The sequence below is a fragment of the Hallerella succinigenes genome, from assembly GCF_002797675.1.
In the GTDB taxonomy this organism is placed as follows: Bacteria; Fibrobacterota; Fibrobacteria; order Fibrobacterales; family Fibrobacteraceae; genus Hallerella; species Hallerella succinigenes.
Window position 1 is genome coordinate 346029 of the sequence record NZ_PGEX01000001.1, and the last position, 230686, is coordinate 576714.

The 230686-nt window shown below is 49.7% G+C and carries 188 protein-coding genes, 4 tRNA genes and 1 pseudogene (2 of these 193 only partly in view); 76 read left to right on the top strand and 117 right to left on the bottom strand.

From position 1 onward, the window contains the following. Positions 1-1054, bottom strand: the 5' portion of a protein-coding gene (locus tag BGX16_RS01510; protein WP_100424473.1) for an aminotransferase class I/II-fold pyridoxal phosphate-dependent enzyme. Its footprint begins 170 nt before the window's first position; the window shows 1054 of its 1224 coding nt (coding positions 1-1054); the start codon lies at positions 1052-1054; the stop codon falls past the left edge of the window. A gap of 139 nt (positions 1055-1193) precedes the next feature. On the opposite strand from BGX16_RS01510, the gene BGX16_RS01515 reads away from it, so the two are divergent. After that, a complete protein-coding gene (locus BGX16_RS01515; RefSeq protein ID WP_100424474.1) occupies positions 1194-3059 on the top strand; it encodes a cellulase family glycosylhydrolase in 1866 nt (621 codons plus the stop codon). On the opposite strand, the gene BGX16_RS01520 is transcribed toward BGX16_RS01515, so the two are convergent. From BGX16_RS01520 to pdxS, 4 genes are read right to left on the bottom strand one after another with little or no spacing between them, the layout of a single operon-like run. Next, a complete protein-coding gene (locus BGX16_RS01520; RefSeq protein WP_100424475.1) occupies positions 3060-3863 on the bottom strand; it encodes a 6-carboxyhexanoate--CoA ligase in 804 nt (267 codons plus the stop codon). A gap of 32 nt (positions 3864-3895) precedes the next feature. Further along, positions 3896-5212, bottom strand: coding sequence for an adenosylmethionine--8-amino-7-oxononanoate transaminase (gene bioA / locus BGX16_RS01525; RefSeq protein ID WP_100424476.1), 1317 nt, complete (start codon positions 5210-5212; stop codon positions 3896-3898). Positions 5213-5254: 42 nt separating this feature from the next. Next, positions 5255-5830, bottom strand: coding sequence for a pyridoxal 5'-phosphate synthase glutaminase subunit PdxT (gene pdxT, locus BGX16_RS01530; RefSeq protein ID WP_100426708.1), 576 nt, complete (start codon positions 5828-5830; stop codon positions 5255-5257). 14 nt (positions 5831-5844) lie between these two features. Then, positions 5845-6738 carry a pyridoxal 5'-phosphate synthase lyase subunit PdxS gene (pdxS, locus tag BGX16_RS01535; protein ID WP_353846827.1) on the bottom strand — a complete coding sequence of 298 codons (894 nt, stop codon included), beginning with the start codon at positions 6736-6738 and terminating at the stop codon, positions 5845-5847. Between the two features lie 158 nt (positions 6739-6896). Between pdxS and pdxR the strand changes: the two genes are divergently transcribed. After that, positions 6897-8315: a MocR-like pyridoxine biosynthesis transcription factor PdxR gene (gene pdxR / locus BGX16_RS01540; protein ID WP_100424477.1), complete on the top strand. Its 1419-nt coding sequence runs from the start codon at positions 6897-6899 to the stop codon at positions 8313-8315. A gap of 7 nt (positions 8316-8322) precedes the next feature. Here the strand turns inward: pdxR and BGX16_RS01545 are convergent, their stop codons facing one another. The 3 genes from BGX16_RS01545 to BGX16_RS01555 form a co-directional block, all read right to left on the bottom strand. Beyond that, the gene (locus tag BGX16_RS01545) at positions 8323-8994 is read right to left on the bottom strand and encodes a type 1 glutamine amidotransferase (protein ID WP_100424478.1); all 672 of its coding nucleotides are present in this window, start codon (positions 8992-8994) and stop codon (positions 8323-8325) included. 70 nt (positions 8995-9064) lie between these two features. Beyond that, positions 9065-11713 (bottom strand): OmpA family protein, encoded by a 2649-nt coding sequence (locus BGX16_RS01550; protein ID WP_100424479.1) that lies wholly within the window; start codon positions 11711-11713, stop codon positions 9065-9067. Positions 11714-11870: 157 nt separating this feature from the next. Further along, positions 11871-12536 (bottom strand): JAB domain-containing protein, encoded by a 666-nt coding sequence (locus tag BGX16_RS01555; RefSeq protein ID WP_100424480.1) that lies wholly within the window; start codon positions 12534-12536, stop codon positions 11871-11873. 395 nt (positions 12537-12931) lie between these two features. Between BGX16_RS01555 and ilvB the strand changes: the two genes are divergently transcribed. The 3 genes from ilvB (at position 12932) to rfbD (ending at position 16159) form a co-directional block, all read left to right on the top strand. Further along, positions 12932-14656 carry a biosynthetic-type acetolactate synthase large subunit gene (gene ilvB, locus BGX16_RS01565; RefSeq protein WP_100424482.1) on the top strand — a complete coding sequence of 575 codons (1725 nt, stop codon included), beginning with the start codon at positions 12932-12934 and terminating at the stop codon, positions 14654-14656. A 3-nt stretch (positions 14657-14659) separates the two neighbouring features. Then, positions 14660-15169: an acetolactate synthase small subunit gene (gene ilvN / locus BGX16_RS01570; RefSeq protein WP_100424483.1), complete on the top strand. Its 510-nt coding sequence runs from the start codon at positions 14660-14662 to the stop codon at positions 15167-15169. Between the two features lie 69 nt (positions 15170-15238). Beyond that, positions 15239-16159, top strand: a complete 921-nt coding sequence (gene rfbD / locus BGX16_RS01575; RefSeq protein ID WP_100424484.1) for a dTDP-4-dehydrorhamnose reductase — start codon at positions 15239-15241, stop codon at positions 16157-16159. A 65-nt stretch (positions 16160-16224) separates the two neighbouring features. Here the strand turns inward: rfbD and prfB are convergent. The 6 genes from prfB to asd all read right to left on the bottom strand — a co-directional run bounded on the left by prfB (position 16225) and on the right by asd (position 21310). After that, positions 16225-17341 (bottom strand): peptide chain release factor 2 gene (prfB, locus tag BGX16_RS01580; RefSeq protein WP_100424485.1). Its coding sequence is split into 2 segments (ribosomal slippage): positions 16225-17271 and positions 17273-17341, totalling 1116 coding nucleotides; the frame shifts between segments, so codons are not numbered across the junction. After that, positions 17341-18354, bottom strand: coding sequence for a peptidylprolyl isomerase (locus BGX16_RS01585; protein ID WP_100424486.1), 1014 nt, complete (start codon positions 18352-18354; stop codon positions 17341-17343). The genes prfB and BGX16_RS01585 overlap by 1 nt, the downstream gene beginning before the upstream one ends. A 50-nt stretch (positions 18355-18404) precedes the next feature. Next, positions 18405-18758 (bottom strand): GerW family sporulation protein, encoded by a 354-nt coding sequence (locus tag BGX16_RS01590; protein WP_100424487.1) that lies wholly within the window; start codon positions 18756-18758, stop codon positions 18405-18407. A 13-nt stretch (positions 18759-18771) separates the two neighbouring features. Beyond that, entirely contained in the window at positions 18772-19629 is an 858-nt protein-coding gene (locus tag BGX16_RS01595; protein WP_100424488.1) for a hypothetical protein, read from the bottom strand. Between the two features lie 15 nt (positions 19630-19644). Beyond that, positions 19645-20433: a hypothetical protein gene (locus tag BGX16_RS01600; RefSeq protein WP_100424489.1), complete on the bottom strand. Its 789-nt coding sequence runs from the start codon at positions 20431-20433 to the stop codon at positions 19645-19647. Between the two features lie 19 nt (positions 20434-20452). Further along, on the bottom strand, positions 20453-21310 hold the full coding sequence (asd, locus tag BGX16_RS01605; RefSeq protein WP_100424490.1) for an archaetidylserine decarboxylase: 858 nt from the start codon (positions 21308-21310) through the stop codon (positions 20453-20455). A gap of 50 nt (positions 21311-21360) precedes the next feature. Here asd and BGX16_RS01610 point away from each other — a divergent pair, with 50 nt between their 5' ends. The 4 genes from BGX16_RS01610 to BGX16_RS01625 all read left to right on the top strand — a co-directional run bounded on the left by BGX16_RS01610 (position 21361) and on the right by BGX16_RS01625 (position 24870). Beyond that, entirely contained in the window at positions 21361-22326 is a 966-nt protein-coding gene (locus tag BGX16_RS01610) for a calcium/sodium antiporter (RefSeq protein WP_157797809.1), read from the top strand. A gap of 88 nt (positions 22327-22414) precedes the next feature. Next, on the top strand, positions 22415-22576 hold the full coding sequence (locus BGX16_RS01615; protein ID WP_100424492.1) for a topoisomerase DNA-binding C4 zinc finger domain-containing protein: 162 nt from the start codon (positions 22415-22417) through the stop codon (positions 22574-22576). 232 nt (positions 22577-22808) lie between these two features. Next, positions 22809-24002 carry an MFS transporter gene (locus tag BGX16_RS01620; RefSeq protein WP_100424493.1) on the top strand — a complete coding sequence of 398 codons (1194 nt, stop codon included), beginning with the start codon at positions 22809-22811 and terminating at the stop codon, positions 24000-24002. 115 nt (positions 24003-24117) lie between these two features. After that, entirely contained in the window at positions 24118-24870 is a 753-nt protein-coding gene (locus BGX16_RS01625) for a fibrobacter succinogenes major paralogous domain-containing protein (protein ID WP_100424494.1), read from the top strand. Positions 24871-24937: 67 nt separating this feature from the next. Here BGX16_RS01625 and BGX16_RS01630 read toward each other — a convergent pair whose 3' ends face one another. The 5 genes from BGX16_RS01630 to BGX16_RS01650 all read right to left on the bottom strand — a co-directional run bounded on the left by BGX16_RS01630 (position 24938) and on the right by BGX16_RS01650 (position 31682). Then, on the bottom strand, positions 24938-26416 hold the full coding sequence (locus tag BGX16_RS01630; protein ID WP_100424495.1) for an amidophosphoribosyltransferase: 1479 nt from the start codon (positions 26414-26416) through the stop codon (positions 24938-24940). A 201-nt stretch (positions 26417-26617) separates the two neighbouring features. Continuing rightward, entirely contained in the window at positions 26618-27619 is a 1002-nt protein-coding gene (locus BGX16_RS01635; protein ID WP_198514834.1) for a fibrobacter succinogenes major paralogous domain-containing protein, read from the bottom strand. Positions 27620-27729: 110 nt separating this feature from the next. Further along, positions 27730-28599, bottom strand: coding sequence for a fibrobacter succinogenes major paralogous domain-containing protein (locus BGX16_RS01640; protein WP_241899399.1), 870 nt, complete (start codon positions 28597-28599; stop codon positions 27730-27732). An 18-nt stretch (positions 28600-28617) separates the two neighbouring features. Further along, the gene (locus BGX16_RS01645) at positions 28618-29511 is read right to left on the bottom strand and encodes a fibrobacter succinogenes major paralogous domain-containing protein (protein WP_241899400.1); all 894 of its coding nucleotides are present in this window, start codon (positions 29509-29511) and stop codon (positions 28618-28620) included. An 86-nt stretch (positions 29512-29597) separates the two neighbouring features. Next, positions 29598-31682, bottom strand: a complete 2085-nt coding sequence (locus BGX16_RS01650) for a transketolase family protein (protein WP_100424496.1) — start codon at positions 31680-31682, stop codon at positions 29598-29600. A 242-nt stretch (positions 31683-31924) separates the two neighbouring features. Here BGX16_RS01650 and BGX16_RS01655 point away from each other — a divergent pair, with 242 nt between their 5' ends. After that, positions 31925-33607, top strand: coding sequence for a hypothetical protein (locus BGX16_RS01655; RefSeq protein ID WP_100424497.1), 1683 nt, complete (start codon positions 31925-31927; stop codon positions 33605-33607). Positions 33608-34081: 474 nt separating this feature from the next. On the opposite strand, the gene BGX16_RS01660 is transcribed toward BGX16_RS01655, so the two are convergent. Beyond that, positions 34082-34384: a hypothetical protein gene (locus tag BGX16_RS01660; RefSeq protein WP_100424498.1), complete on the bottom strand. Its 303-nt coding sequence runs from the start codon at positions 34382-34384 to the stop codon at positions 34082-34084. Positions 34385-34693: 309 nt separating this feature from the next. Next, positions 34694-34837, bottom strand: a complete 144-nt coding sequence (locus BGX16_RS14435) for a hypothetical protein (protein WP_157797810.1) — start codon at positions 34835-34837, stop codon at positions 34694-34696. 378 nt (positions 34838-35215) lie between these two features. Here BGX16_RS14435 and BGX16_RS01665 point away from each other — a divergent pair, with 378 nt between their 5' ends. The 5 genes from BGX16_RS01665 (at position 35216) to BGX16_RS01685 (ending at position 42145) form a co-directional block, all read left to right on the top strand. Next, positions 35216-37753 (top strand): NPCBM/NEW2 domain-containing protein, encoded by a 2538-nt coding sequence (locus BGX16_RS01665; protein ID WP_241899401.1) that lies wholly within the window; start codon positions 35216-35218, stop codon positions 37751-37753. Then, on the top strand, positions 37753-38760 hold the full coding sequence (locus BGX16_RS01670; RefSeq protein WP_100424500.1) for a glycosyltransferase: 1008 nt from the start codon (positions 37753-37755) through the stop codon (positions 38758-38760). The genes BGX16_RS01665 and BGX16_RS01670 overlap by 1 nt, the downstream gene beginning before the upstream one ends. A 132-nt stretch (positions 38761-38892) precedes the next feature. Continuing rightward, the gene (gmk, locus tag BGX16_RS01675; RefSeq protein ID WP_100424501.1) at positions 38893-39450 is read left to right on the top strand and encodes a guanylate kinase; all 558 of its coding nucleotides are present in this window, start codon (positions 38893-38895) and stop codon (positions 39448-39450) included. Positions 39451-39542: 92 nt separating this feature from the next. Beyond that, on the top strand, positions 39543-40841 hold the full coding sequence (locus BGX16_RS01680) for an aminotransferase class I/II-fold pyridoxal phosphate-dependent enzyme (RefSeq protein ID WP_100424502.1): 1299 nt from the start codon (positions 39543-39545) through the stop codon (positions 40839-40841). Between the two features lie 11 nt (positions 40842-40852). Next, positions 40853-42145 (top strand): citrate synthase, encoded by a 1293-nt coding sequence (locus BGX16_RS01685; protein WP_100424503.1) that lies wholly within the window; start codon positions 40853-40855, stop codon positions 42143-42145. Positions 42146-42206: 61 nt separating this feature from the next. Here the strand turns inward: BGX16_RS01685 and rsgA are convergent, their stop codons facing one another. Then, entirely contained in the window at positions 42207-43322 is a 1116-nt protein-coding gene (gene rsgA / locus BGX16_RS01690; RefSeq protein ID WP_100424504.1) for a ribosome small subunit-dependent GTPase A, read from the bottom strand. Positions 43323-43367: 45 nt separating this feature from the next. On the opposite strand from rsgA, the gene BGX16_RS01695 reads away from it, so the two are divergent. The 6 genes from BGX16_RS01695 (at position 43368) to BGX16_RS01720 (ending at position 49357) form a co-directional block, all read left to right on the top strand. Continuing rightward, on the top strand, positions 43368-44195 hold the full coding sequence (locus BGX16_RS01695) for a geranylgeranylglycerol-phosphate geranylgeranyltransferase (protein ID WP_100424505.1): 828 nt from the start codon (positions 43368-43370) through the stop codon (positions 44193-44195). Between the two features lie 9 nt (positions 44196-44204). Further along, positions 44205-45206 (top strand): gluzincin family metallopeptidase, encoded by a 1002-nt coding sequence (locus tag BGX16_RS01700; RefSeq protein ID WP_100424506.1) that lies wholly within the window; start codon positions 44205-44207, stop codon positions 45204-45206. A gap of 73 nt (positions 45207-45279) precedes the next feature. Continuing rightward, a complete protein-coding gene (gene purF, locus BGX16_RS01705; protein ID WP_100424507.1) occupies positions 45280-46665 on the top strand; it encodes an amidophosphoribosyltransferase in 1386 nt (461 codons plus the stop codon). A gap of 21 nt (positions 46666-46686) precedes the next feature. Next, positions 46687-47388, top strand: coding sequence for an AzlC family ABC transporter permease (locus BGX16_RS01710; RefSeq protein ID WP_100424508.1), 702 nt, complete (start codon positions 46687-46689; stop codon positions 47386-47388). Then, positions 47385-47696 carry an AzlD domain-containing protein gene (locus tag BGX16_RS01715; RefSeq protein WP_100424509.1) on the top strand — a complete coding sequence of 104 codons (312 nt, stop codon included), beginning with the start codon at positions 47385-47387 and terminating at the stop codon, positions 47694-47696. Before BGX16_RS01710 ends, BGX16_RS01715 begins: the two co-directional genes overlap by 4 nt. A gap of 38 nt (positions 47697-47734) precedes the next feature. Next, on the top strand, positions 47735-49357 hold the full coding sequence (locus BGX16_RS01720; protein ID WP_100424510.1) for a sodium-dependent transporter: 1623 nt from the start codon (positions 47735-47737) through the stop codon (positions 49355-49357). Between the two features lie 229 nt (positions 49358-49586). On the opposite strand, the gene panC is transcribed toward BGX16_RS01720, so the two are convergent. Genes panC through folK form a run of 3 tightly spaced genes read right to left on the bottom strand, consistent with a single transcriptional unit; the run spans position 49587 to position 51644 of the window. Next, positions 49587-50435, bottom strand: coding sequence for a pantoate--beta-alanine ligase (gene panC, locus BGX16_RS01725; protein WP_100424511.1), 849 nt, complete (start codon positions 50433-50435; stop codon positions 49587-49589). 5 nt (positions 50436-50440) lie between these two features. Further along, positions 50441-51133 carry a deoxynucleoside kinase gene (locus tag BGX16_RS01730; protein WP_241899402.1) on the bottom strand — a complete coding sequence of 231 codons (693 nt, stop codon included), beginning with the start codon at positions 51131-51133 and terminating at the stop codon, positions 50441-50443. Further along, entirely contained in the window at positions 51126-51644 is a 519-nt protein-coding gene (folK, locus tag BGX16_RS01735) for a 2-amino-4-hydroxy-6-hydroxymethyldihydropteridine diphosphokinase (protein WP_241899574.1), read from the bottom strand. Before folK ends, BGX16_RS01730 begins: the two co-directional genes overlap by 8 nt. Before the next feature lie 113 nt (positions 51645-51757). Here folK and rho point away from each other — a divergent pair, with 113 nt between their 5' ends. Genes rho through BGX16_RS01750 form a run of 3 tightly spaced genes read left to right on the top strand, consistent with a single transcriptional unit; the run spans position 51758 to position 55808 of the window. Further along, positions 51758-53638 (top strand): transcription termination factor Rho, encoded by a 1881-nt coding sequence (rho, locus tag BGX16_RS01740; RefSeq protein ID WP_420866599.1) that lies wholly within the window; start codon positions 51758-51760, stop codon positions 53636-53638. A gap of 10 nt (positions 53639-53648) precedes the next feature. Next, on the top strand, positions 53649-54458 hold the full coding sequence (gene proC, locus BGX16_RS01745; RefSeq protein ID WP_100424513.1) for a pyrroline-5-carboxylate reductase: 810 nt from the start codon (positions 53649-53651) through the stop codon (positions 54456-54458). A 6-nt stretch (positions 54459-54464) separates the two neighbouring features. Then, a complete protein-coding gene (locus BGX16_RS01750) occupies positions 54465-55808 on the top strand; it encodes a sigma-54 interaction domain-containing protein (RefSeq protein ID WP_078777158.1) in 1344 nt (447 codons plus the stop codon). Positions 55809-56030: 222 nt separating this feature from the next. On the opposite strand, the gene BGX16_RS14925 is transcribed toward BGX16_RS01750, so the two are convergent. The 8 genes from BGX16_RS14925 to BGX16_RS01790 all read right to left on the bottom strand — a co-directional run bounded on the left by BGX16_RS14925 (position 56031) and on the right by BGX16_RS01790 (position 65961). Beyond that, entirely contained in the window at positions 56031-57635 is a 1605-nt protein-coding gene (locus BGX16_RS14925) for a fibrobacter succinogenes major paralogous domain-containing protein (RefSeq protein WP_241899403.1), read from the bottom strand. Positions 57636-58239: 604 nt separating this feature from the next. Then, positions 58240-58827, bottom strand: coding sequence for a TaqI-like C-terminal specificity domain-containing protein (locus BGX16_RS01760; RefSeq protein ID WP_157797812.1), 588 nt, complete (start codon positions 58825-58827; stop codon positions 58240-58242). 77 nt (positions 58828-58904) lie between these two features. Next, a complete protein-coding gene (locus tag BGX16_RS01765; RefSeq protein WP_073306514.1) occupies positions 58905-59951 on the bottom strand; it encodes an IS630 family transposase in 1047 nt (348 codons plus the stop codon). A gap of 39 nt (positions 59952-59990) precedes the next feature. Beyond that, the gene (locus BGX16_RS01770) at positions 59991-62528 is read right to left on the bottom strand and encodes an Eco57I restriction-modification methylase domain-containing protein (RefSeq protein WP_100424515.1); all 2538 of its coding nucleotides are present in this window, start codon (positions 62526-62528) and stop codon (positions 59991-59993) included. Positions 62529-62643: 115 nt separating this feature from the next. Continuing rightward, positions 62644-63597: a TraB/GumN family protein gene (locus BGX16_RS01775; RefSeq protein ID WP_100424516.1), complete on the bottom strand. Its 954-nt coding sequence runs from the start codon at positions 63595-63597 to the stop codon at positions 62644-62646. Next, positions 63560-64282, bottom strand: coding sequence for an ABC transporter ATP-binding protein (locus tag BGX16_RS01780; RefSeq protein WP_157797814.1), 723 nt, complete (start codon positions 64280-64282; stop codon positions 63560-63562). The genes BGX16_RS01775 and BGX16_RS01780 overlap by 38 nt, the downstream gene beginning before the upstream one ends. Then, positions 64275-65267 carry a FecCD family ABC transporter permease gene (locus BGX16_RS01785; RefSeq protein ID WP_100424518.1) on the bottom strand — a complete coding sequence of 331 codons (993 nt, stop codon included), beginning with the start codon at positions 65265-65267 and terminating at the stop codon, positions 64275-64277. The genes BGX16_RS01780 and BGX16_RS01785 overlap by 8 nt, the downstream gene beginning before the upstream one ends. Beyond that, positions 65257-65961 carry a hypothetical protein gene (locus BGX16_RS01790; protein ID WP_100424519.1) on the bottom strand — a complete coding sequence of 235 codons (705 nt, stop codon included), beginning with the start codon at positions 65959-65961 and terminating at the stop codon, positions 65257-65259. The genes BGX16_RS01785 and BGX16_RS01790 overlap by 11 nt, the downstream gene beginning before the upstream one ends. 123 nt (positions 65962-66084) lie before the next feature. On the opposite strand from BGX16_RS01790, the gene nspC reads away from it, so the two are divergent. Then, the gene (gene nspC / locus BGX16_RS01795; protein ID WP_100424520.1) at positions 66085-67212 is read left to right on the top strand and encodes a carboxynorspermidine decarboxylase; all 1128 of its coding nucleotides are present in this window, start codon (positions 66085-66087) and stop codon (positions 67210-67212) included. Next, a complete protein-coding gene (gene tsaE, locus BGX16_RS01800; protein WP_100424521.1) occupies positions 67209-67670 on the top strand; it encodes a tRNA (adenosine(37)-N6)-threonylcarbamoyltransferase complex ATPase subunit type 1 TsaE in 462 nt (153 codons plus the stop codon). Before nspC ends, tsaE begins: the two co-directional genes overlap by 4 nt. Here the strand turns inward: tsaE and BGX16_RS01805 are convergent. From BGX16_RS01805 to BGX16_RS01815, 3 genes are read right to left on the bottom strand one after another with little or no spacing between them, the layout of a single operon-like run. Continuing rightward, complete coding sequence (locus BGX16_RS01805) at positions 67645-68208, bottom strand: hypothetical protein (RefSeq protein ID WP_100424522.1); 564 nt, start codon at positions 68206-68208, stop codon at positions 67645-67647. The two genes, tsaE and BGX16_RS01805, sit on opposite strands and share 26 nt — an antisense overlap. An 8-nt stretch (positions 68209-68216) precedes the next feature. After that, positions 68217-68669 carry a SufE family protein gene (locus BGX16_RS01810; protein ID WP_100424523.1) on the bottom strand — a complete coding sequence of 151 codons (453 nt, stop codon included), beginning with the start codon at positions 68667-68669 and terminating at the stop codon, positions 68217-68219. A 14-nt stretch (positions 68670-68683) separates the two neighbouring features. Next, entirely contained in the window at positions 68684-69886 is a 1203-nt protein-coding gene (locus BGX16_RS01815; RefSeq protein WP_100424524.1) for an NAD(P)/FAD-dependent oxidoreductase, read from the bottom strand. 120 nt (positions 69887-70006) lie between these two features. On the opposite strand from BGX16_RS01815, the gene BGX16_RS01820 reads away from it, so the two are divergent. Both BGX16_RS01820 and radA read left to right on the top strand, forming a co-directional pair. Then, entirely contained in the window at positions 70007-71431 is a 1425-nt protein-coding gene (locus BGX16_RS01820) for a pentapeptide repeat-containing protein (RefSeq protein WP_241899404.1), read from the top strand. Between the two features lie 63 nt (positions 71432-71494). Continuing rightward, on the top strand, positions 71495-72877 hold the full coding sequence (radA, locus tag BGX16_RS01825; protein ID WP_100424525.1) for a DNA repair protein RadA: 1383 nt from the start codon (positions 71495-71497) through the stop codon (positions 72875-72877). Between the two features lie 71 nt (positions 72878-72948). On the opposite strand, the gene BGX16_RS01830 is transcribed toward radA, so the two are convergent. Together BGX16_RS01830 and BGX16_RS01835 are read right to left on the bottom strand one after the other, a co-directional pair. Next, positions 72949-73443 (bottom strand): dihydrofolate reductase, encoded by a 495-nt coding sequence (locus BGX16_RS01830; protein ID WP_241899405.1) that lies wholly within the window; start codon positions 73441-73443, stop codon positions 72949-72951. Continuing rightward, positions 73440-74252, bottom strand: a complete 813-nt coding sequence (locus BGX16_RS01835) for a thymidylate synthase (RefSeq protein WP_100424526.1) — start codon at positions 74250-74252, stop codon at positions 73440-73442. The genes BGX16_RS01830 and BGX16_RS01835 overlap by 4 nt, the downstream gene beginning before the upstream one ends. A gap of 65 nt (positions 74253-74317) precedes the next feature. Between BGX16_RS01835 and BGX16_RS01840 the strand changes: the two genes are divergently transcribed. Next, on the top strand, positions 74318-74857 hold the full coding sequence (locus BGX16_RS01840) for a DUF4416 family protein (RefSeq protein ID WP_100424527.1): 540 nt from the start codon (positions 74318-74320) through the stop codon (positions 74855-74857). Between the two features lie 96 nt (positions 74858-74953). Here the strand turns inward: BGX16_RS01840 and BGX16_RS01845 are convergent, their stop codons facing one another. Genes BGX16_RS01845 through BGX16_RS01865 form a run of 5 tightly spaced genes read right to left on the bottom strand, consistent with a single transcriptional unit; the run spans position 74954 to position 85008 of the window. Continuing rightward, positions 74954-75820: a hypothetical protein gene (locus tag BGX16_RS01845; RefSeq protein WP_100424528.1), complete on the bottom strand. Its 867-nt coding sequence runs from the start codon at positions 75818-75820 to the stop codon at positions 74954-74956. A 7-nt stretch (positions 75821-75827) separates the two neighbouring features. Then, positions 75828-79226: an MFS transporter gene (locus BGX16_RS01850; RefSeq protein WP_100424529.1), complete on the bottom strand. Its 3399-nt coding sequence runs from the start codon at positions 79224-79226 to the stop codon at positions 75828-75830. Between the two features lie 33 nt (positions 79227-79259). Continuing rightward, positions 79260-82709, bottom strand: coding sequence for an MFS transporter (locus BGX16_RS01855; RefSeq protein WP_100424530.1), 3450 nt, complete (start codon positions 82707-82709; stop codon positions 79260-79262). Between the two features lie 55 nt (positions 82710-82764). Then, a complete protein-coding gene (locus BGX16_RS01860; protein ID WP_100424531.1) occupies positions 82765-83586 on the bottom strand; it encodes a hypothetical protein in 822 nt (273 codons plus the stop codon). A gap of 48 nt (positions 83587-83634) precedes the next feature. Next, positions 83635-85008, bottom strand: a complete 1374-nt coding sequence (locus BGX16_RS01865; RefSeq protein ID WP_100424532.1) for an aminopeptidase P family protein — start codon at positions 85006-85008, stop codon at positions 83635-83637. Positions 85009-85102: 94 nt separating this feature from the next. On the opposite strand from BGX16_RS01865, the gene BGX16_RS01870 reads away from it, so the two are divergent. The 3 genes from BGX16_RS01870 to BGX16_RS01880 are packed head-to-tail and all read left to right on the top strand — an operon-like array spanning position 85103 to position 88683. After that, positions 85103-85420 carry a hypothetical protein gene (locus tag BGX16_RS01870; protein ID WP_100424533.1) on the top strand — a complete coding sequence of 106 codons (318 nt, stop codon included), beginning with the start codon at positions 85103-85105 and terminating at the stop codon, positions 85418-85420. Positions 85421-85423: 3 nt separating this feature from the next. Then, positions 85424-86395 carry a PhoH family protein gene (locus tag BGX16_RS01875; protein WP_100424534.1) on the top strand — a complete coding sequence of 324 codons (972 nt, stop codon included), beginning with the start codon at positions 85424-85426 and terminating at the stop codon, positions 86393-86395. Further along, complete coding sequence (locus BGX16_RS01880) at positions 86392-88683, top strand: HD family phosphohydrolase (RefSeq protein WP_100424535.1); 2292 nt, start codon at positions 86392-86394, stop codon at positions 88681-88683. The genes BGX16_RS01875 and BGX16_RS01880 overlap by 4 nt, the downstream gene beginning before the upstream one ends. A 12-nt stretch (positions 88684-88695) precedes the next feature. On the opposite strand, the gene BGX16_RS01885 is transcribed toward BGX16_RS01880, so the two are convergent. After that, positions 88696-90360 (bottom strand): endo-1,4-beta-xylanase, encoded by a 1665-nt coding sequence (locus BGX16_RS01885; protein ID WP_100424536.1) that lies wholly within the window; start codon positions 90358-90360, stop codon positions 88696-88698. A gap of 152 nt (positions 90361-90512) precedes the next feature. Between BGX16_RS01885 and BGX16_RS01890 the strand changes: the two genes are divergently transcribed. From BGX16_RS01890 to BGX16_RS01910, 5 genes are all read left to right on the top strand, one after another. Continuing rightward, positions 90513-91865 carry an IS5 family transposase gene (locus BGX16_RS01890; RefSeq protein WP_198514820.1) on the top strand — a complete coding sequence of 451 codons (1353 nt, stop codon included), beginning with the start codon at positions 90513-90515 and terminating at the stop codon, positions 91863-91865. 135 nt (positions 91866-92000) lie between these two features. After that, positions 92001-93353 (top strand): IS5 family transposase, encoded by a 1353-nt coding sequence (locus tag BGX16_RS01895; protein WP_198514820.1) that lies wholly within the window; start codon positions 92001-92003, stop codon positions 93351-93353. 227 nt (positions 93354-93580) lie between these two features. Then, positions 93581-93766, top strand: coding sequence for a hypothetical protein (locus BGX16_RS01900; RefSeq protein ID WP_157797815.1), 186 nt, complete (start codon positions 93581-93583; stop codon positions 93764-93766). Next, positions 93767-93841, top strand: a tRNA-Val gene (locus BGX16_RS01905). A gap of 11 nt (positions 93842-93852) precedes the next feature. Further along, positions 93853-93928: transfer RNA gene (locus tag BGX16_RS01910), tRNA-Asp, on the top strand. 349 nt (positions 93929-94277) lie between these two features. Here the strand turns inward: BGX16_RS01910 and BGX16_RS01915 are convergent. From BGX16_RS01915 to BGX16_RS01925, 3 genes are all read right to left on the bottom strand, one after another. Next, positions 94278-95447 (bottom strand): phosphoglycerate dehydrogenase, encoded by a 1170-nt coding sequence (locus BGX16_RS01915; protein ID WP_100424538.1) that lies wholly within the window; start codon positions 95445-95447, stop codon positions 94278-94280. Between the two features lie 40 nt (positions 95448-95487). Further along, complete coding sequence (gene ispG, locus BGX16_RS01920; RefSeq protein WP_100424539.1) at positions 95488-97227, bottom strand: (E)-4-hydroxy-3-methylbut-2-enyl-diphosphate synthase; 1740 nt, start codon at positions 97225-97227, stop codon at positions 95488-95490. 161 nt (positions 97228-97388) lie between these two features. Next, complete coding sequence (locus BGX16_RS01925) at positions 97389-98108, bottom strand: phosphatase PAP2 family protein (RefSeq protein ID WP_157797816.1); 720 nt, start codon at positions 98106-98108, stop codon at positions 97389-97391. Between the two features lie 90 nt (positions 98109-98198). On the opposite strand from BGX16_RS01925, the gene BGX16_RS01930 reads away from it, so the two are divergent. Together BGX16_RS01930 and BGX16_RS01935 are read left to right on the top strand one after the other, a co-directional pair. Next, complete coding sequence (locus tag BGX16_RS01930; protein WP_241899407.1) at positions 98199-99149, top strand: ArsR/SmtB family transcription factor; 951 nt, start codon at positions 98199-98201, stop codon at positions 99147-99149. 238 nt (positions 99150-99387) lie between these two features. After that, positions 99388-102006, top strand: a complete 2619-nt coding sequence (locus BGX16_RS01935; RefSeq protein ID WP_100424540.1) for a glycosyltransferase family protein — start codon at positions 99388-99390, stop codon at positions 102004-102006. A gap of 85 nt (positions 102007-102091) precedes the next feature. Here the strand turns inward: BGX16_RS01935 and BGX16_RS01940 are convergent, their stop codons facing one another. Beyond that, positions 102092-105898 (bottom strand): transglutaminase domain-containing protein, encoded by a 3807-nt coding sequence (locus tag BGX16_RS01940; protein WP_100424541.1) that lies wholly within the window; start codon positions 105896-105898, stop codon positions 102092-102094. Between the two features lie 227 nt (positions 105899-106125). Here BGX16_RS01940 and gap point away from each other — a divergent pair, with 227 nt between their 5' ends. Beyond that, positions 106126-107130, top strand: coding sequence for a type I glyceraldehyde-3-phosphate dehydrogenase (gap, locus tag BGX16_RS01945; protein WP_100424542.1), 1005 nt, complete (start codon positions 106126-106128; stop codon positions 107128-107130). 74 nt (positions 107131-107204) lie between these two features. Next, positions 107205-108077, top strand: coding sequence for a DMT family transporter (locus tag BGX16_RS01950; protein WP_100424543.1), 873 nt, complete (start codon positions 107205-107207; stop codon positions 108075-108077). Here BGX16_RS01950 and BGX16_RS14440 read toward each other — a convergent pair. Next, a complete protein-coding gene (locus BGX16_RS14440; protein WP_157797817.1) occupies positions 108030-108194 on the bottom strand; it encodes a hypothetical protein in 165 nt (54 codons plus the stop codon). The genes BGX16_RS01950 and BGX16_RS14440 overlap by 48 nt on opposite strands. A 374-nt stretch (positions 108195-108568) precedes the next feature. On the opposite strand from BGX16_RS14440, the gene BGX16_RS01955 reads away from it, so the two are divergent. Both BGX16_RS01955 and BGX16_RS01965 read left to right on the top strand, forming a co-directional pair. Further along, positions 108569-108934, top strand: a complete 366-nt coding sequence (locus BGX16_RS01955) for a hypothetical protein (protein WP_100424544.1) — start codon at positions 108569-108571, stop codon at positions 108932-108934. A 391-nt stretch (positions 108935-109325) separates the two neighbouring features. After that, a complete protein-coding gene (locus BGX16_RS01965) occupies positions 109326-109664 on the top strand; it encodes a hypothetical protein (protein WP_100424546.1) in 339 nt (112 codons plus the stop codon). 272 nt (positions 109665-109936) lie between these two features. Here the strand turns inward: BGX16_RS01965 and BGX16_RS01970 are convergent, their stop codons facing one another. Further along, positions 109937-111289 (bottom strand): IS5 family transposase, encoded by a 1353-nt coding sequence (locus BGX16_RS01970; protein WP_198514820.1) that lies wholly within the window; start codon positions 111287-111289, stop codon positions 109937-109939. 135 nt (positions 111290-111424) lie between these two features. Further along, positions 111425-112777: an IS5 family transposase gene (locus BGX16_RS01975; RefSeq protein WP_198514835.1), complete on the bottom strand. Its 1353-nt coding sequence runs from the start codon at positions 112775-112777 to the stop codon at positions 111425-111427. A gap of 82 nt (positions 112778-112859) precedes the next feature. Between BGX16_RS01975 and BGX16_RS01980 the strand changes: the two genes are divergently transcribed. Both BGX16_RS01980 and BGX16_RS01985 read left to right on the top strand, forming a co-directional pair. Beyond that, entirely contained in the window at positions 112860-113189 is a 330-nt protein-coding gene (locus BGX16_RS01980) for an EndoU domain-containing protein (protein WP_100424547.1), read from the top strand. Positions 113190-113198: 9 nt separating this feature from the next. Then, a complete protein-coding gene (locus BGX16_RS01985; protein ID WP_100424548.1) occupies positions 113199-113414 on the top strand; it encodes a hypothetical protein in 216 nt (71 codons plus the stop codon). On the opposite strand, the gene istB is transcribed toward BGX16_RS01985, so the two are convergent. Both istB and istA read right to left on the bottom strand, forming a co-directional pair. Further along, positions 113403-114179, bottom strand: coding sequence for an IS21-like element helper ATPase IstB (gene istB / locus BGX16_RS01990; protein WP_100424549.1), 777 nt, complete (start codon positions 114177-114179; stop codon positions 113403-113405). The genes BGX16_RS01985 and istB overlap by 12 nt on opposite strands. Further along, entirely contained in the window at positions 114172-115704 is a 1533-nt protein-coding gene (istA, locus tag BGX16_RS01995; RefSeq protein ID WP_095879300.1) for an IS21 family transposase, read from the bottom strand. The genes istB and istA overlap by 8 nt, the downstream gene beginning before the upstream one ends. Positions 115705-115789: 85 nt before the next feature. On the opposite strand from istA, the gene BGX16_RS02000 reads away from it, so the two are divergent. Continuing rightward, a complete protein-coding gene (locus tag BGX16_RS02000; RefSeq protein WP_198514836.1) occupies positions 115790-116047 on the top strand; it encodes a hypothetical protein in 258 nt (85 codons plus the stop codon). 184 nt (positions 116048-116231) lie between these two features. On the opposite strand, the gene BGX16_RS02005 is transcribed toward BGX16_RS02000, so the two are convergent. The 7 genes from BGX16_RS02005 to BGX16_RS02030 form a co-directional block, all read right to left on the bottom strand. After that, positions 116232-116555, bottom strand: a complete 324-nt coding sequence (locus BGX16_RS02005; protein WP_157797818.1) for a hypothetical protein — start codon at positions 116553-116555, stop codon at positions 116232-116234. 10 nt (positions 116556-116565) lie between these two features. Further along, the gene (locus BGX16_RS14445; protein ID WP_157797819.1) at positions 116566-116931 is read right to left on the bottom strand and encodes a hypothetical protein; all 366 of its coding nucleotides are present in this window, start codon (positions 116929-116931) and stop codon (positions 116566-116568) included. 310 nt (positions 116932-117241) lie between these two features. After that, positions 117242-118546: an RHS repeat-associated core domain-containing protein gene (locus BGX16_RS02010; protein WP_157797820.1), complete on the bottom strand. Its 1305-nt coding sequence runs from the start codon at positions 118544-118546 to the stop codon at positions 117242-117244. Next, on the bottom strand, positions 118537-119169 hold the full coding sequence (locus tag BGX16_RS02015) for a hypothetical protein (protein ID WP_157797821.1): 633 nt from the start codon (positions 119167-119169) through the stop codon (positions 118537-118539). Before BGX16_RS02015 ends, BGX16_RS02010 begins: the two co-directional genes overlap by 10 nt. A gap of 11 nt (positions 119170-119180) precedes the next feature. Then, positions 119181-119663, bottom strand: a complete 483-nt coding sequence (locus BGX16_RS02020; protein WP_157797822.1) for a hypothetical protein — start codon at positions 119661-119663, stop codon at positions 119181-119183. Positions 119664-119755: 92 nt separating this feature from the next. After that, positions 119756-124732 (bottom strand): RHS repeat domain-containing protein, encoded by a 4977-nt coding sequence (locus tag BGX16_RS02025; RefSeq protein ID WP_100424555.1) that lies wholly within the window; start codon positions 124730-124732, stop codon positions 119756-119758. Positions 124733-124740: 8 nt separating this feature from the next. After that, complete coding sequence (locus tag BGX16_RS02030; RefSeq protein WP_157797823.1) at positions 124741-132183, bottom strand: cadherin-like beta sandwich domain-containing protein; 7443 nt, start codon at positions 132181-132183, stop codon at positions 124741-124743. A gap of 194 nt (positions 132184-132377) precedes the next feature. On the opposite strand from BGX16_RS02030, the gene BGX16_RS02035 reads away from it, so the two are divergent. The 4 genes from BGX16_RS02035 to BGX16_RS02050 all read left to right on the top strand — a co-directional run bounded on the left by BGX16_RS02035 (position 132378) and on the right by BGX16_RS02050 (position 134129). Further along, entirely contained in the window at positions 132378-132650 is a 273-nt protein-coding gene (locus BGX16_RS02035; protein WP_100426720.1) for a type II toxin-antitoxin system RelB/DinJ family antitoxin, read from the top strand. Beyond that, a complete protein-coding gene (locus BGX16_RS02040; RefSeq protein WP_198514837.1) occupies positions 132647-132832 on the top strand; it encodes a type II toxin-antitoxin system YafQ family toxin in 186 nt (61 codons plus the stop codon). Before BGX16_RS02035 ends, BGX16_RS02040 begins: the two co-directional genes overlap by 4 nt. A 180-nt stretch (positions 132833-133012) precedes the next feature. Next, on the top strand, positions 133013-133213 hold the full coding sequence (locus BGX16_RS02045) for a hypothetical protein (protein ID WP_100424557.1): 201 nt from the start codon (positions 133013-133015) through the stop codon (positions 133211-133213). 142 nt (positions 133214-133355) lie between these two features. After that, on the top strand, positions 133356-134129 hold the full coding sequence (locus BGX16_RS02050) for a transporter (RefSeq protein WP_100424558.1): 774 nt from the start codon (positions 133356-133358) through the stop codon (positions 134127-134129). Between the two features lie 70 nt (positions 134130-134199). On the opposite strand, the gene priA is transcribed toward BGX16_RS02050, so the two are convergent. After that, entirely contained in the window at positions 134200-136242 is a 2043-nt protein-coding gene (priA, locus tag BGX16_RS02055; protein ID WP_100424559.1) for a replication restart helicase PriA, read from the bottom strand. Positions 136243-136375: 133 nt separating this feature from the next. Here priA and BGX16_RS02060 point away from each other — a divergent pair, with 133 nt between their 5' ends. After that, positions 136376-139243, top strand: coding sequence for a DUF349 domain-containing protein (locus tag BGX16_RS02060; protein ID WP_100424560.1), 2868 nt, complete (start codon positions 136376-136378; stop codon positions 139241-139243). Positions 139244-139245: 2 nt separating this feature from the next. Continuing rightward, positions 139246-140217, top strand: a complete 972-nt coding sequence (locus tag BGX16_RS02065) for an L-threonylcarbamoyladenylate synthase (RefSeq protein WP_100424561.1) — start codon at positions 139246-139248, stop codon at positions 140215-140217. On the opposite strand, the gene BGX16_RS02070 is transcribed toward BGX16_RS02065, so the two are convergent. Beyond that, complete coding sequence (locus tag BGX16_RS02070; RefSeq protein ID WP_241899408.1) at positions 140177-140908, bottom strand: M15 family metallopeptidase; 732 nt, start codon at positions 140906-140908, stop codon at positions 140177-140179. The genes BGX16_RS02065 and BGX16_RS02070 overlap by 41 nt on opposite strands. Continuing rightward, positions 140898-143252: a hypothetical protein gene (locus BGX16_RS02075; protein ID WP_100424562.1), complete on the bottom strand. Its 2355-nt coding sequence runs from the start codon at positions 143250-143252 to the stop codon at positions 140898-140900. Before BGX16_RS02075 ends, BGX16_RS02070 begins: the two co-directional genes overlap by 11 nt. A 39-nt stretch (positions 143253-143291) precedes the next feature. On the opposite strand from BGX16_RS02075, the gene BGX16_RS02080 reads away from it, so the two are divergent. The 12 genes from BGX16_RS02080 to BGX16_RS02135 all read left to right on the top strand — a co-directional run bounded on the left by BGX16_RS02080 (position 143292) and on the right by BGX16_RS02135 (position 155861). Continuing rightward, on the top strand, positions 143292-144062 hold the full coding sequence (locus BGX16_RS02080) for a nitrilase-related carbon-nitrogen hydrolase (RefSeq protein WP_100424563.1): 771 nt from the start codon (positions 143292-143294) through the stop codon (positions 144060-144062). A gap of 7 nt (positions 144063-144069) precedes the next feature. Continuing rightward, positions 144070-144426 carry a hypothetical protein gene (locus BGX16_RS02085; protein WP_100424564.1) on the top strand — a complete coding sequence of 119 codons (357 nt, stop codon included), beginning with the start codon at positions 144070-144072 and terminating at the stop codon, positions 144424-144426. Between the two features lie 46 nt (positions 144427-144472). Continuing rightward, on the top strand, positions 144473-145300 hold the full coding sequence (gene cysE, locus BGX16_RS02090; protein ID WP_100424565.1) for a serine O-acetyltransferase: 828 nt from the start codon (positions 144473-144475) through the stop codon (positions 145298-145300). Positions 145301-145308: 8 nt separating this feature from the next. Continuing rightward, complete coding sequence (nth, locus tag BGX16_RS02095) at positions 145309-145941, top strand: endonuclease III (protein ID WP_100424566.1); 633 nt, start codon at positions 145309-145311, stop codon at positions 145939-145941. Between the two features lie 17 nt (positions 145942-145958). Further along, on the top strand, positions 145959-146615 hold the full coding sequence (locus tag BGX16_RS02100; protein WP_157797824.1) for a hypothetical protein: 657 nt from the start codon (positions 145959-145961) through the stop codon (positions 146613-146615). Then, positions 146612-148162, top strand: a complete 1551-nt coding sequence (locus tag BGX16_RS02105) for a hypothetical protein (RefSeq protein ID WP_100424568.1) — start codon at positions 146612-146614, stop codon at positions 148160-148162. Before BGX16_RS02100 ends, BGX16_RS02105 begins: the two co-directional genes overlap by 4 nt. Continuing rightward, a complete protein-coding gene (locus tag BGX16_RS02110; RefSeq protein ID WP_100424569.1) occupies positions 148159-149520 on the top strand; it encodes a hypothetical protein in 1362 nt (453 codons plus the stop codon). The genes BGX16_RS02105 and BGX16_RS02110 overlap by 4 nt, the downstream gene beginning before the upstream one ends. Next, entirely contained in the window at positions 149517-150185 is a 669-nt protein-coding gene (locus tag BGX16_RS02115) for a hypothetical protein (protein ID WP_146139402.1), read from the top strand. The genes BGX16_RS02110 and BGX16_RS02115 overlap by 4 nt, the downstream gene beginning before the upstream one ends. 10 nt (positions 150186-150195) lie before the next feature. After that, a complete protein-coding gene (locus tag BGX16_RS02120) occupies positions 150196-151713 on the top strand; it encodes a peptidase associated/transthyretin-like domain-containing protein (protein ID WP_100424571.1) in 1518 nt (505 codons plus the stop codon). 69 nt (positions 151714-151782) lie between these two features. Beyond that, positions 151783-153327, top strand: a complete 1545-nt coding sequence (locus BGX16_RS02125) for a hypothetical protein (RefSeq protein WP_100424572.1) — start codon at positions 151783-151785, stop codon at positions 153325-153327. 56 nt (positions 153328-153383) lie between these two features. Next, on the top strand, positions 153384-154961 hold the full coding sequence (locus tag BGX16_RS02130) for a GNAT family N-acetyltransferase (RefSeq protein WP_100424573.1): 1578 nt from the start codon (positions 153384-153386) through the stop codon (positions 154959-154961). Between the two features lie 48 nt (positions 154962-155009). After that, positions 155010-155861, top strand: coding sequence for a TIGR02147 family protein (locus tag BGX16_RS02135; RefSeq protein ID WP_100424574.1), 852 nt, complete (start codon positions 155010-155012; stop codon positions 155859-155861). Positions 155862-155981: 120 nt separating this feature from the next. Here BGX16_RS02135 and BGX16_RS02140 read toward each other — a convergent pair whose 3' ends face one another. The 4 genes from BGX16_RS02140 to BGX16_RS02150 all read right to left on the bottom strand — a co-directional run bounded on the left by BGX16_RS02140 (position 155982) and on the right by BGX16_RS02150 (position 158325). After that, positions 155982-156992 (bottom strand): virulence RhuM family protein, encoded by a 1011-nt coding sequence (locus BGX16_RS02140; RefSeq protein ID WP_100424575.1) that lies wholly within the window; start codon positions 156990-156992, stop codon positions 155982-155984. Between the two features lie 170 nt (positions 156993-157162). Beyond that, complete coding sequence (locus tag BGX16_RS15170; protein ID WP_100424576.1) at positions 157163-157405, bottom strand: DUF1016 N-terminal domain-containing protein; 243 nt, start codon at positions 157403-157405, stop codon at positions 157163-157165. Then, a complete protein-coding gene (locus BGX16_RS14450) occupies positions 157406-157549 on the bottom strand; it encodes a hypothetical protein (RefSeq protein ID WP_157797826.1) in 144 nt (47 codons plus the stop codon). 143 nt (positions 157550-157692) lie between these two features. After that, entirely contained in the window at positions 157693-158325 is a 633-nt protein-coding gene (locus BGX16_RS02150) for a nitroreductase family protein (protein WP_100424577.1), read from the bottom strand. A gap of 141 nt (positions 158326-158466) precedes the next feature. On the opposite strand from BGX16_RS02150, the gene BGX16_RS02155 reads away from it, so the two are divergent. Genes BGX16_RS02155 through BGX16_RS02165 form a run of 3 tightly spaced genes read left to right on the top strand, consistent with a single transcriptional unit; the run spans position 158467 to position 160219 of the window. Continuing rightward, on the top strand, positions 158467-159522 hold the full coding sequence (locus BGX16_RS02155) for a helix-turn-helix domain-containing protein (protein WP_100424578.1): 1056 nt from the start codon (positions 158467-158469) through the stop codon (positions 159520-159522). Beyond that, complete coding sequence (locus BGX16_RS02160; RefSeq protein ID WP_100424579.1) at positions 159519-160037, top strand: PIN domain-containing protein; 519 nt, start codon at positions 159519-159521, stop codon at positions 160035-160037. Before BGX16_RS02155 ends, BGX16_RS02160 begins: the two co-directional genes overlap by 4 nt. Next, complete coding sequence (locus BGX16_RS02165; RefSeq protein WP_100424580.1) at positions 160034-160219, top strand: hypothetical protein; 186 nt, start codon at positions 160034-160036, stop codon at positions 160217-160219. The genes BGX16_RS02160 and BGX16_RS02165 overlap by 4 nt, the downstream gene beginning before the upstream one ends. 1 nt (position 160220) lies before the next feature. Here BGX16_RS02165 and BGX16_RS02170 read toward each other — a convergent pair whose 3' ends face one another. The 26 genes from BGX16_RS02170 to BGX16_RS02295 all read right to left on the bottom strand — a co-directional run bounded on the left by BGX16_RS02170 (position 160221) and on the right by BGX16_RS02295 (position 184545). Then, positions 160221-160847, bottom strand: a complete 627-nt coding sequence (locus BGX16_RS02170) for a hypothetical protein (protein WP_100424581.1) — start codon at positions 160845-160847, stop codon at positions 160221-160223. A 24-nt stretch (positions 160848-160871) separates the two neighbouring features. Next, entirely contained in the window at positions 160872-164138 is a 3267-nt protein-coding gene (locus BGX16_RS02175; protein WP_100424582.1) for a type I restriction endonuclease subunit R, read from the bottom strand. A gap of 111 nt (positions 164139-164249) precedes the next feature. After that, on the bottom strand, positions 164250-164681 hold the full coding sequence (locus BGX16_RS02180) for a hypothetical protein (RefSeq protein WP_157797827.1): 432 nt from the start codon (positions 164679-164681) through the stop codon (positions 164250-164252). Positions 164682-164694: 13 nt separating this feature from the next. Then, the gene (locus tag BGX16_RS02185) at positions 164695-165270 is read right to left on the bottom strand and encodes a helix-turn-helix domain-containing protein (RefSeq protein WP_198514838.1); all 576 of its coding nucleotides are present in this window, start codon (positions 165268-165270) and stop codon (positions 164695-164697) included. Further along, entirely contained in the window at positions 165267-165689 is a 423-nt protein-coding gene (locus BGX16_RS02190) for a hypothetical protein (RefSeq protein WP_100424585.1), read from the bottom strand. Before BGX16_RS02190 ends, BGX16_RS02185 begins: the two co-directional genes overlap by 4 nt. A 102-nt stretch (positions 165690-165791) precedes the next feature. Continuing rightward, complete coding sequence (locus BGX16_RS02195) at positions 165792-166358, bottom strand: hypothetical protein (RefSeq protein ID WP_100424586.1); 567 nt, start codon at positions 166356-166358, stop codon at positions 165792-165794. Positions 166359-166371: 13 nt separating this feature from the next. Then, complete coding sequence (locus BGX16_RS02200) at positions 166372-167349, bottom strand: caspase family protein (protein WP_100424587.1); 978 nt, start codon at positions 167347-167349, stop codon at positions 166372-166374. An 18-nt stretch (positions 167350-167367) separates the two neighbouring features. Next, positions 167368-168309, bottom strand: coding sequence for a caspase family protein (locus tag BGX16_RS02205; protein WP_100424588.1), 942 nt, complete (start codon positions 168307-168309; stop codon positions 167368-167370). A gap of 9 nt (positions 168310-168318) precedes the next feature. After that, positions 168319-168705, bottom strand: coding sequence for a hypothetical protein (locus BGX16_RS02210; RefSeq protein ID WP_198514839.1), 387 nt, complete (start codon positions 168703-168705; stop codon positions 168319-168321). Continuing rightward, positions 168705-169187, bottom strand: a complete 483-nt coding sequence (locus tag BGX16_RS02215) for a toll/interleukin-1 receptor domain-containing protein (RefSeq protein WP_157797829.1) — start codon at positions 169185-169187, stop codon at positions 168705-168707. The genes BGX16_RS02210 and BGX16_RS02215 overlap by 1 nt, the downstream gene beginning before the upstream one ends. An 8-nt stretch (positions 169188-169195) precedes the next feature. Further along, on the bottom strand, positions 169196-169609 hold the full coding sequence (locus BGX16_RS02220; protein WP_100426724.1) for a TIR domain-containing protein: 414 nt from the start codon (positions 169607-169609) through the stop codon (positions 169196-169198). Between the two features lie 290 nt (positions 169610-169899). Continuing rightward, positions 169900-170304: a hypothetical protein gene (locus tag BGX16_RS02225; RefSeq protein ID WP_157797830.1), complete on the bottom strand. Its 405-nt coding sequence runs from the start codon at positions 170302-170304 to the stop codon at positions 169900-169902. 156 nt (positions 170305-170460) lie between these two features. After that, on the bottom strand, positions 170461-171474 hold the full coding sequence (locus BGX16_RS02230) for a restriction endonuclease subunit S (RefSeq protein WP_241899576.1): 1014 nt from the start codon (positions 171472-171474) through the stop codon (positions 170461-170463). Positions 171475-171530: 56 nt separating this feature from the next. Continuing rightward, positions 171531-172952: an AAA family ATPase gene (locus tag BGX16_RS02235; RefSeq protein WP_073306412.1), complete on the bottom strand. Its 1422-nt coding sequence runs from the start codon at positions 172950-172952 to the stop codon at positions 171531-171533. 179 nt (positions 172953-173131) lie between these two features. Beyond that, complete coding sequence (locus tag BGX16_RS02240; RefSeq protein ID WP_100424592.1) at positions 173132-174505, bottom strand: RNA-binding domain-containing protein; 1374 nt, start codon at positions 174503-174505, stop codon at positions 173132-173134. 81 nt (positions 174506-174586) lie between these two features. Then, positions 174587-176152, bottom strand: coding sequence for a type I restriction-modification system subunit M (locus BGX16_RS02245; protein ID WP_100426725.1), 1566 nt, complete (start codon positions 176150-176152; stop codon positions 174587-174589). A gap of 60 nt (positions 176153-176212) precedes the next feature. Beyond that, entirely contained in the window at positions 176213-176542 is a 330-nt protein-coding gene (locus tag BGX16_RS02250) for a type II toxin-antitoxin system RelE/ParE family toxin (protein ID WP_100424593.1), read from the bottom strand. Continuing rightward, complete coding sequence (locus BGX16_RS02255) at positions 176532-176807, bottom strand: type II toxin-antitoxin system Phd/YefM family antitoxin (RefSeq protein ID WP_100424594.1); 276 nt, start codon at positions 176805-176807, stop codon at positions 176532-176534. Before BGX16_RS02255 ends, BGX16_RS02250 begins: the two co-directional genes overlap by 11 nt. A gap of 145 nt (positions 176808-176952) precedes the next feature. Then, entirely contained in the window at positions 176953-177732 is a 780-nt protein-coding gene (locus tag BGX16_RS02260) for a succinate dehydrogenase/fumarate reductase iron-sulfur subunit (RefSeq protein WP_100424595.1), read from the bottom strand. Next, positions 177732-179645 carry a fumarate reductase/succinate dehydrogenase flavoprotein subunit gene (locus BGX16_RS02265; protein ID WP_100424596.1) on the bottom strand — a complete coding sequence of 638 codons (1914 nt, stop codon included), beginning with the start codon at positions 179643-179645 and terminating at the stop codon, positions 177732-177734. Before BGX16_RS02265 ends, BGX16_RS02260 begins: the two co-directional genes overlap by 1 nt. 1 nt (position 179646) lies before the next feature. Further along, entirely contained in the window at positions 179647-180507 is an 861-nt protein-coding gene (locus BGX16_RS02270; protein ID WP_100424597.1) for a succinate dehydrogenase cytochrome b subunit, read from the bottom strand. Positions 180508-180534: 27 nt separating this feature from the next. Then, a complete protein-coding gene (gene ndk, locus BGX16_RS02275; RefSeq protein ID WP_100424598.1) occupies positions 180535-180990 on the bottom strand; it encodes a nucleoside-diphosphate kinase in 456 nt (151 codons plus the stop codon). A gap of 48 nt (positions 180991-181038) precedes the next feature. Then, positions 181039-183096 carry a hypothetical protein gene (locus BGX16_RS02280; RefSeq protein WP_157797832.1) on the bottom strand — a complete coding sequence of 686 codons (2058 nt, stop codon included), beginning with the start codon at positions 183094-183096 and terminating at the stop codon, positions 181039-181041. A gap of 29 nt (positions 183097-183125) precedes the next feature. Next, the gene (locus BGX16_RS02285) at positions 183126-183485 is read right to left on the bottom strand and encodes an STAS domain-containing protein (protein ID WP_100424600.1); all 360 of its coding nucleotides are present in this window, start codon (positions 183483-183485) and stop codon (positions 183126-183128) included. Beyond that, positions 183482-184267, bottom strand: coding sequence for an ATP-binding protein (locus tag BGX16_RS02290; RefSeq protein WP_100424601.1), 786 nt, complete (start codon positions 184265-184267; stop codon positions 183482-183484). Before BGX16_RS02290 ends, BGX16_RS02285 begins: the two co-directional genes overlap by 4 nt. Then, positions 184264-184545 (bottom strand): hypothetical protein, encoded by a 282-nt coding sequence (locus BGX16_RS02295; protein WP_100424602.1) that lies wholly within the window; start codon positions 184543-184545, stop codon positions 184264-184266. The genes BGX16_RS02290 and BGX16_RS02295 overlap by 4 nt, the downstream gene beginning before the upstream one ends. A 41-nt stretch (positions 184546-184586) precedes the next feature. Between BGX16_RS02295 and BGX16_RS02300 the strand changes: the two genes are divergently transcribed. Together BGX16_RS02300 and BGX16_RS02305 are read left to right on the top strand one after the other, a co-directional pair. After that, positions 184587-188462, top strand: coding sequence for a translocation/assembly module TamB domain-containing protein (locus BGX16_RS02300; RefSeq protein WP_157797833.1), 3876 nt, complete (start codon positions 184587-184589; stop codon positions 188460-188462). Then, positions 188462-190369 carry a BamA/TamA family outer membrane protein gene (locus BGX16_RS02305; protein WP_100424604.1) on the top strand — a complete coding sequence of 636 codons (1908 nt, stop codon included), beginning with the start codon at positions 188462-188464 and terminating at the stop codon, positions 190367-190369. Before BGX16_RS02300 ends, BGX16_RS02305 begins: the two co-directional genes overlap by 1 nt. Positions 190370-190389: 20 nt before the next feature. Here BGX16_RS02305 and BGX16_RS02310 read toward each other — a convergent pair whose 3' ends face one another. The 16 genes and pseudogenes from BGX16_RS02310 to pyrR all read right to left on the bottom strand — a co-directional run bounded on the left by BGX16_RS02310 (position 190390) and on the right by pyrR (position 213068). Continuing rightward, positions 190390-191880 carry a glycoside hydrolase family 13 protein gene (locus tag BGX16_RS02310; RefSeq protein WP_338072472.1) on the bottom strand — a complete coding sequence of 497 codons (1491 nt, stop codon included), beginning with the start codon at positions 191878-191880 and terminating at the stop codon, positions 190390-190392. Positions 191881-191927: 47 nt separating this feature from the next. After that, positions 191928-193142, bottom strand: a complete 1215-nt coding sequence (locus tag BGX16_RS02315; RefSeq protein WP_100424606.1) for an IS256 family transposase — start codon at positions 193140-193142, stop codon at positions 191928-191930. A 111-nt stretch (positions 193143-193253) separates the two neighbouring features. Beyond that, positions 193254-193391, bottom strand: a pseudogene (locus BGX16_RS02320) (alpha-amylase family glycosyl hydrolase); the annotation flags it as partial. A gap of 113 nt (positions 193392-193504) precedes the next feature. After that, positions 193505-195184: an energy-dependent translational throttle protein EttA gene (gene ettA, locus BGX16_RS02325; protein ID WP_100424608.1), complete on the bottom strand. Its 1680-nt coding sequence runs from the start codon at positions 195182-195184 to the stop codon at positions 193505-193507. A gap of 10 nt (positions 195185-195194) precedes the next feature. Further along, complete coding sequence (locus tag BGX16_RS02330; protein ID WP_198514840.1) at positions 195195-195683, bottom strand: hypothetical protein; 489 nt, start codon at positions 195681-195683, stop codon at positions 195195-195197. Positions 195684-195760: 77 nt separating this feature from the next. Next, a complete protein-coding gene (locus BGX16_RS02335) occupies positions 195761-197872 on the bottom strand; it encodes a formylglycine-generating enzyme family protein (RefSeq protein ID WP_100424610.1) in 2112 nt (703 codons plus the stop codon). Positions 197873-197933: 61 nt separating this feature from the next. After that, the gene (gene uvrA / locus BGX16_RS02340) at positions 197934-203231 is read right to left on the bottom strand and encodes an excinuclease ABC subunit UvrA (protein WP_100424611.1); all 5298 of its coding nucleotides are present in this window, start codon (positions 203229-203231) and stop codon (positions 197934-197936) included. A gap of 101 nt (positions 203232-203332) precedes the next feature. Then, complete coding sequence (locus BGX16_RS02345; RefSeq protein WP_100424612.1) at positions 203333-204838, bottom strand: secretin N-terminal domain-containing protein; 1506 nt, start codon at positions 204836-204838, stop codon at positions 203333-203335. Further along, complete coding sequence (locus BGX16_RS02350) at positions 204835-206904, bottom strand: hypothetical protein (protein ID WP_100424613.1); 2070 nt, start codon at positions 206902-206904, stop codon at positions 204835-204837. The genes BGX16_RS02345 and BGX16_RS02350 overlap by 4 nt, the downstream gene beginning before the upstream one ends. Then, positions 206901-207500, bottom strand: coding sequence for a type IV pilus inner membrane component PilO (locus tag BGX16_RS02355; RefSeq protein ID WP_100424614.1), 600 nt, complete (start codon positions 207498-207500; stop codon positions 206901-206903). The genes BGX16_RS02350 and BGX16_RS02355 overlap by 4 nt, the downstream gene beginning before the upstream one ends. Continuing rightward, the gene (locus tag BGX16_RS02360; protein WP_100424615.1) at positions 207500-208111 is read right to left on the bottom strand and encodes a PilN domain-containing protein; all 612 of its coding nucleotides are present in this window, start codon (positions 208109-208111) and stop codon (positions 207500-207502) included. Before BGX16_RS02360 ends, BGX16_RS02355 begins: the two co-directional genes overlap by 1 nt. Next, positions 208112-209203 carry a pilus assembly protein PilM gene (pilM, locus tag BGX16_RS02365; RefSeq protein ID WP_157797835.1) on the bottom strand — a complete coding sequence of 364 codons (1092 nt, stop codon included), beginning with the start codon at positions 209201-209203 and terminating at the stop codon, positions 208112-208114. A gap of 124 nt (positions 209204-209327) precedes the next feature. After that, entirely contained in the window at positions 209328-210332 is a 1005-nt protein-coding gene (locus tag BGX16_RS02370) for a PilZ domain-containing protein (protein ID WP_100424617.1), read from the bottom strand. 3 nt (positions 210333-210335) lie between these two features. Next, positions 210336-211577, bottom strand: coding sequence for a dihydroorotase (locus tag BGX16_RS02375; RefSeq protein WP_241899409.1), 1242 nt, complete (start codon positions 211575-211577; stop codon positions 210336-210338). Next, positions 211570-212508: an aspartate carbamoyltransferase catalytic subunit gene (locus BGX16_RS02380; protein WP_100424619.1), complete on the bottom strand. Its 939-nt coding sequence runs from the start codon at positions 212506-212508 to the stop codon at positions 211570-211572. The genes BGX16_RS02375 and BGX16_RS02380 overlap by 8 nt, the downstream gene beginning before the upstream one ends. Beyond that, the gene (pyrR, locus tag BGX16_RS02385; protein ID WP_100424620.1) at positions 212505-213068 is read right to left on the bottom strand and encodes a bifunctional pyr operon transcriptional regulator/uracil phosphoribosyltransferase PyrR; all 564 of its coding nucleotides are present in this window, start codon (positions 213066-213068) and stop codon (positions 212505-212507) included. The genes BGX16_RS02380 and pyrR overlap by 4 nt, the downstream gene beginning before the upstream one ends. Positions 213069-213149: 81 nt before the next feature. On the opposite strand from pyrR, the gene BGX16_RS02390 reads away from it, so the two are divergent. Beyond that, positions 213150-213698 (top strand): peptidylprolyl isomerase, encoded by a 549-nt coding sequence (locus BGX16_RS02390; protein WP_100424621.1) that lies wholly within the window; start codon positions 213150-213152, stop codon positions 213696-213698. Between the two features lie 104 nt (positions 213699-213802). Then, a tRNA-Ala gene (locus tag BGX16_RS02395) sits at positions 213803-213875 on the top strand. Positions 213876-214016: 141 nt separating this feature from the next. On the opposite strand, the gene BGX16_RS02400 is transcribed toward BGX16_RS02395, so the two are convergent. Together BGX16_RS02400 and BGX16_RS02405 are read right to left on the bottom strand one after the other, a co-directional pair. After that, positions 214017-214089 (bottom strand) — tRNA-Glu (locus BGX16_RS02400). Positions 214090-214115: 26 nt separating this feature from the next. Further along, on the bottom strand, positions 214116-216071 hold the full coding sequence (locus BGX16_RS02405) for a peptidylprolyl isomerase (RefSeq protein ID WP_100424622.1): 1956 nt from the start codon (positions 216069-216071) through the stop codon (positions 214116-214118). Positions 216072-216208: 137 nt separating this feature from the next. Between BGX16_RS02405 and nadB the strand changes: the two genes are divergently transcribed. Then, positions 216209-217798 carry an L-aspartate oxidase gene (gene nadB, locus BGX16_RS02410; RefSeq protein ID WP_100424623.1) on the top strand — a complete coding sequence of 530 codons (1590 nt, stop codon included), beginning with the start codon at positions 216209-216211 and terminating at the stop codon, positions 217796-217798. A gap of 67 nt (positions 217799-217865) precedes the next feature. On the opposite strand, the gene BGX16_RS02415 is transcribed toward nadB, so the two are convergent. From BGX16_RS02415 to BGX16_RS02430, 4 genes are read right to left on the bottom strand one after another with little or no spacing between them, the layout of a single operon-like run. Then, positions 217866-219443 carry a glycoside hydrolase family 57 protein gene (locus tag BGX16_RS02415; protein ID WP_100424624.1) on the bottom strand — a complete coding sequence of 526 codons (1578 nt, stop codon included), beginning with the start codon at positions 219441-219443 and terminating at the stop codon, positions 217866-217868. A 22-nt stretch (positions 219444-219465) separates the two neighbouring features. Further along, a complete protein-coding gene (locus tag BGX16_RS02420) occupies positions 219466-220728 on the bottom strand; it encodes a DUF4912 domain-containing protein (RefSeq protein WP_100424625.1) in 1263 nt (420 codons plus the stop codon). A gap of 22 nt (positions 220729-220750) precedes the next feature. Beyond that, positions 220751-221998 carry a hypothetical protein gene (locus BGX16_RS02425; RefSeq protein ID WP_100424626.1) on the bottom strand — a complete coding sequence of 416 codons (1248 nt, stop codon included), beginning with the start codon at positions 221996-221998 and terminating at the stop codon, positions 220751-220753. After that, complete coding sequence (locus BGX16_RS02430) at positions 221995-223440, bottom strand: hypothetical protein (protein WP_157797836.1); 1446 nt, start codon at positions 223438-223440, stop codon at positions 221995-221997. The genes BGX16_RS02425 and BGX16_RS02430 overlap by 4 nt, the downstream gene beginning before the upstream one ends. A gap of 111 nt (positions 223441-223551) precedes the next feature. On the opposite strand from BGX16_RS02430, the gene thrC reads away from it, so the two are divergent. Together thrC and BGX16_RS02440 are read left to right on the top strand one after the other, a co-directional pair. Next, on the top strand, positions 223552-224892 hold the full coding sequence (gene thrC / locus BGX16_RS02435; RefSeq protein ID WP_100424628.1) for a threonine synthase: 1341 nt from the start codon (positions 223552-223554) through the stop codon (positions 224890-224892). A gap of 3 nt (positions 224893-224895) precedes the next feature. Next, complete coding sequence (locus BGX16_RS02440) at positions 224896-226140, top strand: nucleoside recognition domain-containing protein (protein WP_100424629.1); 1245 nt, start codon at positions 224896-224898, stop codon at positions 226138-226140. A gap of 72 nt (positions 226141-226212) precedes the next feature. On the opposite strand, the gene pepT is transcribed toward BGX16_RS02440, so the two are convergent. Together pepT and BGX16_RS02450 are read right to left on the bottom strand one after the other, a co-directional pair. Beyond that, positions 226213-227451, bottom strand: a complete 1239-nt coding sequence (pepT, locus tag BGX16_RS02445; RefSeq protein ID WP_100424630.1) for a peptidase T — start codon at positions 227449-227451, stop codon at positions 226213-226215. 66 nt (positions 227452-227517) lie between these two features. Then, on the bottom strand, positions 227518-228666 hold the full coding sequence (locus BGX16_RS02450) for a redoxin family protein (protein WP_100424631.1): 1149 nt from the start codon (positions 228664-228666) through the stop codon (positions 227518-227520). 65 nt (positions 228667-228731) lie between these two features. Here BGX16_RS02450 and BGX16_RS02455 point away from each other — a divergent pair, with 65 nt between their 5' ends. Both BGX16_RS02455 and BGX16_RS02460 read left to right on the top strand, forming a co-directional pair. After that, a complete protein-coding gene (locus BGX16_RS02455; RefSeq protein ID WP_100424632.1) occupies positions 228732-230417 on the top strand; it encodes a proline--tRNA ligase in 1686 nt (561 codons plus the stop codon). A gap of 124 nt (positions 230418-230541) precedes the next feature. Next, positions 230542-230686, top strand: partial view of an MATE family efflux transporter gene (locus tag BGX16_RS02460; RefSeq protein WP_100424633.1) — the 5' portion only. 1187 nt of this gene lie beyond the right edge of the window; the window shows 145 of its 1332 coding nt (coding positions 1-145); its start codon is at positions 230542-230544; the stop codon falls past the right edge of the window.

The following is a 230686-nucleotide window of genomic DNA, read 5'->3' on the forward strand; positions in this document are numbered from 1 at the left end:
GCAAAGCCTTTTCCTCATCGCCCACGATGATCGGAACGATCGCCGACGGAACACTCGGCACCTGCAAACCGGCCTTCCGCAAAGCCTTGCAAAAAAACTCTACATTCGACTGGAGTTTTTGCACGCACTCCGGATGATTTTCCAGATACCGCAAATTATTGCAAGCCGCAAAAGCGACCGCCGGAGCCATCGCCGTCGTGAAGATAAAGCTCCGCGCCTTGTTCTTCAAAAATTCGATCAGCTGCTTTTTGCCCGCGACAAATCCTCCTTCGCAGGCGATCGCCTTGCTCAAGGTTCCCACCGTCACGTCGGCATGTTCACAGCCAAAATATTCCGCAAGTCCGCGGCCCGTTCTGCCAACAACGCCCGTCGCATGCGCTTCGTCAATCATCAGAAGCAAGGAATGATCCTTTGCGATTTTCAAAAGTTCGGGAAGATTCGCCAAGTCGCCGTCCATGCTGAACACGGCATCGGTCACAATCACTCCGCGAACTTTTTCCGCCGCATTTTCGCCGAGCTTTTGACCGTTTACATTCACCGCTTCCGCAATCTTGGATCTTAAATCTTCGAGATCGTTGTGCTTGTAAACGTAGCACTTTGCACGGGAAAGGCGAATGCCGTCGATAATGCTTGCATGGTTCAGTTCATCGCTAAAAATGATGTCTTTCCTAGCACAGAGAGCGGAAATCGTTCCCACGTTTGCCATGTATCCCGTGCCGAACGTAATCGCAGCCTCCTCGCCTTTGAACTTTGCAATTTCCTCTTCGAGCGCTAAATGTGGCGTCTTATTTCCGGTCGTAAGGCGTGCGCCGCCGCTGCCTGTTCCCCACTTGAGAACGGCATCTGCCATCGCTTTTTTAAGTTCTGGAATATTGGCGAGGTCAAGGTATGAATTCGACGCCAAAAGCATCAGTTCTTGCGATGGTTCCCCTGATGTTCCAGCGAGCTGAATGCGGCTCGTTTCGGGGGTAGTCATGTGCCGTAAAGATCGATAAGTGTGATCCTTTTGCATCGACTGAATCACTTCATTTGTAAAATCGTCCAAAACGCTCATTTTTCGCCTTTTTTTCGGTCAACAATATAAAAAATCCGTTCAAACTTTTATGGACTATTTATCCATAGAAAGTTCTTTCATACTTAAGGCATTCGACAACGGCGAAATATTTTAATAAAAATCAAAAAAAGGATTCGGCATGAAAAAGGCATTTCTCTCTTCCGTAGCGCTCCTTGCATCACTCACCGCTACCGCAACAGCAGCTCCGTTAGCAGAAGGCGGTGCGAAATTCGTCGGCAACATCACCACGAGCGGTCAAATCCGCAATGACATGGGAACGTACTGGAACCAGATTACCCCCGAAAACGGCTGTAAATGGGGTTCTGTCCATTCCCTCTCAAACGGCAACACTGGCACAAGTAAATTCGCCTGGGACAATTACGATAAATGCGAAAGTGCCTATAAATGGGCAAAAGAAGAACCGGGCAAACGTCACTTCAAATTTCACGCCCTGGTTTGGGGTTCCCAATACCCGAACTTTCTCTGCAAAAAGAAGAATCCAAGCATTACAATAGAAAAGACCAAGCAATACATTACGGAATGGTTCGACGCCGTCGCCGAAAAATTCCCCGACCTCGAATACATCGACGTCGTTAACGAAGCAATTTGGGATGGTAACAACTACCACTCCGGCTACGGCAAACCCGCCGCCGGTGCAGAAGGGAATAGCACCGACGACACGGAATGCGGAGGCTCCTATATTATCGAAGCTCTTGGCGGTGACGATGTCGTGAACGGCAAGCACCAATACAACTTTATCACGACAGCCTTCAAAATGGCACGCGAACGTTGGCCAAAGGCGGTCCTGATTTATAACGATTATAACACGCTAACCTGGCAAATAAACGAAGGCATTGAACTCATCCAGACCATTATCAAAAATGGTGCACCTGTCGACGCTTACGGTCAGCAGGCTCACGACTGTAAAGGCATGAGCAAAACGGATTTTGAAAGCAAGATGACCCGGATTCACAAAGAAACAGGCCTTCCCCTGCTCATCTCCGAATACGACATTAGCGAAGCGGACGATGCCAAGCAAAAAAATGACTACGCAAACCACATTCCTTTTATGTGGGAAACGGAATGGGTCGCAGGCATTACCATTTGGGGATACATCAACGGAGCTACTTGGGTGTCGAACACCGGCTTAATCGATAACGGCAGAGACCGTGCCTCCATGACATGGCTCAAGGAATACTTCGCTACAAATCTGGACAAGGGCAAAAATACAACAGGACTTGGCGGAGGCGTTCTCATCGATCCTGTTCCGCAGACCGCATACAAAACCCACACAATTCCGGGCAAAATAGAATCCGAAGACTTTGATGTTCCAGGCATCGGCACGGGCAATGCAGGCTATTACGACACCGATTCCGAAAATCATGGTGACAGCTACTACCGCAGCGGAGAAAGCGTAGACCTTTACGCTAAAGCAACCGGAGTTGTCGTCGGCTACAACGTAGAAGGCGAATGGCTCGATTACACTGTAAATGTTCAAGAAACTGGAGACTACACGCTTTTTGCCGCAGTCGCAGCGGCAAGCGAAGGTTCTTCCCTCCTATTCCAAGTGGACGGCGTTGATTTGACGGATACCATTTCGGTTCCGGCAGCCACCGAAGGCGAAGAAAACTACGAAGACTACAACAAGGTCAGCGCCAATGTCACCCTGACTGCAGGCACGCACATTATTAAGATGAAGGTGATCCGCTCCTGGTTCGACATCGACTACTTTACCTTGGTGAAGGGAAAAGACGCAACCGATCCGGAACCGATTACAAACGAATCAACCAGCGTCTTTTCAAACAATTTGAATTATGACGCCCAGAAACTTCAGGATTATTACGTGTTGAATTCACTCGGCATGCGTATCGGAACGATTTCCGCATACGGATTCTCCGCCGCTGCCGATATGCTCCAGTCGTCCAATCAGCTGAAGCAGTCCGGCGTCTATTATTTAAGGAACAGGACAACAGGCGTTTCCAAGAGCGTCCGCATCAGCCGTTAACTAAACTTCGACCAGAACCTTCGTTTTCTGAAGGAACTGAATGCATTCTTCGGCGGAAGCTTTCCTCGAGTCAAAGAGGAAAATGCGACCGCCGTTTTCGTCGTTCATCTCTTTCATTTTCATGATACGCACGTAGCCAAGCCTTTTGCTCGCCACGTAACCCGTCACATAATTTGGATCGTCGCTAATGCAGAATTCCGCGACCATGCCCGGTGCATTAGCGACCTTTGTCGCAAGGACAATCGCTTCGTTAAAATGGTTCTTTTTTCCGTCCACTTCGCTTGAATGCAAAGCGTCCATGTAAGTCGCCCGGACTCCGCGTTCCTTGTCCGGTTCCAAGCGCTTCCCCGTCGCAATATCGTAGAGCATGGCTCCGCGCATCGGGAAGGTTTCTTTTAATAGTTTAGATAGGCTCGTTTCAAAATCCTTCAAGAAACCGGCCAACTCGGAAGGCGTCGCAGCGTTCTCCATGGCATTTTCCAACCTGTCGTTGCAGGCGACATCGTCGCGAAGCAAGCCAAACGCCTTTTTCAATCCTTCTTCTGCCGTTTCCACGTCCACGCGGGTCACTGGCAAAGCCTTCAAAATTTGGATATCCTTTTCCAGGACCTTCTCGATTTTCACATTGATAAAATCCGGATCTCCCTTAGAATGCGACATCGCCCGATGCACCATGGCCCTGCAAACATCTTCCACCATTTCGCGTTTTACAATGCGTTCCGCACCGGAAATATGCTGTTCGTGTTGATTGACGCCTTCGCCCATATGCTGCGAAGCTCGCATTTTTAAGCTATAGTAATTCATAATGACCTCAATAAAGGGAATCTTACATTCCCTTATTCGTGGAATTCATCATCCCCATCGACAACCGGCAAAGGTTCGCATTCCCCAATCCGTTTCATCGCTTCGCAAATGCGGTCTATTTCCGCTTCGGTCGTCACCAACGGTGGCATCGTGTACACGTAATTGCAGAACGGACGAAGCCACACTCCTGTTTCCCGAATGACCTTCAAAATGTCGTCAGATGAAGGTTTCGCTTTCAGTTCTAGCACCCCGATCGCTCCACAGACACGGACATCCGCCGTATTTTCCAAACTGCGCAACGGTGCCAGATTCTGCTTTAAGCGAGCCTCAATCCGCTTCACGGCACTTGGATAATCCCGATTTTCAAAAAGCGACAGCGAAGCTATCCCCGCCGCACAAGCGAGAGGGTTCGCCATGTAAGTCGGGCCATGCATAAACGCAGAGATTTTACTATTCGTAATCGTCTCCGCGACCATCTCCGACGCCACACAGGCCGCCATGGTGATGCTTCCCCCGGTCAGCGCCTTCCCGATGCACATGATATCCGGCAAAATTCCCGCATGTTCCATTGCAAAACGCGGACCGGTCCGAAAAAAGCCCGAAGCGATTTCGTCTAAAATCAAAAGAATCCCGTAGCGGTCGCAAAGTTTCCGCAAACGTTTCAGATAGCCCGCATTATACAGCCACATCCCGTTTCCACCTTGGAAAACAGGTTCGCAAATGACCGCTGCAATTTCATGTAGATGTTCCGCAACGGTCTGTTCCATCGAAACGAAGTCCGTATCGTCCCAAGGTTCGTCGACTCTGCAGTTCGGACGTTCCGCAAAATAATGATGCGGCATGATTTCGCGAAAGAGCACATGCATGCCATCGGGATCCGAGAGCGCCATCGCCCCGGCGGTATCCCCATGATAGCCGCCTTTCAGCGCCACAAGCTTACTCTTTTCTGGATGCCCCATGGCATACTGATACTGCACCGCCATTTTCGCCGCGCATTCCACGGCAATACTGCCGGAATCCGCAAAAAAGATTCTATTCAATCCCTGCGGCAAAAAGTTCACCAGTTTTTCACCGAGTTCAATCGCCGGTTCATGCGTAAAGCCGCCGAACATCACATGGCACATTTTTTCACTCTGCTTCTGAATCGCTTCCACGATTTCCGGAGCATTATGGCCGTGCGCCATGCACCACCAACTGGAAACGGCGTCGATCAGATGCAGACCGTCCGCCGTTTCAATCGTCGTTCCATGAGCTTCCTTTGCCAAGAATCGCGCCGGAGTATTTTTCAACGCTGCATAAGGATGCCACAGATGTTCTTTATCAAATTGGAGATTCTCTTTTAAATTCATGATTTAGGCTCACTTTTCAAAGAGAATAATAGCTCTTTCCGCTCAAATCATTCCGAGAAAGTACTGGTGAACCTTGCGATCCAAATCCAGTTCCGGGTGAAAAGCAAGGGCGAGCTGTTTTTTGTACTGCACAGCGACAATCTTATCACCAATCGAAGGAGAATCCACATGCGCGAGAACTTCCACGCCATCGTTCACCTGATTGATGATCGGAGCGCGAATGAATGTCATCGGAATATTCCCCACGTGCTTCAAATCGTGCTGCACAAAAAAGCTTCCCAACTGCCGACCGTAAGCGTTTCGTTCCACCGTCACGGGAAGCGTCGCAAAATACGTCGACTTGTCATTCGAAAGCTTTTCCGCAAGCAGAATCAAGCCGGCGCAAGTCGCAAGCACCGGAAGGCCTTCGCGGATCTTCTTCTGAAGAGGTTCAAAAAGACCGAGATCGCGAAGCAACTTCCCCTGAACGGTACTTTCACCTCCCGGCAGCACAAGGCCATCCATCGGACGATCCAAATCGCGCAACTGGCGAATTTCAAAAGCCTCGGCGCCCAAGGATTCAAGGACGCGTTCATGTTCAATGAACGCTCCCTGAACCGCAAGAACTCCAATGTGCAGTTTTCTTTTTTCCACTACTTGCCTCTTTCCGCCATCAGCAAGGCGATTTCCTGTTCGTTGATTCCGACCATCGCTTCTCCGAGATCTTCCGAAAGCGAAGCGATCAGCTTGGCATCGGTATAGTTCGTCACCGCCTGCACAATCGCCGCGGCACGCTTTGCCGGATTACCAGACTTGAAAATTCCCGACCCCACAAAAACGCCTTCCGCGCCGAGCTGCATCATCAAAGCGGCATCCGCCGGAGTCGCAACGCCACCCGCCGCAAAATTCACCACCGGGAGTTTTCCGTGATCATGCACATAGCGAACCAAGTCATACGAAACCTGCAATTCCTTGGCACGGTTAAAGAGTTCGTCTTCACGCATGCTCGTAATTCTTGCGATTTCCTGATTCATCAAACGCATGTGACGCACTGCCTGTACAATATCTCCCGTACCCGGCTCCCCCTTGGTACGGATCATCGAAGCGCCTTCTTCAATCCGACGCAGCGCTTCGCCCAAATCCTTTGCTCCACACACAAACGGCACTTCAAAATCACGCTTGTTGATGTGGAAAACATCGTCCGCCGGAGAAAGCACTTCGCTTTCATCGATGTAGTCAATTTCAATCGCCTGCAAAATCTGTGCTTCTGCAAAGTGTCCAATGCGGCACTTCGCCATCACCGGAATCGAAACCGCATCCTGAATTCCCTTGATCATCTTCGGATCGCTCATCCGGGAAACGCCACCCGCCGCACGGATATCCGCCGGAATGCGTTCGAGCGCCATCACGGCAGCGGCACCTGCCGCTTCTGCAATCTTTGCCTGTTCCGGAGTCGTCACGTCCATAATCACACCGCCCTTCAGCATCTGGGCAAGGTTACGGTTCAATTCGCTGCGGCTTTCTGTTTTCGTTTCGTTCGTCATCATGACCTCACTTGTTTTGGTTCAAGGGGTAATTTAGAACGAACAAAATCACATTCCAACGTTCAAGTTTCTATTATTTTGACCATACCACAATAAGGTCAGTTGCATATCAGATTTTTATATTTCTAGAAGATCAGAAACTTTTTTTCAAGGGCAAAAGAATGTTCACCTACGACATGTCTAAAGCAGGAAATGAATCTCTTTATCATTATCTGTACCAGTGCATCCGAAAGGACATTCTTTCAAAAAGGCTCGAAGCCGATTCCCGCTTGCCTTCCAAACGAAGCCTTGCCCAAAATCTCGGCGTGAGCGTCGTAACCGTCGAAAACGCTTATGCGCAACTCCTTGCAGAAGGCTACATCTATTCCCTTCCCAAAAAAGGTTTTTACATCGCCCAAATTCAGGCGCCCGCACAAGCCACCCGCTTTAACACAAAGCCCAGCAAACCTTCCCACCAATACACAGCAAACGACGAGCCCGAAAACCTGGACCCCAAATACATCGCCGATTTCGCAAGCAACGCCGCAGACATCGAAAGTTTCCCCTTCAGCACCTGGGCAAAGATCACCCGCGAAATCCTCTGCGAACGTCAAGCCGACCTGCTCCGCGTATCGCCCAGCGAAGGCGTCTTTGAACTGCGCAGGGCCATTGCACACATGCTTCTCGAATTTCGAAACATTCGCGTAGCGCCTTCGCAAATCGTCATCGGCGCAGGAACAGACATTCTCTACGGGCTTCTTTTGCAGTTGCTCGGCTTTGACAAATGTTACGCAATTGAAGATCCAGGCTACAGCAAAATTTCAAAGCTCTACAGCCAGTACAACGTGAACTTTTGCTACATCCCCGTCCAAGCCCAAAGCTTTGTCGCAGAGCTCGAAAAATCCAACGCCGATGTGGTACACCTTTCGCCGTCGCATCATTTTCCTACGGGAAAGGTGATGCCGATTGCCGAACGTTACCGTTTGCTCAGCTGGGCGACCGCATCGCCCAAGCGCTATATTATCGAAGACGATTATGACAGCGAATTTCGCATGTCTGGAAGACCCATTCCCGCTCTGCAAAACATCGATGTTCTCGACAAGGTCATTTATCTGAACACCTTCTCCAAAACGCTGACTTCAACGATTCGCTTGAGCTACATGGTTTTACCCAAATCTCTCGCCCAAAAATTTCACGAGGAACTTTCCTTTTATTCCTGTACCGTCTCTAACCTCGACCAATATGCGATGGCTCGCTTTATGGAAGGAGGCTTTTACGAAACGCACATCAACCGCGCACGCAATCTGTACCGTGCAAAACGCGACGCCCTGCTCACCGCCATTCAAAAAAGCAAGCTTTGCAAATACACCACGATTTACGAAGAAGATGCGGGACTGCACTTTATCTTAGGCGTTGATACAGATCTTTCCGACGTGGAATTCTGCAAAAAAGCGGAAGCGAGAGGAGTTCACATCCGCGCCTTGTCCGAATATTACTTTGAAGCAGAGCCCTCCCTGCACAAGTTCATCGTGAACTATTCTTCGGTCGATAAAGCTTCCATGCCGCAGGCGGTACAAGTCCTTTCATCGATCGTCGGCTAAGCGCAATTTAGGCGAGCATCGCGTCCAAAAGTTCTGTCATCGCCGCGTTCAATTCCGGGAGAGCGGTCTTTGCCGTTTCCAAAATTTGCGACTTCGACTGCACATACTTCGCCTTTGCAGACAGCGCCGTTTCCAGTTCTTCCGCACAGTTTTCAAGCAAGCTGTTCAAGGATTCCGCAGTCGTTTCCAAATGGAATTGCAGGCCTAGAGAACGTCCCATCTTAAAGCCTTGATTACGGCACGCTTCACTGTAGGCTATCGATTCCGCATATTCCGGAATATCAAAGGTTTCACCATGCCAATGGAAGGCGTTGACCGTAAAGCCGTTTTCAAACGTCACCGGGTAAAAACCGATTTCCTTTTCTGGATTCTGACGAATCGGAGCAAAGAAAGCGTTCGCCATAATTTGAGCGCCTAGGCAAACGCCAAGCACAGGCTTGTCCGCCGCAAAGAGTTCACGGCAAAGCTGTTTTTCTTCTACCATAAAAGGATACTTGTCTTCTTCCAAAGCGCTCATCGGGCCACCCATCAGAACCGCAAAGTCCACGTCCAAAGAACTCGGCACCGGATCGCCTGCATAAAGCTTTACCAGGTGAACGTGATACCCTTTCGATTCCAAGTATGGAAGAATGGCGCCAGGACCTTCAAAAGCAACGTGCTGAAAGATATAAGTTTCCATGCCTGCAAAATAAAAAATTCCCGGCTTAGTGCACTAAGCCAGGAATTTTTTCAGTCTTGATAGACTCAGATTATTGAACGCGCTTCATCATGATGCGGCGGTTCAGTTCGCGACCTTCAGCCGTGCTGTTGTCGGCAACCGGATCCGCTTCGCCCATACCGACCGCTTCGAGACGGCTCTTATCTACGCCGTTCTTCACGAGTTCGGTAACGACTGCGTCGGCACGCTTCTGAGAAAGTTTCAGGTTGGACTTATCGTTACCGCGGTCATCGGTGTAACCGAGGATCTGGTAGCGTTCATCCTTGCGTTCCTTCGAGTTCAATTTCTTAGCGAGTTCACGGAGAGTTCTCTTCGAGTTAGCCGTGAGCTTGGCCTTGCCACTTGCGAAGTAGACTTCAAGCTTGATTTCTTCAACAGGGCAGCCATCTGCATCCGGAGAACCGGCTTCGAACGGACACTTGTCGAGGCCAGAGCACTGACCGGCGAACATGTCGAGCATACCCTTCTGAGTAACCCACGGATCGCAGACGCCGTCCGCATCCGAGTCCGGATTGTCGAGCGGGCAACCGTTGTTGGACACAGAACCCGAGTCAAACGGGCACTTGTCAAGGCCGGTGCAAACATCTGCGAACATTTCGAGCATACCCTTCTGGGTAACCCAAGCATCGCAAACGCCGTCCTTATCCGAGTCCGGATTGTCGAGCGGGCAACCGTCATTCTTCACAGAACCAGAATCATACGGGCACTTGTCGAGACCGGTGCAGACATCCTTGAAGACATCCTGCATTCCCTTCTGGGTAACCCAAGCATCGCAAACACCGTCATGGTCAACGTCCGGATCTTCCGTCGGGCAGCCATCCGTTGCAAGCGGACCCTTTTCGTTCGGGCATTTATCCACGCCCGTGCAGACGCTCTTGTAATCATCGAGCATGCCGCGTTCCGAGACCCAAGCATCGCAAACGCTATCCTGGTCGGAGTCCGGATTGCCAAGCGGGCAACCTTCGTTTTCAATCGGGCCATATTCAGCCGGGCACTTATCCACGCCCTTGCATTGCTTCATGTTCGGATCGGTCGGGTTTTCGAAGAAGTAGCCGAGCTGCTTTTCGGTAACCCAAGCATCGCAGAGACCATCACCATCGACGTCCGGATCCGGCCACGGGCAACCCTTGTTAGCCACAGGACCAGCTTCACCCGGGCACATATCGTAGCCCTTACAGACGTTAGCGAATTCAGCGAGGAGACCTTCGTCCGTCACCCACGGAGAGCAGAGGGAGTCGTTATCCGGGTCCGGGAGCTTGGTTGGGCAGCCGCTGAAGTTCGGCGAACCAGCCTGAGCCGGGCATTCATCGATGCCGGTGCAAACGTCAGCAAACTTAGCGAGCATATTCTTCTGAGAAACCCACGGGTCGCAAACGCCGTCCGCATCCGGATCCGGATTGTCGAGCGGGCAACCGTCAGAGCCTGCGCCCTGTTCGTTCGGGCACTGGTCAATGCCTTCGCAGATTTCAGCAAATTCGGAATGGAGACCCTTTTCGGCTACCCAAGCATCGCAAATACCATCTTCATCCAAGTCCGGGTTCGGCCACGGGCAACCATCGTTGCGCTTGTCGCCGCGTTCATCCGGGCACTTGTCTTCGCTATCAGGAACGCCGTCACCATCGCGATCCGGGTCGATCAGGAAGCCAGACCACGTGATGCCGCCGAAGCCGTAAGCCTGCGGAACCGTGCGGGCCTTGTAAGTCCAAACCGCTTCCGTATTGCCATTGGTCATGTGAGAACCGTCATGCGAGAATCCACCAGACACACGACCTTCCGTGTACTTCTTTGTCACAGCGAAGTGACCACCGACCTGAAGGTCGAGGTGAGAACCGATATGGAACACGAGACCCACAGAGGCTTCGTTCATCGTCATCGGTTTGAGACCTTCGTAGTCGCCATCAAAGATGTCCATATAGTATTCACCGAAGATGGAAACGACCGGAAGCGGATAGATTTCGATACCGGCAGCCACATTATAGAAGCCCGGGAAATTATCGTTACCCACCGTGAAACGGTAGCCGCCGTTCAAGTGGATGAGAATCGGAGCGGCTTCGATCTTACGCATATCCATCGTTGCTGCGAGAACAAAACGCATGATCGAGTTCTTGTTACCGTAAGCGTAACCAACGCCCGTATTTCTATTGATATAATCCGGTTCGCGGATCCAAAGACCGCGCTTGTTCGCGTCCGTCGTCGGGAAATCCATGCCGAGGAGCAACGCGATATCAAAAAGCTGATCTTCCGGAAGCGGTGCACGGAACTTCAAGCTAGCGCGGAGATTACCGAGATAGCCCTGATTAGCCGCATCACCTGCACGCGTTTCCTTGCCTTTTTCATCGGTATACTTATCAAAACCGACATGGTCATAATAAAGCGGAAGCATTACCGCTACGTCCACAATTTCGAACATGCCAAAGGACATGCCGAAGTAGCCGTTTGCACCATAATATTCAGACACGCCGTTACGGCCCGTGTTCGAATAGAACTCTTCGTCCGAGAAAACGCTCTTGTCATTCGAGATATCGCCCAAAACGCTGATACCCAACTGACCATGCTTCATGGACTGTGCTGAATATGTTTTGTCAAAACCGAGTTGTCCGCTCTTGTTAAAGGTTTCGTGCGCAAAAGCGAGCGAAGCCGATAAACCAAGAAGGGCCAAACACTTTATGCAGTTTTTCATTGGTTCTCCTTCTTATAAACCAATCCGAACCCGCCAACTGCGACGGGCATATTCCTAAGGAAAAAGATAGTTAGAAAAGCTTTTTTTGTCTTTATCATTTTGTTTCAACGCAACTTCGTTACCGCATTTTTACATTGCATCTTTCGTTTACAAATCGTTACGTTTCAAAGAGTTCCGGGAACTCCCGGCGCAGGCTCGTAAACCCTCGGAACGAAATAATCAAATGGTCGAGCACCGGGATTTCGAGAAGCTTGCCCGCCTGTACAAGACAACGCGTCACCTGTTTATCTTCTTCGCTTGCAATCAAAGAGCCCGACGGATGATTGTGCGCAACGATGACGCCACTCGCCCGGTCCCGAATCGCCTCGGCAAAAACCTCCCGGGCGTGCACCTGGGTTCGGTCGGCAAGGCCTTCCGTCACCACATGAACCCCCAAGAGCCCATTACAGTTACTTAAAGAGCTAACGACAAAACACTCCTGCTGTTTAAACTTGAGAAAGGCGATATGCGGCACAAGCGCACCGGGCGATGCGATGCTCTGCATCTGCGCACCCAGGAAAAAACGCCCCGAAAGTTCCAAGCACGCGAGAATTTGCGAAGCATTCGCCTTTCCAAGCCCTCCGATGCGGCAAAGTTCTTCAAGGCTCGGGCGACGAGCCATACCCGAAAGGAAGGTGGCAAGCTCTTCCGAAAGGGTAAAAACGTCCTTTTCGGAGGTTCCCCTGCCGAGAATCAGAGCGAGCAGGTCCGCGGTCGATAAGGACTCCGCGCCTTCCTTTTGCAAACGTTCCCGGGGAAGTTTTGTTCTGTCACAGACAATCATGCGATTTTTCCTCTCTTTTTAGATCTTTTTTTGTGATTTGGGACTCATCCTTATAGAAGGACGCTCGAAAAAGCGTTTTGTCCACCTCCAAGACGAAAAAAATCTTTTTCCTGTCCGTTCCCTCTATTGGGGTAACTTCCACTCCAAAACACAGATTTTCAAAATTTAAGATTCTCAAAAAATCAAAACTTTCACTCAAAAACAGATGATTTTAAAATTTTTAAAAAAATTTCATTCCAAAAATCAGCAAAATTAACCTTAAACAAGCAAAATCATGAACTTTTCAAAGCATCATTTTAAAAAATCGCATATTTTTTGCACAAAACCCTAGTAATAAGCCTTTTCATATTGTATATTTTACCTAGTAAAACGAATTCAATCTATCGAGAAATAACATGACAAATCACGCATTAAGCGGCGCACAGGTGATGCTCGATTGTTTAAAACGCGAAGGCGTTGACACAATCTTCGGTTATCCAGGCGGATCCGCAATTCCTCTTTTCGATGCACTCCTCGATTCTAATATTAAGATGGTGCTTTCCCGTCATGAACAGGGAGCAACCCACATGGCAGACGGCTATGCCCGTGCAACTGGCAAAGTCGGCGTTGTGCTCGTGACGAGCGGTCCGGGCGCCACCAATACATTTACCGGTATTTATACAGCTTTGATGGATTCCTCGCCGATTGTCGTGCTCGCCGCCCAGACGACCACTCCGAACCTCGGTAAGGACGCTTTCCAGGAATGCGATACGAGCGGCATGACTTTCGCAGCCGTGAAGCACTCCTTCCTCGTCAAGGACCCGAATGACCTTTCGCGCGTGGTGAAGGAAGCCTTCCACATCGCACGTTCGGGCCGTCCGGGTCCTGTGCTGATCGACCTTCCGAAGGACGTGACTGCAGGCAACTGCACCGCTTCTTTCAGCGATGAAATCGATCTCCCGGGTTACAAGATTCCGACTCACGCCGATCCGGAAGCCGTAGCGAAGGCAGCTGCACTTCTCAAAAAGTCCACAAAGCCTCTTCTCCTCGTCGGTCACGGCGCAATCATTTCTAACGCTTCCCGTCAGGTGAAGGAACTCGCCGAAAAGCTGAACGCTCCGGTAGTCGAAACCCTTCTCGGTCTCGGCGCTTTCCCAGAAACACATCCGCTTTCCCTCGGTATGCTCGGCATGCACGGTACCGCTTACGCGAACAAGGCCGTGCTCGAATGCGACTTGATCATGAGCATCGGTTCCCGCTGGGACGACCGCATCGTCGGTAAGATCGAAGAATTCTGCAAGGATGCAACGATTATCCATGTGGACATCGACCCGGCAGAAGAAGGCAAGATTCTGCAGCCGGATGCATTCCTCTGCGGCGATGCCAAGCTCGTTTTGGAACAGCTCCTCCCGCTCGTTTCCCGTCTCGATACAGAAGACTGGGTGAAGACCTGCCAGACTTACAAGAAGCGCTATCCGCTGACCTACCCGAAGCAGGGCGGTCTCCGTATGCAGCACATTATTTCGACCGTTTACGAGCTCACGAAGGGCAAGGCCATCGTCACGACAGACGTGGGTCAGCACCAGATGTGGGTCGCCCAGTTCTACAAGGCCGATTATCCGCGTCAGTTCATTTCGAGCGGCGGTGCAGGCACGATGGGCTTCGGTTTGCCATCCGCAATCGGTGCGGCCATCGGCGTCAGTTCCGAATTAAACTGGCCGATCTGCTGCTTCGCCGGTGACGGCGGATTCCAAATGACGGAATTCGAACTTTCGACAGCCGCCCTTCACAAGCTTCCGATCAAAATCTTCGTGATGGACAACAAGTACCTCGGCATGGTCCGCCAGTGGCAGGATATGTTCTACGGCAAGCGTTATTCTTCCGTGAGCATGGAAGGCAACCCGGACTTTGTAAAGCTCGCCGAAGCTTACGGAATCAGGGCATTCCGCATCAAGCGCTCCGCCGACGCCGAACGTATCATTCAGAAGGCTCTCGATTACAACGAAGGCCCAGTGCTCATCCACTGCGAATGTGAAGAAGAAGATAATGTGTTCCCGATGATTCCGGCGGGCGCCCCGCTCACCGCAATGATGACGGAACCGCCCAAAGGTCAGCTGGAAAAGCCGACAGGGAGCACCTAACCCATGGCTACATTTGATAAAAATGCATCGGCTCACTGCTTGAGCCTTCTCGTCGCAAACCGTCCCGGCGTTCTCGTGCGCATTGCGCTCGTGTTCTCCCGCCGTGGCTACAACCTCGACTCTCTCGTGGTGTCCCCGACGCTCAATCCGGACTTTAGCCGTATGAACATCGTGGCACACGGTAACCCAGAAATTCTCGTCCAGATCATCAAACAGCTCGAAAAGCTCGTCGACGTGATCCAGGCGAAGGACCACACCGGTTCGACCACCGTTGAAAAGGAACTTGCTTTGATCAAGGTCAAATGCAAGCCGGAACAGAGAACGGAAATTCTCCAGCTCTGCGACCACTTCAAGGCGGTTACCATCGATATGACCGAAACCTCGATGATTATCCAAATCACGGGTAACACGGACAAGATCGATGCGATGAAGCACCTCCTCGACAAATTCGAAGTGGTGGAATACATCCGTACCGGAAAAGTCATCATGCTTCGTGGCGAAGATATTACTTAATCGTAATTTTAACAGCAATCTTCCCAAAAAAAGTCCCGCGCAAGCGGGGCTTTTTTTATATTCAAGCACATGAAAATATTTGTAACAGGGGTGGCAGGACAACTCGGCCACGACGTCATTAATGAGCTCGCTAAAAGAGGTTACGAAGGGATCGCCAGCGACATCGCTCCGACATACAGCGGAATCCAAGATTCCTCTGAGGTCACGCAGGCAGCATACCGTTCCATGGACATTACAAACCCTAAAGCTGTAGAAGCGACCCTCACTGAAATCAACCCGGACGTTGTCATTCACTGCGCCGCCTGGACCGCAGTAGACCTCGCCGAAGACGAAGACAAGCAGGAAAAAGTTCGTGCGATCAACGCAGGCGGCACGAAGAACATCGCTCTCGTCTGCAAAAAGCTGAACTGCAAAATGGTCTACATCAGCACGGACTACGTCTTTGACGGTCAAGGCACAAAGCCCTGGGAGCCGGACTGCAAGGATTACAAGCCGCTGAACGTTTACGGTCAGACAAAGCTCGAAGGAGAACTCGCCGTAAGCGAAAATCTCGAAAAGTATTTCATCGTCCGCATCGCATGGGTCTTTGGCCTCAACGGCAAGAACTTCATCAAGACGATGCTGAACGTGGGAAAGACCCACGACAGCGTCCGCGTGGTAAACGACCAGGTCGGCACTCCAACTTACACCTACGACCTTGCCCGCCTGCTCGTCGACATGGTGGAAACGGAAAAATACGGCTACTACCATGCGACAAACGAAGGCGGATACATCAGCTGGTTCGACTTCACCCAAGAAATCTACAAGCAGGCGGGCCTCAAAACGAACGTTCTCCCGGTGACGACCGCGGAATATGGACTTTCGAAGGCTGCTCGTCCGTTCAACAGCCGACTCGACAAGTCAAAGCTTGTCGCAAACGGCTTTAAGCCTCTTCCGACGTGGCAGGATGCGCTTTCCCGCTACCTCAAGGAAATGCAGGACAACGCCTAAGCTTTTCGCTTTCTAGAAAAAAAGACTCGTCCATCGACGAGTCTTTTTTTGAAGTTCTAGAAGAATTACTTCTGTTCCGTTTCCGCCTGAGCCTGGCTCAAAAGATACGCGTTGATGAAAGGCTTGATCTTTCCATCAAGAACACCCGTCGTGTCGGACGTTTCTTCATTTGTACGCAAATCCTTCACCAGCTGATACGGTTGAAGAACATAGCTGCGGATCTGGGAGCCCCATTCCACCTTCTTCTTTTCGGCGAGGCGCGCATCGCGCTTCGCTTCTTCTTCCTGGCGATAATGTTCGGCGACCATCGTGGTGAGCATTTTCAAAGCCGTTGCACGGTTCTGAATCTGCGACCGTTCCGTCTGGCAGCTTGCGACGATACCCGTCGGGATATGCGTCATACGGACTGCGGAGTCGGTCTTGTTGATGTACTGCCCACCAGCACCCGAAGAACGGTAAACGTCCACGCGGATATCGGCCGGGTTGATTTCGAATTCGATTTCGTCGTGTTCCGGGTAAAGGTACACTGCACAGAAGCTCGTGTGACGGCGAGCGTTAGCGTCGAACGGGCTGATACGCACCAAGCGGTGAACACCGATTTCCGAACGGAGGAATCCGTAGGCGTATTCATCCTTGATTTCGATTGTCGCACTGCTGATGCCCGCTTCTTCGCCTTCCTGAACGTCGATGACCTTAAAGTCCATGCCTTCGCGTTCGAGGAAACGCTTGTACATCCGGAGCAGCATATTTGCCCAGTCGTGCGCTTCCGTTCCTCCTGCACCCGGGTGAAGGGTGAGGACTGCGGCACAAGCATCGTCCGGGCCCGAAAGCATCCGGCGAAACTCCATTTCGTCGACACGCTTCAAAAGGGCCTTGTAATCTTCTTCCACATTGTCGAAGAGTTCCTGCGAATCCGGTTCGGACTTAGCCATTTCGTAAAGTTCCGAAAGGTCATCGCAAGACGTGGAAAGCTCGTTCCAAGCGCCGATGGTCTTTTTGAGAGACGTAATCTTTTTGAGCAAGGCCTGGGCTTTGTCCTGATCATTCCAAAGATCCGGATTGCCGGATTCCTTTTCAAGTACCGAGAGCTCTACTTCCTTAGACTCAAGGTCAAAGATACCCCCGGAGCTTATCGATTCTCACGCGGAGTTCGGTAAGCCCTGTGTGCGAAGTCGTTGCCATTACTTGGCGCCTCCAATGGCACTTTCTGGAGTGTAATCCTTGTTCAGGTACTTGACCTTATACTTCTTGGCGAGTTCGTCCAAGTACTGCTTGATTTTGAGCTGACGTTCCTGTTCAGCCTGAACGCGGAGAATATATTCGATCTGGACCTTGTAATTTTCGAACTTGCCGTCGTTCTTTTCGGTGAGCATAAAGATCTGGAGACCTTCGCTCGTGGAGAAGACATCGGAGATTTCGCCAACGGTGAGCTTGCTGATGGCCTTTGCGAAGTCAGCGCCCTTGCTCTTGGCGAGGAACTTGTTCATCACGCCGCCTGTCTTACGAGCATCAGCGTCGTCGCTGTACTGAGCAGCGAGAGTAGCAAAGCTAGCCTTGCCAAGGCGAACCTGGGCTGCGAGACCCTTGAGGAGTTCCTTCTTGTCTTCGATAGCCTTCTTGGATTCACCCTTCTTGCTCTTGAGGAGAATGCGGGCGCCGCTGATGGTATCGTTCAAAGGTACCTTGGACTTGTTGAGTTCCCAGTAAGCGGAAATCTGCTTGTCGGTCGGATCTGTCGGATACGGCACCTTCTTTTCGAGAATGATGTCGCTCTGGAGCTGCTGTTCGATGCGCTGGTTGAACTGAGCTTCCGTGATGCCGCTCTTCTTGAGTTCCTTGTTAAAGGCGTCGATGCTCGGATACTGAGCCTTGAAAAGCTTGGCGACGCTGTCGATACGGTTTTTCGGAACCTTGATCGAAAGAGCCTTGGCTTCGAGCTTGATGAGTTCCTGACCGACGAGGTTATCGATCACAGCCCAACGAACCTGCTTCATCGCTTCTGGCGGAATCTGGCGGCCACGCGCCTGAGCCTTGGCGAGAGCTTCGGTAAGGCTGTCCACATGGCCCTGGGAAATACCAGTCTTACCGACTTGGATCACATCAAAATTTTTACCGTTCATGAGCTGAGCAGAACCGAAAGTTGCACAGACCATGACAGGGATAAGAGATTTCTTAACAAGATTGAAAAAGCGCATAAGCACCCTAGGTTAAATTTTGGACGCCGATAATATAGAAAAATCGGAACTCATGAATTCGAATCGGAAGCAGAACCCGAAGAGGTCTTACCCTTGACGGCGGAAACCACATCCGGGACGAGATCTGCAATCTTCGAAACGAGATTGTTGTCGCGAGCAATCGGCATGATGCGCACATCTTCGCCCGTAATTACGACAAAAGCGACCGGATTGATGGAAACGCCACCGCCAGAAGCCGCCACATTTTCCTTGTGACCGCCAAGGCCAAAGCCCATCGAAACGCGGCTCACCGGAATGACTGTTGTGGCTCCCGCCTGAATAGGCTTGCCAATCACCGTTTCCGCCTGGGAAACCAAGCGGAGCTTTTCGAGAATAGTATCTGCAAGTGTATCTATTTGTGCCATACGATAATAATAGTTATTCCGGAGAATCGTAAACGTCCTGGGCGACTTTTTCAAAGCGTTCCCGAAGCGATTTCACGCCCAAGTGCCCCCAGACACAGACAACTCTTCCGCCCGTTAAACGAAGCGCAACGCCGCGCTCCCCTGCCCCAGCGTCAAAACGGACCGTATCCGCCGAAAATTCGACACGACGGTCCGAACGCTGGATGTTTGCAATCCACTTCTGCCAGGCCTCCTGAGAAACGTAACCCCAGCTGCGGGCCGCATTCCAACGCAAATCGTTTCCCTGATACCCCTGCGCAAGCATCGGGAATTCCGACGGAATTCCCAAAAAGTTTCGCATTTGAATAGAGGTTTCTCCCGGAATACGGTCCTGAAGCGGCAAACTCAAGAATTCCTGAGGTAGACCCGTGCGATAATCCGGGAACGCCTGGACATAATGTTCAAGTTCCGCACGTTCATGGTTTCTCAAAAGCCCATAGCGGAATACAAAAAGGCGCTTGCCCGCACGCATAGCGATTTCACGGGAATCCCCTTCCACGACCGGGAGCGTTTCTTGCACAAGTCCGCTGTTCAAATAAAATGCGAGCGCCGCCATGTCCGAAGAAAATTCAAGGATTCGAATGTGAAGCGTATCGCCCGGAGTCGGCGCGTAATCGACTTCCGCCATGTTCGAAATCGCATAGCGATGCAAATGCCAAGCGTGCGGAACATGTTGCAGGACGGAATTCGAATCATAAAGCTGCACGTGGACAGGCGGCTTTTCACGGTACAAAAATTTGTACAGGTTCAAATTCAGAAGGGTCGAATTTCCTTCACAGGCGCCCCAAAACAACGCACAAAGTAACAGTCCTAAAATTTCAAAAGTTCGCATTCCCTAGTCCACCCCTTAACGATAATTTTCCTGTGTGAACAAGTCCCTCAAATGCCTGCTGAACGATTCGCCTCCGGGCATCGGCACATCAAAGAATTGAAAGGCGTGAGCCACCATCCGAGGATCCCTAGGCGAAAGCACCTTGCAAATCGAAAGGTTCAGCTTTCGCTTTCGAGGCTCGTCCATATCCGCGTATCCAATGTCCTTTCCCATTCCCACAAGGCCGATCCAGCTGCGCAGTTCAAACGCAAACGGAACCGGGACGATGTCGCCCGGAATATTTTGCCGAGCAAGTCCAAGGCCCCGCGGAGCAGGCGAAAACAGGCGCGATGTCGCCCAGATCGCCTTGGGGCGGTAAGAGCTCTTTCCCATAAAAAAGATTTCGCCTAAATCTCGAAGGATTCCCTTGTACTCGGTCGAAAAAGCCCAACCGGTAAGCGGAGTCCGTCGGCGGACAAAGTTTCCGACGCTCCAGAAGATTCCCGGCACGCTTTCTTCCACGGGCCATGCGAATGTTTTTTTGGCTGAGCGGACAGTTTCGATAACTTCTACTTCGGTCGGAAGCGGAAACGTCCACAGCCTTTCTGCAGGGAACTTTTGAAAAAGCGCCTGCAAAACCTTTTGCAATAGCGAAAGCGGAATTTCTTGCGAAAGGCAAGAGCCTAAAAGGACCCAGGCGATTTTCGCTTCTGGAGATTCCGCTTGTTCGGCAACGGCGACAATCGGGTCCGGTACACTTTCAAAAGACCGCACGAATTCGGCAGTCTCCTTCATGACATCCGGATGTTCCTTTACCCACTGCATTCCGACTGTTTCTGCTGAATTAAATCAGGCTCTGACCCATCTTGACCGCCTGTCCGAGAGTCGACTTGAACAGGTTCGGCTGGCGTTCGGCAAGGATCTTGTCCGCAACCAGAATCACGGTACTGCCCATTTCAAAGCGACCGAGTTCCGAGCCGCGTTCAAAACGGTATTCCGACTCTGGAACGTAATCCACACGCGGAGCCTTGCGCGGGAGCTTGCCCACGTTCGTTATCCAGTTCGGAGCGTAATTGACCACGATGCGGCCCACGTTCGTCGCACCGACCTTTACGAGCAAAAGTTCGCCTCCGCCATCCACGGCAATACGGGTTGTAATGCGTTCATTGATGCAGAAGAGACCTTCCACACGTTCCGCGCTCCAAGGGTTCACCGGCCAGAGCGTTCCCGGGCAATAGCTTGCCGAAACGAGCTTTCCCGCTACCGGGGAATGGATACGGTGGTAGTTGAACGGAGCGAGGTAGATTGTCGCAAAACGTCCACCGTCGAACCGTTCCGCAAGTTCCGGATCGCGAAGGAGTTCCGCGAGGGAATATTGCTTTCCCTTCGCCTGGATCATTTCCGCGTTCTTGCCTTCGAGGATTCCCGTCTGGGATTCACGACCGTCGACCGGGCTTACGACTTCGGCATCGGCAATCGGGCGAGCTCCATCCTTCAGAGTGCGGATAAAAAGTTCACCGATATTCGCATACGACGAAAGCGGTGCAGAAGCCTCTTCCATGTTCAAAGAATATGCTTTGGCAAACAGGTTGCGGGCAAGCTTCGAAAGGAAGGGAACCTTCAAATTGACAAGATTACCGAAAAGCCTCGATTCGAGATTCTTCGGCAGGAGTTTCATAAACACATAACGAGGAGAATTCATCGTTGCAAAATTATATAACTTTGAAGCAATTTGAAACCAAAGGTTATCATATGGACTATCTATTTTTAGTCATCGGACTCGCCTTACTTCTTCTTGGAGCAGAATTCCTCGTAGACTCTTCCGTCGCGATTGCCAAACGCGCTCAAATTTCGAGCTTTATCATCGGTCTTACGATCGTCGGCATGGGAACCTCGGCGCCGGAGCTTTTTGTTTCGCTCTCTTCCGCACTTTCGGGCCACGGAGACGTCGCTATGGGAAACATCGTCGGCTCCAACATCTGCAACATTTTTTTGATTTTAGGCGTTTCTGCCACGATTACACCTTTCGCCATTCAAAATGACATTGTGAAGCGCGACATTCCTTTTGGAATCTTTGCCGCGCTCTTGCTATTTGTGCTTGCGAACGACTCCCGGATTTTTAACTCTGCGGAAAGCGGACTTTCCCGAATCGAAGGCATCGTTTTTCTCGTTTTGTTCTTTGCCTACATGGCTTTTACAATTACAAAGAGCCTCAAGAACCGCAGTAAAGAGGAAGAGGAAGAAGCGGAGTCCAAGCTTTCCGGAAAGCCGCTTCCCCTGCTCATCCTGATTGCGATTGCCTCTCTTGCGGGGCTGATCGGAGGCGGGAACCTGTTCCTTTCTTCTGCTGAAAATTTGGCGCGCGCCTGGGGAGTCAGCGAAGCGGTGATTGCGATTACCATCGTCGCTATAGGAACTTCCCTGCCGGAACTCATCACTTCGATTATCGCCTCTCTCAAGAACAATTCCGAGCTCGCGCTCGGTAACGTCATCGGTTCGAATACCTTCAACATTTTACTGATTTTGGGAACCGCATCGACAGTCCATCCATTCAGCATTCAGGGAATTCGCATAGAAGACTTCGCGGTCATGATCTTTGCCACGCTTTGCACGCTGGGCGTTGCTTTCAGCTTCCGAAAATACTTCTTTACTCGCGGAGAAGGCATTTTCTTTCTCGTCTGCTACGTCGGCTATACCGCTTATTTGGTGGTCAGGTAAACTAGATGATCAATGCAACAAGCCGAACCCTTCGGATTACGCAAAAAAATATGAGAACTTGCTAAAGAGCTGTAGGACGGATGAAAATATGAATCAGGAAAAGAGAGAAACTACTCCAGAAAAAGTTTGTCCCAAATGCAGGAAACCCCTTGTTCTTCGCACGGCTAAAAAAGGTGAAAATGCAGGAAATAAGTTCTGGGGTTGCAGCGGTTTCCCGAAATGCTGGTACAGGGAAAATGAAAATCCTTAAATGACATTATTGCATTCAATCGCGATAGACCTTTTGCAAATTCAAAAGCCTCACTAACTTTTCCTTGTTTGTGAAGGATACGCATGGCTTTTCGTTTATGGATGCTTATCATTTTGAAGATCGCTTTTTCCCGTGATAGGGTGATTGGATTATGTCATGATGAAAAAATCGAATCTTCATTTTCCGGAAAAGGTTCAAGTATTTGTAAAATTTTTAGCAGGAATTTAAGATCATGCCTTCTGAACAAAACTCACTTGAAAAGCCTGCCCTTTGGACACGGAACTTCACGACCTGTGCAATAGTGAACTTTCTCCTGTTCTTTAGTTTTTACCAGTTGCTCCCGATCCTTCCGCTGTACATCATTGAAAAATTCCAGACGGACAATGCGACGGCGGGCGTTATCATTTCGCTGTACACGATCGGTGCGCTAGCCTGCAGACCGTTCGCCGGTTTTTTGGTCGATACGCTCAGCCGAAAGCCGCTTTACTTTTGGACCTTCTTCGCCTTTACGCTTTGCTTCTTAGGTTACAAAACTGTAGGCCTTTTGCCGATCCTTGCCGTGGTGCGTTTTGCGCATGGTCTTTTCTTTGGCATTTCGAGTACGGCGAGCAATACGGTCGCGATCGATTCCCTGCCGGCGAGCCGCCGCGGCGAAGGCATTGGATATTTTGGCATCAGCGTGAACTTAGCCTTCGCCACGGGTCCGATGACAGGCATGTTCCTGTACGAAGCCTTTGGCGATTCGATCGTCTTTGCGATGTCGGTTATCCTCTGCGTCGTCGGGCTTATTCTCGTGAAGACATTGAACGTTCCTCCCAAAGAAAAGAGGCCTCACGCGCCGCTTTCCTTGGACCGATTCTTTTTGACCCGCGCGATTCCGCAGTTCATCAACTTTATCTTTGTGGGCTTTGCCTACGGTCCCGTGACAAACTACATCGCCCTTTACGCAAAGGAACTTGACATTGGAGGATCAGGCTGGTTCTACGCCTTGATTGCGGCAGGCCTCATTATGAACCGTATCATGACGGGTCGTCTTATAGACCGAGGCTACCTGATTCACTTGGTGGGAGCAGGCATGACGCTCATTATTTTCGCCTTTACCCTGCTCGCCTTTGCGCAGAATCCGCTTATGTTCTTTACGTCCGCATTCCTCATCGGTACAAGCCTTGGACTTATTTTCCCGGGATACCAGACGATGTGTGTGAACCTCGCACGGCATGACCAGCGCGGCACCGCAAACAGCACCTATTTAAGCGGTTGGGACATCGGCATCGGCACGGGCATTTTAGTCGGCGGCTCCCTTGCCGAAGTTTTCGGCATGCACAGACAGATGTTCTTCGTTTGCGCGATCGCCCTCTTGATTGGCGACATCCTGTTCTTCACCTGGACTTCTAGGCATTACACAAAGAACAAGCTCGAAGGCTAAACGGGCGAATCCTTTCAAAAAAGTTTTTGTTTGCCGAGAAATCTTTTCGCATTCGGCATTTTTCCGTTATATTAAAGAATAGAAGAGATTTTCACTTAAAACGGAAGGAGCGCCTATGCCTATTTCATTCATTGTCTTTGTTCTCATTGGATTTATCATTGTCGCTGTCGGCGCTTATCGACTCGGGGCTCACTTTAGCCATGCCGCCAAGCGGGAACAACCCGAAGAAAAGAACTCCATTCCTTACGATAAATGCGTCGCTGGGAACACGTCCAAATTCCAGTATGGAAGCCTTACCGACGCACGCGACGGCGAAACTTACCGCACCATTCGAATCGGGAATCAAGTCTGGATGGCAGAAAACCTGCGCTTTCATGCAGAAGGAAGTTTTGCCCCGAACAACCATGAAGAAAATGTCAAAGTGCATGGCAGACTCTACACGTGGAATTCCGCACTGGGTCTTCCAGATGAACCGCCTGAAGATTCTACAGCAAGCCACCTCGACATGACGAAGCAAATCCGCGAAAAGAACTACCAGGGCATTGCACCGGAAGGTTGGCACATTCCAAGCAACAAGGAATGGGAAACCCTGATGGCTCAGCTAAAATCAAGCGATGAAGACCTGCGCAGTGGCTGCTTTTGGCGCAAGCCGGGCAGGGATTCCCTCGGATTTTTCGCCCTGCCTGCCGGTTACCGCTTTGGCAACGGAAGTTTCTTGCACTTTGGCGACCGCACCCGCTTCTGGAGCAAAGACGAATACTGTGGCAGATCCAACGCTTATCGCTTTGGCATCACCGAAGAATCGATGGACATCGAAGGCATTTACCGTTCCGATGCCATTTCTGTCCGCTGCATCCAGAATTCTTAATGCATCCTCCATACAAAAAGAGCCCGCCCAATGGCGAGCTCTTTTTTTTTGGGAATTGCAATGCCGATTACTTGTTTTCCGATTCCTTCGGAGATTCTTCGCTTTCGCACGGACAGTGATAGCAGTCGCCCGTTTCCGCATAGTCCTTACCGCTCCAGCAGTAAGTGCAAAGATCTTCTTCTGGAAGGCCGATCGCCTGGATCAAGTCATCAATACGCTGGAACGCGAGAGATGTCAAATGCAACTTTGCTCGGATGTATTCGACCATTCCCTTGTATTCTTCGCTATCCGGATTGGTGTACTTGTCAAGATCTGCGTTTTCACCTTCGACGTCGCGAATATAACGGCGCGTAATCAAATCGTAAACACTCTTTGAACGGGAAAAGTTGATGAACTTGCAAGGATACACAAGCGGCGGGCAGGCAATGCGCATGTGCGTTTCCTTACAGCCTAACGAATAAAGCTTCAATGCCTGCTTACCGAGCTGCGTACCGCGAACGATCGAATCATCGCAGAATACCAGGCGGCGGTCCTTGATAAGGCCAGGAATCGGGATGAGCTTCATGGAAGCCACATGTTCACGCTGCTTCTGGTCTTGCGGCATAAAGGAACGTGCCCAAGTCGGCGTGTACTTTACAAACGGACGTGCGAACTTGACGCCCGCTTCATGGGCGTAACCGAGAGCATGGGAAGTTCCGGAATCCGGGATACCGCAGGCTGCGTCCGCTTCCGTCGGTGTGCGCTTGGCAAGAGCACTACCACAGCGGTAACGGGTCATTTCCACGTTGCGGCCTTCATAGCTCGATGCCGGGTAGCCGTAATAGACCCAGAGAAACGAGCAGATAGCCATCTTGCGGCCCGGCTGCACCACGGTCGAAATCGAATCGGCGGTCATCTTCACCACTTCGCCCGGTCCGAGATCGCGCACATGTTCAAAGCCCAAGTTCTGCAATGCACAGCTTTCCTGGAGCGCGATCATGGCTCCGTCCTTTTTACCGATGACAATCGGGGTTCTGCCCCACTTGTCGCGGCTTGCGTAGAAAGTTCCATCGCTTTCGATCAAAAGAATAGAGATACTTCCCTTCACCTTTTCATGCACATACTGCAAACCTTCCACAATGGAGTCGCGCGTTGCGATCAGAGCCGAAATGATTTCCGTTTGGCCAACCATACCGCTGGTCGTAGAATACTGCAACTGCACACAGTTCGTGCTGAAAAGTTCCTTCTTTAATTCTTCGATGTTGGCAATCAGGCCCACGGTTACGACTGCAAAAGTTCCGAGCTTTGAGCTCATCACGAGCGGCTGCGGGTCCGTATCGGAAATCACGCCGATTCCCACTTTCCCCACGAAAGCAGACAAGTCATGTTCGAACTTGCTGCGGAACGGCGTGTTCTGGATGTTGTGGATGGAACGATGGAAAGTTCCATCCGGTTCCAAGACAGCCATACCGCCACGATGCGTTCCAAGATGCGAATGATAGTCGGTTCCGTAAAAAAGATCGAAGACGCAATCTTCTTTCGAAACAACTCCACAAAAGCCACCCATATAGACACTCCTAAGCAAAAGGATTTGTTCTAGCTGAGCGAAAATTTAGAATTTTTTGTTCCTGTTTTTTTAGACTTTTTTAAAGCTTTTTTAGGCTTGAGAGAGCCTATCCTTGCTTCGAGAAAAAGAACGCAAAAAAATATGTAAAACACCCCTTGCCTAATGATTTGTAGGCAAATAGGAATTTTTCAGGTTGACAACCTAGTCCTTTACACAACGAACGGAATGCCCGTAGTACTTACTGTTGTAGTACAGGTACGCGCGGTCGTAGTAGTAGTACAAGAGCATGCCGTACGCGTAGTAACTACTGCTCTCCGTAGAACTCCAGAAGTACGCGTAGCGGCCCTCGTCGATGAAATCCCCACTGAGGAACCTGTAGCCGGCAGGCAACGCCGAGAAACCGAAAGAGTCCTCATTGGTGATTCCGTCATATGCCGTCCAACCCGTCTGCGACTTGAGCTTGGCACCGGCTGTGGATTTACCGCCCACTGCCGTGAACAGCGTATTCCATTCATCGTAGCTTGGCAAGTGCCAACCCTCGGGGCAAACTATTTTTGCTGCCGCCCAGGTGTAAAGGCGACCGTATTTTTCGCAATTTGCAGCGACATTGCCGTAACACCAGCTATTTTCCTTGAGACTCGGGGTCTTCACGCTGTCTGCATAATTCAGGTTCTCTGCCATCCACACTTGTTCGCCGATTTTCACCGTCTTGTATGTGTTGCCGTCGCGGGAGTCGGTCATGGTGCCGTAGATAATACCCATCTCACTGCTAGAACTTTGCTCATTTTCGCTAGAGCTCGAATTCACATCAGCAGAACTGCTGGATTGCGTCGCTTCGCTCGAACTGGATTGCGGCGCCTCGCTCGAACTGGATTGTGGCGCCTCGCTTGAACTGGATTGCGTTGCCTCGCTCGAACTGGATTGCGGCGCCTCGCTCGAACTGGATTGTGGCGCCTCGCTTGAACTGGATTGCGGCGTTTCACTCGAAGAAGAACTTTCCATGACACTCGAAGAAGAACTCTCTATGGCACTAGAAGACAAGCCGTCATTACGAATCGTCGAAGAGGACGAAGGAATCTCCACGGCACTCGAGGAAGACAGTTCCTCAATTTCCGTATCCTTGGCAGAAGCACTGTCACTATCGCAGGCGACAAGCATCGCAGACAGGGCGAATGCACCAACAAACAGTTTCGTGAAATTCATGAAACCCTCCATTAAATCTATTTACCGCATAAATTTAATAAACAAAAAAACGGCAGGCGAAGCACTGGCCAGAAAAAGAGGAAATCTAAAAGGATACAACCCTGGAATTGCTAGTCCTTTACACAACGAACGGAAAGCCCGTAGTACTTACTGTAGTACTCCAGGTACGCGTAGTCGCTGCCGTAGTACAAGTACATGTAGTACGCGTAGTTACTACCGTACTCCGTAGAACTCCAGAAGTACGCGTAGTTGCCCTCGCCGTAGTAATTCCCAATGCTGTTCCTGTAGCCGGCAGGCAACGCCGAGAAACCGAAAGAGTCCTCATTGGTGATTCCGTCATATGCCGTCCAACCCGTCTGCGATTTGAGCTTGGCACCGGCTGTGGATATACCGCCCACTGCCGTGAACAGCGTATTCCATTCATCGTAGCTTGGCAAGTGCCAACCCTCGGGGCAAACTGTTTTTGCTGCCGCCCAGGTGTAAAGCCGGCCGTATTTTTCGCAGTATCCAGCGACACCGTCGTAACACCAGCTCTTTCCCTTGAGACTTGCGGTCGTTACACTGTCGGCATAGTTCAGGTTTTCGGCCATCCAGGTCTGGGTGCCGATGACCACCGTCTTGTAGGTCTGGCCGTCGCGTAAATCTGTCAGCGTTTTTGCGGTTGCGTCGTAAACACTGCCAGCGCTTATGTTTTCAGAAGAACTGCTGGATTTCGTCGTTTCACTCGAAGAGGAGGAATTGTCATTGCGAATCGTCGAAGACGATGAAGCAATCTCAATGGCACTCGAAGAGGAACTCTCTATGGCACTGGAAGACAAGCTGTCATTACAAATCGTCGAAGAGGACGAAGCAATCTCCACGGCACTCGAGGAAGACAGTTCCTCAATTTCCGTATCCTTGGCAGAGGCACTGTCACTATCGCAGGCGACAAGCATCGCAGACAGGGCGAATGCACCAACAAACAGTTTCGTGAGTTTCATGGAACCCTCTTATTTTCCCTAGTCCTTTACACAACGAACGGAATGCCCGTAGTTCTTACTGTAGTAGTCCAGGGGCGCGTCGTGGTAGTCGTAGTACAAGGTCATGTAGTACGCGCCGCTACTACTGCCCTCCGTAGAACTCCAGAAGAGCGCGTTGTAGCCCTCGAGGCTGTAATCCCCACTGTAGTACCTGTAGCCGGCAGGCAACGCCGAGAAACCGAAAGAGTCCTCATTGGTGATTCCGCCATATGCAGCCCAACCAGTCTGCGATTTGAGCTTGGCACCGGCTGTGGATTTACCGCCCACTGCCGTGAAGAGAGTGTTCCATTCATCGTAACTTGGCAAGTGCCAACCCTCGGGGCAAACACCCTGGACTTTGCCAGAAAGACCGCAAATCTTGCCGTAGCCGCAGTCTAGCGGATTGTCCGCATCGGTTGCAAGTTTCACCGAGTCCATCGCCGCCGCCCAGGTGTACAGGCGACCGTACTTGGAGCAGTTGGAGGGATCGTCATCATAACAGTAGCTGTTCTCCGTCTCGTAATTCAGGTTTTCGGCCATCCAAGTCTGCTCGCCGATGACCACCGTCTTGTAGGTCTGGCCGTCGCGCAAATCTTTCAGCGTTTTTGCGGTTGCATCGTAAACACTGCCAGCGCTTATGTTTTCAGAAGAACTGCTGGATTGCGTCGTTTCACTCGAAGAAGAACTTTCCATGACACTCGAAGAAGAACTCTCTATGGCACTGGAAGACAAGCTGTCATTACGAATCGTCGAAGACGATGAAGCAATCTCCACGGCACTCGAAGAAGACAGTTCCTCAATTTCCGTATCCTTGGCAGAGGCACTGTCACTATCGCAGGCGACAAGCATCGCCGTCAAGGCAAAAGCACCGAGAGAAAACTTGGCGAAATTCATTAAAACCTCCAAAATAAACCTTATTGGCATGAATGTAAAAAAAGTCCGCTCGCTGCGGACTTTTTTGAATTTATTTGTACGAACTCTTAGCCGTTTGCCTTCTTGAAATCGGCAACGGACTGAGCAAATTCAGCGAGGTAAGCCTTCGCCTGTTCCACGACAGCTGCCGGTTCATAACCGAACTTCTTTTCGAGGACAGATGCCGGAGCCGAAGCACCAAAGCGTTCGAGGCCTGCGACCTTACCAAAGCCACCGACGACATCCTTGAACAGGACCGGAAGACCGCTCGAAAGAGCAAACACCGGAGTCCAAGGAACGATGATGGAATCGCGATAAGCCTTGTCCTGGAGCGTGAAGAGCTTCGGGCTGATCATCGAAACGACGCGCACATTCTTGCCTTCCTTGCGGAGCACTTCTGCGGCTTCGTGTTCGAGATAAACGTCGGAACCGTTCGCAACGAAAGTCAGGTCCGGATTCTTGCCTGCCGGAGTATTGTCGCTCACGACATAAGCGCCCTTGCGGCACTTGGCGGCTTCCGCATAACGGGAGCTGCCCTGCGGGCACGGAAGAGAGCCGACCTTCTGACGGGTCAAAATGAGAGCTGTCGGGCTATCGGTATTTTCAAAAGCCATTTCCCATGCGACAGACGTTTCTGCCGGATCAGCCGGACGGAGAACGAGCATCTGGGAGCGACCATCTTCCTTCATCAAATCTTCGAGAAGGCGAATCTGCGTTTCGTGTTCGATCGGCTGGTGAGTCGGACCGTCTTCGCCGACGCGGAAGCTGTCATGCGTAAAGACGTACTTCACCGGAAGGCCCTGGAGGGCGGCCATACGGATGACCGGCTTCATGAAGTCGCTGAACACGAAGAACGTGGCGCAAATCGGGTACAGACCTCCATGGAGAGCGAGACCGCAAGCGATAGCGCCCATGGTGAGTTCCGCAACGCCGACCTGGACAAATGCACCGCCAAAGTCACCCGGCGTCATGATGCGGGTTTCATTCAAGAACTTCTGAGTTTGGTCGCTGTTCGAAAGGTCTGCGGAGCTGCAGATGATATTCTTGTAATTCTTGGCGAGGTAAGAAAGGACCGTGCCCGAACTGTTACGGGTGGCAACGCCTTCCTTCTGTTCCAAATCCTTCAGGTTGAGCTGAATGTTCTTGCCGGAGAGCCATGACTGGATCGTCGCAGCCTTTTCCGGATTCTTCGCATCCCAGTCCGCCTTCTTTGCCTTCCATTCGGCGGCAATCTTTTCGAGTTCCTTCAAGCGTTCGTCGAAAGCCTTCTTGACTTCCGGGAAGACTTCGAACGGATTTTCCGCATTACCGCCCAAACGACGGACGGTTTCTTCTGTCGAAGCGCCTGCGCCGGAAAGCGGCTGACCGTGGGTAGAAACCTTGCCTTCGAAAGATTCGCCGGCGGCACCGACTGCGCCCTTTGCCATCGTCGTGTGACCGATGATGATCGTCGGACGTTCGGTTTCTGCATAAGCAGCCTTGAAAGCGGTACGGAGTTCATCGACGTTTTCACCGTCGGCTTCGAGAACCCTAAAGCCCCAGGATTCATACTGCTTCTTGAAGTCCTGGTCCATGACGTCCTTGGTTTCGCAAGAAAGCTGTACACCGTTTGCGTCATAGAAGAAAATCAAATTGGAGAGCTTCAAGTGACCAGCCACGCGGCCGACACCGTAAGCGATTTCTTCCTGGATGCCGCCGTCCGAAACGAGCACAACCGTCTTGTGAGAGAGGATGTCACCGAAGTGGGCGACCTTGTAACGTTCCGCAATCGCAACGCCCACAGCCATACCCTGACCGAGACCGAGAGGGCCCGAAGAGTTTTCGACTCCGTGTTCCACGGAGAGTTCCGGGTGACCGGAAGTGATGCTGCCGAACTGGCGGAAGTTCTTCAAGTCTTCCAAGGAAAGACGACCGGTGAGGACAAGTTCTGCATAGAGCAGCGGGGACATGTGGCCCGGGTCCATGAGGAAGCGGTCACGCGCTTCCCACTGCGGATTCTTCGGATCGAAACGGAGGAATTCCGCAAAAAGAAGAGTAATGGCCGTTGCGGCGCCCATTGCTCCACCCGGGTGTCCGGACTTAGCCTTTTCGACCATGGAGGCGGAAAGGATTCGCACGTTGTCTGCTGCTTTGAGAATAATTGAATTGTCCACAAGAAGCCTCTGTAAAAAATTTGCGCCCCAAATTTAAATTACATTCCCCGATTTCTCAACTATAAAAAGAAAATCCCACAGGAAAAACGGCAAAGGAAACAGCTTTCCGGCAAAAACGAGGAGCCATTCGGGATGCCCTCGGCGATTCCGGTCAAAATTTTCGAAGAATTTTCAAAAGCATAAGAAAAAAACAGCTAATTGTTATATTTAACGCAATTCAAAATCACATCAAAGGAGAGCACATGAAAACCTTCACCTTGAAAGCAGCCACCGCGGGCGCCGCTCTTCTGGGCATTATCGCCTGCGGAGACGACAGCAGCTCCAGCAGCAAAACGGATATCTTCAGCACGAAGGACAACCTGCCCGAGTGCACCGAGAAAATCGCCGGAGACACGCTCTACGTGGAAAGCGATTCCGCGGACTACTTTTGCGAAGACGGCGAATGGGTAATCGTCGCCGATACGACGGGAACGGACACCTCCGCAACGGACTCGTCGGACGTTTCCTCTTCGTCGGGAAAGAACCCGAGCAGCTCCTCGGCGGACAGCAGCGCAGCAGACACCCTTTTGAGTTCCTCGGCGTCGGATTCCCTTTCGAGCAGCTCCAGCACCGAGGCGAGCAGCAGTTCGGAAGCGGCTTCCAGCAGTTCTGCGCTCCCCATTGAAATGCTAAAAACCTGCTCCGACAGCATCACGACAATCTCCCTTTACGCTATCGGGGACAGCCTTGTTTTAAACGTACCCTGGCAACTCAAATGGTCGGCTTATACAAATGCGGACAAGCGTCTGGCAAGCTATTCGGAATGCTTGGTATCGGCGTCCCGCGTAATGGATTCCGCATACGTTTGCAAAAATGAATGGATACAATGCACCGCCTATCAATACGGTTTCCATGTCGATGCCAAATGCGACTCGAGCCTTGCTCTTTCGCCTTGGGGAATTTATGAATACAAGGGATTGAAAACCGACTTGAGCGTCGCCTATATGTCCGGTCTAATGGATTCCCAGCTATGCACATATAGCAATTCCATTGTATACGGCTGCCTTGCCGATAATCTCACCCGGGCCGAACTCACTTTTGTCAACGGGAAAAAGTGGTATTTTGACATCAAGTCTACCAAGTGGTACAGCGATTCGGATTCTTTGACCGCCTTCAACAACGCCGTTTTGGCAATCTCAACGGCAATCGACAACGACGATTTTACCAAAGTGCAGTCGCTGACTGGGCTCAAGGCTTCCGATCCTTACATGGAATTTTTCAAGAAAGGCGGAAAGGTAACTTCTTCTAGCAACGGCGATGCGCGTTTTTCCATCGAAGGTTTCGAGAATCGTTCTTTCATTGAACCGCTCATCCAGTCCGATTGCGAAGACATCAACAAACACTGGCTGTCAAAAATTCCTCTCACCCTCACCCCGGCGGTCAGCAGCTCGAGCGCCAAATCTTCGAGCAGCAGCGCGCAGTCCTCGTCCTCCGTTTCCAGCTCCAGCGTCGCTTCGAGCAGCTCCGCAGTGTCCAGCTCTTCAACGGAATCCTCCAGCTCTTCCGCAGTGTCCAGCTCTTCGGCGGAATCCTCCAGCAGCGAGTCTTCAAGCTCTTCCGCGCCGACTGTTTTCAACGACGAGAACCTGGACTTTTTGGCGGGACTCGCCTCCTTCACGAAAGACGAGGGGGCATCCAGCGCGGACACCGCGGTATGGGCGGCGCAACAAAGTTTCTTGTCATCCCAAGGGACAAAGTTGACGACCTTCACCAATTCCTTGTCGTCGGGATTGAGCGATGCGGGCTATGCATCGGTATCCGAAAGCGCCGCCACCCAAACGTATGGATTGCAGAAAGGCGGCTCGACGTATCTTGTGATTATCGAGAAGTCGGTTGATACGAAACAAATAACCATCAACATTACCGCCAAGAAAATCGAAGGCTAGTCCGAAAGGGAATTCCTTCAAACATTTCAAGGCTGCCTGCGGGCAGCCTTTTTTGTTTTCACGACATCCCCTCTCCTCTCTTTTTTAATCTTGCCCCCCAAACAAATATTCGCCCCGCACAAGAACGAATATCTTCCGAATTCCATCGAAAGCGGAAGCTGGGAAAAGTGCAAAAAAAAGAATGAATATACAATCTTCCACAGAAAGCGCTAGTTGTCATCAGGGAAGATTTTCTTAGACGGGAATGTTTTCTTCGGAATGGGAAATTTTTCTCTCTAACAGGTAGAGTCGCCTTGTTGCGAAACGGTATTTCAAACTTTTCGCAAATTGCGAGATGCCCACCACGCTTTTTTCCTTGAAATCCTTCTAAAAAGTGCCGAGGTATTACGGGGGAGGAACTTCGTATAGAATCCCCCCCCAAAAAAAACTCCCCGCCCCCTAAAGAAGAGACTGCGGAGAGCGTAAGAAACGAAATCACGTTTTCCAGACGATGCAGGATTTGCGTTCGCCATCCTTCTCCATATCGGGGAAGGAAACCCTGAAAGTGGTTGCGCGTTTTTGGTTCTGAATATCCATCAGCCGGTCGTTTATTTCCGCCAGACGGTTCTGGATATTTTCCAACTGACGATTCAACCGGTCGACTTCCGCGGAACTTAGGGCAAAAAGCCTGTTTTCCAAGCGTTCTGTTACCCTGTCCATGCTGGCAATCAGCATACGGCGGCTGTTGGTGAGGCGGATTTCCTCCGCATTGATACGGAACTTAGCTGTATTGGACATAACGACTCCTTATTCAATATGTCAATTAACGCCGGTTCGAAAGAACCGAGATTTAACAAACAAGTATTAAATAGAGATGTCGTTTTTATTTCTACATATCGTATTGTCGTTTCCAAAAAAGATTGGTCAAAATCATCAAGACCTTACCGAGCAAAATATACATATTTTTCAAAAAAGGCATGTTTTTAAATTTATTTTTTGTCGGAATTCCTAACCAGCACAGCCCTATAATCTCCCGTCGAAAAACAATTCCTTATGCCGCTCCGAAGTTTTGCGGGAATAGCGCCATCGTTAGGATTTCGCGAGCGTTCAGTTCAGGTAAAGTCCTTTGCGCACCGTCGTACGATTTTCACCCACCTTCACGTTCACCTTAAAAAGCCACGGGTAAAAACTGTAACCATTTCTTCTTCCAACAACATGTGCGACTGTTGCACAGCAAGCGACTCCAGGCAAATCCGTTTCGCCTCGCAGGGCTGATCAGCGGAATCCCCCCCGGCTCCTCGTTATTGATAATAGTTGTCCATCACGGCTAAAAGTTCCTTGTCTTGCGAAAGAGCCGTCGTTTCACCTTGCAGGCAACGATCGCATCTTAATACAGTCTAATTCATTTGTATATATCATTCATCTAAAGTATAGACGGCACTGGCGTTGGCAAAAGAGAATTAGACCGAACAGCAGTATTCCCAAACCTGCAAATCGGAGAAAAAATCCTTGACCGTTCAAACGGTTCGCCAGATGAAGCTCATCGCCTTTTCCCTTTCCTCAAGAACGTATCAAAAAAAACTATATTCGCTTCTGATGAAAAACATACTAGCTCTCTTCAAAAATTTCATGCATCCAGCAGGAATCGCGGGAATTATTATCGCCGCCCTGATTCCTTTTTTGATATATCTCGCCCCGAATGTTGGCGAGAAAGAATTCATCCGCGTTCTGGATTTAAAGCTTCCACTGCCGCTATTCCTTGTGCAATTCTGCAGCATGGTAATTCTTTTCGGTTTTCTCTTTCGAGATTTCCGTTCCTACATCAAGGAACACCTGCCTCCCAAGCCTTTCATTATTTTGACCGTTCTCTTCGCCTTGGGGGCAACCCTCTTTGCCGGCTCGCAAATCGAAGCCCGCCACCGTGTGCAGAGCGATGAAAGCGTGTTCATGGCGATCGCCCAGAATATGTACTTCAACCAGACGACCGGCACTTGTGACGAAGGCGAATTCGAAAAAGGCAAATTGAACTGTTTCAAGGATTCCGACAGCTTTAAAACCAAGGGGCTTTCATTCCTGTACCTGCTCGGAATGCCGTTCTTTGGACCGGACCTGCACTGGATTTTCCACTGCGAACTCGCGATGCTCTTTTTTGCGGCACTGCTCCTATTTTTTGCCATCCGCGCGTGGACTTCCGACGACCTGATGTCAGCTCTTACGAGCATTCTTCTTTTTGCACAGCCGACGGTCCTTTTCCAATTCCGTTCGATGTCTGTCGAACCGCTCTATATTTTCCTCAGCGCTCTTTCGCTCTGGGTCCTCAAGTGGGCTTTTGACCGCAACACGCTTCGCCACTGGATCCTTTGCGCCCTCGTACTCGGATTCTTTGCGCAGACCCGCCAGGAAACGGTTTTCTGTTTTCTCGCCTTCCTCGTCGTCGCCCTGCCGAAGATTCTCGACAAAAAGGATTTGAAAGCCCCGGCGTTCTTTGTCACACTTTCGCTTTTTTCCGTTCCAATCCTGATTACAATCAGCTACTTCCAAGGTTACGGTTTCCAAGGCGGGCAGTACTCCGCCCACGGTCACTTCATTGAAAACCTGAAGAGCAACTGGGAAGTGATGACGAAGCCGCTCTCCGACAGCGGTCTGCTCGCAAATCCATTCCTTTCGAGCTTTAACTGGCTCTTCCTTTTGGGACTCGTAATCCTTGCCGCCTTGGTGGCCAAGGAGCTTCTTTCGAAAAATTACGGAACGAACACGAAAATCGCCGGATTCCTGCTATTGTACCATATTCAGACGTACATGATTCTCGAAAACGTTTCGGGCGACTTCAATATTGAAATCAACCAGCGTTACGCCCTCGTGATGATGCCGACCATGGCGTTCCTTGCGGCATTCGGCATTCGAAAGCTCCTTAACGTCGCCTATTTCCTCGCCGGAAAGACGAACCTGCAGAACGATTTCAAGGCAAATTTCGCCGTCACTTTGATCCTTTCCGTTATCGTCTGCGGCAACACGCTCGGTTACAAGGAAAGCTTCAACAAGAACATCATGTACAACCGCAACCATCTGACGACCGAAGAAGTCGAAATTTGGAAGTGGTTGAACCAGCAACCGAAAAAGCCTCGCCTGTTCGTGTACGGAAGGCCCTGGCATTTTGTCGCCTACGGACAGTCCGCAATCCATTACAACCGCGCCCGTCAGATTTCGAAAGATTCCCTGCAGAGCTTGATTCAAAAGTACGACGGCGAAGTATACTACATTCGCGGTCTCGACTGCTGGGATTCCAAAACGTACCATGCGAAGGCGGTGGAACATCGCATTCCGACGACCTGCGACATTTTTGAGCGCGAAGTGAAACTCGAAGACGTTTACCAGGTGCTGATTACCCGCAACTACTGGGTGACGATTAAAAAGATTTCGACCCGTCGCAATTACGATCCGGAAAAGCTCTTTGCCTTTGGATTCTGGCAGGGAGAACCTTCCACGCAGACATTCATCTTTAACTCGTCCGAATACTTTGGCACCAAGGCTCCGTGGAAGATCCGCTTTACGTTGAACGGAGATTCGATTTATGCGAAGCCTTACCAGGCGGGCGATTACAGCGACACGCTCACCGGTCCCGTTTTAAAGCCCGGATACAACAAGCTCGAAGCGGACATTTACGACTCGACGACATCCGAATCGGTCGCCCACATTGAAAATTACCGTTTCTTCCGCTTTGAAGGGGCACTCGAACTTTCCCAAATGCAGCCGACAGCGCACAAGCAGGCCTGGGGAAACCTGAGCAGGAACGCATCGGTCGAAGGGCACGCCTTTACGCTCAACGGCAAAAAGTTTACCGAAGGCTTTGGCGTTCACGCTTCGAGCGAAACGCACTTCGACTTGCAAGGCAAGTTCGAACGCTTGACCGCCATCGTCGGTCTTGACGAAGAAAGCCTTTGCAGCGACGGCATTGCGTACAAAGTTTTTGGCGACGGCAAGCTCCTTTACCAAAACCCGAACGTTACCATAGGAAAGCTGGATTCGTTAAACGTGATTGTGCACGGCGTCCGTGAACTTTTGATTTCGACCGATTCCCTTTCGAATAAAAACTGCGACCATGTGGACATTGTCCATCCGACTCTTTTTCCGAGCGGAAAGGTCGATTTAAAATCCGAGGTGAAATAGTGCTTTTATCCGTTATCGTACCCCTGTTTAACGAAGAAGAAATCGTCGCAAAGACCTTTTCGGTTCTCGAAGAGGAACTTCAAGATATCGAGCATGAACTGATCTTTGTGAACGACGGTTCTAAGGATCGTACCCGTGAAATTTTGGAAAAACTCTTAGAGCAGACTCCGCAGAATAAGCTTGTGAATTTTAGCCGCAATTTCGGTCACCAGGCAGCATTCAGCGCGGGATTAAAGCACGCCCAGGGCGACGCCGTCGTAATCATTGACGGCGACTTGCAGGATCCCCCTTCGCTGATCAAGGATATGCTTGTAAAATGGCGCGAAGGTTACCAGGTGGTCTATGCACAGCGCCACAAGCGCAAAGGCGAAACAATTTTTAAAAAGGCGACAGCGCACCTTTTTTACAAGGTCTTGCATTCGCTCACGAGCATTGAAATTCCGCAGGATACAGGCGACTTCCGTTTAATGGACCGTATCGTCGTGGACCAATTGAACGCCCTTCCCGAACGCAACCGTTTTTTGCGCGGGCTCGTCTGTTGGGTGGGATTCAAAAAAATCGGCATTCTTTACGATCGTGCAGAACGCACAGCGGGAACGTCCAAGTATCCGCTTCGCAAAATGTTGCGCCTTGCAATGGACGGTATCACAGGCTTTAGCACGACGCCATTGAAAATCAGCTTTTTGATGGGATTCCTTGCGACGATCATCGCCTTTGGCGTGTTCATCTGGAGCATTCTCGAAAAATTCTTAAGTCCTACGACAACGGTTCCGGGCTGGGCTTCCCTCATGACCGTAATCGTTTTCTTTGGCGGAATCCAGCTGATGTCGATCGGCATTGTCGGCGAATATATTGGGCGCATCTACGAAGAGGTCAAACAAAGACCGCTCTATATTGAGGATAAATCGAAATCCGGGTGCGGAATCCGGAATCCGAGCCGGGATGCCGTCCAAGATGGACCGTATGGACTGCCACAATCTGCCGTTAAGCGATTCCCCGGAAAATGAAGCCTTTGAAAAGGCGCTTTCGTCAAACAAAGCCATCCTAGAGCCTTAGGAACCACTAAGAAAGCGATTTCAGTTTTTTTCAACTTTTTCTTTTTGAAAGTTTATGGGAAAAAAATTCCTATATTTTTCGCAATGAAATCCAAACTGTTTGTAATGAGCGCTCCGTCCGGAGCAGGAAAAACGACCTTAAAGGACTTGGTGATCAAGGAATTCCCGGATATGGTTTATTCCATTTCCGCAACGACCCGCGCTCCGCGGGAAGGCGAAGTGGACGGCACTCACTACTTCTTTAAGAGCCGTGACGAATTCAAACGCATGATTGAAAACAACGAACTTGTGGAATGGAACGAAGTCCACGGCAACTTCTACGGTACCCCGAAGAGCTTCGTTGAAAAGATGCTTTCCGAAGGCAAGCGCGTTCTTTTTGACCTAGATGTTTTCGGAAAAGTCAATTTCGACAAGGTTTACCCGGAAGCGATCGGTATTTTGATCCTTCCGCCGTCGCTCGAAATTCTCGAACAGCGCCTCCGCAACCGCCACACAGACTCGGACGAAGTCATCAGCCTGCGTTTGCACAACGCCCGCAAGGAAATCGAATTTGCCAAGCAGAACGGCAAGTATGAATACAAAATTGTCAACGACAATCTCAATGACGCAGTAAACCAGCTTCGAAAGATTCTTTCCAAGTAGTTTTGCAACAAATTTTCAAGTAAAATCCCTTTGCTAGTGCAAATGGATTTTTTTATCTTTGCCCGCTGGAAAATTCTTCAAGGACACGCACTATGAATCTTAATCCTCTTGCTGAAGCGCTCAACAGCGATCTCTCCGCTAACGGATCCTCCATCCTCCAAATGCTTTCCGAAAAGGGAAAGGCCATTTTCTTCCCGAGCAAGGGTATTCTTGGCCAAGGTGGCGAAGCAAAGGGTAAAGAAATCAATGCGACAATCGGTACCGCTCTCGAAGATGACGGTAGCCCGCTCGTTCTTCCGAGCGTGCTGAAGTCTTTGAACATGCCGAAGCAGTCCTTCCTCTATGCACCGAGCTACGGCAACCCGGACATCCGTGACGCATGGAAGGCTCAAGTCATTCGCAAGAACCCGAGCCTCGAAGGCAAGTCCTTTTCCCGCCCGGTCGTTACCGCCGCTTTGACGCACGCCATTTCCATGGCCGGCTACCTGTTCCTCGATCCAAACGATAAGGTCATCATTCCTGACCTCTACTGGGACAATTACGAACTCGTGTTCGAAAACGCCTATGGTGCCAAGATTCAGACATACAACACCTTCAAGAACGGCGGTTTTGACGTCGAAGCTCTCGAAGAAGCTCTGAACAAGGACGGAATCGGCAAAAAGGTTCTCCTCTTGAACTTTCCGAACAACCCGACCGGCTACACCGCTACCGAAGAAGAAGCAAAGAAGATTACGGAAGTCCTCGTCCGCGCAGCCGAAAAGGGCAACAAGGTCGTCGCCCTCCTCGATGACGCCTACTTTGGACTTGTATACGAAGACGGCGTGACCCGCGAATCCCTCTTCACGAAGCTCCTCGACGCCCACAAGGACATCCTCGCTGTGAAGCTCGACGGTCCGACAAAGGAAGACTACGTCTGGGGATTCCGCGTGGGCTTTATGACCTTCGGTTTCAAGGGTGCAACTCCAGAACAGCTCAAGGCTCTCGAAAGCAAGGCTGCAGGAGCTGTCCGCGGCAACATTTCCAACGCTCCGAACATTTCCCAGCTCATTCTCCTTGCCGCTTACAACAGCCCGGAATACGTCAAAGAAAAGGAAGAAAAGTATGCCGTGTTGAAGAAGCGTTACGACATCATCCAGGAAACGCTCGCTTCCCATCCGGAATACTCCGAAGCATTTGAACCTATGCCGTTCAACAGCGGTTACTTTATGTGCGTCAAGCCGAAGGGTGTCGACGCAGAAGCCGTTCGCGTTGAACTTCTTCAGAACTACAGCACGGGTACCATCATGCTCAAGGGCTTGCTTCGCCTCGCCTTCTCGGCCGTGCCGACGGCGAAGCTCCCGCAGCTCTTTGACAACGTGTACCACGCGATTCTAGCTCTCAAATCCAAGTAATAGGAGGCATCATGCCCGATTTCGCTACCTTGAACTACGACGGTAAGGATTACAACCTTCCGCTCGTAACTGGAACGGAAAACGAAAAGGCGATTGACATTTCCAAGCTCCGCAAGGACTCGGGTCTTGTCTCGCTGGACTACGGCTACACGAACACGGGTAGTACGAAGAGCCAGATCACCTTTGTGGATGGTGAAAAAGGCATTCTTCGCTATCGCGGTTACAATATCGAAGACCTCGCCGCCTACACGACCTTCCCAGAAACGGCATGGCTTCTCATTTATGGAAATCTTCCGACACGTGAAGAACTCGGCACGTTCCGTCGTCTTTTGACGGAAAATGCCCTGATTCACGAAAACCTGTTGAACTTCTTCCGTGAAATGCCGCCTTCGGCGCACCCGATGGGCATTCTCGGTGCAGTCGTGAATGCGCTCGGCCTCTTTACCCCGCGCTTCTATGACGACGAAAGCAAGCAGGACGCATTCAACCTAACTGTCGCAAGCCTGATTTCCAAGGTGCGCACGATTGCAGCCTTCTCTTACAAGGCAAGCATCGGCGAACCGTTCGTCTATCCGGATGCGGAAAAGAGCTACTGTTCGAACTTCCTCAACATGATGTTTTCGAGCAAGGCAAAGCCTTACAACGTTGACCCGCTCTTTGTCCACGCACTGAACGTTCTTTTGATCGTCCACGCAGACCACGAACAGAACTGTTCGACTTCTACCGTCCGCATGGTCGGCAGTTCCCAGGCAAGCCTCTACGCAAGTATCTGCGCAGGCATCTGCGCCTTGTGGGGTCCGCTCCACGGTGGTGCAAACCAGGCAGCTCTCGAAACTTTGATGAACATTCACCAGAGCGGTCTCACGGTCAAGCAGGTCATCGAAAAGGCAAAGAACAAAAAGGATCCGTTCAAACTGTACGGCTTCGGTCACCGCGTCTACAAGAACTATGACCCGCGTGCCAAGGTTCTCAAAGGCCTCGTTCACACGATTTTCGATCGCGAACATATTGCCGATCCACTGCTCGACATCGCAAGCGAACTCGAAGAAGCAGCCCTCAATGACGACTACTTCATTGAACGTAAGCTCTACCCGAACGTGGACTTCTACTCGGGCATCCTTTACCACGCCATGGAAATCCCGACGAACATGCTCACGGTGATGTTCGCCATCGGACGTCTCCCGGGCTGGATCGCTCATTGGAAGGAAATGCACGACGATCCTCTGTCGAAGATCAACCGTCCGCGTCAAATCTACACGGGCTACGCAGAACGTCCGTGGCTCCCGATTGACAACCGCGGTTAATTCCCAAGATTCAAAAAGAGGCTCGCATCAAACGATGCGGGCCTTTTTTCAACTTAAAAAATTATTCGTCGGAATCCAAGATGCGCAAGTAGCTCGCATAGCGGGCCTTCGGAATTTCGCCCGATTCTACACGGGCAAGCACATCGCAGCCCGGTTCGTTGATATGCATGCAATCGTTGTACTTGCAAGTAAAGAATTCACCAGGGAAAAATCCCGGGAACGAACGAGCCAAATCATGACCGTCCATTTCCACGACTCCTAGTTCACGGATCCCCGGCGTATCGATTATGCGACCGCCGAAAGGAAGATCGAAGAGGCTCGAAGAAGTCGTCGTATGACGGCCCTTGCCGTCGAGTTCACGGACTTCTCCCACGTTCAGCTGAGCCTCGGGCACAAGAGCGTTCACTAGGCTCGACTTGCCGACTCCGCTCTTTCCCGAAAGCACGGAATTTTTGCCTTTCAAAACTTCACGCAGTTCATCGAGGCCTTTACCCGATTTGCAGCTCACGCAAATGAACTTGTCGACGATCGAAATAAAATCCTTCACGTTCTGCGGAATTTCTTCGATAAGGTCCGTCTTGTTCAAGACCATCACGAGCGGCAAATTGCAAAGGTTCGCCGCGAGCAAAAAGCGGTCCGCAAAGCCGTAGTTGAACGGAGGCTCGGCAACACTCGAAACGACCACGACCTGGTCGATGTTTGCCGCGAGAACGAGTTCCCTGCGGGACTTGTCCTTGGGACCGGGACGCACGAGTGCCGACTTTCTCGGCAGCACGCGGAGCAGCGAATAAGGTGCATCTTCTTCCGCGTTTTTAGCACGGGCAATAATCACCTGATCACCAACGACCGGAAATTCCTTTAATTCGTAAACGACCGCGGCGCGGTAAGTCGCATTCACGCTGTCGCCGTTCGGCAGTCTCACGACGCAAGTTCTGCGGTGGACTTCCACAACCAAGCCTTCCACGGAATCGTCCGCATCAAACTTTTCGGAAGGATCCTTGATTTTTTTGATTTTAGGCTTTTTGAATTCACGACTCCAACGTTCCTTGATCGGGCGGTCGTCGAGCGTTCCGCGCTTCCACATTTCCATCGTGTTCACACGTCGAGCGCGTGCGTCGCGGCGGAATGAGCGGCCAGAGTGTTCTTCTTCCTGATCGTTGTCGAGTTCGTGATTCATCTGCCTTAATTTAGAATATTTTCTTCTTTTTTTATCTTTTGACGTATGCCTTCGCTTTTTAAAATGTCCCGAGCCGAAAACATCGTGATTGCAATCGTCACGCTTTCCGTCGGATACTTTCTGTCGAAAGGGATCTATACCCCATCCAGTTTTATCGCTGACGCATGCGCTTTTGCATTCGCTATCGCCTTTGGAAATATTTACAACGACCTGTTGGACGTGGAAGCGGACAGGGTGAACAAGCCTGATCGTCCGATTCCTTCGGGAAAAGTTTCCCCGTTTGCGGCCAAGGTCGCATGCCTCATCTGCATCGTTTTAACACTTCTCCTCTCGGCGATCCCCGGAACGCAGCACCTGGTGCACCTCGGATTTTTTGCAGGCATTTTGTTTCTGCTCTTTTTATACGACAAAATTTTGAAAAAGATTCCTCTTGTGAAAAACGTCACGGTCGCCGTCCTCTGTGCAACGCCCATTCTGCGAGCCGCATTCCTGACAGACGCCGTATTTGAACCTCTTTACGCCACCGCAGGCTTCGCCTTTTTGTTCACGCTCGCCCGGGAAATCTTAAAGGACTTGGAAGATGCAAACGGAGACTTGAAAGCAGGCATCGCCACATTCCCTCTAATCGCCGGCCAAGAACAAGCTCAAATGCTTGCAAGCCTCATCATCGGATTTGGACTTTTTTCGATTCCGATGCCCGTCCTTTTGAACTGGTTCCACCCAGCCTTTTTGTTTGTGCTCATTCCGCTAATGCCCACATGTATCGCCTTGATTCACACGACCTATAAAAAGAAGTACCGCGCAGCCCAAAAGATGACAAAGCTTGCGATGATCACGGGTCTTGTCGCACTGATTCTGACCGGTTTTCTATAAGAAGTTCCTATGAAGAAAGTCCTCGGCTTTATCGTTCTCGGCGTCCTGTTCATCGCTTCGCTCCACATCACGCGATTTTTTTTGCAGCAGAAAAAAGACGCCGAAACCTTCAACAGCCACGTGGACGAATTCAACGCTTGCTCCGAATTAAGGCACTGGAAGTGCGCCGAGAAGAATCTCGACTTTCTCTTAAAAGAACTTCCAAACGACACCAATCTGCAAATGCATTATGCAGGCATTCTCTTTGAACAGGGCCGCTACGAGGAATGCATTTCCTACATCGAATCCCGCAACTTCCATTCGGCGGATTTTGACTTTCTGATTGAAAAGTCCAAATTTTTGATCCGCGAACGGGATGAACTCGGCATTCAAAATTTCGGGCATTTCCGTTTAGAGCTCGAAGATTACGCAGACCCGATCGAAGTGCAAGAAGCCCTGAGCGTTCTCGAAATCGCTTACGATTCCCTCGCGAACCTTTTCCAGTTCTACCCCGAAAACACCATTCTCGTGGTGATGTACCAGTCCAAGGATTTTCAAGGCGTGGGTGATCATCCCGACTGGGTCGGAGCCGTTTACGACGGAAAGATCCGAATCCCAGCGAACCTGATGCACTACCGCGCAATTTACCGTCCGATTCTTTTTCATGAGCTGACCCACGCCTTTGTGCATCAGATGACCCGCGCCAAGGTTCCGCAATGGTTGAACGAAGGCATTGCGCAGGTAATCGACGGATCGCGCTCCGGTCTTCCGCAGCCGACAGGTCCAGTGCCGAGCCTCCAAGCTTTAACGGAAAGCTTCACCAAGTATTCTGACCGAACGACCGTAGAACGCTTGTACTGGTACTCTCAAAAGATGGTGGAAACGCTCCTATCGAACGCACAAGACGACCGGTTCGTCAAACTTCGCAACGTATTTGTCGATTTGCAAAAATCCAGCGTAGACGATGCACTGACACGACATTTTTGTAAAAAACAGGGGGACCTGCTTTACAATTTTGTTGAAAGAAAATAAAAAACCGAAACGCCCTCGTATTGTGATACTGAAGCCCCCTTTTTAAATTAACGGCATCACTAGAGAGGTCCCCATGTTGGATGAACTTCACGAAGAATGCGGCGTCATCGGAATTTACAATGGTGAAAACGTCGCCCGCAATGTTTGTATGGGACTCTACGCTCTACAGCATCGCGGCCAAGAAAGCGCCGGCTTCGCCATCTCCAACGGAGAAAAAATCCGAGTCCGTAAATCCATGGGACTGGTTTCCACTCTCCTTCGCGAACACAACGTCGACGAATTGCAAGGCTTTGCCGGAGTCGGTCACGTCCGCTACAGCACAACAGGCTCAAGCACCCTTGCAAATGCCCAACCGATTCTCATCAGCTGCAAATGGGGACAGCTCGCAATTGCGCACAACGGCAACCTGACCAACGCAGCCGAACTCCGTGAAGAAATGGAAGAAGCGGGTCACATTTTCCAGACCACTTCCGACTCCGAAATCTTTTTGCACGAAATCGCCCGCACACAGGCTCCAAACTTAAAGGAAGCGATCAAGAAAGCGATTTCCAAGCTCACCGGTTGCTTCTGCATGCTGATCCTTTCGAAAGACACTCTCTACGTTGCCCGAGACGGTTTCGCCTTTAGACCGCTTTCCATCGCAAGACTTGGAAACAGCTGGTGCGTCGCCAGCGAAACCTGCGCATTTGACCTTTTAGGCGCAAACTACGTGCGAGACATTCAACCGGGAGAACTTTTGACGATTACGAAAGAAGGCCTCCAGTCCGAAACCTTCACCCAAAAAGGTCGCCTCGCCCACTGTATTTTCGAATACATCTACTTTGCCCGCCCGGACTCCAAGATCTTTGAGCAGAGCTGCGACAAGATCCGCCGCAAAATGGGCAAGCAGCTCGCCCGTGAATGCCCTGTCGATGCGGACATCGTAATTCCGGTCCCGGATTCTTCGACAACAGCGGCTTTGGGCTTTGCCCGCGAATCCGGCATCAAGTTTGAAATCGGACTCTTGCGGAACCACTACGTCGGCAGAACCTTTATCGACCCGACACAAAACGTACGTTCCCAAAAGGTGCGCCTCAAGTTCAACCCGATCGAAGGCGTTCTCAAAGGTCGCAAGGTCTGCGTTGTCGATGATTCCATTGTCCGCGGCACGACGCTGAAAATCCTGTCCAAAATGCTCCGCGATTCGGGCGCCTTAGAGGTTCACATCCGCATCGCATCGCCTCCCGTCGCGCACGCCTGCTACTTCGGCATGGATTTTCCAAACGCAGGCGAACTGGCCGCAAGCAGCATGAGCCCGCAGGAAATCGCTAAAATGCTCGGAGTCGAAAGCCTTGGCTACCTGAGCATTGCAGGCATGAAGGAATGTACTTCGGCTCCTAGCGACTACTGCGCAGCCTGTTTTGACGGCATTTACCCCGAATACATCGGAAAAGAAGCCGGTAAATTCAGCTGCGGCTAGTTTTTTGTTATAATTGGCGCCGTGAAATTCTCTAAAGGCGTCATCGACGGACTTCCCATCGGAATCGGCTATTTTGCCGTTTCTTTCTCTTTCGGTATCGCAGGTTCCAAGATTCTCTCTTGGCCGCTTGTAACGCTTATATCCATGACCAATCTGACTTCTGCAGGTCAATTTGCAGGACTTCAGATTATGCAGGCGGCAGGCACGCTGATCGAAATGATCATTGCGATGTTCTTTATCAACCTGCGCTATTCCCTCATGGCCATTTCCCTTTCGCAAAAGGTGACGCCGAGTTTTGGAACTTTGCAACGCCTTCTTTTGAGTATTGGCATTACCGATGAAATTTACGCCGTCGCAATCGGTTCCAAGGAAAAAGTGAATCCGCTGTATTTTTTTGGTCTCTCGGTTCTTCCGTATCTCGGCTGGTCCACGGGAACGCTTTGCGGTGCAATCGCCGGCGAAATTTTGCCTGCCATTTTGACGAACGCCTTGGGCGTTGCGCTTTACGGCATGTTCATTGCGATTGTCGTTCCGCCGATGAAGACGCATAAGCCTACAAGCATTGCCGTCGCGATTGCAGTCGCCCTCAGTTGCGCTTTTTATTACGTGCCTGTGCTGCAAAACGTTTCTGCGGGCTTTGCGATCATTATTTGCGCGGTCATCGCTTCGCTTCTTTGCGCGAGGTTCTTCCCGATCAAGAAAACAGAAGAGGCGAAAGCATGAAACTACACGATTTTGCCCTGTATCTGTTTGCGATGTCGGGCGTTACTTACTTGCTTCGGACGATTCCTTTCATTTTGCTGAAAAAGCAGTTGAAAAGCGAATTCTGGAATTCTTTCCTCGCTTATATTCCGTACACGGTGCTTGCCGCGATGACTGTCCCTGTGATTTTCCATGCGACGAATAACCGGATTTCGGGCATTGCAGCCTTTATCGCTGCGGTCACCGCATCGCTTTTGGGGCGCGGTCTTGTTATCGTCGCCTGCGCAGCGACAGCCGCCGTGCTTTTTGTCGACGGAATAATCCCTTAATTTGTTATCTTTTGCCACAAACTTAGATGAGGTAAGCCATGCATTCTTCACGCGAGAATTGGGGCTCGAAACTTGGCGTTATTTTGGCAGTCGCCGGTAGCGCCGTCGGACTCGGCAATTTTTTACGTTTTCCTGTGCAAGCGGCTACAAACGGCGGCGGCACATTCATCATCCCTTACATCATTGCGTTCATCGTACTAGGCATTCCCCTGTCGTGGATTGAATGGACTCTTGGACGTTATGCGGGCATTCTCCGCCACGGGACTTCTCCGGGCGCTTACGACAAGATTATCGGCAAGCCTTGGGGAAAGTACCTCGGTTCGATCGGTCTTCTTCCGCCGCTCTTTATTATTTTCTATTACGTCTTTATTGAATCCTGGATCCTCGCCTTTACCTGGTATTCCCTCAACGGTAAGTTGATGGAAGTCGTCCAGGCGGGTAAAATCACGGAATTCTTTGGGAACTTTATTGCGTTGAACGAAAAGATTGGCGCCTTCCCGGCTGCAATCGTCTTCTTTGCCATTACCTTTGTCTGCAACATGGCCTTGATTTCCTTCGGTGTGCGCAAGGGCATCGAACGTGTGAACAAGATTTCGATGCCGATCCTTGTGGTCATGGGCATCATCCTTGTGATTCGCGTTCTCACGCTTCCGGGCATTAGCAAGGGCCTCGCCTTTATGTGGAATCCGGACTTTTCGGCTCTGACAAACCCACAGGTTTGGCTTGCTGCCGCAGGCCAGGTATTCTTCACCATGAGCCTTGGCATGGGCATCGTGTTCTGCTATGCGAGCTACACCAAGCGTCACGAAGACCTGGTGGTATCCTCCCTTTCCGCTGACGCCGCAAACGGTTTTGCAGAAATCATCCTAGGCGGTACGATTGTGATTCCACTCGCGGTCATCGTCATCGGTGCAAACATAGACGAATGTGCAAAGCTCGGAACTTTCGGTCTCGCATTCCAGAGCATGCCGCTCGTCTTTAGCAAGCTTCCGTTCGGCAGTGCCTTTATGACGCTCTGGTTCTTAATGCTCTTTATCGCCGGCGTGACAAGCGCCATTTCGATTATCCAGCCGCTCATCAGCTTCTGCGAAGACGACCTCAAGTTCAGCCGCAAGAGCGCCGTGACGACGGTCGGTCTCATTTCCCTTGTCGGTGGCATTCTCGCGATTGCGGGCCTTGCCGCAGGCGCCGTCGACGAACTCGACTTCTGGGGCGGAAGCTTCCTACTTGTGCTTCTCGGAACGATTCAAGCGATTGTCTTCGCCTTTGTCCTCGTCCGTAAAAAGTCCGAAACGGTTCCTCTCGAATCCGAAGCCTTCGCCCTCTTGAACGAAGGCGCGACGATCAAGCTTCCGAAGGTGTTCCGTGTGATCATCCAGTACGTCTGTCCGACAGCTCTTGTCGTTTTGCTCATTTCTTGGATCCTTCACGACGGTTTGAACATTCTGTTGCTCCGTCATATTGCCGATGACGCCATGGTGCAGTTCTTTGGAATTTCCCTGTCGCAAAAGGCATTCACCCAAGGTTTCCGCCTGTTCTTGATTCTTTCGGCAGTCCTTGTGAACGTCGCCATTTGGTACGCCTGGAAGAGCGGTCGCGCAACGGGCCGTGATCCGAAGATCAAAAAGGTTAGCATTGGTCAATCCGAGGAGGACGCATAATGGAACTCACTACTGGTGGACTGATTTTTATGATTGCATCTTGGGTTGCGATTCTTGGCCTGAACATTTTCTGCTTCTCCAAGATCTTTGGAAAAAAGAAATAAGAGAACAGACAGTCTGATTTCAAAAAGTAACCCGCCGGCCATAGCCGGCGGTTTTGAATACATACAATGAAAATCGCACCCGAATGGGTGCGATTTTTTTTGAACTTCTGAAATTCAAAAAGAACTCAGTTCAATTCCATATTATCGATCAAGCGGGTCTTGCCAAAGAAAGCGGCAATGAGGATCACGGACGGTTCATCAACGGTGCCGCTTGTATTCGCAAAAAGAGTCTTCTGACTTGCGATTTCAATGTACTGCACCACGCCGCCGGCCTTCGCCACGTTTTCCTGGATTTTGGAACGGAGCCTGTTCACATCCTTTTCGCCTGCTTCATAAGAAGCCTTGGCATCGAGGAGAGCCTTGGAAATCGCAACCGCTGCGCCGCGTTCCACATCGTTCATGTATTCGTTGCGACTCGAACGGGCAAGTCCCGAAGCTTCGCGCACAATCGGAAGCGTGTGAATTTCAATCGGCATATTCAGATCCTTCACCATGCGCTTGATAAGGAAAGCCTGCTGGTAATCTTTTTTGCCGAAATAGGCACGGTCTGCGCCAGAGATGTTGAAGAGCTTTGTCACCACGGTCAATACGCCGCGGAAATGTCCCGGACGGGTCGCACCGCAGTAAAGGCATTCCATCGTTTCATCGCGCACGAGCGTCAGCGGATCTCCATCCGGATACATTTCTGCCGGAGTCGGAGCAAACACAAAATTGCCGCCGTGAGCGTCGACGAGTTCTGCATCTTTTTCCAAGCGACGCGGATACTTGTCGAGATCTTCATTCTTGCCAAACTGGATCGGATTCAGAAATACGCTCACGACCGTCACATCGTTTTCCTTGGCAGAAGCGTCCACCAAGCTCATATGACCTTCATGCAAAGCGCCCATCGTCGGAACGAGGCCGATGCTCTTGCCTGCTTTCTTCAACGGGAGAAGTTCTGCACGGAGTTCTGCAATCGTCTTGACAATTTTCATTTTATTTAGCCACCTTCAGGAGCAAAGTAAGTTGTCTGCGTCGGCGCTGCTGCTATCGCGTTCAGCACCATCTGCAGATGTTTTTCGTTGTTGACAAAATCGATTTTATTCGTATTGATGATCAGAACAGGCGCCTTGGTGTAATGCCAAAAATGATGATCGTAGCGCTGTAACAGATCGCGCAGATAATTGCCTTCGATGGATTTTTCCATCGCGCGTCCGCGCTTGCTGATGCGGCTCAAGAGGGTCGGAACATCGGCTTGCAAATAGATGATCAAATCCGGATGCGGAAGGCTCGTCGAAAGGCTGTTCGAAACCGTATCGTACATGGCCATTTCGCTGTCCGTCAAATTCTGGAGAGCAAAGATGCGGTCCTTTTCAAACGTGTAATCGCTCACGACGTTGTGACGGAACAGGTCGTTCTGCACAAAGGCGTCCTGGAACTGGCGCAGGCGCGACAACAAAAAGAAGAGCTGCGTCTGGAAAGCATAAGCAGCCGGATTTTCATAAAAGCGTTCCAGGAACGGGTTTTCTTCGAACTGTTCCAATACGAGATTCGCCCCGAGTTCCTTGGCAAGGATTCGAGCGAGCGAAGTTTTACCGGCACCGATCACACCGTCAATCGCGACAAAATGCACACGTTCCGGAAGCTTTATTGTCGCTTCCGATCTCGACTGTCCTACAAATGCTTCATTCATCGCCCACCTCCACTTTCTTGAAATCCACATCGGCGCCGGTGAATCTCAGTTCATCCAAGATTTTCTTCGCCTTCTTTCCGAGCAACGGATCGACCCAGTCCGGGTCCAGTTCCACAAGCGGGACCATCACAAAGCCACGGCTCGTGACAAGAGGATGCGGCACCGTCGGACCGTCCTGTTTCCCCTTGCGAATGCATTCGCCGTAGTAGAGCAGGTCCATGTCGATTTCACGTTGTTCCCAATGTCCACGCGGACGTCTTCCCAAAAAGAGTTCCGCGCCCTTGAGATAATTCAAAAGTTTTTCGGGACCTTTGCCATACCAGAATGTAACGACCTGATTCAAGAAAGGTCCTTGGTTTTGCGGACCGACAGGCGAGGTCTCGTAGATGGAACTTTCCTTCCAACCGCCCAAGGATATTTTTTTTAACATCAATCGAGCTTCCGCGAGACGTTTGCCTCGTGGAGTGATGTTACTGCCTAAAGCGATGAAGACGCGTTCCAAAGATTCCACAAGTGCCAATATAGATTTTTTTATGTATATTTAGCGGCGGACAAAGCATTCTCGCTTTTTCCTTTATTCATATTACATCTTTTTTATTTCTTTTATAGTTCGCAGGAGACCCTGTGCCAAGACCGAAGAAAAATAACGGTTCTTTTTCCGTTCAATTGATTTCTGATATGGTTCCCCCGGATGCCCCGACCCCAGATCTTTCCGCTCTGGGAGATCTCGCCGCTCCGATTACTTTCCCCGAAGACCAGCCGAAGCCTGAAGAAGCTCCGAAACGCCGCGGACGCCCCCGTAAAAACGCAGTCCCCAAAGAAATAAGCATAAAACAGGATTCCGCACCGGAAGTGCAAGAACAGCCTAACACCGTCGAAGCACCGGAAATGTCCGCTCCAACATCGGAACTTTTCGGTGAACCGGAAGCCGTCGTCACTCCGGGCACAAGCGAACTCACTGAAGAAAATCAGGGTTCTCTCCCGAACAACGACGGAACCTTCTCCGAAAATTCCATGGAAGCCGCACAGAATAATCCGGCGCTCGAAGCTCCGGCACCCGATGCCCCGGCATTCGGCGGAAACGGCAACAACAATCGCCGTTTCAACAACAACGGCAATAATCGACAACACGGCAAGTTCAATAAGTTTAGCAAGAACAAGTACGGTCGCAACAACCGTTTCTTGCCGCAAGACGATATCCCGGACGATCAGCTCCAGGCTCCTCCGGCCGACCCGGAAAAGGTCGCCATCGCCATGCATCGCTGGCGCGAACTCCGCAATACGCCGATGTTCGATTTGCAGGAAAAAGCAAACGCACTGAACATACCGGACGTGAAGAGACTTCGCAAGCAGGCTTTGATTTACCGCTTGCTCGCGGCCATTTCCGGCGAAGGCGCTCCGATTTATACGGAAGGCACTCTCGAAATTATGAAGGAAGGCTACGGATTCCTCCGCAACGCCGACCTGAACTACCTCGCCGGTCCTGACGATATCTATATCAGCCCGAACCAGATTCGCCGTTTCGAGCTCAAGTCCGGCGACTCGATCACGGGTCTTGTCCGTCAGCCGCGCGACAACGAACGCTACTTCGGTCTCGCCCGCGTCGATACGATCAACGGCGAAGATCCGGCAAAAGCAAAGCACCGTGTCGCCTTCGAATACTTGACCCCGATTCATCCGTATCAAAAGCTGAATCTCGAATGGCGTCAGGACGAATATTCGACCCGCATCATGGATCTTTTCTCCCCGATCGGTAAGGGTCAGCGCAGCATCTTGCTCGCTCCGCCGCGTACCGGTAAGACGGTTCTTTTGCAGAACATCGCAGGCGCGATTGCCAAGAACCATCCGGAAGTCAAGCTCTTTGTGCTTTTGATCGATGAACGTCCGGAAGAAGTGACCGACATGCGTCGCCATGTGAAGGGTGAAGTCATCGCTTCCACTTTCGATGAACCTCCTGAACATCACACGCAGGTTGCCGACATCCTTCTTGAAAAGGCAAAGCGCCTTGTCGAATACGGCAACGACGTCGTAATCCTTCTTGATTCCATTACGCGCTTTGCCCGTGCAAACAACGTGGTGATTCCGCATTCCGGCAAGATTCTTTCCGGTGGCGTAGATGCTCTTGCCATGCAACGCCCGAAGCGTTTCTTCGGTGCAGCCCGAAAAATCGAAAATGGCGGTTCCCTCACGATTATCGGTACCGCTTTGATCGAAACCGGCAGCCGTATGGATGAAGTCATCTTTGAAGAATTCAAAGGTACCGGCAACATGGAACTCGTGCTCGACCGTCGCATTTCCGAAAAGCGTATCTGGCCGGCTATCGACATTTTCAAATCCGGCACTCGCAAGGAAGAACTTCTTCTCGACGAAGATACCCTCCGCCGCGTCTGGATTTTGCGCAAGTTCCTCCAGGAACAGACCTCCGTGGAAATCATGGAATTCATGCGAGACAAGCTTCAAAAGACAAAGAACAACGAAGAATTTTTAGCCTCGATGAATGGCTAGGAGTCAAAACATGTCTCAGAGAATCGCATTTGCTGGTGCAGGTAACATGGGCGGAGCCATTCTCCGCGGATTGCTTCAGGCGGGGCACAATCCCCAGGACGTTCTCTTTTTTGAACCCTTTGAAAGCACGGCAAAATCCGTCGCCGATCTCGGGGCCGTTCGTTACAGCGACTTCGGAAAAATGGCAAACGAAGCCGACGTTCTTTTCCTTTGCGTCAAGCCTCAAATTTTCAAGGCGGTCGCGAGCGAATGGAATGCCAGCGCCCAAAGCAACACGTCCAAACCGGAAATCATTTCCATCATGGCCGGGGTTTCTCGCCAAAAAATTCTGGACGCGCTGAACTTTGCCCACGGCGACGTCGTCCGGGTCATGCCCAATTTGCCATTGACCGTCGGGAAAGGCGCCATCGCCATCGCTTCGGACGGCGTTTCCCAAGAATCCCTCGAAGTCGCTAAAGAACTCCTTTCGACTGTCGGCATCACCGTGACCGTCGGTGAAAACCTAATTGACGCGGTGACGGGCCTTTCGGGCAGCGCTCCGGCTTATGTCTTCGAATTCATCGAAGGTCTTGTGCGTGGCGGTGTGAAGATGGGCCTTTCCCGCCCTGTCGCAATGCAGCTGACTCTCGCCACCATCGAAGGCAGCGTCGAACTGCTGAAAAAATCCGGCAAGGACACAGGTGAACTCTCCGCCATGGTTTCTTCCCCGGCCGGCACGACGATTGCAGGCGTCCAGGTTCTGGAAGACGCCGGTCTTCGTGGAACCTTGATGCACACGGTCGAAGCGGCAACGCTCCGTTCCCAGGCTCTCGGCAAATAAAATTCCATGGGCAAAACTCGGATTTTCTTCCTTTCCGAAGAGAACGAAAGCATTTCTTTTTTAGAAGACGTGCTTTCCAACGTGGACGGGTATGAAACCTTTCTTTGCCCAGACTCTTTGAATGCCGTCGAAGATTTCCGCCGATTTCTCCCGGCAATAGCTGTAGTCGATTTGGACAAGACATACCCCGAATCGCTCTTTCAGACCTTGCAGGATATTTCTCCGGCAACGCGCTTTATGGGCGTCGGTTCGGACATTCTCCATTTAAATCCATTCCAGCAGCGATTGTACAGCGGCGTCTTAAGCAAAGAAGAACTCCGGCTGCGCTTTATGACTGTCGTCAATGAACTCAAGCAGCAGTCCGAAATCCTTGCCGCCATCAAAGAATCCCTGAAAAAAATTGTCGGAAAAAGCGACGCCATCAAACGCCTTTACGACTCCATTCTCAAGGCCATCCGAAGCAAAGGGGCGACCGTTTTAATCCAAGGAGAATCCGGAGTCGGCAAGGAACTGGTCGCCAAAGCGATCGCATCGGTTTCAAACCATCTGATTTCCGTGAATTGCAGCGCCATTACGGAAAGCCTTTTTGAAAGCGAGCTGTTCGGCCACGTTCGCGGAGCCTTTACAGGCGCCATTTCCGAACATCGGGGGCTTTTTGAAGCGGCAAACGGCGGCATTCTCTATTTAGACGAAGTCGGCGACATTCCGCTGCCCATGCAAGCCAAACTTTTGCGGGCATTGCAAGAGGGCGAAATCCGTCCCGTCGGTTCCAACGAAACCAAAAAAGTCAAAGTGCGGATTATCGCAGCGACCAATCGCGATTTGCAAAAAGAAACCCTTGCCGGACGTTTCCGAAGCGATTTGTTCTACCGCTTGAATGTCATTCCCATTTACGTCCCCGCCCTTCGAGAACGCAAAGAGGACATCCCGGAACTGGTCGCGCATTTTATCCGCGAATACTCCATTCGGCCAGGCCTCTCGCCCCGCATTTCCCCGCAAACCATGCAGGAACTCATCCGATACGATTGGCCGGGCAACATTCGGGAACTCGAAAACGCCATCCACCGCGGGCTCGTGCTGATGAACGGCGACGAACTCAAGAGCGAAAACATCTTTACCACGCCCATTTCCGCACAGGCGAACACCCCGATTCGACGCGATTGGAGAGGCATTTCCTATGCCGCGTTTCAAGAGCTGCAAAAGCAGGAATTGCGGGAATACATCGTGGCGAAAATCCGGGAAAACGACGGTTCCATCTCCAGAACCGCCGAAAGTTTTGGCATTTTACGCCCCGGGCTCTACGCCCTCGCCCGCCGATTGGGGCTAGATATTTCCAAGCGGAATAAATAGACGGGACTTCCAAGGCTCCCATCAGCTATTGCGGGGAATCCGGCGATTTCTCGTCAACGAACAACTAATAATTGATAACAACCAGCCGACCGCCCAAAAAACGGGGCGGCCTTGCCTACGGCTAGGCAGGCTCGGATATACAAACAAATGAACTTGTCGAAGCATGGTTGCTGTCCTTCGACAAGCTCAGGGACCGTTTGTCGAACTCGTCGAAGCACTGCCTCAGTCCGAGTCCCTGAGGCAACGTACGGAATACCCGAAGTCCTTGAAGTCGTCGTAGTAATTCAAGAGCACGGACTCGTTGCCGTAGTGGAAGTACCAGCGGTACGCATTGCCACTGCTGCGCTCCGTAGAACTCCAGATGTTGGCGCTCTCGCCGGCGTAGTAGTAATTGCCAGGGCCAAGGAGGCCCGCCGGCAACACGGAAAAGCCGGATTCGTCCGTGCCGTTCCCGGTCTTTCCTCCATGATCATCATAGTCCCAACCGCTGGTGGACTTGAGCTTTGTTCCTGCGACATCCTCTCCACCGACGGCCTCGAAAAGCACACTCCATTCCTCTTTACTTGGCAAGTGCCAACCTTCGGGGCAGACGCCGCGGACCGGTTCCGTCGCGTTGCACTCTACATCGTAACCGCAGCCCTTGCCGCCGTCGCTGAACACCCCGGCACTATCCATGGCAGCACTCCACAGGTAGAGCCGCCCGTACTTGGCGCAGGAATCCGGCTTGTCGTTGTAGCAGTAACTTTTAGCGGTTCCTTCATTGTAATCATAGTTCAAGTTCTCCGCCATCCAGGTCTGGGTTCCAACAGTCACGGTCTTGTAAACCTGGCCGTCGCGGGAATCCGTGAACATTCCATAGGAAATCGCAGGATTCAGATATTGCCAATTCGCCTTTTCTTCAATCCACTTCTGTTCCCAGCACTGGTAGGAAGTCCCGTTCACCGTAATTTTCTCGCCGTCCAGCGAATCCGAACACACCAAAACGATTTGGTTGTCTAGGCACATTTGCGTCGCGGGATCGTAAGATTCCGTTCCGCATAACTCGTAGATGGAATCGGCAGCGCAGAATTGCGTTGCTAGGTCGTAAGATTTGGAGTCGCACAAGTCGTAGGTAGCACCATCGATGCAGAACTTTTTCGCCGGATCGTAGGCTGCCGCTCCGCACATGGCCTTATACAGAGTCGTCGTCGAGGCGTTCTCCCCTTCGCCGCAGGTCACTTCCACAACGCCATCGCCCTGGTCGGCGATTTCGCAGCCCGAGCCATTTTCACCGGCTTCCCCCTTCTCCCCATTTTTCAATACGCCAATGGTATCGCCGCCGCATATAACATTAAATCCTGAATTGTCTTCTAACGCTACGGCGGTGCAACTTGCGCCATCCAAGCCCTTTTCGCCTTGCTCGCCTTTTTCACCCTGAATTCCCTGCTCGCCCTGTTCGCCTTTTTCGCCCTGTTCGCCGTTCAGCAATACGCCGATGGAGTCGCCACCGCAAAGTATCTTGTAACCGTTGTCGATGGCTTCCGCAATGCAGCCTTTTCCATCCGAACCCACTTCGCCGTCCGTTCCATCCTTGCCGGCTTCGCCCTGCTCGCCCTTGAGCGTCGTCCATTTTCCGTCGGCGCAGTAATAAACCTGCGCGGAATCCTCGGCAAATACGATTTCGCCCACGTTCTCCTCGCCACAGGCGGGCAGCGAATCCCCCGCTGCGACAACGTCAATGCCGGAAGTCTCCGTGACATTCGTTACATTTGTCGTATTTTCATCGCCGCAAGCAACGATCAAAGCCATGAATGCGACCGTCAAAACAACTGGAAGTGACTTTTTCATGCATTTTCCTCGAGTTCAAAATGTTTGGTTAGGCGTTTCCGGGAAAATATAGCCAAAGAATGCAAAGAATGCAAAGATTGCAATGCTAGGCGAGTTGTCAGTCGTCAGTGGCCGAGCTATGGCTCGTGCGCCTGTCGAAGCATGGTTGGTGCCCTTCGACAAGCTCAGGGAGCGCCGGTCATTGAGCTTGTCGAAATGACCACACCAAACCGCTCTCTTCGATGAGCACAGGGAGCGGTTATCAAAGCACGGTTGCTGAGCCTGTCGAAGCAAACCGGTTTTTGCGCGTTTTTACGTGAAAATTGTCCGTCAAGAAAAATTTTGGCCCGTGTGTACGTGAAAACGGCTACAGTTGTCATGGCGAACGTTTTTCCGTCATTGCGAACCCCGCAGGGGTTATACGACACTTGTCAATTTATTGACTTAGTGGAGTTATCCTCTATGTGGATATACGACACTTGGTAACTTTGTTACCTTAGTGGAGTTATACTCGAAGTGTAGAAGCAATCCTTTCCCGCAATCAAGATTGCCACGCCGCTATCGCGCCTCGCAATGACGGGAGGACCGCAGGGATGAGCGCAGGGATGCCGCGCCTGAAATCGGCTTATGCGCCTTCCACGACGGCGATTTCTTCGGAGGAAAGGCCGTAGAGGGCATAGACCTGCGCATTGATTTGCGCATTCAAAATGGCGATGCGCTGCTGGAGCGTTTTCTTGTCGGCGTCGGACTTGGCAGAAGCAAGCTGCGTGTGCGCGGCAAGCATTTGGTCTGCAAGGGCGGCGAGAGTTTGCTGCTGTTCGGGCGTGGCGGTGGGAAGAGGAAAATTCTCCAAATATTTGGTCTTAAAACGGAAATATCCTCCACGAAGAGAAGTTCCTGTTTCTTTCAAGTAAAACCAAATAATAGGCGAGTTCAAAATAGCCAAATATGTTTTGTACAAATTAGAATCTGGATTTTTCAAAACAAACGCATATGAAGTGTCGTTATGATAATGTTCTCCGGAATCGAGATACATTGTTGCACCATAGCATACATCAGGCGTTAAGATTCTTTCCACTGAAAGATTATCGATATTTCGGAAATTCCACAGCGAATACCAAGATGGGTATTTCATACTGGCGGTTCCTCGACTAGCCAATCTTTTTCTTAAAGACGAAAAATATCCGTAACAATATGGAAATTGATTTTTCAATTCTTGTTCTTCATAGAGAACGGTTTTTCCATTATCCTTTTTATAATATTGCTCCGGCGGATATATTTTTTACATAGTCATGCTGCATAAGAGACATGCTTGTCGCCAAAATACTTGATTACTCGTTCAGGGCTGTTGCTCACCATTTTCATGTGGGATTCCGCATGGGAGCGTAGCTTTTCGCGAGTCCGAGCCGGTGCGTTGGAAGATATTTCGTGTTTCAGGTCGGCATTAAGACGTTCGTCAGGATTCAGCTCGGGACTGTAGCTGGGCAGGTAGAATACGCTTATCTTGTCCGTGTTCGCTTCAAGCCATTCCTTTACCGGCTTGCTGTGGTGAACCCTCAGGTTGTCCATCACGAGAAACACTTTCTTCCCTTTCCCGTCTGCATACACATCCTTCACCAGAGCCGTCATGAAGTCGATGAGCTTCGTCGCGTCGAACGCCCCGTCAATCATCATCCAGTGGCACTTCCCGCGATTGTTCACCGCCGATATCATGGAAAAGCGCTCCCTGCATCCGGGAGCCTTCACGACCGGGGTCTGCCCGCAGGGGGCGTAGCTGCGGCCACGGACATCCGTGTTCACGATGGCGGTCTCGTCCGCCCAGTGGATTTCCGCATTCTCGCATACCGCATCGGCCTTTATTTTCGGGTATTCCTCTTCGAGCCACTTCTTCACCGCTTCGGGGTTTTGCTCGTACGCGCGGACAATCGGTTTTTGCGGGGTGAAGTTCCATCTTTTGAGGTAGTCGCCGACCGTTCTCTTGGCCAGCTTCACTCCAAATTTGCTGCGGACAAGCTCCGCAACCGCTTCGCGGGTCCAGAGGGCGAACTTGAACTTGAGCTGTTCGGGACGCTTGTCCCGGATTAGTTTCTGTATCTCGGATTCTTGATTGGCGGAAAGGAGCCTTTTTTCCCTTTCCTTGCGGCCCCTTGTCTTCGGCTTGAGCGCATTCATCCCGCCTTTCTCGTAAAGCGATAGAACTGCATCCACCATGGGGCGGCTCACGCCGCAGGTCTCTGCGATCTTGCTTTTCTTGAATCCCGCCTTCTTCATTTTTACGATTGTCTTCCGTTTTTCGAGAAGGCTCTGGACATTCTTTCTTGCATCATCTTTTTCCATGATGCAAATATAGTAAACTTTGCTTGTTTTGTAAAGTATTTATCTGCCTAATCTATAAGGATAAATCATGTATTCTTTTTTATCGTTAAAAGAATATCTCTGAATGGTTTTGCCTGTCAATACAGGTTTGCAAATTCCTTTTTCTATTTGGACGTCTTGATCTAGAGCCTCTGAATAACCTGTAATAAATTTTTTGGTTTCTGTACAGTTTTCTAAATAAAATGCTTTGTTATCGCCGGTGACAATGCCTTGATAAATCCCTTTAAATACCTCTTTCACTGTATTTTTTTGTTGATGTAATTTTTCAAGAACTGTTGCAGCCATTCCTGTTTGAAAACTCCATCGGCTTGTATCGCTTAATTTTTCTATGGGGAACGTTTCCGACACAACGCCGTTTTCAATTTCAGTGGGTATCACTTGCGCATAAGAAAAATTTTTGTTCTGATGGGAAAGTCCGATGACGCAGGTATAAACCGATGCCGAAGAAAAGACTTGCTCCGAGCCAAAATGCGTTAAAAAATTCAGCGCACGATTTTTGTATATGAAAGAGCGTAATCCCACGCCAAAGTCGCTGTTCAAGAATTTATGCGGACAAATAAAAGAGAGATAGCCGTCTTTGTTCAACAAGGTGAATCCTTTTTCCAGGAATAGAACATAAAAATCGAACCGTCCTGTTGCAGACTGGTAATTCTGTTCATAAAACTTCGCTTCTTCTTCATAATTTTCGCGCAGACCTTGCACACGCAAATACGGCGGGTTGCCGATGACGCAGTCAAATCCGCCAGTCCGCGTTTTTTTCGGGGCGTTGCGGGGTGTCCCCGCAGAGGGGGTAGCGAAAGACGCTTTGGCTTTCGCGAGGGGGAGGCTTCCCCCGTCCGTAAATACTTGGGGAAATTCCTTTTCCCAGTCGAAGGCGTTCACCTTTCTTTGCTCTTCCATGCAAAAGTCCAGAAAGTTTTTGTCGGCGTAGAAGTCGCTTCCGATGAGCGAGTTGCCACACTTGATGTTTTCCCGCATGTCGGGGAGGATTTTGTTTTGCGCAAGATCCGAAGAGCGGAACATTTCGCCCATGCCGCTTTGGGAGAGGGCCTTGCCTTCGTTTTCGAGCAGCTTGAGGAAGAGCGAGAGTTTGGTGACTTCCACCGCCTGCGCGTCGATGTCCACGCCGTAGATGTTGTTCAAAAGGATGCGTTTTTTTTCTTCGACGGAAAGTTTGTAAGAAAGGGTTGCGGAGTCTTTGTAAATGATTCCCGATTTTTCGGCCCTGGCGCGGTTTTTGTCGCTGTCGTAGTAGTCAAGGTGGTAGGCAAGAAGATACTGGTATGCGCCGATGAGAAAGCTCCCCGAGCCGCAAGCGGGGTCCACGAAACGCATTTTCGCAATCTGCTCGGGAGTGCGTCCGGCGATTTTTTTGCCGATGGTGTTTTCCACGATGTAATTCACGATGTAAGTGGGGGTGTAATACACGCCGCCGGCTTTTTGCACTTCGGGCTTTTCAACGACTTCCACGCTGTGTCCGTTTTTCGTCTTTCGGCTGAAGCGGATGATTTTGCCGAGGAAGCGTTCGTAAATCGAGCCCAGGATTTCCACGGGAAGGACGCTGAACTCGTATGGGCATTTGGGGTAGTAAAGTTCGCCGACGATGCTTTCGAGGGTTTTGTCCTGAATGGAAAGGCTGTCGGTAAAGTCGTCCTTGGCGAAAAGGCCGGAGTTGAATTTTTTGTCCGACGCGTCGAAGAGTTTTTGGAGGCGGGGGTAAATGCCGTTTTTGCTCCGGGCGATTTTTCCTAGAGCGTCGTATTCTTCGATTTCCTTGTCTTCGCAGATGCGCAAGAAGAGGATGCGGTCGATGATTTTCTGGACGCTGGAGGTGAGATTGTATTCGTCGATTTCGGCGTTGTGGAGCGCGATGTCTTCGGCTAGGAGAAGTCGCCAACGTTCTATCATGGAAAGGATGTCGTCGTCCACGCTGGCCGTCCCCTTTTTGTCTTTCGCGCTTTCAAAATAAGTGTCGAACTTGCCCAGATCCACAGCTTCGTAGCTGAAGCGGTTGTAAAGCTCTTCAAATTTTTCGGCGTATTCTTCGAAGGTGTAATATCCGATGCGCGCCGTGCCGGCGGTGTCCTTGGAGTTGGGCTTGATGCGCGTGTCGTAAACGGCGAATTCCGAGAAGTCCGTGAGGATGGCGATGGGCATTTTGGAGGTATAGGCGTAGCGGCGCACTTGCAAGGCGGGGGCTGGGTCCTTTTTCAGGTCCACGCTGGGCTGCTTGGCTTCCACGTAGATTTTTTTGATGCCCCCGAAACAGAGGGAATAGTCCGGGTGTTTGGTGCGGTTGTCGATGGTCACGCGGTCTTCGGGGATGACTTCCCGCTTGTCCGGGCGGGCACCCTTTTCGTTTTTCACGTCCCAGCCGAGGCACTCCAAAAGAACATCGATGAATTGTCCACGGCAGTTGGCTTCGTTAAATTCTTTAGAAAGATAATAGGTTTTGTTCTCGTTGAAGAGCCGGGCTAATTCTGCAACGCGCGCTTTGCGCTCTTCCAAGGTCATCGTTTTGCATTTTGGCTGCGACATGGTTTGCTCCGTTTGCGATTTTTCCGTAAAATATATATAAAGCAGCTCTGGAGCCGCAAGGAATATCGGAGCCTCCGAGGATTCCGTTTTTCTTTTGGCGGTTACGGGAAATCCCCTATCTCTGCCGAATCCGGTAGCCTTTCTTTTCCAAAAGCCTTAAAACATTATCCCCGGAACCGACCAAATGCGCCGCACCGACAACGATAAACGCCTTTTCCCCGGCTGTCGCCAACGAATCGATACTCTCTGCCATGCGCAAATTCCGCTTTGTATAAAGCGCTTCCTCGTAATCCGCGTCCGTCTTATCCATAGCAAAGATCCGCTGCATTTTTGGCACGTCACCGCATTTCCAAGCGTTCGCAATTTCGGTAATCAACGAATCCGCATGTGTAATCTCATCGAGCGTATTCTTCAGGTAGCGAACGCCTAAAGAATCTTCTGCATCCGAAAAAATGCTCACCTGTTCCCCGGGTGTTTCTATCGCAAAGACCTTCTTGTTCTGATCTTCGGCACGGAAAAGCAGTTCCTTGTCAATGCCATATTCGCCCGAAAGCCCCGTGCGTTCAATGGCCACGGCAGAAAGCGAAAGTGCGATCATCCACGGGCGAAATGGCTTCAAAATTTCAAGCGGAATGTTCCAAGCCTTTGTCACGGAATCGAGTTCCGCATACAATTCCTGGGGAAGAATACTGTCCAGTTTCACGCCAGCCGGAAGCCTTCCCTTTTCTGCCATCAAACGGCCCGTTTCCTGCATTGTACTTTCTTCAGTCAAATCGAGTTCCGCGGCAAGAAGGCTCGAAGCATCAAAAGCCGAATCGATCACAGGCGCAAACGGGTAAAAAGAGGAATCCGCCAAATGGATACTGCCGAGCAGCCACACGGCAGGCGCTCCTGATTTTTCCGCCTTCCAGAGCAAATGCTTTTCGCCGCACACAGGGCTTTTCAAAGGCTCCGCAGATTCTTCCGAACGATTCCCTGCACAGCCAACGCATTGCGCACAAAAGAATCCCAGAATGCCGAACTTCCAAAGTTTATTCCACACAGGACCACCCCAAGAATCCGGATTCATTCATTTCTTGCGGAGTCGCTTCGCGAACAAAGCCTTTTCCGTCAAAACCGATAATCCTATCCGAAAAACGCAGAGCGTAATCCACATGCTGCGTCGAAAGCAGAACGGTCAGATTCCGTTCCGAAGCCATCGTTTTCAAAATGCGGAAAAGATTCAAAATATTGGGAACGTCCAAAAAGGCGGTCGGTTCATCGAACAAAAGAACCTTGGGTTCAGCCGCTATCGCACGGGCGATCAACACGCGGGAACGTTCCCCGTCCGAAAGGTTGAGCACGCCGCGGTCGACAAATTTTTCAAGTTGAACGCTCGCAATCGCTTTGTCGATCGCCGCTTCATCTTCTTCCGTTCGGGCATCCAAAAATCCGGAATACGGAATGCGTCCGAGCGAAATGAATTCCCGTACCGACATTCCGTAAGGAACGCGTTCCTGCGTAAAAACAGAAGCGACCGTCTGAGCCCGCTTGCGCATCGTAAAGTTTTCCATCGACATTCCGCACAACGTAAGCTCGCCTGACCACGGGTCAAGAATCCCTGCAAAACTTTTGAGCAAAGTACTCTTGCCCACCCCGTTCGGTCCTACGAGGGAAACGAGTTCCCCTTCAAAAAGGTTCAAATCGACCGGGGCAAACAGTGCATAGGTATAGCCCGCCGAAAAATTCTTCGCTTCAAGAATCGCGTTAGGCACGTTCCCCTCCTCGTCTCGACCGCAAGAAAATCCACAAGACGATCGGAGCTCCAAAAAGGCTCGTCACGCTCGCAAGCGGAATTCCAGGAACAAGCCCCGAAAGCAAAGCCAGTTCCGTACCCACCAGTGCAGACGCCGGAAGCAGCACGCGGTGATTCGATGACTTAAAAATTCCATAGGCGATATGCGGAGAAGCAAGCCCGATAAAGCCGATCGGACCGCAGCAGACCGTCGCCCCTGCGGCAAGAAGGCTCGCCCCCAAAAGAACCGCCATGCGCGAAAGGCGCACGTTCACCCCCAGCGACTGCGCAAAGGAATCTCCGACCTGCGCTGCATTCAGGTAACGCACACAGAAACCGCACAAAATCACGCCCACAAGAGTCACCACAAAAAAAGTCGGGACTACATCCAAAGAAACTCTCGAAAACGAACCAAGTCCCCATGTCATAAATCCGCGAAGCGCTTCCGAAGAGCTCGTCGCCATCAAAAAAGAAACAATCGCATCGACAAAGTAGCCGAGCATCAAACCGACAATCAAAAGCGAAACGGAGTGCGCCACGAACTTCGACGCAAAGAGTACCAGCAGCACCACGCCAAAGGCTCCGCAAGCCGCGCAGGGAAACACGCCTATCGAACCGCCAAAGCCGGCGAGCAGCACCAGCGCCACGCCGAGATTTGCCCCGGAACTTACGCCTAGCACAAAAGGCCCCGCCAACGGATTCTTAAAAACGCTCTGCAGCACAAGGCCCGAGATCGCAAGTGAAATGCCCGTGAGGAGGGCCGCACAGGCTTTCGGCAAACGGATCTGCCAAACGATATCGCTCGCCACGACATCGCTCTTTCCTAAAAATGTTTGGATAACATCCGAAACGCCCACCGAAGAAGGGCCCGAAAGAATCGTCAGCAAAAAAAGGATGGCGGTAAAAATTCCGAGGAAGAGAAATCCCCCCCAAATTCTTGCCGCGGATTTTGCATTACTTGGCATTGACCTGCAAAACGGACTTCGGCGTATTGGAGTTCGAACCTTCCACCTTCAGGTAGGTTTCCGGATCGACCTTGTCAAAGCCCTGCAAGGCATTCAACCAGTTGTCGTTCAGATCGCGGAATTCGATTTTCTTCAGATGGTACAGGAATTTCTTGCCATCGATCTTGAACTGGATAAAGTCCCAGCGCACGACGCCACGGTCCTTAAAGACTTCTCGCGTCACGATCGTCGAATCGTCCTGGAAGCGGTAACGGGCGCGGTAGGTATATTCACCCGTCATCTGGTAACGTCCGGAATCCGAATAGGTGCGGGTCGTTCCGACAAGCGTATCGTTCATCTGGAACGTGAGAGCCGCGTCGCGGAAAGCGTGACCGTGCGAAAGAATCGGCGTGCGCCAATCTCCAGAAACCTTTTCCTTCATCGACTTCTGGTAAACCGTATCGATCTTCCAAGAGTCAAAGTTGCTCTTGTCATACTGGGCACGGCCCACATAGTTTCCGGCCTTGAGAGCGGAACGGACGCTGTCTGCCTTTGCCTTGGCGAGACTGTCGGAATTTTCCTTCGAGTCCGCTTCGAGTGCACGGCTGATGGAATCCATCTTCGCCTCGATAGCCTTGCCCAAATCCTCTGTTCCACGGATTAAGCTTGCAGATGACGAAGAGGCGCCTATTCCCGAAGACGACGTAAGCACCATAGGCGAAGGCGTTTGTGCAAAAACCAAGCAGGACGAGCCTAGAATAGCAAGAAGGGTACAGCAAATTCGATTCAAAAGAAAACCTCTCTTGGAGAGAAATCTAGTAAAAAGTAAATTTGAATCATGATTGATTATTCTCAAGTTCCTAGTCCTTGTTACGTTCTCGAAGAAAGCCGCTTAATCCGTAACCTTGAAATCCTCAAGCGTGTACAGGACGAAGCGGATGTCAAGATCATCTGTGCCTTGAAAGGCTACAGCATGTGGAGCACGTTTCCTCTTATTGGAAAATATCTTGCAGGGGCGACCGCGTCAAGTTTAAATGAAGCAATTCTTGCACGCGAAGAGATGAATAAGGAAGTGCACGTTTTTGCACCCACCTACAGCGACGACGAAATCAACGAAATCCTGACCATCGCAAACCACATTACATTCAACAGTTTTAGCCAGTGGCAGCGCTTCAAAAAGAAGTCCCTCGCCGCTAAAGTAAGCCCGGGCATCCGCATCAATCCGGAATTTTCAACCGTCGACACCGACATTTACAACCCCTGCGGCAAGTATTCCCGTTTGGGCGTCACCCGCAAGGAATTCCGCGAAGACCAGCTCGAAGGCATCGAAGGCTTGCACTTCCACGCCCTTTGCGAACAGAACGCGGACGCTCTCGAAGCGGTCCTCAAGAACTTTGAAGAACGCTTCGGCGAATTCATTCCGAAGATGAAGTGGGTAAACTTTGGCGGTGGCCATCATATTACCCGCGCCGATTACGAAGTCGACCGTCTGATTTCCATCTTGAAAGGCTTCCACAGCCGCTACCCGGGCGTTCAGATCATTCTTGAACCGGGCGAAGCCGTGGGCTGGCAAACGGGCGAACTCGTCGCCACCGTCGAAGACATTGTCCGCAACGAAAAGGACATCGCCATTCTGAACGTTTCCGTGAGCGCTCACATGCCGGACTGCCTTGAAATGCCTTACCGCCCGATGATCCTCGGCTCCGGCATGCCCGGCGAAAAGAAGTACGAATACCGCCTGGGTGGAAACACTTGCCTCGCCGGTGATATCGTCGGAGACTACAGTTTCGACGAACCGCTCCAAGTAGGCGACAAGATCGTCTTCTTCGATATGATCCACTACACCATGGTCAAGACGACGTTCTTCAACGGCGTCAAGCACCCAGACATCGGCATCTGGCATCTCGACAACCACTTTGAACTCGTCCGCAGTTTCTGCTACCAGCAGTACAAGGACAACCTATGACCGAATTCGTCAAAGCATTAGAAGTCCAGACCCACTCCGAAGCAGAAACCTTGAAGTGGGCAGAAGACTTTGCAAAGACCCTTCCCAAGGGTTCTGTCCTTGCGCTTTACGGAACGCTCGGTGCAGGTAAAACGGTCATTAGCCGTGGCATCTGCAAGGGCCTTGGATTCCAAGGTCAGGTCAATTCCCCGACTTACACGATCGTCCACGAATACCCGAATCCAAACGGAATGCCCCTTTTCCATTTGGACCTCTACCGCCTTTCGCCCCATGCGGACCTCGGCGAAATCGGCGTGGATTACTATATGACACGCGACGGCGTCACGCTCATCGAATGGCCGGAACGCCTAGACGACGAAACGGTGGGCATCACCCACCGCCTCACGCTTTCCATTCTCGAAGATGATTCGAGAAATATCTTCGTCGAAACGTCTACTTCGCAGCCGTCGAATCCTTAACCGTATTCACCACGGAATCCTGCATGGCAGAAGCAAAAGCCGTCTGCAAGGACTTCCATTCTTCGGCGTCGTCCTCATTCAAAAGGATCGGCCCCTGAAAGCTCTTCATCGCCTTGATTGCGGCAACGGTATCGTTTCCCTGCAAAGCGGTGCGCGTTGTTTCGAGCACATATTCCTGAGAAACCTTCATGTCTTCGATTGCACCGAGACGCACCACACGAATACTGTCGAGGTCGGCAGGAGCATAGCTCAGTTCCCATGTCGATTCATAGCAGTCCTTCGCCACGGCAAAATCCCCACCGTCAAAGAGCAGGGCGCAACGGGCAAACGTTTCTGCGCTTTTTTTCTTCGTGTATTGGTAATACTTATAACCACCGATGATACCGCCGATAATGAGGAGCAGAACAAGAGCGTCCGACCAGCTCATGAAGCCTTTGACTTCGACTTTCTTCTTGCCTTCGCCGCCTTCGGTGGATTCTTCATCTTCCGGATCGTCCAGCGGATTTTTTCCGCCCATGATATTGATAAAGCTCAGCATAATCCCTCCTATTCCTTTGCACGTGTCGCCAAAGCGCTATAGACCTTGGCATACAGGTAGATTTGTTTCAAGAGGCTCGCAAAACCGTTTGCGCGCGTCGGCGAAAGCCCCTGCTGCAGACCGATATTCTGAAAGAATGCCGGATCCGCGGAAAGGATTTCTTCCGGAGTGCGACCGTCATAGATTTTGAGAGCGAGAGCGCCCAGGCCACGGCTGATCAACGGGTTCGCTTCCCCGACTTCCGTGTCCATGTGCAAGTGTAAAATTCCATCCTTGAATTCCGGTACAAGGAACATGCGCGAAGCGCACCCCTTCACCAGGAACTTTTCGGCTTTCAAACGATCATCCATCCCCGGATGTTCACGGGCGATTTTCAAGAGATAAGCCCATTTATCGTCGGACGAAGTGAATGCGGCAAATGTCGCGCGAATTTCTTCTTCAACTTCTAGAATGCTTTTCACGGAACAATAACCTGTTAAATAAAGAACGATTTCAGCTTCCAGAGAATGCTCGGCGAAGAGGCGAGCACCGCCCAGAAGATGCGGAAGATCGAGCGCTTTTCCACAGGAATCGAAGCGAGGCGGTGAGCCGCCTTGTTGAACTGCGCATCCGAGATCCTTGCAAAACCGCTTTTTCCGCGGGAATAATTTAAATGCGTCTTTCCCTGGATCTTCATCCAGCGGTCGTAGGCAGACTTTTCTATTTCGCGGCGTTCTTCTTCCGAAGTCGCGGAAAGCCATTCCAAGGCGCATTCCGCAGCAATCTTTCCACTCTTCATCGCTTCGACAATGCCCGACCGGCTGATCGGGTTCACGGTACTCGCCGAGTCCCCCGCCTTAAAGACGCCGTTCGCCGCAATCGGATGTTCCGACTGGCCACAGGGAATCGCACCGCCGTGGAAAGCGAGAATTTTCGCATCCGGATAAGCTTCCTGGATAAATTTTTCGAGAGTCGCACGTGGCGGATGCGTTTTCAAGAAATCACGGCCGCCGACAAGGCCCACATTGACCGTTTCGCCGTCACGCGGGAACACCCAGCCGTAACCGCCTTCAAAGAAACGCTGACCAAAAAGAAGTTCAATATGCCGCGTGCTGTGCGGAACGCCTTTCGCAATCGCAAAAATGGCCGATTCCTGGTCAAAATCCCCCGTTTCGAGCGCATCAAGGCCCGGAACGCGACGAGAAATCTTTGCACCGGGACCCGTCGCATCGATCACGACCTTCGTTTTCAAGACGGATTCCGTCTCTCCCGAGCAGACCGTCACCGCCCAAAGGCCGTTTTCAGCCGGGGCAAGGGCAGAGACCCTATTTTCAAAATGGCATTCAACGCCGAGTTCCGCCGCCTTATCCGCCATTTCGTGATGAAAAGCGGCTCGGTTCAAAATCAAACCGCAATCTTTTTGGAAATATTCCACACGCGTCATATCGGGCGCCGTAAAATAGACGCCGTTCAAATGCTGACGGATCCATTCCTCTTTTGGAGTCCAATAGCGGGAGAAAATCTTACGGGAAACCGCTTCCGCACAGGCGACAGGTTCCTTCCACGGGGATTTTTTGTCGACGAGAAGCACCGAAAGCTTGCCAGCGGAGGCTTTTTGAAGGCAATTTGCAGCATAAAGCCCGGCTGGGCCTGCGCCACAGATGATTACGTCATAATTTTCCTTCAAATAGCATGTCATAACCTGCAAAATAGCTTTTTTATAGAAACATCTTATCTTTTTTTTATCCAAAGTGTGTTTTTTAATTTATTTTAGGTGCAACATAAATTTTGATTGGACTCTTACAAAGGGATATACAGAATGAATATGCACCTCAATTTGACATCCAAGTTCGGTGTCTTGTTGCTCGCATCCATGACCGCTGGCGCATTTGCCCAGCAGACCGACTGGAGCGGCAAGGATATCAACGTTTCTTTCCGCAGCAAAAACATCGATGGATTCAACTTTGAAAATGCGAAGGCAGTCAAGAACGTGACGGACTTTACCGGTTCCAACGCAACGCATGAACCTGTCAACTTCCGCGGTTCCGATCTCCGTGGCGTAAAGTTCCAGAACTCCGTGATGAACAATCCGGACTTCCGTGAAGCCAATCTGGAAGGCGCAATCATTTCCGGCGCGGACCTGCGTGGCTCCGATTTTAAGGAAGCCAACTTGAAGGGCGCAAACCTCTACCGTGCAACCCTTCTGGATTCCCGCTTCCCGAAGGCAAACCTCGAAAACGCCCGTCTGGACGCTATGAAGGTTTCCGACCAGGCAGACTTTAGCGATGCAAACCTCAAGAACGCATCCTTCATCGATGTCGACTTGACTATGGCCGACTTCAGCGATGCCAATTTGACGAACACGAACTTCTCCCGCTCCTTGATGGGTGCCGCCAAACTCGATGACGCAACGATCGTCAAGACGGACTTTACGGCTTGCAACCTGATCAACGCAGACTTCAGCGGCGTGGAACTCCGCGATGTGAACTTCACCAAGGCGGGTCTTTCCAAGGCTGACTTCTCCGGTACCAAGTTCATCAATGTGAACCTCCAGAGCGCAGACCTTTCCTTGACCGACTTCAACGACGTCGATCTTTCCAAGACTCAGCTCCAAAAGGCTTCCTTCGCCCAGTCTAACCTGAAGAACATGGAATTCAACGGCCAGGATCTTTCTGGCGTGGTTTTCGATAAGGGCGTCGTCACCAAGAGCTCTTTCGAAAAGGCTAAGATGAACAAGGCGTCCTTCTTCGATGGCGAAGCAAGCAAGAGCATTTTCCGCGGTGCCATCATGCAGAAGGCAATCTTCGACGGCACCTACATCTTCAAGAACATCTTCGATAACGCGGACCTCACCAAGGCCAACTTCTCGAACTCGACAATCAGCCGTACGAGCTATGACCTTGCCAACTTGACCGGTGCAAACTTCTCCGGTGCCAAGCTCGACAACGTCACCTTCCTCAACGCAAACATGCAGAACGTAAAGATCGACGCTGACACCAAGATGGAAAACGTCGACTTCTCCGGTGCAGACCTCACCCACGCTCACATCGAAAAGTTCACCGCCAAGAAGGTAATTTACGATGCAAAGACCAAGTTCCCGGACGGCTTCGAACCGCGTAAGTACGGCTTCACGAAGCTCGGCGAAAAGGCTGTGGAAGTCAAGTCCGAAACCGCAAGCGATCAGCCGAAGAAGAAAAAGAAGCGCCGTAAGAAGTCTGCCGAAGAAGCTGCAGGCATCGAATAAAGCACCAATCAAATTTGTCAAAAACTGTCACTTTATCAAGTGGCAGTTTTTTATTTTTAAAGCATGGCTAAGAACGATACCGAATTTTTTTGCAAGGAATGTGGCGAAGTCACTTCCAAATGGGCTGGCAAATGTCCGCATTGCGGCGCATGGTCTAGCCTTGTCGAACGTCCCGTCGAAAGCAAGGCGACCCGCCGAGGGCTCGGCCATAACAGTCTCGACACCGACGGACTTTCCGGCGTTCCGCGAAAGCTCGCCGACATCGAAACGACAGCCGCAAAAAGGTTAAGTTCCGCAAGTCCCGAATTTGACAGAACGCTCGGCGGAGGCTTTGCTCCAGGTTCCCTCGTCTTAATCGGTGGCGATCCGGGTATCGGAAAATCGACGCTCGTGCTGCAGACGCTTGCCACCATGGCAAGCGCAGGCGTCAAAGCCTTGTATGTCAGCGGCGAAGAGAGCGCTGTGCAAGTCAAGTTGCGCAGTGAAAGACTCAGCGTTTCGGGCAGCGACCTCCTTCTGCTTTGCGAAACGAACCTCGACAAGATCCTTGAAAAAGCGAAAGCGATCCAACCAGAAGTTCTTGTCATCGACTCCATTCAAACGGTCTACAACGCCGATTTGCCAGGGACTCCTGGAAGCGTTTCACAGCTTCGCGAAAGCACCCTTTCGCTGATGGTCTTTGCCAAGAATTCGGGCTGTATCACGATCTTGATTGGGCACGTGACAAAGGACGGTCAGATCGCCGGTCCGCGAATCCTCGAACACATGGTCGATACAGTCGCCTATTTTGAAGGCGATCGCAATGGGCAGTACCGTATTCTGCGTACAATCAAGAACCGTTTCGGAGCCACCGATGAAATCGGCGTCTTTGAAATGACATCCGGCGGACTTGTGAGCGTTTCAAATCCGAGTAAGATTTTTCTCGACGCGACGAACATGAATTCCCCGGGTAGCGTCGTCAGCTGCACGATCGAAGGTTCCCGTGCGATGCTCTTTGAAACGCAGGCCCTGGTGAACCAGACGAATTATGCGGTCGCCCAGCGTGTCGCTGCAGGCATCGACCAAAAGCGTTTAACGATTATCCTCGCGTTGCTCGACAAGTTCGGAGGCGTCCCCATCGGAAACTCCGACGTTTTCGCAAGCATCGCCGGGGGCTTAAAAATTGCCGATACGGGAACGGACCTCGCTATCGCCCTCGCGATCGTCTGCAACCATTTGGGAATTTCCCTGCCGCCGCATACGATTGTCATCGGCGAACTCGGGCTTTCGGGAGAAATCCGCTCCGTCAGCCAAACGGACCTACGCGTCAAAGAAGCGCAGCGTCTTGGCTTTGAGCATATCATCCTGCCTGCATCCGCCAAGATTTCGAAATCGGCAAAAATCGACATCCTCCGCTTTAAGCACCTTGCCGAAGCGGTGCAATTCGTACAAGATCAGAAAAATTGAACCCTTCGGGGATCTGAAAAAAGGCCCGTTGCAAAGCGAGCCTTTCTTGTACACCGTTGAATTTGGGAATTCTAGAGCGAACGTTCCAAAACTTGGAAGGTCGTTTCGTAATCGTCCTTTTCGGACTTTCCGATATGCTCCTCGCTCAAAAGCTTCCAGCCTTCTCCAAGAGTCGGCATTTTGACGTCGCCATCGATTTCGGCATGGACTTTTGTCAGGTAAAGCTTTGTCGACTTCGGCATGGCTCTTGCATAAACGCTGGCACCGCCGATGATAAAGAGTTCTTCTTCCCCGCTCTGTTCCGCAATCTTCAAAGCCTGTTCCATGTCGCGCACGACGATACAGCCCGGAGCTTCAAAGTTCTCATTCCGTGAAAGCACCAGATTGACGCGGTTCGGCAGAGGGCGTCCGATATCTTCATAGTTCTTGCGACCTAGCAAAACGTGATGTCCCGTCGTAATCGCCTTAAAACGCTTGAGGTCCTGGGAAAGATGCCACGGCAAATGGCCATCCTTACCAATCACGCCGTTGTCCGAAACTGCAACAATTACCGAAATTTTCATCATACTGCAATCGGAGCCTTGATGGTCGGCCACGGGTCATAGTTTTCCAAGGAGAAATCTTCGAACTTGAAGTCGAACAGGTTCTTGACATCCGGATTCAACTTCATCGTCGGCAGCGCTCGCGGTGTGCGGGAAAGCTGCTCCTTCGCCTGGTCAAAGTGATTGCAGTACAGGTGCAAATCGCCGAACGTGTGCACAAATTCCGCCGGTTCGTAATCAAGGACCTGGGCGAGCATCAACGTCAAAAGCGAGTAAGAAGCGATGTTGAAGGGCACGCCGAGGAACATGTCCGCGCTACGCTGATACAGCTGGCAGCTGAGCTTTCGCTTGCCGCTTGCGCCGACGCCACCCACGTAGAACTGGAACAGGCAATGGCATGGCGGCAAAGCCATTTTGTCGACTTCTGCCACATTCCATGCGCAAACAAGATGACGGCGGGAATCCGGATTATTCTTGAGACTGTCCAGAAGGTTCTGGATCTGGTCAATGTGACCGCCTTCCGGCGTGGGCCAGCTTCTCCATTGATGGCCGTATACCGGACCGAGATCGCCGTTTTCATCGGCCCATTCATCCCAGATCGTCACCTTGTTGTCGTGAAGATACTGGATGTTCGTATCGCCCTTCAAAAACCAGAGCAATTCATGAATAATGCTCCGCAGATGGAGTTTTTTTGTCGTCAAGCATGGGAAACCTTTTGAAAGATCATAACGAGCCTGCCGGCCAAAAACGGAACGCGTCCCTGTCCCAGTTCGGTCAGAACGGTCCACCCCATTTTCCATAATGTCGCGGAGTAAATCAAGATATTGCTGCATGCTTTCAAATTAGTATTTTTTAGTCCGTAAAAGATCGTTGGAGATTCTTTCTTTTAGAGGTTCTTATGGGTATTGCGAAAAAGCCTCTCCCGGCGAGACTCGTCATGGGATTTTTGGCAAAAGACGCGGCACTGATCGATGAAATCCGCCCGCGTCTCTGCAAGCTCTACGGCGAAGAACTCGAGGTTCTGACCGCATTCCCGTTCCGTTTCACGAACTACTACAAGGACGAAATCGGCAAATCCCCCGTGCGCGCCTTTGTCACCTATAAGACTCTGATCGACCGCGAATCGATTGTAGATATCAAGCTTGCCACGAACCATCTAGAACTCGAATTTGCCAAGGAACACGGAACCGAAGGACTGCGCCCGGTGAACCTCGACCCTGGTTACATCACGCTTGGACAGTTCTTTTTGGCGACGACCAAGGACCAACGTCAGCGCGTGTACATTCGAGACGGCATTTACGTGGAACCGACTCTCTACTTCCAAGATGGACACTTTCACGCATTCCCGTGGACGTACAGAGATTACCAGAGCAAGGAATACATTGAATTTTTGGAAGCCGTGAGAAACCAACTGAAATCATCCATGCACAATCCATGAACTTCGAACGTATCCGCTACAGCAGGACATTTATTCTGCCGTAGAATTTCTCTTCCAATTCTCTGATAATGGATGACTGGCAACAGTCCGTGCGCATTACTTCACAACGTTCTTTCTAAATTCAGGCGTCAGCGCTTCACAGGCTTCGATGTCCGGACGCGCGACGTAAGTTTTCAATTCCTTGGAAAAGAATCCGATGACTTCAAACGAAATTCTCCATGAGCTCGCTTCCGGGCATTCTTCCCATGCCTGAATATTCTTGGCGCGCCAAGAATACTTTCCTTTTTTCTCGAAGATAAAATTTTCCGATTTCAGGGCTTCGTAACCGATCTGCGCCCAAGTTCCAATCGCCTTGTTCTTTTGGAAATAAGCTTTTTGCAAAGAATAGAACCTCGCCGCTTCCCGCTCCAGTTCCTGGACCTTTGCCGGAGTATCTCGATTCGGATCGGTAAAATGCAAAACAAGTCCGATGGCAACGGCGATAACCGCAACAGCGCCGGCGGCCATCGAGAGGATTTTCAGTCTTCTGCGGAAAGATTCCGGCAGTTCGTGCAAATCGCCATGCGCCGGTTTCAAAACGTGAAGTTTCAAAAGGGCCTTCGCCACATAATTCGGAAACACTTCGCAAGCGCTCCCAAGAAGGGCCGTCAAAACGCTGATTGAGAAAGCGAAAGGTTTTGCCGTAGCGATCAGCGGCAAAAGTTCCTTCTTGACCGACTGGACTACGGACATCAACTGACGATCTTCCGAGAAGCTGCTGAGCGCAATCTGTCCCGTGAAGCTGCTGTAACGCGCGAGAGCCAGATCCACGATATGCGAAGCATAGTCATGCGCATAATCCAAAACAAAGCCAAGGACGATAAAGACCGCCGCGAGCAACAGGAAATTCAATCCGAGGAATCGAATCGTACGGGACTTCGAGAATCCCTCGTCAACAACACGTCCTTCCTCGTAAATCATCATTTCCCCGCTACTTTGCCTTTGCCGCTTTGCTCAATTCCAATGCGACCTTCTTCGCTGTAGAAAAGTCCGCCTTGCCCGAACCGAGCTTCGGAACAGCATCCACCTTGAAGGCTTCACCCGGAATCATCATTGGAGGGATTCCCGACTTGCGAATTTCACGGAGTACTTCATCCGCATCCTTTTTGCCTTCAAACAAGAGGACAATCTTTTCGCCCTTGACTTCATCCGGAATCGCGACAATGATAAAGTCCATGCCGGCAATCACGCCCGAATCATTGATCTTTGCTTCGACAGCGCCGAGTGAAATCATTTCCCCACCGAGCTTTGCAAAGCGGCTGTAACGGTCCACGATAATGACAAAGCCATCCTTGTCGAGATAACCCTTGTCGCCCGTCTTGTACCAGCGATGACCGTTGATTTCCAGGATGACGCTCTTGGTGCGTTCCGGATCCTTCAGGTATCCCTTCATGACCTGGCAGCCACCGATAAGAATCATCCCCTGTTCACCCTGCGGCAATTCTTTGTCCGTAATCGGATCGATAATCTTGACCCCGACGCCCGGAATCGCCATGCCCACGGAATTCAAATTCGTACGCGGATCCATGGTGAGATAGTCATCGAGAAGCACGTCTTCGGAATTGTACGTAGCGACCGGAGCCGTTTCCGTGCAACCGTAGCCTTCGTAAATTTCCTTTTTGAACTTGCGGGCAAACAGATCTCGGATTTCGGGACGGAGCTTTTCTGCACCCGAAAGGACAAATCTCAAATGCTTGAAGCACATCGGGTGCACCCAGCGGTTGATGCCCACGGCACGGAGGAAGGTCGGGGTGCCGACGAGGATCGTAACGCGGAATTCGGCGCAGACACGCGCCATCGTCTTCACATCGGTCGGCTCCGAGCAAGTCACCATCGGAATGCCTTCAAAGAGAGGCAAAAGCACCGTCACGGTCAAACCGAAGGAATGGAAAATCGGAAGTTCCGCAAGCATCACATCGTTCGGATGGATACAAAGGATCGCGTTCGTCTGCTGGGTATTCGAAACGAGGTTACGGTGCGAAAGCATCACACCCTTCGGCGTTCCTTCGGAGCCCGAGCTGAAGAGAATCACCGCGGTATCGTCCGGCTTTGCCGACTTCACATACAGAAGTTCAATGAGGCGCGTCGGCAAAACGATCGCCGAAGCAAGAGCGATAAAGCGGTAGAATGGATTTACCATTTTATCCAAATCTTCCACGCAAATGAGCTTGCAGACCGTGCCGAGCTTAAAGTAATCCTGGCCGCGGTTCTGCAGTTTATTCAACAGAGCCCAGCTGGTAAAGACCGTATGGATTTCAGAACGTTCAATGCACTTGAGGACCGATTCAACGCCCGACGTAAAGTTCAGATGCACACTGGTCTTGCCCGAAGTCCAAATACCAAGCATCATGGAGACGCCTTCCGGAGACGGCGGAAGCATAAATCCAACGCGTTCTTCCTTGCGAGTGATCTTCTTTAAGATATGCGCATAAACAAGAGCCTGTTGAATCGAGCCGTAACCCGTCAAATGGTTGCCGAGCGGACTGTAAACCGCCACACGGTGACGGACTCGACGTTTCATCGCCTGCAGCCAGAACGGAACAATCGTCGGATAGTAAGAAAGCGACTTGGACCAGGCGACCATCGAAAGTTCGCGCAGAATATTGCGGAGCTTCGCGGTTTCCGTTTCCGCCGGGATTTCCTCGCCAAAAGCGATAGAAACGATACTCGTCAGCTTTTCACCGAAGTTGACATTTTCATCAGCATAGCTTCTCTTGCCACCCCAAACGCCCTGGATGTAGAAAGGAATGAGCTTTGCACTCGTATCCTTGATGGCCGAGGAATAGTCCATCGAGAAGCGTCCGATATTGCAGGATTTTGCAATTTCACCTTCCGGGAAAATCACGACGGCTTCGCCCTGCAAAAGGGCTTTGCGAATCTGCGCCATCGCAGGTTCCGTATTGCGACGGTTAATGCGGATCGCGCCGAGAAGTTTCAAAATCCAGCGGGAATAACCGTGTTCCAGCTTATCTTCATTCACCGCCATACGGAGCGACCTCGGGCTCGCCATCTGCAAAAGCACCCAGTCGATATAGCTCGTATGATTGCCGAGCAAAAGCACCGGACCTTCGAGAGGAATGTTTTCGTTACCGATGATCTTCAAATCATAACGGAACACATAATAGGCGCGGAACAACGTACGGATGAGCGACTGCGGGAACCGGATAAAAGCCCACACAAATGCGGCAAGCAAAAAAAGCGAGAAGAAGAAAAGGAACGTTTCCTTGTCGATTGACGTGTACTTGAGCAGCAAGACTTCCGAGGCCACCACGAACACGAGAAAGAGCATCGTCACCATGTTCGAAACAGCCACAATTCGACCTGAAGACGCCGGTCTTGAATAGAGCAGCAAAAGCGAATTCAAAACCGTGCCAAGCGCACCGAAGAAAAGACCGAGGAACGCATACAAAATGCGAACGAGTACCGGATTATCCACAAACGGAACAAGGAAAGCGCACACGCCGCAACCGAGGACCGAAACCGGAATCAAGCCGACTTCGATAAACTGATGCGAAGAACGGGACGCCAGATAACCGCCAAACATCATGCCGACGGCCGAGAACACAAGACCATTGCGAATAACCGAAAGGAATCCTTCTCCCGAAAGGCTCGACGAGAGCAAAACGAACACCTGTGCAAGACCCCAAAACACCGCCAAGCCGATGATGATCACACGCGAAAGGCTAATGTACCACGTCGCATGGAAAATGCGCGCCGGAGAACGGAACTGCAAAGATTCACTATCCTTGGCCGTCTTCGGAATAAAGAAGGCCGCGACTTCCGAAAGCACCGCCACACCGACAAAGATCCAAAGCAGGTAATCCACGCCAAGGAGCGTCGCCGTTTCTTTATAAAGGCTAATCACACCGACCGCAGAAACAAAAGCACCCGCAATCATCATATTGAACATATGAGCGACACCCGTCGCAAGCCGCTGATTACCGAACATTTCCTTCACAAGACCGTATTTCGCCGGACTTCCCAAGGCAAAGGATGTCGAAACGAGCATCACAAACCAGATCGCGATCTGGGGAAGCCCCACCGTCCAAAGGACACCGATTACGATTGAACCTGCGACAAATCCCAAGGAAGACCAGGCAATCACTTTTCCCTTTCCGAATCGGTCCGCCAAAAAGCCCGCTAACGGGAAGAACAACAGATACGGCACATAGAACATCGCCTGCAAAACGGCACTGTAAACGACGCTTTCCGCAGAATCCTTCACGACCGAATATTTGATCCATTGTTCAAAAAACAGAAAAAGCCCCATCTGGATAAAGGATGAGGCAAGAACCGAAACTAAATAAGGGAAAAGGCCTTTAATCTTCATAGATTCCTTGAGAAGTGAATCAAATTTAAGAACTTATTGTTGAGCTAGTTCCAGTGCAATTTTCTTGGACGCCTTGAAATCCGCTTTGCCCGTACCGAGCTTCGGAATCGCGGGTACCTTGAACGCGAGCCCCGGAACCATCAAAGGTGGAATTCCCGACTTGCGAAGGGCTCGGAGCACATCCGACGGTTCCATTTCGACACCCGTATACAGAAGCACGAGGCATTCACCCTTTGCGCTGTCCGGAATGGATGTCACCATGTAGTCTCCCCCTTCGAGAATTTTCGTATCGTTGATGCGAATTTCCACAGCGCCGTGCGAAATCATTTCACCGCCGAGCTTTGCAAAGCGACTGTAACGGTCCACAATCGTAAGGAAGCCGTCTTCGTCCAAGTGGCCCTTATCGCCGGTACGGTACCAACGACGACCGTCGAGTTCAATGATCGCATCCTTCGTGTGCGAAGAATCCTTCAGGTATCCCTTCATCACCTGACATCCACCGATGAGAATCATGCCATCTTCACCGGTCGGAAGTTCCACGTTCGTTTCCGGATCGACAATCTTGTAGAGCGTTCCCGGAAGCGGCATGCCGACAGAACCGGGCTTATTGTTCACCTGCATCGTCAGGTAGTCATTCAAAAGGATGTTTTCAAAGTTCACCGAAGCGACCGGAGCCGTTTCCGTACAGCCGTAGCCTTCAAAGATTTCCTTGCCGAACTTGAGTCGGAAGGCCGTGCTGATTTCCGGGCGAAGCTTTTCTGCCCCCGCAATGATCAATCGCAGATACTTGAAGCACATCGGGTGCACCCAGCGGTTCACGGTAAAGGCGCGGAGGAACGTCGGCGTACCCACAAATGCCGTCACATGGAATTCCGCACAGACACGCGCCATCGTCTTCACGTCCGTCGGGTCTGCGACCACCACCATCGGAGTCCCCTCGATCAAGCAGAGGAGCACGTTCACCGTAAGTCCAAACGAGTGGAAAAGCGGAAGTTCCGCAAGCATCACGTCATTCTTCGTCGGGTTGAAAATGCAAGAAAGCTGGGCGCAGTTACCGATCATATTGTAATGAGTCAGTTCCACCCCCTTAGGAACGCCTTCTGTTCCCGAGCTAAAAAGCACCACGGCGGTATCGTTCAGCTTCACATTCTTCTTGAAGTAGAAGAACTTGATGAGCGGAATCGGAAGGATCACGCCCATGAGCATGTGGAAGATCATTTTCCATTTCGGAATGCTCTTCATCACGTCTTCGGCGTAAACCAGGTTGCACTTATCCGCAAGAACCGTATAGTCGGTTCCCTTCTGCTTCAAACGCTGCAAAAAGACACGGCTCGTAATCACCGTTTTCACATCGGCGCGTTCCATGCACTTCAAAACGATATCTGGCGCAGACGTGTAATTCAAGTTCACATTTACCTTACCAGTCACCCAGCCGGCAAGGTTCGCAATAATGCCACCGCCCGAAGGAGGAAGCATAATACCCACATGCTTCTGGCCATTGAGCATCTTCTTGAAGACTCGGCTAAAGGCAAGGGTCGCGCAAAGGAGCTTATAACCGGAAAGATGTGCACCGTCCGGGCTGTAAATCGACGGACCGGAGCCTGTCACCTTCTTACAGGCGACAAGCCAAGATTCCGCAATCGGCTTATAAGCGCGCAAGGAAGAGCACCAGGCGTCGATCGAGATTTCACGGACAATGTTTCGAATCTTATTCGGTTCGGTATCCTTCGGTACCGGAGCGCCAAACGAGACCGTAATAATGCGAGTAAGCTTTGCCGCAAGAGACTGCGCATCTGCCGAAGCCGCATAGGCAAAACGGCTACCCCACAGCCCCTGGATATAGAACGGCACTATCACCGCATCCGTATCCTTGATCGCTTCGGCATAGTCAAAGCGGAACGGACCGACAAACGGAGTCTTCGCCACTTCCCCTTCCGGGAAAAGCACAACGGCATCGCCATTTTTCAAAGCATCATGAATTTGCTTCAAGGCTTCCGCTTCATTGTTCTTATGAATACGGATAACGCCCATGCGCTTCAAGACCCAGCGCAAAGTCCACTTTTCATAATGGTCCTTGTTACTGGCAATTCGAAGCGGACGCGGGGTCGCCATCTGCAAAACAGCCCAGTCGATAAAGCTAAAGTGATTTCCCAAAAGCAGAACCGGACCGTCGGTCGGAATATTGTTAATGCCCAGAACCTTCAAACGGTACGAGCTAAAGAACGTGCGCAAGAGCGAACGGAGCAGGGCCTGCGGCAAATGCTTGAGCGAATAAGCAAAGCCGATAAGCGACATCACCGCGAGCGTAAAGAAAAGAATCGGGAAAATCGCATGGCGTTGATCCGGGAACCACTTCCCCGTATAGTGGATAATCAGAGCTTCACCGCCGAGGAAAAGACCGAGGATTACGATCTGGATCAAGTTCGAAACGGCAAGGATTCGACCGGAATTCGTCGGAACCGTATTGTACTGCAACAAGGCGTTCAACGTCACAAGGAACATCGAACTGAAAAAGCCGATCAAGAAGAAGATAACCGTAACCAGAAACTGGGAGTGCAGAAACGGAACGAGCAAAAAACAGATCGAAGAGCCCAGGGCGCCCATCGGCACTAGACCCGTTTCAATGAAGTCCTTGGAAGCGCGTGCCACGATCAAGGATCCAAGCAGCAAACCGAGAACCGCAAAGAAAAGTCCGTTCTTGAAAAGGACTATCGTATCGCTCCAGTTCGAATTCTGCTGAAAGAGCATCACAAAGATCTGCGTGCCCGCCCAGAAAATCGAGATTCCCACAATGCACGCACGCACAGTCGGAAGCTTCCACGTATGGACGACATTGTTCACCACCGAAGAACGGCGAACCGAAGCGTATTCTCGACCGACCTTCGGGATAAAGAACGCAAGCACACTCGAAACGAGGCTCACCGCCATAAAGACCCAAGGCCAAGCCACCGCCTTGCGCAAGAACAGCTTCACAGACGGCGCGGAATTGAACGTAGAATCCAAAGAATCAAGGCCCGGAACGAGAAGAGCCGCAAGCACAAGGGCTGCCACCGTAAAGATCTGGAGGAAAGCATTCGAATAGCCGAGGAGCTTTGTCCCGAACATTTCCTTCAGCACACCGTACTTTGCAGGGCTATGAACCGCAAAAGCGGATGCGGTCAAAAGAGTAAAGAAAATGGCGAGATTGTAGAACTTCAGCGTATAAAAGACGCCAGTCGCAATCAAGGATGCGGTCATCACGATCGATGTCCAAGCGATCACGCGACTCTTCGAAAAACGGTTCGAAAAGAAGCTCGCCGGCACCACCATAAAGACGAACGGCAACAGGAAGAACAATTGGAAAAGAACGCTCCAGAACAAAAGTTGCGAGCCTTCATAATGGGTCGCAATCACCTTCTGCGTAAAGACGAAATGCCCCATGACTGCAAAATTTGTCAAGAAGATTGAAAGGAATAAAGGCCAAGCTCCTTTGATTTTCCACATATTTAGTCAACCTTTGATGTTTTGTCGCGCTTTCGCTGAAATGGTTAGAATCGGATTAGAACTTCAGGTGCGCTGCGCAACCCAAAGTGTATCCGTAATACAAATTCGCCGCATCATTCGTATATTCCCAAATCGGAATATGGAAGTACGGTTCCACCTCGATCAGTCCCAAATTCACAGTCACCTTCGGCTCAATGCCCACCGACATCGTATAGCCGAATTCATCTTTACCCGAGTAACCCTGCGTACGGACATTGCCCGGAGTGTTCGAAATAAAACCTCCATCACTTCCATAAAGGAACTCAAACGGGAATCCAAGACCCACACGGATTGTTCCAAAGTTGAATTCCGGGCGGATCAACACGTATAATTCATCGGACGAACGATCGTTAAAGTCCCAGAAGTACCAGCTGTGCAGACGCACGCCGAAAGACTTCCAATCTCCGTAAAAGTTCGAACCGCCAAAGATCAACGCAGGGGAAGGTTTTTCACCGTTGCCTAGAAGCTTTTTCGAACCCGCCGGGAATACGAAATCGATAAAGCCCGCCGAAGAGGGTGAACCGTACTTAAAGCCGAGAATCGGACCCCAGACTCCCGTCACGCTCTTCATGCCGTCATCGCGAATCGGATAAGAAAAGCTGAATTCGATGCCTCGGGCAGGACTCACGCGAATCGTCGGCATCAGATTCAACTGGGATTCTTCTGCGTCATCCGAAAGATCGGCATCGTTATCATCGTGGAAAACGGAACGGTAAAAAACACCGTAAGCGTTCAAATCCACCTGGAATGTTTTCGATATCACGCCATATTCATTCATCATCGCATACGCGGACGAACTTAAAACAGCAAACAGGGCAATCGCAAAAAATTTTCTCATGTCCAAACCTTTTCAAAAAAATCCAAGTTTTCCCTAAAAAATAGCTTTTTAGCCCAAAAGTATTTCCAGATCCTCTATTTCACGCGGGATTTCAGCCGAAATATCCTCACAGCCGTCTTCCGTCACGAGCAAATCGTTTTCGATTCGAATGCCCACGTCTTCCGCGTAATGGATGCCGTCCAAATCGATTTCAAAATAGCCGTAAAGCCCCGGTTCGTTAGAAAGGAGCATTCCCGGCTTCAAGGGCTTCTGCATGTAGCAGCGGAACGGATCCCCTTCATGGATTTGCTCCCCGATCAGATGGCTTACCCCATGCGGACGTCTATCATAAAGCAGTTTGAACTTGCCGCCCTTCGAAACAAAGCGTTCCTGTAAAGCGTCCCAAATAAAATTCCAGACCATCGGATTCAAATCGGCGAGCTTGACGCCCGGTTTCACATTCTTCTGGTGAAATTTTTGGGCATCGAGAACGATTGAATAAAGAATTTTCTGCAACGAATTGAACTTACCGTTCACCGGGACCGTGCGCGAGATATCACTGTGCTGCGTTCCCGCGCGAACGCCAAAATCCATCAGTAAAAGATTTCCCGGTTGCAGCGGTTCGTCGTTCTTTACATAGTGCAGGCAGCAGGCATTCTTGCCGTTCGCCATGATCGTCGGGAACGCGAGATCCCCGTCGCTCTGGACCTGCATTTTGTAGTCGAGAAACAGCTGCGCTTCCCGTTCCGTTCTAAAATTCTTCAAATTTTTTAAAAAATCGCAGAAAGCGTTGTTCGTCCAGACTTGAGCCCGGCGAGAATCCGCGATGCGGGCGTAATCCAGAACAACGCGTAAATCAAAGTGTTTGTCGGCAAGGCTTTTGACTTCCAAGCGTCCCGCAAAGCGCTTTTTCACTTCCTCGGCAAATTTCGCATTGTGATCATCCGACACCGACTTAGTCGATAGTTCGCAGAGGAATTCCAGGTAAAAGACTTCTAGCGTTTTCAAATCCTGCTTTTGGACCTGGGAATTCAAGTATTTCCAGAAATCGTCTTCGGGAAGAATCGTCTTAAAGCCTGTCAATTCCTGGACTTCGGCAAGGGAATCCTCCGAATAGGTCACCTTCAGACCGGTCCAAAATTCCTCTTTTTCGTTTTTTTTCGGCAAAAAAAGCACTTCCCGATGATCCGCATCGCCATGAGGATCCAGTAACAGTTTGCACCCCGCCTGATTCAATCCCGTAAGGAACAGAAAACTAGGTTCCTGCACCATTTTATTCCAAATTTCAACGTAGACTTCTTCAGTGCCCGGATTCCGCTCAATTCCGCAAAAAAGGCCGATTGTGTCCAATTTTTGGAGAAGTGCCTCTCGGCGGGAATGATAGACTTCGGTCGACGGCACATCGCCGACAGGCTCGATAAAGACCTGTGAATAGCAATTCATGCCTTAAAATCTAATTTTTTTAACAACTTCAGTCCAAAATAATCCATTTTTCTATATATATTTCGGTTAACATCATTTATGCATGGAGTTTATCATGTCTTTATCTAAAATTTGGAAACTCGCCCTCGCTTCTCTTTGCGCTATTTCTCTCGCCGCTTGCGCTGGCTCTCACCAGGGTGGTAGCGAATCCTACGACGCAGGTGAATCTTCCGAAGAATCGGAAGGCGGTTCCACAAAGGCTCAGAAGGTCGACGAAGACGAACTCAAGAAGACCCAGGATGCTGCTGTGAAGGTTACGGAAGAAAACCACGAACTCCGTCGTCAGATTTTCGAAGCCAAGACTCAGCTTGGTATTTCCACACAGACTCAGACGGAAGAAACTGCCACGGAAGAAGCTGCCGACGCTCAGTAATTGATGGATTCTGAAGTACGTTATCCTCTTTCCGATGATTTGAAACGGATCATCGCGGGTGAAAATGAAACGGTCTTCCGCATGGTGGAAGACCGTTTTTCCGTTATTATTCACTCAAGGCTTCCCGGACTGCGCATCGAAGCCAAGGGCAAAAAAGCCGATATCCAGGGAGCTCTCTCCCTGCTCGACCAGGTGAAGCTCGCCGCAAAAAGCGGCACATTCCTTTCCAAGGGCTTCCTTTCCCGCTTGGCAGACGACACGTCCAAACATTCTTGTTCAAAGAAAAGCGTCTCCAAGCCATTCATTCCCGACACGCCGATTCTCAGGAACAAGCTCGGACTTCCGGTTGTTCCCAAGACCGCTTCGCAGGCGGAGCTCGTCAAAGCCTGTGACTCAAACGACATCATTTTTGCCGACGGTCCTGCCGGTACGGGTAAAACCTTCCTCGCTGTCGCGATTGCGGTCGCAAGCCTGGAGCGCCATGAAGCAGAACGGATATGCCTTGTGCGTCCGGCCGTCGAAGCAGGAGAATCCCTCGGTTACCTTCCGGGCGACTTAAAGGAAAAAATCGCCCCGTACCTGCGTCCAATCCAGGACAGCCTTGCGGAGCTTTTGCCGCAGGAAAAACTCCGCAAGTACCAAGAAGACGGTCTGATCGAAGTCGCGCCCCTCGCCTATATGCGCGGACGCACACTCAAACACGCCTTTATCATTTTGGACGAAGCGCAGAACACGACCATTCCGCAGATGCAGATGTTCCTCACGCGACTCGGCCAACATTCCAAAGCGATTATTACCGGAGACTCTTCGCAAATCGACCTCGGTCCGCGTCAGGTTTCCGGCTTTGCACATGCAATCCGCTTGCTGTCAAAGATCCAAGGCATCGCACACATCGCGTTCCCGCAGACCGACGTTCTCCGTCATCCGCTGGTTCGTGAAATCGTGAAAGCCTACGAACATGGAGGCAAAAAGTGAACAAGAAGTCTCTCAAACTTCACCTGATCATCGGATGGGCCATTATAGTTGCCCTGGGAATCGTTTTGTTCCCGGACAAGGACCTTGCCCAAAAATCCGAAGTTCCGCACTTGGGGCAGATCAGCGCCCGCACAATCGTCGCGCCGATTTCTTTTGAAGTTCCCAAGTCCGCGCAAGAAATTGCAAACGAAAAGGCGCGAGCTGCCGACAAGGTTTATGCGGTTTTCGAATTCAACCACGACGAAACGGTCCGCATTGCAAACGACTTGAAGTCCTACCTCACCAAAGTCGCCCGCTATGGCGCTTTGCAGGCAGAAATTTCCGAGGGCTCCGCTGACGCTGCGGACTCGTCCCTGCAACTGAAGGTGCAACAAGCTTCTCAAGCTTTCCACGTGCTCACCAAGCGCCTTTCGAACACCGCCGTGCAACAGCTCTCTTCGAGCAAACGCGCCCGAGATTCCCTCGAAAGCGTTTTCAACCGCATGCTCGACAACGGTGTTTCGAACACGCTCCTCGCCACGAACAACACGAGCGTCCAGCTCTTCCGCGACACGTATAACGTTCAGGATGTGAACTTCATTCCGTATTCCAAAACGGAAGTTTCTTTTGTGCGCGACAACGAAGAACGCAAGCTCGACGCGAGCCGCATCCAGCCTCGCGAACGCGCTATCGACGAAGCCTTTACCGACCTGCAGCAGTACTTCAAAAACCAAGGTTTGCAGAGCGCGTTCTATGAAGCCCTATATGTGTTCACCCTGCCGAACGTCTTTTACTTGAAGAAAGAAACGGAACATCGCCGCGTCGCCGCCGAAGCCCAAGTGAACGCTTCCAAGGGTATGGTTCCCCGTGGCATGGAACTGATTTCCCAAGGCTCGATCGTGACCAAAGACGTCCTTGAACGTTTGGAAGCCTTGCAGAACGCGCTGCAGAAAGAAGAAGGATCTCGCCACTTCACGGCGGTCTACGGCCAGATGATCTTTATCGCGGTCATCATCACGCTCTTCTTCCTATACTTCTTCTATTTCAACGCCAAGCGGTTCCGCAACCACCGTCAGCTGTGGTCAATCGTGGCTCTTGCCGCTCTCCAGTTGATCGCTTTTGCGGCGATTCACCATTTTGTAGGATACATTCAAAAGACTTCGACGACCATCCCGGATATCGACGTCATCTGGTTCTATCCGTTTATCCTTTCCCCGGTGATTGCGACGGTTCTTTATGACCGACGTATCGGTACACTGTTTGCGGTCTTCTCTGCCTCGTTCCTCGGTATTCTTTCGGGCTATGACCTTTCGACGTCGATGCTCGCCTTTGGAATTTCCTGGGCAGGGCTTCACAACTTGAACAGCATCCGTTACCGTTCGCAGTTCATTTGGAGTATTCTCTTTGCGCTCCTTGCCTTCGCCGGAGCCCTTGCGATTCAACTTTTGCTGCGCAACCGCTTTAACTGGGAAATCATTTACCCGACCTTTATCGCGGGCGTCATCAACATCGTCTTCTGGAGCGCGATTTCCTCGGTACTTCTCATTCACCTTTCGGAACGCATCTTCGGCATTACAACGGACTTGACGCTCATGGAACTTTCGGACTTTAACCGTCCGGCTTTGAAGCGCATTTCGGATCTTTCCCCGGGAACCTTCCACCATTCGATCCAGGTGGCAAACCTCGCCGAAAAGGTCGCCGACGAAATCGGTGCAAACGCACTCCTTGTACGCACCATGGCGCTTTACCACGACATCGGCAAGACCATGCGACCGGAATTCTTCACCGAAAACCAGAAGCAAGGCATCAATCCGCACAAGAACCTGCCGCCGCGTGATTCCGCAAAGATCATCATCGGTCACGTAACACAAGGCCTTGAACTCGCCAAGGAATTCAAGCTTCCAGCAGTTATCAGCGACGGCATCGCCGAACACCACGGTTCAGGCATCGTCCAATACTTCTATCAGGAATCGAAAAAGCTCGATCCGGAAAATACCCGCGTCGAAGACTTTACGTATCCGGGACCAAAGCCTCAATCCAAGGAAACGGCAATTCTCATGATTTCGGACGTAATCGAAGCATCGAGCCGCGCCATGCCGGATCCGAGCGCCGAAAAGCTCGAAGACCTTGTCAACACGACCATCAACGCCCGCTTAAACGAAGGTCAGCTTTCGGAAAGCGGACTCAATCTGCGCGACCTTTCGAAGCTTTCCAAGGCATTCTTGCAGAGTCTCGACGGGACGTACCATACGCGTATAAAATATCCCGCTGCGGCACTTGCAGCGGGAAGAATCGGGCGTCAAGTTTAAACGTTCGAAGCTTTATTCCAAGGTTCCCAGATTCTTTGACTGGGAGCCTTTTTTTGTTTTGAGTTCATAAAGGCCCGGATACCCGCGGAAATGCACGGCACCGTTTTCGTCTGCGACAAGAGTTTCGTTCGTCGTCCAGACCTTGTGCCACAAGTCGTAAACCCTTTTACCCGCAGGCTTTTCCGTTCCGTCCGCAGCAATGAAGCCTCCGTTGCCCGGAATCCAATGACGGCTATCCCAGAAGCCCCAGAAGAGAATTCCCTTCACTGCAGGATGGCTAAAGGCGGAACGGAGGAACATTTCATACTGCTCCGCGCGTTCTTCTTCCGAGAAGACAAATCCGCGATCATACGAACCCATGTCGAATTCCGTCACCTTGATCGGAAGGCCGAGTTCCGCTAAACGGTCCAGGCGTTCCTTGATCAGCGCAGGCACGACCTTTCCACCGTTGAAGTGACACTGCACACCGATGCCCATCACCGGAACCTTGCGGTCGAGCATGCCCTTGATGAGTTCGTAATAACGTTCCGTTTCGCCCATCGCGACGACGTTATAATCGTTCACGTAAAGCTTCGCGCTCGGATCGGCGCGGTGCGCCCATACAAAGGAGCTGTCGAGAAGATCCCAGCCGCACTTGTCAAAGAGATACGTTTCGTGGATCGGTTCGTTCCAAACGTCGTACTCGGTGATTCTGCCCTTGTATTCCTTCACGTCGCGGTCAATGCGGTCATGAATCTTTTGGGCGATTTCCTTGCAGGAACCTTGATTGCCGAAATGCTTGTCGTAGTCGTACTTTTGAATGCCCCAAACGAGCGTGTGAGCTCGGAAGCCCCAGTTGTAAGCCTTTGCAAAGTCCAGGTATTTCTTCAGTTCTTCACGGCGAATTTTTCCCTTTTTCGGTTCGTATTCCGGCCACTTGAACTGGTTTTCGGGAACCGCATACCAGAAGTACTTATTGGCGGTATTACGGTACCAAGTTTCCAGGCTATCATTCATTTTGCCGTAGAAGGCAATTGCCGTACCGAATGGGAACGCATGACGCTTGAGCGCCATGTGGACCGTATCGCCCGGAGTAAATCCGTCCGCCGTCAGATTCTGCTTGCGAATGGAATCGATACGCGCCGGTGAATTCTTGTACCAGTTTACGTCAAAGCTTTCATCGACCGTTTCCACGGAGACATCATCCAAGTAAACGTTACCCGTCAAATATCCCAGCTGGAAAACCACATTGTTCACGCCGTAACCTTTTTGATCCGGCAAGAACTTCATCTTGTAAGTTTTCCATTCCGGAGTGAGCGTAAACGAAGAAGAAGTCTTTTGGCGATAATCCGGAGGACCGCCCTGCACAACAGCATTGATAGAGCCGCCCTTGTCGGCTTTCGCCTTAAAGCTCAATTCATAAAAGACCGTATCTGCGAGGAATTTAGGCGGCTGCAGCTGAAGTCCCCACCAATCCTTTGGTTTCGCGGTGATCGAAACGACTGCACCCTGGGAACCTTCGAAACCGATGCCCGGCGCACCTATCTTTGAAGAGACTGTCGCAGGTCCATCGGGATTGTTCCAAAGGTACCAGCCGCCATCTCCGTATTCCATGTCTCCGTTCGTCATCACGTTCTTGGCCGAAACATTTGCCGCCAAAGCCAATGCGGTCAAAGCGAAAAGCGTTTTAGGAAGCATAAGACTCCTTCGTTTAAGTTCCTTTTGAATATATATATAGTCGTCCCTTAAAATCCCGCCCAGCCCGCATAACTATTGGGAAAAACTGATTTCTACCCTGTGAAAATATTGCAAGGTTTTCTAAAATATGATTGAAAACCTTGCAATTTTTTATGTACAGACCGCCAAAATCCCACGCACAGACAAGCCTTTTCTGTTCCCTTGAGGAGCAGTTGAACCACAAGCATTCCCTCTACGTTCTCGCGAACAAGATTGACTGGAACAAGTTCGAGACCGAGTTTTCGAAACGGTTTGACGACAAAATGGGTGCGCCGAACAAGCCGATCCGTCTCATGACCGGGCTCATCATCCTGAAGCACATCCGCAACGTATCGGACGAGTCCGTCGTGGAGCAGTTTCAGGAAAACGCCTATTACCAGTATTTTTGCGGAGAACGGTTCTTCTCGACGGAGCAACCCTGCGACCCGAGCGAACTTGTTCACTTCCGGCACATGATTGGCGAAGCGGGCATGGACATGATCCTCAAGGAAAGTATCCTCGTCAACGATGACCACGATAAACAAGGACCGACAGGATGCGGCACGGTCTTTCTTGACACGACCGTGCAGGAAAAGAACATCACGTTCCCTACAGACGCCAAACTTGCGAACAAGATAATAGAACAGGTACAGAGGATCGTGGAAGAGCATGATCTTCCGCAAAGACAGTCCTACAAGAGAACCTTGAAGAAGGTCCATCGTGACCAGCGTTTCCGCAATCACCCGAAGAACGGCAAGAAGGCTCACAAGGCAGATCGCAGGCTGAAGACAATCGCGGGACGGCTCGTCCGTGAATTAGAGCGAAATCTCGCCAGCAAGAACTTGTTGAACACGTACAAAGAAAAAATCGAGCTTTTCAAAAAAGTTCTGGCACAGAAGAAATGCGACAAGGACAAGGTCTATTCGCTTCACGAACCCGAAGTAAAATGCATCGGCAAGGGCAAGGAACACAAGAAATACGAGTTCGGCAACAAGGTGTCAATCGCCCGGAGCTACAGCGGCATCATTGTCGGCGCGGTCTCGTTCCGGGACGAGTATGACGGACATACGATAGACGATACGCTTGACCATGTTGAACAAATGCTTGGATTCAGGCCGAGCCAGGCCGCATGCGACCGAGGCTACCGCGGACAAAAGGAATCCGGAACGACAAAGATCGTGATACCGGACGTCCCGAAGAAAAACGCGACTTACTACCAGAAGGAAAAGGCTCACAAGCTTTTTTGCAAGAGGGCAGGCATCGAGCCTATCAACGGCCACCTGAAAAGCGACCACCGTATGGGTAGAAATTTCTACAAGGGAATCTTTGGCGACATGCTCAATGCAAAGCTTGCAGCAGCGGCGTTCAACTTCAAGAGGGCCATGAGGCGCTTTTTTGTCCTGTTGGAATGGCTATACTGTTGCTTCCTTTGCCGGGAAGGGGTGAATAAAAACGGCGAACCTCCTTATCCTGCGCTCGCGAAGTGACTTTTTAAGGGTCAACTATATAGTCATCCCTTAAAATCCCGCCCAGCCCGCATAACTGTTGGGAAAAACTGATTTCTACCCTGTGAAAATATTGCAAGGTTTTCTAAAATATGATTGAAAACCTTGCAATTTTTTATGTACAGACCGCCAAAATCCCACGCACAGACAAGCCTTTTCTGTTCCCTTGAGGAGCAGTTGAACCACAAGCATTCCCTCTACGTTCTCGCGAACAAGATTGACTGGAACAAGTTCGAGACCGAGTTTTCGAAACGGTTTGACGACAAAATGGGTGCGCCGAACAAGCCGATCCGTCTCATGACCGGGCTCATCATCCTGAAGCACATCCGCAACGTATCGGACGAGTCCGTCGTGGAGCAGTTTCAGGAAAACGCCTATTACCAGTATTTTTGCGGAGAACGGTTCTTCTCGACGGAGCAACCCTGCGACCCGAGCGAACTTGTTCACTTCCGGCACATGATTGGCGAAGCGGGCATGGACATGATCCTCAAGGAAAGTATCCTCGTCAACGATGACCACGATAAACAAGGACCGACAGGATGCGGCACGGTCTTTCTTGACACGACCGTGCAGGAAAAGAACATCACGTTCCCTACAGACGCCAAACTTGCGAACAAGATAATAGAACAGGTACAGAGGATCGTGGAAGAGCATGATCTTCCGCAAAGACAGTCCTACAAGAGAACCTTGAAGAAGGTCCATCGTGACCAGCGTTTCCGCAATCACCCGAAGAACGGCAAGAAGGCTCACAAGGCAGATCGCAGGCTGAAGACAATCGCGGGACGGCTCGTCCGTGAATTAGAGCGAAATCTCGCCAGCAAGAACTTGTTGAACACGTACAAAGAAAAAATCGAGCTTTTCAAAAAAGTTCTGGCACAGAAGAAATGCGACAAGGACAAGGTCTATTCGCTTCACGAACCCGAAGTAAAATGCATCGGCAAGGGCAAGGAACACAAGAAATACGAGTTCGGCAACAAGGTGTCAATCGCCCGGAGCTACAGCGGCATCATTGTCGGCGCGGTCTCGTTCCGGGACGAGTATGACGGACATACGATAGACGATACGCTTGACCATGTTGAACAAATGCTTGGATTCAGGCCGAGCCAGGCCGCATGCGACCGAGGCTACCGCGGACAAAAGGAATCCGGAACGACAAAGATCGTGATACCGGACGTCCCGAAGAAAAACGCGACTTACTACCAGAAGGAAAAGGCTCACAAGCTTTTTTGCAAGAGGGCAGGCATCGAGCCTATCAACGGCCACCTGAAAAGCGACCACCGTATGGGTAGAAATTTCTACAAGGGAATCTTTGGCGACATGCTCAATGCAAAGCTTGCAGCAGCGGCGTTCAACTTCAAGAGGGCCATGAGGCGCTTTTTTGTCCTGTTGGAATGGCTATACTGTTGCTTCCTTTGCCGGGAAGGGGTGAATAAAAACGGCGAACCTCCTTATCCTGCGCTCGCGAAGTGACTTTTTAAGGGTCAACTATATATCTTCTCCCAAATTCCAGTCGATACAGCAGACACAGTTGGTACAAAAGGTTATTTTCCCCTGGATTCAGTTTTTTTTTCGCTCTTTTTTCAGACTTTCTTAAACTTTTTTCATTTTTTCTACAAAATACCCTTGACGCCTCTAAAAGTTCTTTATATATTTGGGTCACCCAAGCGGTGATAACGCTAAACAAGGTAAAGAAAGAAATGAAAAAGAACATTCTTTTAGTTACAATCGGAACCTTGTTGATCGTGATCGGATTCATCTGCCTCGCCCAAGGCCCTGCAGAAAACCCCGTATCACTGACTGTCGCACCGATGATCTTGATTTTTGCTTACCTGGTTGTGATTCCAATTGGAATTCTCTGGGGCGGTAAAAGCCAGAAGAAATAGGGGCGATTAGCTCAGTTGGTTCAGAGCAGCTGCCTTACAAGCAGCGGGTCAGCGGTTCGAATCCGTTATCGCCCAGAAGATTTTCTGGGGTGGTAGCTCAATTTTGGTTAGAGCACCGGCCTGTCACGCCGGAGGTTGCGAGTTCAAGCCTCGTCCGTCCCGCTAGAAACCCTCTCTTCAACGAGAGGGTTTCTTGTTTTAAATTCAGAATACTTCCCCGCAATTGTTCATCCTCACAATTCAAAAGCAAGTGTAGCCTGCAGCAATTCTTCAGCAAGCAATGCCGATGATTCAAGCAAGGATTCGAGCAAGGATTCGAGCCATGAGCAAGCCTAGAATCCCCTTCGAACGCCGTTTGCAAAGAAAAAGGCGTCCAGTACGCCGACGAATACGCAGGCGCCGTAAACGCCTGCAACGATGCAGTCAGTACAAAGTAATTCCCTCCTCCCCAAATCGAAAACGCCCGGCTTTTTAGCCGGGCGTTTTCGATTCTAAACTTTGAAGGCAAAGCTTAGAAGTGGATGACGCGAACGCGGATCACCTTTTCGAGCTTCGTCAAAGCGTCGATAATGGAATCATCCACAGCCGTTTCGACGTCGATCAGGTTGTAACCGATCTTGCCGTTAGACTTGTTGCTGAAGCTTGCGATGTTGATGTTTGCCGCACCGAAGACCTTCGTGATTTCTGCGATCATGTTCGGAACATCCTGGTTGATCACCACGACGCGGCTCTTCACTTCTGCGTGCGGATAGCTGTCGAGCGGCGGGAAGTTCACAGAGTTACGGACAACGCCGAATTCAAGGTAGTCCTTCAATTCTTCCACAGCCATGACTGCGCAGTTTTCTTCCGCTTCTTCTGTCGAAGCACCGAGGTGCGGGAAGATGGAAATCTTTTCGTGCTTCAAGGAGCGAGCGTCTGCAAAGTCGGTGAGGTAGCCAGCGAGCTTGCCTTCGTCGAGCATCTTGTAAACGGTTTCCATGTTCACGATGCCACCGCGTGCAAAGTTGAGAATCAAAGAGCCCTTGAATGCAGCGAGGTTCTTTTCGTTCAACATGTTTTCGGTCACGCCCTTGATGAACGGAACGTGCACGGTGAGGTAATCCGCCTGGGAAATCACTTCGTCGATTGTCTTCACAACAGTCACGACGTTCGAAAGCTTGTGCATGTTGGCTGCGCTCGGATACGGATCATAAGCGACAACCTTCATGTTCTTCCAACGAGCATAGTTGGAAACAAGAACACCGATCTTGCCGAGGCCGACGACGCCGAGGGTCTTGCCGGCGAGTTCGGTACCGGAGAACATCTTCTTGCCCTTTTCGATCGTCTTTTCGAGAGCCGGATCGTTCGGGTCGAGAGACTTGACCCAAGCTTCTGCTTCGGAAACGTGGCGAACAGCCATGCCGAGCACGGTCATCACGAGTTCTGCAACAGCATTTGCATTAGCACCCGGCGTGTTGAACACGCAAACACCCTTTGCGCTTGCCTTGTCGATCGTGATGTTGTTCACACCAGCGCCGGCACGGGCGACAGCCAACAGACCTTCAAAAGAATCCGTATCGACCTGTGCACTGCGGACGAGAATCGCTTCCGGAGATTCCACGGAATCAGAAACTTCGTACTTGTCACTAAAAAGGTCGAGGCCTTTCTTCGAAATGTTGTTCAGAGTTTTAATCTTACGCATTGTGAGTTCCTTTTTATGAAGGTTCGTTAAATAAAACTTTTTAGCCCTCGTTGTACTTGCCGCGAGAACGGATGAGTTCTTCGAGTTCGTCCAGAGCCTTGTCTTCCGGCACGTTGCGCTTGACACAAGTCTTGCCTTCGAAAAGGTTGATGAAGCCCGGAGCGCCGCCGACGTAACCGAAGTCCGCGTCAGCCATTTCGCCTGTTCCGTTCACAATACAGCCCATGACGGCAATCGAGACATTCTGAAGCTTACCCAAGCGAGCTTGGATTTTTCCTAGCACCTGCTGGATGTTGTACAATGTACGGCCACAGCTCGGGCAGCTGATGAATTCCGTTTTGCTGCGACGGACACCTGCAGCCTGTAGAATGTCGAACGCGAGAGCGACTGCAGACATCTGGTCTGCCGGATCTTCAATCACCATGGCGTCTCCGATACCGTCCGAAAGAAGACTGCCGAAATCCGCTGCGGTCTTGAGCTTTTGATCCTCCGAACCGTCGATCTTCTTGTACAGAAGAATCGGGTTCTTTGCGTTCTTCGCTTCCATCGCAGAAACGAGAGCGCGCGTTCCATAGGCGAGATTATCGCCCGTATACGTCACGAGAGAGCCTGCCGGAACTTCCATGCAACCCGCAGCAAAGGCGTTGATATCGAACATATCCTTGAAAACGACGATCCCCTGGGAATCGAGGCCCGTAAAGGCGAATTCCGGAGTACGCGGCTTACCACTGATGCTGACCGCACTTACCGCTTCGCCCACGCGAACCATTTCCTTGCCGCCCAATTTGACACCGGAGAAACTCGTCACCGTTGATTCACGACGTTCGTAATGGTACGGATCCTTTTTCCATTCCGGAACCTGGTAATGGAGTTCTTCCTGCGGAATTTCGCAAACGTGAATGAGTTGCTGAGCCACCGGGACTTCTGCCACCGGATCTTCCGTCAGGGAAACGCGAATCGTGTCCGCGAGACCGTCGATCAAAAGGGCACCAATACCAACCGAGGACTTAAGACGTCCGTCTTCGCCCGCACCCGCTTCCGTCACACCGACGTGGAACGGATACTGCTTAAAGCCTTCCTGCTTGAGTCTTGCGGCGAGCATGCGGTAAGCGCTGATCGCAACGCGAGGAGTCGAAGACTTGAGGCTCACGACAACCTGGTCAAAGTGTTCCGCTTCGCAGACCGCGAGATATTCGATAGCGCTTTCGACCATCCCTTCGACGGTATCGCCGTAGCGGTAAAGCATACGGGCGCCAAGAGAACCGTGGTTCACACCGATGCGGATAGCGCGGCCCAAACGGCGAGCTTCCTGCACAAACGGCGTAAAGGCTTCGAAAACCTTTTCACGGCCTTCTTCAAAATCTTTATCAGCCTGCTTGTCGAGAGTCGCAATACCGGTATCCACAAAGTTACCCGGATTAATGCGCACCTTTTCGACCCACTTCAAGGCTTCGAAGGCGGCCTTCGGCTGAAAATGGATGTCGGCGGAAACAGGAACATTGCATCCTGCCGCACGGATTTTCTGCATCACTTCCTTCAATGCCTGTGCATCGGCAAATGTCGGAGCTGTAATGCGAACGAGTTCGCAGCCCGCATTCGCAAGGGCAAGTGTTTCTTGAACGGTTTTATCGATATCCTTTGGCTTTGTCGTCGTCATCGATTGGACGAGAATCGGAGCTCCTCCACCGATTAGGGCATCACCTACACGGACTTGGACAGTTTCTCTACGAACCGGAGAAAAACGGTTCGGAACATAAGGAAAATCAAAAGTTTCAGGCATGATTCAAATATAGCTAAATCCAGAACGCAGAACGGCCATTCTACAGTTTCACACCCTTACAAGTCCGCTACACAGCACACATACATGCCCCTAAAGCGCACAAAATCGTCCCATTCCACGTAATGCGACTTTTGGCTAAAGGACCAGTCCCTCGGAAACAATCAAAAATGCATCACCACCCCAAAGTACCCCGGAGACGCAGCCACTTTCACACGGGAAGATTCATGCAATTTCAAAACCAGAAAACTCGAAGCCGACCCCACCAAGGCTCCCACGATAACATCTGTCGGAAAATGCTTACCCGCCGCAATCCGCATCACACCGACAGCCGTTGCAGCGACCAAGGTTCCACCCCAAACAAGCGGCACATATGCGGAATTCGGATACTTTTCCATAAACCAAAGACTGCTAAAAACCGCAACCGAAAACGCGGTGCCCGTATGCCCGGAATAAAACGACCCCCAGGACTCTCCACGGCTTCTGTCCGCCTTGGAACGGTAAATTTCCGGACGTCCCCAAAGGCGCATGCTGCGCACGATCAAATTCAAACTGCTCTGCCACAAGGTGATTTCGGCGGCGGTCAAAAAGAAGGTCATCGCTTCACGCGTCGAAGAATTACCCAAGGCGAGTTCCACCGATTCAAATCCGAGCGGAAAAGCGATGAGCGCATAAAGGCTCCAATCGCTGAGATAATCAAAGCTAGGATGGTACGTTCCCGCAAAAGGCCTGTCCCACGGCAAGAGTTCATCCTTAGAAGGCTCTCCCGACCGCGGCTCCATTTGCGAATACGTGTACTGCGAAAGCACATAAGTGGCAACGCCCAATGTGAGAATCGGAGCGTCTACTGTCCACGACAGCGCATAGGGAGGCTCTTCCGCCATGGCTTTCGTCCCTAGTGCCGCAGACAAAATCCATGCAAAAAAGAGCATACAAGCATTAAACTTCATCATAAAAAAGATAAATTTTATTTTATGCAAGAGAAAAACGAAAATCTGGAGCCGCTCAAGCCGAACCTGGATCTTTTCAACGCGATTTCCGACGAAACGCGTCTCAAGATTCTGATGATCCTCTCGCATTCGGAATTTACGGTGAACGAACTCAAGGAAGTTCTCGACATTCACCAGTCGAATGCCAGCCGCCATTTGTCCAAGCTTTCCGCCTGCGGACTTTTGAAGGACCGCCGCGAAGGGACAAAGGCTTTTTACGGTCTTTCGGACGACCTTTACATGAGCAGTAGACTTTACGATATGATTTCCAAGGCTTGGGAACAGCTTCCCGACTTGGCTGTTGTCGAAAGCAAGGTCGAAGAACTCCTGGTTTCACGTCGCAACAATTACTCGGCCAAATTCCACAAGCTTTCCGAAGCCGGTGGAAGCCTCCGCGCCCAGATTTCGCTTTTTGCCCATTTGATGGTCCAATTCGACCATGCAATCGACATCGGATGCGGCGAAGGCGGCGATCTGAGCTTTATGCTCGCCGGACGTTGCAAAAAAGTGACCGCGATCGACATCAGCGAATCGAGCGTCAAAGGCGTGAACGAAATGGCCCGAAACCGCGGATTTTCAAATATCAAAGCTCTTTGCGCCGACATGCGAAAGATTCCCCTGCCAACGGGATGCGCAGACCTCGTTTTGATGAGCCAGGTTCTGCATCACGCCCCGAGCCCTCAGGAAGCCTTGGCCGAAGCCGTACGACTCTTAAAACCGGGCGCCACTCTTGCTCTGCTCGACCTCGCCGAACATCACGAAGAAGAGCTCCGCGAAACCCACGGGCACCTCTGGCTCGGTTTCAGCGAAGAACGCATCCGCTTCCTTTTGCAGAACCAACCCTGTGAAATCGTAGAAACGGAAATCATCCAAAGCGAAATTTCCGAAGAGAAAAAGCTCCCCGCTATCTGCATTATCGTAAAAAAAATCGGATAGATCGCTTTCTTTTTGGGCATTTATTTAGTAAATTGAACATGTAATCAAGGAGTCATCTATGGGAAAAATCATCAAAGTTTTGGGCATTGTTGTGGTATTCTTGCTTTCTCTATTCTCGATTTACCACATTATCCAGTCCCGCGCACTCGATGAAAATGCAGCCGATTAAAGCAGTTTCATTAAATCATTTGCAACACCGCACCTCACAAGATGCGGTGTTTTTTTTACCTTGCGAAATATGCAAAAAGATACACTGAAAAAATTCGGAGCCTATGCCGGTATCGGCATCGCCTTCTTCATTCTTCTTCTCTTTGTTTTCCGCGCATTCGTTTTTGATTCGAATACGCTGATGTTGAATTCCGACCAGTTAAACGGTATTGGCAGTAAAGTGGTCCGCGCCCAAAGCCTTGTGCTTTCGGAATGGGACGACAGCCGCCTCGGCGGCGTTCCGACAATCGACGCCTTGTTCGGCGACGCTTACCATCCGCTCGTGCTGGTGGAATTTTTGATGGACCCGGCCCGGGCCGTGGGCTTCAAGTTTATTCTCATCGTCTGGGTCGCCTTCCTTTCAGCGCTCGCCCTTGCAAAGTCTTTAACGGGGAGCCTTGCCTGGGGAACCCTGTTCGGATTTTTGTACGCCTTCTCGCCGCAGTACTTTAGCTACGTCTATGGCGGTCACGACGGTAAGATGATGGTCTTTGCCGTCGCGCCTCTCGCGATTCTCGCTATCCGCAAGATTATTCGAGAGGGCAGTATCGGCTACTTTGCGATCTTTGTGCTTTCCGTCGTCTGGATGATTCTCGGATCGCACTTACAGCTCACCTACCTGTTCCTCTGGGGTGCAGGCTTTTATGCGCTTTTTGAAATGTTCGCTCTTTCGGCCAGTTGGAAGACCCGTTCGCTGCGCCTGGGTGTAACCGCCGGAGCATTGGCTATTGCGCTTGGAATTTCCGCCTTCCAGATCATTCCGCCGTACCTTTACACGACCACGGAATCGGTCCGCGGCACGGGCGAAAAGACGAACTACGGCCACGCGAGTAGCTGGTCTATGCACCAGGAAGAACTCGCCGGCATGCTCATTCCGGGCTTTATCGGCGCAGACGTTTACGAACAGAAGCAAGGTGCTGCGGGCCTTGAGCTTTCGGGCAGCTCGCTCATCAGCATTCCCTACGCCGATATGCAAAAGGCGCACATCCAAAGTTCGCCGTTCTACTGGGGGCATAATCCGTTCAAGTTGAACCACGACAGCGCCGGTATCGTTCTCACGTTCCTCGCCTTCCTTGGACTTTTTGTGCGCAAAAGCCGCCGCGCGGCCGCTTTCTGGTTTGTCGGTGCGGCGGTCGCACTTTCCTATGCGATGGGGGTTCATTCCCCGCTCTTTAAGCTTTGGTTTACGATTATTCCAGGCATGAAGAGCTTCCGCGCTCCGAGCATGGCTATGTTCTGGCTCCCGCTGCTTATGACGATGATGGCAGCCCCAGTAGTGACTTCCCTCAAGAATGCAGCCAACCGCCGAGCTCTCAAGGCGGGCTTTGTGATGTTTATCATTCTTCTTGCAATCGTTTGCGCGTCCCGTTTTGCGTGGACTTCGGTGCTCGGCATTCCGGGATTCCTCATTTCGATCGTTTACGGCTTAGCCTTTATCGCCGTTTTGAACATTCTGGACCGCAATGTTCCATTTCAGGTTCAGGAATTTGCCAATGCGTTTAAGCTCAAATTCCAAGGTTCTTCCAAGCTTGAAATCGGTGCTATCTTTGCTCCTTTCCTGCTCACAGGATGCTTCTTTCTTTCGAACCAGAACCTTCTTTCGGACCCGGTGACTTCGGGCTACTTCAAGGCTTTGAACGAAACCGTGATGAACTTCACCGCCGCAACGATCATTCCGAGCTTTGTCCTCACGCTCATCGCGACTGTCACCGTCTTCTTCGTTTTGAGTTCCAAGCTCGAAGGTCTGAAAAAAGCGGCTATCGTCGGAGTGGTGGCTGCGATTGAACTTTACACGATCAACGGAGCCTTCATTCAGAATGTAGATTACAACGAATACGTGCAGCCAAAGAATCCGATCGTACAGAGCATCCACGCAGAACACCCGGATTCGCTGAACCGCCCACGCGTCCTTTCGCTGTCCCGCAGCGAGGCTTTGAGCGGTAACGCTTTCCCGCTTTACGGCATGCGAAACGCAGACGGTTTCCACGACAACGAACTCGCGAGCTACCGTCTTTTCCGTGGCGGTCAGGGCAACGAAAATTACATGTACAACATCAACCAGGTCGCGCAGGGTCAGGCGGAAAATGCTTTCCTCGATCTGATGAATATCGGGGATGTAATCTTCGATACCCGCGCCGGAACCCAATACATTCCGTTCAAAAATCACCATAGTGACGGACATCTTTACGGTCACTACGTCGTCATGAGCGATTCCCAGGCGGTCAAGGCTCTCCGCGAAGGCTTCGATTACAAGAATACGCTTATCCTTTCCGAAAAACCGTCCGAAAGCTTTACGCAGTCCGCTTCCGTGAACGGCAATGCGAAAATCACCGCCAAGCCGAAGATGGATGACATCACCTACCAGGTTTCTTCCGATAAGCCGGCATTCCTGCTTTCTTCGGGTAACTTCCACCGCTACTGGAAGGCGACCGTCAACGGAAAGCCGGCCAAGGTTTACAAGGCATTCGGAACGCTCCGCGCTGTCGCCGTGCCTCAAGGAACTTCGACGGTTCGCCTCGAATACAAGTCCGATGCCGTCCGCGGATCTTTAGCCCTCGGCTTTGTCGCCTGCATCGTCTTCGTCGGTTCGATTGCTGTCGCAGTCGTTTTGAAGAAGCGTTCGGCAAAGGCTGCAAAGGTTAGCGCATAAAAGCGGTTTCCAAGCTTTCAAAAAAGGCCCGCATCTGCGGGTCTTTTTGATGTCTTTAAGTTCTCGGAATGTCTCTGGGAGCTTTTTACTTTACCGTGATCTCCGGCGAAGTCGCATTCAAAAGATAGTTCCATTCTTCACGGATCCGTTCATATTCCGAGGGGTCTGCGTAAATGGCGTAAGTCATCCACTTGTAACCGTTCTTGACCTTTTCAAAGTTCACGTATTCCGTTTCACGGCCCAAGTTCGGCGCATCGGCGACCGTCACATTTCCACTGTCGGCGGTCACTTCCAAGACGCTTTCAAATTCCGTCTCGTGCGGCATGCGAATCGGCAAATGACGCGTGCGAACCTTCGGCAAATACATAATCGCACGTTCCCAAATATTCGGGAAGCGGCCCTTGCTGCCGTCAGAACTCTTACCGAAGTAATTCTTGGAAGAGAATGTAATCACAAGCTTCAAAGGCTTATCAAAATCCGTTACGTTTTCCGCACGAACGCGAGAAATAGAAACATCCGGAACGCCTTGTGCCAATAGGTCCGCAATCAAGCGTTCCGTTTCCTTCGCATCACGACCGTAAAGCTGATTGCGAAGCGTGCTTGCAAACTTGCCCGTCATGCTCAAGGAATCGCGGAATTCCGCAGTACCATCCGCAGCAATGTGCAAGCGGTGACCGAGGAACACCTGATGTTCCTTTGCGTCTTCAAGAACCGGCGTAATCGCCACATGGCTCGAATCGCCATCGATAACCAAGGCGACTTTTCCTTCCATATCAAGAGGGACCGGACGATCGTTACCGCCCTTATCGGACGGATCCACCCACATCTCCGGATAATTTTCACCTTTCGGAATATAGAGCATCATGTGGTTAAACTGCTGAATAGACGGAAGCGTTTCAAAACCCGGATCCGTTAAATGAATCGCGACGAGCTTACTTGGAACGCCGATCGCATTCAGCATTTCCTTCAAAAGAAGGCTCTGATCCTTGCAATCGCCCCGGCGTTCGCGGAGCGTCGTTTCCGCAACCTGCGGAATCAAGGAGTGTCCACCAAAGCGCACATCACGGTAGCGGATGTTTTCACGCACATAGCGCACTTCCGCAAGAACCGCTTCCTTGCCCAAGCGATTTCCCTTGACTTCAAAAGCCTTTTCACGCACCGGAATCGCATTCTTGAACTGATGGCGAATCAGGTTTTCATATTCACGTCCGACATCCTGCCACGTCCGCTTTCCGGTCAGCTGGAATCCTGCACCGTAGTCACGATACACAGGCATGTAAGGTTCACGACGGATCACGACAGGATCTTCAATCGACCACTCTTCGCCATCCGCTTCCGGCTTGCTCGAAAGCGGTCCATATTCTTCCGTCACAAAGCGAGACGTATCCGCATAGATTTTAAACGAATTCTTTTGCACAGGCACTTCTTCGGAAGCTTCAAAACTCACAAAAGGAATCACGCCGTAATTCGCAAGGCTCGTACGGGAAATTTGCACATACACAAAATCGCCCGGAGCAAGCTTTTCGAGCGGAAAATGCGCCGTCTGCATTTCATTATCAAGGCCCAGTTCTGTCGCATAGGTAATGTAGGCGCCCTTGAGCGACATTTTCGCCTTGAGCGTCATCGTCGAATCGTAGATTTCGAGCGCATTCACAAAAATGCGGTCATAGCCCGGCAAAAAGTCGAACGCCAGTTCCGAATAAAGGCCCACGCCGCGCATGTCGAGAATTTCCACAAGCTTTTGTTGCGTTCGCGTCCAAGCTTTGTCCTTGTCGGCACGCAGCGCTTCGCGGGAATAATGCACCACCGCCGGGAAGCCGTCCTTTTTCGCCTTGACCGCAAAATCCTTGTTCACCAAGGCTGCGAGCGCAATCGGTCGCATTTCCACCGGATCGATCTTCTTTTGGAGCGTCCGGTTATCCGCCTTGCCGAGGAACGCCTTTGTCGCCGAAAGGAAGCTCTTGATATCTTCATCATCCGGGTGCATCACAAGGGCATGCGACAAGGATTTTTCTGCCTGCACATAATTGCGGGAATAGAACTGTACCTTACCGCGCATTGTCCACACGCGATAATCCGAAGAGCCGAGCGGCAAAACTTCTTCGCTCACCGCAAGCGCTTCCGGATAACGACCGAGGAACACCAACGCATCCATCAAAGTAAGTCCCAAGTCCACCGTCATCCCGAACCGTTTTTTGGTCAAGTAAAGAACCTCCACCGCTTCCGCATAACGGTCCATACCCATATAAGTTTTCGCAAGATAAACGCCCAAACGCGAAGACGGCTGCTTGTCGTACAGGTTCTGCACCACCACCAAGGACTGCGTGCGCTGACCGAGCCCCCAAAGCGCATCTGAAAGATTGATTACATATTCCGGATGGTTCGGCGTATAACGCAAAGCCATTTCTGCATACTTGCGTGCTTCGCCAAAATCCATCATCTCTTCATACATTTCACCGAGGATCGAAAGCAGGCGCCCGCTCTTACGCACCAAATCCATTTCACTCAAGAAATGATTCACACCCGGTCCATAAAGTTCCTTCATCTGATAGATAAATCCGCAGTTGATCAAATACAGCGGTTCCGACGGATCCATCTTGTTCGCCTTTTCAAAGTACGAAAGCGCGACAAGCGGCTGATTTTCCGCAAGGCGCAAAAGGCCCACCTGGTTCACGACCGCCGCCTGGAAACGCAGAACCTTTTCATCGGTCACGGTCTTCGGCTTTTCGAGAAGGGTCACGCCGTCAATTGCCCGTTCCAAAACCTTCGCATACTTTTTATAAAGAATTCCCTGCGCCCAACCTGCGACCAAAATACCGCGACCGTTGTCCCAAAAATAACGCCCCGAATATTTAAAATCGTAACCGTCGATCACTCGGGTACAGGTAAAGTTCTGCGAGAACTGGTTTGCATTTCCACCGCGAACGCGCACCAGATCCAAATTCGGATCTTCTGGATCGAGACCCAAACGGATCAAAAGCACTTTGAACAAATCCTGCGCGCTGACTTCATTCGGGTCGATAATCGTTCCATATACAAAGAAAGCCGTTTCTTCTTTCATGTTCGCAAGGACAAGATCCGGGTCGCCGTTTTGCGCTGCGACGCTCGCCCAGTTATGCCACAGAGAATCTTCCACATGGAACTTGTAGCCAAGAGCCGAAGACTCATAATCCGTCACCACGTCCTTCGAAATTTCCTGTTCCTTCGAAGTTTTCTTGAGCTCTTCCGAAAGGGAAAAGCCCGCAAAGAATTCCCGCCATTCCTTTTTGAATTCCGCACGCGGCGAAACGGAATCCACTGTCGAAAGCGTTAAAAAGAAAACGTGATTTCCCGATGCCGCCACAAAGCCGTCTGCAGCAAGAGAAGCTTCTGCCGAAGATCCCGCCGTTTCAAAGAAAGCGCCGGTCATGCCGACTTCTTCCGCGGGCGATACCGCCGTATATTCCGCTTTGCGGTACGAAAGCCCACGGCCTTGCATTTCGGCACGGGCACGGTCCATCACATTCGGAGATTCCCCGGTCGAAAGGATAATCGTCTGAATTTCGGCGCGTCGTCCTGTCTGCGGATTAAAAAATTCGAGCGGAGCTGTTTCATCGCTCGGATCGCTCACCAGATCCCAATCGGCGCTCGGCGTCTTGAACAAAAAACCGTTCGTTTTAAATTCACGCATCTTAGCCGTCGACGAGACCTCCGGTTCAAATTCAGCACTTTGAATCGGATCGCCTTTCGAATAGCCTCGATTCGATGTTCCCGAAGACTGCTTCGACGGAGCAGAACCGTACTGCGGGTCCGTTTTCAGGGGAATATCGCTTCCAGCGCAAGAAACGAGTAGAAAAATCCCAAATAAGGAAGTACAAAGGCGACTGCAAGATTTAAAAAGAGTATGCTTCATCACACTAGAATATAGAATTTACGATTATACGGTCTCCTTTTTCTTCAAATGTATCTTCCCAAAAGTCAAGCACTTACCACCATCGGGAACCTAGGATACCGGTTGAGCACTCCTTTTTTCCAATTATCCTACACAAAAAAAAAGGAATTTTATATCTTTTGAACTAGAAACGCCCCACTGTAAAAAGTGGTTAGCAATTTCACAACAAAAAAAAGAAGGATCCAATAATGGCTCTCAAACTCGGTATTAATGGTTTCGGTCGCATCGGCCGTATGGTCTTCCGCGCTGCTGTGGAAAACTTCTCCAAGGACATTACTGTTGTCGGTATCAACGACCTCCTCGACGCTGACTACCTCGCATACATGCTGAAGTATGACTCCGTCCACGGTCAGTTCAACCACGACATCAAGGTCGAAGGCAACTTCCTCATCGTCGACGGCAACAAGATCCAGATCTTCGCTGAAAAGGATCCGTCCGCTATCACTTGGGGCGCTCTCGATGTAGACGTCGTTGTGGAATCCACTGGCTTCTTCCTCACTGAAGAACTCGCTTCTGCTCACCTCAAGGCTGGTGCCAAGAAGGTCATCATGTCTGCTCCGTCCAAGGATGCAACTCCGATGTTCGTCTATGGCGTGAACGACAAGACCTATGCTGGTCAGAAGATCATCTCCAACGCTTCCTGCACCACCAACTGCTTGGCTCCGATCTCCAAGGTTCTCGATGAAAAGTTCGGCATCGTCCGTGGCCTCATGACCACCGTTCACGCTGCAACTGCTACTCAGAAGACCGTTGACGGCCCGTCCAAGAAGGACTGGCGCGGTGGCCGTGGCATCCTCGAAAACATCATCCCGTCTTCTACGGGTGCTGCTAAGGCCGTGGGTAAGGTTCTCCCGCAGCTCAACGGCAAGCTCACCGGTATGTCTATGCGCGTGCCGACTTCTGACGTTTCCGTTGTTGACCTCACCGTTCAGCTCGCTAAGGAAACCACTTACGAAGAAATCTGCAAGGCTATGAAGGAAGCTTCTGAAGGCGAACTCAAGGGCATTCTCGGTTACACCGACGAAGCCGTTGTTTCTACCGACTTCCGCAACTGCCCGAAGACCTCCATCTTCGACGCCAAGGCTGGCATCCAGCTCGACCCGACCTTCGTGAAGGTTGTGTCCTGGTACGATAACGAATGGGGCTACAGCAACAAGGTTTGCGAAATGGCTCGCGTCATCGCTGCTAAGTAATTTTAGCCTAACAGCTTAAAATACTTCAAGGAGACCTCTGCAACAGCAGAGGCCTTCTTTTTATATTATCGGCCATGAACAATCAAAATCGCGGATTTCTATACGGCATTCTCGCTGCAATCTGCTACGGAACAAATCCGCTCGGAGCGTTGCACCTTTACTCCGCTGGATTCGACCCGGGTTCCGTTCTCTTTTACCGCTTCTTAGGCGCAACCATTTTAAGCGCCTTGTTTCTCCTGATCCTTCGCAAGGACTTTCGGCTTCCCAAAGAAAACATTCCTTATGTCTGCGCCTTGGGAATCCTGTTCGCCGTTTCCGCTTTGGCCCTGTTCAGCAGTTTTCTTTTTATGGATGCGGGAATCGCTTCGACTCTCCTTTTTGGCTACCCGATCATGGTCGCCATTTTCATGGTCCTCATTTTCCATGAGAAACTTCAAAAGAAAATGCTTCTTTCCATTTTCCTTGCCCTGTGCGGAGTCGGACTTTTAATGCGCACAAGCGACGGCGCGGCTTTAAGCCCCATCGGAACCCTATTCGTGTTTTTATCCTCTCTCGCTTATGCGATCTATATCATTGTCGCAGCCCACATGCCAAAGCCTGTCGGTGCGTTAAAAATGAACATGTATATTTTCGGCATCTGCGCGGTCTGCCTTGCGATCTTTAATTTGGCAATGCCTGCGCATGGCATTCGTCCGATCAAGACATTACCCGAATTCGGCTGGGCTTTGCAACTCGCCCTGATTCCATCTTTACTTTCCCTTGTATTCATGCAAAAATCGCTGAAAACAATCGGTTCCACACCGACAGCGATTCTTGGTGCGATTGAACCTGTAACGGCTGTCGCCATCGGCGTGGGAATCTTTGGAGAGACGCTTTCCATTCGCCTGATTTTCGGTATTTTATTGATTCTCTGCGCCGTGACGTTCCTCGCCGTCAAGAAGCATTAATTTCCAAACAGGTACTATTTTGATGCCGTCTTCTAAAGCATCATCAGTATCCCATGTGACATCCTTCGCCAAACGAATCGCTGCTAATTCACGATTTTTCGTTTCTTGCTTTTCCATATTCCAGGCGGCTTGATTCAAAGCTCCATGGCATTCACATACTCTTGCAGCAACTTATTGCGAATGCGGAAGTTTTCTCCCTGCACATCGGGACATGAGGCTCTTGACTGCCTGAACGAATAAGGACAACCAACCCACGTCCCAAAAAGGCCGACACACACAAACGGACAGCACAAGGGCAGCCTGCGGTAGCTGACAGGAGGTTATTGTCGCTTGCAAGACACCTCTAAACGCGGTAAGGAAAGTTTTCTTGACATCAATGGCAATGACGCAAGAAACTATATTAACGACAAAGGCAAAAAACAAAGAAGAACCAAAAGCCAATTCAATGAAGCCACGCACTTTAGAATTCTAAAAAGAAAGGAGATGTAGTTATGCAAAACGCAAACGAAATCTTGCGCTATATGTTGGTGCCATTAAACCAACAAGGGCTAGAAGTTGATATGGAGCAAATGGGAGACCCTTGTACAGGGAATTTCAAGGAATGGGCTCTTACCGAAGCTGAAACAAATTCAATTATCAACTCCCTGCTTTTTGACTACTGTGAAAAATTCGATGTATATATTGACATCAGCGAAGACCGTATTCTAAACAAAGAATTCATTGCAGAAGCGCTGAACACAGCAAAAGAATTTCAAAAACATTGTAAAAAAGAAGTTCAAAAATCCGCAGTTCAAAAGGTTGTTGAGGCTCTAGAATTCGCTAAGTCAAGAAATATGCCTGTGTGGTTCTGGTTTTAACATGTCGGACAACTATTGTTACCAAAAATTTTTCAACTTGACAGAGACAGACTCTATCGAATTAAAAAAGGTCCATTATAAGAAATCCTCTTTATTCCCATTAGTCAATTTCACTTATCGTCGTGAGTTGTTTGATGATTCAAATTCAAAACTAACGCGGTCTATAAAAGCATCTTGGTTGGATTCTCATATAGACACGGAGTCGGATTTTGATGTTTTGCTCGACCAAATAAGCGAAGTCGGAACAATCGTCATCATTAACGACAGGGAAAAATGCAACAATCCCATATACAAGGCTTACTCAAACGAGATGCTAAAAAGCTATATCAAAGCTTTTCAAGAAAAAGGCTATCAATGCCTTTGGGCCGAATAACGTGCAGGAGCTTGCACAATGATATCATTTACTTCTGTTGAAAATTTCTTCGAAGAATGCACCACTGGCATTGAATTTGTTTACGAAGGCAAATGGTATCTCATTGAATTTGACGACCCGTTTTCTGGCATCGGGAAAGTTCGAATCCATCTGCAAGATGAGGACGGTAGCGGTTATCTAGACGATAATCGTTGCGAAGAGTTCGACAATCTTGAAAATCTTGTGCATAAATACAAGATAGGCGACAGAACTCTTGCTGAAATAATTTGCGACGAAAATAATATACCTCGAACCGTTTTGCCGGTAAAACGCCCTATAGAAAAATGGCAGTCCGATTTGTTTGAAGGTAAAGAATAACCTTGTCAAAAGCCGGGCGTTGCGGGTGCGACGAATGAGCACCCGCTAGAAGGGGTAGCGGAAGACCCGGCTTGGGCGGGATAATGGAGATGCCGGAACAGAGTCCGGTATGACAATGAGGGCGGGGCCGGGACTGAAGCGAGGGGGAAGCCTCCCCCCCCCACCATACGCAAAAAGGGCCGCATCGCTGCGAGCCTTTTTTTTTCATGAATTATTTATTTTACAGAAAGAAAATTACATCTTCATCTTCTAGATAGTTGACCCTTAAAAAGTCACTTCGCGAGCGCAGGATAAGGAGGTTCGCCGTTTTTATTCACCCCTTCCCGGCAAAGGAAGCAACAGTATAGCCATTCCAACAGGACAAAAAAGCGCCTCATGGCCCTCTTGAAGTTGAACGCCGCTGCTGCAAGCTTTGCATTGAGCATGTCGCCAAAGATTCCCTTGTAGAAATTTCTACCCATACGGTGGTCGCTTTTCAGGTGGCCGTTGATAGGCTCGATGCCTGCCCTCTTGCAAAAAAGCTTGTGAGCCTTTTCCTTCTGGTAGTAAGTCGCGTTTTTCTTCGGGACGTCCGGTATCACGATCTTTGTCGTTCCGGATTCCTTTTGTCCGCGGTAGCCTCGGTCGCATGCGGCCTGGCTCGGCCTGAATCCAAGCATTTGTTCAACATGGTCAAGCGTATCGTCTATCGTATGTCCGTCATACTCGTCCCGGAACGAGACCGCGCCGACAATGATGCCGCTGTAGCTCCGGGCGATTGACACCTTGTTGCCGAACTCGTATTTCTTGTGTTCCTTGCCCTTGCCGATGCATTTTACTTCGGGTTCGTGAAGCGAATAGACCTTGTCCTTGTCGCATTTCTTCTGTGCCAGAACTTTTTTGAAAAGCTCGATTTTTTCTTTGTACGTGTTCAACAAGTTCTTGCTGGCGAGATTTCGCTCTAATTCACGGACGAGCCGTCCCGCGATTGTCTTCAGCCTGCGATCTGCCTTGTGAGCCTTCTTGCCGTTCTTCGGGTGATTGCGGAAACGCTGGTCACGATGGACCTTCTTCAAGGTTCTCTTGTAGGACTGTCTTTGCGGAAGATCATGCTCTTCCACGATCCTCTGTACCTGTTCTATTATCTTGTTCGCAAGTTTGGCGTCTGTAGGGAACGTGATGTTCTTTTCCTGCACGGTCGTGTCAAGAAAGACCGTGCCGCATCCTGTCGGTCCTTGTTTATCGTGGTCATCGTTGACGAGGATACTTTCCTTGAGGATCATGTCCATGCCCGCTTCGCCAATCATGTGCCGGAAGTGAACAAGTTCGCTCGGGTCGCAGGGTTGCTCCGTCGAGAAGAACCGTTCTCCGCAAAAATACTGGTAATAGGCGTTTTCCTGAAACTGCTCCACGACGGACTCGTCCGATACGTTGCGGATGTGCTTCAGGATGATGAGCCCGGTCATGAGACGGATCGGCTTGTTCGGCGCACCCATTTTGTCGTCAAACCGTTTCGAAAACTCGGTCTCGAACTTGTTCCAGTCAATCTTGTTCGCGAGAACGTAGAGGGAATGCTTGTGGTTCAACTGCTCCTCAAGGGAACAGAAAAGGCTTGTCTGTGCGTGGGATTTTGGCGGTCTGTACATAAAAAATTGCAAGGTTTTCAATCATATTTTAGAAAACCTTGCAATATTTTCACAGGGTAGAAATCAGTTTTTCCCAATAGTTATGCGGGCTGGGCGGGATTTTAAGGGACGACTAGATAGTTGACCCTTAAAAAGTCACTTCGCGAGCGCAGGATAAGGAGGTTCGCCGTTTTTATTCACCCCTTCCCGGCAAAGGAAGCAACAGTATAGCCATTCCAACAGGACAAAAAAGCGCCTCATGGCCCTCTTGAAGTTGAACGCCGCTGCTGCAAGCTTTGCATTGAGCATGTCGCCAAAGATTCCCTTGTAGAAATTTCTACCCATACGGTGGTCGCTTTTCAGGTGGCCGTTGATAGGCTCGATGCCTGCCCTCTTGCAAAAAAGCTTGTGAGCCTTTTCCTTCTGGTAGTAAGTCGCGTTTTTCTTCGGGACGTCCGGTATCACGATCTTTGTCGTTCCGGATTCCTTTTGTCCGCGGTAGCCTCGGTCGCATGCGGCCTGGCTCGGCCTGAATCCAAGCATTTGTTCAACATGGTCAAGCGTATCGTCTATCGTATGTCCGTCATACTCGTCCCGGAACGAGACCGCGCCGACAATGATGCCGCTGTAGCTCCGGGCGATTGACACCTTGTTGCCGAACTCGTATTTCTTGTGTTCCTTGCCCTTGCCGATGCATTTTACTTCGGGTTCGTGAAGCGAATAGACCTTGTCCTTGTCGCATTTCTTCTGTGCCAGAACTTTTTTGAAAAGCTCGATTTTTTCTTTGTACGTGTTCAACAAGTTCTTGCTGGCGAGATTTCGCTCTAATTCACGGACGAGCCGTCCCCCGATTGTCTTCAGCCTGCGATCTGCCTTGTGAGCCTTCTTGCCGTTCTTCGGGTGATTGCGGAAACGCTGGTCACGATGGGCCTTCTTCAAGGTTCTCTTGTAGGACTGTCTTTGCGGAAGATCATGCTCTTCCACGATCCTCTGTACCTGTTCTATTATCTTGTTCGCAAGTTTGGCGTCTGTAGGGAACGTGATGTTCTTTTCCTGCACGGTCGTGTCAAGAAAGACCGTGCCGCATCCTGTCGGTCCTTGTTTATCGTGGTCATCGTTGACGAGGATACTTTCCTTGAGGATCATGTCCATGCCCGCTTCGCCAATCATGTGCCGGAAGTGAACAAGTTCGCTCGGGTCGCAGGGTTGCTCCGTCGAGAAGAACCGTTCTCCGCAAAAATACTGGTAATAGGCGTTTTCCTGAAACTGCTCCACGACGGACTCGTCCGATACGTTGCGGATGTGCTTCAGGATGATGAGCCCGGTCATGAGACGGATCGGCTTGTTCGGCGCACCCATTTTGTCGTCAAACCGTTTCGAAAACTCGGTCTCGAACTTGTTCCAGTCAATCTTGTTCGCGAGAACGTAGAGGGGGTGCTTGTGGTTCAACTGCTCCTCAAGGGAACAGAAAAGGCTTGTCTGTGCGTGGGATTTTGGCGGTCTGTACATAAAAAATTGCAAGGTTTTCAATCATATTTTAGAAAACCTTGCAATATTTTCACAGGGTAGAAATCAGTTTTTCCCAACAGTTATGCGGGCTGGGCGGGATTTTAAGGGACGACTAGATAAATACGGTATTGCGTACAATATTGTGAAAATCTATCCCAATGGTGTTCGTGTAGGAAACATCCCTTTGCATTCGACAAGAGCGAAACGTACGGGGATAAACCAATCTTGGTTCCCCGCGTCATGGAGTGAAAAGACTATTAAACGGGCAGGAGAACATGTAGCCCAATTACACAGGAACCGCAATGTTCCTGACGGTCAAATTATGTACGGAACTTTTAAAGGTCTTCGTGGAGGTGTAATCAAAACAAATGGGCAAATAGCAACAGCCTTTCCCGATAGCAATCAACCATAGGAGTATTATATGCTTGACAAGGAAAAATTCAAAAAATTGATTCAAGAAAGAATTGACAAGGATGGTTTCATTGTTGCTGGGGATACAACTGCTTGGGAAAACTTGGCAAACTTCCTTTCTGAGGATATCGTATCTTCAATTGAATATTCCGGCGAAAATAAACCGGCATTCCGGAATGGCGGAAACCGCCAGACCGGAATGCAGGAAACCGCTCTAGCGGCTTAACTTTTTATCCAGTCCGTAGATTTCCCGCATGGAGATGTCTTTGTGCGGGTCGGAACTGCGGATGTCTATCGTATAGGCGTTGTGGATTATCCTGTCAAGTATGGAATCCGTCAACGGGTTCGCAAGACCGCCCAACTGCTCGTACCATTCCGAGGAAGGGTACTGCGAGCAGAAAATCGTGGACGATTTCCCGCTACGCCGATGCAGGATTTCGAAGATGGCCTTCTGTTCGCTTTCGCTGGGTTTCAGCAGCAGCCATTCGTCGATAATCAGCAACGCCGGTTTCGTGTACTTCAGCATCGACTTCGTGAAGGTCCTGTTTTCGCGGGCCATCTCCAGTTCTATCAACAAATCCGGCAAACGTACGAATTTCGTGTTGTAGAACTGGCGACACGCCTCGTAACCGAAAGCGCAGGCCATGAAGGTCTTGCCGCTGCCCGTGGCCCCGGTGATGAAGACGTTGCGGCCTTCGCGAACGAACTCGCAGGAAGCGAGCCTGGCAATCAAATCCCGGTTCAGTTTCCTGCCCGACGAGTAGTCGATTTCGTTGATATTGGCTCCTTTCTGCTCAAGCCCGGCACGTTTCACGAGCCGGTGCAGGGCGTTGTTCTTGCGCTGGCAATATTCGATATCCACAAGCAGGCCGAAACGGTCGTCGAACGAAATGCTTGACATGTTCGGATCGTCCCGTTGCGCATCGAAGGCGTTCGCCATGGCGCTGAGGCGCATCTCGATGAGTTTGTTCCGTGTCGCTTCGTTAGTCATTGTCCCTCCTGTAGTATTCGGCCCCACGGGTTATCCCCCGCGGCCTTTCCGCAGGTTTCTTGGTCCTGTCGCCGTTTGCCGCAAGCAGGTTCTGGACGCTCTTGAAAGTCGGGGTAACCCCGAAAGAAATCATCCGTTCGCAGGCGGCTTCCAGCGAGACATCGGAGTAGTCCTTCGCCAGCGACAGGATCGCCATGCAGGCCTTGTACGTCTGCTGTTCAATGGGTTTGCTGGCCAGCACGCGTTCGATTACCGTCAGCGTGCTGTAGCCGATTTTGCGCGCCCAGTTGCGGAAACGGTCGCCATCCCATTCAAGGAACTTCTGGTGCTTTTCCGGCATGTGGACGGCCAATGTGCTATATTTTCCCTTGCAGCCGAGCATTTTTGCGTGCGACGCTATCCTGTTCCCGTCATCGAATATCTCGACGATGGAATCGGTTTCACGGACATCCACCTTCTTGCCGATGAAGCCGAACGGGACCGAATAGAAGTTGCCCTCGACGCAGACATGGTAGTTGAATTGGACCGTAAGACTGCGCCATGTGGCGTTCTCGTAGCGTGTCCGGGGCAGCGGCAAGAGGAACGTTCTTTCTTCCAGGTCGAACAACCCTTTTCTGCTGCCCTCCTTCTTTTGGAACGGCCTTTCGTTGTATTCCTCCAGCTTCCTGCGGATGGCACGGTTGAGTTCCCCGATGCCGAAGAACTCCTCGTTCCTCAACGCAGCGATGATCCATGTGGACACGTTGCCGACGGTCCCCTCTGCGCTGGCCTTGTCCTTCGGGGCCCGAACCCTGGCGGGAATGATCGCGGTGCCGTAATGTTCGGCAAGTTCCTGGTAGCTCGAATTCAGTTCGTCCGCGTATTTCCTGTTGTGCGTCACTGCGGTCTTGCAGTTGTCGGGCACGAGCATCTTCGAGACTCCGCCGAAAAACTCGAACATGTGGATGTGTGCGTCGTTCCATGACTTCTGTTTTTCGTCCGGGAAGGCCTCCGCGTAGGCATACATGCTGTAGTTGAGAACGCCTACGAACACGTAAGCCTTTTTCTGTTCCCCCGTTTCGGGGTCGATGATGTATGCGGGATCTCCGGCCCAGTCGACTTCGATCTGCTCGCCGGGTTTGCGGTTGATGTGCATTGTAGCCCTGCGGACGCGTTCGTCCTGCAGGATGTAGTGGCAGAACTGCGAGTACATCAGCGGCTTGGTATTCTCGAGCCTGCATTCTTCAAGATATTCCGCCCAGAGGAGCTTCTTGTTCACGCCGTTGCGCAGCAGTTCGTTCTTAACGTGGTCGAAATCGGGCAACTTCCTGTCGGTGATTTTCCTGGTCTCTTTACCGTTCGGGTGTATGATCTTGTCGATTTCCCTGTCGGTGAGACGTTCTTCCAGGGGCCAGCGGAGATTGTACTCGTTGGCCAGTTTCAGGACCTTGTTTACGGTCTTTTTTGACACCTGGCAGCTTGCCGCAATGTCGTTCTGGCTTAATCCCAGGCTTCGCAGCCTGAGGATTTCGCGGTATTTGGTCATTAGACCTCCTGTCTATTTTGTTCGCACGGAATTGTGCAGGCCAAAATTAGACAGGTTTCCTTGTCTCCGGAATCGCGGTTTCCGTTTGACCGGTACGCCGGTTTCCATTACTCCGGTTTCATGGTGTAATTCACTCCGGAATACTCATTCAATCGAGTTCTTGGAAAATCAGGCGACAGTAGACGAAATTTGTTGGGTCAGCGAAGTCTTTGACGATATCGCAGCCAAAACTCAGTCAAAGGACTTTATCGAAGCCCTTCACAGAATTCACGACAAACTGCCTGAAGAGGAGGGCAAATTAATTGAACCCAGTATAAAATCTGCTGAATTGGCAATTCAGTAAAAAAGAAAGGACTCGAACAAGTTGCAGCGAACAATCTTGTTCAAGTCCATTCCCAGATATGCTAAAGCAAATCCTAGTTAACAGGGAAGCTTACAATAGGACAATTGTACCGCAGGGACATCATCAAACAGATAGACGACCCAGTGTCTTGACATACGCCCTATGCGGTCATAGGACTTCATTTTTATGGATACCGGATTACCTTCACCGTCGTAAGCAATGATAGCCCCGACATCATAATCGCGTATTCGTCCATCTGAGACAGAATGTTTCCAAGCAGCGAACTGTTCAGGTTTACCCCGTATAGGGTCAATGTATCGGATGTCGGCTTTCCGTAAACTGTGCGGACTATGGGAGTAAGAGCTGCGGAGGCAATCGCCGTATTTGGGGCAGCAAAGTCATGACCGCCATGTACTTCGCCGATTGCGACAACACGCCCTTCGCTGTCATATACATTCGCCATAAAGTAGTTGTTTCCCAAAGCCTTCTGATACACGATATCATCCATGCAAAAAATTTTAGTAATCTGCCATTTTATTGCCATCTATCTTGTAATAAGGCCATGTATGCCTAACTACATCAGACGGAATATAATTTTCATCTGCCACTGATTCTTCCTTCAAGACATTCAGCAGAATTTCTGCATTCATTTTTTCTTTTAAAACTAAATTCACATATAATTCATGATAAATTGTAATACACGAATCACAGTATTTTTTTACTGATATTTCTGCAAAAAGATAATCACATTTTATTCCATCTGTAGATTGGCAAAGAGCGAATTTCGCTCCACTATCATCTATATAAATAGGTCCCCGTTCAGACGCAAACGAATAAATAGGTTTTACGGAAGAAGAACCTGAATCTTTGGGAAAATAATACATTTGTGCCGCATAATAAAAAAATAGAACATTTAACTCACCAACCCCACTCGCTTTTATTTGTAAAGTTTCTAGATATTCTTTGATGTTTTATATTCTAGAGAACAAGGGTATAAAATTATTCGATTCTCTATTTTTTCTTCACACACATTATAGCGTAAAATAGACTTTTCCCCTGGTTCATATGCATACCTGCTATGAAATGAGTCCTTAATTCTCTTTGAAAAAATTTCCACACTCCAATGATGTCGGTTTCCATTCAAAACAGCACAACCACTTATCACTAAAAGGGTTACAACAAGAAATCTAAAAGTCATCTTCGCTGCGTCTCCAAAAGAATATTGTACAAGCGCCTTCGGTTTCCAAAAGTTTCTAAAGTTTTTATTGTTTGTTTGCTTGTTGATTTTCTTTCAATAAATGTTTTTAAATCAGCGATTTCTTTCGCACGTTCATTAGGCCAGAATTTATTAAACTTATGATCTAATAAACGATCTCTTACTAGGGCTTCTTCGGCATCAATACTATTATTAAACATCAGTCCCATATTACCAGATCCCATATAATTAAATTTTTGGTGAAGACCTTCATGCGCAATAGTTTCATAAAAATTCGCCGCTGATGTGGTGGCTGATTTTGCAATTTTTATATTGCCCAAATTATCAGTCGCTCCCTCTGCATCTACAAATCCGGTTTTGCTGGTAGCACTTTCTACCCGAAAATATTCCTGTGTCATATCCACAGATATCGTTCCTAAAGCTAGACCTTCTTCATTTCCTATATAATTGGCAACTCGATTTAAGAAATCAAAACGTTTGCCAAAACTATATGTTTCCTCGTATACACTCCATTGATAATTGACATCTGTTTGAAAACGAATTTCACTCAGCGTTCCTCCTAAAACTGCTCCAATGCCTACTTGTGCTAGAAAACCATTCCGCCCCCACCAACTCCATTCGGAACGATTCCCCAAAGTGTTATTCAAAAAATAACTTGATGTATAACCAGCAGCAGAACCTGCTGCACCACCAACAGCACCACCAGCAAAAGCCGCAGCTGAACCAGATTCCATAAGAACTCCTGCAGCACCCGTAGCCAAGCCACTGACTGCGCTTCCGACCCCTCCACTAGCTGCTCCAGCAACGGCCCCCACAGCTGCACCTTGTGCTATCGCTTTTCCACACCCCACTTCATTTGCCCCGCTGCAATTCACCGCCGAAACTGTTCCGCCAACAGCGGCTCCTATAGCGGCCCCCACAATGATGGCCGCGGTTACGCTTTCCCCGTTTGGGTCAATGTAGTTTAGCGGGTCACCACCGTAAGTATAGGGGTTCGCAAACTGTCCGGCAGGGTCCGGCGTAAGCCATAGTCCAAAGAGCGGGTCATAGAATCGTGCGCCGAAGTAATACTTGTTCAAGTCGGAATCAAATTCCTTGGACTGCCAGCGTCTTGAATCTTCAGCATCGTCATGAGCCAAGTCAATTAGTGTCCCGTATGGGTAATAGGCGTATGCGCTCTGGACTCCAGATGTATTTGCATAGCCCCTGATATTGCCCTGGACATCCGTCACAGGGAAATAGGCCAAGCCATTTTTGCGATAGCCACTACTAATCAAAAGCATTCTTGACATTTCCTGTCAGAATTTTCATTTTCTTTTACCAAAATGCACGTTTGAAAATAAATGTAATCTTGCAAATTCTCTGAATATATAGCATTGAAAGAACGCTCTTGTTTCGAACACGTATTTCCATAGCGTAAAAAATCGGTTTTCTTTTCAAATTCTTTTGTTCCGACATAAATCCTAGTCCAAACAATGGTTTTATCATATTCAAGAAATGAAGTCTGGTATTTTACCAACCGATATACTTCTCCTGTATTAATTTCCACTAAAAAGGACTGAAAAAGGGCCTCATGTCTTAATTTATTCTTACATCCTCCAAGATCGCCCGCTCCAATTAACGCATTGCAAAAACCTGTAAGGCAATCAAAGCCTTGTTCATTATAATCCTGCATACAATTGCTCTCTTGTTCTTCTCCATCAAGATAATACTCCACTTTGTATCTAGATTCATCGCCTTCTGCACTTTTCCCTAGATAAGATTGATAATACCTTTCTGCCATTTTATAAGAATATGGGTCAATCAAATCAGTCGTTAATACAATATCTTGAGTATTTCTTGGCGTTGCACACGAAAGAATGAGAAAATTTATCATCGATACAATCCATTTTCTTTTGAATTTCATACACACATTCCCTAAAAACACTGCTCGATTTTATAGCTAGAATCGTATTCTATACGTTTCATTACACATGTTTCATAAAAAATGGAATCTTTTAAGCAATCAGAATATGTGGAATTAAAATATTTCTCCGGCCAATGTTTTTCATCTTTTTTTCTTTTCCGAAAATTTCTTTCACCCAAGTACACCATTGTATGTATCCACGTAATCTTTTCCCCGGAATCGCTCGGTTTGTACTTCCCCAACAGATAATATTTTTTTTGTTTTCTTTCCGTGCAACGCTCGGTCATCGAAATGGATATTTCCGCATTTTTTATTTCATGATATGGTATAAGAGGATATTTGAAGAAAGTTCTACTGTAAAAAAAGCCAGGCAAGTCAATCTTTTCGCTTTTGGGTATTTCAGGATAATAAGTATTGTTAAAACCATAATGCATTTCATAACCAAAAGGGAGAAGATAACCATCTTCATCAAAATTATAAACATCATCGGTCACTAGCCACGTTCTCACCGCTAAAAGTTCCTTGTTTGAGCAACCGATGAATATTAAACAAATGAAAATACACATAATATTTTTTTTGGAGAAGTTCACCATAATCCTCCCGGATAAAAATGATATCTATACCGCCACGGAATAAGGTTATTCGGAGCTCCACCCCGATAAAAAGGATTCAGCTCATGTACAGCACCTGTGCATAAACCAGCTTTTAGATATCCCATTCCTTTCATGTTATTAACAGTAACGTTGGAATGATAATTATCGGCATATTTTTTTGAAACAAAAGTTAATCTGGTTGAACTTTTATCGTCATCCGCCGCATTTTGATATTCCATCACCCCGTTCCCGTTATTTTCTAAAACATTACCTTCAATATCACTACCTCGAACATGACTGAAAGGACCGCCTCCAGACAATATGGCAATAGCCCACCCCACCGGATCATTCGCCACAGAGGCGGAAACGGCACCTGGGCTAGTTCTCATTTCTTTAACCGCTTGTTTTTCTGTCATCCAAATCCCAGCCTTTTCTCCATAGAGGTTATTTAAGGCATCCGTTCCACCAACAGCATTAGCAGCATAGACCAAACCTATACTTGCAAGAGAATTTGCCATTGACGATAGTCCCCCAAACATTAGTCCCTTCAATCCAGCTTCTCCTACATCATCGCCATTAATTTCCGCCAAGACCATTGAGGATATAGACGAAGACATTGCACTATTGACAACAGGGACATTTCCGAAATATGTTGCAGGGTTATACCAAGAACCACCAAAAGCTTGCCCCCAAGCCGATAGGCCATAACTTACACCTCCGCTTATCGCTCCACTAACGGACCCCTGCCAAAAAGCAGTCCACAGTCCCATACCATCAACGGAACCATTGCCTGTAACTGAATTTCCCAAGTAATTAATAGTCCCACTAGTTGCACCACCAGAAGCACCACCAGCAATCGCGCCACCAACACCGCCTATCGCCCCGCTGACTGCGCTTCCGACCCCTCCACTTGCAGCTCCAGCAATTCCTCCGATTGCAGCACCTTGTGCTATTGCTTTTCCACAGCCAACTTCATTTGCCCCGCTGCAATTCACCGCCGAAACTGTTCCGCCAATAGCGGCTCCTATAGCGGCCCCCACAATGATGGCCGCAGTTACGCTTTCCCCGTTTGGGTCAATGTAGTTTAGCGGGTCACCACCATAAGTATAGGGGTTCGCAAACTGTCCGGCAGGGTCCGGCGTAAGCCATAGTCCAAAGAGCGGGTCATAGAATCGTGCGCCGAAGTAATACTTGTTCAAGTCGGAATCAAATTCCTTGGCCTGCCAGCGTCTTGAATCTTCAGCATCGTCATGAGCCAAGTCAATTAGTGTCCCGTATGGGTAATAGGCGTATGCGCTCTGGACTCCTGATGTATTTGCATAGCCCCTTATATTGCCCTGAACATCCGTCACAGGGAAATACGCTGCGCCATCTTTGCGGTAGCCGCCTGCAATCAAATCCTCCCGTACAAGAGTATAATCCCCACTTCCATCCTTGCGGTAAACGCCCACCCCGCCCAGGGTCGCCTCACCGTAACCGGAACTTCCGTCACCATAGTTAAAATACATACGCTGGCCGTTTTCGTCATAGGCCATACGGATTCGAGCCAATTCTAAAGACTCGAAATCATCCAAATTATTCTGCGAAATTCCAGACGGGACTTCAGGATACAACCGAACATTCTCCGGCAACGCCCTGGCATCCAGTTCGTAGGCGGCACGAGCATAACGGTCTAGCCACACATTTCCGGATGCGTCATAGGAATAGTACTCAAACGGGGTGTAGCTTCTACCCGAAATCGTCATACCATGAGGTCGATAGTAGCCTTGATGGCTCTGAGAACCATAGTAATACCCTACAGCTTGGGAACCCTCGCGCTTGGCAGTCAGGCGTCCAAGTTCGTCATAACGATAGCTTGCGTTCCTAGTTCCGGACATTTCCGTCAGACGGCCCAGATAGTCATAGGTATAGCCAGCATTTTCTACAACTCGGCCTGCAGTTCCCGCATCAGCCCACACTCTTGCCACGGTTGACTGTCGCACAGACAAGGGATTTTCATACGATATGTTTTCAGAATAAAGCTCCGTAGAGCCGTTCCTATAGTCCAGTACAACGGGTCTTCCGTATACATCGCGCCGAACGGTTTTTGCAAACACCTCTGCTCCCGCATCGTAATAATGTTTGGATACAACATTCCCATTTGCACTGTACGTATAGCTAGCCAACATGGAATTGCCTTCGCGTGTTTCAACGAGGCGTCCCTTGTTGTCATAAGTTCTAGTCCTTGTTGACTTTTGCGTCCAACCGCTTCCATCCCATTCCGAATAGGTCGAAGAAGCCAGCTCGTCGGACAAGTTATAGACATAGGACAATTGTACCGCGGGAACATCGTCAAACAGATAGACGACCCACTGTCTTGACATGCGCCCAATGCGGTCATAGGACTTCATTTTTATAGATACAGGATTACCTTCACCGTCGTAGGCAATGATAGCCCCGACATCATAATCGCGTATTCCGTCCATCTGAGACAGAATGTTTCCAAGCAGCGAACTGTTCAGGTTTACCCCGTATAGGGTCAATGTATCGGATGTCGGCTTTCCGTAAACTGTGCGGACTATGGGAGTAAGAGCTGCGGAGGCAATCGCCGTATTTGGGGCTGCAAAGTCATGACCGCCATGTACTTCGCCGATTGCGACAACACGCCCTTCGCCGTCATATACATTCGCCATAAAGTAGTTGTTTCCCAAAGCCTTCTGGCGAGCGTTTCTCGTAAACCTTAAATTTCCCAAGGAATCATAGGCATATTCCACCAGGCCACGGTCATTGGATTTTTTCGAGAGCAGGCGACCCATGGCATCATAGCCCATCGTATCCGCAAACGCAGGGTAATCCCTAAGATAAGATCGAATCAACCTATCATAGCCATCATACTCGTTCATGACAACGAGTTCATTCTCGCCATCGTATGTCCATGTCGATACAGTCCTGTTTTTCTCATCCGTTACACTTTGCGTATAACGCCCTTCAGCATCGCGAGATATCGTCAAATGCTTTCCGCCAGGGTTCTTGATTCTTTTCCTGAAATTATCCGATATATTGTCTTCGTTCAAATAATTCAAATAGAGAAAGTCCGTCGCAACAGATGCGGGCAAACCGTAGGCTTCCTGGACTTGCTGCTGATATTCAAAAGAACGCCTCGCTATCCCTGCATTCCTTCCGAAGGAACCGGAAGTATTTCCATATCTCGGTTCGAATTCCGTGAAGGCATTACTCTCCGCATTCGGTTTGTCTGTAGAATCGGTTCCGTCGTAATAATTATTCGCCGCGGTCACACAGGCTTCGCAAGCCATATCCATATACCCGAATGCAGTCGTATCACGCACAAACGACATCGGCTCATATTTTGTTTTTCCGAGAGCGTCACTATATACGGCTGACACAATATACTTTCCGTCAGCAAGAGAATCCTGCTTCTGCACAGTCGAACCGAAGGCGTCCTTGAAAAATGCCGATGTAAACTTTCTCGCATTTGACTGGTTGACGGGATCAAGATAGGAATCGGTCTTTACCATTTCCGGTACGACATCGAGCGTCCTCGCCTCACAGGGAGCAAATTCAACGACCACATTCACATTTTCATGCATGGCCGTGATATCAAAATCAATCTTCGAATACGGCCTGTTTCCATAGACCTTAAAAAGCTTTACATATTCATTTGCATCTCTCATTGCATTAAACGACGGATTTATGGGAGGCATTTTCGAAATAATTTCTCCATTGAGAACAACAACTTTTCCATTCACCGTAATCCGTTCTATCGTCGAACCGGCCTTGCCTATTATGGAAGCGGAAGCCTTTTCACCTTCGTATAGACTAAACGGAGAAGTACCCGACGGGGAGTTCATCGATACACGACCACTTCCCGTAATCGAAAAAGTCAACTGATATGGTTTAGGTGGCAGAAACTGGATTGACGGGAGTTGCTTTAGATTGTATACAATCCGGCCTATTCTAAATGTCATATTTTGGTTTTGTGGGTAAGCCAGCTGAAATTTGAAACCTGGAGCCGGCCTAGTTACATAAGATGACGTATAGAAAGGGCCGCCCCACTGATAAGTGTAATCTTCGGGACTAAATACCCCCATCGTCTGATTCTTCTTCATGGACGGATAATACGCATCTGCAGTTCCTTGAAACTCATTGAAATACCAAATGCAAAGACTATCGTCAACATCGACCGGATTAAGCATTTTGACTTCGATGTTACGTATTCCACCAACTACGGGGTACTCTCTAGAATAATCATAAGCAAGGAGTCCCCCAGCTTGCGAAAATGTTCCCATATTCACAAGAAGGCCAGTCCCAATGCCGTTTGGTTCAGTAATAGAAACCCCGGCCCCGTTAAATGATTTCGCTATCCATCCAGGTCTCAAACCATTCGGCCCATAGACATCCATTCTGGTCACTTGTTTCTTCTCCGGACGTGTTTTTACAGTTCCGTTATACAAGACCGGACGCATCCAATTAAGCAATTCCGGTTTGGCGTGAGCAACATCGTTTTGCCATAGCTGTACCTGAATTTCACCGTCTATAAAGAAAGACGACTGGACAGAATAGGATTTTCCCCTATACAGAAACGGTCCCATTTCTACAACGGTAAGATAATTCGAATTCGCATCGACAATAGACCTCCATCTAAAAAAGTTTCCCATGTTGACATCGGCAGAAATAGGCTGTAGATAGGGTTCGATGTCCTTATCAAGACCGTTAGTCGAATTTCCAAACGAAATGCGGCCATCGGCATAAATGGTAAGATTCGAATATGTTCGCGACATATAGGTAAACTGATGTGCTTCAGAAAGACTGAGAACTGTCCCGTTCACCGAAAAAGGAACAACTTGCGCATCTGACATGTCTATCCAGCTAGGGAGCGCCCTATGAATTTTGCCATCGCTATATCGCTGGGCAATGACATCCGCAAAGGAAAATCCGACAATCAGGAATAGAAAAATTAGTGTCTTTTTCATTTTTCCTCCTATTCAATTACGGCATCCGCCTGTACATAAATGTTGTTGGCCCAAATAAGCCCTTCCCACCTGGATCGGGGCGCAAGGCTCACGGATGCGAACGGAGCGACAAGAATGGACGCAAAATCAGAATAGACTCCGAAATACATCAAGTCAGTTGTATTCGTATAAAGGAATACATTTTCTGCTCCACCTGGAGAATTATAGAGCCCCGCACGGTCAGCAATGCTGATACCGTTTTGTACCCACAGACGAACAGGGCCATCAAAGTACACCCTGACATCAGGTTCTACGACAAAGGAGTCGAAATAATATTCCCCCTCCTCAAAATGTATTTCCGAATTTGCATAGGCATGGAAATCCTTATATGCACCAGAAGATATCGTTGCCGAATCATTCACGCCGACGATAAAATCCGTTATTCCTGTAACGAAATAATTTACAGGTATGTCCGCAATATGGACATCCCTATGTTCAATTTGTCCGTGCGTTGCACCATCCTGCATATACAGATTTCCACCTAAAGTAATATCCTCGACATTTGAATTGGACCGTAACAAGACATCCCCTTCAACAGTCATCTGTGCAAGAACATTTGCTCCTGCGCAAACCTCGACCGTTTCACCGACAACTTCATCGGCAGAAATCGAAGCCCGATCATAAAGGGCCATATATCCTGTAGCATAGACCTTGTGCCCTAACAAATTCCTATACGGTAAAGGAATATTCTCATGTTCGTCAACTCCGCTACTATCGTCATCGCTTTCATTCTTGTTTTCAGCAATGTTGTCATCTTCAACGAAAATAACTTGCTTATTTCCATATTCATCCTCCAGGAACAACGTATCGATTGAAGCCTTGGAGAAATCCAAATCAACACAGGTGCTGCGGAAATAGGTCGTTCCCTTGAACCACAGACGAACGCCGAACGGGAACTGAATACAGAATTTACGATACGAACTATCCCCCCTACTGACATATAGTGCCGTATCCAAAGCTATGCCGACAGGAATCAAATTGCTGTTGGTACTGATACTATATTGCAATGTTTTATCCGATGAATCCGCAGTCGGGTGCTCCCTAACCAGGTCTATCGTATAAGTCAAAGATACGCCATTAGCCCCGATGACATTTATTTCTATGCGGTTCTCTCCAGGTTCCAAATGAATTTCACTTGTCAAATCCTGGAAGTTATATCCGGGAGAAAATATTGAACCGACCCACGATATCAGTGCACCAAAGAAATTGACACCCTCATAGGAAACCTGATTCCCGTTATGAAGCACCTGCACAGAAGCTACATCCAGCGGTTCCATCAAGGCGGGTGATATTTCAATGACAGAGTCATTCGACAATACCTTGGCCGAATAATTTAAAATGTATTGACGGAATTCGGACGAAATTGTTGTCACGGCACCCGTAACCTGAATTCCAGAAAGAGTTATATCCACGTCATCCGCCGATACATACTTCATTGGAACAATATGCTTTCTGCGACTTTTCGTTTCTTTATCCGATGCCCGTACAACAACAGCGGGTGTTCCATTTGAGCCAAAAGCCAAGCTGGCCGAATTCACCATTTTATTTGACTTAATGAAAGCAGGGATACCAACAGAAAGCCATCGTGAATCTCGATAACTTACAAGAGTGAGTCCATCTTCGTTTTGACTATTCGCAAACAAGACATAAGGGATTCCATTCCGAACAGCAAAATCAAACGGAGCATCACTTTCTAAATAAGCAATAATCCGGCGTTCCTGTTCAACGGGTAATCCCGCAGAATTTACAATAGAAGCATCCTCGTAGGGAGTAAACTGGAGTCTATGCTCGGGAATACCATCTTCATCTTCCGTGTCGACAAATTCGCCCCTGAGAACCGTAATAGCAGTCTTACCAGTATTGTCCACAGAGACATTGTATGCGACAGCAAGGTAGATATAGTCAGCATCGCCAACAATCTTAAACTGCTTCACCATGGTAAGTGGTATTGAATCATCCATAAAGACAAAATCTCCTAGATAATTCGGGAGCATGTCACCCGAAGCAGAATCCTTTGTAAGAGTCGGCCCCGCCCAAATACTTCCTGAGCCAGATATTCCTGATTCCGAAGAATCAAAAAGCCTCTTTATAATCAAGAATTTGGGAGAAGAAACGCTATCTCCATGTTCAGCAATCACATCATCCTTATATAGTTCAAAATAGGGATTTCGTGCAACATACGCCACATAGAGTTTTCCGCCAGGACCTGTTGTCAAATCAACGCCAAACACATCGCCATTCTCTATAATACCCGGTACAACAGATGGAGGCGCATCAAAATCTTGCCCAAACACCGTATAGCCACCTATAGGCATCCATACATTGTTTATAAAGCAACTGGAAGCAAGTACCGAAGGCGTTGTGCTATCATGGGCAGCTGTCTTTACATAGGCCGCACAAACATTGCCAGTTGAATTCGCCGACATAGCAAAATCAAGCCCGTATACGGAGGCATCAAAAATGTAACCATTGTTGCTCCATGTTTCTGAATTGCCAGAGAACAGTTCAGCATTTTCGTTGCTAGTAGAATCAACCATCAGGATTCGCGGCATTGAAAGCAAATAGCTGTTTCCACCAGACGTTGTTCCCGACAAAGCCTTAGACTTTTGCAAAGTTACCAGATTTTCAATCCATGCATTTCCACTAAAATCAGCCGTATAGACTCCATCTGGTGCAGAATAGACTATTTTCGATGAATCTCCCTTGCTAATAAACAGCGGCATTTCAGCCTTTCTCAAAATATTTCCATAGCCAACCCACCCGGAAGAGGTTTTCTGAATATGCACAGTATAAATCCCGACACTGTCCGCCCCGACATCTATTTCCAATGTATATGAGGTATTGTCATCAAACGTAGCATACAACCCATCGGTAGCAGAGCAACAGTCGTAATGCCATCCAGCCGAAGCAGACTCTCCGTCCGCATAAAGACGATAACGGACTGCATCTTCCGAATTCTTTGGTTCCCAAGAAATAACTACATCCTCCTTGTTTCCGGCCAATACATATTGCAAGTTTCGATTAGTCGAAGACTGAAGAATCGGTTTGGAATCAAAAGATAAAGACGCCAAGTCATCTGAACCAAGAGAAGGATCGCTACATCTTGCATCGATGAAATCATTTTCGCTTACAAGCCGTAGACTACCGGAAACATCTTCACCAAAAGTCTTTTTGATCCGTCCGTTTTCATCCAGCGTAATATGCTTACCAACACCTCGATCATCAACTTCGGCAACAGGCATCCCGAAGTGTACATCATAGTATTTGACCATGGCTGCAGCACCAGCGGGGATCATCCGGATATCCTGCACACGAGTATTTCCCGTACTAGACAAGGAAACATTCTGTAAACCCGAATTCACTTCGCCTTCCCACTCGACATAATGCCAATTACCGGCCGCATTTCCATCTAAAGTCCAGTTATATTTCTGTATTCCATTAAGTGACAACGTAACTGTTGCAGATGTGTTGTCCGCATTTTGGACCCATGCGGAAAAACGATATTTAGCTTGCCTTGCCTGCTTGACGACACCTGAAAAGCCATATCTCAAATCCATCACGACTTTTGAAAAGCGACCATTAGACGCACCTTCGCCATCGGTCGCTCTTCCCTGTAAAGGCAACAAGTGACATTCACTAGTCACTTCCATGCCATTTTCGTCACAACGATCACCAGGAACAACAAGAATTTCATCAAATCCGGCATTTTGCACCACGGCACGTTCAAAAGCAATTGAGTCATCATCAACAACCCTTGCAGTCTTGTTTCCGAGTGCATCAGTTTTTTCTACTGCAAAACCGTTCAAAAATTTTAATACAGCAGAATTCTTTTTCCATATACCACTTGGGTTCTCATTAAGCGCCCAAGGAATTCCTTGGAAAGAATTGCCATTTACAAGGCTATCAGGATTATAAATCCATTCCTCAACAAGGTGCGGTATTCCTATTGAGTCGTTTGCAGCGGCATAACGAGCCGCCGTAGCCTGAACTACTTTTCCCGAAGTGCAATTGGGCTTACATGAATAAGAAAGCAATGGGTTGCGGAGATGATTTCCATTACGTTCAAAAGCATATTCTTCCGCCGAATATCTGAGAACCTGCTCATTAGAGATATCATTCGAACCGTTTTCAAAAAACAATTTTCTTGAGGGCAGTCCATTAAGCGCAATATTATACTCTATCGAATCCTTACTCTTGACGCCCTTGATATACGTTTCAACAGAACTGACTGCATCGACATGCAACAGATTCGGCCAATTTGAATTATGGTAACGAGTATACTTGGAAATTGAACTTTTTTCAATAACTTCCCCCACATAGGTTCTTTCAGCGCAAATTTTTCCCAGTCCAAGCCCGACATCACTGTAATCAATTGGGCACAATTCTCGTTCAATCATCCCTGAATTATCTGGTAATTCAACGCGAACGGTCGTTATTAAAGGTGTATTATTCACATAATCAAAGGCAACATCCGGAGCATTGTCAAAATTATAAACATACTTGTAAGAATACTCTTTGTCAATTATTGGATCCTGAACAGTCTTCTTTTCTACAAGTAACACGCCCTTATTTTTCACAAAGGAATCATTTTTCTTATAATAAACCCTTGTCGTTCCTTCTTCCGGCAGTCCAGTCGACCCCTCAACAGCAAAGAAATCACCTATTGTATAAGACTCGTCAAAGAGTTCGACCGTAGTCGGTCCTTGTCCGCTCGGGGTTCGGATATCCTCAAAGTGACTCCAATTTATATCAAGTTGTTCTTCGTTCCATTTTACGCCGTCCCACAGAAAAGCCTTGTTTGATCGTTTCTCTATATACCAATTCGAGCCAACAACCAAATGTTTTTCACTTTTGGAATCATCAGTATTTACTTCACCATATCTTATCCACCCACCATCATTTTGCCGCTCAAACAATTCAATATTTGCACCGGAGTGGGTTTCACTCCACACTCTCACATATTTACACTTCCACTTTACACCCCAACGCTTAAATTTCGGCCAACAAAAATAGGGGATTTTAATAATGTTGTCTACTTTGGGTCTTCTTGTCACAAAGAAATGGCTACTCCCAACAGCATCCCATTCCGCCTCTTTCAAAAGGTCAAAATCATCATGGTGGACCATATTCCTATTTTCAAAAGGAATCCGCCAGGATTCACCATCCCAATCAAATAAAGTCAAGTCATCGTTGTCATTGTGTCGCATAGCGACATAATTATAACCTACAGCCTGCGCCCTCGGAACGCCCTGAACCCCATGAACATCATAGTTAAGCAATTTTGTCCAACCACTACCATTCCAATGATACGCTTCTGCTCGTTGCCCCCAAAGGCCAGTGGACTCCACGGCACCAAACAAATAGCCGTTTCCCCAATAGTAACGATTATCGTCGTCCAAATCATCATTATCATAGGTTTTTTGGACAGAAATTCCGGATGCATCGTACTTAAAAGAAAAAATTCTTACTCGGTAGTTGTTTCCCAAATCTTCACCTATATAAGATACAGCAATATGATTTTCCGACGGATAAATCTGAAGGAACTGATTATCCATACTCCCTTCATCAGCAGAAAGAGTATCTATTACAAAAGTATTTCCCCATAGAGTCCAAGGAACTGTGAGCGTCAGGGTAGATTCGTCTGAAGACAGATTTCCCTTTACTATATAATTAGGACCTGTAAGCACCAATTCCTTATCACCATCATCATGAACATATGGCTTCACTTGCCACGAAGCACCATCCCATACAACAGGATACATATCGTAACTATCGCCATCACCTGTCACATAGGCGAACCAGTTGTTTTTCTCCGTAATAAAATACCCTTTGTCATGATACGGCAGTGAACTTAATTCCTTTCGTATATTCCAGGCGCCGTTTCGCCAATAATAAACAACAACTTTTTTTTCGTTCTTGTCAACACCTAACAAATAGGGAGTTCCGTCCTCCAAGTAACCTAGCGACACGTTGACGACAGGCAATTTCTCCGAGTGAATAGTCAACGGTTGTTTATCTATGGCCTGATAGACATAATCAAATGACACTTTTCCGCAGTTCGCCCCCTGAATTTCCTTCATCATGCCTAACGCGTAGGAATCATTCAAATACGCTTTATACACATTATCGTAGTATTCATACGATTCTCGTTTCGTTTCCTTTCCGGCGCCATTCGCCCACACTATTCGTGTCAATAAACGCTTGGTGTATTTTTTATTTTCGTCGGCGTCTAGACTTGGAGAAACTTTCAAAGCTTCATAACAGAAACCTACCGTTTGCAAAATTTCGCCATCCATTCCATAAAGTTCTACCTTAGACAAGAATTTTCGTTTCAGGGGGTCCACAAACGCATCAATTTCATCATCAGCAGAAAGTTCTTCTTTTCCGATAGCATCAACCACTTCACCTTCAAAATCACCTTCATTTTTATCCGAAAGAACAAACTTTACATAAGAACCCATCGAGGAACGAACCTCTTTTAAGTATGTTTCTTTTGTATATCTGTTTTGAGAAGTCCAGGAACCATGCTTTATTTTTTCCTGAAACTGGTAATAAGAATATGTTAAAGAATTATTTTTCCAATCATAAATCTTAGCTAGACTCCAAGAAACGGGATAAGGGACATCGTTTCCATCGATAGACTCACCCGTATGCCCAAATGCAGGAAAACCTAGCTCATATGCCGTCGCCCCTTGCGCACTACAAGCAGTATCTAAAGTATTAGACATGCAATAAGACATATCACCATACTGGTATTTATTGCCCGAATCATCCGTCAAAATCCATCCCACGACAATTTCAAAAGTTTTGCCACTTAAAATTTTTGTTTCAACATGTCTTTCAACCAACCAATATGGCAAACCTTCAATCCACCATCGATTTCCCTCATAAATCAACTTATAACGAATACCCTCTGCAGTTACCAAGTAATAAAAATCATCTAAAAGACTCATCGAATGATTGTTTTCGCTAACGATTTTTGCAAAACCCATAGACCAACCTAAACCGACCCAGCTAGTCGGACTCAAGTCATTTCGATTTTTTACACTCTGAGAAACATTACCCGAATAATTCAAAGCAAACGAGGTGGATACGCCCCCTGCAGACAGCGTTGCAAGAGGAACACTAAAGCTAACCGTTCCAGATAAAGGGTTTATCCCACCATCAGGGGACATATATTTATTGAACGATTCGCCCGTTTCCACAGATTGCGAAAGAACCACGGAACAAGCGATGAATAAAATTTGTAAGATTTTCGAAAGCATAAGGTAAATATAAAAACGCGAACATTTTTTGCTATAAGCCAGGCGTTGCGGGCTGGCGTCTGAAGCCCGCAGTGGGGGTGCGCGGAAGACCCAAAGGGGCTGAAGCCAGGGGGATTCCTCCCCCACCATACGCAAAAAGGGCCGCATCGCTGCGGTCCCTTTTTAATGCTGGTCTGGATCCTATCGGGGCTACGCCCCTCCAGGATAACATAGGGAACGAGACGCCATCTTGCTCCTTTTGTATGAAACATTTTATTTAAAAACACAACATTTTGTTTCACACAATTACAGAAAAGACACGAATTTTCGCATTTTCGCCCATTTATGTGAAACATTTATTCATGAGTACAGTAGCAAAAAATTTCCGTATTGATTCCAGATTAAACGAACAGGCCACCGACTTGTTCAATCGCCTAGGACTTTCCATGTCGCAGGCATTTTCCCTTTTCTTGCAACAGGCGGTTTTGCACCGTGGCCTCCCTTTCAAGATAGAACTTCCTCGATATTCGACGGAGCTGATAGCCGCTATTGAAGAGGCTAAGGAATTAGAGTCAAATCCCCATACAAAACGAAATACAGACATGGACGAAATGTGGGCTGATTTAGACAAATGATATACGAAGTTATTTGGACTAGTCGCTTCAAGAAGTCTTACAAGCGTTGCCAAAAGAGAAGACTTCCGATGCAGGAACTGAAGGATGTCGTTGAAAAACTTCGCAACGATGTTCCTCTTGAAGAAAAATTTCAGGATCATGAATTGTCTGGAATCTTTTCTAAAACCTCCACACGTCCCTAGGGATTTTCTTGAAAGTGATGTCGTGGTCGAAGAGGCGATAGAATCCATGGTCCCTACGTATCCAAGTTCCAAACATGGAGTTTAATACTCTTACAAGCGAAAAAAAAATAAATTTATAGATATTTTTTCAACACAATCGGCTTAAAACATTAGATTAATAAAAAGAGCCGGAGGTCATTTATGAGTTGGGAATGCCGCTATCTAGACGAAACGCACTGCAACAAACGCAACAAGGAATGCAACCCGGGAGACCGTGGATGTGTCCTCGAAGGCAGATTTTTCTTTCCATTTGACGAAACCAAAAATAAGTCCAAGCACTCTGCCCAAACCACCAAAAAATCCGCCACCAAAACCGCCGAGAGCAAACCTGTAAACGAATAAAACGAAAAATGTTCGTGTTCCCCAAAACACGCGAGTGTATTTCCTATCACACCCAAAAGGAAGTCCCCCTTTACAAAAAAGACCTAAAAGAGCATCTTTGTTGTTACACAACCAAACAGTCTTATTATATAGGAGACATCCAATGTTCAAGAAAATCGCACTCGCTGTAGCACTCGTTGCTGCAACTAGCTTTGCTACCTGGGATTACTACAAAGTTCCGGAAGCCGGAAAAGGTCAGGTCAAGGGCCAGTTCAAGTACGACACCGACGATCCGTGGTCCGGCTGGGGCATCAATGCAAGCGCTCGCTACGTGGTGATTCCGAACTTGGAACTTTCTCTCCGCGGTCTCGGCATTGCTTCTTGGGAAGACGACGACTCTGACGCCGACGGCTTTGGCATCACGGACTTCACTTTCGGCGTCCGCTATGCGATTATGCCGATCGTCAACGTCTTTGTGGACATGAACCTCCCGATCGGTGACGAAGACGAAGGAACCTACATCGGTACGGATGAATGGGGTTTTTACTTCGGCGGTCAGTTCACTTCCGATCAGTTCCTCAAGAACTTGACCGTCGGTGCTGAAGTCGGCACTTATTGGGGCTTTGAACACAACGACTACGATCCGGGTCTCGTTCTTACAACCGGCGTGGAAGCTGGCTACTTCATCGAACAGATTGGTCTTACCCCGTTCGTCGGTTCTGAATTCAAGTACAAGCTTACGGATGACGAATACGATCCGGCTAACAAAGCAGCACACTGGAAAGACAACCAAGGTGACACTCAGTTTAACTTCTGGGTTGGCGCAGCTTACGGCATCAATGACCGTATGACGGTTGACGCTCAGATCAAATTCCGTTCTGGCGACATCGACGGTGATGCTTTCCACACCGAAGCTAACTATACCTTCAGCTTCTAATTCTAAGTTTATTGTGATTTCAAAAAAGACCGGCACACACTGCCGGTCTTTTTTGTGGAAAAATTGAAATTTACTGCGGGTCGATATTGATGCGAATTTCGAGATCTTCGGGCAGCGTCATCAGGGACTTGCGGATATCGACTGCATTCGACGCCTTTAATAAAAGGTGCATCCAGTACGTGCCGCGAACCTGCGGAATATAAGAATCCACCGGTCCAAGAACTTCCAAAGATTGATTCCGAGATAAAACTTCCGCAAAGGCTTCTGCCTTCTGAATCAAAAAGTTGTAATCCTGATGACCGACTTCGACTGTCGCGACTTTGGCATACGGCGGATAATGTGCATCCAGGCGAGATTCGAGTTCCCACTCCGCAAAGCCTGCGTAATCGTGGGCAATAGCAAAATGGATGATCGGATCCTCGGAATTGTTCGTTTGCAAAATCACACGCCCGCCTTCGCGAGCGCGCCCCGCGCGTCCCGAAGTTTGGCTTAAAAGTTCAAAGAGCCTTTCCCCAGCCCGAAAGTCCGGCACGCCCGCGCCGGAATCGGCGCCCACGACGCCCACGAGTTGGACGCCGGGGAAATCGTGGCCTTTCGCCACGATTTGCGTGCCCAGCAGAATGGAATACTTGCGTTCGCGGAAATCCGAAAGAATCTGTTCTGCTGCACCGACATTCGCGGTCGTGTCACGGTCCATGCGAATGGTCTTTGCATCGGGAATCCATTCCGCGATTTCCTCTTCGAGTTTTTCGATTGCCCCGCCCGCGAATTCATATTCCGGAGATCCGCATTCCGGGCATGCCATATTCAGCGGAAAGAGCCTTCCGCAATAGTGGCAAAGAAGACCGTTGTACTGCTTATGGTAAACGAGGGGAACCTTGCATTCCGGACAACTGAACGTGTTACCGCATTCCGCACAAATTCGCGACTTGGAATAACCACGACGATTCATGAGCACAATCGCCTGATCGCCCTTTTGCACTGTTTCCGTGAGCGCTTCGCGCAGTTCCGTCGAAAGAAGGAGCGACGAATCCTGTAAACGCACTTTCTTCTTCATATCGACAATTTTCACATTCGGAAGCGCCGTTTCCGTCGCCCGTTTCGAAAGCACCAGGTAGTCGATCTTTTTGTTTTTGGCGGCACAGTACGTTTCCAGTGCCGGAGTCGCGCTGCCGAGCAAAACAAGCCCGCCGTATTTAGCCGCTTCATGGAACGCAATGCTCCTCGCGTGATAACGCGGCGCCGGGTCTTCCTGCTTGTAAGAGCTGTCATGCTCTTCGTCCATCACTACCAAATCATAATCAAATGGCGAAAGGATCGCACTCCGCGTTCCGATGACAATCGAAGCCTTGCCCGAAAGAATCGAAACCCATGCGGCCCGTTTTTTAGGTGCCGAAAGCGCCGAATGGATTACAGGAATATCAAAGCCCAGGAACTCGGCAAAACGCATCGCCGTTTGCGGTGCAAGGCCGATTTCCGGTACAAGAACCAGCACCTTTTTGCCCGCAGCCAAGGCGCGCTTGCAAAGTTCCATATAAACGCGGGTCTTTCCGCTGCCCGTCACGCCGTGCAAAAGCGCGCCGCGAAATCCTTCCTTTTGCAAAAGCAGTTCCAAAAGTTTTTCAAGGGCGGAATTCTGCTCTTCGGTCAACGGAGGCAATTCGGGCGCAGATGTCAGAGGCTTGTCTTCCGGAGCGTTCCCCTGGGAAGCTTCAAAAAACACCGCGTCCAAATATTTTTCAAAGTCCTTCGGCAAAAAGATGTTCAAGGCCTGCTGTTGCGTCGAAAGGTAGTAGCGCGAAGTCCATTCGAGCTTTTCCATAAAACGTTCACTAAAAACGTAGCCCGAAGCATGGGGAAAAGCTGTTTTCGCCTTCGCAAAGGCAGGTTTTTCCGAAATCACCCGGGAGACAACGCCCAAAGTCGGCTTCCGATGGGAAAGCTGTACCCAAACGACACTTCCCCGCTGCAGAACAACCCCTTCCGGGACCGCATAAGTGAAGATCATGGGCGAAAGCGGAACGATTACTTCACAGAAAGCCGAAAACAGCCCGCAATCTTTTGCGACCGCGATTTTCTCCGGTGGGACAGTCTTCGGAATTCTCTTTGCCATGACCCAAAAATAGCTCTTTTAGCGAATTTCAGCTTTTTTTCTGCATTTCGTTTGCACTTATCTTTTGCTTTTATTTAGATTAAATCTAGCTCAAACGCGCCCCGCGGCGCGAATTGAATTTGGAGAACACTTTATGGGACTTTTTGATTTATTTAAACCCAAATGGCAGAAATCTGATGTGGAAGTGCGCAAAGACGCTGTCATCAAATTGAACGCAAACAATCAGAGTGCGATTGAAACCGTTGCTCTGTCCGATACGGATTCGGAAATTCGGGGAATTGCGATTCGAAAACTCGAAAGCAAGGAAGTCCTGCAAAAAGTCATTGATTCAGAAACCGATGCTTCAAACAAGCGCGACGCTGAAAACCGTCTTCTTGAAAAACTGGCCGACCATTTGAAAAACTTCCGCGAAGTCGTGACTCCGAATGAACTTGAAGCCGTAGCCAAGGTGGCAAACTCCCGCTTTGTCGATGACCTTCTCAAGTCCATGCCGAGCTCGGAACTTCGCTTGGCACTCGTCCAGATTTCGACCCGCCAAAGCTCGCTCGAATATGTCGCCTTGAAAGATCTCAAGACCGACGTTGCCATGGCGGCCTTAGAACGCGTGGAACGCGCCAACATGCTGCAGAACATTTTCCAGAATTCCCGTCACACGGTTGTCCGTCAAAAGGCCGGCGAAAAACTCCGCGAACTCGAAAAGAACGGGAAAACCGAAGACGACCAGAAGAATGACACAACCATTTTGTTCCGCAAGCGTGAAGCCATTCTCCAACAAGCCCAACGCATTTCCGACTCCAAAAACTTCATGGAGAACGAAGCGGAATTCGAAAACATTCTCCAAGCCGCCAAGGAACTCGGCATGGGTCCTGCCCAAGCTGAGCTCGACCGTATCACCGACACCTACCATCTGCGTCGCAAGGCAGAACTGTCCCGCATTGAAAAGGCTAACGCCGAAGCCCATGCAAAGACCGATCTGCAGAAGCGTTTGGAAAGCATTCTCGCCGAAATCGACAAGCTGATGGAAGGTAATCTGGATGAAAACAGAGACCAGCTCAATCTTCTGATTGCAAGCTTCAAGGCTCAGAGTTCCAAGGCAGATAACGCCATGCTCAACCTTTTCAAGATGTCGATGGATCGCTACAACCAGCTGACCGAACAGTCGACTGAAGAAAGCGAAGAAGATGAAGAATCCAAAGCAAGCCGCGAAGAAATTCTCGCCCAGCTCAAGGTTCTCGCCGAAGCCGACGACACTTCCAAGGCAGTCGAACACAAAGTCAAGGTTCTCGCCCGCGCCTGGGAAAAGCTCCCGGTCATGGAAGGCGATGATCCGGAACTGCAAAACTATAACGCTCTCCGCAATAAGCTGACCGAAAAGTTCAACGCCCAGCACGAAGCCGACGAAAAGATTTTCAACGAAAACTCGGAAAAGCTCCGTGCCATCATCGACGAAGTCAAGAAGATCGACGACAACAATGACTTCAAGGTCATTTCCCAGAAGCTCCGCGACTCATACAAGCGCTGGAAAGAAATCGTCGTCGACGACAAATACCGCTACAAGGAAATTTGGAAGGAATACCAGGACGCGACTTCCCGCTTTAAGGAAATGCAGGAATGGGAATCTTGGCACAACGAAAATGACCGTGAAGCTCTTCTCGAAGAAATGGTCGCTCTTTCCAAGGAAGAACCGAGTAAGGATGTCCTCTTAAAGCTTCGCACCTATGCGAACCAGTGGAAGACCGCCGGTCCTGTTTCCACAGCCCGTTTAAACGAATTCCGCGACAAGTTCCGCGCCCTCTTCGAAGAAATTATGAAGAAGTGCGAACCGATCATCCAGGAACAGGAAGAGGAACGCGAAAAGAACCTCGCCCTGAAGGAAGAAATTTGCCAGCAGATAGAAGAACTCGCCAAGGAAAGCGATGAAAACTGGCGCGACAAGTACAAGACTATGCAGGAACTCCAGGAAAAGTGGAAAACCATCGGCATGGTCCCGAAGGACAACGTCCAGGCGATCTGGAATCGTTTCCGCACCGCAGAAAACGCCTTCTTTGCCAAGCACAAGGAATTTGTGAAGCAAGAAGACTTCGTCCGCGAAGAAAACTACCAGAAGAAAGTGGCTCTTTGCGAAAAGGCAGAAAAGCTCGCCACCTCGAACGATTGGAATGCGACATCAAATGAATTCCGCAACCTTCAGGAAGATTGGAAGAATATCGGCCCTGCACCGCGCTCCAAGTCCGAAGAAATCTGGGCCCGTTTCCGCACAGCTTGTGACGGTTTCTTTGACCGCAAGCGTTCGCACTTCGAAGAACTCGATTCCGAAAAGGCAAAGACTTTGGCCGCAAAGGAAGCCCTTTGCGCAAAGCTCGAAGCGCTGAACTTTGACCCGACGGATCCGGAAACCGTAAAAGCGATGGAAGAAGGTGCCGAAGAATGGAAGAAGCTCGGCATGGTTCCCAAGGACAAGATCGAAGAAATCTGGAACCGCTACAGCGCGATCCTCGACAAGTTCGCTGCCAAGCGAGCCGAAGTCGACCCGGAATACAAAAAAACCGCAGCAGAAGCGAAATCCAAGAAGGAGTCGATGATTACGACCGTTTCTAAGCTCATGGAAACCGCAGGTTCCAACCAGAGCGCAGATGCCGTCAAGAATCTGCAATCCGAATGGAACGCCCTTCCGCGTTGTGGCGCCGAAGAACAGGAACTTTACAAGAAGTTCCGTTCGATCTGCGATGAATTCTTTACCCGTCGCCGTGACCAGCTGGATATCCAGGAACAGGCTCGCGAAAACAATCTGCAGAGCAAGCTCCGCCTTTGCGAAGAAGCCGAACGTTTGCTCGATGGATTGACCGACGAAAACCGTCGTGACGCGATGAATGAAGTCAAACAGCTCCGCCGTCACTGGCGCGAGATCGGCGCAGTGCCTCGAAAGGAATCCGATAAGATTTGGAACCGATTCAATTCCGCGTGTGATGCTATCTTTGGCAAAAAACCGGAAGCAGAATAGATATGTTCCCTCCTTGGACTACTCCTGAAGCCGCCGCAGAAATTCTGAAAAACGGCGGTGTCGTGGCTATACCCACGGAAACAGTTTACGGGCTCGCAGGCAACGCCTACGATCCCAAGGCACTAGCCAAAATTTTCGAAGCGAAAAAGCGCCCACACTTCGATCCTTTGATTGTGCACATTTCGGCAATCGAAGAATTGTCAAATGTCGCGCTCGAAGTTCCAGAAGTGGCAAAGAAGCTCGCCAAAGCCTATTGGCCAGGCCCCATGACCTTGGTCCTGCCGAAAAAGGATTGCATTCCGGACCTCGCGACAAGCGGTCTTCCGACCGTAGCCGTTCGATTCCCGAACCATCCGATTGCGCAGAAGATTATTCGTTTGGCAGGCGTTCCTCTTGCCGCTCCGAGCGCAAACCTTTTCCAGCATGTGAGTCCGACAACGGCACAGCATGTGGCGGAACAGCTCGGCAATGTAATCGATGGCATTGTGGACGGAGGCTCCTGTGGCGTCGGTGTGGAAAGCACCATCATTTCTTTCCCCGAAGACAAACCCGTCATTTTGAGACCAGGCGGAATTACGCCGGAAATGGTGGAAGCCGTTGCCGGATCGGTGACCATTCACGAGTCCAAGTCGAATCCAAAAGGTCCGATGCTCGCTCCGGGCATGATCGACAGACATTACCGTCCGCAGGTTCCGCTCTACTACGGAGCCGTTCCAAAAAATGCCAAGATTCCTTCGGAAACAGTCCGCATCGCCTTTGGAAGTCAGGAATCCGTGATTCCGCCGACGGTGAACCTGTCCGCATCGGGAGACTTAAAAGAAGCGGCTGCGAATTTGTACGCATTCATGCGTCAGATGGACAAGCCCGGTGTGGAATTGATTTTAGTGGACCCGATTCCGAACGAAGGTTTGGGGGTCGCTTGCAACGACCGTCTTAAAAGGGCGGCAGTTCGCCAGTTGCCCGAATCGTTTTAGACGGTATCGCGTTAAAATGCCACCATTCAGAACTGAGCGGGAGAAATCCCGCTTTTTTCATAATGCGCTTGAGAAGTCTGCGATTTTCAATCTGGAATTCCTGAAGGAAGCCATTTTTCAAAGCATCCGCTTCGCCCTGTTCCCCGGCGCGGCTTTCAAAGGAATCAAAGTCCGTCCCCATGTCGAGAGCGTTCCCTTTTTCATCGGCAATCGTCAAATCGAGAGCGTATCCGAAGTTGTGCACACTACCGCGCTTGGGATTAGAGACAAAGTCGCTAAAAGGGGTTCCCGCTACGGTCTGCCGTAACAGAGCCTGAGCGTAAACAGGGCGCGCAGCGTCGTAAACAATGAAGCGGTAACCCGGTTTTTCTTGTTGCAATAAACGGATTGCCTTGCGGAGTTTCTGAGCTGCCATCGTCTTTAAATAAGCGCGTTTTGCCCCGCAGTATAAATCGTGCCCCGTCACATTCTGAAAGGTTCCATACCGCATGTCCAGAGTCATATGGGGAAACCGTGAAATGTCCACGTAAGACGTATCGCTTTTCACATAAGCTTCCCACTTGGCATAAGCCGAACAATACCGCAAAGGCTTGGCCGGATGACGCGGTTCAAAAACAGATTTCCCGCTGTCTTCTGCCGCAAAAGAAATCCCGATCAGCAGAAGAAGGATTCCGAGAATCTTAAATGGCAAAGTTGGCCTCGATCCCGAACTGGATGTACAATCCCATACCCTTTGCCATGAAAGGAACCAGATCGTAACCGTTCGAAGAACGCTTGTCGTTATCCTGCGAAACCAAGGAACGTTCACGCGCATTGTCGCCGCCGAGGAACCTTAAAGCATCGACGTCGAGGTTTGCAAAGATGTTGTCCGCTTCCAAGTAAAAGCGCACCTTTCTAAAGAAGAACACGTGTCCCGGCAAATCGAGATTTGCACGGACATCGGTGCGGAAGAGATCCGTGAATTCATTGTAGTCGCGAATTTCACGCGTACCGGCTGTCTGCGTATCCGATTTCGAAGAATGGATCTTGTAATAGTACAATGGGCGATGCCAGCCGGCGTGATGCGTTAAGATCAGCGAGAAAAGCGAATCCTTGAGCGGATAATAGCGGATCGAAGTGGACATATCCAGGCGAGAATTTGCTTCCCACGGGAGAGAACGTCCATCGTCCAAAGCGTATTCGCCGTAAACAGAAGAAAGGTTCACAGCCAAAGCGAAATGGTGCAACGTGCGAGCTTCCATCTTGGCAGCAGCACCCAGGACCCATGCGTAATCTGCTTCCGAGAGCTCCGTGTAATGCGCATAAGCAAGCGGAGTCGGCAATTCCGGGTTCAAATAATAACGTCCAAAGCCGTGACCGCTCAAGCTAAAGCGTTTTTCGGAATAACCCATTCCGAGCTTTGCCGAAGAACCGGTGATGATATTGCTTTCAAGTTCACCATCGTCCCACGTTTCATGCCAGTCACCACGCCAGGCGACGTTACCGAAAACGCGGAATCCCTGGCCAGCCGCCACCCCCGGCTTTCCTATCGAAAGATTACGGTCCACGTCGAGAGAAACCATCGGCGAACCGTGACCGTCGAAGTCGGCCAATGCACCGAAGGCAAAGATCGTCTTTTGCGCATTGTTCTGCCACGTCATGCGGCTCGTTCCCGTCAAAACGTTTGCGTGGAATTCCGACTTCTGCGTTTTCGAGAAGTCCGGCCATTTACGTGTCACGATGTGATGTTCATAGAGGAACGCGCCCGAGAGGTCTGCTCCAAAAAGCTTTCCCGGGAAAGGCTTATCAAAACCAGCGGAGAAGGTCGTCTTGCTCTGATCGTAGCCGTCGATAAAGGTCGCATTTTCCGGAACGGCATCTTGACGGTAACCGGTCGTGTCGCGGAGCGTGTCCGAAGCTTCTTCGTGAACGACACCGCCGTGGAAGCTCGTGCCGAACTTCGATTGGTATTCAAATCCGAGGACACCGTAAGTGCGATGACCGCGGATGATATCGACGCTGTTTGAAGAATCCGAAGTCACCATCGTATCTTGGCGAATGATGTATTCATCGCTACTGTACACGCCGTTCAGCATCCAATTGTTGCCGAGGGAATCATGACCGGCGAGCTGGGCGAACATATCGTAAGACGTCAGGTCAAAAGAATCGGAGCTCTTTTTAGGAGCATCATTTTCATCGCTACTTCTACGGAATTCCGTAAAGAATTTTTCGCCCATGTTCTTGAGCATTTCTGCATCGAGGTAGCGGAAGCTAAAGCGGAAGGAATCCCAGAAGAGGAATGGACCGCCGACCGTGATTTCACGCATTGTCGTTCCCGCCGAAATGTCCACTTCAAAATCTTCACCCGAAAGCGTTTCCGGAATGAAATCGACCGAAGTCGCAAGTCCCTGTCCCACCGGACCTTCGCCGTAGTTGTCGTAAATATCGATCGACTTGAGCATGTGCGAATTGATCACGGAAAGGTTGCCCGGGAACCCAATATCCAAGTGGCGCATGTTCGGAATGCGAAGACGTCCCAAATGATAGCCGACTTCATCGGCACGGGAGCCGTCATAGAACAAATCGCTCGAAAAATCCTTTTGACCCGAAACGCCTTCAAACGAACTCATGAGTTCCGCAATGTCGAATCGCATACCGGAAACATCTTCCAACTGCTCCACGGTAATATGTGACGGTTCCGGCCATTCTGCCTTCGTGCCCCCACCGATTACCGTACTTTCGCCCAAGTTTCTCACATTCGGGTGCATCACCACGAGAATGTCGAAAAGGTCCGCAAAGTCGTCCAAGGAAACATGCAACGTATCAAAGCCGTCCTTGATGAACACGAGCTTTGCTCTACGGGAATCCACCGTCTGTTCAAAACGGCCGCTCCCATTCGTTTCCCCGATTTCTCTTCCGGATTCATACTGAATCTTCACCGAAGAAAGCGGGTGGTCGGTTTCCGCTTCGAGAACGGTACCGATAATAGTCGTCGGAGCAGCCACTGCGATGGCTGGCAAGAGAAGACTGAAAAAGACAAAAATTCGTTTAAGCATATGGAGTTATCAAAATATATAATTTCTACTTTATAGGTGATGGCTAACGCTTACCTCATTCAGACAGAACCGCGTCCAAACGGCATTGAAGCGACGTTTTCGCGGGTCAGGGAAATGGTCCTGCAGGCAAATCCTACCGCAGGCAGTCTGATTTTACTGCCCGAAATGTTCGCCACGGGCTTTTTAACGAATCCGCCAACCGCTTCAGCCGAAGATTTAACGAGTCGAGAAGCCCCGACCCCGCGTTTTTTACAGGCACTCGCCGACGAAACCCAGTGCGCGATTCTCGGTGGCGGAATCGAGGCGTTCGCAAGCGAAAGCCTTCCCTTTTGCAACTGGACAGGCCTTTTTAAGCCTGGCAAAAGCACTCCCCAGGCGTTCTACCGCAAACGACACCCGTTTGCCGACGAGGCAAAACACTTTACGGCGGGCACAAAGTTTGCCTCCTTTGACTGGCAAGGCTTTTCCGTTTCGCCCTTTATCTGCTTTGATTTAAGGTTCCCCGAAGATTTTCGCCTAGCGAGAGCCTCGGGAGCTTCACTTTTGACCGTTCAAGCGGAATGGCCCACCTCCCGTGCGCTGCATTTTAAGACGCTCTTGCGCGCGAGAGCCATTGAAAACCAGTGCTATGTGCTTGCCTGCTCTCGCGCGGGCAAAGCTTTTGCCACGAGCAGCGCCTTTGGCCCGAACGGCGAAGAACTTTTGGACGCCGATTCCGCGGAAAAAACCTTTTGTGTGAACCTGGATGTTTCGCAGGTCAATGCGGCACGGGCGAACTTTCCGCTGCCCCTTCCCAAAATTCACGTTTGAGGTTTTTATGGAAATCATCCTACAGATTCCGCCACAGCCTCTGACTTTGAACGAAGCGCGTTCCATGACCGTCCTCGGCATGGACTTTCAAAACGCGATCATCACCGAAGCACGAGACGGCAAACTCCCGGCGCAAATCCGTTTTACCGAAAACGACCCTTTCCCCTGGGGACAACTTTTGCAAAAGCTCGCCGTTTTATGGCAACTCTCCCAAAACGATGCCATATCAAAGGATTTCCGCTTAAAAAACAAACTTCCCCAGCAGATTGTAGATTTACTGCCCCAAGTCGCCGAAAAAGACTCCTTGAACGTTTTAAAACAGCTCGGATCGGCAGGATTCATTTGTGCTTTTTCTAAATTTTAAGGCGAATGATTGCGGCTAAAGAAACCACCGCACTGCGGAGTCTTGAATGTCAAATAAAGAAACGACAAAGGATTCGACAAAAGAACTGTTTTCAGTACTGGTGAAAGAAGCTCTCACGCTCTCCAATTCTGAACCGCTTCTCAAGTCCGTTTTGGACGAGCTGATCGTTTTCCGGCAGTCCTTCGCCGAAGTTCTCGCGATGTCGCTTTCCCGCAAGTTGGCAAGCTCGCTTTTGAGCCGTTCCCAACTCGAAATTTTATTCCTTTCCACGTACAAAGAAAATCCGTCGATCGTGGAAGATGCGACGGCAGACCTGTGCGCCACTATGGACCGTGACCCGGCCTGCAAATCTTACTTGGAACCTCTCCTCTTCTTCAAGGGCTATCAGGCAATCCAAGCTTACCGCATTGCGCACGTCCTTTGGAAAGACGAAAGATTCTTCCTCGCAGAAATGCTTCAGAGCTTAATCAGCCAGAAGTTCGCCGTGGACATTCACCCGGCCGCAAAAATCGGACGCGGAATCTTCCTCGACCATGCGACAGGACTTGTCGTCGGCGAAACGGCCCGTATCGGTAACAACGTTTCGATTTTACACGGCGTTACCTTGGGCGGTACCGGCAACGAAACCGGCGATCGTCACCCGAAGATCAGCGACGGCGTGATGATCGGTGCACACGCACAGCTCCTCGGCAATATCCACATCGGCAAGGGTGCTAAAGTGGGCGCAGGCGCCGTCGTGCTCGAAGATGTTCCGCCGCATGTAACCGTGGCAGGAGTCCCTGCCGTCAAGGTCGGACGTCCGGAAAATGCCCTGCCGAGCCTCGAAATGAATCAGAACTTTACCCGCGACACAAACAGCAAACCGGCGAAGTAAGGTTTTTGATGAACAAGAAAGAGCGGGCAGAATTTGTCGGTAAAACATTGGACGCGATTTACCCGGATCCGCCTATACCTCTGCAGTTTTCGAACACATTCACCTTTCTTGTCGCCGTTCTGCTCAGCGCGCAGTGTACCGATAAAAAGGTCAATGCGGTCACTCCCGAGCTTTTTGCCTTAGCGGATACCCCGCAAAAAATGGCCCAGATTCCCACGGAAAAAATCGAAGCGATCATTCGCCCGTGCGGACTTGCCCCCGCCAAGAGCAAGCACATCACAGCCCTTTCCCAAAAGCTTTTACAGGAATTCGGCGGTGAAGTCCCCAAGACTTTTGAAGAACTCGAAAGTCTGCCCGGCGTTGGTCATAAAACGGCGAGCGTCATCATGAGCCAGGCCTATGGTATCCCCGCCTTCCCCGTCGATACGCATATTCACCGCCTCGCCATGCGTTGGAAACTTTCGGACGGGACTTCTGTAGAAAAGACGGAAAAAGACTTGAAAAAGCTCTTTCCGCAAGAAGAATGGAACAGGCGTCACTTACAAATTATCTACTTCGGAAGGGAGTATTGCCCTGCCCGCGGACATGACGTCGCAAAATGTCCCATTTGCAGTCAAATCGGCTGTCGCGAAAAGGTTTGATTGTTTATTTTACGGCTATGAAGTTGCCCCTGAGGACAATTTGGGTTCTTGGAATTTGCGTTTTCTTGATCGCCTGTCTCGAAACACCGGATTCTCCTGAAGTTTCTAGCACGACGCCGGAGATTTTGATTTGCATTTCCCAGACGGATTCAAGCTGTACCTCGCCCCTCCAAGCTTCTCCCACTGAACCATTCACGTTGCAGGCAAATGTTTTCCCGTCCAGTGCCAAATCCGAACTTTCTTTTAAATGGATTTCAGCAAAGAGCGAAACGTTAAAAACAGGGACGCCCTTTAAAACGGATACGTCTCGAGTTCCTGACTCGCTGATCGTGACCGATGACAACAAGAACCGTTTATCCTTTGCACTCGACTTCATTTTCGATACCGCTCCCGTTTTAAGTTCCAAAACGGTTCCCGCAAACGGAGATACGCTTTTCGGAGATTCGACGACCGCATTCTTTTTTGAATATTCCGCAACCGACGCGGACAAAGGCGATAGCCTCGTTTATACGCTCGTGCTGGATTCCACCGAGTATTTTGCAGGATCCATGACCACCCTTTACCAGTCCGGCTTAGCTGAAGGCGAACATGCTTTCCGTGTGATCGTACAAGATGTTTATGGGCTTAAAGATTCTACAGACTGGATAGAGTTCACCGTTCAGGAGGAAAAATGAAGATTTTTTCTCTGCTCGGCGCTTTCCTTTTTCTTTTACTCGGAATTTTAGCCTGTTCCGAAGGCGATGTGAGTTTTGATACGGACGACGCTGAAGTCGTGACCGTCAAAGCCTACATGATGCTGCTCGGCGACTCTGCAGGAACGCGCTTAAAATCGGACACGCTCTTGCCGAGCGATAGTCTCGTTTTGATCGCTCAAATCGAACCTTCGCGTTCCATTCGCATCTCACAGTTCTACTGGCAAATCGATTCCTCTTCCAAACATTCGGAATTCTCTTACCGCACAAATGTTTCGACGCCCGGTCTGCACCAGGCAAAGTTCATTCTGCTTGACCGTTTTGAAGATACGTTGCAAGACAGCGTTTCGTTCTGGATTGCACCCGAACCTGTCTTGGACACGGGCGCCTTGATTCCGAAGAACGGAACAACCTCCATTCCCACGTCTAAAGCGCTTTCCTTCGCCTGGAAATCCACAGTCGAAAATCCGCTGTCGATTACCCATTATCCGTTCCTCTTAAAATGCGGCTCCGATACCCTGGTCGATACCGTTTTGAATTCGACGGAATTCATCTACACACAAGGCTTCCCCACTCTGACCCGTTGCAGTTGGACCGTTTCGGCACACGATAATTTTGGAAGAACTTCTCCGACAAGTATCCGAGCGGCCTTCTTTACCGAAAACGATTCCGAAGAGGTTTTCGGCGCGGCCTTCGCAAGTATCAGCACCCCGTTCAGTTCCCTTTTGGACTCGCTGCGTTTCAAGCTGTTCGATGCGGATGGAAACCTTTTGGATCTTGATAATTTTGCCGTTGACCGGAATGATTCCGTCATCACTCTTTCCAAGCTCCCCGCCGCCGATTACCGCCTTTTTGTAACCCACTTCAAATATACGGACTTCACAAGCGACACGCTCCACTTTACCGTTCGCACGGGAAAGGTTTCAAGCCTCGGCACAATCCTTTTAAGCGACACCGTGCAACCGCAGATCATCTGCGACTTTTGCACCGAAGATTCTCTTACCTGGAACGATACACTCCGTTTTGCTGTTGAAGAAAAAGGGCTACCTCCGCAGTCCGCTACCTTACGCATCACCTTTGACGGGGCCACCCTTTCGAATTGGGATTACAAAGAGGACTCCCTTTTCATCTACACGCACAGCCTTCAAAAAAGCTTTGCGTGGCATCCGCTCAAGATCGCTCTTTCGGACCGTTCAGGAAATTACATCGCCAAAAATTTTTACGTGGAACCGGGAAAATCCTGCGTCAAGACTCTCGACAAAGCTTCGATTTTTGCAGACTCCTCCATTTCGATTCCCATTCAAAATCTTTGCCCGAACCTAACCCCCAAACGTTATTTCTGGGACATCGATAACGATGGAAACTGGGATGGAGAAGCTCCTGCAGCCGGCCTCGATTCCGTTTCCAAGACCTTCTCCGGTTCGCTCTTCCACGTGTACCAAAATCCCATCCACGTCTACATTCTTTATGAAAGCGGTGCGCAGTACGAAGCCACGTTCACCCTTTACGTCGATGGAGTTTCCGGATGAATAAGCGACTTTGGATTTGCATAGTGCTTCTTATCGCCTTGTACGGATGCGGAAGCGATCCCCGAGTGGAGTCCGAGGACGTGCCAAGGCTTCGCGCGTACATTCACTTTGTTCCGTCTAGCTATTATGGGACTTCGTATCTGTTGTTTTCCAGTGTGCGGGAAAAAGAAATTCCCCAGGGTGAAACAGGCAGGCTGGTTGCGGAAATCCGCGTGAACGAGAAAAGCATCACCAGCGATTACGTTTCGGATTATATCCAGAACTTTATTTGGACTGTGGACGGCAAGGATTACATTTCGGGCACGATCACGCATACCTTCCCCGACACGGGCATCTTTGACGTCACCCTGCGCACCGTCGATTTCTTTGGCGATACGCTATACGACACGCTCAGCCTTTACGTCACCACCCAGCTTTCTGTACATCCCATTTCTCCCGAAAACGGCTTCAACGGATTTCACGCATTTGACTCCGCCGGTATGACTTTTGAAATCCAAACAGAAGGAATCAACTCCTGGCAAGACGCTGTTTGCAAGCTTTACGTTTCGACCGAAAAATCTTACCTGTGGGAGTTTCTCATCGACACAATCCCCTGCAACGGAAAGTACACGATCGACGAGCCGTTCCTCATCGGCGATTCCACAATCCTCACCGACACGGCCATCGCCTTTTACTGGGGAGTCACCGCCCAAGTTCCCGACACGGAACTGGATTTCAACAAGGACACTTCCGACATCCAAGTTTTTTACAGTGCCCTAATCAACACGGATTCTTCGCACCTCGTGGTCCCGGTCCGCTACCGCTCTCTCGCATCGAGCATCATCCCACGCGGAACGCTCATCCTGCAAAATTCCCAAGGCGATACTCTCGCCCAAAAGGCGCTTTCCAAAAATCCGGCGGTCATTCACTTTAACCGTTTAGCTTCCGACAGCCTGACCCTCACCCTCTGGGATTCGACTCTCACCGAATATGCGCCTGTTTCACAAAGCCTTTACCTTTCCAAATCGTCCTATCTCATTCTCGACACGCTGACCCTTTTTGACACGGTCCCTCCCGTGCGCATTCCGGCGAATAAGCGCTATGCACGGTCCGACTCAATCCGCTTTTACCTCTACGACGGAGGCTCTGGCGTTTCGCAAAATTCGCTGACCATTATTTTGGCAGGCGATACGCTTTCCAAAAATGTGAGCGGAGACGTTGTGAGTTTTTTGCCGAACTGTTACAACAACTGCGAATTGTCCGTTGCGCTTCGCGACTATGCCGGGAATTCCGCATCGTCTGTCGTTTGGAACTTAAAGCGCAGCGAAGATGGCGATAGTCTTATCCTTTTAGGGCCATATAATCCGGGGGATCTATGAGAATGCGGATTCTTCTGATAAGCCTTCTAATCGCCTTTTCAAGTCCTGGAATTTTTGCAGCCGATTCGACAGTTGTATCCCCGTCGATTCCTGTAACGCCTTCCGCCAAAACGCTCCGTATTTCGACGTGGCCTGCAGGCGCCGAAGTTTACATAGGAAAGCGTCCTTCAAACTTCATCGAAGCTTCCGAAAGATTTTCCCCGGATTCGCTTTCGCTCGCCGCCGAAGATTCCGTCGTACGCGTCACGTTCTTCAAACCGGGTTACGTCGACACGACTCTCGACATTCACCTCCAAGCGCCGAAAAAAAATTACGTGTGGATCGAACTCGTCGAAGAAACGGACTTGGACCGTCTCGAATGGCAAGAAGCGATTCTTCACAAACGTGAAAACAAGCAGATCGGGAAAATCCTTTTCTATTCGGGCTTTGGTCCTCTTGCCTTGGCAGGTGTCTTTGCAGGTATTGCCGAATACAACTTCCAAAGCGCAGACGATACCCGTCAAAAAATTGAAAAGAGCGTCATCCGCGAAGGCGAGCATTACCAAAAGCTCCAGGATGATTTCGACGATTCCCGTCAGAGCGGAAAAAATTTTAGGACAGCCGCCTTGGTTTCTCTTGGAGCAAGCGCGCTCCTCTTTGCTGCGGCAGCGGTCTTTTACTTTTAGGAGTTGATGCATGAAAAAATTTTTTGCACTCCTTTTCTTCGGTTTCACCTGGCTCCTTGCACAGAACATGCAGCGGGGCTTTCCGGTTTCCGTGAAGCTCGTTTCCGGTGCTACGCAAAAAGCGGAATACGTCGGCAGTTCAGCCGATACGGTCTTCCTCGGAGGCTTTATCGCCGATACGTTCACCGTCGTAAAAATTCTCAAAGACCGCATCACGTTCCTCAGCGATTCAAACGGAACCGTGTTGAACCTAGAACAGGCCGATTCGCTGTACACGGCGCTTCACACGCCCCAATATTCAAAAACCCAAGATACCGTCGCACCGCTCCCGCAAACCGACATCTCGGGCAAGTCTCTCGTCTTCCCCGCCACCCGTCGCCCGATCGATTCCGCCTTGGCAGTCCGCATCCACGACTTACAGATCCAGATTCTCCGGGAGCAAGGAGAACGTCCCATCTCCGTTTCCACTGCCGACTTCCCGAACTGCAAAAATTCCCCCTGCATTGCAAAAGACGCAGAAACCCGCGGAGCCGTTGCCGTCTGGACGCTCGAAATCGAACCTGCCAGGCATCAGGACAGCCTAAACCTGAATCTGCACCGCTTTCTCTTTTCAAACGAAGCCCAAAGCACCGAACGTCTCACAATTTCTGCAAAGAATGCGACGAGCGAACTTCTTTCCAAAAACCGCTTCATCGAATGGATTCAAAAAGCAAAAGGCACCTACCAGGCACCCCAAAAGCCGAAGGAGAGCAAAAGTTTCATCTATGTGCAAACCGACCCGGAAGGGGCTAATCTTGCCCGTAAAGGCGGAGATGTCATTTGCCAAACGCCCTGCGCCTTCGCCATCAACGACACCGATAAAGTCGAAATCGAAGCCTATTGGGACGTCGAAAACACACTCTGGGCAAACAAAGCTATCATCCGCCCGATTCCCGGTGACACAGCCAAAATCAACATGCGCCTCAAACGCGTCAAACCGGAAGTTGAAATCCGCACCTTCCCCGCCGGAGCGCAAATCTACAGCGACGCCGAAGTCACTCCGCACAGTCGCCCAATCGGTTACACCCCCAAGACCCTCTTTACCGAGGAACCCGGTCCTGCCGAACTGCACCTGTGGAAAGAAGGTTACAAGGATTCCGTCGTCCATTTCCACGTGAGTGCGACCTCCAAGACCGTTGTCGAAATCCATCTGGACTCTTTGACCCAGCTAAAGGACCTTCAAGCGCAGGAAGTCTTCCAAAAGATCCAAAAAAGAATCTTCTGGGGGCATCTCGCCCTTGGAACTTCCATCGCTCCAGCCGTTGCAGGGGGCATTTTGCTCTATCTTTCCCACAAAGACCGTGAAAAAGCCCGCGATTTGAAAAATGAGCTCTCCCTTCCAAGTTCCGGAAGGGGAAAAAACTACCAAAAACTCGTCGACGACAACCACAAGTACGCCGACCGCTCCAAAACGGAAGCCTATGCAGGCTCTGGATTTCTTATTTTTGCCGGTGGACTCTTCATTACGGGATTTGTCCTGTCATTTTGATGCATTCGTACGCTAATTTTTGCGTTATTTCCGAAACGCTTTCCATCGGGAGAGAGTAAATTATTAACGATGCGTAAAGTTTTATTTCCTCTATTTGCTGCTACCCTCGCGTTTGGTGCTGATTTTGAAAGGTCCAATTGGCATACCCAGACCTTTTTCCAAGTTGAACCCTATACCCCGATTCATTTTGAAGGACAGGGTCAATACCTCACGGAGAAGATCGACGAAGAAGTGACGACCGTGCCGATGTCGCTCGGTTTTCTCTTCAGCCCGCTCTTCACGCCGATTTTCAAGGCGGATATTCCTTTCACCTTCTGGCTCGGTGCCCAGTTCGGCGAATTCCAGTTCGGCGAAATTTCCTCCGGCAAGGATTACGTTTATAACGGAGAACAAAGCGGTAGTGGAAATACGCTTTCCTTTATGTCGTTCAACCCGACAGGTCTTGCCGGATTCTCGTTCAACCTGATCGGGAACCTGGATTTGCGCGTCCTCGGCGGTTTCGGCCTGCAGTATTACCGTTTTGAAGACAAGCAGACAGCGACAACCAAGACCCATTCTGAAACAGCCATGAGCTACTTCGTGGAAGGCGGACTTGAATATCGAATCACCGAGCTCTTTAAGGACGGCGACCTAAAAATCGGTCTTCACGTCAAAAAGGCATTCAACAAACTCGAAAACGTTCGCGCCACCGAAGAATTTAAACCAACAGGAGAAGACCTTTCCATTCCAGGCGCCTACGCGGGCACCAAGTTCGAAACGATCGAGACCAAACTTCCGATTCGCATCGGTCTTGAAGTTTCTCTCGAATTCGGTCGTGAAAGCCGCAGAGACCGCAAAGTCCGCTTTGCCCTCCGCGACAGAGACACTCAGCTCCGCAACAACTCCGAAGTCAAGGATACGCTTTCGGACTGGGACTGCATGGCGATTGAACGTGACTACCGCTTCTTCCTCGAAGACGGCGAACTCCCAGACATGAGCGAAAAGTACACCAAAGCACAGTTCAACGACGTGCTCGAAAGTTACCTCGCCTTCTGCCACCCGGAAGATCTCGCCACCAAGGAGCAACTCTACTCCACCCTCGACTCGAACAAAGTGCAGTTGAAGGAATACCAGGTTTCTCAGGAAGAATCCCGTTACAAGCAGGTCATGGCTTCGAACGACCCGGAAATGATGGAAATGTTCCTCCAGTATTATCCGAACTCCGTTTACAAGGCTGACATCGAAGCCAAGCTCCAAATCGTCGGCGACTACCAGGTGTTCAAAAAGGCTCAGACAGCGAACACCTTCAAGTCTTATCTCGACTACCTGAACGACTTCCCGAACGGACAGTTCCGCAACGAAGCCGAAGAAGGCATCTTCCGCTTGGTACAGGAAAGCAACCGCGTCAAGGATTATCAGATTTACCTGAAGCGCTTCCCGAACGGACTTTTTGTCAGCGAAGCGAACCACGCCCTGCAAGAAATCCAGCGCGCAAGCGGCATCGTCGAAACGCCTGCTGAAGCCGTCGAGCAAAACGAACAGCCACAGGAAGAAGTCAAAAAGACTTCCAAGAAAAAATCCAAGAAATCTAGCAGTTCCAAGAAATCCAAAAAGAAATCTTCAAAGAAAAAATAAAGACTTTTTAACAGAAAGCTTTCGCCACAGCGGAAGCTTTTGTATTAGAAAAATCCATGTTTCATCCCATCGATCTCGAAAGCAAACCGACGCTTCTCCGCTACCTCAAGCAGGCGAACAAGCAATGCTGTGACTACGCGTTTGCTAGTCTCTACGCCTGGACCTCTTTTTACAGAACCGTCTGGTGTGAAGTCGATGGATTTCTCATTTTGCGGTTCCTTATAACCGGAACGAAAAAATGGGCCTATTTGGAACCTTTAGGCTCGGGCGACATTTCCAAAGCAATCGAGTTCATCCAAAACGACGCCGCTACGGTAACGCATCAGCCCATCCGATTTTTCTCGCTTTCTCAAGAATTCGTCGAAAAAGCGCAAAGCATTCCCGCCCTGCAATCGCAACGTTTTTACAAAAACCGAAGCTTTGGAAACTACATCTACAGCCGAGAAAAACTCGCCCTCCTTGCTGGCAAAAAATTTCATGGCAAACGGAATCACATCGCGCAATTCCACAAGCTCTATCCCGATTATGCCTGGAAAATCATCGATCCTCACACCGATATTTGCGCCATCGAAGAACTTCTAGGCCAATGGATTGATTCGCAAGGAAGATCCACCACGACCATCCTTCAAGAAAAAACGATGATCGAAAGATCCCTCGCTTCCTATGAAGCCTTGGAACTTTTCGGCATTCTCTTGACCGTCGAAGGAAAAACGGTCGCCTTCGCCTACGGTTCCAAAGTGAACGCAAACACCTTCTGTCTGCACGTCGAAAAAGCAGACAAACATTACGAAGGCGCCTATGCCAAAATCAATCAACTGATCGCCCAAAGCCTTCCCGAGAGCATTGAATACATCAATCGCGAAGAAGACATGGGGCTTGAATCCCTGCGCAAGGCCAAGCTTTCTTATTATCCGGACTTTTTGACCGAAGAATACTTTTCTTACGACATCAATTCCACGGAAGCTCAAATTTGGGAACTTTGGCAAACCTGCTTTCCCGAAGACGACAACGAATTCATGCCGAACTTCATTTATCCGTATTCCGAAGATTCTTCACGAATTACGTTGTACCAAAACGGGAAACTCGCATCGATGCTGCACCTGATCGAAGGCGAAAGTTCCTGGGGAAAAGTCGGTTACATTTATGGTCTTGCTACAGCCCCCAATTACCGATGCCAAGGCTTTGCAAAGCAAATTTTAGAAAAGGCGATGGAGCAGGCAAAAAAGAGCGGAATGGTTGCATTATGGGCCATTCAAGAAAACAGAAGCTATCGCATTTGGCAAAGCAAACTCGATTTTAGCGAAATTCAAGCGGAAGCCTTAAAGTTTGAGACCGAAGACGGCTTTGATTTTGGCGAAAACCCCGAAACCGATTTCGGCATTTTTCGAATTATCGATATGCAAGCCTATCTGAGCCTTTACGCCCAAGAGCATCCCGAATTCAGCACCCAGATTTCCGTCGAAGACAAAGTTCTCCCCGAAAACAGCGGGCTTTACCAAATTCAAAACGGATCCGTGACAAAGAGCACAGGGGAAAACGAGAATTGCCGTTCCAAACCTGCCGAAATTCTACAAAAAATGCCGATTTCAGGCGGAAAAGTTCTCAAAATAGCCGTTGTTTCTAGACAACACTAAAATACCGTTCTAAATTCTGCGAACTTTGAATTTATCTACTTTCTAAATATGGCAGAGAAGCAAGAACATCGCAAAATATTCGAATACCTGGACTACAGGGAATTTTTGCGCGATTACTACCAGTCCAAAAAGGCGGCAAACCCAGCCTTTTCTCTGCGTGCATTTTCCGATAAAATCGGATTCAAGGCCAAAGACTTCATTAGCCGCGTCATGCAGGGCGACAAGAACCTTTCTACTCAGAGCATTCAAAAGATCGTCACCGGCCTCAAGTTCGGAAAACGCGAAGCCTCTTTCTTTGAAGATCTCGTCTGGTTCAACCAGGCCGAAACCATGGACGAAAAGAACAGTTGGTTCCAAAAAATGCAGAACGAGCTGAAAATCGTCCGCTTTACAGAAGGGCAGCACCAGCTCGCCTTTTACCAGTACCAGGTATATTCGCACTGGCGCCATCTCGTTGTACGCTCCCTCATCGGCATGTACGGTTTTCACGGAGACTTCACAAGCCTTGCAAAATCCGTCCACCCGACAATTACAATCGAAGAAGCCAAAGAATCTGTAGAACTTCTCGAAAAATGCAATCTGGTCAAGAAAAACGAAGACGGCTCCTACGAACTGGTCAACAAAGATATTACAACCGGCGACCGCACATCTAAAATCGCACTCCGCGGTTTTCACCAGCATTGCCTCGCCCTCGGCGCCGAATCCATTGACCGCGACCCGCCCACCATGCGCAACATTTCGGGCTTAACGCTCGGCATTTCGCAAGCAGGCTACGAAAAGATCGTGGAACGTATGAGCGCCTTCCGCAAGGAAATCGCCCAGATCGCGAACGAAGACAAGGACGCCGACAAGGTTTACCAAATGCAGCTTCTGCTCTTCCCCATCGGCGGGAAGCTGTAATTTTACCCCAAACTTCATCACGTTCATTCCAGTCTGGGTAAGTCGCATTGGGCAAAAAATCGTGCAAAAAAAGCTGAGGAATATCGCGACGGTAACGGAGTTAGAATTTATTCAAATCCCTTAATTCTTCTTTATTTTCCGGATTACCTTGTCGAAATCAGAGTCAATCTTTTGCGTGCGGTTGAAAATCTCGTATTCCCCAAAAGCTTTCTCGTCGGCCTGATCCCGGCTGACTTTTCCATTGCCATCGAGAATATCGTAGCGCCTAAATTCCAGAAACTCGTTCACGCTTGCGGCAAACTGCTCCATGTTAAAAGCAATCTCCCGCTCTATCAAGTCTTCGATGTAGTCAAAATAACCGCTCACCGCACGTTCCAGCTGACGGATCTGCTTTTCTGACAAATAATTCTTGGCAATGTTCACATCGCTTTTCAGCACACGGCCGCTCGGAGAATTTTTCCAAGTCGTAAGCCCCATGTGGTCTTTTTTGTGGTCGGCCCTCTCATACACGATTTCTGCCGCCGTCTGTCCCGTTATCGCATAGTGGAACTTATTCTGAACCGTGGCGAAAAACTTTTTCGTTATTTCGGAATTCTTGTCGTAGTCTATGGAACACTCGGCAAAAATATCCGTTATCTGCTGCCAGATACGGCGTTCGCTCGCACGGATAGAGCGGACCCTTTCCAAAAGTTCCTTGAAGTAGTCCTTTCCAAAAACGGCGTTACCCTGCTTTAAGCGCTCGTCGTCGAGCACAAAACCCTTCTTGATATATTCCTTCAGGATTCCCGTAGCCCAAATGCGGAACTTTGTGGCCTTTGCGGAATTTACGCGGTAACCGACAGAAATAATCGCATCGAGATTGTAGAAAGAGACATTGCGCTTTACGGAACGGCCATTTTCATTTTGAACTGTTTCCAAAATGGAAACAGTTGCGGATTCACTAAGCTCTCCTTCATCGTATATGTTTTTCAAATGCTTCGAAATGCCCGGAACATTAACATCAAACAGCTCAGCCATCGCCTTCTGCGTCAGCCAGATGGTCTCGTCCTTGACAAGGGCCATAACCTTGACATCTTCTTCAGGACTGCTGTAAAGAATATACGATATCTGCTTGGCTAGTTCGTTCGACATATCCCTACCATTTTCTACTCACTTGTGCACTAAACATATATTCCTGGAGCGGGATTGTCAAGACTCTTATTTTTCTGCGCGACTTCTTCTTCCCATGTTGCAGATAGTAAAAGTTTTTCTGGCTCTCAATTTCAGCACATATCAAGATTCCGATAGTCGGATTGTCATTTTCAAGTATAATGAGTCCAACCTAACGCAACAGGTTTAGTAGGTATGAACTCCAATTGTTTCTGTCCAGATTTTCCAATTACTGATTGGAAAATTTGAGGATAGTCTGTAAAGAATTGCACGAACATATACTGATTGCTTTTGTTAAATCCTCGTCCATAACGTTGAGTAAATTTTTTACTCAATGCTGATATGACCAAATCGCCATATCCGGCTCGTTTGTCCTTGAGCTCCTCCTTTTGAATTCACATTCCTAAAAGCCAGTTGCGCTTGATAAGGGTCTCGTTGACGGCATGGTGGGCGAACTTTTGCGCCTGCTCAATAATCGCACAAGTGTCCTTGACGAGTTCCACGTTTGCATTAGGTGTTACCGGTTTCTCTTTAGACATAGTGACTCCTTTGAAAAAAAGAAAAACATTTGATAATCATCAAATGCCTTTCGGAGCCTGCACTATTAGAAACCGCAGCTGAAATGTATCATATATGCCAAAGTTGGCAAGAGGGGCAAGGAAATTTTACAGAGCGGTTCTAATCACTTCGCGTAGCCCACGGGATTGTTCAGCAAGGGCACCTGCGAGTCCGAAAGCTTGAGAAGCTTCTTAATGGCGGGAACGTCCATCGTCATGCGCGGGCGGGTCACCAGGCCCATGCCGGCACAGAACAAATTAATATTCTCGCTCACGATTCCCGCGTCGGTTCCCATCGTCACCTTGGCGCGGGCGTCGCTGCTGCCGAACTTGGTCTCGTCTGCAACGATGACGATGCTGACCGGGGCCGCCTTCGCCCAATCCTGACGGTCGGCAACGAGCCCCCTGTGGTCACCCTTCGCCACCTGCTTCAAGGCGTTTTCCTTGTTCAGGTATTCCGAGACGCCCTTGCTCGTGAACACGAACACGCGGATTTCCTGGAAGTTGCGGGCAGTCGGCGAAGTGAGCTTGCCGTCGGCAGGGCGGTTCACGCCGATAGCCGCAAAAAGCAAATTCGAAAGATCTTGGTCACTGAGCATCTTGTCGTTGAACTCCGTGCCAGAAGCCCTGTCCCAGAGCGCCTCCATGACAGGCTTGCCGCCAGTCTTTGCCGGAGCGGGAAGTTTTTGGAGCTGCGCCATGGCAAGCGTACTGCAGATGAGCGTTGCCATAAGCGTAAGTGCAAAACGATTTTTCATGGGGTACTCCTTGAGGAACAGTCGGGTATTAATGTACTTAATATTGGGAAAAATGGCAAAAAACCAAGGCAAAACAGTGGCAAATTCATTTAGTTTACAAATTCTATAAAATAATATATATTTGTAAACAACGGAGGCGCTATGGCAAATCTTTCCATTTTCTCTGCTAGGCTTAAAAACGCCCGAATTATGAAAGGGCTCTCCATGGACGAACTTTGTGCGGCCATGGGGAATGTCGTTTCAAAGATGGCGATTTCAAAGTACGAAAACGGCCAGCTGGCACCGAACAGCAGAGTCATCATCGCTCTATCCAAGGCGCTGGGCCTGCCCATTGACTACTTTTTCAGGCCCTTTACGGTGCAGGTAGATTCCGTGAGGTTCCGCAAGAAAAGCACGCTCCCGCAGAAAAAGGAAAACAGCCTCCGCGAAACCATCGCCGACCTGATGGAACGCTACATCAACATCGAGGAAATCTGCAGCACCGCCGCCGAGAAACACCGCCTACCCCAAATCAAGGCCAATTCAGCCGAAGAAGTTAAAATGGCCGCCGCGATAGTCCGCAAGGAATGGAAACTCGGCCTGGCAGGCATCGTGAACGTAATCGACCTACTCGAAAATCACGGCGTAAAAGTCATCGAGATTGACGCACCGGAATCTTTTGACGGCATGAGCAGCCTGGTCAATGAAAAATTCCATGTTGTCATTCTGAACAAGGCTTTTTCCGTCGAACGGAAACGCTTTACCGCGCTTCACGAACTCGGGCACCTCGTACTTCGCTTCCCTAAGTCCATTGATAAAAAGAAAGAAGAATCATTCTGCCACCTGTTCGCAAGCGAAATGCTAGTCCCGGAACCTGAACTCAAGCGGATTCTCGGCAAGGCCCGCAAGGACATCTCGTACCAGGAACTGAGAGCCATCCAGCTCGGTTATGGAATTTCTTGCGACGCGATCATGTACAAGGCGAAGGAATGCGGCATTATTTCAGAACAGCGCTACCGAACCTTCTGCATCCAGAAAAATAAGGCGACGAAATTCAAGGCCCTCATCGAAACATCGCTATACCACGACGAAGAATCCACCAGGTTCGTAAGCCTGGTCTATAAGGCCCTGAGTAAGGAACTCATCACCATATCCAAGGCCGCAAGCCTGCTGCATCAGAACATTGAACAAGTCCGTAGGGATCTCGCACTAGTATGATCGAAGAACGGATTGTCATCAGTGACGCGAACGTCATATTTGACCTACTTTCAGTCCAATTGCTGGAAGCGTTCTTTGCCCTACCCTGCGAAATTTGCACAACCGATTTGGTAATTAGCGAAATTGAGAGACCAGAACAACAACAGATAATTCAGAAGTTTATTAAATTGAAAAAGTTGGGTGTCGCGATATTTGAATTTGACGAATTTAGCGAAATTTTGCTTTTGCAGTCTACCAGCAAAAACAATACTTCGATTGCAGATTGTTCCGTTTGGTATTATGCCCAAAAGGTTGATGGACGGCTTTTGACGGGTGACGGCAAACTTCGTTCCGCCGCAGAAAAGGACAACGTGAAAGTCTCCGGCATCCTTTACCTATTTGACAATTTCGTTGAATATGGATTATTGTCGGCTTCGGAAGCTGCGGAGAACCTGAAAGCTCTGATGACCATAAACATACGATTGCCTAAAGCAGAATGCGAAACGCGGATTGCAAAATGGAGAAAAGGCTTATGACCCAAAAGCTCTGGAACAAATGCAAGAAGTGCGGCTGCGACAAGCCCGAAGACACCGAGAAACTCTGCGAGCAGTGCAAAGCAAACCGGCGGCAATTCTGGAGCGACCTCAAGAAAGTCGGCGGAGTAGCCGCTGGCGCCCTACTGGTGGTAATCGCTGGCGGGAAGATGAGGAAAAAATAATTTAAAACTGATTGCTCGTGAGATGAAACCCACAGCCATTGGGGCATGGGTAAACGCGTAGCGGAATTCCTATTTCTTTAGAACGATATTCCGCGACAATTTGCGCTTCACCCTCCGTTGAATAAAGCATCTTCCTTTTTCCATCTTTTCCGCAACAAGTGCATTCTTCATTTGCAGGAATCGAACCGTCCACATCTTTCGCCAACTTCGTTATTTTTCGCTTCAATTCCTTTGATTTAGATGCTTTAATCTTTTGGGACTTTTGTTCCGAAGCCCATTGGGTCACTTTCTTTGAAACATGCTCGGCATCGGCACGCTTTTGTCGCTCTTCTGCAATAAAAGCCTTGATCTTATTTGAAGCCTGTTCATAGAACTCGTCAAAAACTTTTCTCTGCTGTTTTAATTGCTTGTAGTAAGACGACCTTTTAAATTCACTGATATCACTTACTTCTACAAGTAACTTGCTTTTATCGTCAATCCATTTTTGAAGGGCATCCTTCGTTTTGCTCGCATTAATATAATCTGACAGAGCCCAAGAAACACGCTGCAACAAATCGTTACATAAACGATTACGTTCAGCGGCAAGGGCCTTGCGGCGTTCAAAGAATTTGCGAATGAAAGAGAACATGAATTATATCAACAAGTTATTTTTCTATCTTCCCTTCTTAAAATTCTCAGCTTGCTCAAAGATTTCCCCATAGACTTCGTCGCGTTCGACGGGCGGGTAGCCGAATTCATCGAGAAGGATTATCAAGTCCACTTTCAATGCGGATTTAATGTCGTCGCGCTTGTCCCAGTCGGGGTATGCGGCTTGTTCGTCAACGAGAATCTTGACGCGTTTTGAGAGGGCAATTAGTTTGTCTTCGGGATAGGTGAAGTGGTACTTGACGCAGAGCGATTTTAGAATGTCATAGAACGCGGTTTCTTCGAAGCTGAGGCCTTTTTCTTCGCCTTCGGTGAAGGCCTTGCGGACTTGGACAATCATGTCGGTCAAGGTTTCGGCCATTTCTTCATAGACTTCGCTTTTCAAGATGTCTTGTTCGGTGCGGTCGTTGTATTGTTCCACGAGCTGTTGCATTTTCTGCGTGAAGTTGACGCCCTTGACTTTGTTCACCTTGCGGATTTGCCCAATGGCTTTTTGCAGGAGCATTTGCAGCAACTTGATTTTCGTGTTCGGCAGCTTGATGCGGTTGATGTGCTGCAGATATTCGTCGTCAAAGATGTTCTGTTTTGCCTGGTCGGCTTCGGCATCGCTCAACTGCAAAACGTCTTCTACGCCTTCGCTCTGGAGTGCCGAGGCAATCATCTCGCGGACGCGGGCGTTCATCTGCGCGGTATCGGGCGCATTGCCCTTGGTGAGTTTATGCAAAATGGAGCGAATTGCGAAGTAGAAATGCGCACGGTCGCGCTCGGCCTGCGTAATTCCCTCGTTGCCGACGCAAATGTCGTATGCGGCCTTCAGGCGTTTCGCAAGGCCCATAAAGCGGGCTTCCTTTTCCTTCGTGGTTTGCACGAATTCCTGCGCCTGCTTGAGGCATTCCAACTTTTTCAATTCCGCACCGTCGCCTGTGCTCTTGAAATACACCGACGCATCAAACTTGTACATCAGTTTGTCGAGCAAATCCAGATGGTTGCGGAACTCCGTAATCGCGGCGGTAATGTCTTCCACGTTCTGCTCAGAACCGGCTCCGTACTGCTTTAGTGCCAAGTTCATCTTGCGCTTGATGCCGATATAATCAACGACAATTCCCTTGTCCTTGCCAGCAAATGTCCTGTTCACGCGGGAAATCGTCTGAATCAGGGAATGCTGCTGAATCGGTTTGTCGATGTAAATGGCGTCGAGGCACGGAACGTCAAAACCCGTGAGCCACATATCCACGACTATCGCAATCTTGAAGTTGGATCGTTCCTGTTTGAAAAGGCGGTCCAGTTCCTTGCGGGCGTCCTTATCGCCAAGCAAGTCATAAAGATCCTTTTCGTCGTCCTTGCTGCGGGTCATGACCATCTTGATTTTTTCAACCGGTTTCAGTTCCCGCTTTTCCTTGTCGGTAAGTTCGATCGCCTCGCCCGCAAATTCCGCATCGTCGCAGATTTTCGCCACGCCCCATTCCGGGCGCAGCTCCAAGATGTTCTTGTACAGCGCATACGCAATCTGGCGGCTGTAACAAACGAACATCGCCTTGCCGCGAACGGTCGATTTTTCCTGAACGCGGGCTTCGTAATGCGCCACGAAATCCTTCGCCACAGCCTTCAACCGGTCTGGGTCGCCGAGAATCACGCCCATCTGCGCCACATCCTGCTTGCTCTGGTCAATCTGGTATTCGTTGGCACCCGATTCTGCAGCTTCTTCGTAATACTTCTCAATCTCTTCGAGAACGGAATTGTTCAGCACCACCTTGGCGGCACGCCCCTCGTAAACGATGGGTACCGTAATGCCGTCCTTCACCGATTCGGTCATGGTGTAAATATCGACCTCGGGGCCGAACACATCGAGCGTCGCATCAATCGGCGTGCCCGTAAAGCCCACGTAAGTCGCATTGGGCAAGGAATTGTGCAAGTAACGCGCAAAACCGAAACTCGTCTTGACGCCCTTATCGGTCACCGTAATTTTCTGGTCCAGGTTCGTCTGCGTGCGGTGTGCTTCGTCCGAAATGCAGACAACATTATCGCGGTCGGTCAGCAGTTCGATATCTTCGCTGAACTTCTGGATGGTAGCGAGGAACACGCCTCCGCTCTTGCGGCCCTGCAACTTTTCGCGCAGGTCGGCACGGCTCTCCACACTTTCGACGCGTTCGTCGCCGATATACTTCTTGGACGCTGTAAACAGTCCCGAAAGCTGGTCGTCCAAATCGGTGCGATCGGTAATCAGCACAATCGTCGGCGTCTTGAATTCTAGCGACTTCATGAGCAACCGCGTCAAGAAGAGCATCGTAAAGCTCTTGCCGCAACCCGTCGCACCAAAATACGTGCCGCCCCTGCCGTCGCCATAAGGCTTGCGAGCCTTGCAAATGTTTTCGTACAAAGACCGCGCCGCATAATATTGCGGATAACGGCACAGGACCTTCTGCTCCTTTTTGCTACTGTCCGGGAAATACTGGAAGTTCTTGAAAATGTCCAACAGGCGTTTGCGATTGAACATTCCCTGAATCATGGAGTAAAGGCTCTCGATGCCCTCGGCCTCGATTCGCCTGTCGCCAAATTCCACGCGTCGCCACGCATAAAAATAATCGTACTTGGCAAAGAAACTGCCCGCCCTGTTGTTCACGCCATCGCTAATCACGCAGAAGGCGTTATAGACAAACAACTGCGGAATATCGCGGCGGTAGCGCACCGTCAACTGTTCGTATGCGTTGAAAACCGTCGCCTCTTCGCGCACGGCACTCTTGAACTCGAACACCACAAGCGGGAGCCCGTTCACAAAAAGGATTGCGTCGGGAATACGCTTTTCGGAGCCGACAATTTCAAACTGGTTTACAATTTTGACGATATTGCAGTCGGCGCAGTATTTCGCCGCCACATCGGCCGCCAGCGGCATCGCCTCTTCATCATCATCGACACCGAAACCCGACTTTCTCTGTTCACCCAGCGGCCTAAAATCCGCAAGCTCAATGAGAAAATCCTTATCCTTCGGGTTCTCGCGCTTGAGCATAAAGCCATCCGAAAGCCAGGAACAGAACTTCTTGTTGCTCTCGTAAAGCGCACTCGCCGAAAGATTCCGCAACTGCAAAACAACCGAACGGATTTCGTTCTCGGTAATGCCCTCGGAATCGTAACGACGGTGCAAGTAGTCGCGCAGGTCCTGCTCAATCAAGACCTCGCCCTCGCCGCGGCCAATCGCCTCGCCGGGCACGTACTTGCAGCCCTCCTGAACCAGGAGGTCAATAAACACTTTCTCTAAGTCGGCTTCCTTGAACGCCATGCAGTAAAAATAAATTCATTATTTTTCTGCACAATAGGCAAAATGGCGATTTTGGGGCGAAATTGGGCGTTTTATACAAAAAAGGCAGGCAACGCCCGCCCTTTTTCTTTTTTAAATAATCCAAGGCAGCTGAACAGGGGGCAAAGAATGCCGATTGAAGGCATCCATAAGCGTCCCGCGCAGAATTGTCCACAGAGTTCGATTCAACTGTTTTTCCACAAAGAATTTCTTTAATTCTTCGTCCTTCAACAACTCCGACGCTTTTTGGACATCCTTGGATTTGAAGGAAATCATAACAACATATTCTGTTTTAAAATAAGCCTTTTTCGCACAGAGAAACTTGAACACATATTTCACGCGGAAAAATATCGAATCTTCTTTAACTACAGGGTCTTCTTTAGCAAAAGCCTGGCCCGACTCAATTGCAATTTCTTTTCCTAAAGCCAAGTTGTCAGGCAAGCACAAGACAGATTCATGGGAATCCATGAAACGAACATCAAATAATTGAAGCATTTTTATGAGTTGTTGAAACTTTTCTTTCATATTCAACCTTCCCTTAAGCAGCAGCAATCTTCTGCGTTTCTGGTTTTAACGAAGTGACCTCAATTTTTTGCAAATTCATCATTGACCATTCGGCTTTTTTCCACATGAAGTTGGACTCGCAATTGTATGTTGCAATCGGTTCGCACACTTTATTCCACGGAATGGACATCTTTGTGTAGGATTCATATTCCGATTCAACAGCATCGCGAATAACTTCATCTAGATACTCGTTCGTCGTCTTGTCTTCACCTTCGGCCAACTTCCGAACAGTTTCCTGCAAATCGTACGGAACCTGGACTGTCATGTCCTTCATTGGAGTGATGTACAAATTCCCGCCGACAGCCTCTGCCATCTTCAGCAACTGCTTGTAGGAGGGATTCGTTTTCAGCGACGCGATGCGAGAAATCGCACTTTGCGTCGTTCCCATTTTATCGGCAATGTCCTTCTGCGTCAGCCCCAAAGAATCCTTCATGAAATCAAAATCAGTCAAGAACGAAGACAGAGCCTCGTACGTTTTCACAAACGAAGCCAATTTTCCGTCTTCTTTTTCGAGCGAATCCATGTAATCTAAGACTTGATCTTTTTTCATGACATGACTCCCTGTTTGACAAGTTCCTTGTACTGTTTCATTTTTTGCATTGCCGTTTCAAGCTTCATCGGCTTTGTCTTATGCTTTAGTTCTGCACACAGCAAAATAAGAGTGTTCAATTTACGCAAAGACATACAAAAATATATTCGGAAAACGCCACCGCGCGCTTGCTTAGGAATTCGCATTTCGTAGAGATCCTCATATTCCTTTGGGAATTTATAAATCTGCTCAATTCGCAAAAATGGGGTTAAATCACTAACTTTTAGCAGAACCTCTAAAAACGTTTTAACACGCAAATACAGGTCGCGATGACGTTTCGACAAATCCTTTATTTCCTTCCCGACATCTCCAGTTTGATCCTTAAACTCCCCTCTCTGGGGATCATAAGATTGCGGATCCGGAAAGAAAATGAACTCCATGAAATAAATATAGCATATTTGCTATATTCAAGCAAGAGGTAACAGCAAAAAAAAACGCACTTTCCAGTGTTTTTCTCTTTTTTTTGCAAATTTCAGCATTTTTTAAGATTCAAACAGCCTTGACGGTTCGAGTTGCAAGTCGGATGGGCCGAGGAGTTTGTAGAGATTCTGGCAGAGGATGTAGAGGGCGGCGAGGGCGTTCATCACATTTTTCAAGTGCGCTCGCTGATAGTTCGGGATTCCCTTTTCCGGAACATCGGCACGGAAATGCTTGACCAGGTTATAATCCTGCCACCAGCCGGCAGCCGACTCGCTATCAAAACCGGCAAACGGGACAAAATTGATAATCTCGTAAGGATACTTCGTAGAAACCCTTTGATCTTTAATCTTCGGCTCGTCATTCACAATGACCGTCATCTTTTGCAAGATGTTCTTGACCTTCGAAGGAGCATTAACAACCTTGCAATATTCTTCTGCAATGGAATCAATTTCGCTGCAGATGTTCAAGAACAGATAAGTGTAACGACTGGAGAACGTCTTGAAGTTGCTCTTGTCAATCGTCACGAACTCATCCGTTTCAAGGAAGTCCTTTTCAAGCAGAAGATACTGCTTCCAGAAAATTTTGGAGAAGGTTTGGGGAGTCATAAAATAATACAAAGACCAATACAAAGAAATCTACTCTCTAAATCCGTCCTTTTTGTACAAGCATATGATAAAAACGACCAAGTGCAGTCAGCTTACAACTTTTCGACCACATAGCCGCATGCCACATATGAGGGGCATCTACAGGAACTAATAAATTTACTCGATTGTATTTTTGTAATATTGCAAACTTTTGAGTATTTTCTAATATAGGTCCCGGCATTCCTTCAGAACGCCCCTTCATTTCAGGCTCATACGTTGGATTTAATGGATACTCATAATTTGAAGTAGGGAATAAACTTACTAATTTATGCAAGTCGTCTAAAGAAATCGTTGGTTGAGTCTTTCTAAGCGACACAAAATTCTTTACATTCGCTTTAAACACGGGACGCTGTTCCCACGCTCCAAGCGACTGATCAATATAGGCATATACACTTCCTGGCGTAATATTTCCTATTAAATTTGCGGCACTACCATTAAGTGCATCTACAAGCAAAGATGTAAATATTCCCTCCCCACCCTTTTCCATTGCGGGCTGTATTTTCGTACAAGCCGTCAAAATTACAACACCTTCCTTAATTTCGCTAACACCACTTATTGGATTTTCTGCAGCAACACCAGAATGGCAGCAATCAAGGATTATAATTTTATTTTTACACTTTGACTGGTTTGCTAGAGTAACAACCTCGTTTAGCGTAACACCATCACATCCTGTTCGGCTATCGGAAGAAATCAAATAACCACCAACAGAATCGCAGTAACCATGCCCTGAAAAATACAAAAGAGCAATATCGTCGTCTCCAGCAAACAGAGTTCGAATAGATTCTCGCAACTCATTTGAAGATATTGAAGAGTTTCGATCTTTTGCAAGGCAAACATTGCATTCAAAATTTACAGTATCATCTGCATTTTGCGTCAACACACGTGCAACATTTGTCGCATCATTGACACAGCCTTTCAAATTATTAATAAATCGCGATTTATAGTAGTTAATTCCTACGATCAATGCTTTTCTCATAAGATACCTCAGAACTATCTAATTATTAGAAAAAATTCGCCAGTACGCTTGCCCAATAGGTGTCAACGAACACGATTTGGACTTCATTGCGGCCCAATACATATAATCTGCATCATTTGGAATGACGAGCCCAAAACCTTGCAAACGTTGTAATTTCTTAAAAATCCGAACATTTTCATCAATTGCATAAGGTTTCAAATGACGATCTTGCGAACCATCGACATTCGTCTCTTCAAAAGAAGGGTCCAACTGAAATTGGGAATCAACATTCGGAAATAGAAGCAAAGCTTCCTTTAATTCGTCTTTTGAAATCCTCGGCGCAGCTTTTCTAAGCGACAAAAATTCATTAGCACTTGTTTTAAATACAGGATGCTGCCCTCCTGAAGAAAGGATTTTATCAGCATACGAATGAATCGAATCCAAAGATACGTCACCAAATAAATCAGCAGCTCCTCCCGACAAAGCGTCAACTATACAACTTGTATAAAGGCTGCATCGCCCTTTAACGCATTTAGAAACTTCATTGCGTTTACATGCAGACATAAATGTAACTCCTGGGACCAATAAAGATTGATTCGAAAGGATATTTCCTACATCCCCAGAAAAACAGCTATCCAATATCACAATTCTATTTTGGCTATTTGACTCTAAAACAGATTCCATTAATCCTTTCAACATCAATGGGCCATCAGTCATTTGAAGACTACCAACAGACTGATACAATCCACCATGTCCAGAGAAATAGAACAAAGCGACATCGGCTTCCGATTGAAATAATTCTTGAACGGCATTCAAAGCTTCGTTTACAGTTGCATCATGTAATTCTGTAATTTCAAAATTATCAGAACCATCTGCATTCTTCGACAACAATTTGCTTATTTCTTGCGCATCAAGAATACAACTGTTTAGCGGATTTCCTGAACTATGATCTACCCCAATTACGACGGCTTTCCTTGTCATTTTTCCTCACTATAGCCGTTCTATGAACGCTTTGATATTTTCCCAGCTCCAGATGTTGATTCTCTTCCCCTGAAGAATCAGAGGCAAAGATGCCGGCCGATCATCACTTCCATACATCAACATCACGGGAATTTCCTCTTCATAAGCACATCGGATTTCCCACAATTGACCATCAGCTTTTGGAGTATTTTTAGTGATGATAGCAATAAGGCCATCACACCCCTTAATTCGAGTACGACAATTGGTTTTCCAGGCGTTGTCCCACGGTTCTTTTACCGACATGTCTACAAAATCAAAGGGAGATGCTTCGTTGCGAGCTTGTCCATGCAGGAAAATTGACAACAATTGATCTTCAATTGCAAAACTAGTAAAGACTCTTTTTCTCTTTTCCATCATTACGGTCTCCAATGGATTTCATTATTTAGCGCAGTATAAAACTCTGCGATTCTATCCTTTCTTCTTCCAATAGATTCAAGAAGATTCATTGTATTGTCCAGGTACCTATATGCTAAGCCTTGACGTTTTTGTACATATGCATTAATATCCGATGGTGTACGTAATTGAGGCCAAAAATCGAGGTATTCGGGCAATGATACCCAACCGCATATATACGTGGCTATTGGACGTGGTTTATCCGTTGCAACACCAATTTCAAAAGGAACCCACCAGGATTCTTTTGTATTATCAGAAACTACTGCGATTACATCTGTACTTTCGTCTATCTTTGACACAATATGACTAGTAAGTTGCCGCCCATCCTTCAATAACGCAGAATCCAATAAGTCAAGATAAGCTTCAACACCATTGTAACGAAGCGTGTCATAAACCGTTTTTGCCGCTACAGCATCCTTTTGCTGATGAGAAATAAAAACCTTCACATTTCCTCCTATTTAGCCAATTTACGAATTGCGTCGACAATGGAATCACTATTCCAACCGGCGATTATATCCGCATTATCCTTGACAATCTTGGATGTTTTTTCTGCCCCCCATGGCTGCACTGCAACAATAGGCTTATCAAGTTCCTTGGCAATGCGAATTTCCTTGTTAATCCACTTAGAATAGGTAGCGTAGACTCCGGCAAGAATTACCACGCAAGATGCATGCAGAATTTTCCCACGAATAGCATCCTCTAACTGACGATCTGTCCCACAGTTATGAATAGGATCATCTTGAGGAACCGAATAATCCTTCCATTGGAAATAAGGATGTTCGTTGAAGAAATCAGTCAAGCGCTCATAAGCATTACTGTAGCTCCAAGAGTGACTGATGAATAAGTTGTATGTACGTAGTTCAGGCATTCCCAACCCCTTGTATAAACCCCTTAGCACCATTGCCGAAGTCGATTCTTTATTAGCAATATCTATGCCAACTCATTATTTGCAAACAAATCACCACTTTCAAGGGCATTTCGTTTCATTTTGATACGTAAAAAACAACAAGCGTTTAATTTGTAAACACTCTAATTGGATTAACCGCTTGGTCAACATGCCGTCAACCATTGAAATCCATTTGGAAATAGCCTATTCAACCATTCAATCTTCGCATATAATAAAAGACGTTCGTTAAACCGCAGCAAGATTTGTGCCAACTATTTCATTTCCGTCTTATTCGTCAAACGTTCCGTATAATACACAGCATGCGTTACAGCATTAAAAGCGATAACATCCGGAATCACCTGCGGAACATCCTTTCCCTTAATTTTATCCCATTTTCGACCATCAGGAGAGCACCACTCATTTATTACATAAACATTTGTATCTGGAGCCGAAAAATTTGTGGCATTTTTAATCTCATTTGGGTCCAATTCAATTTGAGTCATTACGCTGGTAATTATCTTTTCGCACAAAAAAACATGGTCTTCAAATGAAGCGGATCGCCTTATATTACTTAAACAACCAACCCATATTTCAAGTCCATCTCTCAGCTCCATAGACTTAATGGGATGATTTGTATTTTGAAATCTTTTGTAAACACCTTGTTGAGCACGAGTCATGCCACAATAAAAACGACACTTCCTTTGATTTGGTTCTTTCCCCCTTATCAAATATAAATTGCATTTAAACTTCAAGTTGCGCTCCCAGTAACTTTCGGTCTGGGGCCATACCATTTTATAACATACGCAGATTCCAAAGACATAGCTTTTACCTTTTTAGTACCCCATTTTGGAGAGGAGAAGGGTTTGCATTTGAGTTAGGGTTTGGTTTTCGTCTATTTTGTATTTTACATGTTCAAACAATTTTGAATTCGTTATTTCAAATTGTTTCAATTCCGTATCAGTTGGAATATTTATCGAAATATTCTTGAGATCCGTTTGAGTAATTAGACTTTGCACCCCGCCCTTCGTTATTTCAGCATAATCAAGGCGATTCAAAATCTGATAGCAATATTCATAAAATTTTGCTTTGATAACAAGAACATTATCCGCTGTATATAATCGTTCGTTATACCGATTAACTATGCCTAAAGTCCCTACTCTCCCAGTTGTCATCAATCTTTCGTCTTGGTTAAATTCATTAGAATATCCAATTATACCAGACGCACCAGCAACAGGGTATTTATAATTGCCTTCAGAAACATCCTTTTTATCCACACAAGTTTTTCCACTTGTAATTTCAGCAATCTCCCCCAAAGTTCCCATTCTCCATCCCTGCGGCAGATTGTTGGGGTCGATGTTGTCAATGAAGGTGTGGCGGTAGAGGGTTTGGGCGGTTTGTTCGAGGGTGGCGATGAGTTTCTTGTTAGTTTCGATGCGGGTGGCGAGGGTGTTGTATTCGGCGACAATTTCGCGCTGTTTTTCTATCGCGGGGACGGGGACCTGGACTTCGCACATTTCTTCCCAGTCAAAGACCTCGCGGGCGCTGCCGTGAGAATGGAAGCGGGCGTAGCGGTCAAATTCCGGGCGACGGAACCACATCATCAGATATTCGGGATCCAGGGCGTTCGTATCAACGACTTCAAAAACGGTATAGGCCTGCGAAATGATGGCGTCGTCATATCCGTCCAACAAGGCAACTGAAATTTTATCACCATTGCGAGACGTTACGGGACCATAAGCAAATTGCCCCTTGGTCACCACTTTATAGGCGGACAAATCTGTGCCGACAATATTGGCGATAGAGGGCATGAATTCTTTCGTGATGCTCACGCCAAGTAACCGCGTCACTTTCAAGTCCCTGTTCCGCACATCTACGGGTCGTATGTAGTCTCCAAGCCGATTCATCATCGAAACAGATCCTCCGCTTTAACAATACTTTGTATTAAAGACGCGTATTTTCCATTCGCCACTCCAAAAGGCGCAATCATTGTCAAGTGCAGCGTCTTGTTAGTCTTCACATCATCCCTGAAAATGTCACGGCGTTCCTTCAACCACTCGGCATAGTCTTTCTTTATCTCGAAGGGTCTGTCACAATACTTTATTTCGCACAGGTCTATCACCTTGTCGCTCCGGTCTATAATCAAGTCTATCTGGGAACCTTTCTTGCCGTTTTTCTTTGACCACGAACAGACGTCGCTTTCGATTCCCGATATACCCAAAGCCGCTTTCACTTGAGCGACGTGGTGTATGCAAACTTGTTCGAACGCATACCCCTGCCACGCATTGCGTTTGCTGTCAGACAAATTGCTCCACGCATTTTCATTCATGCCCTTGTAGTCCTTTACGAACCGCAAAAAGAACAACGTAAACATGTCGGTCAACTGAAACAGAGCCTCATTCCTTTTTTTGCCAAAAGACTGGTAATGGCGGATAAAGTCGCACTTTTCCAGATTTTCCAGGACTTCGCTCAATTTTCCGTTATCTGCCGCACCAAGTCCCGAAATAATAGCGTTCCTTGTGAGGCCCACAAGCTTTGCGGACAACAGTTCTACAACCTTCCTGTAAATTGTCGATTCGTTAAAGAGCGACCGAAACAGAAAGTCGTATTCTGTCCTGAGTACGGCGTTTCTCTTGAAAAAAAGCTTATCTATATTTTGCCTCAAGCTAAGCGACGAATCTAGCAACGATAGATAGTAGGGTGTTCCACCCAGGCACATGTAGGTTTCGACGATTTCCGAATCAGACCAGTCAAAGTTTTCTTTTGCAAGGTATTTACGGGTTTCAAGCAACGAAAAGGGAGCAAGATAGATAGGCCTAGTCACCCTATTGTGCAGTCCGCCCTTGTCGCCCAACAGCTTGTTCACCATCCAGGTCGTAGCGCTGCCGCAAACCACCAGTTTCAACCTTTGGCAATCGGCTCCCCAGCTGTTCCAAAACATTTCCAGGGCCCTGAGGAAATTGGATTTCGGCGTGTCAAGCCACGGCAGTTCGTCAATAAATACGACAATCCTTTTTTTCTTTAATGTCCGAAGGTAATTTTCCAGCTGGTCAAAGGCCTCAAACCAGTTCTTGGGAATGTTTGTACTTTGCCCGCTGAACTTTTGAAGTTGCTTTTTCCAGTTTCTCAGTTGTTCAGCCTTGCTTACCTGATACACCCCTGTTGTATAGAAATCGAATTCTTCCTTGAAAAATTGCTTGACAAGGAACGTCTTCCCTATTCGCCTGCGACCATAGATTGCGACAAACTCCGCTTTCGGACTTTCAAAGCATTTTTGCAAGGTCTTTTGCTCTTCTTGCCGGCCAACAATTTTCTCTGAATAGTCCATACGCCCTCATTTTTTCGCTCAAAAATGGCAAAATATACCGATTATGGTGCGGAAAATATGTAAAAAAATAGACTTTCCGCACCAAAATCAACCTGTTTGAAATATATATAATTTGCAACGATTGCGCAACAGATCTACGGGCCGTATGTAGTCTCCAAGCCGTTTCATATTCTGCCCTGTCATAGATTCTCCAAGTCTATCAAAACCATCCACGAGCCTTTTCTTGTCGTGCCTTCGTGCTTAATCGCGGGGACTTCAAGTTTACCTAGTTTGTTCAAATAATACTTGGTGGTATTCAAGTTCATTCCCAAGTATTTTGCAATTTGACCCTGAGTTGCACGTGGATTGGCTACCAGATAATGCATAAGTTTGATTTCAATCGGCAAGTATTTTTGAGTCGATTGGGTGGTCGATTGGGTGGTCGATTGGGTGGCGGATTGGGTGGCCGCAGTCTCTTGCTTGGCAAAAAATGCAAGCATCACATCCCCGGGGTGCACAGTATATTCCGTCTTGACTCCATAATCCTTGCAAAGTTTGCACATGTTTTCGATGCCCCTGCCCCACGCTTCCACGTAGCCCGCCCTAAAGAACGCGTTTGCGATTTTGGGGTTGTATTGTTCAGAACGGTGCCGTTGCATCAATGTTTCGACGGTCCAATTGGCCGGGAAAATGCAATCGTTGCTTATAAGGACTTCGTTCTCGTGTATGCGAATTTGAATCGGAACTCCAGAGGAGTAATTCGAATGCATCAGGGCGTTGTAAACGGCTTCGCGCATGGCATCCTTTGGAATGGGGTAGCGTTCCACCCGAATCAGGCCGTCGTAACTGATGCGTGCCTTGAAATACTTGAGGTAAATGAGCTCGACGACTCGATCAGCCTGAATGAACAACGAACCGTAAATTTCATCTTGGTATTGCAAATCGGGCCCATCGCCAAAAAAACCTATTTTCACGTATGCGCCGCCAAACCATTTTTCCGGCTTGCGGTGAAAAAGCAAGACTGCGGCGCGGGTCAATTTTCCATCTACAACCAGATTCAGGCTGTCCAACAGTTCTTCGTCCGTCATCGACAAATCTTGCGCAGTCATCCGGCCCGACTTTTTCGCCTCCCGGCGGAAGATGTCGAAGCTTTCCTTGTCCAAATCCCTAAAGCTGACTCCATCGACAGGGACCGCGTCCCATTTTGTTCCGGTCTTGTTCAGCAAAAACTGCGTGAGCGAAGCACCTTGCAAAAGCTGCTTTGTACTCCCGGTCCGGTAATGATATTCGCCTTTATAGTTTACGGGATATGTACTCGGAGAAATCGAGATTTCGATGTATTCCTTGGAATCTACAGAAAGCAGGTTTACATCTACCAGCAAGCCCAATGCATCCCTGACTTTATTCGGGATATCTTCCATGAGCTTCTTGGCATTCTGCAATCCGATGACATGTCCCTTGTCATCTACGCCTACAAAAATCTTTCCACCTTGAGCATTCGCAAAACCGCATATCCACTTGATATACTCATCTCGCCACGATTCCTTGTACTCGATGTTCTGACTTTCGGGCATATCGTTCCTTAAAGGTTAATCATTTTGCCTTGATATACATTCGTCCGCTTTTGTATGCAATAGTGCCTGCTTTCCATCACGCTACAATTCAAATCCCAGGTTCTTGAACACTTTGGCGAGTTCCTTTTCGCTTTCTTTTTCGGCTTTGAGGAGGGTGCGCATTTCCGCTTGGAGTTCGCGCATCTTTTCGTCAAAGTTCACGGCCTCATCGCGGTTCTTGAATTCGATGTACTTGCTCGGCACGAGCGACCAGTTTTTCGCCTCGATTTCCTTGAGGGTGGCGGTGGCGCAGAATTCGGGTTCGTCCTTGATTTTCTGCGTTTGCCACTTGTGGTAGGTGCCGCTGATTTTTGCGATGTCCTCGGCGCTGAACTGGGTGTATTTCTTTTCGAAGGGTTCGCCCATCTGGCGCAGGTCCATAAAGAGCACTTCGCCTTTGCGGCTCCTGTACTTGCGCATGGAATCGCCGACCTTGACTTCGCGGGCGGTCTTGTTGTTGTTCAGAATCCAGAGCGTCACGCTGATGTCGGTGGAGTAGAACATGTTGCGGGGCAGAATGAGGATTGCCTCGACCTTGTCGTTCTGCAAAAGTTCCTTGCGGATTTGCTGTTCGTCGCCTTCGCCGCTGAGCGCGCCGTTACTGAGCAGAAAGCCCGCTACGCCGTTTTCGGAGAGTTTCGAGAGGATGTTCAGAATCCAGCCGTAGTTCGCGTTGCTCGTGGGCGGCACGGTGTAGCCTTTCCAGCGCGGGTCGTCGAGGAGTTCGTTTTCGGCACGCCACGATTTCTGGTTGAACGGCGGGTTCGCCATGATAAAGTCGGCTTTCAAATCCTTGTGCTGGTCTTCGGCAAAGGTGTCGGCGGGTTTGTCGCCCAGGTTGCCGGAGATGCCGCGGATGGCGAGATTCATCTTCGCAAGTTTATACGTGGTGCCGGTGTATTCCTGGCCATATACGGAGACTTCGCGCTTGTTGCCGTGATGCGCCTCGATAAACTTCATGCTTTGCACGAACATGCCGCCCGAACCGCAGCAGGGGTCGTAAATCTTGCCGCGGTAGGGTTCAATCATTTCGGCGATGAGACCGACGATTGTCTTGGGCGTATAGAATTCGCCTTTGCCCTTGCCTTCGGCGATGGCGAACTTTCCGAGGAAATATTCATACACGCGCCCGACAACATCCTGTTCCTTGTCTTTGATGGTGTCGATGCCGTCGATGTCGCTGATGAGCGCCGCGAGTTTTGCGGTGTCGAGTTGCAGGCGCGAGAAATAGTTGTCGGGGAGTGCCCCGCGCAACGCCTTGTTCTTCTTTTCGATGTTCGCAAGCGCGGTATCGATCAGGAGCGCAATGTCGCTTTGGCGGGCATGCTCGATGATAAAGCTCCAGCGGGAAGTTTCTTCTAGGTAAAAGACGTTGTCCTTGTTGTAGAACTCGGGCATTTCCACGTATTTCTGGCGGCCGGCGGCGATGAGCTTTTCGCGCTGTTCCTCGAACTTGTCGCTTGCAAACTTGAGGAAGATAAGCGAAAGCACCACATGCTTGTATTCGGCGGGTTCCACGCTGCCGCGCAACTTGTTCGCAGACTCCCAGAGGGACGCCTCTACGGACTTTTCTACAACTTTCTTCTTAGACGATTTTCTTTCTGCCATGCCGATATCCAAATAAAATTCCAACAACCCAAATATATGTTCATTTCAAAAAAAAGACACTCACCGCATCATTCGTTTCCAAACCGCATCGTCAATATTTCGTCGCGAATCAATAACAGTCAAAACAACAATACGCTCTGTATCCTTGCGATAAAAAATGCGCCAAGGAGCTACGACCAATTCCCGATATCCACCGATTTGCAAAGCTTCCAATTCTGCAGGGACCTTCCCCATCTCCGGGAACTTTTCCAAGTTTTCACATTCGGTCTTGATCTTTGCAAATATCTGCCGAGCATTTTGCAGACTGTTCTCTGCAATGTACAAGACAATCCCTCTTAAATCTGCAGCGGCGGATTCTGTCCATTCTACAGCGAACTTTTTACTTGGCATTCAGTTCCTTCTCCAAAGAAGCAAAGAGATCTTTTTGACGGATGATTTTGCCTTTCGCAACTTCGCCTTCGCTTTGCGCAAACAGCTTAAAAAGCTTTAAACCGTCTTGCATCGACTGGTAAGTGTCAATGTCCAAAAGGACTCCCCTCGCCTCGCCATTTTGCGTCACAATATAAGGAGATCGCGTCTCACAGACATGATCCAAGACCTTCGCCGCATTGGCCTTGACATACGAGATAGGTTTAATGTTTTTTAATTCCGACATACATTCTCGCACTGGACTGAATTCAATACTAAATATAGTCTTTTCAAAACCGGATACAAAAAAAGGACCGCCTTTTTCAAAGCAGTCCTTTTTCAAAGCTAAGGTTTGCTTCGTGCCTACGGCACTCGCAATAACACTGAGCGGATTAGTCCTTACCGTAGACCTTTTCCGCGTAGGTAGCCGTAGCCATCAGGTATTCGCGGTTCATCTTAGCGATGTAATCCACGGTAATACCCTTCGGGCAAGCCGCCTGGCATTCGTAAAGGTTCGTGCAGTTGCCGAAGCCTTCCTTATCCATCTGGGCGACCATCGCAAGAACGCGCTTCTTCGCTTCGACCTTGCCCTGCGGCAAGAAGCTCAGGTGAGAAACCTTGGCAGAAACGAAGAGCATTGCGGAAGAGTTCTTACAGGCAGCGACGCAAGCACCGCAACCAATGCAAGCCGCAGCGTCGAACGCACGGTCAGCCTGATCCTTCGGAACCGGAATAGAAGCGGCTTCCGGAGCGGCACCCGTATTCACGCTGACAAAGCCGCCAGCCTGAATAATACGGTCGAACGCGCTACGGTTTACAACGCAGTCCTTGATGACCGGGAATGCCGAAGCACGCCACGGTTCGATCACGATCGTATCGCCATCCTTGAACTTGCGCATGTGAAGCTGGCAAGTGGTAATGCCATGGTCAGGACCATGCGGCATACCGTTGATCACGAGAGAGCACATACCGCAAATACCTTCACGGCAGTCGTGGTCGAAAGCAAAGCCTTCCTTGCCCTGCTTCATTTCGCGATCGTTGACGATATCGAGCATTTCGAGGAAAGACATATCCGGGGAAATGCCGTCGATTTTTACAGTTTCAAATTGACCTTTGGTCTTGGCATTCGGCTGACGCCAGATTTTCAAAGTCAGATGCATATTTCCGCTCATTATTTGTAACTCCGGGTCACGAGGTGAACATTATCGAATGTGAGAGGTTCCTTGGAGAGTTCCGGCGCCTGTCCGTCACCCTTGTATTCCCAAGCACCGACATAGCAGAAGTTTTCGTCGTCGCGCATCGCTTCGCCTTCTGCAGTCTGATGTTCTTCACGGAAATGACCACCGCAGGATTCTTCACGGTGCAAAGCGTCGCGTGCGAGGAGTTCCGCGAATTCGAGGAAGTCTGCCACGTGGTTTGCATTTTCGAGATTCTGGTTGAAGTCACCTTCGCTACCGAGCACGTTCGCATTGTTCCAGAATTCGTCACGGATTTCCGGAATGCGTTCGAGAGCCTTTTCAAGACCTGCCTTGTTACGGCCCATGCCGACGTAATCCCACATCACCTGACCGAGTTCACGGTGAATGTCGGAAACGTTGCGCTTACCGTGGATGTTCAAGATCTTGTTCAAGCGTTCCATCGTCTGAGCTTCCGCAGCCTTGAACGCCGGATCCGAAGCAGAAACCTTTTCAAGCTTCGTGCCTGCGAAGTAACCGCCGATGGTGTACGGAATCACGAAGTAACCATCGGAAAGGCCCTGCATCAAAGCAGAAGCGCCAAGACGGTTAGCACCGTGGTCAGAGAAATTCGCTTCACCGAGAACGAAGCAGCCCGGGATCGTGCTCATCAAGTTGTAGTCTACCCAGAGACCACCCATGGTATAGTGGCTAGCCGGGTAAATGCGCATCGGAACCTTGTACGGGTCTTCGTCGGTAATCTTTTCATACATCTGGAAGAGGTTACCATACTTGGCAGAAACGCCCGACACGCCCATGCGCTTAATAGCATCAGCAAAGTCGAGGTAAACGGCACGCTTCGTTGCACCCACACCCATGCCTTGGTCGCAGACCATCTTTGCATTGCGGGAAGCCACGTCACGCGGCACCAAGTTACCAAAGGACGGATAACGTTCTTCGAGGTAGTAGTAACGTTCGTCTTCCGGAATTTCGTTAGCCGGGCGGGTATCGCCGACCTTTTTCGGAACCCAAATACGACCGTCGTTACGGAGAGATTCACTCATCAACGTGAGTTTCGACTGGTGATCGCCGGTAACCGGAATGCAAGTCGGGTGAATCTGCGTGTAGCACGGGTTTGCAAAGAGCGCACCCTTCTTATAAGCCTGCCAAGCCGGGCTCACGTTACAGCCCTTTGCGTTGGTAGAAAGGTAGAAGACGTTGCCGTAGCCACCCGTTGCAAGGCAGACTGCATCAGCTTCATAGCTTTCAAGAGCACCGGTAATGAGGTTACGCACCACGATACCGCGAGCCTTACCGTCAATGACGACGAGGTCCTGCATATCGCGACGCGGGAACAGCTTCACAGAACCCTTAGCGACCTGGCGCATCATCGCCTGGTAAGCGCCGAGAAGGAGCTGCTGACCGGTCTGGCCTCGTGCATAGAACGTACGGGAAACCTGAGTACCACCGAAGGAACGGTTAGCAAGAAGTCCACCGTAGTCACGGCCGAACGGAACGCCCTGAGCCACGCACTGGTCAATAATCAAATTCGAGTTTTCAGCGAGACGATGCACGTTCGCTTCACGTGCGCGGAAGTCACCGCCCTTCACGGTATCGTAGAAGAGACGATAAACGGAGTCGCCGTCGTTCGTATAGTTCTTGGCTGCGTTGATACCGCCCTGTGCTGCAATGGAGTGTGCACGACGTGGCGAGTCTTGATAGCAGAACGCAAGAACGTTGTAGCCAAGTTCACCGAGGGAGGCTGCGGCACTTGCACCAGCAAGACCCGTACCGACGACGATGACCTTGAATTTACGCTTGTTGGTCGGGTTCACGAGTTTGAGTTCAAACTTGTGACGCGTCCATTTTTCGGAGATAGAACCACCAGGAATATGGGCATCCAGAATCATATTAGCGAGCTCCTTCCTTGTTCATGACGTAGGAATACTGGAAACCATCTTCAAGCTTCACGGCGGAAGTCTTCTTGGATTCCTTTTCCTGCATCTGCTGTTGCTTCTGAACTTCAAGCTTCTGCTGGTAGACTTCGCTACGAGCCACTTCACGCATCTTCTTGACTTCATCGGTGTTAGCGATGTAGCAAGAGAAAGCGGCTTCGAAAGCGAAACCGAGCGCCACGATTACGCTGTAGACAACGCCTGCGAGGTCGATAATCGGAGTCCACTTCTGGTGAGCGACACCCATCGTCTGGAATGCAGAAGAAATCGCGTGGAACAAGTGCATGCCGATAACAAACATGCTGATCAAATAGAAGACGGTCCAGAACGGACTTGCGAACATGTCGATCGTCGTGAGCCACATGTCACGAATGATCATGCCTTTTTCATTTTCGTACAGGTAGTGAACGCCGAACTTGAGAACCATCAAATGCTGGATCACGAAGCCGAGAACGAAAATGCCGGACCAAATCATGGTGAAGCTTGCGAAAGTCTTGTGACCCTTGCGAGCGTTCACTTCATAAGCTTCAGGACCGCGAGCCTTGCGGTTTTCAATCTTCAGCTTAATAGCGAGGCCGACGTGAATGATGAACAGAGCCACAAGTCCGAGTTCGATGAAATAAATCATCGGCTTCATTCCCGTGAGCAACTGCGTGTAAGCGTTGTAGTGGGCCTGCGCGACAGATTGGTCCAAGTTGATAAGTTGCAAGTTACCAACCATGTGTCCAAAGATGAACAGCGCAAGGCATGCACCGCTAGCACCCATGATCTGCTTCTTACCGATAGAAGAAGTCAGATACTTGATTATCCATTGCATGTGGTTTTGTCTCCTTAAGTGTGAATATTAGCCGAGAACGGTGCAAGCCTTGTTGGAAGCCGCTTCGTACTCATAAAGATCTTCTTTCTTGAACCAGAAAGCCACTTCGCGTTCAGCGCTTGCCGGGCTATCGGAACTGTGGACGACATTTTCGGTCATCGACGGGGCAAAGTCGTAACGGAGCGTACCCGGTTCAGCCTTGGCCGGATTGGTAGCGCCGTTGATTGCGCGGACAGCCGCAATTGCGTTTTCACCAGCGAGAGCGATCATGACCGAAGGTCCCTTGGTCATGTACGCTTCGAGTTCCGGAAAGAACGGCTTGTTCACGTGTTCTGCATAAAAACCGCGGGCTTCTTCAGAAGTCATCTGGTGCAACTTGAGACCGACAACCGAGAGACGAGCGCTCGTGTAGCGATCCAAAATGCGACCGATAAGACCTGACTTCACGCCATTCGGCTTGATCATAGCAAATGTCATTTCCATAATATTATACCGCCTTGAAAGGTTGTCCAAATATAATTATTTCGTCTTTTATTCCTGCTCGGAAATCTTCCGATTCAATTCTTCCGACAGTTTTCCGCCGCTTTGGATGTCTTTAATAAGCCATTCCACCGACTCACGGAGGTCACTTTTCGGGTATTTTTCCATAAATTGAGTCAAAACAGCGAGAGCAGCGGTGTCCTTCTTCAAATTTTCACGCAGCTGGAAGCCACGGGCGAACATCGCCTTTTCCGCGAACGGAGATTCGGGCCACATCGCGAGGAAGGCCGCATATTCCTTTTCGGATTCCACAAATTTTCCGCGTTCCGCATCGAGCTTCGCAAGTTCGAGGATCGAACGGGCATACAAGGAGTCTTCTTCATCGACCGAAAGATCCTTGATGCGTTCCCACGTGAGCCATGCACCAGAAAGGTTCCTGTTCGCATACATGGAATCTGCACGAGCTTGCAAATCCTCTGTCGAGAAGAGGTCTTCTCGCGGCAGGTAAAACTTGTCGATGACCGAAACCGGATGCTTCTTGAAGGCTTCCCTTCTAAAGCGTTCAAACCAGCTGCGGGCAAAGCCTGCCGCCGCACCCTTGTAAACGAGTACCTTGATTGAATCCAAGTTTTCCGTTTTCGGAAGCTTATCCTGTTCACGGTAATATTCGTACAGGAAAGCCTTGTCCGGTGTCTGAGCAAAAACGCCCATGTCGCCGGAGACCTGTTCCAAAGTCGCATTCGGGAAAATTGCCGCGCCATACTTTGCAAAAACTGTCTTCAAAGAATCTTCCGGAGTAAAGAAGCCATTCTTCGCAAGCGAGTCAGAGAAAGCCTTTCGGTAGAAAGACATCTTGGCCATGAGCTGCAACTTGTTGAAGAGATCCGTCTTGTCGAGACCTGCGTCACGAGCCGCCAAGGCTTTGAGCTTCCACGTCGAAATCATCTGTACGCGGCGACGGCGCGGATACTGCGGACGAAGACGCTCCGGAAGTTCCAGATACAAGCCTCGCACATCCTTTTCGGTAACGAACGGCTTGCCGTCGATTGTCGCAAGCACATAGTTCGAATCCAGCGGGAGATCCTTACCGCCCGAAATTTTGCTTTCGATTTCCAAGGTAACGCTGTCGAGAGGCGCGCCATTGAATTCCGCAGCATGTGCGTCGTAATACTTTTGCACTTCCGGATATCGGATCGGTTCCAAGCGATACTTGTAACGCGCCTGTAACAGGCTGTCGCCACTATGCCCCGCCATCAGGTTCTTGAATTCCATCACGAAGCGTTCCGCAATGACCGAGTCGCGGCCTTCTTCCGGCAAAACGTCCGGTGCGCGGCGCAGCAGAACCTTCAAGGCGACAGAAGTCGACGGCCCTTGGATGAGGCGAACTTCACCGACCGCCAAGGAATCCTTGCCAAAGAGAATTTCACGGACGGAATCTACGGCCATAACCCCTTCACGCGAATTCGAAAGAAGGGTTTCACGCTTCAAGCCTTGGATATCCGCAAGTGGAACCTTACGAGAATCCAAGTCCGCAAAAGCTTTGTTCACAAGAGCCGTATCAGCGGATACCACGTAGGCAAGTTCCACCTTGGAAATCGTCTGGGCATCGAGAAGTCTTTTGGTATAGCCTTGGAGCGTTCCGGAGTTTTCCTTCAGATACAGCTGCATCGCCACATTTTCGCGGCAATCGCTCAGACGATTGCAAGAATCCTTGGCGAACAAAGCCTTATTCTTGTCAAAATATTCCTGCAGAGCCGCATCCGTATGGCAAAGGTTCTGGGAGACGTAGAATTCGTCAAAGGCACGCATCAAGAAGCGATCCTGCAAATTCACCATCGTCTGCTGGATGTTCGGGTTTTCTTCCCCCACAAGCTTCTTCGCTTCTTGGTAGATCATGCGGGCTTCGATGATATTTTCAAGAGCCGCCTTTTCCTGACCCGGTTCCGCAAAAGAACGGGAAGCCCGCTTCAAAAAATCCACATCGGACTGGTAAATTTTTTCCGCACCCACCTGAGCGACAATCTTATCCGCAGGCTTGGACTGGCATCCAAACAACGCGCAAAGGCTCAACGCAGAGCCGACAGACGCAAGTATTCTAAACGTTTTCATCAAAGAAAAGCTCCAAAAGGTCTAACAAATTAATTCAGGGAAGCAAGTGCTTCTTCCAAGGTCCTGTGGATTTCCAACAGCTGGTCCGCACCGATGATTTCGATGATTTCCAGAACGTTTTCGTTCACGTTCGCCACTTTGAAAACGCCGCCAACGCCTTTCACCTTCTTGTTTACAAAAAGGAGTGCGCCAAGACCCGTACTGTTGATGTAGCGCAAACGGGAAAAATCCGCGACAAGAGTCGTCACTTCACCGTCCAAGAGTTCGACGATCCGATTGGACGTCGCCTCGGCATTGGTGGAATCCAAATCGCCGACGAAGCGCAACAGGCGTGCCTTAGGACAATTTTCAATGGTTTCAATGCTCAAGAGTTCTGGATTTTCACTCATTTTCCCTCGCGTATCCTGACAATGTCGACTTCCACGCGGCGCGGTTCTACGCGGTAACGCATTTCAGACGACAGTTTTTTTACAAGTACAATTCCGCGGCCTCTTACCGAGTCCGGGTTCATTTTGGGATGTTCATACTTTTCAATCAAAGCCTTTTGAGCTTCATCGGAAAGTTCTTCACACTGGTTCGCCACCGTCAAATTGATTTTCAACTTGTCGAATTTCATCTTCAGTTCAAAGACGCCATCAACCGGCTTACCATGTTCAATTGCGTTATTCGCCAGTTCATCGACAATCGATTCCATGATGAAGGCGTCTTTTTTCCCGTAGCCCTTGCTACGCAAAATTCCCTCGATTAAACGGCGAGTCGGCGGAACGACTGAAGTATTTGCGGGCAAAACCAAATTCACTTCTCGCGAAGCGCCTTTGTATTCCCAACGGAAATGGTCCACGTATGCCTGCAGATTGCGGAATGCCGGAATCACTAGGTCCACGCCCATGAGCTTGAGCTTTTCGGCAAGGCGCGCATGAGCGGAAAAAACGGAAATGCTCCCTAAACGCGCAACGACCCGGGACCGCAGTCCCATAATCGCTCCGACAGCAGGCGAGCTTAAAAAGTTGACTTCGGAAAGGTCCACAGCCCAGTGCAGGGCGCCTTTCCCATAGTATTCGTCCACTAGAGCGGTAATTTGCGGAATTTCATTCAATCCGATATCACCGCTCAGTTTGAGCAGCGTGACTTCGGGCTCTTCGGCTAAGGGCTTTACAACAACTTGATTCATGCGACGGGGATTTCCCTTTTGGCAACCGGTTGATGGTCAGCGCCCAAAACGACAATCGAAATCGTCGTCGGTTCTGCCGAAATTTCAAGCGAAAAACAAGAATCCTTCCACGCAGAGAGTTCCTGTTCAAACAATTGTTCAGTTTCCTTTTCCACACAAGCTAACGCCGCTTCAGAGACGTCCAAAGCGGACGCATAGTCCTCGACGGATTTTTTCAGAGTCGGGAAAAAATCCTCATCGGCAGAAACAGCTAGGTGAATGGTTCGAATACCTTCCATACACCCCCAATATATATAGTTTTCTAGTTATATTGCAATATGTGAAACGGTTAAAGCCCGCTGTCGCCATTGGCATTTTCGCCATATTCGTAGGTTGCCTTGTGGCTTTAGCCTGGTTTGGACGCTATTATCTTAGTCTATATCTGAACACTTCCCACACCTACGGGGTCGTCCAAGTCCACTTCCAAGGGCATTCTTCGGGCGGTCTTTTGGACCACCGGTGGAATTCTATCCGGGTAGAAGGCCCTGGTTTTGACGTTGCTGTGCAAAAACCGCAGGTCAAAGCCCATATTATGCTTTCGCCCACAGAAGACTTTATCCATGTCGATATGGATACGGTGAAAGCAAAGATCCAGCCGTCCCAGTTCCCCAAATCCGAAAACGACACAGCGGCGTTCGCCATCCCGGATTTTCGCATTCCGCTGGACGCACGCGTAAGAATCGGCCACGTGCAAGCCGATGTGGATTCCGTCGGCAGTTGGAGCGTCGATTCCCTCAAGGTCAAACCTCTCGGCAACCGTGCGGCACAGCTTTCCTTCCAAGAAGCTCAAGGGGATTATTTGGAAAGGAAGATTTCGGGCAAGGTAATTCTCTCTTGGCAGGGCGAGTTCCTTTCGGCAAATGTCAAAGCGATTACCGAAGATAACGATAGCGTCACCGTCGCCCTCAACGCCCCGCAGAACTCCCTCAGCGATATTTCGGGAACGGCCGAGCTTCACGTCAAAAATCCGAAGAAGCTCGTCAAAGGCGCGATTCCAAAAAGCGTTTCTATCAAAGACATCCATGTGAACGCTTCGTTTAGCGCAAATACGGAAAAGAAGAAGTTTTCTTACGACGCTCGTCTCCGTACAAAGCTTGGCGCCTTTTGGCCATTGCCCGCCTTGAACGCGGACCTGCGGGTGCAGAGCAACGAAAAAATGAACTTCGTTGTGAACGGAAAACTGACCGGGAAAAATTCAAGTCAGCGCATCGACATTCGAGGCAGGGTCGATAAGAACCTGAACGGTAAAGTCAACGTGAACATTCAAGGCATTGAAGCTTTGTTCGGTCCCAGGTTCCAGCCGCTTGACTGTTCCGTTTCTGCCACCAAGAATTCCAAGGACGCGTTGAGCGCCCATGTGATTACCAAAGCAGGCTCGATCGTCAACGCAGAAATCTCCGGTCTCGACAAGGGTCCGTTTAACATTGATTTTACAGGCGACATCGCCGCGAACGAAGCTTGGACAAGACGTTGGAGCGGAGAGCATTTGAAGCTGAACACGCGTCCGCAGGTAAAGGGTTCTTTTCACGATGGGAAATTACATGCCGACGTAGCGATTGCCCCGGTAGAATACGCTTATACGATGAAGGCGGATTCCGTTTTCACCTCTCTTGTTTTGGACAAAAACGGAATCGACTTTATCAAGGGATTTATTCGAACGCCAAAAGAAAACTTCACCTTTACGGGTGACGTGAAATGGAAAGATTCCATCCCGCATACTTCTTGGCAGGTGAACCAATCCGACGGCGGTTACGGCAAAGCGTTCATCACCTTGGATTTGGAAATGGAAAGCGAAGCGCACAAGGTTCGTCTTTCCACGATTCCATTTGCAGACACGACCTTGCTCCAAGGTCTCGACGGTATTGCGACCGGTACGTTCAACCAAAACTTTGAATTTTGGAACGGCAACATTGAGTTGGACGTGGAAACGGAGATTGCCCAAATTCCTTTGAACGGGCACTTCCAGTTGCACAATTCCATCGACAGCATCTCTCTCGACAAGGCTTTGATTTCTACAGGTACAAACTCGATTGAAATCGAAGGCTCCGCGTTATTGCATTACGATTCAACCGAAGCTTTCTTTACCAGTGCAAAACTCGTGGACGTTTGGGCGTCGACCGACAAGTTTGACATTCCGCTTCTGCTTGCGCCTTATGAAAAGTCTCCACTTGCCACGGGTATGTTTAGCGGAAACGTTTCGTACCGCAAAGGCAGCGGTCTTCAAGGTTCCCTGCAGTTCTCGAACTTGAGTCTCAAGAATGTTTCCCCGGACTTTTTCTCGATTCCCAAGCTCGATGTCTTTGCGGAAACAGAAAAGATGCAGATTTCAGGCAACATCAGCGCGGGCGAGCGCACCTGGAACGGTGACTTGCAGATTGACGTGAACGGACTTCTAGAACCGAAGCGGCATATCTTTGCGTACTTCACAACGCCTGTCGGCGGCACCGCTTGGCTCGACGGCGACATTGATTCAACATTCAAATGGTCAGGCAAGGCCCAGCTGACCGGTTCTTGGTTCCTGCCCGAAAACATGGGTGAAATCGTTTACACGGATTTCAAGGCAGACGCGACTGGTGACTTGCGACACGTCCTCGACAGCTTAAATCTTTCGTTCCATTCCGATTCCACAGCAATCGACACTAAACGCGGTTTTCCAATTTTGCCGGTTTCTTTTAGTGGAACATTCAAGGATGGCATTTTCAACATTCCAGATGCAAAGCTGACAAACTCGCAAGGCGAATCCATTCTCGCAAGCGCAAGTTACAACCTCAAGAGCGGAACGCTAGGCAGCGTGGACATCAACACCGACCAGTTCTCGCTCACCTGGAATCAAATCCACCATATTCGTTTGAGCAAAATCAACGGTCACTTGGAAGATTCCGAAAAGGAATTCACCCTTTCGCTGCAACTGGACACGATTTCTTACAAATTAAACAAGCCTGAATGGGGCGACGCAGACGCATCGGCACACGGTACCGCTATCGTTCACTTGCCGCATGCCGTGAACGGAAGCTTTGCAAACCCCACGATTGAAGGGAACTTCCTATTGAACCGTGCCGTTTACAAGAAAGACTTCTCGGTGGAAATTGGATTTGGCAGTTTGAGCAAAATTTCAGCAACGCTTTCCGGATTCTTTACCAAGGTGCGCCGTACAAGACCTCCACTGAAAAAGACCGCCGCCAAATCCCGACCGCTTAACCTTTCGCTCCACATCAGCGATTCCCAGCGTGATACGATTGCAATCCTTACCAACCTTGCAAACTTCCCGCTGACCGTAGACCTTTGGGTTCTCGGAACCACCGACCATCCGCTGCTCCGAGGAGACATCAACAACTCCGCAAACGGAACGATCGGTCTCAAGGATCTTTTCCAGTTCGATCTGGAATCCTTTGCGATTTCTTTCCAAGACGTTCCATGGGACAGAGGAACTATCCACGTTTCAAGCGTTCAGAATTTGCCGTACTGTAAAACGACAGAGAACCGTGACGAAGATGAAACTTGCCCGGTGCACCTAGACATTCTCGGTACGCTGACCGCGCCAAAGCCAATGCCGAGCGCAAACTGCGGAGTAGACGATTCCCCAGCTTCGCTATATTACAGTGTTCTTCTCGGCTGTATGTCGGAAGAAGAAAATTCGACAATCGACAGAAATAAGGTGGCAGGAAAACTCATCGGTAGCGTTCTCACGACAACGGCAAACAAAACGCTTGGCGGTGAATATGTGGGCGACATCAGTATGAAGCTCAAACTGTTTGACGAAGAAACTATCTCCGAAAAGGATTCGAGCTACCTCATGATTCCGATTTCACTCGACCGTTGGGTCAAAGATTTAAGCTTTGTCTTTGGATACAAGCAGGACCAGAGTGAAACACCGACATACGACCGCGCTCTCGAAGCGGGCATCACTTATACGATTCCCGCCTTCTCGGAAGAAGACAAGACCAAAAACCCGGAACATTACAGTCCAAAGCTCGACTTCGGTGCAAACCTGATTTCAAAGAACTACATTACCACGACAGATGAAGACGAACACCGTCTAGAGAAAAACGTGGGCTTTCACTACAGCTACAAATTCTGGTCTCCGCGCCTATTCGGATTTGGAAAAACTTCCGAAGAAAAGAAGAAAGAAAAAGAAGCAGAAAAGGAGAAGAAGTGATGCAAAAACTCCTTTGGATTCTCCTTTTCTTTTCTGTCGCGCTTTGGGCTATAGAACCGGATGCGGACACTACAGCCGTTCCGATTAAAAATCCGTGGAAGGTCTCGTTCATCGGCAACCACCTTTATTCCGACGAAGAGCTGGCTATAGAACTGGACATTCCGGAGGAATTCGGCATTGTCGATACGACGCGTCAAGACTTTTTGATGCGCGTCGCCAGAACCAACTTGGAACTTCTGTACTATTCTGCCGGTTACTTCAGCTATACGGCAAAACTTGAAGTGCTGCGCAATCACGTCGACAAAAACGACTCCGTCCCCTATACGCTTTACCGCTTCCGCATGGAAGAAGGCAAGCCTTACAAATTCAGCAAAATGCATATCGAGGGAGACTCCACCGCCGACACCGTGAAGCTCACGGGACTCCGCTTTAAGGAAGGAAGCGATTACGACCCGCTCGTCGTTCCGGACGATGTGCAACAGATCCAGGTTCTTTACCGTGAAAAGGGATACCTGCATGTTCGCGCGGATTACCTCGAATACCTCGACACCTTGAATCACCAGGTAAACGTCGAAATCTACATCGAGCCCGGAAAACAGGTGCGCATGGGAGATTTCTCGAGCCATACTCAAAAGCCGCCACGCATTGCAAAGCTTGACACCACCGATACCGAAGGCTTATCGGATACCGCCTGGCTGAATTCTCTTTGGCGAATTCCCAAGGGAGAAGTGATCAACGGAAAAACCTATGCAACCTTCCGCAGCAAACTTCTTTCTACCCAGATATTTACCTCGATTCACCTGGAAGACTCTCCACGAAACGACAGCCTTTCCGACATTCACTTTAGCGCCGTCGAACGCATGCCTGGCGAAGCACACTACTCCGTCTTCTTTGAAGAAGTTTACGGCTTTGGTGCATCGGCAATGGTCAAGCACAAGAACTTCCTTGGGCACTTCCACGAAGGATCGGCAAGCATTCTCGTGGCGCAGAATAAACAGGAACTCACCCTCGGTTATGCAAACCCGCTTTTATTCGGAACGCGCTTTAACTTCATTCCGACGGCAATCCGTTTTGATGACCACATCAGCTTTAACCACGAAAAGACTTCCCCGCCAGCGTACCCGGACAGCACCGAAGAACGCTACGAAGTCATCAACCGTGGAGACTTGACCTTCGGCCTTTCCAAAAACATCCGCTTTCGCGCAACCCTCGATACGCGTTTTGTGCAAAAGAATGAATCGCGTCTGTTCAAAGTGAAAGGCGAAACCGCGTTGGCATTTGACTTTACCGATGATTACTTCAACCCGACAAAGGGTCTCCGCTTTGCTCCGCGTCTTGGTGCAGGTGCAAACTTTACCGGTAACATCCGGAACGCCGAAATGAAGGGAAATCCGTACACCTATGGCGAATTGACATCGACCGGATACCTGCCGCTATTTGGGCCGTTCCTTTCTGCAGGCAGCGTAAGCTATGGACGTTTCTTTGACAAAGCGATGGAAGACGATGCCCGCATCTTCTACCAGGGTGGTTCCCGAACCGTCCGCGGTTACCGTTTCCGCAGCATTTATCCGAGCTATACAAGTACCGATGAAGAAGGCGAAGAAGTCATCCACACGGGACTTACACCGCAGTATTTACGCTTTAACGTAGAACTGCGCATCAATTCCCCCTTTGAAGCCATCAAGAACTGGCAACTGGTGGAATTCTACGACTGGACGCACGTCAGCGACAAGAACAGCGGTCTTTACAGCGGAAAGACAAACGCCGCCTTCGGAACGGGCATCCGTTACAAATGGGAATTCCTGACTTTACGTCTGGACTATACCTTCAAAAAGGATTTCTCGAACTGGGGAATGGAATCGTTCTCCTTTCAGAGAATCAACTTCGACTTGTCCCAAGCGTTCTAAACGCGCCGACGCAAGAGCCTTTATTCAAAAAGATTCGCTTCGAATGGACGGAGAACGCCAAGCGTCGGCGCTTCCTCGTTCGAAAGCAAAAGCTTTTGATCGCTTAAAAGAGAGAGAGCATAGCGGGCGTCTTTTTCAGAAAGGTTCACAAGTACAGTCATCGTTTTACCGTCAAGCGATCTGCGGAAGGCAAAGATCTGCGGATCTTCGGCAAGGATCGGCGTAAAGGTTCCCTGTAGCAGCACCGGGTTTTCTTTGCGAAGGCGTACCAGTTTGCGGAAATATGCCAACGGAGAATTTGAATCCTTTTCCTGAGTGGCAACGTTCAGCTGCACAAAGTTTTCATTCAGCGGAAGCCAAGGCTTTCCCGTCGTAAAGCCCGCATTGAATTCGGAGTCCCACTGCATCGGAGTGCGGGCGTTGTCACGGCTCAAGGCTTTCACAAAGCCAATCGCCTGTTCATGCGAAAAGCCTTCTTGGAGCGCCATCTCGTACTGGCTGCGGGAATTCAATTCGTTATAAGCGTCAATCGAATCCCACTCCACATTGCTCATCCCGATTTCTTCGCCTTCATATACAAAAGGCGTTCCCCGAAGGGTCAATAACAGCGTCATCAAAGCCTTACTCGCTAGAGCCTTATCCGCCGAATCCGGGAAATAAGCATTGACAGAACGTGGCTTATCATGATTTTCAAAGAAGACCGGATACCAGCCATTCGTCGCCGTTGCCTTCTCGCTTTGGAAAATCGCCTTCTTCAAATCCAAAGTCGAAAGCAAATTCGGGTTGTACCAAATGTCCCCACCCTGCAAATGGTTGAATTCAAAGAGCATGTCGAACACGCCTTCGCTCCCTACCCAATGCTTCAATTCTTCGGGACGAATGCCGTTCGCTTCGCCGACGGTGAAAACATTCTTGCCGTCCAAGACCTTCTTTTTGAATTCGTGCAAATAATCGAGAATGCCGTCCCGGTTGGCGGTCATTTCATGTATCAGCACCATACCGTCCGAAGCGTCCGGCTTCCCGTCTGCAAAATCCGCCGGTTTTTTGATGTAGACGACCGCGTCCATGCGGAATCCACCCACGCCTTTTTGAATCCAAAAATTCGCAATGTCGTAAAGCGCATTTCGCACTTCAGGATTTTCCCAGTTCAAGTCTGGCTGAAAATCGCCAAAGGTATGCAGGTAATACTGTTTGCGTTCTTCACACCATTTCCAAGCGGAACCGCCAAAGATTCCTCGCCAGTTGTTCGGTTTATCTCGCCAAATGAACCAGTCGCTCTTCGGATTATCCTTGCTCTTTTTCGATTCTTGAAACCAGGCGCTTTCTTCCGAAACATGGTTGAACACAAGATCCATCACAATTTTGATGTTCCGTTTGTCCGCTTCGGCAATCAGGTTTTCCATATCTTCCATGGTGCCATACAGCGGATTGATCTTGTAAAAATCCGCGACGTCATAACCGTTATCCTTCATCGGCGAAGCGTAAACAGGCGTAACCCAAATACAGCCCAGGTAGTGTCAAGGGTTTTTCGCAAAAATAGTTTGTCCCAACATCAGATCTAGGCTACATTTCCGTCCTTTTCCTGTTCCCGTTTCAGCTCGTTCTCCTTTTCCATCTCGTAAAGATGCTTCATGTTCAGGTATCTCTTGGTACCCCATTCCTTCGTGGCGATATGCCTTAGCCTAGCGCACACAAGCATCAGGGCAGATTCCCCGTCCGGGAAGCAACCCACAACCCGAGTCCTTCTGCGTATCTCCCGGTTCAGGCGTTCCAGGATGTTGTTCGTCCTTATGCTGCGCCAGTGTTCGTGCGGGAAGTCGAGATAGGTCAGCGTCTCCATCACGCCCTTGCGGTAAAGGTCTGCGGCGGATTTTAGCCCCATATCGCGCAGTTTCTGTTCTACGTCGGCAACCTTTTTCAGTGTCGCCTCCTTGTCTTCCTGGGCGTACGTAGCCTTCAGCAGGGGCATGGCCGAAGCGAGCTTGTTGCGAGGGATCTTTGTCATCAGGTTCCTGAAAAAATGCACCATGCAGCGTTGCCATTTCGCATCCGGGAACACTTCCGAGGCCGATTCCAGGAAGCCCAGGTGTTTGTCCGATGTGAACAGCCGGACGCCATTCAGGCCACGTTCCCTGAGGCTTACGAGGAAGCTACGCCAGCATTCCTTGCTTTCGCTTGCGCCCTCGCATGCTCCGAGTATCTCCCGGTAGCCGTCTTCGGACACCCCTATCGCGACAAGTACCGAGACGCTGGTCATTTCGCCGCCCCAGCTGCGCTTCAGGTAGATGCCGTCAACGAACACGTAGGGGTATTCCCCGCCTATGGCCCTGTTTCGCCATTCCTCGATCTTGCCGTATACCTTCTGGTTCAGGTTGCTGACGGTCGAGGCGCTGACCCGAGAGCCCCACAGGAGCTCCGTGACGTCTTCCACGCGGCGCACGGATACTCCCGCCAGGTACATCTCGATGAGAGACTCCTCCACGGACGATTCCCTGCGTCTGTAGCGCTCGATGATGGCGGTCTCGAACGGGGCCAGGCGCAGCTTGGGTACGGACAGGTCGACCTCTCCGGCGGAAGTCAGAAGCTTGCGGTGGTAATGACCGCTGCGGTAGTTCCTGCGCTCGTCAGTCCGCTCATGCCTTTCCGCGTTGCACAGCTCCGCGGCTTCCTCGTCCAGCATCGTGTTGAGGGTTTCCTCGATGGTCTTTCTAATGACTCCTTTCAGGTCGTTCTTGAGGCCTTCTTCGTCGATTTTGATTATATTGTTGTCCATAGGATGGTCCTTTTTAGGTTGATTTGTGATTATTTCAAATCTAAAAATTGGAACATCCTATTTTTTTTACTCCCTTAGAGGAATTTGCGAAAGAAAATATACGTTACCACAGCCCACACCCAGGCTCGCAAGGTAATCCAAGCGACTCGTAATTCCCGGAATATCCCCGATTCCGTCTCCATTCGAATCCTGGAAACTACTCGGATAAATTTCGTAACAAACGGTCTTTTTCCACCACTCGAAATCCATCTGCTTCATAAATGTTTCTTCTTGTTGATGACAGCCCAAGCCAAGGCTTGAGCCTAGACAAAAGAAAAAGCATTGGCCGATGAGGGCCAACGCTTTGACAAGTCTATATCGCTTTATTCACGCGTGAGCGTCTTATATTTGAAGCGCTTCGGCGTATCCGCGTCATCGCCCATACGTTTCCGGTAGTCCGCTTCATATTCGCTCCAGTTGCCTTCGAACCAGACAACCTTGGAATCGCCCTCGTAAGCGAGAATATGAGTTGCCACGCGGTCTAAAAACCAGCGGTCATGCGAAATAATCACGGCACAGCCTGCAAAGCGAAGAATCGCCTGTTCCAAGGCCTGCAGCGTTTCGATGTCCAAATCATTCGTCGGTTCATCGAGAAACAGCAAGTTGCCCGGACGCTGCAAATTCTTTGCCATGAGAACGCGGTTGCGTTCACCGCCCGAAAGCACAGAAAGTTTCTTCTGCTGATCGGCACCGGTGAAGTTGAAAAGTCCACAGTAAGCGCGAGCGTTCATCTTGCGTTCCCCGAGGATGATTTCATCCTTGCCGTTGGCAATCGTTTCAAAGACAGTCTTCGTATCGTCCAAGCTTTCACGGCCCTGTTCCATGGTGATCATTTCCACCGTATCGCCGATCTTGACGCAACCCGAATCCGGCTTTTCCTGACCCGTGATAATTTTAAACAGCGTAGATTTACCCGCACCGTTCGGACCGATAATGCCCACGATACCCGAACGCGGAAGCGTAAACGAAAGATCTTCGAAAAGGAGCTTGTCGTTGTATGCCTTGCGCAGATTTTCCGCCTGAATCACCACATTGCCGAGGCGCTTTCCGTTCGGAATGTAAATCTGAGCGACCTTGATCTGTTCGCGGCTGTCTTCCGCCAAAAGATCTTCGTATGCCTTCAAACGAGCCTTGTTCTTCGCCTGACGCGCCTTCGGGCTCTGCTTCACCCATTCCTGTTCACGGGCAAGGCGCTTCTGGCGATCGGATTCGCCCTTTTCTTCATTCTTCATGCGGTCCAGCTTCTGGTCCAGCCATTCCGCATAGTTGCCCTGCCATGGAATGCCACGGCCACGGTCAATTTCCAAAATCCAGCCCGTCACATTATCGAGGAAGTAACGGTCATGCGTCACGAGGATCACGGAGCCCTTGTATTCGCGCAAATGGCGTTCAAGCCAAGCGACCGATTCCGCATCCAAGTGGTTCGTCGGTTCGTCAAGGAGCAAAAGGTCCGGTTCTTCGAGAAGCAAGCGGCAAAGAGCCACACGGCGCTTTTCACCGCCCGAAAGATTCGTCACCTGCCAGTCACCCGGCGGGCAGTTCAGGGCGTCCATCGCGATTTCGATTTTGCGGTCGAGGCTCCATAGATCTTCCGCATCGATCTGGTCCTGAAGCTTTCCCTGTTCTTCCATGAGCTTGTTCATTTCGTCATCGCTCATCGGTTCGGCAAACTTCATCGAAATTTCATTGTAGCGGTCAAGAATCGCCTGTTTCTTGGCGACCGCCTGCATCACGTTTTCTTTGACAGTCAGATTCGGATCGAGCTGCGGTTCCTGCGGAAGGTAGCCCGCGGTGCGGCCCGGTTCAATCCAAGCTTCGCCTTGGAATTCCTTGTCGATGCCCGCCATAATGCGGAGAAGCGTCGATTTACCACTGCCGTTCGTACCGATGATGCCAATCTTTGCTCCGTAATAGAAGCTCAGTGAAATGTCCTTGAGCACCGTCTTTCCGGGCGGATACATCTTGGTCATTCGGTTCATGTAAAAAACAAATTTTTCGGCCATGTGGATTCCTTTACTTCGATTCCGAAGGGTGATGGTCTTGAGTATTTTCTTCTTTTTGCTTCTGCTTGTTCAGCCTGTAATTCTTGATAATGACCGCCAAATCCATAGCGATACCGATTACGAGCAAGAATGAAATGCAATACGCACCGACCGCCGGTTCAACGGTCAGGAAGTCATAATGCTGCCGCACAATAGTTGCGCTTAAATTGTAGATAAAAACCCAGAGCGATGCAAAGGCAGCGAGCGCCATTGCAAGCGATCCAACGGGTGTAATGAATGCACAAGCCGCCGCTAGGGCCACAGCGACCGCAACCGGGATGATTGCACGCGAAGTTTTAATCGGCTGTTCAAAAAAAGCCTTCACCCGAGGGTCTTTTTCCTTCATTTCGTTCACGGCCTTCGACGTTTCTTCATCGAGAACCGTTTCCGGCGTCACCCCGGAGATGAATTCATAAACATTCGGTTCGGCAACAACCTTTTCCGAACAAGAAACATTCACAAGCGGAAAAAGGAATGCCAAGAAAATCAATAAGAATGGAAAAGAAGCAAGTCTTTGAAAAAGTTTCAATTCAGAATTCATGGTTCTGGCTTACCTTGAGCCTTTGAGGGGAACACGCAACGGAAACCAAGCGTATTCGCCCAATAACGCGGATCTTCATCGTCTTGATCCGTCAGATCCAATTCATCTTCGGTTTTGCTCTTCCAGGAACCGCCCTTGAACACGCGGGAGTCCCCAAAGAAGGAACCTGTCGGGTCCTCATCTTCCACGTAAAAAGAGAACCACGAATAGGAATCTCGCGTCCATTCCGCCATGTTGCCAGAGACATCGTAAAGGTCCCAGGCATTGGGCTTGGCCGAAGCGACGCGCTGCGGACCGTCTGCACGGAAAACAGCATACTGGAACGCCTGATCGCCTGTTCTTAAGCGCCAAAGCGAGCCTTCATTCTTTCCCGTACGAGCTGCAAATTCCCACTGCGCTTCTGTCGGAAGATCTCCGCCAATCGCTTTGCAGAATTTACGAGCCTTGTTCCAATTTACATTGTGAACCGGCATCAGACTATCGGTGAACGTGAATTTCGTCGTCGAATCCTTCATTACATCACGATATTCTGCAATTGTGACTTCTGTCTTGCGAATTCCGAACGGAGACATGTGCACAATGCGGTTCTTGAAGCGGAAAGTGCCCGAGTCGATTTCGGCAACGGCACGGCTGAGTTCTTCGATCGAAGGCTTAGCCACAGGCGCCTTTTCCTCTTTTTTCACCGTATCCGCGACCACTGTCGGAGCCTTTTCTTCCTTTTTCGGATTCAGCCATTCCTGAACTTCCGGTTCTATAAGAAGATTCGCCGGCAAAATGAACTTTCCATCGCCCGCGTAAAGCGTGTTACGGAAGCGGACGTGAAGGCGCACAAAGCGGTACTGGTGACGGCTCTTAACACGGTAACCGTCATACTTCCAAACAGGCTTGTTTTCAAGCGTTAACACAAAGCGCATGGCATCCGAATTTTGAGATTCTGCTATCCACACGGAATCCTCAAGAATCGAATCCAAGAGGCCGACCCATTCCACCTGCGTGCGCTTCAAAGAATCGTTAAAGCAAATACGAATGCCCGAATCGGTCTTCGCAATCGATTCCGGGATCACTTCAAGCTGAATCGTATCCTTCTGCTGTTCCTCTAAGCGAGCGCGCAGAACTTGATTCATGGTGGTGATTTTTGCAAGGCGTTCCGAGAGCCACATCGCGCGAGCGCGGGTACGGGTCGCTTCAAAAGTCGCTGCATAGGCAACATACTGCGTATGCATAGAATCCATTCCTTTCGGAGGATTCTTTTTCTTCGGATAGACCGAATCAAAGGCTGCAGTTCCACTGCGATCGATATTCGCTGCGGTCAGATCTTCAATGAACTGGTCATAGAGAGCTTCCGTTTCTTCAAGAGAATGCGTTGCTATAACCTGCTCTTTTGTCACTTCCGTCTGAATTTCATACTGCAACGTATCCAGAGGGATAACGACCGATTTTAGCTTCGCACGCTTTCCATTCGTTACGTGCACGCCGGCAGTAAACGGATACGCATTGGGGACAAATAGAGTGGCAAAGAAAAGACCCGTATCGACAGGAGCAAACGTCATCGGAGCCCGGTAAACATCCGCACCGATTCGAATCATCGTACTATCGGGCAAGGAATCCACTTCGACAATTCCCGTAAGCGATGTCGGCGTCAGCTTTTGCCACTTACCGTTCTGGATAAAATAAAGCGTTTTGACACGGGAAGAATACAGATATTTCTTGTCGAAGTAAACCTGGGATTCGTCCTGGAACGGTCTCATGTGCGGCGTCGCATAAAAACGCATATGGACCGCTTCCAGAGCCGTCAAATGATTTGCCTGCAGATTAAATGCGTTCAAATCCTTGTAACAATCCGATTTGATATCACCCGAGAACCAACCGTACTGATTACCCTTAAGCTTGGATCGCAAATAGAGCGTTGCCGATTCCAACGGGAACTTCAGATGAATCGCTTCCAGGTGGGAAGCCTTGTCCCTATCGATGCATACGTTTTCACCATTGAGAATCTTAGCGTTATCCTTGAACTGTTCATCGGAAACGGAATACCGAAAATCTCTCGTCCCCCCTGCGATTGCAAATATCGACAAAAAAGGGATTACCATCCACGCTTTAAATTGCATAAGTCCTCCTGCCGGATTCTTTCAATTTAAGTTAAAAACGGCAGAATGTAATAGATTTCGTCTATTTTTTGGCAGAAGGAGCCCCCATATAGGTCACAAAACCGCCCGCATCACCGCCAGAAGGCCCAAGTTCCACGATATAATCGGAAAGACGAATCACATCCGGATGATGTTCGATTAAAATAATGGTATTTCCCTGCGCCGAAAGACGCCTTAAAAGATTCCACAGAATCTGTACATCCTTCAAATGCAAACCGGTTGTCGGTTCGTCGAGAAGGTACAAAACGCCCTTGCGGCCCGTTCCACGGGAAAGTTCCGCAGCAAGCTTCATCCGTTGCGCTTCTCCGCCCGAAAGCGTCGTCGCCGACTGCCCAAGGCGCAGGTATCCAAGTCCCACGTCCAAAAGGACCTGAAGTTTTTTTACGATCTTCGGAATGTCCTTAAAAAATTCACAGGCTTCATCAATGCGCATATTCAAAACGTCTGCAATGTTCTTGCCTTTGAATTCCACCGCCAAGGTTTCCTGATTGTAACGCTTGCCCTTACAGACATCACAGGTTTCCCACACATCCGAAAGGAAGTGCATTTCGACAGAAACCATACCACGGCCTTCGCAGGCTTCGCAACGTCCACCGCCATTCGCCGAATTGTAGCTGAAACGGTTCGAGCCAAAGCCTTTCATCTTCGAAAGTTCCATCTTTGCGAAAAGATCGCGAATCGGATTCAAGACTCCGGTAAAGCTTGCAGGCGTCGAACGCGGCGTTCCCGAAATCGGGCTCTGGTCCACGGCGAGAACTTCCTTGAGCGTATCCGGGAAGATCGCCTTTAAGCGAGCCTTTTTACGCCTTTCACCACGGCCGTACGCCGCTTCCATCAGCGGAAGAATTTCATCCATCACCAAGGAACTCTTGCCCGAACCGGAAACACCGCAGACCGTGGAGATGCAATTTTCCGGGAAGCGGACTGAAATGTTCTTTAAATTGTGCGAAGAAAGGTTCTTGAATTCCAGATACGAAGCGTCTTTCGAAATCGGTTCGAGCGGCGGATTGTACATGGGAACGGAACCGGTCAGGTACTTGACGGTCTCGCTATGCGGGTACACCTTGAGGGAAACTTTTTTCGAAAGCTGTTTCGGAGAACCTTCCGCAACCACTTCCCCGCCATATTCGCCTGCCATCGGACCCATATCGATCAAATGGTCAGCGCCCCGGATCATTTCCAAATCGTGTTCCACCACAATCAGCGTATTTCCCAGATCGCGCAGCCTGTACAGCGAATCCAAAAGTTTTTTCGTATCGCTTTGATGCAAACCGATCGTCGGCTCATCTAGAACGTACATCACGCCTTCAAGCCCACTACCGATCTGGCTTGCAAGACGAATGCGCTGCGATTCACCACCCGACAGCGTATCGCCCGTGCGGTTCAAATTCAAATATCCAAGGCCAACGCCTTCCAAGAATTCTAGACGTCCGAGAATTTCACGGAAGAGAGGCTTTGCGACTTTTTCACGAGCCCTATCCAACCGAATCTTTTTAAACCAATTCCGCGCCTCGTGAATACTCAGTTCCGAAGCTTCGGTAATGTTCTTTTCAGCGATCGTCACCGAACGGATTTCCGGTTTCAAACGAGCACCATGGCAATCCGGGCAAACTTCGCCCGACTTCAAAACGCCCATACCGGCACAACGTTCACAGGCACCCCAGTGCGTGTTAAAGCTGAACTGCTTCGGGTCAAAATTCTGCGTCAAATAATAATGGCAATGCTTGCAGCTCGGGTAAAAAGAATACGGGACGATCTTTCCATTTTCCACACGAACGCCTGCGGAACGAGAACCGTCGTGATAAGCGCGTTCCAAAGCTTCGGCAAGGCGCGGCGCATTCGCATCGGAAACCGGTATAAGATCCGCAACTGCATACACTTCCTTCACATTCTTGGGAAGTTTCTTCAGCGGAAGTTCTGCGCGCGTTCCATTCACCAGAAGACGTCGGTAACCGAGTTCCTGTAAACGATCCGAAAGACCCACGATTTTACTTTCATCCGGAGCCATCCATTCGCAGTTGGAATCCGCTATAAAGATCGGCGTGAGAATTTCCACTTTTTTGCCTATGGATTTTTCAAGCAAATTTCCGATGATCGAAGAGATCGGTGCAAACTCCAAGGGGCGTCCACATTCCGGGCAATGCGCTTCGCCCGCTCGCGCCCAAAGAATTCTAAAGTAATCGTAGATTTCCGTAAGCGTCGCCACGGTACTTCTCGGGCTCTTCGAAGCGCTTCCCTGATCGATTGCAATCGCAGGCGAAAGTCCGCGGATAAAGTCCACCGATCCGCGATCCGGACGTCCGAGGAAACGGCGCGCGTACGTGCTGAGCGTTTCCACAAATCGGCGCTGTCCTTCCGCAAAAAGCGTGTGGAAAGCAAGGCTCGATTTTCCAGAACCGGAAACACCCGAAATCACCGTCAACTGATGACTCGGAATCGTCACGCTAAAGTTTTTCAAATTGTGCTTCCGCGCGCCGACGATCTGAATATCCAAGCAGTCCGCCACTTCTTTTTTACGAGCGATGGACTTCGCTTCTTCTGTTTTCGGTGAAAGGACTTTCGCAAGGAATTTCCCCGTCAAAGACTTCGGATTTTTCGCTACTTCTTCGGGGGAACCTGTTGCGATAATTTCACCGCCGTTCACGCCCGCATCCGGGCCAAGGTCAATAATCCAGTCCGCGCATTTGATCACGTCCATATTGTGTTCGATGATCACCATGCTGTTGCCGAGATTACGCAGGCGCTTCAAGCAATCGAGCAAGTGGCGAATGTCTTCAAAATGCAGGCCGGTCGTCGGTTCATCGAGCAGATACAGCGTTTTTCCCGTACCCGGTCGACGCAGTTCCGTCGCAATCTTAATGCGTTGTGCTTCACCGCCCGAAAGCGTTGTCGACGGCTGACCGAGCGTCAAGTAGCCGAGACCGATTTCTTTCAACAGCTTCAACGGTTCCGCAATTTTCGGAATGTCCTTGAAAAAATCGCAACCTGCATCGATCGTCATTTCAAGCACATCGGTAATCGTCTTGCCCTTAAAATGCACTTCCAAAGTCGGATCGTTAAAGCGTTTTCCGTTACAGACGTCACACGGCACTTGCACATCCGGGAGAATCTGCATCTGCACAATTTTTACGCCTGCACCTTGGCAAGCTTCGCAACGTCCTCCTGCAACGTTAAAACTGAAACGGCTCTTCGTATAACCGCGGGCTTTACTTTCGGGAAGGCTTGCAAACAAATCTCGGATATCGTCAAAGACGCCCGTATAAGTCGCCGGATTTGAACGCGGAGTGCGACCGATCGGCGTCTGGTCAATTTCAATGACCTTGTCGATGAATTCCGTTCCGGTCAGCTTATCGAATTTACCCGGCGTTTCCGTTGCCCCATGGAACTGCCTTGCGAGTTCCTTCTTCAAAATCGTATTGATGAGAGAGCTCTTGCCCGAACCGGAAACGCCCGTGACGACCGTCAAAATTCCATCCAACGGAATCTTCACGTTCACATGTTTCAAGTTGTTTTCCGCAGCACCAAAAATTTCCAGACAATGCGTATCCTTCAAAACCTTTTTGCGTTCTTTCGGAATTTCTATCCGCAATTTGCCCGAAAGATATTTACCCGTCAGCGACTTCGGATTCTTTTGCAGATCTTCAACCGTACCAGCGGCTACGACCGTACCGCCTTTCACACCGGCATCCGGGCCAATATCCACCACGTAATCCGCATAACGCATCGTCTCTTCGTCATGCTCCACCACGATCAGGCTATTGCCCTGCGAACGCAAACGCTCTAGAATTCCGAGGAGCATTTCATTATCGCGCGCATGCAAACCGATACTCGGTTCATCGAGCACATACAGCACACCCTGCAAACCGGCGCCCACCGCACTCGCCAAGCGAATGCGTTGCGCTTCACCGCCCGAAAGGGTCCTTGCGCCTCGCGCAAGCGTTAAATAGCCAAGTCCCACGTTCACCAAAAAATTCAGGCGATTGCGGATTTCCTTAAAGAGTTCGTGGCCAATATGCTCTTCCTTGTCCGAAAGCTTTAAGTTGCGGAAAAAATCTTCGAGCTTGTCCACGGGCATGTGACACATCTGATCGATCGTCATATCGCGGAATGTAACCGCATTCGCCACCGGTGAAACGCGCGTTCCATGGCAAACCGGGCAGTTGCTCTCATACATAAACTTACGGAAATGCACAATGTGCCACTGGTTCCACAAATCCTGCATCAGCGGAATAATGCCATCTGTTCCCGCCTTCGGGGAGCCGTAAAAAATCGCGTTCTTCGCACTGTCCGGAAGATCTTGCCACGGCGTTTCGAGCGAAAAGCCTTCGGCACGCGCCACACGAGAAAAATCCGACCAGCCAAAATCCGTAAAGATGACCTTACCATCGGACTTCTGGCATTTGAGAGCGCCACCGCGAATCGAAAGGCTTGGATCCGGAACAATCAACTCTGGAGCAAAAACATAATCGCGTCCAAGCCCTTTACAATGCGGGCATTGGCCCTGAGGATCGTTGAACGAAAACAGTCTCGGTTCGAGCTCCGGAATTGAAACGCCGCAATCCGTGCAAGCGAGCTCCGTTCCCTGAATCCGGTATTCCCCATCGTCAAAGAGAAAAGCGACAAGCTTCCCATCGGTCAAATGTAAAGCTCCTTCCAAAGCCTCACGGATGCGAGAAACATTCTTGTCCTCGATCGAAACTCGGTCTATGACCGCTTCAATCGTATGCTTTTCATAGCGAACCAGCAGAGGAACTTCATTTGTGCGCAAAATTTGGCCATCGACACGCACACGGGCAAAGCCTTTTTCGGCAAGATCCGCCAGTTCCTTGCGATACTCCCCCTTGCGCTCCTGCACAATCGGAGCTAAAACCGTCAAGCCGCGGCCCTGATTTTCCACATAGAGATTATCGACAATCTGATCGATCGTCTGAGCCTGGATTACCTTTCCGCATTGAGGGCAGTGCGGCACACCGAGGCGCGCAAACAGCAAACGGAAAAAATCGAGGATTTCCACTGTCGTTCCAACCGTCGAGCGCGGATTTCGATTCACCGTCTTTTGGTCAATCGAAATCGTCGGAGAAATGCCCGTCACCGACTGTACATCAGGGCGTTTCATGACCCCAATGAACTGGCGTGCATACGCCGAAAGCGAATCTACATAGCGCCTTTGACCTTCTTCAAAAATCGTATCAAAGGCAAGGCTCGATTTACCGGAGCCCGAGACTCCCGTCACCACCACAATAGAATCGCGAGGGATATCTAAACTGACATGCTTTAAGTTATGTTCGCAAGCATCACGAACGACAATGGATCGCGTCATGTTTAAAATATAGTGAACGTATGTTCACTTTTCAACTGTTTTTATCTGCAAAAAAAGAGTCCTGATTCAGGGACTCTTTTTCAACTGTTTAGCGTAAAAGCTTATTCTTCCCAGCCGTTTTCCGATTCCACGGCACCATCGCCAGCAACTGCAGCTTCGTCTTCCTGCGGAGCCGAATCTGCGGTTTCGGCCTTCGGCCGAACCTTTTCCGCATCTACAGCCGGAGCGGTCTTCACAGCAGCCTTTCCAGCTTCTGCGGCTGAAACAGCCTTGGTCTTCGGCGGTTCGGAAAGCGGGAACTTGCCGATGTAATTGTGAATGATTCGAGGCGTCACGAAAATCACGAGGTCATTCTTCGTCACCGTTTTCTTCGTGTACTTGAAAAGATTGCCGAGTACCGGAATGTCCATGAGGAACGGAATACCGGATTCTGTTTCCTGATGTTCATTACGGGTAAGACCGCCGATTACGACCGTTTCACCGTCTGCCACGACCACCTTCGTTTCCGCTTCCTGCTTGCTGATCACCACCTGACCCATTTCGTCATAGCGATAAGAGTCGTTCTGCGGATGCAAATCGAGCATAATACGGTTGTCTCCAGAAACGTGCGGCGTCACCGTGAGCTTAATACCGGTTTGCACCATCTTAGTCGAGGATTCACCGTCATCGTCAATCACGCGGATCGAAATTTCGTCACCCATGTAGATGTTTGCTTCCACGTTATCCATCGTGGTGATCTGGGGAGTGGCGAGCACTTCGGTCGAAGCGTCGGAAAGGATGTTTGCGATAGCGACCTGGACGTTGTTATCCAAAACGCTTGCAGAAATCGCTGTCGTTGCATTGGCAACGCCCGGAGAAACACCGTTGTTCGGGAAAGACTGCATTGCAACACTCGTACGAGAAGCTCCCGCAGCGCTTCCACTCGGCGGATTAGCCGCACCCGGACTCAAAGAAGTCGTACCCATCTTAGCGGACCAGTCCACACCGAGTTCACGGGCGAGGTCGCTAGACACAACCACGAGCTTTGCCGTAATCATGATCTGCAGGGTTTCGACATCCAATTCTTCCAAAGCATTTTCCATTTGGGAAATGCTCTTTTCGGTATCGTAGACGATGATCGAGTTCGTGCGTTCCACGGTCGTAATCTTACCGCGGTTCGTCTTCATCGATTCGAGAACCTTCACAAGTTCTTCCGCCTTCGCATGTTCCACCTGGAAGTTCTTACGAACGAGCGGCGCATTGTTTTCTTCTGCAGCCTGCTTGTCGGCGAGCTTCTTCTGCTTTTCCTGATAAGCGGAGGAACGCTGGACGTAGATGTAATTGTCTTCGATGGTCCACGTCAAATCATACGTGTCGCAGATCAACTTGAGCACATCCTGCCAAGACTTCTTCGTCACCTGAAGATTGGTAATCTTGCCCGAGACATCGGGAGCAAGCACTATGTCGACGCCCGCAGTCGCGGATATCGAGTGGAACGCCGTACCAAAGTTCATATCCACGAACTTGAAATCGTACAGTTTATTATTTGGGGCGGATTCCTGTGCAATCGCAGAAGCGAAGCAGAGCGCAATCAGCGCAATCAGTGAAAATTGAACGATCTTTTTCATTTCGCGTCTCTCCCATATTTATCGGGCAAACTCATGGAATATCTACGACTTACCCCAAATTCTTGTAACAAGAACAGCACGTCGGTCTGGGTAATCTTCAAGACCTTGCCGTTCAAAATGCGGTCGCCTTCCTTCACAGCATAAGACACAGAAGGATTCTTCGTTTCCGCAAGGATTGCAATCGGAACTTCGGATTCCCAAATGATACCGACAAGTTCCACCTGATCAATATTGATTCCTTCTTCCATCAGGCCCTTGATTTCGATGAACGGGTCACGACGACCGAAGGAACTATACGAAATCCGTTCTTCGATCGGACGATCGAAATGGACCGCGTTGGAATCCAAGGTTCCACCCTTTTCCAAAGCGATTTGTTTCAAACGTTCCGACTGCACAGCCGAAAGTTCATCCGGGAACGAAACCGCTCGGCGGTTCACATAACCGATCTTGGAGCCCAAACGAACCTTGTGATACAGACCATCCAGTTCGATATCTTCCAAGCGAACGCCAAATTCCAAAGTTTCCAATTCCTGAGCGTTTTCCGAAGGCTTTGTAAGGAACGGAGTCGCTTCTGCCACTACGATCAAATTACGAGCGACCGGACGCAGACCGAACGACTGGGAAACCGTCACGAGTTTCTTCTTGTCCTGATCCATATTCTTCGAGAAGTCTGCGAAGGATTCCGTCACGGCAGACGGGTTCGTCCACTTGCGCACATACACGCCAGACGGCTTTGCCATATAGCAAACAAATCCCGGAGCCTTCGCCATATGGGAAATTTGAAGGATCAACGAACCCTTGTAAACGAGAATCAACGGTTGCACGTTCTTCTGTAGCTGAATGCGAAGACCCGAAGACATCCACGTCACCGACTTCACAATGTTACTCGTCGAAACATTGAACATCGGAGTTTTCTTCGGACCCGGAACATTCACATGGATAATCGAAGACTTTTCACGGTTCTGCACCATCGAAAGTTCGATATCGGAATCCGTATCAATGCGGAACTGTTCAATTCCATGGCTCTGGATGCCCGTCATTTCCTGAATGCCTTCGATCAAAGCGGAAACAACCTTCTTTTTAGACTGTTCCTTTTCTTCACGAATACTGTCGAGGCGAGCCTGCTTTGCAGCGGCGATACTGTCTGCCTTTGCTTTCTTGGCTGCGGCAATGCTGTCGGACTTTGCCTTCTTTTCGGCTTCCGCTTTCAACTTGGCGGCCTTCAAGCTGTCTGCCTTCGCTTTCTTGGCTGCGGCAATGCTGTCGGACTTTGCCTTCTTTTCGGCTTCCGCTTTCAACTTGGCGGTTTTCAAGCTGTCTGCCTTCGCTTTCTTGGCTGCGGCAATGCTGTCGGACTTTGCCTTCTTTTCGGCTTCCGCTTTCAACTTGGCGGCCTTCAAGCTGTCTGCTTTCGCTTTCTTGGCTGCGGCAATGCTGTCGGACTTTGCTTTCTTTTCGGCTTCCGCTTTCAACTTGGCGGCCTTCAAGCTGTCTGCCTTCGCTTTCTTGGCTGCGGCGATGCTGTCGGACTTTGCTTTCTTTTCGGCTTCCGCTTTCAACTTGGCGGCCTTCAAGCTGTCGGACTTCGCTTTCTTGGCTGCAACGGATTTAACTTCAGACGCCTTGGCGTTTTCCGCAACAGCCTTCTTCAAAGACCAAGAAGCACTCTTTGTCTTCGGAAACGAAATCACAAAGTATTTGCCCTTGGAAAGGCTCACCGGATTCTTGTCATTATGAATATCCGGTCCCACATCAAATTCAAAGTTCAACAGAGGAACTTTGAAAGATGCATCCGTAAAAATGCGAACGCTGCGGAGACCCTTGGACTTTGCATCCACAACATAAGAAGCGTCTCCCGAAACGAGCTTCGTATCGGAGAATCCAATCGTCAACTGATGCTTTCCTGCATCATACTTTTGGAAAAAGTTCGGTAAATTCTTTGCCGATGCAAACTGGAACTTCAAGGAGCAATCCTTGGAGCCGCAAGAATAGTCCACATTCTTGATTTCAGCGCTAAACGCCCATGCGGACAAAAGCGAGAGAAGGAGCAACAATTTTCTCATCATTGGGCAACCTTCTTGGATGTATACGTGGTCAAATTAAACGAAACAGAGATCGTAATCGGAGTCCATCCATGAGATTCCGCCTTTTCGATTTCCTGCTTGATTCCCGAGTAACGGGAAATCTTCAAATCGGCAATCGCTGTCGGATAGTTGAAGTTTGCAATTTCCGCAAACAGATAGCCGAGCATGTGATAACCCGCATTCACAGCTACTGAATAACGATGTTCAAAGAAGTATTCCCTTTCGGTACGAGGACCCGGGCTGAACTTCTGAATCTGAACGCCAGCACTGCGAAGAACCGCGTAAAGGTCCTGCAAACGCATCGGAACCTTTTCTTCTTCCGGGAACATTTCCTTCAAACGTTCGAATTCATTTTCCGCAGCGACGAGTTCCGCTTCGAGCTTTGCAATTCGACCCTTCTGGACATTGATCTTCGAAAGTTCCGATTCCGCATTGCGGAGCTCGCTTTCCAAGCGCTGTTCTTCGAGGGTGAACGGTTCCCACATATACGTATAAACGAAGTAGGCTCCTGCGAGAATCAACAGTGAGATGGCAAGCGCGTATATGGTCTTTTTGTCTTTCAGGTTAAGTGCTTGCATTATTTCGAACCTCCTTCCAAGCCGAGGTCCGGTTTAATGCCGGCCTTGATGACAAAGCTATAAGCTTCTTCGCCATCGATCTTGGTCGTCGAAATGTCCGTGAGCGTCACCGATTTGAAGCTCGCCTGTTTTTCAAGCTTCACCATGTATTCCGCCACTTCCGAAAAATCGTAAGTTACACCGCGGAGTTCCATATCTAACGGAGAAACCTGGTTCAACGACACAAGCCACATATTCGGCGGCATCATCGACGAAATATTTTCGAACAAAATAACCCAACGTTTTTTGCTGACCTGAATGGACTTCAAACCAGTATTCTTTTGGGCAATCACCTTGAGCTTTGCATCCAAAGCAGTGATTTTATCCAAAATCGGACGCTGTCTTTCCACTTCTTCCCGCGTGGAATCCAGGCGGTTCTGAAGAGTTTCTGTGGTTTCAGAGATATAAGATTGCACCATGAAGACCGCGACCAACGCCACGAGCAAAGCAATCGTCGGCCACACAACACGTCGGTCAACGATCCACGTCAGGTCAAGCTTGGTCTGCCGGTCTTCGGCAGGCAACAAGTTGATTTCTACGCAAAGCGATTTCTTTTTTCCCTTGGCAGCCATTTAGAACTTCCTTAAAGCAAGTCCCAGTGCGGGAGTATAAACGTTCGACAGTGCCATGGGCATTCCTTCGTCACCGACAACACCCGGATCACAAGGAATTCTTGCGAACGGATTCAAGCCTTCGCATTCAATTGAAAGCTTGTCCTTCAAGTATTCGCAGAGATTCGGCAGGTTTGCTCCGCCGCCGCAAACCATGAGACGGACAGGCTTTTCACCAGATTCGCTCGTCGAGTAGTAGCGCAGACCGAATTCTACAGAGCTCACCACTTCTTCGTAAGCGAGCTGCAGAACGGACTCCACTTCCGAGACCGAGCGATCCTTGACCATGGTCAGGTCATTCTTTTCAAACATTTCATGGCAGGTACCTTCGTCGATACCCAGGTGACGAGTCAAAGTCGAAATGACCGATTCCACCGATCCTATGGTCATGGTTCGAACCGAGTGGAACTGACCTTCGCGGAGGAACGTCATCGTGGACTTCTTTTCTCCGATATCGAGAAGGGCGACTGTCTCCTGAAGCCTGTCTTCCGGAACCGTTGCCACATAAGCATTGGCAATGCCAAAAACATCTACATCGATGGCTGTCAATTTATAACTGGCAAGCGAAAAGAGTTTCGAATAATCCCCTAAAATTTTGTTCTTGGCAGCCACGACCAGGGACTTCACTTCGCCCTTTCCGTCGCGTTCAATTACCTGATAATCCAGCATGATGTCTTGGTCATCAAACGGAGGTTTTGCCTGTGCGGTCTGCACCACGATGGCGTCTTCGTTCCCGTTCTTCGGAACCTTTGCCACGCTTTTATCCGCAAGAACACCCGCAGACCAACCGATCGAAGTCACCAAGTCATCCTTCGTGAAATCCGGAAAGTTACGGGTCATCAAGCGGACAACCGCTTCACGAAGTTTTGCTTCATCTTGAATTTCGTTATCGACGAAAGCACCTTCAGGGGTCGGTTCCATGTCCACAGCCATGATACTGCGAGAATTACCTCGTCCGTGATGCACACGAACGACCTTAATACGGTAATGACCGATGTCAACGCCAATGGTCTGGCGCTCACCTCGGATTTTAGCGATAAGATCCAAAGCCAAAATACAACCTCTACCCAAAGAATTTCGGGATTAATTTAATTCTACTTTTCCTAAAGCTCGATGTCAATAGTCTTTTGCCTAACTGCTTGAAAAAGCAACGACTTAGGCGTTTTCACCACCCTCACTAAGATACCTTTTGTGCACGTCTTTCTTGGAATATATACTGTAAGACGCGCTCCTGAGTTTCACTGAAATCGCCGATAAAAGAGGCGCTGTGATCTATTCCACCCGCCTTCTCGTTGATTTGCCCCTGGTGCAACTGTCTCAAGATACGGATTTGCAGATTTTCTTCTCCAAATCCCGGCAGATTAAAACGGATGTACACCAAGGAATTTTCAGGGACCTGTTCCGGCAGAGTTAAAAGAATACCGCCGGCGGAAAGATCCACCAAATAACCATCCATCTGTTTTTCGCCAAAAGCCAAATGGACCGGAAAACGCACCGCAAGACGCAACCAACGACGGAGCTGCTCTTTATGCAACTTTGTCGAATGCTGCAAAAGAAGCGTATTCTGGCTAACGCCAGCCACGCTGACCTTCGCCGAATATACGGCTTCCCCTGGGATATTCAAACGGACCTGCACCTTTTCACCGACTAGCGATTCTGCAAAGAAAACGTCTTTCTTCAAAACGCCCCAGTAGACCTCGTTCATAAAATTAATCTTGGTATGGACCGTTTGTTCCACGCCCTTGCCTTTGGGCAAAAGAAGCGTCGCCTCTTTTCCAAGCGCAAATTGACGGGTAGAGATGCAAGAATATTGGGCAGCCTTGTCCAGATGGCCAAGCTTTTTGCGGAGCGTTGAGATCAGATGCCTGTCCGCGGGAGAGATTTTTTCAGCGCCGCCGTTTAATTTGTATACAAAATTCACCGCTTCTTCAAACAGGAGCGGAGAATTCAGTATCGAATCCTTGTTCGAAAAAGAAGACTGTCGAACCAAGCGTTCAAGCATATCCTGCTCTTTTTCGCTCAAGTTCAACGGTTTGATCTTCTCTTCAAATTTTTCGGTGGCAAACATTCTGCCGACTTCTCGACGATGATTATTTCGACTGATTTCCATCAAAACGATGAGAATTAAAATCATCGTTGCGACAAGCAAAATCCAGCCGAGCATTTCGATCGAGAATTCCAAACATTACCCCCAGATTCCAGCGACGTAGGAGCCAAGGATTTTGCCAGAGAGCGTTTGACCCAGGAACGGAGAATTTTCCACGCCACCTGCAAAAGTCTTGGAAGTGACGTCGGTAACGCCATTCGGATCAAAAACGACGAGCGAAGCCTTTTTACCCGGAGCAAGACTTACCACGTCCGCACCGGCAATTTCTGCAGGCTTTGAAGAAAGAACTTCAACAGCACGCTTTTCACCAAGACGTTCCGTTAATCTATTCCAAAGTGCCGGAAGTGCAATTTCGAGAGAAATCGCGCCGGGGACAGCGTCTTCAAAATTCACTTCCTTGTCTTCGCGGTGTACCGGGAAGTGGTTGATGCTCACCGCCTGGATCGTGCCGTCTGCAAGCCCCTGCCAAAGCGCATCACGATCATCGGACGAGCGTACTGGCGGATGCAGGTTCAAACTGGTGTTCAAGGTTGCCACTTCTTCATCGCAGAAGAGCAGATGATGAATATCCACGTCGCAAGTCACATCGACGCCCATTTCACGGGCACGGCGAATCAAATTGAGTGCCGATTTGGAAGTCACCTGCTTGATGTGCATCGGCACACCGAGCCAGCGGGACATTTCAAGAAGCGAGAAGAGCGGAAGCGTTTCCGCCTGTTCCGGAACACCCTTCATGCCAATCATGTCGGAGAAGTTTCCTTCGTTCACATAACCACCGTGAGCGAGAGAATAGTCATACGGCAAGAAGAAGAAACGTTTCTTCGTCATTGCACCATATTCAAGGCAAAGGCGTAAAAAACGCATCGAACCGAAAGCCTTGTTGCCGTCGCCGAAACCGGCAACGCCACCGTCGGCAAGTTCGCACATTTCAGCTAGAGCCTTCGCTTCATAATCCTGGTTGATTGCGCCAAGAACGCGGATGTCATAACCCTGATAACCGAGAGCCGCCTTTTCTGCGACCAAGCGCTGAATACCATCAACCGGGTTTGCTGTACTTTCATAAAGACCACCATAAAATCCACCACGGTGCATGGCGCGAAAACCGTCACGGTACGTATAAATGTCGTCACGCTTCGGTTCCTGGAAATCGATTCCCAAGGCAAAGAGTGCCGGAATGGCAAGAGCGCCATTTACGTCCACGACCGGAGTTCCTTCCGGTGCAGAATCGCGAAAGACACCGTCCACAATCGAAATCGTCGTCGCCGCTTCAAAGTTTCCGTTCACAAAAGGACGGACATTTTTCAAAATCACATTATCCATTTGCACGACCTCCCGAAAGGAGATAAAGAGCCGACATACGAACAGCCACGCCATTCGTCACCTGAGCGAGAATTACAGAATGTTCACCATCCGCGACGTCCGAATCGAGTTCCACACCGCGGTTGATAGGCCCCGGATGCATAATTAAAGCGGAATCCTTGGCCTTGTCCAAAACTTCTTCAGTCACACCAAAGTAATTGCGGTATTCGCGAAGACTCGGAAGCAAGGAATCTTCCATGCGTTCCTTCTGAAGACGGAGCGCGATTACCGCATCTGCACCAGCAACAGCCTTCTTCACATCGGTTTCCCAAGAGACGTTCGGGAAGTCCGCACGGTAACGCGGAAGCAGCGTACTCGGTCCACAGAGCGTAACCGAAGCTCCGAGAGTCGTCATACCCCAGGAGTCGGAACGGGCTACGCGGCTGTGGCGAATGTCGCCGACAATCGCAATCTTTTTACCCTTCAATTTTCCAAGTTTCTGTTCAATGGTGAACATGTCAAGAAGAGCCTGCGTTGGATGTTCGTGAGCGCCATCGCCCGCATTCAAAACAATCGCATTCGAATGATCCGCGATGAACTGGGGAACACCTGTCCCCTTGTGACGGACCACGACAACATCGATCTTCATCGATTCAATATTGCGAAGCGTGTCGAGAAGAGTTTCGCCCTTCTTCACACTTGAACTGGAACTGGAGAAGTTTACAATGTCTGCAGAGAGACGCTTTTCTGCGAGTTCAAAGCTTGTGCGGGTACGCGTGCTGTTCTCGAAGAACAGGTTTACAATCGTGAGACCGCGGAGGGAAGGGACCTTTTTAACCGGACGTTCCAAGAGCTGACGGAATTCAACCGCCGTATCCAGAATCGTGCGGATGTCGCTTTCGCTAACGCCCTGAAGGCCTACGAGATGACGGATGGACAGAGAAGATGTCATACATTCTCCACTTGAACAAGATAAACGGCTGTTTCCGGATCGACCGATTCAATCAGCACCCGAACTTCTTCATTTGCCAAAGTCTTGACCGAAAGGCCCGTGGCATCTGCCGCAATCGGCAGTTCCCGATGGCCGCGGTCCACCAAGACACAAAAACGAATCGCCGCCGGACGTCCCATATCAAGAATCGCTTGGATGGCTGCACGGGCAGAACGTCCCGTGTAAAGGACGTCATCGACAAGAATGACCGTTTTCCCTTCGACGGACGCAGGCATTTCCGTAATGCGCATTTCTGTTGTCGCGAGAGGCTTGCGGTAATGGAAGTCATCACGGTAGAATGTCGCATCGAGGCTTCCGCATGGGATTTCGACGTGATAGCGGTTCGACAAACGTTCTGCAAGCTTACGAGCAAGCGGAATTCCACGGCTCGCCATGCCGAGAACAAGGACATTTTCTGGAGAAGAAATCAGCTCCGACACAGCCGACGCCATGTTGTCCAAGGCGGTTTCCATCGCCTTTGCGTCGAGAAGCTGACGGATCCTTTTGCAATTATCCTTCACTACAGGCTCCTTTTTCAAGATTTTTCCAATAGGAAAATGTAGTTTTTATGTCAAAACATAACCAACTTGGAGATTCCATTTATGTTCAATCAGCTTGACCTCCCAAAAAGCGGAGAAACAATCGCCATCATCAAGACGAACCACGGTGAAATGCGCGCACGCCTCTTCCCGGAAATCGTTGGCGAATGCGCTACGAATTTCATCGAACTTGCCCAGCAGGGCAAATACGACGGCGCTCCGTTCCACCGCATCATCAAGGGTTTCATGATTCAAGGCGGTGACTTTACCCGCCGGAACGGCACGGGTGGCCATGCAGCACAGGGTCCAAATTCGACCATCGGCGACAAGTACGACGAACGCCTCACCCACTTGCGCGGTGCTCTCAGCTGGGCAAAGACCATGATGCCTCATTCCATCGGAAGCCAGTTCTTCATCGTTCACCCGGCAGAAGGAACGCACTTCCTCGACCATCCGGCTAAAGGCGGTCCGGCAGAAGGCTACTCCGTTTTCGGCCAGCTCTTTGACGGTTTTGATGTTCTGGACGATATCGCCAGCGTTCGCACCGACGGTCAGGACTATCCGTACGAAGACGTCCTTATCGAATCGGTAACGATTGAAACGGTCGCCTAAGACTTTTTCATCAAAGTTGAGTGCCATTTGAGAAGCGCCGAAAAAAAATGTTCTGCGCCCCTTGACAGGGAGAATTTTTTTTTCTCAATTTGGTGCACTCAAACGGGGTTATAGCTCAGTTGGTAGAGCACAACGCTGGCAGCGTTGGGGTCAGGAGTTCGAATCTCCTTAGCTCCATAACAGAAAAGGATCCGCATCAAACGGGTCCTTTTCTGTTTTATGAACATTCAGATGATGAGAACTCCTGGGGGGCTGGATTTCGATGAACGAAATTCTATAACCAAAAAATCCCGCATTTCTGCGGGATTCTTTCTGACATAGCATGTAAGGGACTCGAACCCTTGTTACCGGCGTGAGAGGCCAGCGTCCTAGACCACTAGACGAACATGCCAAAATTCAGGACAAATAGTAGAAATATTATTCGCGGTAGTAAAGGTCAAGATTGCTTTCCACGTTAGCAGCCTTTTCCAGGTTCTGCACGTATTCATTGAAAAGCATCGCATAACCGAAGCGCCAGGTATTGGCCAAGTCTTCCGTAAGAGCGGTCTTTGCAGCGGTGGTATCCGGAACAGAACGGTTCAGGATTTTCACCATAGCGGCACCGTCATTCGTCACGACCGGTTCACCCCATTCGCCAACCTTCTGCTGGGAAAGAATGCGGAAGAGAGTCGGGTTCGAATAGCCGATGCCCGGAACAAAGCCGTCGAAAGAAGCGGTAGCCTTTTCGATTGTCACCTTTTCCACGCTCGTATCAGCCTTGGCAGAACCCGTAGCGGAATCCGTCACAAGTTCCACAGCCTTCACCTTTTCAGCAACGGAATTCAGGTAGTGAGCAGCGGCGTCCTTCGATTCCTGAAGGAGAAGGTTGCGCTTAATTTGTTCGTAATACGGACCGATATTGCGCTTGCCTGCTTCGAGAGTTTCGATACGGTTCACAACAATCACGAAGTCGTTGTTCTTGAGAGCGCCAGAGACCTTGCCTTCTGCGAGGTCCGGACGTTCCTTGTTCACGAATGCGAAAGCGGAAAGACCGCCGACAAAACCCACTTCCTGGATTTCATCGTCACGACCGAGCCAAGCGGTTTCACGGACCGGAACCTTACGAGCGGCAGCGGCATCGATGAAGGAGGAATCACTTTCTTCCACAGCGGACTTGATGCCTGCGAGGATCTTTTCCAAGCTGTCGATGGTTTCCGGAGAAGCGGTCACGGAGAAGAGAATGTGAGCGGCCTTCACCTTTTCAGTCCCGGTCGAATCCTTCATCTTGCCGAGGCTCTGAATGATGTGGTAACCAAACTTGGTGCGGACCGGTTCGGAGATAGCGCCGGAATCGAGAGCGAAAGCAACGTCTTCGAATTCCTTGACCCAAGTGCCACGAGCCGTGTAATCGCCGAGGAGACCGCCATTTGCAGCCGTACCGACGTCTTCACTTGCAACCTTGGCCATTTCTTCAAAGCTGGAAGTGGAGTTCGAATCCTTCACCTGGTAGTAAACGGTCATCGCATACTTGCGGATTTCTTCTTCATCCTTTGCAGTCGGTTGAATCGGAAGGTATGCATAAGCGAGACGAACCTGATCCTTCGTCACGAAGAAGCTGTCCTGATGAGCGTCGAAGTAAGCGTTCACCTTGAGGCTATCTACGGAAGCCGGATCGACCTGGAAATCATTTGCCGACGTAAAGGCGACTTCGACATCCTGGGAGACGAGGCGGTTGTTCACGTTCCACTGGGATTCGAGGCTCGTCGGGTGAGCGTTCGCAGTCACGAAAATCTGCAACTGGTGCAGAGGAATCGTCATTGTCTTGAGTTCCTGTTCGTAGTTCTGCATGTTGAGCCATTCGTATGCGGCCGGAGTTTCGAGCCAAGCATCAAATGCAGCCTTGTCGAAAGCGGTGTCGAGAAGGAACTTCGGAAGGGTCTGGATGAACGTCTGAACATTCTGAGCGGCTTCCTGTTCGCTAGCGGAGTTCGCCTGGATTGCGTAAACGCGCTGCTGGGCTTCTTCACCGACGAGACGGCGAACGACATCTGGATTGTTCTTGAGTTCAGCCTTCATTTCTGCGACAGATGCATAAAGCGCATTTTCATCGAACTGAGCCTTGAGGAGTTCCTGCTGGACGAAGGACTGGAAAATGTTGTTGCGGAGCTGGGCGCGCTGTTCGTCGCTCAGGTTCTGCCCCCGGTAGTTGGTCTCGGTGATGCGGTTCACACGGTTGTTGAATTCCGCATACGGAATTTCCACACCGTCCACACGGCCGATCGGATACTGGTGAGACTGTTCCGGCGTACGGTCCATCGCAAGGAGACCGAGCGCAATGCCTACTGCAAAAATGGCAATGACCCATTTCGCGTTTTCGTTAATCCATGTCAGCATAGAGTAAACTCCATTTATTTTCCGCCAAATGTAATAAAAAAATCCACTCTAACGGAGCAAGCCCTTTTATATAGCCGTATTTTAGGATTTTTTCTATTATGGGAAACGCCTTCAAACATCAACACTTAGAGGCTACAGTGTACGATATATTGATCCTTGGTGCCGGTATCGCCGGCTTAAGCGCAGCCATCAAGGCGGCAGAACACGGTCATTCCGTTCTCATTTTAACCAAGGGGGCAAAACCGGATGGTTCATCCAACTACGCCCAGGGCGGCATCTGCTCCGTCACTGACCCCAAAGATTCTTTCAAATTGCACCAGGAAGACACCTGCGAAGCGGGTGCAGGACTTTGCAAAAAGAACGCCGTCAAGATTCTCGTCGAAAACGGTCCAAAGACAATCGATCAGCTGGTGAAATGGGGGGTAAAATTCACCCCGGCAGAATCGAACGATGCGAACATCCGCTTTGACCTTCACCTCGAAGGCGGCCACAGCCATCGCCGTATTCTCCATGCCGCGGACTTGACCGGCAAGGAAATCATGAGAGCCCTCCTTGTGAAGATCCATGAATTCCCGAACATCACCTTCCTTGAAAACGCGCTGATCGCCGATTTGATTTTGAACAAGAACAAGACCCGAGCCCTGGGCGCAAAGGTCATCCACCAGAAGACCGGGGAAATCGAAGCGATTTTCGCCAAGGTGACCATCATGGCTACAGGCGGTGCTGGACGCCTCTGGTTCCACACGATCGACCCTCCTGATGCTTGTGGTGACGGTATTGCGATTGCAGCACGAGCAGGCACCGCGATCCAAGACGTGGAATTTATGCAGTTCCACCCGACATCCCTCTATGCCCCGAGCCTCAAAAAGGCGTTCCTTATTTCGGAAGCGGTTCGCGGATACGGTGGAATCCTCAAGAATTCGAAGGGCGAAGAATTTATGAACGGCGTGCATCCGCTCCGTTCCCTTGCCCCGCGCGACATCGTTGCCCGCGCTATTCACCGTGAAATGAAGCGCACCGGCGAACCTTGTATGTTCCTCGACGTCACGGCCCATAATCCGAAAGACACAAAGACCCACTTCCCGCACATTTACGCAAAGTGCCTTTCCGCTGGTGTCGATATGACGAAGGAATGGATTCCGGTCGTTCCGGCAGCGCACTATATGTGTGGCGGCGTTCTCGTAGACACCTGGTCCAAGACGCAGATCGAAGGACTTTACGCTTCGGGCGAGGTGGCTGCGACAGGCGTACACGGAGCAAACCGTCTTGCTTCGAACTCGCTTCTCGAAAGCGTTGTCTTTGCTCTCCGCGCAGTGGAAAACATTGAAAAGACTGGCATTCTCAAAAAGTCCTTCCGCACACCGACCATCAAGTCGGAAAAGGTCAAAATGACCGGCGGCGAACATTGGAAAAAACGCACCGTCGAAGCCAAGAAGCTCATGTGGGAAAAGTGCGGCATTGTTCGCTCGGTAGCTGGCTTAAACGAAGGACTCGCTAAGCTTCGCGAATTCAACAGCGAAGTCGAAGCCGAAATGAAGAAGCCAGGAACCAAGACCGTCGCCCTTCTCGAATTCCGCAACGCCGTCGAAAGCAGCATCCTGATCGTAAAGAGCGCTCTCGCCCGAAAGGAATCCCGCGGTCTGCAGTCGATTCTCGACTACCCGAAGATGTCCCCGAAGCTTGTACATCACAACATCTATTTGAAGTACCCGCTCGAGAACAACTAATCTTCCAAGCAAATCACAAAAAAGCTCCGTGGAATTGCGGAGCTTTTTTTGTTGACCAAAAGACCTTTTAGTTTTTCAGTCCAATCCACGGGAAGATGTTGTCGCGGGATTCAATTTCCGAAAGCAGAGCTTCATCTTCGAATTCCCCGTTGAACATCGCCGAAAGCTTCATGAAGTCGCGTTCGTGATTTGCCAAGCGTTCGCGGGCATAGCCTTCCGCGGAATTGTTGTGAATCATGAACGCCCAGTCCGAAGCCTGGTACAGCACAAGTTCGCGTTCCATCTGTGCGAGAATTCTCTTTTGAAGAGCCGTCTGCGAAGGCACCTTTTGGGCCGCCTGAAAGAGCGAGAACATCTTGAAGAATTTCGGATAGATGTATTCGACCTGAGGATTGACCCAGACCGAAGCAAAGCCATTTTCTCCCCATGAGGAGAAAATCGGATTGTGAGCCACCGTATCTTCCGGATCCATCTGCATTTCGTTCACCGAAGCGAGCTGCAAAATTTCGGAAGAGGCGGCACGTTCAAAGACAGCTTCAATAAACTGCGGGCCTTCAAACCACCAGTGGCCAAAGAGTTCTGCATCATACGGGCAAAGAACGCAGGGACGGTGGGATTCCATCTGCGAACCGAGTTCCGCCATCAAGGCTTCACGGTTTGCCACGAAAAGTCGGGCGTGCTCGCGGGCCAGGTTCATCGCCTGCCAAGGATGGTAGATAGCCTTCTGTTCCCCACCGGTAATGCGGCAGTACTTGAATCCGGAATCGATCGGAGAGTTTCCGGCAAAGAAATATTCACCGAGATACTCGCGGTCGAGTTCCTTCGAAATATCTTTGTAGAATTCGCGGTAATCCGGATGACCCGGATAGCCACGCTGACGACTCCAGACTTCCACCGAACTAGCCTGCTCACGTCCCAGAACGAGAAGTCCGGACGGAGTCTTGATCGGAGCGAACACACCGTACTTCGGGGCCGGATCGGCAAGCAGCACGCCATGGGTTTCCATGAAGAAATACTGCAAGCCCTGTTCCGCCAGATATTCGTCGAGTCCATCAAAGAATCCGCATTCCGGAAGCCAAACACCCTTCGGGGCGCGGCCAAAGGCACGTTTAAAAGCTTCGATCGTCAAGCGAATCTGCAAACGGATGCTTTCCGGTTCCGCCTGGTAAGCAGGAAGGAACGGATGCGTTCCGATACACGTCAAAAGAGAAAGCTTTCCACGGCGTTCGAGAGCTGCGAATTCCGAAAGAATATCGCGCTGCAAGCGATTTTCCCAAAGTTCGGAAAGTTCCATGATACGAGCCGCATAGAACTTTGCAATCTGCAAACGCTCCGGATCCTTTTCCAAACGGCGCAATTCCTTGTGAGCGAGTTCCTGCAGCTTTTCCAAGTGGCGAGAATAACGTTCGCAAAGAAGCTTGTCCGAAAGCATCGCAATCAGCGTCGGAGAGATGCTCAAGTTGAGCGTCCCTGGAACACCCTTTTCCGCTAAATGCGAAAGGGACTGCACAAGCGGCAGATACGATTCGGTCAACGCTTCAAAAAGCCAGTTTTCTTCCAAAAAACGGTCATATCTCGGATTGCGCACGAACGGTAAATGCGCGTGTAGCAACAGATAAAGCTGACCATTGCAAGCAGTATTCAAACTAGACCCTAAACCTTAAAAATTACTCGGTACGCTTCACCACAACCGGAACGATCGTCGTCGGGAAGTCGCCATCCTTATCGGTTGCAAAGACCGGTATGATCTGCGTCGAATCCGGAAGATCCTGTTCAAAAGAAAACGTGCCATCCGGGTTCAGCGGGAACGGTTCGCCACGTACCTGGAGGTGTGCGTCCGGACGGGTTCCGCCGTACACGATCAAGCGTGTCTTGACCCAGAGGAAGAAATCCTTGCCGTAATTGACGGAACCCGGAGTCGGCTGAAGAACCGAGCCGCTCGAAAGCAGACTGGATTCGCTCGAAAGGGAGCCCGAGAAAAAGGATTCCGAAGAACTGGCGAGATGTTCGAGCCAAGTCGCCACCGACTGGCTGGAAAGGCCCGAACTTCCGAATCCGCCGATACCGGCTCCACCGAGGGAAGCCTTAAAGAAGACGCTTTCGGAATTTGAAACGGACTTCTTGACATTTTCATAACTGAAAACCTGCATCGCCGGAGCTTCGACGATCGGTTCAAACTTGCCTTCCGGAGTCTTGGTGCCGAGAGATGCGCTGAAAGAAGTTGCAACCCGATTCTGAACATACCAGCTCTTGGCATCGGCAGGGACTTCAATATCCTGAAACTTGTGCCTCTTGTTCTTGCGAACGGTCAAGTCCTTGGAAACGTCATACAAGCGGAGAACGAGAGTTCCGTTACCCTGAAGAGCGCCCTTTAAACGTTCTTCCTTCACATCCCAGAATGCGTGGAGGAAGTTCGGATCGCGCTGCATCAAGACGAGGTATTCCGGAGAGAATTCCGACGGAATCTTCTGGATGTTTTCAATCTTTTCGGCCACCTTGGTAGCCGCATTTGCGACAGCCTTCGTAGCCTTTTTCACAGCCGGCTTCACCACGTTTTTGACAGTATTCGTAGCAGCGTTTTTTGGAGTAGAGTCCTTCGTAGCGGGCTTTTTCGTTACAGCGGTCTTAGCCGGAGCCACCTTTGTCGCAACAGTCTTGGCTGTAGTCGCCTTTGCCGTTGCAGACTTTGCGGTCTTGCTTGCAGCGGTTTTCTGCGTCACAGTCCGCTTGATTTCTTCGACCTTGGACTTCACAGAAGCCTTAGCCTTGCGCGACGCTGTCTTGAGTTCGGCGACCTTGGTTTCCGCCTTCTGCGAAATCGCCTTCAGCTCCTGAACCTTCGCCTTTTCCTTTTTCACTACATCTTTCACAGTCTTCTTGACCGCGGTAGTGAGACTAGACTTTACTGTAGCCTTCTTTGTCGTGCTCATGTTTGACACTCCTTTGGCACAATCAATGCACCTTTTTCGGCTTATTACCCCAATTGCCTACGCCTGTAAGACCGATTGCAATTCCAACGAACTTTTCGTCCCAAATGGAAGATTCCTCCGACTTACGAACGCCGCCCTGGATTGCGATATCCACTTTCGTGCTTCGCCTCCCAAGAGGAAATCCGGAGCCTATACCAACTCCGTACTCCGTGACATCGGAAATGTAATAATTTCTATACCAAGCTCCGAGTCTAAAGTCCATTCTTTGGACATAATTCTTAAAGTAATCTGTAGAACCGGAACGTTCGTAGCCAATTGCGGCCATAAATTCGCTCTGCGTTTTGGTCGTATCTTTCAAATTCCAAGATCCGGCGACGTTACGAATGTCGGCGTCCCAGCTTCGAAGCATAAAGTCAAGTAAAATATTGTGCTTTTTGTGGAAGCGGTAAGCAAACCCAGTAGCCATGGTCGGCGGCACTTCAATTTCACGGTCGAGCTTTGTCGGAACAAGCGTATCCGTTTCGCTGAACTCGATGTTGTATTCCAGATCGTTCTTGAGCGTGTAGGCAGTCGTATAAGAGAAGTAGAACGAGGAATTGCGTCCCTTGTAATGAACAGCACCCGTGTAATAAGCCGGATGATCCTTGATTTTCCAAGAACCCTCTGCGGTTTCCGTAATATCGGAGCTGTTAGTCGCCCAAGCATCCGTCTCTGCAACTTCACTGTTATCACCGCCCAAGGTCAGTTTGCGGGAAACGGAACCCATCACAAAGTGAGCGGTAAATCCCAAAGAAAGGCGACGGAAAAACGGAAGGCGTACCGCATAACTCGGTGTGATTTCATAAATGTTGCCCTGATACTTGAGACTTGCAAGATTTGTCTGCGTCGAATCACTGACTTCTTCATCAAAATTCGACGAATACTTTTGCGAAAGAGCCACGGCAATCGTTCCAAAATCGTGCAAGGCAAAAACAAAGGAAAGCAATGGAATTTCAAGAGTCGAAGACGCGTAAGACTTATCGCTCTTTGAAGCCACGTTTTCTTCAAAAGTCATAGTCGCATTAAAGGACGTGTACTTTTCAAACGCAAGAGAGGCCGGGTTCCAATCCACAATGCCGCTGCCCACTTTAGCTCCGCCCGCATATCCGCGGCCAAGCGTAATCGCGGAAGCGCCTTCGGTCGGCTTACCCAAAGCTTCAAGGCCCATCATCGAAGCGGCACTCGCCGCGATCGTTACAAGGAAAACGGAAAGAAGAATTTTGCGGATCATTCGTCATCCCCCCGCTTGGTAGCAAGCCAGAGCTTCAAATTCATCGGCTGACTGATGTAGTCAGTGAAATCGTAACGCGAGTAAGTCTGATAATCCATGAAGATGTACACGGAGTCACCGTCGTCAGTAATATGGTCGTAATAGAGCGTATCGTAAGGGGCGAGCATCGAATAGCCCATGCGCAAAACGACCCGCATCTTCGCCCCCTTGCCTGCGTGGTTGATAAAGGAGCGCATGCCCTGAGTCAGCTGAAGTCCGAGGGTATCGCCTTCCATGAAGACGAGGTTCGGATGTCCATACTTTTTGATGTATTCACGGTTTAACTTGTACGTTTCCGAAGATTCCATATCGACGCCGTTCGAATCCACAAACGTCGCAGCGACAACTTGGACTGGAAACCCTAGTTCGGAGCCTTCCGTCGAAGAACTGCGACCCATCTTGAGCTGGGCAAGGACGACCGCCTGGCGAACATCGTTGCTATCGCCTTCCGTGTACGGGAACTCATCTCCATAGAATTCATTCAAGGCGGACATGATTCTTTCACTCGGAATTTCCACGAGCAGGGATTCCAGAACGCCACCGTGCAAAACGATGCAGTCCGAACATTCATCCTTGTAGGAACTGATGATCGCGGAGCGGAATGCCCAGATGTTTTTGTAAATGTCCCTTGTCGTCGTATCGCCATCGGAAACCGTCGTCTGCGTGTATCTCTTGACACGAAGGAACGGTACCACGTCGGCGCCCGGTCCGTAGAAGCGATAGAGGCGCTGGGCTTCCGGAGCAGAAATGCGAAGCTGCACACGGGCGGCTTCCGTGACCTTCGCCAAATCCTCGTAGAACGCATGCGGAAGGTCAATCTTCAAAGCGGAGTCCAAAGAGGAAATCTTGACTTTATAAGTGGTATCTGCGGAAGTCGCCTTTTTGAATGATTCGCGAAGACCTGCGACCCAAAGGGAATCCTGGATGTTGCCTAGACTGTCGACAAAAGCAGAACCTTCACCCGTTTCAATGATCCAGGAGAACGTGAGTTCAAGAGTTTCCTTGAGCGGAAGGGAATCCAATTTGAAGCGAGCCTTATCGTAGAAGCCGGAGTCCGGATAGAGGGCAAGGAAAGCGGAGCGATATTCTTCCGAGCTGTCTGCCGAATACTGCGCAAAGAAGCTCTTATCGCGGAAACCGATGTCCAGGACCCAATCGTGTTGCATGCCGTTGACCGCGCCGACGACACCCTGGTAATAATTGATACGCGGTGTACTGTCAAAGCCCACTTCATACGAAGAGAGTTCAAGGTCGCTGATTTCGACCGTTTGCACTAAATAGTTCGAAGGAAAGCCCTGATCGTCCAACCAGGTGACCAAAGCGTCTCCATCCGAGTCAAAAATGCACGATGCAAGCAAGAGCATCGGCAAGATGGCAAATACGAAAAACTTGAATTTCTTCACGGAAACTCCGAAAAAAGGAAACTACACGTGCAAATATACAAAGTCTTCTTTCGCAAGATTTCTAGATTTTGCCCGTTAAAACTTTTTTAGGGACATCTCCCTGAGGCCATTATGAAACCTTTCCACGCATATTTCCAGAACATCAATGGAACTGATACCTATCCGCTCGACGAAGTCATTTATCGCAGCAAGGTCGATAACAGCCTTCTCGAAGTCCATCACGACCGTGAAGCCCTCGCAGAACGCTCCCCAGAAGAATGGAAGAAACTCTTTGCCGAACGTCGCATGAGCTTTAAGCCGGAAGACATGAGCGGTATCTGGAGCAAGCGTGAAATGGTTCTCCCGGAAATGCCTGTCGAAGACATCGTGACGATGCGCGAAGGCTGGAGCCCGCTTTTTGACGCAGCCCCGCTCGCCAAAGAACTCGGCATCAAGAGCCTCAAGGTCAAGCTTTGCGGCAATTCCCACACCGGCTCTTTTAAGGACCTCGGCATGACGGTTCTCGTAAGCCAGGTGAACCACATAATTAAAAAGCAGATCCATGAAATCGACGCGGTCGCTTGCGCATCTACCGGCGACACCTCTGCAGCTCTGAGTGCTTACTGCGCCAAAGCAGGCATTCCGTCGATCGTATTCCTCCCGGCAGGCAAGACGAGTACCGCTCAGCTGATTCAGCCGATTTCGAACGGCAGCATCGTGCTTGCCCTCGACACGGACTTTGACGGCTGCATGAAGATTGTGCAGGAAGTCACAAAGGATAACCGCATTTACCTCGCGAACTCGATGAACAGCCTCCGCGTGGAAGGCCAAAAGACGATTTCTCCGGAAATCTGCCAGGAACTCGGCTGGAAGGTTCCGGATGTGGTCATTATCCCGGGCGGCAACCTCGGTAACGTAAGCGCTCTCGCCAAGGGCTTTGAAGACTGCAAAGCGATGGGTCTCATCAATAAGATTCCTCGCATTGTCGTCGCTCAAGCGGAACACGCAAATCCGTTCTACCAGGCTTACGAACGCGGCTTCGACAAGCTCGTTCCGGTTCAGGCCAAGAAGACCCTCGCAAGCGCAATTCAGATCGGCAACCCGGTCAGCTATCCGAAGGCAGTACGCGCCATTCAGAATACGAACGGCATAGTCGTGAGCGTGACGGAAGAAGAACTTGCAAACGCCGCTCACCGCGCAGACCGCATCGGTCTTTACGCTTGCCCGCACACGGGCGTCGCACTCGGCGGTCTTGAAAAGCTCGTTGCCGCAGGCAAGATCGACAAGGAAGAAGCAGTGATTGTCATCAGCACCGCCCACGGTCTGAAGTTCACCGAATTCAAGGTCGGCTACCACGAACAGAAGCTCGAAGGCATTCAGAGCAAGTTCGCAAACCCGATTTTCAAGGCTCCGGCCGAAATCGGCGCTGTGATGGATATCCTCAAGAAAGAAATGGCGAACCGGAGACGCTAAGAAATGGTTTTGAATGCCATCTGGCTCATCTTCTTTTTTGGAGCTTTTATCGCGTGCTTTGTCCAATGGATTGCCTTTGGAGATTCGGGAATTTTCAACAAGACAATCCTTTCTGCATTCGATATGTCCAAGACGGCGTTTGAAATCTCGATTGGTCTCACAGGCATTCTGAGCCTTTGGCTCGGCATTATGAAAATCGGGGAAAAAGCGGGAGCCATACAAGTTCTTGCAAAGATTGTTCAGCCGCTCTTTACCCGTCTCTTTCCCGAGATTCCCAAGGATCATCCGGTCATCGGCACGATGCTCATGAACATCAGCGCGAATATGCTCGGTTTGGACAATGCGGCAACGCCGATGGGCTTACAGGCCATGAAGCAGTTGCAGGAGCTGAATCCGAACGAAGACAAGTCCGTTGCAAGCGATTCCCAAATTCTCTTTCTCGTTTTGAACGCAAGCGGTTTGACGCTCATCCCGGTCAGCATCATGACCTACCGTGCGCAGATGGGCGCCGCAAACCCGAGCGACGTGTTCCTTCCGATTCTTCTTGCGACTTTCTTCAGCACGATTGCAGGCATTATCGCGATCAGCTTCTTTCAAAAGATCAAGCTCAAGGATCCGGTGACGCTTCTTTGGCTAGGCGGTCTTTGCGCAGGCGTGATCGCACTTCTCGCCTACTTTAGCCGTTTGACAGCCGAAGCGCTCGGAACGACAAGCCTTTTTATTAGCGGGATCGTTCTCTTTAGCGTCATCGTTGCCTTTCTGGGCCTTGCGGTCTATAAAAAGATCCGCCCCTATGAAGCCTTTATTGAAGGAGCGAAAGAAGGTTTCCATACCGCAGTCATGGTCATTCCTTACCTCATTGCCATTCTCGTCGGCGTGGCGGTTTTCCGCGCGAGCGGTGCAATGGACCTGGTCATGAACGGCATCTCTTATCTGCTCAATCTTTTCGGCATCGGTAACGATGTGGTTCCGGCGCTTCCGACGGCCATCATGAAGCCGCTCAGCGGTGGCGGTGCCCGTGGCATGATGATCGATGCGATGAAGACTTTTGGCGCAGACAGTTTTGCAGGTCGCTTGAGCAGTATGTTCCAAGGCGCAACCGACACCACGTTCTACGTGCTCGCGGTTTATTTTGGATCGGTGGGCGTTCGCAAAACGCGCCACGCACTTACCTGCTGCTTGATTTCGGACTTGGCGGGCATTCTTTCGGCGATTACCATCGCCTATCTGTTCTTCCCGCCGACCTAATCCTTTTCACTTGAAAGCAAAAAACGCAGTTCAAACGAGCTGGGTTTTTTGCTCTAATTTTTGATTGGAAAGCTATTCTGCAGTTGCGATGTTCAAAATGATTCGCGAAACAGTTTCAATGCCTTCCACCGTTACATGTTCAAACGGACCGTGGTACGCATAGCCGCCCGTGCCGAGGTTCGGACAGGGCAATCCCATCAAGGAGAGCCTTGCACCGTCCGTACCACCGCGAACAGGATTGCTCACCGGTTCAAGACCTTCCTTTTGAATCGCCCTGCGGGCACGTTCAAGCACCTGCGGATACTGTTCAATCACCTGCATCATGTTGCTGTAGGAAGGCTCGATCTCTAGCGAAAGAATTGCATCTTCCGAATTACCGCCGAACTTAGAATTGAAGATAACGGCAAGGTTTTCCAGATACTTCAAACGCTTTTCAAACATCTGACGATCGTGATCGCGGACGATGTAGGTAAGCGTTGCACTGGAAACATCTCCCCGCATATCGATCAAATGATAGAAGCCTTCCCTGCCTTCGGTCATCGCCGGAGTTTCATTCTTCGGGAGCGCCGTTATGATTTCTGCAGCCATGAGGCTTGCGTTCTTCATAATGCCCTTGGCATTACCCGGGTGAACACTCTTGCCGCGCACTTTAAAAATCGCAGTCGCCGCATTGAAGTTTTCATACGCGACTTCACCTTCATAGCTGCCATCCACCGTATAAGCGAACTTCGCCTTGAAATACTGCAAATCAAAGAGGTCCGCACCGCGACCGATTTCTTCGTCGGGCGTAAAGCCTACCCAGATATCGCCATGCGGAATTCCTTCCCCGTTACGATCGCTTTCGGCAAGGAGTTCCATCGCCGTCACAATCGCCGTAATTCCCGACTTGTCATCCGAGCCGAGGAGCGTTGTGCCATCCGTCGTGATTAGCGTTCTGCCTTTTAACGTAACGAGGTCCGGAAATTCCGAAACCTTCAATACATCGCCCGTTCCTTGGAGAACGATATCGCTTCCATCATAGTTTTCAAAAATCTGCGGTTTGGGATTCACACCGGAAAAATCCGGAGCCGTATCCATGTGGCTGATAAAGCCTATCGCGTCGTCCGATTCATGTCCAGCCGTTGCCGGGAGCATCCCGTAAACGTAGCCGTGTTCGTCGATCTTGACCCGTAAGAGTCCTATTTCTTTTAATTCTTCGGCAAGATATTTGCCGAATTCGAGTTGTTGCGCTGTACTCGGGCAAGTGTTAGAAGCTTCGTCCGAGGTCGTCGTAAAGCTTACATACTTGAGAAAACGATCTAGAATCTTCATGCCCTAAATTTATAAATGAAAAAGCCTCCCCTACTGGGGAAGCTTTTATTTTACGCTTTTCAGAAATTACTTGGCGAGCTTAGCGAGTTCAGCCTTGATCGAATCCTTTTGGGCTTCGAAGCTCTTGAACGTGCTGAGAGAGCCGTCTTCCTTGACAATGTAAGCCTTTGGAACGTAGCCGTCGCTGTAGAGTTCACCGAATTCACGGGCTTCATCAAAGAACACATCCATGCCCGCTTCTTCGAGCTTGAATTCTTCCATGTAGCTGCGGATGTCGCGTTTGTTATTTCCTCCGCTTGCCACAGCGATCGACTTGATGCCCTTGTCCTTGAATTCATTGGCGATAGCCTTGATTTCCGGCGTTGCGTGACGGCAGTGGCCGCAGGTCGTCGAGAAGTAAAACACAAAAAGCGGCTTACCGGCATACGCTTCGAGGTTTTCTGCAGACACGGAAATACCCGTCGCTTTCACCTTGAAGTTGAGCTTTGCCTGAGTGCCGTCAGAGAGCGTATCGCCACGGAGCGGAGCGACAGATTCCTTGAGCTTCTTTTCTTCTTCCTTCTGCTTTTCGATCGCAGCCTTGCGCTGTTCCATGATCTTTTCACGCAGACGTGTGCCCAGAGCATTCAACGTATCCTGCGGAAGCTGGAGCTTCTTCGAAGAGTCGGCCGCATTTGCACGGACATCGTTCATCGACTGCTTGAACGCAGCGACGTCGAGGTCCAAAGCGGACTGTTCGGAAAGCGAAGCGATCTGCGCACCGAACTGAACACCAAGAAGGTAGGAAGCGTCGCTCGCCTGTTCGGCGGTCAGCGGAGCCGGCTTTTCCGGAGCCTTCGGAGCGGCTGCGGTATCCGTCGAGTCCTTCTTCGGCGGGAGCGGCATCTTGAGAGCCTGGAAGGCGCGAGCACGGCTATTCATCATCATGGCGATACCCGTCATCACGGAGTCAGAATACTTGATCTTAAACGCAGTGTCCTTGACCATTTTGTAGCCATCATCCACGGCAGCGGAGAAGGTCGCTTCATCCAGCGGGAATTCGAGCTGGTTCTTGGTAATGTTCTGCACCTGCATACCGAACTGGGTGCCGAGCATGTAAGCAATCTTTACTTCGTCCTTGTCGTTGAGACCCACTTTTACATTTTCAGTTTTCTGCGTATTGCAAGCAACAAGAGCGGTCGTCGCAGCAACAAGCGCGATAGAGCGTAACTTCATTCTAATGCCTCCTTGGCATATCAATTTGGCAAATAAACTAGTAAATTTTCTAATTTTCGGTTACTATGAAGCTCTCTAAGTTCTTTTATACCACGCTCCGCGAAACGCCGAGCGACGCCACCATGCCGAGCCACATCTTCCTCATGCGCGGCGGTTATATTAAACCTCTGTCCACCGGTATCTATAGTTACCTCCCGATGGGCTTCCGTGTCCTCAAGAAAATTGAAAACTTGATCCGTGAGGAAATGAATTCCATCGACGGTATCGAAGTCGATCTTCCGGTTGTGCAGACAGCAGAACTTTGGGGAGAATCGGGTCGTTACACGGCGATTGGCGAAGAACTCCTCCGCTTCAAAGATCGCAACAACCACAACATGGTTCTTGCGATGACCCACGAAGAAGCGATGACGGACCTTGTGCGCTATGTGGTTTCGAGCTACAAGCAGCTCCCGTTCATGCTCTACCAGTTTAAGACCAAGTACCGCGATGAAGCACGCGCCCGTGGCGGACTTATCCGCGTCCGCGAATTCTTGATGAAGGACGCTTACAGTTTCCACACTTCCCAGGAAGATTTGGACAAGCATTACGAACTGGAATACAAGGCTTATCAGAACATTTTCCGCAAGGTCGGCATTGAACCGGTGATCGTCCAGTCGGATACGGGCATTATGGGCGGTAAAGTCGCTCATGAATTCATGCTCGACACACCGAACGGCGAAGACTACCTGATTCTCTGCAAACACTGCGGCTACCAGGCAAACCGTGAAATCGCAACCTTCGAACGCAAACCGTTCCAGGGCGACGCCAACGCCGCTCTCGAAAAAGTTGCAACACCGAACGCTTCGACGATTGAAGACCTTTGCAAGTTCTTAAATGTGAAGGGCGAACAGACCGCCAAGTGCGTGTTCTTCGACTTCAACGGAAAGCTTGTGACCTGCGTAATCCCTGGCGACTTGGACGTTTCGGAAATCAAGCTTCACAACCTTCTCAAGGCGAAGGAACTTTACCCAGCAGAAGAGGCTCTCATTGAAAAGTGCGGCATGGTTCCGGGATTTGCAAGCCCGATCGGCGCACACGACACGATTGTCATCGTCGATCAGGCTCTCGAAAACGCATACGACCTCGTCTGCGGCGCAAACGAAAAGGGTTTCCACTACGTTCACTTCAACCCGAAGCGCGACATGAGCGGCTATCAAATCGCCGACATCGCCGAAGCGGAAGAAGGTTGCAAGTGCCCGAAGTGCGGAAAACCGCTCTCCGAAACCCGTGGCATCGAACTTGGAAACATCTTCAAGCTCGGTACCAAATTCTCGGAAAGCATGGGCGCCACTTACCTCACCCCGGACGGCAAGAGCGAACCGATCATCATGGGCTGTTACGGCATTGGCGTGGGGCGACTCATGGCATCTGTCGTGGAAAATTCCCACGATGACTTTGGACCGATCTGGCCGAAGGCAATCGCACCGTTCCAGGTGGAAATTGTAAACATCACGAAGGACAACGAAATTGCGGACAAACTCGAAAAGGAACTGACCGATGCAGGTTTCGAAGTCCTCGTGGACGACCGCGACGAACGCGCTGGCGTGAAGTTCAAGGACGCAGACCTCTGGGGCATTCCGCTCCGCATCGCTCTCGGCAAGAAGGGTCTTGCTAACGGCGAAGTGGAATGGAAGCCGCGTGCCGAAAAGGAAATGACGATGGTGAAACTCGAAGACGTCATCGCCAAGGTCAAGGAATTCTACAAAGACTGATTTCTTTGTTTGAACACTTGAAACGCTCCGCCCATGTGGAGCGTTTTTTGTTTACAAAAGGAACCAATACCCCTCTACAAAGCGAAGTCTCCAATTTCTATTATATGCGATGAGGAATTTCTCTATGGCAGACAACGTCAAAGACCGTGGCATTTTAAGTCTCTCCTGGCCTCTGATCATCACCTTCGGAATTGGAGTTTTCCAGCCGATGATGGACAGTTGGTTCCTTTCGCGAACAAGCGAAAGCGCAGCGGCGGGCGTCGGCGCCT

Coding starts and splice junctions, on each gene's coding strand:
- panC (WP_100424511.1), bottom strand. CDS start 50,435: ATGAAAATTGTCAAGACGATTGCAGAACTCCGTGCAGAACTTCTCCCG.
- BGX16_RS01955 (WP_100424544.1), top strand. CDS start 108,569: ATGCAAAACGCAAACGAAATCTTGCGCTATATGTTGGTGCCATTAAAC.
- BGX16_RS01585 (WP_100424486.1), bottom strand. CDS start 18,354: ATGCGCTTTTTCAATCTTGTTAAGAAATCTCTTATCCCTGTCATGGTC.
- BGX16_RS02250 (WP_100424593.1), bottom strand. CDS start 176,542: ATGCCAAGTAAAAAGTTCGCTGTAGAATGGACAGAATCCGCCGCTGCA.
- BGX16_RS02125 (WP_100424572.1), top strand. CDS start 151,783: ATGCGTAAAGTTTTATTTCCTCTATTTGCTGCTACCCTCGCGTTTGGT.
- BGX16_RS01595 (WP_100424488.1), bottom strand. CDS start 19,629: ATGCGAACTTTTGAAATTTTAGGACTGTTACTTTGTGCGTTGTTTTGG.
- BGX16_RS02160 (WP_100424579.1), top strand. CDS start 159,519: ATGATCGAAGAACGGATTGTCATCAGTGACGCGAACGTCATATTTGAC.
- BGX16_RS02175 (WP_100424582.1), bottom strand. CDS start 164,138: ATGGCGTTCAAGGAAGCCGACTTAGAGAAAGTGTTTATTGACCTCCTG.
- tsaE (WP_100424521.1), top strand. CDS start 67,209: ATGACCGAATTCGTCAAAGCATTAGAAGTCCAGACCCACTCCGAAGCA.
- priA (WP_100424559.1), bottom strand. CDS start 136,242: ATGGCAAAGAGAATTCCGAAGACTGTCCCACCGGAGAAAATCGCGGTC.
- pdxR (WP_100424477.1), top strand. CDS start 6,897: ATGTTCACCTACGACATGTCTAAAGCAGGAAATGAATCTCTTTATCAT.
- BGX16_RS02110 (WP_100424569.1), top strand. CDS start 148,159: ATGAATAAGCGACTTTGGATTTGCATAGTGCTTCTTATCGCCTTGTAC.
- BGX16_RS02285 (WP_100424600.1), bottom strand. CDS start 183,485: ATGAGTGAAAATCCAGAACTCTTGAGCATTGAAACCATTGAAAATTGT.
- BGX16_RS02155 (WP_100424578.1), top strand. CDS start 158,467: ATGGCAAATCTTTCCATTTTCTCTGCTAGGCTTAAAAACGCCCGAATT.
- BGX16_RS01940 (WP_100424541.1), bottom strand. CDS start 105,898: ATGAAGCATACTCTTTTTAAATCTTGCAGTCGCCTTTGTACTTCCTTA.
- BGX16_RS01700 (WP_100424506.1), top strand. CDS start 44,205: ATGAAGAAAGTCCTCGGCTTTATCGTTCTCGGCGTCCTGTTCATCGCT.
- BGX16_RS01590 (WP_100424487.1), bottom strand. CDS start 18,758: ATGGCACAAATAGATACACTTGCAGATACTATTCTCGAAAAGCTCCGC.
- BGX16_RS01830 (WP_241899405.1), bottom strand. CDS start 73,443: ATGATGAAAATTTCGGTAATTGTTGCAGTTTCGGACAACGGCGTGATT.
- BGX16_RS01720 (WP_100424510.1), top strand. CDS start 47,735: ATGCATTCTTCACGCGAGAATTGGGGCTCGAAACTTGGCGTTATTTTG.
- BGX16_RS02295 (WP_100424602.1), bottom strand. CDS start 184,545: ATGGAAGGTATTCGAACCATTCACCTAGCTGTTTCTGCCGATGAGGAT.
- BGX16_RS02050 (WP_100424558.1), top strand. CDS start 133,356: ATGTTCAAGAAAATCGCACTCGCTGTAGCACTCGTTGCTGCAACTAGC.
- BGX16_RS01965 (WP_100424546.1), top strand. CDS start 109,326: ATGATATCATTTACTTCTGTTGAAAATTTCTTCGAAGAATGCACCACT.
- BGX16_RS01860 (WP_100424531.1), bottom strand. CDS start 83,586: ATGAGAAAATTTTTTGCGATTGCCCTGTTTGCTGTTTTAAGTTCGTCC.
- BGX16_RS02085 (WP_100424564.1), top strand. CDS start 144,070: ATGGAAATCATCCTACAGATTCCGCCACAGCCTCTGACTTTGAACGAA.
- BGX16_RS02045 (WP_100424557.1), top strand. CDS start 133,013: ATGAGTTGGGAATGCCGCTATCTAGACGAAACGCACTGCAACAAACGC.
- BGX16_RS02010 (WP_157797820.1), bottom strand. CDS start 118,546: ATGCTTTTGATTAGTAGTGGCTATCGCAAAAATGGCTTGGCCTATTTC.
- BGX16_RS01630 (WP_100424495.1), bottom strand. CDS start 26,416: ATGGGTGGCTTTTGTGGAGTTGTTTCGAAAGAAGATTGCGTCTTCGAT.
- BGX16_RS01615 (WP_100424492.1), top strand. CDS start 22,415: ATGAATCAGGAAAAGAGAGAAACTACTCCAGAAAAAGTTTGTCCCAAA.
- BGX16_RS02075 (WP_100424562.1), bottom strand. CDS start 143,252: ATGCTTAAACGAATTTTTGTCTTTTTCAGTCTTCTCTTGCCAGCCATC.
- BGX16_RS01975 (WP_198514835.1), bottom strand. CDS start 112,777: ATGTACAGACCGCCAAAATCCCACGCACAGACAAGCCTTTTCTGTTCC.
- BGX16_RS01885 (WP_100424536.1), bottom strand. CDS start 90,360: ATGCTTCCTAAAACGCTTTTCGCTTTGACCGCATTGGCTTTGGCGGCA.
- BGX16_RS01520 (WP_100424475.1), bottom strand. CDS start 3,863: ATGAATTACTATAGCTTAAAAATGCGAGCTTCGCAGCATATGGGCGAA.
- BGX16_RS01610 (WP_157797809.1), top strand. CDS start 21,361: ATGGACTATCTATTTTTAGTCATCGGACTCGCCTTACTTCTTCTTGGA.
- rsgA (WP_100424504.1), bottom strand. CDS start 43,322: ATGAATCACGAACTCGACAACGATCAGGAAGAAGAACACTCTGGCCGC.
- BGX16_RS02200 (WP_100424587.1), bottom strand. CDS start 167,349: ATGAGAAAAGCATTGATCGTAGGAATTAACTACTATAAATCGCGATTT.
- ettA (WP_100424608.1), bottom strand. CDS start 195,184: ATGGCCGAAAAATTTGTTTTTTACATGAACCGAATGACCAAGATGTAT.
- BGX16_RS02185 (WP_198514838.1), bottom strand. CDS start 165,270: ATGAAAAAAGATCAAGTCTTAGATTACATGGATTCGCTCGAAAAAGAA.
- BGX16_RS02165 (WP_100424580.1), top strand. CDS start 160,034: ATGACCCAAAAGCTCTGGAACAAATGCAAGAAGTGCGGCTGCGACAAG.
- BGX16_RS01840 (WP_100424527.1), top strand. CDS start 74,318: ATGGGTATTGCGAAAAAGCCTCTCCCGGCGAGACTCGTCATGGGATTT.
- BGX16_RS02360 (WP_100424615.1), bottom strand. CDS start 208,111: ATGGCTGCCAAGGGAAAAAAGAAATCGCTTTGCGTAGAAATCAACTTG.
- BGX16_RS01935 (WP_100424540.1), top strand. CDS start 99,388: ATGCAAAAAGATACACTGAAAAAATTCGGAGCCTATGCCGGTATCGGC.
- BGX16_RS01665 (WP_241899401.1), top strand. CDS start 35,216: ATGCATCCAGCAGGAATCGCGGGAATTATTATCGCCGCCCTGATTCCT.
- BGX16_RS01645 (WP_241899400.1), bottom strand. CDS start 29,511: ATGAATTTCGCCAAGTTTTCTCTCGGTGCTTTTGCCTTGACGGCGATG.
- BGX16_RS02065 (WP_100424561.1), top strand. CDS start 139,246: ATGTTCCCTCCTTGGACTACTCCTGAAGCCGCCGCAGAAATTCTGAAA.
- BGX16_RS02105 (WP_100424568.1), top strand. CDS start 146,612: ATGAAGATTTTTTCTCTGCTCGGCGCTTTCCTTTTTCTTTTACTCGGA.
- BGX16_RS02150 (WP_100424577.1), bottom strand. CDS start 158,325: ATGAAAAATCGTTTTGCACTTACGCTTATGGCAACGCTCATCTGCAGT.
- BGX16_RS02100 (WP_157797824.1), top strand. CDS start 145,959: ATGAAGTTGCCCCTGAGGACAATTTGGGTTCTTGGAATTTGCGTTTTC.
- BGX16_RS01695 (WP_100424505.1), top strand. CDS start 43,368: ATGCCTTCGCTTTTTAAAATGTCCCGAGCCGAAAACATCGTGATTGCA.
- BGX16_RS02225 (WP_157797830.1), bottom strand. CDS start 170,304: ATGACTCGTGCTCAACAAGGTGTTTACAAAAGATTTCAAAATACAAAT.
- BGX16_RS02315 (WP_100424606.1), bottom strand. CDS start 193,142: ATGGACAACAATATAATCAAAATCGACGAAGAAGGCCTCAAGAACGAC.
- BGX16_RS02355 (WP_100424614.1), bottom strand. CDS start 207,500: ATGCAAGCACTTAACCTGAAAGACAAAAAGACCATATACGCGCTTGCC.
- BGX16_RS01900 (WP_157797815.1), top strand. CDS start 93,581: ATGAAAAAGAACATTCTTTTAGTTACAATCGGAACCTTGTTGATCGTG.
- BGX16_RS02345 (WP_100424612.1), bottom strand. CDS start 204,838: ATGAAAAAGATCGTTCAATTTTCACTGATTGCGCTGATTGCGCTCTGC.
- BGX16_RS02035 (WP_100426720.1), top strand. CDS start 132,378: ATGAGTACAGTAGCAAAAAATTTCCGTATTGATTCCAGATTAAACGAA.
- BGX16_RS01545 (WP_100424478.1), bottom strand. CDS start 8,994: ATGGAAACTTATATCTTTCAGCACGTTGCTTTTGAAGGTCCTGGCGCC.
- BGX16_RS01790 (WP_100424519.1), bottom strand. CDS start 65,961: ATGGTGCTTACGTCGTCTTCGGGAATAGGCGCCTCTTCGTCATCTGCA.
- BGX16_RS02140 (WP_100424575.1), bottom strand. CDS start 156,992: ATGTCGAACGAACTAGCCAAGCAGATATCGTATATTCTTTACAGCAGT.
- pdxS (WP_353846827.1), bottom strand. CDS start 6,738: ATGATGACGAACGAAACGAAAACAGAAAGCCGCAGCGAATTGAACCGT.
- BGX16_RS02025 (WP_100424555.1), bottom strand. CDS start 124,732: ATGAAAAAGACACTAATTTTTCTATTCCTGATTGTCGGATTTTCCTTT.
- BGX16_RS02205 (WP_100424588.1), bottom strand. CDS start 168,309: ATGACAAGGAAAGCCGTCGTAATTGGGGTAGATCATAGTTCAGGAAAT.
- ilvN (WP_100424483.1), top strand. CDS start 14,660: ATGGCTACATTTGATAAAAATGCATCGGCTCACTGCTTGAGCCTTCTC.
- ndk (WP_100424598.1), bottom strand. CDS start 180,990: ATGGAAATGACATTTGCTATGATCAAGCCGAATGGCGTGAAGTCAGGT.
- uvrA (WP_100424611.1), bottom strand. CDS start 203,231: ATGACGCGATCCATTGTCGTTCGTGATGCTTGCGAACATAACTTAAAG.
- BGX16_RS02290 (WP_100424601.1), bottom strand. CDS start 184,267: ATGAATCAAGTTGTTGTAAAGCCCTTAGCCGAAGAGCCCGAAGTCACG.
- BGX16_RS01815 (WP_100424524.1), bottom strand. CDS start 69,886: ATGACATGCTATTTGAAGGAAAATTATGACGTAATCATCTGTGGCGCA.
- BGX16_RS02080 (WP_100424563.1), top strand. CDS start 143,292: ATGGCTAACGCTTACCTCATTCAGACAGAACCGCGTCCAAACGGCATT.
- BGX16_RS01660 (WP_100424498.1), bottom strand. CDS start 34,384: ATGTCCAATACAGCTAAGTTCCGTATCAATGCGGAGGAAATCCGCCTC.
- BGX16_RS02450 (WP_100424631.1), bottom strand. CDS start 228,666: ATGAAGTTACGCTCTATCGCGCTTGTTGCTGCGACGACCGCTCTTGTT.
- BGX16_RS01680 (WP_100424502.1), top strand. CDS start 39,543: ATGAATCTTAATCCTCTTGCTGAAGCGCTCAACAGCGATCTCTCCGCT.
- BGX16_RS14440 (WP_157797817.1), bottom strand. CDS start 108,194: ATGGAAAAGCAAGAAACGAAAAATCGTGAATTAGCAGCGATTCGTTTG.
- BGX16_RS02455 (WP_100424632.1), top strand. CDS start 228,732: ATGAAGCTCTCTAAGTTCTTTTATACCACGCTCCGCGAAACGCCGAGC.
- BGX16_RS02390 (WP_100424621.1), top strand. CDS start 213,150: ATGTTCAATCAGCTTGACCTCCCAAAAAGCGGAGAAACAATCGCCATC.
- nth (WP_100424566.1), top strand. CDS start 145,309: ATGAACAAGAAAGAGCGGGCAGAATTTGTCGGTAAAACATTGGACGCG.
- BGX16_RS01980 (WP_100424547.1), top strand. CDS start 112,860: ATGCGGGCTGGGCGGGATTTTAAGGGACGACTAGATAAATACGGTATT.
- gmk (WP_100424501.1), top strand. CDS start 38,893: ATGAAATCCAAACTGTTTGTAATGAGCGCTCCGTCCGGAGCAGGAAAA.
- BGX16_RS01985 (WP_100424548.1), top strand. CDS start 113,199: ATGCTTGACAAGGAAAAATTCAAAAAATTGATTCAAGAAAGAATTGAC.
- ispG (WP_100424539.1), bottom strand. CDS start 97,227: ATGCCTGAAACTTTTGATTTTCCTTATGTTCCGAACCGTTTTTCTCCG.
- BGX16_RS01865 (WP_100424532.1), bottom strand. CDS start 85,008: ATGAATTGCTATTCACAGGTCTTTATCGAGCCTGTCGGCGATGTGCCG.
- BGX16_RS02030 (WP_157797823.1), bottom strand. CDS start 132,183: ATGCGGCCCTTTTTGCGTATGGTGGGGGAGGAATCCCCCTGGCTTCAG.
- cysE (WP_100424565.1), top strand. CDS start 144,473: ATGTCAAATAAAGAAACGACAAAGGATTCGACAAAAGAACTGTTTTCA.
- BGX16_RS02255 (WP_100424594.1), bottom strand. CDS start 176,807: ATGTCGGAATTAAAAAACATTAAACCTATCTCGTATGTCAAGGCCAAT.
- BGX16_RS01715 (WP_100424509.1), top strand. CDS start 47,385: ATGAAACTACACGATTTTGCCCTGTATCTGTTTGCGATGTCGGGCGTT.
- radA (WP_100424525.1), top strand. CDS start 71,495: ATGGCTAAGAACGATACCGAATTTTTTTGCAAGGAATGTGGCGAAGTC.
- BGX16_RS02180 (WP_157797827.1), bottom strand. CDS start 164,681: ATGAAAGAAAAGTTTCAACAACTCATAAAAATGCTTCAATTATTTGAT.
- BGX16_RS02220 (WP_100426724.1), bottom strand. CDS start 169,609: ATGCCTGAACTACGTACATACAACTTATTCATCAGTCACTCTTGGAGC.
- BGX16_RS01875 (WP_100424534.1), top strand. CDS start 85,424: ATGGATTCTGAAGTACGTTATCCTCTTTCCGATGATTTGAAACGGATC.
- istA (WP_095879300.1), bottom strand. CDS start 115,704: ATGACCAAATACCGCGAAATCCTCAGGCTGCGAAGCCTGGGATTAAGC.
- BGX16_RS02170 (WP_100424581.1), bottom strand. CDS start 160,847: ATGTTCTCTTTCATTCGCAAATTCTTTGAACGCCGCAAGGCCCTTGCC.
- BGX16_RS02060 (WP_100424560.1), top strand. CDS start 136,376: ATGGGACTTTTTGATTTATTTAAACCCAAATGGCAGAAATCTGATGTG.
- BGX16_RS01750 (WP_078777158.1), top strand. CDS start 54,465: ATGGGCAAAACTCGGATTTTCTTCCTTTCCGAAGAGAACGAAAGCATT.
- BGX16_RS01930 (WP_241899407.1), top strand. CDS start 98,199: ATGCAAGAGAAAAACGAAAATCTGGAGCCGCTCAAGCCGAACCTGGAT.
- BGX16_RS01655 (WP_100424497.1), top strand. CDS start 31,925: ATGAAAACCTTCACCTTGAAAGCAGCCACCGCGGGCGCCGCTCTTCTG.
- BGX16_RS02440 (WP_100424629.1), top strand. CDS start 224,896: ATGGTTTTGAATGCCATCTGGCTCATCTTCTTTTTTGGAGCTTTTATC.
- BGX16_RS14445 (WP_157797819.1), bottom strand. CDS start 116,931: ATGTATTATTTTCCCAAAGATTCAGGTTCTTCTTCCGTAAAACCTATT.
- BGX16_RS01850 (WP_100424529.1), bottom strand. CDS start 79,226: ATGAAGATTAAAGGCCTTTTCCCTTATTTAGTTTCGGTTCTTGCCTCA.
- rfbD (WP_100424484.1), top strand. CDS start 15,239: ATGAAAATATTTGTAACAGGGGTGGCAGGACAACTCGGCCACGACGTC.
- istB (WP_100424549.1), bottom strand. CDS start 114,179: ATGACTAACGAAGCGACACGGAACAAACTCATCGAGATGCGCCTCAGC.
- BGX16_RS02245 (WP_100426725.1), bottom strand. CDS start 176,152: ATGGCAGAAAGAAAATCGTCTAAGAAGAAAGTTGTAGAAAAGTCCGTA.
- BGX16_RS01770 (WP_100424515.1), bottom strand. CDS start 62,528: ATGTCGCAGCCAAAATGCAAAACGATGACCTTGGAAGAGCGCAAAGCG.
- BGX16_RS02335 (WP_100424610.1), bottom strand. CDS start 197,872: ATGCAATTTAAAGCGTGGATGGTAATCCCTTTTTTGTCGATATTTGCA.
- BGX16_RS02005 (WP_157797818.1), bottom strand. CDS start 116,555: ATGGATGATATCGTGTATCAGAAGGCTTTGGGAAACAACTACTTTATG.
- BGX16_RS02040 (WP_198514837.1), top strand. CDS start 132,647: ATGATATACGAAGTTATTTGGACTAGTCGCTTCAAGAAGTCTTACAAG.
- BGX16_RS01620 (WP_100424493.1), top strand. CDS start 22,809: ATGCCTTCTGAACAAAACTCACTTGAAAAGCCTGCCCTTTGGACACGG.
- BGX16_RS01625 (WP_100424494.1), top strand. CDS start 24,118: ATGCCTATTTCATTCATTGTCTTTGTTCTCATTGGATTTATCATTGTC.
- BGX16_RS02210 (WP_198514839.1), bottom strand. CDS start 168,705: ATGATGGAAAAGAGAAAAAGAGTCTTTACTAGTTTTGCAATTGAAGAT.
- BGX16_RS02375 (WP_241899409.1), bottom strand. CDS start 211,577: ATGGATAATGTGATTTTGAAAAATGTCCGTCCTTTTGTGAACGGAAAC.
- BGX16_RS02405 (WP_100424622.1), bottom strand. CDS start 216,071: ATGCTGACATGGATTAACGAAAACGCGAAATGGGTCATTGCCATTTTT.
- thrC (WP_100424628.1), top strand. CDS start 223,552: ATGAAACCTTTCCACGCATATTTCCAGAACATCAATGGAACTGATACC.
- BGX16_RS02115 (WP_146139402.1), top strand. CDS start 149,517: ATGAGAATGCGGATTCTTCTGATAAGCCTTCTAATCGCCTTTTCAAGT.
- BGX16_RS01835 (WP_100424526.1), bottom strand. CDS start 74,252: ATGCAGCAATATCTTGATTTACTCCGCGACATTATGGAAAATGGGGTG.
- BGX16_RS02120 (WP_100424571.1), top strand. CDS start 150,196: ATGAAAAAATTTTTTGCACTCCTTTTCTTCGGTTTCACCTGGCTCCTT.
- BGX16_RS02270 (WP_100424597.1), bottom strand. CDS start 180,507: ATGCAATGGATAATCAAGTATCTGACTTCTTCTATCGGTAAGAAGCAG.
- BGX16_RS02235 (WP_073306412.1), bottom strand. CDS start 172,952: ATGGACTATTCAGAGAAAATTGTTGGCCGGCAAGAAGAGCAAAAGACC.
- BGX16_RS01870 (WP_100424533.1), top strand. CDS start 85,103: ATGTCTTTATCTAAAATTTGGAAACTCGCCCTCGCTTCTCTTTGCGCT.
- BGX16_RS01775 (WP_100424516.1), bottom strand. CDS start 63,597: ATGAATCCGGATTCTTGGGGTGGTCCTGTGTGGAATAAACTTTGGAAG.
- bioA (WP_100424476.1), bottom strand. CDS start 5,212: ATGAATTTAAAAGAGAATCTCCAATTTGATAAAGAACATCTGTGGCAT.
- BGX16_RS02380 (WP_100424619.1), bottom strand. CDS start 212,508: ATGACATCTTCTCTGTCCATCCGTCATCTCGTAGGCCTTCAGGGCGTT.
- BGX16_RS02240 (WP_100424592.1), bottom strand. CDS start 174,505: ATGCCCGAAAGTCAGAACATCGAGTACAAGGAATCGTGGCGAGATGAG.
- BGX16_RS02265 (WP_100424596.1), bottom strand. CDS start 179,645: ATGATTCTGGATGCCCATATTCCTGGTGGTTCTATCTCCGAAAAATGG.
- BGX16_RS01640 (WP_241899399.1), bottom strand. CDS start 28,599: ATGAAACTCACGAAACTGTTTGTTGGTGCATTCGCCCTGTCTGCGATG.
- BGX16_RS02130 (WP_100424573.1), top strand. CDS start 153,384: ATGTTTCATCCCATCGATCTCGAAAGCAAACCGACGCTTCTCCGCTAC.
- BGX16_RS01845 (WP_100424528.1), bottom strand. CDS start 75,820: ATGATGATTTACGAGGAAGGACGTGTTGTTGACGAGGGATTCTCGAAG.
- BGX16_RS01925 (WP_157797816.1), bottom strand. CDS start 98,108: ATGGCGGAAGAGCCTCCCTATGCGCTGTCGTGGACAGTAGACGCTCCG.
- BGX16_RS01915 (WP_100424538.1), bottom strand. CDS start 95,447: ATGCGTAAGATTAAAACTCTGAACAACATTTCGAAGAAAGGCCTCGAC.
- BGX16_RS01890 (WP_198514820.1), top strand. CDS start 90,513: ATGTACAGACCGCCAAAATCCCACGCACAGACAAGCCTTTTCTGTTCC.
- BGX16_RS01555 (WP_100424480.1), bottom strand. CDS start 12,536: ATGATTGTCTGTGACAGAACAAAACTTCCCCGGGAACGTTTGCAAAAG.
- BGX16_RS02135 (WP_100424574.1), top strand. CDS start 155,010: ATGGCAGAGAAGCAAGAACATCGCAAAATATTCGAATACCTGGACTAC.
- BGX16_RS14450 (WP_157797826.1), bottom strand. CDS start 157,549: ATGTCTAAAGAGAAACCGGTAACACCTAATGCAAACGTGGAACTCGTC.
- BGX16_RS01730 (WP_241899402.1), bottom strand. CDS start 51,133: ATGAATGAAGCATTTGTAGGACAGTCGAGATCGGAAGCGACAATAAAG.
- pepT (WP_100424630.1), bottom strand. CDS start 227,451: ATGAAGATTCTAGATCGTTTTCTCAAGTATGTAAGCTTTACGACGACC.
- BGX16_RS01785 (WP_100424518.1), bottom strand. CDS start 65,267: ATGCCAAGTAATGCAAAATCCGCGGCAAGAATTTGGGGGGGATTTCTC.
- BGX16_RS02280 (WP_157797832.1), bottom strand. CDS start 183,096: ATGAAAACGTTTAGAATACTTGCGTCTGTCGGCTCTGCGTTGAGCCTT.
- BGX16_RS02350 (WP_100424613.1), bottom strand. CDS start 206,904: ATGATGAGAAAATTGTTGCTCCTTCTCTCGCTTTTGTCCGCATGGGCG.
- BGX16_RS02190 (WP_100424585.1), bottom strand. CDS start 165,689: ATGGAGTTCATTTTCTTTCCGGATCCGCAATCTTATGATCCCCAGAGA.
- ilvB (WP_100424482.1), top strand. CDS start 12,932: ATGACAAATCACGCATTAAGCGGCGCACAGGTGATGCTCGATTGTTTA.
- BGX16_RS02425 (WP_100424626.1), bottom strand. CDS start 221,998: ATGATCCGCAAAATTCTTCTTTCCGTTTTCCTTGTAACGATCGCGGCG.
- nspC (WP_100424520.1), top strand. CDS start 66,085: ATGATTGATTATTCTCAAGTTCCTAGTCCTTGTTACGTTCTCGAAGAA.
- BGX16_RS01855 (WP_100424530.1), bottom strand. CDS start 82,709: ATGTGGAAAATCAAAGGAGCTTGGCCTTTATTCCTTTCAATCTTCTTG.
- gap (WP_100424542.1), top strand. CDS start 106,126: ATGGCTCTCAAACTCGGTATTAATGGTTTCGGTCGCATCGGCCGTATG.
- BGX16_RS01685 (WP_100424503.1), top strand. CDS start 40,853: ATGCCCGATTTCGCTACCTTGAACTACGACGGTAAGGATTACAACCTT.
- BGX16_RS01805 (WP_100424522.1), bottom strand. CDS start 68,208: ATGCTGAGCTTTATCAATATCATGGGCGGAAAAAATCCGCTGGACGAT.
- BGX16_RS01895 (WP_198514820.1), top strand. CDS start 92,001: ATGTACAGACCGCCAAAATCCCACGCACAGACAAGCCTTTTCTGTTCC.
- BGX16_RS02015 (WP_157797821.1), bottom strand. CDS start 119,169: ATGAAATTCAAAAGAAAATGGATTGTATCGATGATAAATTTTCTCATT.
- BGX16_RS14925 (WP_241899403.1), bottom strand. CDS start 57,635: ATGAAAAAGTCACTTCCAGTTGTTTTGACGGTCGCATTCATGGCTTTG.
- purF (WP_100424507.1), top strand. CDS start 45,280: ATGTTGGATGAACTTCACGAAGAATGCGGCGTCATCGGAATTTACAAT.
- BGX16_RS02260 (WP_100424595.1), bottom strand. CDS start 177,732: ATGAGCGGAAATATGCATCTGACTTTGAAAATCTGGCGTCAGCCGAAT.
- asd (WP_100424490.1), bottom strand. CDS start 21,310: ATGAATTCTCCTCGTTATGTGTTTATGAAACTCCTGCCGAAGAATCTC.
- BGX16_RS01600 (WP_100424489.1), bottom strand. CDS start 20,433: ATGCAGTGGGTAAAGGAACATCCGGATGTCATGAAGGAGACTGCCGAA.
- BGX16_RS01820 (WP_241899404.1), top strand. CDS start 70,007: ATGAATATGCACCTCAATTTGACATCCAAGTTCGGTGTCTTGTTGCTC.
- BGX16_RS01765 (WP_073306514.1), bottom strand. CDS start 59,951: ATGGAAAAAGATGATGCAAGAAAGAATGTCCAGAGCCTTCTCGAAAAA.
- BGX16_RS01550 (WP_100424479.1), bottom strand. CDS start 11,713: ATGAAAAACTGCATAAAGTGTTTGGCCCTTCTTGGTTTATCGGCTTCG.
- BGX16_RS01970 (WP_198514820.1), bottom strand. CDS start 111,289: ATGTACAGACCGCCAAAATCCCACGCACAGACAAGCCTTTTCTGTTCC.
- BGX16_RS02420 (WP_100424625.1), bottom strand. CDS start 220,728: ATGAGCACGACAAAGAAGGCTACAGTAAAGTCTAGTCTCACTACCGCG.
- BGX16_RS01950 (WP_100424543.1), top strand. CDS start 107,205: ATGAACAATCAAAATCGCGGATTTCTATACGGCATTCTCGCTGCAATC.
- BGX16_RS01515 (WP_100424474.1), top strand. CDS start 1,194: ATGAAAAAGGCATTTCTCTCTTCCGTAGCGCTCCTTGCATCACTCACC.
- BGX16_RS02305 (WP_100424604.1), top strand. CDS start 188,462: ATGCAAAAACTCCTTTGGATTCTCCTTTTCTTTTCTGTCGCGCTTTGG.
- BGX16_RS01635 (WP_198514834.1), bottom strand. CDS start 27,619: ATGAATTTCACGAAACTGTTTGTTGGTGCATTCGCCCTGTCTGCGATG.
- proC (WP_100424513.1), top strand. CDS start 53,649: ATGTCTCAGAGAATCGCATTTGCTGGTGCAGGTAACATGGGCGGAGCC.